At 72.3% G+C, this 215,722-nt stretch carries 165 protein-coding genes, 2 pseudogenes and 2 riboswitches (1 of these 169 only partly in view); of the genes and pseudogenes, 100 read left to right on the plus strand and 67 right to left on the minus strand.

The window, feature by feature from the left end:
• The 7 genes from aroB to ACIOC1_RS17410 form a co-directional block, all read left to right on the plus strand.
• Positions 1 to 191, plus strand: partial view of a 3-dehydroquinate synthase gene (aroB, locus tag ACIOC1_RS17380; protein ID WP_355348743.1) — the 3' end only. It extends 916 nt beyond the left edge of the window; the window shows 191 of its 1,107 coding nt (coding positions 917-1,107); its start codon lies beyond the left edge, outside the window; it ends in the stop codon at positions 189 to 191.
• Positions 188 to 628, plus strand: a complete 441-nt coding sequence (aroQ, locus tag ACIOC1_RS17385; protein ID WP_355348746.1) for a type II 3-dehydroquinate dehydratase — start codon at positions 188 to 190, stop codon at positions 626 to 628. The genes aroB and aroQ overlap by 4 nt, the downstream gene beginning before the upstream one ends.
• Before the next feature lie 129 nt (positions 629 to 757).
• Positions 758 to 1,462: an AAA family ATPase gene (locus ACIOC1_RS17390; RefSeq protein ID WP_188285186.1), complete on the plus strand. Its 705-nt coding sequence runs from the start codon at positions 758 to 760 to the stop codon at positions 1,460 to 1,462.
• 159 nt (positions 1,463 to 1,621) lie between these two features.
• Positions 1,622 to 2,725 (plus strand): M24 family metallopeptidase, encoded by a 1,104-nt coding sequence (locus ACIOC1_RS17395; RefSeq protein ID WP_355348750.1) that lies wholly within the window; start codon positions 1,622 to 1,624, stop codon positions 2,723 to 2,725.
• 55 nt (positions 2,726 to 2,780) lie between these two features.
• Entirely contained in the window at positions 2,781 to 3,347 is a 567-nt protein-coding gene (gene efp / locus ACIOC1_RS17400; protein WP_188285184.1) for an elongation factor P, read from the plus strand.
• 2 nt (positions 3,348 to 3,349) lie between these two features.
• Complete coding sequence (nusB, locus tag ACIOC1_RS17405) at positions 3,350 to 3,775, plus strand: transcription antitermination factor NusB (protein WP_355348754.1); 426 nt, start codon at positions 3,350 to 3,352, stop codon at positions 3,773 to 3,775.
• 108 nt (positions 3,776 to 3,883) lie between these two features.
• Positions 3,884 to 5,347, plus strand: coding sequence for an aminotransferase class V-fold PLP-dependent enzyme (locus ACIOC1_RS17410; protein WP_391046642.1), 1,464 nt, complete (start codon positions 3,884 to 3,886; stop codon positions 5,345 to 5,347).
• Between the two features lie 160 nt (positions 5,348 to 5,507).
• Here the strand turns inward: ACIOC1_RS17410 and bldD are convergent, their stop codons facing one another.
• The gene (gene bldD, locus ACIOC1_RS17415) at positions 5,508 to 6,008 is read right to left on the minus strand and encodes a transcriptional regulator BldD (RefSeq protein WP_033174517.1); all 501 of its coding nucleotides are present in this window, start codon (positions 6,006 to 6,008) and stop codon (positions 5,508 to 5,510) included.
• Between the two features lie 185 nt (positions 6,009 to 6,193).
• Between bldD and pyrR the strand changes: the two genes are divergently transcribed.
• From pyrR to ACIOC1_RS17485, 14 genes are all read left to right on the plus strand, one after another.
• Positions 6,194 to 6,859 carry a bifunctional pyr operon transcriptional regulator/uracil phosphoribosyltransferase PyrR gene (pyrR, locus tag ACIOC1_RS17420; RefSeq protein WP_401855116.1) on the plus strand — a complete coding sequence of 222 codons (666 nt, stop codon included), beginning with the start codon at positions 6,194 to 6,196 and terminating at the stop codon, positions 6,857 to 6,859.
• Positions 6,860 to 6,939: 80 nt separating this feature from the next.
• A complete protein-coding gene (locus ACIOC1_RS17425; RefSeq protein ID WP_355348767.1) occupies positions 6,940 to 7,950 on the plus strand; it encodes an aspartate carbamoyltransferase catalytic subunit in 1,011 nt (336 codons plus the stop codon).
• A 2-nt stretch (positions 7,951 to 7,952) separates the two neighbouring features.
• Positions 7,953 to 9,251, plus strand: coding sequence for a dihydroorotase (locus ACIOC1_RS17430; protein WP_401307139.1), 1,299 nt, complete (start codon positions 7,953 to 7,955; stop codon positions 9,249 to 9,251).
• A complete protein-coding gene (locus ACIOC1_RS17435) occupies positions 9,248 to 9,910 on the plus strand; it encodes a hypothetical protein (protein ID WP_401855119.1) in 663 nt (220 codons plus the stop codon). The genes ACIOC1_RS17430 and ACIOC1_RS17435 overlap by 4 nt, the downstream gene beginning before the upstream one ends.
• Positions 9,907 to 11,040, plus strand: a complete 1,134-nt coding sequence (gene carA / locus ACIOC1_RS17440; protein WP_355348776.1) for a glutamine-hydrolyzing carbamoyl-phosphate synthase small subunit — start codon at positions 9,907 to 9,909, stop codon at positions 11,038 to 11,040. Before ACIOC1_RS17435 ends, carA begins: the two co-directional genes overlap by 4 nt.
• Positions 11,033 to 14,350 (plus strand): carbamoyl-phosphate synthase large subunit, encoded by a 3,318-nt coding sequence (gene carB, locus ACIOC1_RS17445; protein ID WP_401855122.1) that lies wholly within the window; start codon positions 11,033 to 11,035, stop codon positions 14,348 to 14,350. Before carA ends, carB begins: the two co-directional genes overlap by 8 nt.
• Positions 14,351 to 14,434: 84 nt before the next feature.
• On the plus strand, positions 14,435 to 15,544 hold the full coding sequence (locus tag ACIOC1_RS17450) for a quinone-dependent dihydroorotate dehydrogenase (RefSeq protein WP_391046655.1): 1,110 nt from the start codon (positions 14,435 to 14,437) through the stop codon (positions 15,542 to 15,544).
• Positions 15,545 to 15,561: 17 nt separating this feature from the next.
• Complete coding sequence (gene pyrF, locus ACIOC1_RS17455; protein WP_391046719.1) at positions 15,562 to 16,401, plus strand: orotidine-5'-phosphate decarboxylase; 840 nt, start codon at positions 15,562 to 15,564, stop codon at positions 16,399 to 16,401.
• A gap of 388 nt (positions 16,402 to 16,789) precedes the next feature.
• Entirely contained in the window at positions 16,790 to 17,113 is a 324-nt protein-coding gene (locus ACIOC1_RS17460; protein ID WP_093712873.1) for an integration host factor, read from the plus strand.
• Positions 17,114 to 17,186: 73 nt separating this feature from the next.
• Positions 17,187 to 17,810, plus strand: coding sequence for a guanylate kinase (gene gmk, locus ACIOC1_RS17465; RefSeq protein ID WP_355348790.1), 624 nt, complete (start codon positions 17,187 to 17,189; stop codon positions 17,808 to 17,810).
• A gap of 49 nt (positions 17,811 to 17,859) precedes the next feature.
• Positions 17,860 to 18,132 (plus strand): DNA-directed RNA polymerase subunit omega, encoded by a 273-nt coding sequence (gene rpoZ, locus ACIOC1_RS17470; RefSeq protein WP_033174507.1) that lies wholly within the window; start codon positions 17,860 to 17,862, stop codon positions 18,130 to 18,132.
• 156 nt (positions 18,133 to 18,288) lie between these two features.
• Positions 18,289 to 19,515, plus strand: a complete 1,227-nt coding sequence (coaBC, locus tag ACIOC1_RS17475; RefSeq protein WP_401855126.1) for a bifunctional phosphopantothenoylcysteine decarboxylase/phosphopantothenate--cysteine ligase CoaBC — start codon at positions 18,289 to 18,291, stop codon at positions 19,513 to 19,515.
• Between the two features lie 145 nt (positions 19,516 to 19,660).
• The gene (gene metK / locus ACIOC1_RS17480) at positions 19,661 to 20,878 is read left to right on the plus strand and encodes a methionine adenosyltransferase (RefSeq protein ID WP_401307156.1); all 1,218 of its coding nucleotides are present in this window, start codon (positions 19,661 to 19,663) and stop codon (positions 20,876 to 20,878) included.
• Positions 20,879 to 20,962: 84 nt separating this feature from the next.
• The gene (locus ACIOC1_RS17485) at positions 20,963 to 23,101 is read left to right on the plus strand and encodes a primosomal protein N' (protein ID WP_401855129.1); all 2,139 of its coding nucleotides are present in this window, start codon (positions 20,963 to 20,965) and stop codon (positions 23,099 to 23,101) included.
• Between the two features lie 397 nt (positions 23,102 to 23,498).
• Here the strand turns inward: ACIOC1_RS17485 and ACIOC1_RS17490 are convergent, their stop codons facing one another.
• The gene (locus ACIOC1_RS17490; RefSeq protein WP_355348803.1) at positions 23,499 to 24,053 is read right to left on the minus strand and encodes a hypothetical protein; all 555 of its coding nucleotides are present in this window, start codon (positions 24,051 to 24,053) and stop codon (positions 23,499 to 23,501) included.
• Positions 24,054 to 24,333: 280 nt separating this feature from the next.
• On the opposite strand from ACIOC1_RS17490, the gene def reads away from it, so the two are divergent.
• From def to ACIOC1_RS17515, 5 genes are all read left to right on the plus strand, one after another.
• Positions 24,334 to 24,906, plus strand: coding sequence for a peptide deformylase (def, locus tag ACIOC1_RS17495; protein ID WP_391046667.1), 573 nt, complete (start codon positions 24,334 to 24,336; stop codon positions 24,904 to 24,906).
• Positions 24,907 to 25,001: 95 nt separating this feature from the next.
• Positions 25,002 to 25,934 (plus strand): methionyl-tRNA formyltransferase, encoded by a 933-nt coding sequence (gene fmt / locus ACIOC1_RS17500; RefSeq protein WP_391160780.1) that lies wholly within the window; start codon positions 25,002 to 25,004, stop codon positions 25,932 to 25,934.
• A gap of 107 nt (positions 25,935 to 26,041) precedes the next feature.
• Positions 26,042 to 27,487, plus strand: coding sequence for an RsmB/NOP family class I SAM-dependent RNA methyltransferase (locus tag ACIOC1_RS17505; protein ID WP_401855132.1), 1,446 nt, complete (start codon positions 26,042 to 26,044; stop codon positions 27,485 to 27,487).
• A gap of 141 nt (positions 27,488 to 27,628) precedes the next feature.
• Positions 27,629 to 28,045 (plus strand): YciI family protein, encoded by a 417-nt coding sequence (locus ACIOC1_RS17510; protein ID WP_355348815.1) that lies wholly within the window; start codon positions 27,629 to 27,631, stop codon positions 28,043 to 28,045.
• Complete coding sequence (locus ACIOC1_RS17515; RefSeq protein ID WP_401855134.1) at positions 28,045 to 29,190, plus strand: RNA polymerase sigma factor; 1,146 nt, start codon at positions 28,045 to 28,047, stop codon at positions 29,188 to 29,190. The genes ACIOC1_RS17510 and ACIOC1_RS17515 overlap by 1 nt, the downstream gene beginning before the upstream one ends.
• 26 nt (positions 29,191 to 29,216) lie before the next feature.
• Here the strand turns inward: ACIOC1_RS17515 and ACIOC1_RS17520 are convergent, their stop codons facing one another.
• Positions 29,217 to 31,367: an MMPL family transporter gene (locus ACIOC1_RS17520; protein WP_401855136.1), complete on the minus strand. Its 2,151-nt coding sequence runs from the start codon at positions 31,365 to 31,367 to the stop codon at positions 29,217 to 29,219.
• Between the two features lie 182 nt (positions 31,368 to 31,549).
• On the opposite strand from ACIOC1_RS17520, the gene rpe reads away from it, so the two are divergent.
• The 4 genes from rpe (at position 31,550) to ACIOC1_RS17540 (ending at position 34,473) form a co-directional block, all read left to right on the plus strand.
• A complete protein-coding gene (rpe, locus tag ACIOC1_RS17525; RefSeq protein ID WP_355348824.1) occupies positions 31,550 to 32,224 on the plus strand; it encodes a ribulose-phosphate 3-epimerase in 675 nt (224 codons plus the stop codon).
• 138 nt (positions 32,225 to 32,362) lie between these two features.
• Positions 32,363 to 33,376: a sugar-binding domain-containing protein gene (locus tag ACIOC1_RS17530; RefSeq protein ID WP_391160773.1), complete on the plus strand. Its 1,014-nt coding sequence runs from the start codon at positions 32,363 to 32,365 to the stop codon at positions 33,374 to 33,376.
• A gap of 294 nt (positions 33,377 to 33,670) precedes the next feature.
• Complete coding sequence (locus ACIOC1_RS17535; RefSeq protein WP_355348830.1) at positions 33,671 to 34,114, plus strand: ribonuclease domain-containing protein; 444 nt, start codon at positions 33,671 to 33,673, stop codon at positions 34,112 to 34,114.
• A complete protein-coding gene (locus ACIOC1_RS17540) occupies positions 34,111 to 34,473 on the plus strand; it encodes a barstar family protein (protein WP_355348833.1) in 363 nt (120 codons plus the stop codon). Before ACIOC1_RS17535 ends, ACIOC1_RS17540 begins: the two co-directional genes overlap by 4 nt.
• 125 nt (positions 34,474 to 34,598) lie before the next feature.
• Here ACIOC1_RS17540 and ACIOC1_RS17545 read toward each other — a convergent pair whose 3' ends face one another.
• Entirely contained in the window at positions 34,599 to 35,789 is a 1,191-nt protein-coding gene (locus ACIOC1_RS17545) for a lytic polysaccharide monooxygenase (RefSeq protein WP_401855141.1), read from the minus strand.
• 284 nt (positions 35,790 to 36,073) lie between these two features.
• Here ACIOC1_RS17545 and ACIOC1_RS17550 point away from each other — a divergent pair, with 284 nt between their 5' ends.
• Complete coding sequence (locus ACIOC1_RS17550; RefSeq protein WP_401855143.1) at positions 36,074 to 37,309, plus strand: cellulose-binding domain-containing protein; 1,236 nt, start codon at positions 36,074 to 36,076, stop codon at positions 37,307 to 37,309.
• A gap of 94 nt (positions 37,310 to 37,403) precedes the next feature.
• Here the strand turns inward: ACIOC1_RS17550 and ACIOC1_RS17555 are convergent, their stop codons facing one another.
• The gene (locus ACIOC1_RS17555) at positions 37,404 to 40,904 is read right to left on the minus strand and encodes a ricin-type beta-trefoil lectin domain protein (protein ID WP_401855145.1); all 3,501 of its coding nucleotides are present in this window, start codon (positions 40,902 to 40,904) and stop codon (positions 37,404 to 37,406) included.
• Positions 40,905 to 41,536: 632 nt separating this feature from the next.
• Between ACIOC1_RS17555 and ACIOC1_RS17560 the strand changes: the two genes are divergently transcribed.
• Complete coding sequence (locus ACIOC1_RS17560) at positions 41,537 to 41,707, plus strand: hydrophobic protein (RefSeq protein ID WP_355348845.1); 171 nt, start codon at positions 41,537 to 41,539, stop codon at positions 41,705 to 41,707.
• A 376-nt stretch (positions 41,708 to 42,083) separates the two neighbouring features.
• On the opposite strand, the gene ACIOC1_RS17565 is transcribed toward ACIOC1_RS17560, so the two are convergent.
• The 3 genes from ACIOC1_RS17565 to ACIOC1_RS17575 all read right to left on the minus strand — a co-directional run bounded on the left by ACIOC1_RS17565 (position 42,084) and on the right by ACIOC1_RS17575 (position 45,983).
• Positions 42,084 to 42,989 (minus strand): neutral zinc metallopeptidase, encoded by a 906-nt coding sequence (locus ACIOC1_RS17565; protein ID WP_391050588.1) that lies wholly within the window; start codon positions 42,987 to 42,989, stop codon positions 42,084 to 42,086.
• A gap of 448 nt (positions 42,990 to 43,437) precedes the next feature.
• Positions 43,438 to 44,844, minus strand: a complete 1,407-nt coding sequence (locus ACIOC1_RS17570; RefSeq protein ID WP_401855149.1) for a hypothetical protein — start codon at positions 44,842 to 44,844, stop codon at positions 43,438 to 43,440.
• 227 nt (positions 44,845 to 45,071) lie between these two features.
• The gene (locus ACIOC1_RS17575) at positions 45,072 to 45,983 is read right to left on the minus strand and encodes a MurR/RpiR family transcriptional regulator (RefSeq protein ID WP_355347049.1); all 912 of its coding nucleotides are present in this window, start codon (positions 45,981 to 45,983) and stop codon (positions 45,072 to 45,074) included.
• 362 nt (positions 45,984 to 46,345) lie between these two features.
• On the opposite strand from ACIOC1_RS17575, the gene ACIOC1_RS17580 reads away from it, so the two are divergent.
• The 5 genes from ACIOC1_RS17580 (at position 46,346) to ACIOC1_RS17600 (ending at position 52,388) form a co-directional block, all read left to right on the plus strand.
• Positions 46,346 to 47,785, plus strand: a complete 1,440-nt coding sequence (locus ACIOC1_RS17580; RefSeq protein WP_401855153.1) for a GuaB1 family IMP dehydrogenase-related protein — start codon at positions 46,346 to 46,348, stop codon at positions 47,783 to 47,785.
• Positions 47,786 to 47,918: 133 nt separating this feature from the next.
• Positions 47,919 to 48,377: an AsnC family transcriptional regulator gene (locus tag ACIOC1_RS17585; RefSeq protein ID WP_391160759.1), complete on the plus strand. Its 459-nt coding sequence runs from the start codon at positions 47,919 to 47,921 to the stop codon at positions 48,375 to 48,377.
• Positions 48,378 to 48,509: 132 nt separating this feature from the next.
• Positions 48,510 to 49,526 carry a PRC and DUF2382 domain-containing protein gene (locus ACIOC1_RS17590; RefSeq protein ID WP_355347058.1) on the plus strand — a complete coding sequence of 339 codons (1,017 nt, stop codon included), beginning with the start codon at positions 48,510 to 48,512 and terminating at the stop codon, positions 49,524 to 49,526.
• 271 nt (positions 49,527 to 49,797) lie between these two features.
• The gene (locus ACIOC1_RS17595) at positions 49,798 to 50,598 is read left to right on the plus strand and encodes a carbon-nitrogen hydrolase family protein (RefSeq protein WP_401855155.1); all 801 of its coding nucleotides are present in this window, start codon (positions 49,798 to 49,800) and stop codon (positions 50,596 to 50,598) included.
• A gap of 77 nt (positions 50,599 to 50,675) precedes the next feature.
• Positions 50,676 to 52,388: a flavin monoamine oxidase family protein gene (locus ACIOC1_RS17600; protein WP_401855158.1), complete on the plus strand. Its 1,713-nt coding sequence runs from the start codon at positions 50,676 to 50,678 to the stop codon at positions 52,386 to 52,388.
• Between the two features lie 16 nt (positions 52,389 to 52,404).
• Here the strand turns inward: ACIOC1_RS17600 and ACIOC1_RS17605 are convergent, their stop codons facing one another.
• Positions 52,405 to 53,079 (minus strand): DUF5995 family protein, encoded by a 675-nt coding sequence (locus tag ACIOC1_RS17605; RefSeq protein ID WP_401855160.1) that lies wholly within the window; start codon positions 53,077 to 53,079, stop codon positions 52,405 to 52,407.
• Positions 53,080 to 53,207: 128 nt separating this feature from the next.
• Entirely contained in the window at positions 53,208 to 54,071 is an 864-nt protein-coding gene (locus ACIOC1_RS17610; RefSeq protein ID WP_401855162.1) for an NAD-dependent epimerase/dehydratase family protein, read from the minus strand.
• A gap of 153 nt (positions 54,072 to 54,224) precedes the next feature.
• On the opposite strand from ACIOC1_RS17610, the pseudogene ACIOC1_RS17615 reads away from it, so the two are divergent.
• A pseudogene (locus ACIOC1_RS17615) lies at positions 54,225 to 55,002 on the plus strand (helix-turn-helix domain-containing protein).
• Positions 55,003 to 55,380: 378 nt separating this feature from the next.
• Here the strand turns inward: ACIOC1_RS17615 and ACIOC1_RS17620 are convergent.
• Complete coding sequence (locus tag ACIOC1_RS17620) at positions 55,381 to 56,610, minus strand: MFS transporter (RefSeq protein ID WP_401855165.1); 1,230 nt, start codon at positions 56,608 to 56,610, stop codon at positions 55,381 to 55,383.
• Positions 56,611 to 56,794: 184 nt separating this feature from the next.
• Here ACIOC1_RS17620 and ACIOC1_RS17625 point away from each other — a divergent pair, with 184 nt between their 5' ends.
• From ACIOC1_RS17625 to ACIOC1_RS17675, 11 genes are all read left to right on the plus strand, one after another.
• Entirely contained in the window at positions 56,795 to 58,000 is a 1,206-nt protein-coding gene (locus ACIOC1_RS17625) for an ROK family transcriptional regulator (RefSeq protein ID WP_355347079.1), read from the plus strand.
• Positions 58,001 to 58,069: 69 nt separating this feature from the next.
• Positions 58,070 to 58,200, plus strand: a riboswitch (FMN riboswitch).
• A gap of 149 nt (positions 58,201 to 58,349) precedes the next feature.
• Entirely contained in the window at positions 58,350 to 59,477 is a 1,128-nt protein-coding gene (gene ribD / locus ACIOC1_RS17630; RefSeq protein ID WP_401855168.1) for a bifunctional diaminohydroxyphosphoribosylaminopyrimidine deaminase/5-amino-6-(5-phosphoribosylamino)uracil reductase RibD, read from the plus strand.
• A 1-nt stretch (position 59,478) separates the two neighbouring features.
• Positions 59,479 to 60,111: a riboflavin synthase gene (locus tag ACIOC1_RS17635; RefSeq protein ID WP_355347085.1), complete on the plus strand. Its 633-nt coding sequence runs from the start codon at positions 59,479 to 59,481 to the stop codon at positions 60,109 to 60,111.
• Positions 60,108 to 60,800 (plus strand): nicotinamide riboside transporter PnuC, encoded by a 693-nt coding sequence (locus ACIOC1_RS17640; RefSeq protein ID WP_188279813.1) that lies wholly within the window; start codon positions 60,108 to 60,110, stop codon positions 60,798 to 60,800. The genes ACIOC1_RS17635 and ACIOC1_RS17640 overlap by 4 nt, the downstream gene beginning before the upstream one ends.
• The gene (locus ACIOC1_RS17645; protein ID WP_391160747.1) at positions 60,797 to 62,089 is read left to right on the plus strand and encodes a bifunctional 3,4-dihydroxy-2-butanone-4-phosphate synthase/GTP cyclohydrolase II; all 1,293 of its coding nucleotides are present in this window, start codon (positions 60,797 to 60,799) and stop codon (positions 62,087 to 62,089) included. The genes ACIOC1_RS17640 and ACIOC1_RS17645 overlap by 4 nt, the downstream gene beginning before the upstream one ends.
• A 203-nt stretch (positions 62,090 to 62,292) precedes the next feature.
• A complete protein-coding gene (gene ribH, locus ACIOC1_RS17650) occupies positions 62,293 to 62,778 on the plus strand; it encodes a 6,7-dimethyl-8-ribityllumazine synthase (protein WP_188279812.1) in 486 nt (161 codons plus the stop codon).
• Positions 62,779 to 62,812: 34 nt separating this feature from the next.
• Entirely contained in the window at positions 62,813 to 63,085 is a 273-nt protein-coding gene (locus ACIOC1_RS17655; RefSeq protein ID WP_188279811.1) for a phosphoribosyl-ATP diphosphatase, read from the plus strand.
• Between the two features lie 130 nt (positions 63,086 to 63,215).
• Positions 63,216 to 64,064: an ATP phosphoribosyltransferase gene (gene hisG / locus ACIOC1_RS17660; RefSeq protein ID WP_355347093.1), complete on the plus strand. Its 849-nt coding sequence runs from the start codon at positions 63,216 to 63,218 to the stop codon at positions 64,062 to 64,064.
• The gene (locus ACIOC1_RS17665; protein WP_355347096.1) at positions 64,061 to 64,558 is read left to right on the plus strand and encodes a PH domain-containing protein; all 498 of its coding nucleotides are present in this window, start codon (positions 64,061 to 64,063) and stop codon (positions 64,556 to 64,558) included. The genes hisG and ACIOC1_RS17665 overlap by 4 nt, the downstream gene beginning before the upstream one ends.
• A gap of 325 nt (positions 64,559 to 64,883) precedes the next feature.
• Complete coding sequence (locus tag ACIOC1_RS17670) at positions 64,884 to 66,215, plus strand: hemolysin family protein (RefSeq protein ID WP_355347099.1); 1,332 nt, start codon at positions 64,884 to 64,886, stop codon at positions 66,213 to 66,215.
• A complete protein-coding gene (locus tag ACIOC1_RS17675) occupies positions 66,215 to 67,306 on the plus strand; it encodes a hemolysin family protein (RefSeq protein WP_355347102.1) in 1,092 nt (363 codons plus the stop codon). Before ACIOC1_RS17670 ends, ACIOC1_RS17675 begins: the two co-directional genes overlap by 1 nt.
• An 81-nt stretch (positions 67,307 to 67,387) precedes the next feature.
• Here ACIOC1_RS17675 and ACIOC1_RS17680 read toward each other — a convergent pair whose 3' ends face one another.
• Together ACIOC1_RS17680 and ACIOC1_RS17685 are read right to left on the minus strand one after the other, a co-directional pair.
• Positions 67,388 to 69,280, minus strand: coding sequence for an AAA family ATPase (locus ACIOC1_RS17680; protein WP_391125940.1), 1,893 nt, complete (start codon positions 69,278 to 69,280; stop codon positions 67,388 to 67,390).
• Positions 69,281 to 69,727: 447 nt separating this feature from the next.
• On the minus strand, positions 69,728 to 70,327 hold the full coding sequence (locus ACIOC1_RS17685; RefSeq protein WP_401855174.1) for a uridine kinase: 600 nt from the start codon (positions 70,325 to 70,327) through the stop codon (positions 69,728 to 69,730).
• Between the two features lie 121 nt (positions 70,328 to 70,448).
• Between ACIOC1_RS17685 and ACIOC1_RS17690 the strand changes: the two genes are divergently transcribed.
• From ACIOC1_RS17690 to ACIOC1_RS17715, 6 genes are all read left to right on the plus strand, one after another.
• Entirely contained in the window at positions 70,449 to 71,591 is a 1,143-nt protein-coding gene (locus tag ACIOC1_RS17690) for a Xaa-Pro peptidase family protein (protein WP_355347111.1), read from the plus strand.
• 147 nt (positions 71,592 to 71,738) lie between these two features.
• Positions 71,739 to 73,148, plus strand: coding sequence for a C39 family peptidase (locus tag ACIOC1_RS17695; protein ID WP_391050620.1), 1,410 nt, complete (start codon positions 71,739 to 71,741; stop codon positions 73,146 to 73,148).
• A gap of 285 nt (positions 73,149 to 73,433) precedes the next feature.
• On the plus strand, positions 73,434 to 74,684 hold the full coding sequence (locus tag ACIOC1_RS17700; RefSeq protein WP_355347117.1) for a carbohydrate-binding protein: 1,251 nt from the start codon (positions 73,434 to 73,436) through the stop codon (positions 74,682 to 74,684).
• 353 nt (positions 74,685 to 75,037) lie between these two features.
• Positions 75,038 to 75,853: an SAM-dependent methyltransferase gene (locus ACIOC1_RS17705; RefSeq protein WP_391050623.1), complete on the plus strand. Its 816-nt coding sequence runs from the start codon at positions 75,038 to 75,040 to the stop codon at positions 75,851 to 75,853.
• Positions 75,850 to 78,039: a putative bifunctional diguanylate cyclase/phosphodiesterase gene (locus tag ACIOC1_RS17710; protein WP_401855178.1), complete on the plus strand. Its 2,190-nt coding sequence runs from the start codon at positions 75,850 to 75,852 to the stop codon at positions 78,037 to 78,039. Before ACIOC1_RS17705 ends, ACIOC1_RS17710 begins: the two co-directional genes overlap by 4 nt.
• A gap of 152 nt (positions 78,040 to 78,191) precedes the next feature.
• Complete coding sequence (locus tag ACIOC1_RS17715) at positions 78,192 to 79,448, plus strand: SLC13 family permease (RefSeq protein WP_355347213.1); 1,257 nt, start codon at positions 78,192 to 78,194, stop codon at positions 79,446 to 79,448.
• Positions 79,449 to 79,463: 15 nt separating this feature from the next.
• Here ACIOC1_RS17715 and ACIOC1_RS17720 read toward each other — a convergent pair whose 3' ends face one another.
• The gene (locus tag ACIOC1_RS17720; RefSeq protein WP_401855180.1) at positions 79,464 to 81,137 is read right to left on the minus strand and encodes a serine/threonine-protein kinase; all 1,674 of its coding nucleotides are present in this window, start codon (positions 81,135 to 81,137) and stop codon (positions 79,464 to 79,466) included.
• A gap of 1,036 nt (positions 81,138 to 82,173) precedes the next feature.
• Here ACIOC1_RS17720 and ACIOC1_RS17725 point away from each other — a divergent pair.
• Positions 82,174 to 83,385, plus strand: coding sequence for an acyl-CoA dehydrogenase family protein (locus ACIOC1_RS17725; RefSeq protein ID WP_401855182.1), 1,212 nt, complete (start codon positions 82,174 to 82,176; stop codon positions 83,383 to 83,385).
• 51 nt (positions 83,386 to 83,436) lie between these two features.
• Here ACIOC1_RS17725 and ACIOC1_RS17730 read toward each other — a convergent pair whose 3' ends face one another.
• Positions 83,437 to 83,889 (minus strand): hypothetical protein, encoded by a 453-nt coding sequence (locus tag ACIOC1_RS17730; protein ID WP_401307219.1) that lies wholly within the window; start codon positions 83,887 to 83,889, stop codon positions 83,437 to 83,439.
• 332 nt (positions 83,890 to 84,221) lie between these two features.
• Here ACIOC1_RS17730 and ACIOC1_RS17735 point away from each other — a divergent pair, with 332 nt between their 5' ends.
• The 6 genes from ACIOC1_RS17735 to fxsA all read left to right on the plus strand — a co-directional run bounded on the left by ACIOC1_RS17735 (position 84,222) and on the right by fxsA (position 91,751).
• Positions 84,222 to 85,478 (plus strand): FAD-binding protein, encoded by a 1,257-nt coding sequence (locus ACIOC1_RS17735; RefSeq protein ID WP_401855185.1) that lies wholly within the window; start codon positions 84,222 to 84,224, stop codon positions 85,476 to 85,478.
• 90 nt (positions 85,479 to 85,568) lie between these two features.
• On the plus strand, positions 85,569 to 86,009 hold the full coding sequence (locus ACIOC1_RS17740) for an Lrp/AsnC family transcriptional regulator (protein WP_355347139.1): 441 nt from the start codon (positions 85,569 to 85,571) through the stop codon (positions 86,007 to 86,009).
• A gap of 106 nt (positions 86,010 to 86,115) precedes the next feature.
• Positions 86,116 to 87,771, plus strand: coding sequence for an amidohydrolase (locus ACIOC1_RS17745; protein ID WP_401855188.1), 1,656 nt, complete (start codon positions 86,116 to 86,118; stop codon positions 87,769 to 87,771).
• An 847-nt stretch (positions 87,772 to 88,618) separates the two neighbouring features.
• Positions 88,619 to 90,232 carry an apolipoprotein N-acyltransferase gene (lnt, locus tag ACIOC1_RS17750; protein ID WP_355347145.1) on the plus strand — a complete coding sequence of 538 codons (1,614 nt, stop codon included), beginning with the start codon at positions 88,619 to 88,621 and terminating at the stop codon, positions 90,230 to 90,232.
• Complete coding sequence (locus ACIOC1_RS17755) at positions 90,232 to 90,996, plus strand: polyprenol monophosphomannose synthase (protein WP_355347148.1); 765 nt, start codon at positions 90,232 to 90,234, stop codon at positions 90,994 to 90,996. Before lnt ends, ACIOC1_RS17755 begins: the two co-directional genes overlap by 1 nt.
• Positions 90,997 to 91,148: 152 nt before the next feature.
• Entirely contained in the window at positions 91,149 to 91,751 is a 603-nt protein-coding gene (gene fxsA / locus ACIOC1_RS17760) for an FxsA family membrane protein (protein ID WP_355347151.1), read from the plus strand.
• 173 nt (positions 91,752 to 91,924) lie between these two features.
• Here fxsA and ACIOC1_RS17765 read toward each other — a convergent pair whose 3' ends face one another.
• Positions 91,925 to 92,299, minus strand: coding sequence for an RNA polymerase-binding protein RbpA (locus ACIOC1_RS17765; protein ID WP_093713023.1), 375 nt, complete (start codon positions 92,297 to 92,299; stop codon positions 91,925 to 91,927).
• A 256-nt stretch (positions 92,300 to 92,555) separates the two neighbouring features.
• Complete coding sequence (locus ACIOC1_RS17770) at positions 92,556 to 93,386, minus strand: YitT family protein (RefSeq protein WP_401855193.1); 831 nt, start codon at positions 93,384 to 93,386, stop codon at positions 92,556 to 92,558.
• Positions 93,387 to 93,450: 64 nt separating this feature from the next.
• Between ACIOC1_RS17770 and ACIOC1_RS17775 the strand changes: the two genes are divergently transcribed.
• Positions 93,451 to 94,962 carry a PLP-dependent aminotransferase family protein gene (locus ACIOC1_RS17775; RefSeq protein WP_355347155.1) on the plus strand — a complete coding sequence of 504 codons (1,512 nt, stop codon included), beginning with the start codon at positions 93,451 to 93,453 and terminating at the stop codon, positions 94,960 to 94,962.
• Positions 94,963 to 95,167: 205 nt separating this feature from the next.
• Here the strand turns inward: ACIOC1_RS17775 and ACIOC1_RS17780 are convergent, their stop codons facing one another.
• On the minus strand, positions 95,168 to 96,802 hold the full coding sequence (locus ACIOC1_RS17780; RefSeq protein ID WP_401715745.1) for a hypothetical protein: 1,635 nt from the start codon (positions 96,800 to 96,802) through the stop codon (positions 95,168 to 95,170).
• A gap of 192 nt (positions 96,803 to 96,994) precedes the next feature.
• On the minus strand, positions 96,995 to 97,189 hold the full coding sequence (locus ACIOC1_RS17785; RefSeq protein WP_188279792.1) for a hypothetical protein: 195 nt from the start codon (positions 97,187 to 97,189) through the stop codon (positions 96,995 to 96,997).
• A gap of 246 nt (positions 97,190 to 97,435) precedes the next feature.
• Here ACIOC1_RS17785 and ACIOC1_RS17790 point away from each other — a divergent pair, with 246 nt between their 5' ends.
• The 3 genes from ACIOC1_RS17790 to ACIOC1_RS17800 all read left to right on the plus strand — a co-directional run bounded on the left by ACIOC1_RS17790 (position 97,436) and on the right by ACIOC1_RS17800 (position 100,710).
• The gene (locus tag ACIOC1_RS17790) at positions 97,436 to 98,080 is read left to right on the plus strand and encodes a uridine kinase (protein ID WP_401855198.1); all 645 of its coding nucleotides are present in this window, start codon (positions 97,436 to 97,438) and stop codon (positions 98,078 to 98,080) included.
• A 97-nt stretch (positions 98,081 to 98,177) separates the two neighbouring features.
• Complete coding sequence (locus tag ACIOC1_RS17795; RefSeq protein ID WP_401855201.1) at positions 98,178 to 99,194, plus strand: GNAT family N-acetyltransferase; 1,017 nt, start codon at positions 98,178 to 98,180, stop codon at positions 99,192 to 99,194.
• A 325-nt stretch (positions 99,195 to 99,519) separates the two neighbouring features.
• Positions 99,520 to 99,735: riboswitch (cyclic di-AMP (ydaO/yuaA leader) on the plus strand.
• A 3-nt stretch (positions 99,736 to 99,738) separates the two neighbouring features.
• Positions 99,739 to 100,710: a peptidoglycan DD-metalloendopeptidase family protein gene (locus tag ACIOC1_RS17800; RefSeq protein ID WP_355347168.1), complete on the plus strand. Its 972-nt coding sequence runs from the start codon at positions 99,739 to 99,741 to the stop codon at positions 100,708 to 100,710.
• A gap of 180 nt (positions 100,711 to 100,890) precedes the next feature.
• Here the strand turns inward: ACIOC1_RS17800 and ACIOC1_RS17805 are convergent, their stop codons facing one another.
• The 8 genes from ACIOC1_RS17805 to ACIOC1_RS17840 form a co-directional block, all read right to left on the minus strand.
• Positions 100,891 to 103,962, minus strand: coding sequence for an AAA family ATPase (locus tag ACIOC1_RS17805; RefSeq protein ID WP_401855204.1), 3,072 nt, complete (start codon positions 103,960 to 103,962; stop codon positions 100,891 to 100,893).
• 10 nt (positions 103,963 to 103,972) lie between these two features.
• Entirely contained in the window at positions 103,973 to 104,815 is an 843-nt protein-coding gene (locus tag ACIOC1_RS17810) for a phytanoyl-CoA dioxygenase family protein (protein WP_401855206.1), read from the minus strand.
• 140 nt (positions 104,816 to 104,955) lie between these two features.
• Positions 104,956 to 106,110, minus strand: a complete 1,155-nt coding sequence (rho, locus tag ACIOC1_RS17815) for a transcription termination factor Rho (RefSeq protein WP_355347174.1) — start codon at positions 106,108 to 106,110, stop codon at positions 104,956 to 104,958.
• A 377-nt stretch (positions 106,111 to 106,487) separates the two neighbouring features.
• A complete protein-coding gene (locus ACIOC1_RS17820; protein ID WP_401855208.1) occupies positions 106,488 to 108,611 on the minus strand; it encodes a restriction endonuclease in 2,124 nt (707 codons plus the stop codon).
• Positions 108,612 to 108,746: 135 nt separating this feature from the next.
• A complete protein-coding gene (locus ACIOC1_RS17825; RefSeq protein WP_401855210.1) occupies positions 108,747 to 110,120 on the minus strand; it encodes a D-alanyl-D-alanine carboxypeptidase family protein in 1,374 nt (457 codons plus the stop codon).
• Positions 110,121 to 110,290: 170 nt separating this feature from the next.
• Positions 110,291 to 111,364 (minus strand): inositol-3-phosphate synthase, encoded by a 1,074-nt coding sequence (locus tag ACIOC1_RS17830; RefSeq protein ID WP_401855213.1) that lies wholly within the window; start codon positions 111,362 to 111,364, stop codon positions 110,291 to 110,293.
• Positions 111,361 to 112,257: an MBL fold metallo-hydrolase gene (locus ACIOC1_RS17835; protein ID WP_401307259.1), complete on the minus strand. Its 897-nt coding sequence runs from the start codon at positions 112,255 to 112,257 to the stop codon at positions 111,361 to 111,363. Before ACIOC1_RS17835 ends, ACIOC1_RS17830 begins: the two co-directional genes overlap by 4 nt.
• A gap of 23 nt (positions 112,258 to 112,280) precedes the next feature.
• Positions 112,281 to 113,306, minus strand: a complete 1,026-nt coding sequence (locus ACIOC1_RS17840) for an MsnO8 family LLM class oxidoreductase (RefSeq protein ID WP_391050664.1) — start codon at positions 113,304 to 113,306, stop codon at positions 112,281 to 112,283.
• 163 nt (positions 113,307 to 113,469) lie between these two features.
• Between ACIOC1_RS17840 and ACIOC1_RS17845 the strand changes: the two genes are divergently transcribed.
• Positions 113,470 to 114,789, plus strand: coding sequence for a transglycosylase family protein (locus ACIOC1_RS17845; protein ID WP_401855216.1), 1,320 nt, complete (start codon positions 113,470 to 113,472; stop codon positions 114,787 to 114,789).
• Here ACIOC1_RS17845 and ACIOC1_RS17850 read toward each other — a convergent pair.
• The 4 genes and pseudogenes from ACIOC1_RS17850 to ACIOC1_RS17865 all read right to left on the minus strand — a co-directional run.
• Positions 114,771 to 115,478: a phosphatase PAP2 family protein gene (locus tag ACIOC1_RS17850; RefSeq protein WP_401855218.1), complete on the minus strand. Its 708-nt coding sequence runs from the start codon at positions 115,476 to 115,478 to the stop codon at positions 114,771 to 114,773. The genes ACIOC1_RS17845 and ACIOC1_RS17850 overlap by 19 nt on opposite strands.
• 159 nt (positions 115,479 to 115,637) lie before the next feature.
• Positions 115,638 to 116,642, minus strand: a complete 1,005-nt coding sequence (locus ACIOC1_RS17855) for an aldo/keto reductase family protein (RefSeq protein ID WP_355347198.1) — start codon at positions 116,640 to 116,642, stop codon at positions 115,638 to 115,640.
• A gap of 111 nt (positions 116,643 to 116,753) precedes the next feature.
• On the minus strand, positions 116,754 to 117,278 hold the full coding sequence (locus ACIOC1_RS17860) for a discoidin domain-containing protein (RefSeq protein ID WP_401855332.1): 525 nt from the start codon (positions 117,276 to 117,278) through the stop codon (positions 116,754 to 116,756).
• Positions 117,252 to 119,645: pseudogene (locus ACIOC1_RS17865) on the minus strand (discoidin domain-containing protein); the annotation flags it as partial. The gene ACIOC1_RS17860 and the pseudogene ACIOC1_RS17865, both read right to left, overlap by 27 nt.
• Positions 119,646 to 120,115: 470 nt before the next feature.
• On the opposite strand from ACIOC1_RS17865, the gene ACIOC1_RS17870 reads away from it, so the two are divergent.
• The 3 genes from ACIOC1_RS17870 to ACIOC1_RS17880 all read left to right on the plus strand — a co-directional run bounded on the left by ACIOC1_RS17870 (position 120,116) and on the right by ACIOC1_RS17880 (position 124,385).
• Positions 120,116 to 121,477 (plus strand): hypothetical protein, encoded by a 1,362-nt coding sequence (locus ACIOC1_RS17870; protein ID WP_401855221.1) that lies wholly within the window; start codon positions 120,116 to 120,118, stop codon positions 121,475 to 121,477.
• A gap of 122 nt (positions 121,478 to 121,599) precedes the next feature.
• Positions 121,600 to 122,907: an AAA family ATPase gene (locus ACIOC1_RS17875; RefSeq protein WP_401855223.1), complete on the plus strand. Its 1,308-nt coding sequence runs from the start codon at positions 121,600 to 121,602 to the stop codon at positions 122,905 to 122,907.
• A 245-nt stretch (positions 122,908 to 123,152) separates the two neighbouring features.
• Positions 123,153 to 124,385: a VWA-like domain-containing protein gene (locus tag ACIOC1_RS17880; RefSeq protein ID WP_401855335.1), complete on the plus strand. Its 1,233-nt coding sequence runs from the start codon at positions 123,153 to 123,155 to the stop codon at positions 124,383 to 124,385.
• An 8-nt stretch (positions 124,386 to 124,393) separates the two neighbouring features.
• Here the strand turns inward: ACIOC1_RS17880 and ACIOC1_RS17885 are convergent, their stop codons facing one another.
• Positions 124,394 to 125,074 carry a hypothetical protein gene (locus ACIOC1_RS17885; RefSeq protein WP_401855224.1) on the minus strand — a complete coding sequence of 227 codons (681 nt, stop codon included), beginning with the start codon at positions 125,072 to 125,074 and terminating at the stop codon, positions 124,394 to 124,396.
• A gap of 281 nt (positions 125,075 to 125,355) precedes the next feature.
• Here ACIOC1_RS17885 and ACIOC1_RS17890 point away from each other — a divergent pair, with 281 nt between their 5' ends.
• Positions 125,356 to 125,997 carry an LAETG motif-containing sortase-dependent surface protein gene (locus tag ACIOC1_RS17890; protein WP_355347210.1) on the plus strand — a complete coding sequence of 214 codons (642 nt, stop codon included), beginning with the start codon at positions 125,356 to 125,358 and terminating at the stop codon, positions 125,995 to 125,997.
• A 134-nt stretch (positions 125,998 to 126,131) separates the two neighbouring features.
• Here ACIOC1_RS17890 and ACIOC1_RS17895 read toward each other — a convergent pair whose 3' ends face one another.
• Positions 126,132 to 126,581, minus strand: coding sequence for a nuclear transport factor 2 family protein (locus ACIOC1_RS17895; RefSeq protein WP_401855228.1), 450 nt, complete (start codon positions 126,579 to 126,581; stop codon positions 126,132 to 126,134).
• 160 nt (positions 126,582 to 126,741) lie between these two features.
• On the opposite strand from ACIOC1_RS17895, the gene ACIOC1_RS17900 reads away from it, so the two are divergent.
• The 7 genes from ACIOC1_RS17900 (at position 126,742) to ACIOC1_RS17930 (ending at position 139,022) form a co-directional block, all read left to right on the plus strand.
• On the plus strand, positions 126,742 to 129,522 hold the full coding sequence (locus ACIOC1_RS17900; protein WP_401855230.1) for an alpha/beta fold hydrolase: 2,781 nt from the start codon (positions 126,742 to 126,744) through the stop codon (positions 129,520 to 129,522).
• Complete coding sequence (locus ACIOC1_RS17905) at positions 129,519 to 130,421, plus strand: ABC transporter permease (protein WP_401855232.1); 903 nt, start codon at positions 129,519 to 129,521, stop codon at positions 130,419 to 130,421. Before ACIOC1_RS17900 ends, ACIOC1_RS17905 begins: the two co-directional genes overlap by 4 nt.
• A 255-nt stretch (positions 130,422 to 130,676) precedes the next feature.
• A complete protein-coding gene (locus tag ACIOC1_RS17910; RefSeq protein WP_401855234.1) occupies positions 130,677 to 132,059 on the plus strand; it encodes a S8 family serine peptidase in 1,383 nt (460 codons plus the stop codon).
• Positions 132,060 to 132,289: 230 nt separating this feature from the next.
• Entirely contained in the window at positions 132,290 to 133,843 is a 1,554-nt protein-coding gene (locus ACIOC1_RS17915) for a glycosyl hydrolase family 18 protein (protein WP_401855236.1), read from the plus strand.
• A 133-nt stretch (positions 133,844 to 133,976) separates the two neighbouring features.
• The gene (locus ACIOC1_RS17920) at positions 133,977 to 134,813 is read left to right on the plus strand and encodes an undecaprenyl-diphosphate phosphatase (protein ID WP_355347787.1); all 837 of its coding nucleotides are present in this window, start codon (positions 133,977 to 133,979) and stop codon (positions 134,811 to 134,813) included.
• A gap of 162 nt (positions 134,814 to 134,975) precedes the next feature.
• Positions 134,976 to 137,225 (plus strand): RICIN domain-containing protein, encoded by a 2,250-nt coding sequence (locus tag ACIOC1_RS17925; RefSeq protein ID WP_401855239.1) that lies wholly within the window; start codon positions 134,976 to 134,978, stop codon positions 137,223 to 137,225.
• A 258-nt stretch (positions 137,226 to 137,483) separates the two neighbouring features.
• Complete coding sequence (locus tag ACIOC1_RS17930; RefSeq protein WP_391160691.1) at positions 137,484 to 139,022, plus strand: aldehyde dehydrogenase family protein; 1,539 nt, start codon at positions 137,484 to 137,486, stop codon at positions 139,020 to 139,022.
• A gap of 339 nt (positions 139,023 to 139,361) precedes the next feature.
• Here the strand turns inward: ACIOC1_RS17930 and ACIOC1_RS17935 are convergent, their stop codons facing one another.
• From ACIOC1_RS17935 to ACIOC1_RS17950, 4 genes are all read right to left on the minus strand, one after another.
• Positions 139,362 to 140,465: a Gfo/Idh/MocA family protein gene (locus tag ACIOC1_RS17935; protein WP_401314356.1), complete on the minus strand. Its 1,104-nt coding sequence runs from the start codon at positions 140,463 to 140,465 to the stop codon at positions 139,362 to 139,364.
• Positions 140,462 to 141,205, minus strand: a complete 744-nt coding sequence (locus ACIOC1_RS17940) for a sugar phosphate isomerase/epimerase (protein WP_355347778.1) — start codon at positions 141,203 to 141,205, stop codon at positions 140,462 to 140,464. The genes ACIOC1_RS17935 and ACIOC1_RS17940 overlap by 4 nt, the downstream gene beginning before the upstream one ends.
• Before the next feature lie 125 nt (positions 141,206 to 141,330).
• On the minus strand, positions 141,331 to 142,251 hold the full coding sequence (locus ACIOC1_RS17945) for a sugar phosphate isomerase/epimerase family protein (RefSeq protein ID WP_401855243.1): 921 nt from the start codon (positions 142,249 to 142,251) through the stop codon (positions 141,331 to 141,333).
• A 1-nt stretch (position 142,252) separates the two neighbouring features.
• Entirely contained in the window at positions 142,253 to 143,428 is a 1,176-nt protein-coding gene (locus ACIOC1_RS17950) for a Gfo/Idh/MocA family protein (RefSeq protein WP_401855245.1), read from the minus strand.
• A 157-nt stretch (positions 143,429 to 143,585) separates the two neighbouring features.
• Here ACIOC1_RS17950 and ACIOC1_RS17955 point away from each other — a divergent pair, with 157 nt between their 5' ends.
• A complete protein-coding gene (locus ACIOC1_RS17955; protein ID WP_317452715.1) occupies positions 143,586 to 144,767 on the plus strand; it encodes an ROK family protein in 1,182 nt (393 codons plus the stop codon).
• Between the two features lie 113 nt (positions 144,768 to 144,880).
• Positions 144,881 to 145,996, plus strand: a complete 1,116-nt coding sequence (locus ACIOC1_RS17960; RefSeq protein WP_401855248.1) for a DUF5954 family protein — start codon at positions 144,881 to 144,883, stop codon at positions 145,994 to 145,996.
• Between the two features lie 117 nt (positions 145,997 to 146,113).
• Here ACIOC1_RS17960 and ACIOC1_RS17965 read toward each other — a convergent pair whose 3' ends face one another.
• The 8 genes from ACIOC1_RS17965 to ACIOC1_RS18000 all read right to left on the minus strand — a co-directional run bounded on the left by ACIOC1_RS17965 (position 146,114) and on the right by ACIOC1_RS18000 (position 155,606).
• Positions 146,114 to 147,520, minus strand: a complete 1,407-nt coding sequence (locus ACIOC1_RS17965; protein WP_401855250.1) for an AlkA N-terminal domain-containing protein — start codon at positions 147,518 to 147,520, stop codon at positions 146,114 to 146,116.
• Between the two features lie 107 nt (positions 147,521 to 147,627).
• Positions 147,628 to 148,050: an NTP pyrophosphohydrolase gene (locus ACIOC1_RS17970; RefSeq protein WP_391160679.1), complete on the minus strand. Its 423-nt coding sequence runs from the start codon at positions 148,048 to 148,050 to the stop codon at positions 147,628 to 147,630.
• On the minus strand, positions 148,047 to 149,171 hold the full coding sequence (locus ACIOC1_RS17975) for an aldose epimerase family protein (RefSeq protein ID WP_401855253.1): 1,125 nt from the start codon (positions 149,169 to 149,171) through the stop codon (positions 148,047 to 148,049). The genes ACIOC1_RS17970 and ACIOC1_RS17975 overlap by 4 nt, the downstream gene beginning before the upstream one ends.
• 193 nt (positions 149,172 to 149,364) lie before the next feature.
• Positions 149,365 to 150,381 (minus strand): LacI family DNA-binding transcriptional regulator, encoded by a 1,017-nt coding sequence (locus ACIOC1_RS17980; RefSeq protein ID WP_355347756.1) that lies wholly within the window; start codon positions 150,379 to 150,381, stop codon positions 149,365 to 149,367.
• A 101-nt stretch (positions 150,382 to 150,482) separates the two neighbouring features.
• Entirely contained in the window at positions 150,483 to 151,529 is a 1,047-nt protein-coding gene (locus tag ACIOC1_RS17985; RefSeq protein WP_188285164.1) for an ABC transporter permease, read from the minus strand.
• Positions 151,526 to 152,494 (minus strand): ABC transporter permease, encoded by a 969-nt coding sequence (locus ACIOC1_RS17990; protein WP_391050701.1) that lies wholly within the window; start codon positions 152,492 to 152,494, stop codon positions 151,526 to 151,528. The genes ACIOC1_RS17985 and ACIOC1_RS17990 overlap by 4 nt, the downstream gene beginning before the upstream one ends.
• The gene (locus tag ACIOC1_RS17995; RefSeq protein ID WP_401855257.1) at positions 152,491 to 154,224 is read right to left on the minus strand and encodes a sugar ABC transporter ATP-binding protein; all 1,734 of its coding nucleotides are present in this window, start codon (positions 154,222 to 154,224) and stop codon (positions 152,491 to 152,493) included. Before ACIOC1_RS17995 ends, ACIOC1_RS17990 begins: the two co-directional genes overlap by 4 nt.
• A 290-nt stretch (positions 154,225 to 154,514) precedes the next feature.
• A complete protein-coding gene (locus ACIOC1_RS18000) occupies positions 154,515 to 155,606 on the minus strand; it encodes an ABC transporter substrate-binding protein (protein WP_355347747.1) in 1,092 nt (363 codons plus the stop codon).
• Positions 155,607 to 156,037: 431 nt separating this feature from the next.
• Between ACIOC1_RS18000 and ACIOC1_RS18005 the strand changes: the two genes are divergently transcribed.
• Together ACIOC1_RS18005 and ACIOC1_RS18010 are read left to right on the plus strand one after the other, a co-directional pair.
• Positions 156,038 to 158,482: an RICIN domain-containing protein gene (locus ACIOC1_RS18005; protein ID WP_401314345.1), complete on the plus strand. Its 2,445-nt coding sequence runs from the start codon at positions 156,038 to 156,040 to the stop codon at positions 158,480 to 158,482.
• Between the two features lie 61 nt (positions 158,483 to 158,543).
• Positions 158,544 to 161,174 carry a glutaminase domain-containing protein gene (locus ACIOC1_RS18010; protein WP_401855260.1) on the plus strand — a complete coding sequence of 877 codons (2,631 nt, stop codon included), beginning with the start codon at positions 158,544 to 158,546 and terminating at the stop codon, positions 161,172 to 161,174.
• An 18-nt stretch (positions 161,175 to 161,192) separates the two neighbouring features.
• Here the strand turns inward: ACIOC1_RS18010 and ACIOC1_RS18015 are convergent, their stop codons facing one another.
• The 9 genes from ACIOC1_RS18015 to ACIOC1_RS18055 form a co-directional block, all read right to left on the minus strand.
• Positions 161,193 to 162,155 (minus strand): endo alpha-1,4 polygalactosaminidase, encoded by a 963-nt coding sequence (locus ACIOC1_RS18015; RefSeq protein WP_401855262.1) that lies wholly within the window; start codon positions 162,153 to 162,155, stop codon positions 161,193 to 161,195.
• Positions 162,152 to 162,838 carry a spherulation-specific family 4 protein gene (locus tag ACIOC1_RS18020; RefSeq protein ID WP_355347735.1) on the minus strand — a complete coding sequence of 229 codons (687 nt, stop codon included), beginning with the start codon at positions 162,836 to 162,838 and terminating at the stop codon, positions 162,152 to 162,154. Before ACIOC1_RS18020 ends, ACIOC1_RS18015 begins: the two co-directional genes overlap by 4 nt.
• Positions 162,835 to 163,797, minus strand: a complete 963-nt coding sequence (locus tag ACIOC1_RS18025) for an NAD-dependent epimerase/dehydratase family protein (RefSeq protein ID WP_401855264.1) — start codon at positions 163,795 to 163,797, stop codon at positions 162,835 to 162,837. The genes ACIOC1_RS18020 and ACIOC1_RS18025 overlap by 4 nt, the downstream gene beginning before the upstream one ends.
• A 6-nt stretch (positions 163,798 to 163,803) precedes the next feature.
• Positions 163,804 to 164,517, minus strand: a complete 714-nt coding sequence (locus tag ACIOC1_RS18030) for a sugar phosphate nucleotidyltransferase (protein ID WP_355347729.1) — start codon at positions 164,515 to 164,517, stop codon at positions 163,804 to 163,806.
• 89 nt (positions 164,518 to 164,606) lie between these two features.
• Positions 164,607 to 165,608: a GDP-mannose 4,6-dehydratase gene (locus tag ACIOC1_RS18035; protein ID WP_391160661.1), complete on the minus strand. Its 1,002-nt coding sequence runs from the start codon at positions 165,606 to 165,608 to the stop codon at positions 164,607 to 164,609.
• Between the two features lie 91 nt (positions 165,609 to 165,699).
• Entirely contained in the window at positions 165,700 to 167,433 is a 1,734-nt protein-coding gene (locus ACIOC1_RS18040) for a hypothetical protein (RefSeq protein WP_401855266.1), read from the minus strand.
• Entirely contained in the window at positions 167,430 to 169,031 is a 1,602-nt protein-coding gene (gene pelF / locus ACIOC1_RS18045; RefSeq protein ID WP_401855268.1) for a GT4 family glycosyltransferase PelF, read from the minus strand. Before pelF ends, ACIOC1_RS18040 begins: the two co-directional genes overlap by 4 nt.
• Positions 169,032 to 169,190: 159 nt before the next feature.
• Positions 169,191 to 171,371: a hypothetical protein gene (locus ACIOC1_RS18050; protein ID WP_401855271.1), complete on the minus strand. Its 2,181-nt coding sequence runs from the start codon at positions 171,369 to 171,371 to the stop codon at positions 169,191 to 169,193.
• 414 nt (positions 171,372 to 171,785) lie between these two features.
• Positions 171,786 to 172,613: a peptidoglycan-binding protein gene (locus ACIOC1_RS18055; RefSeq protein WP_401855274.1), complete on the minus strand. Its 828-nt coding sequence runs from the start codon at positions 172,611 to 172,613 to the stop codon at positions 171,786 to 171,788.
• 718 nt (positions 172,614 to 173,331) lie between these two features.
• On the opposite strand from ACIOC1_RS18055, the gene ACIOC1_RS18060 reads away from it, so the two are divergent.
• The 3 genes from ACIOC1_RS18060 (at position 173,332) to ACIOC1_RS18070 (ending at position 177,279) form a co-directional block, all read left to right on the plus strand.
• Positions 173,332 to 173,520, plus strand: a complete 189-nt coding sequence (locus ACIOC1_RS18060) for a hypothetical protein (RefSeq protein WP_391050723.1) — start codon at positions 173,332 to 173,334, stop codon at positions 173,518 to 173,520.
• A gap of 731 nt (positions 173,521 to 174,251) precedes the next feature.
• Entirely contained in the window at positions 174,252 to 174,785 is a 534-nt protein-coding gene (locus ACIOC1_RS18065; RefSeq protein ID WP_401855277.1) for a hypothetical protein, read from the plus strand.
• A 352-nt stretch (positions 174,786 to 175,137) separates the two neighbouring features.
• Complete coding sequence (locus ACIOC1_RS18070) at positions 175,138 to 177,279, plus strand: SpoIIE family protein phosphatase (RefSeq protein WP_391050727.1); 2,142 nt, start codon at positions 175,138 to 175,140, stop codon at positions 177,277 to 177,279.
• Positions 177,280 to 177,321: 42 nt separating this feature from the next.
• Here the strand turns inward: ACIOC1_RS18070 and ACIOC1_RS18075 are convergent, their stop codons facing one another.
• From ACIOC1_RS18075 to ACIOC1_RS18085, 3 genes are all read right to left on the minus strand, one after another.
• On the minus strand, positions 177,322 to 178,818 hold the full coding sequence (locus ACIOC1_RS18075) for a hydrolase (RefSeq protein WP_401855279.1): 1,497 nt from the start codon (positions 178,816 to 178,818) through the stop codon (positions 177,322 to 177,324).
• Between the two features lie 367 nt (positions 178,819 to 179,185).
• Positions 179,186 to 181,306 carry a discoidin domain-containing protein gene (locus ACIOC1_RS18080; protein WP_391050749.1) on the minus strand — a complete coding sequence of 707 codons (2,121 nt, stop codon included), beginning with the start codon at positions 181,304 to 181,306 and terminating at the stop codon, positions 179,186 to 179,188.
• 332 nt (positions 181,307 to 181,638) lie between these two features.
• Positions 181,639 to 183,804, minus strand: coding sequence for an NPCBM/NEW2 domain-containing protein (locus tag ACIOC1_RS18085; protein WP_401855281.1), 2,166 nt, complete (start codon positions 183,802 to 183,804; stop codon positions 181,639 to 181,641).
• 231 nt (positions 183,805 to 184,035) lie between these two features.
• On the opposite strand from ACIOC1_RS18085, the gene ACIOC1_RS18090 reads away from it, so the two are divergent.
• Complete coding sequence (locus ACIOC1_RS18090) at positions 184,036 to 185,250, plus strand: aromatic acid exporter family protein (RefSeq protein WP_355347699.1); 1,215 nt, start codon at positions 184,036 to 184,038, stop codon at positions 185,248 to 185,250.
• Between the two features lie 67 nt (positions 185,251 to 185,317).
• Here the strand turns inward: ACIOC1_RS18090 and ACIOC1_RS18095 are convergent, their stop codons facing one another.
• Positions 185,318 to 186,496: a PP2C family protein-serine/threonine phosphatase gene (locus ACIOC1_RS18095; protein WP_401855284.1), complete on the minus strand. Its 1,179-nt coding sequence runs from the start codon at positions 186,494 to 186,496 to the stop codon at positions 185,318 to 185,320.
• 202 nt (positions 186,497 to 186,698) lie between these two features.
• Between ACIOC1_RS18095 and ACIOC1_RS18100 the strand changes: the two genes are divergently transcribed.
• From ACIOC1_RS18100 to ACIOC1_RS18130, 7 genes are all read left to right on the plus strand, one after another.
• Positions 186,699 to 187,205 (plus strand): MarR family transcriptional regulator, encoded by a 507-nt coding sequence (locus tag ACIOC1_RS18100; RefSeq protein WP_355347693.1) that lies wholly within the window; start codon positions 186,699 to 186,701, stop codon positions 187,203 to 187,205.
• Positions 187,206 to 187,440: 235 nt separating this feature from the next.
• A complete protein-coding gene (locus ACIOC1_RS18105) occupies positions 187,441 to 187,812 on the plus strand; it encodes an STAS domain-containing protein (protein WP_355347690.1) in 372 nt (123 codons plus the stop codon).
• Between the two features lie 373 nt (positions 187,813 to 188,185).
• On the plus strand, positions 188,186 to 192,469 hold the full coding sequence (locus ACIOC1_RS18110; RefSeq protein ID WP_391160642.1) for a discoidin domain-containing protein: 4,284 nt from the start codon (positions 188,186 to 188,188) through the stop codon (positions 192,467 to 192,469).
• A 267-nt stretch (positions 192,470 to 192,736) separates the two neighbouring features.
• Positions 192,737 to 194,170 (plus strand): ricin-type beta-trefoil lectin domain protein, encoded by a 1,434-nt coding sequence (locus tag ACIOC1_RS18115; RefSeq protein WP_355347684.1) that lies wholly within the window; start codon positions 192,737 to 192,739, stop codon positions 194,168 to 194,170.
• 253 nt (positions 194,171 to 194,423) lie between these two features.
• The gene (locus ACIOC1_RS18120; RefSeq protein ID WP_355347681.1) at positions 194,424 to 194,936 is read left to right on the plus strand and encodes a DUF664 domain-containing protein; all 513 of its coding nucleotides are present in this window, start codon (positions 194,424 to 194,426) and stop codon (positions 194,934 to 194,936) included.
• Between the two features lie 214 nt (positions 194,937 to 195,150).
• Positions 195,151 to 196,770, plus strand: a complete 1,620-nt coding sequence (locus tag ACIOC1_RS18125; protein ID WP_391161365.1) for an MFS transporter — start codon at positions 195,151 to 195,153, stop codon at positions 196,768 to 196,770.
• 29 nt (positions 196,771 to 196,799) lie between these two features.
• Positions 196,800 to 197,252, plus strand: coding sequence for a MarR family transcriptional regulator (locus ACIOC1_RS18130; RefSeq protein WP_355347678.1), 453 nt, complete (start codon positions 196,800 to 196,802; stop codon positions 197,250 to 197,252).
• A gap of 90 nt (positions 197,253 to 197,342) precedes the next feature.
• On the opposite strand, the gene ACIOC1_RS18135 is transcribed toward ACIOC1_RS18130, so the two are convergent.
• Positions 197,343 to 198,875 (minus strand): MFS transporter, encoded by a 1,533-nt coding sequence (locus ACIOC1_RS18135; protein ID WP_401855289.1) that lies wholly within the window; start codon positions 198,873 to 198,875, stop codon positions 197,343 to 197,345.
• A 268-nt stretch (positions 198,876 to 199,143) separates the two neighbouring features.
• Between ACIOC1_RS18135 and pgm the strand changes: the two genes are divergently transcribed.
• Positions 199,144 to 200,784 (plus strand): phosphoglucomutase (alpha-D-glucose-1,6-bisphosphate-dependent), encoded by a 1,641-nt coding sequence (gene pgm, locus ACIOC1_RS18140; protein ID WP_401855292.1) that lies wholly within the window; start codon positions 199,144 to 199,146, stop codon positions 200,782 to 200,784.
• Positions 200,785 to 200,875: 91 nt separating this feature from the next.
• On the opposite strand, the gene ACIOC1_RS18145 is transcribed toward pgm, so the two are convergent.
• On the minus strand, positions 200,876 to 202,642 hold the full coding sequence (locus ACIOC1_RS18145; RefSeq protein WP_391050739.1) for an ATP-binding cassette domain-containing protein: 1,767 nt from the start codon (positions 202,640 to 202,642) through the stop codon (positions 200,876 to 200,878).
• Positions 202,643 to 202,727: 85 nt separating this feature from the next.
• Complete coding sequence (locus ACIOC1_RS18150) at positions 202,728 to 203,813, minus strand: S-(hydroxymethyl)mycothiol dehydrogenase (protein WP_355347666.1); 1,086 nt, start codon at positions 203,811 to 203,813, stop codon at positions 202,728 to 202,730.
• A gap of 176 nt (positions 203,814 to 203,989) precedes the next feature.
• Between ACIOC1_RS18150 and ACIOC1_RS18155 the strand changes: the two genes are divergently transcribed.
• A complete protein-coding gene (locus tag ACIOC1_RS18155; RefSeq protein ID WP_355347663.1) occupies positions 203,990 to 204,988 on the plus strand; it encodes a YihY/virulence factor BrkB family protein in 999 nt (332 codons plus the stop codon).
• Here ACIOC1_RS18155 and ACIOC1_RS18160 read toward each other — a convergent pair.
• From ACIOC1_RS18160 to ACIOC1_RS18170, 3 genes are all read right to left on the minus strand, one after another.
• Complete coding sequence (locus ACIOC1_RS18160) at positions 204,958 to 205,677, minus strand: chaplin family protein (RefSeq protein ID WP_391050741.1); 720 nt, start codon at positions 205,675 to 205,677, stop codon at positions 204,958 to 204,960. The two genes, ACIOC1_RS18155 and ACIOC1_RS18160, sit on opposite strands and share 31 nt — an antisense overlap.
• Before the next feature lie 310 nt (positions 205,678 to 205,987).
• Entirely contained in the window at positions 205,988 to 206,236 is a 249-nt protein-coding gene (locus ACIOC1_RS18165; protein ID WP_355350278.1) for a DUF5133 domain-containing protein, read from the minus strand.
• A gap of 397 nt (positions 206,237 to 206,633) precedes the next feature.
• Complete coding sequence (locus tag ACIOC1_RS18170; protein WP_401855297.1) at positions 206,634 to 206,804, minus strand: hypothetical protein; 171 nt, start codon at positions 206,802 to 206,804, stop codon at positions 206,634 to 206,636.
• Positions 206,805 to 207,242: 438 nt separating this feature from the next.
• On the opposite strand from ACIOC1_RS18170, the gene ACIOC1_RS18175 reads away from it, so the two are divergent.
• The gene (locus ACIOC1_RS18175) at positions 207,243 to 208,502 is read left to right on the plus strand and encodes an MFS transporter (protein WP_401855299.1); all 1,260 of its coding nucleotides are present in this window, start codon (positions 207,243 to 207,245) and stop codon (positions 208,500 to 208,502) included.
• On the opposite strand, the gene ACIOC1_RS18180 is transcribed toward ACIOC1_RS18175, so the two are convergent.
• Together ACIOC1_RS18180 and ACIOC1_RS18185 are read right to left on the minus strand one after the other, a co-directional pair.
• A complete protein-coding gene (locus ACIOC1_RS18180; protein WP_401855302.1) occupies positions 208,499 to 209,173 on the minus strand; it encodes a hypothetical protein in 675 nt (224 codons plus the stop codon). The two genes, ACIOC1_RS18175 and ACIOC1_RS18180, sit on opposite strands and share 4 nt — an antisense overlap.
• A complete protein-coding gene (locus tag ACIOC1_RS18185) occupies positions 209,134 to 209,568 on the minus strand; it encodes a YchJ family metal-binding protein (protein ID WP_355350289.1) in 435 nt (144 codons plus the stop codon). The genes ACIOC1_RS18180 and ACIOC1_RS18185 overlap by 40 nt, the downstream gene beginning before the upstream one ends.
• Positions 209,569 to 209,694: 126 nt before the next feature.
• Between ACIOC1_RS18185 and ACIOC1_RS18190 the strand changes: the two genes are divergently transcribed.
• On the plus strand, positions 209,695 to 210,072 hold the full coding sequence (locus ACIOC1_RS18190) for a hypothetical protein (RefSeq protein WP_355350292.1): 378 nt from the start codon (positions 209,695 to 209,697) through the stop codon (positions 210,070 to 210,072).
• Positions 210,073 to 210,200: 128 nt separating this feature from the next.
• Here the strand turns inward: ACIOC1_RS18190 and ACIOC1_RS18195 are convergent, their stop codons facing one another.
• Positions 210,201 to 211,754 (minus strand): ATP-dependent DNA ligase, encoded by a 1,554-nt coding sequence (locus tag ACIOC1_RS18195; RefSeq protein WP_401722640.1) that lies wholly within the window; start codon positions 211,752 to 211,754, stop codon positions 210,201 to 210,203.
• Between the two features lie 157 nt (positions 211,755 to 211,911).
• On the opposite strand from ACIOC1_RS18195, the gene ACIOC1_RS18200 reads away from it, so the two are divergent.
• From ACIOC1_RS18200 to ACIOC1_RS18210, 3 genes are all read left to right on the plus strand, one after another.
• The gene (locus ACIOC1_RS18200; RefSeq protein ID WP_401855306.1) at positions 211,912 to 212,550 is read left to right on the plus strand and encodes an alpha-ketoglutarate-dependent dioxygenase AlkB; all 639 of its coding nucleotides are present in this window, start codon (positions 211,912 to 211,914) and stop codon (positions 212,548 to 212,550) included.
• Positions 212,551 to 212,873: 323 nt separating this feature from the next.
• Complete coding sequence (locus ACIOC1_RS18205) at positions 212,874 to 213,824, plus strand: anti-sigma factor RsbA family regulatory protein (RefSeq protein WP_401855308.1); 951 nt, start codon at positions 212,874 to 212,876, stop codon at positions 213,822 to 213,824.
• Positions 213,825 to 214,189: 365 nt separating this feature from the next.
• Positions 214,190 to 215,551: a cellulose binding domain-containing protein gene (locus ACIOC1_RS18210; protein ID WP_401855310.1), complete on the plus strand. Its 1,362-nt coding sequence runs from the start codon at positions 214,190 to 214,192 to the stop codon at positions 215,549 to 215,551.
• Positions 215,552 to 215,722: the final 171 nt, after the last annotated feature.

Here is a 215,722-nt window from a genome sequence, read left to right on the forward strand (position 1 = left end):
AGTCCGTCGGACTGCCGCTGACCTACCGCGGCGACCAGTGGCCGAAGCTGGTGGAGACCATGAAGGTCGACAAGAAGTCCCGCGGCGACATGCTGCGCTTCATCGTCCTCGACGGACTCGCCAAGCCGACCGTGCTGGAGGGCCCCGACCCGGCCGTCCTGCTCGCCGCCTACGGGGAGGTCTCCGCGTGACCACCCGCGTCCTGGTGCTCAACGGCCCCAACCTCGGGCGCCTCGGCTCCCGCGAGCCCGACGTCTACGGCGCGACCTCGTACGCCGGTCTGGTCGAGGAGTGCACCAAGCTCGGCGCCGAGCTGGGCTTCGACGTCGAGGTCCGCGAGACCAACGACGAGGCGGAGCTGATCGGCTGGCTGCACGAGGCGGCCGACGGCCGGATTCCCGTCGTCCTCAACCCCGGCGCCTTCACGCACTACTCCTACGCGATGCGCGACGCCGCCGCGCAGCGGACCGCGCCGCTGATCGAGGTGCACATCTCCAACCCGTACGCGCGCGAGGCGTTCCGGCACAACTCCGTCGTGGCCGCCGTCGCCTCCGGTACGGTCGCCGGATTCGGCATCGGCTCGTACCGGCTGGCGCTGCGCGCCCTCGCGGAGGACGGCGGCTCCTAGCGGGGCACCCTGGAGGAGCGCTGCTCGTTCACACAACGGCCGTCAGGGGCTGTACCGTTCCGTGTCGAACGGGTTCGTTACCGGCCGGTTCAAGAAGCTGGTCCTCCGTACGGGATGGAGTGGGGCGAGATGCAGCACGCTGTGGGGGCGCCGCAGCCCGGTGGCCCCACCCCGCCCCAGGGGACGGGCGTCAGTACGGGGCACTTCCCGTTGTCGTCGCCCGCGCCCGTGCAGGTCCCGGCGCCGCACGGCAACGGCTCGCTGTCCGGCGCCTCGCACGGCCCGATAGCCGTGCTGCTGATCGGCGCGGCGGGGGCGGGCAAGACGACGATCGCGCGGCACTGGGCCGACCACCGCGGCGCGCCGACCGCGCACATCAGCCTGGACGACGTACGCGAATGGGTGCGGGCCGGTTTCGCCGACCCGCAGGCGGGGTGGAACGAGCACTCCGAGGCGCAGTACCGGCTGGCCCGCCGCACCTGCGGCTTCGCCGCCCGTAATTTCCTGGCCAACGGCGTCTCCTGCATCATCGACGACGCCGTCTTCCCCGACCGCCCCGCCGTCGGCCTCGGCGGCTGGAAGCGGCACGTCGGGCCCGGCCTGCTCCCCGTCGTCCTGCTCCCGGGACTGGACGTCGTCCTGACCCGCAACGCGGAGCGCACCGGCAACCGCCGCCTGTCGGACGAGGAAGTCGCCCGGATCCACGGCCGTATGGCGGGCTGGTACGGCTCGGGCCTGCCCATCATCGACAACTCCCAGCTCGACGTGGTCTCCGCCGCCGCCGCCCTCGACCGCGTCGTGGCCCGCAGCGCCCAGGGCCCGCCCATCTGGTAGCCCGCCCGCACGATCCGGCGGCGGGCGAACGGCCCGCGTACGGGCTCACGCGGCAGGCGAGCCTTCGGTGGTACGGCCGCGGGCGGCGGCCGGCGGCCCGGCGCCACGGGTGGACGCGCTCAGGAAGCCGGGCCGCCGACGCGCCCATACGCTCGCCACATGTCCGAGGTGCACGCAGCACGCAGAGCACGGCTGCGCGACCGGTGCGCGGCGAACGGCGCGTCCGCCGCGCTGGTGACCCGTCCCGCGAACATCCGCTACCTGACCGGCTGCGCGCCGCAGGGCGCGGCGCTGCTGATCGGCCCGGACGACGACGCGCTGGTGCACCTCACACCGCCGCAGGACGACCGCGACGAACCGCTGCCCGGCGACCTGCGCGCGGTGGTGCTGGCGACGCCGGACGGCGACGCGGCGGTGGCCGCCGCCGACCTGGCCCGCGAGCACCGCGCCGACTCCCTCGCCGTCGAGGAGCACCACCTGACGGTGACCCGGCACCGGGCGATCAGCTCGGTCGTCGGCGCGCTCCCGCTGTCCGACCTCGGCGGCGCCGTCGAACAGCTCCGGCTGGTCAAGGACGAGCACGAGATCGCCAACCTCAGGATCGCCGCGGAGATCGCCGACCAGGCCCTCGGCGAGCTGCTGGAGTCGATCCTGGTCGGCCGCACCGAACGGCACCTCGCCCTGGAGCTGGAGCGCCGCCTGGTCGACCACGGCGCCGAGGGCCCCGCCTTCCGCACCTCCGTCGGCACCGGGCCGAACTCCGGCGCGCCCCGGCACGTGCCGACCGACCGCCGCGTCGAGGAGGGCGACTTCCTGACCGTCCGGCTCGGCGCCCGCTACCGCGGCTACCGCTGCGAAGTCGGCCGTACGTTCGTCATCGGCACCGCTCCCGCAGCCTGGCAGATCGACCTCTACGAGCTGGTGTTCGCCGCCCAGCGGGCCGGCCGCGAGGCGCTCGCACCCGGTGTGGCCTGCCGAGACGTCGACCACGCGACCCGGAGCCCGCTCACCGCCGCCGGCCACGCGGAGGGTCTGGCACAGTGGTCGGGACACGGCGTGGGTCTGGAAATCGACGAGGACCCTCGGCTGTCACCTGCGGCCATGGGTAAACTGGACGCTTGCGTACCGGTCACCGTCGAACCGGGGGTCCACCTTCCGGGCCGCGGCGGTGTCCGCATCGACGACACACTCGTCGTACGTCCACTGGCGGACGGCGGGCCCGAGCTACTCACCATCACGACCAAGGAACTGCTCGCCCTGTGACGGGCGCGTGCCCTCCTCGGTCCCCGAAGCAGCACTTTCAGGAGATTCCGCAACCGTGGCCACCACGAACGACCTCAAGAACGGCCTCGTGCTCAAGCTCGACAGCGGCCAGCTCTGGACCGTAGTCGAGTTCCAGCACGTCAAGCCCGGCAAGGGCCCCGCCTTCGTGCGCACCAAGCTGAAGCACGTGCTCTCCGGGAAGGTCGTCGACAAGACCTTCAACGCGGGCGTGAAGGTCGAGACCGCCAACGTCGACAAGCGCGGCATGCAGTTCTCCTACAAGGACGGCACCGACTTCGTCTTCATGGACACCGAGACCTACGACCAGATCATCATCGCGCCCGAGACGGTCGGCGACGCCGCCAACTACCTCCTCGAGGGCTTCGAGGCGGTCGTGGCGATGTACGAGGGCTCCGCGCTCTACGTCGAGCTGCCCGCCTCCGTCGAGCTGGTCATCGAGTACACCGAGCCCGGCGTCCAGGGCGACCGCTCCACCGGCGGCTCCAAGCCCGCCCGCCTGGAGACCGGTTACGAGATCGGCGTCCCGCTCTTCATCACCACGGGTGAGAAGGTCAAGGTCGACACCCGTACGGGCGACTACCTCGGCCGGGTGAACAGCTAACCGTGGCTGCCCGGAACAAGGCCCGCAAGCGGGCCTTCCAGATCCTCTTCGAGGCGGAACAGCGGGGCGTCGACCCCAAGACCGCCATGGCGGACTGGATCCGGCTCGCCAGGACCGACGACCGGCAGCCGCCGGTCACCGAGTACACGATGCAGCTCGTCGAGGGCTGTGAGGCGCACGCCGAGCGGATCGACGAACTGCTGTCCAGCTACTCCGTCGGCTGGTCGCTCGACCGGATGCCGGTCGTGGACCGCAATGTGCTGAGGCTCGGCACGTACGAGCTGCTCTGGGAGGACGACGTCCCGGACGCGGTCGTGCTGGACGAGGCGGTGCAGCTCGCCAAGGAGTTCTCCACCGACGAGTCACCGGCCTTCGTCAACGGGCTGCTGGCCCGGCTGATGGAACTGAAGCCGACGCTCAAGCGGTAGGAACCGCGCCCGAGCGCCCGGCCCGTCCTTCCGGGCCCGAAGCAGAAGTTGAACAATATTCTGCTTCGGGCCTGGTGTGTGTCCTGGCGCTGGCCTAGATTCCCGCGCATGGACGAAACGGACGACCGGACCGACGACGCGATCCTGAAGCACCTCGCCGGACTGCGCGCCGCCGACCTGCCCGTGCACGGCGGACGGACGATGGCGTACGTCTACGACGCGGGACTCGACGGGCTCGACGATCTGGCGGCGAGCGCCCAGGCCGCCTTCGCGGGCGTCAACGGCCTCGACATGACCGCCTTCCCCAGCGTGGTCGCGCTGGAGAACGACGTCGTGGGGCGGGCGGCGGCCGTGCTCGGCGGCGGCCCGCGGACGGCGGGCACCTTCACCAGCGGCGGCACCGAGAGCTGCCTGCTGGCCGTCCTCACCGCCCGCGAGCACGCCCGCAGGACGCGCGGCGTCACCGCGCCCGAGATCGTGCTCCCCGTCACCGCGCACGCCGCCTTCCACAAGGCCGCGGCGCTCTTCGGACTCACCGTCGTGAGCGTCCCGGTGGACCCGGAGACCTTCCGGGTGCGGGCCGAGGACATGACAGCCGCCATCGGCCCCCGTACCGCCCTCGTCGTCGTCTCCGCGCCCTCCTACGCGCACGGCGTGCTCGACCCGGTCGCCGAGGTGGCGCGGGCGGCGGCGGAACGCGGCACGCTGTGCCACGTGGACGCCTGCATCGGCGGCTGGTACCTGGCGCACCGGCGGCTGGCCGACGGCATCGCGCCGCCGCCCGCCTTCGACCTCGCGGTGCCCGGCGTCACCTCGCTCTCGGTCGACCTGCACAAGTACGGCTACACGCCCAAGGGCGCCTCCGTGCTGCTCTTCCGGGACGCGGAACTGCGCAGGCACGGCTGGTTCGCGCACGCCTCCTGGCCGGGCTACCCGGTCGTCAACGCGACCTTGCAGGGCACCAAGTCCGCCGGGCCGCTCGCCGCCGCCTGGGCGGTGCTGCGCAGGGTCGGCACCGACGGGTACACCGACCTGTCCCACCGCGTGCACGCGGCGACCGTACGGCTGGTCGAGGGGATCGGCAGGATCGAGGGGCTGCGGGTGCTCGGCGCCCCCGAGGCGTCGCTGGTGGCCGTCGCCTCCGCCGACCCGGCGCTCGACCCGTTCGTGGTCGCGGACGAGATGCGGCTGCTCGGCTGGTACCTCCAGCCGCAGCCCGCCTTCGGCGGCTCACCGTCCAATGTGCACCTCACGGTCACCGCCGCCGTCGCCGACCCGGACCGGATCGACGAACTCCTCGCCCACCTGGCCGACGCCGTGACCAGGGCCCGCGCGTACGGCCCGACCGCCGTCGACCCCGGACTCGTGGAGTTGGCCGCCGCGCTCGACCCGGACACCCTCGGCCCCGACGAGGTGGCACTCGCCCTCCAGCTCGCGGGCGTCGGCCCCGGCGGCGCGCTGCCCGACCGCATGGCCCCCGTCCTCGCCGTCCTCCAGGCCCTGCCCCCGCGCCTCACCGAACGCCTGCTGCCCGAGGTCATCTCCCGGATGTACGCGAGCGCCCCGGCCTGACGCCGCCCGCCACCGAGCCCGCCCCGCCGCACCGGAAAAACCCGGTGCGGCGACCGGAACGTGCGGTGCCCCGGAACGCGGAGCCGCCCGGTGCGGGCCCCGGGAAGGGGTCCGCACCGGGCGGCGGGACGTTTCTGCACTATTCGGGCGAGCCGGGCGCCTAGCCCTCTTCGTGCTGGACCGCGCGCCGCGCGTCGGCGTCGAGGACGCCCCAGCCGATGAGCTGCTCGGTGAGTACGGACGGCGACTGGTCGTAGATCACGGCCAGGGTGCGGAGGTCGTCCTGGCGGATCGACAGCACCTTGCCGTTGTAGTCGCCGCGCTGGCTCTGGATCGTGGCGGCGTACCGCTGGAGAGGCCCGGCCTTCTCCGGCGGGACCTGGGACAGGCGCTCCAGGTCGAGGACGAGCTTCGGGGGCGGCTCGGCCGCCCCGCCGGGGGTCGTACCCGGCAGCAACTCCTGGACCGGAACTCCGTAGAAGTCCGCAAGCTCGGCGAGTCGCTGCACGGTCACGGCACGGTCGCCGCGCTCGTACGAGCCCACGACCACTGCCTTCCAGCGGCCCTGGGACTTCTCCTCGACGCCGTGCAGGGACAGGCCCTGCTGCGTGCGGATGGCCCGGAGCTTTGCTCCGAGCTGCTTGGCGTAATCGCTGGACATATGGCTCCCCGGACGGAAACTCGGTGACTCACTGTGAGGTTACGCAGCGTAATCCGTGCTCGTCAAGCCGGAAAGGGCCGATCGGTCGCTGACCTGGGCGCGCTGCGCCACCTGATACCGTTGCCGCGTACCCCTGACGTCCTTTAATGCCCGTCCCGTGAGGCGGGGAAGGAGGTCCCCGACCCATGGTCGAAGACCGCAGTACCCCGGAAGACCGCGATACCGCCGAGTGGAACCCCGCGCCCGCCCGTCCGGTGCTCGAAGCACCCGACATCGCGCGCGTCCTCACCCGTATCGCCCACGAGATCGTGGAACGCGCCAAGGGCGCGGACGACGTGGTGCTCCTCGGCATCCCGACCCGCGGCGTCTACCTGGCGCAGCGCCTGGCGGCCAAGCTCGCCGAGATCACCGGCCGCACGACGGCCGTCGGCTCCCTCGACATCACCATGTACCGCGACGACCTGCGGCTGCACCCGGCGCGCGCGCTGGCCCGCACCGAGATCCCGGCCACCGGGATCGACGGCAGGCTCGTCGTCCTCGTCGACGACGTGCTCTTCTCCGGCCGCACCATCCGCGCCGCCCTCGACGCGCTCAACGACATCGGCCGCCCCCGCGCCGTACAGCTCGCGGTCCTGGTCGACCGCGGCCACCGTGAACTGCCGATCAGGGCCGACTACGTCGGCAAGAACCTGCCCACCTCGCTGCGCGAGACCGTCAAGGTCCAGCTCACCGAGGAGGACGGCCGCGACACCGTCCTGCTCGGCCAGAAGGACGACAAGGACCGCGACCGGCGCGAGCGCCGGGACCGGGACGACGCGGCGCCGCGCGAGGGCCTCCCGGCGGACGACTAGCGCACCCAGGACAGGACCCCCGCCGGGGTCCTGTGCTTCCGCGCGCCCTGACCCGCCCCAGCACCCCCGGAGTGACCCGCATGAAGCGCCACCTGATCTCGGCCGCCGACCTCAGCCGCGACGACGCCCTCCTCGTACTCGACACCGCCGAGGAAATGGCCCGCGTCGCCGACCGGCCCATCAAGAAACTGCCCACCCTGCGCGGCCGTACCGTCGTCAACCTCTTCTTCGAGGACTCGACGCGGACCCGCATCTCCTTCGAGGCCGCCGCCAAGCGGCTCTCCGCCGACGTCATCAACTTCTCCGCCAAGGGCTCCTCGGTCTCCAAGGGCGAGTCCCTCAAGGACACCGCGCTGACCCTGGAGGCGATGGGCGCCGACGCCGTCGTCATCCGGCACGGCTCGTCCGGCGCGCCGCACCGCCTGGCCACCTCCGGCTGGATCAACGGCTCGGTGGTCAACGCGGGCGACGGCACCCACGAACACCCCACGCAGGCACTGCTGGACGCCTTCACCATGCGCCGCCACCTGTCCGGCGTCGGCCGCGACCTGGAGGGCCGCCGCGTCACCATCGTCGGCGACATCCTGCACAGCCGGGTCGCCCGCTCCAACGTGCTGCTGCTCAACACCCTCGGCGCGCGCGTCACCTTGGTCGCCCCGCCGACCCTGCTGCCGATCGGCGTCGAGCAGTGGCCGTGCGAGGTCAGCTACGACCTCGACGCGGTGCTCGCCAAGACCGACGCGCTGATGATGCTGCGCGTGCAGAGCGAGCGGATGAACGCCGCCTTCTTCCCCACCGAGCGCGAGTACACCCGGCGTTACGGCGTGGACGGACTGCGGATGGCGGTGCTGCCCGAGCACGCCATCGTCATGCACCCGGGGCCGATGAACCGCGGCATGGAGATCACCGCCGAGGTCGCCGACTCGCCGCGCTGCACCGTCGTGGAGCAGGTCGCCAACGGCGTCAGCACCCGGATGGCCGTGCTGTACCTGCTGCTCGGCGGCTCGGAACCGGCCATCGCCACCACCGCGCCCGTCCCCGAGACCGCACCCGCGACGACCGGCCCCGCCCGTACCGAGGAGAGCAAGTAACCATGAGCAAGATCCTGATCCGTGGCGCGAAGGTACTGGGCGGCGAGCCGCAGGACGTCCTGATCGACGGCGAGACCATTGCCGGGATCGGCGCGGGCCTGTCCGGCGACGGGACCGAGGACGCCACCGTGGTCGACGGCGAGGGCCGGATGGTCCTGCTGCCCGGCCTGGTCGACCTCCACACCCACCTGCGCGAGCCGGGCCGCGAGGACTCCGAGACCGTGCTGACCGGCACCAGGGCCGCCGCGATCGGCGGCTACACCGCCGTGCACGCCATGGCCAACACCTTCCCCGTCGCCGACACCGCGGGCGTCGTCGAGCAGGTCTGGCGGCTCGGCAAGGAGTCCGGCTACTGCGACGTGCAGCCGGTCGGCGCCGTCACCGTCGGCCTGGAGGGCAAGCAGCTCGCCGAACTGGGCGCCATGGCCGACTCGGCCGCCCGGGTACGGGTCTTCTCCGACGACGGCAAGTGCGTGGACGACGCGGTGATCATGCGCCGCGCGCTGGAGTACGTGAAGGCGTTCGACGGCGTCGTCGCCCAGCACGCGCAGGAGCCCCGGCTCACCGAGGGCGCCCAGATGAACGAGGGCACCGTCTCCGGCGAACTGGGCCTGACCGGCTGGCCCGCCGTCGCCGAGGAGTCGATCATCGCCCGCGACATCCTGCTCGCCGCGCACGTCGGCTCCCGCGTGCACATCTGCCACCTGTCCACCGCGGGCTCCGTCGAACTCGTCCGCTGGGCCAAGTCCAAGGGCTGGGACGTCACCGCCGAGGTCACCCCCCACCACCTGCTGCTCACCGACGAGCTGGTGCGTACGTACAACCCGGTCTACAAGGTCAACCCGCCGCTGCGCACCGAGGCGGACGTGCTCGCGCTGCGCGAGGCCCTGGCCGACGGCACCATCGACTGTGTGGCCACCGACCACGCACCGCACCCGCACGAGGACAAGGACTGCGAGTGGGCCGCCGCCGCCATGGGCATGGTGGGCCTGGAGACCGCGCTGTCCGTCGTGCAGCACACCATGGTCGACACCGGACTGCTGGACTGGGCGGGCGTCGCCGACCGCATGTCGGCCAGGCCCGCCGTCATCGGACGGCTCGCGGGCCACGGACGGCCGCTCGCCGAGGGCGAGCCCGCCAACCTCGTCCTGGTCGATCCCGCATACCGTGGGGTGGTCAATCCCGCGGGCTTCGCCTCCCGCAGCCGCAACACCCCCTACGAGGGACGCGAACTGCCGGGCCGGGTGCACGCCACCTTCCTGCGGGGCCAGGCGACGGTCATGGACGGGAAGCTCACGTGACACCTCTGACACTGCTGGCGGCCGGTACGGCGCGGGCCGCGGACAAGCACTCGGCGAAGGTCACCGACTGGACCGACCGGATCGGCTGGATCGTCGGCCTCGCCCTGTTCGTCGGCCTGCTGTACTGGCTGATGCGCCAGGGCTGGCAGTGGCGCCGCACCCTCCAGGGCGGCCTGCCCGCACTCCCGCAGGCCCCCGAGGAGACCGGCGAACCGCTCCTGGAATTCGACGGCCGCTACCACGGCAGCACCACCGCGGGGCAGTGGCTGGACCGGATCGTCGCCCACGGCCTCGGCGTACGCAGCAAGGTGACGCTCACCCTCACCGAGGAGGGCCTGGACGCCGACCGCGTCGGCGCCCCCGGCTTCTTCGTCCCGGCCGCCGCCCTGCGCGGCGCCCGCCTCGACAAGGGCATCGCGGGCAAGGTTCTCACCGAGGGCGGCCTGCTGGTCGTCACCTGGGAGCACGGCGGCACCCTCATCGACTCCGGCTTCCGCGCCGACCAGGCCGCGCAGCACCCGGTCTGGGTCGCGGAGATCAACCGCGTCAGCGGCGGCGAGGACGCCCCCGGCCGACGGGCGGCGCAAGTCGCCTTCGCGGACCACACACCGGGCGTCGGCCCGGCCGAACAACAGGCAAAGAAGGAAGGCGCACAATGACGACCTCCGTCCGGGCGGCCACCGCACCCGCCGTACTCGTCCTGGAGGACGGCCGCACCTTCCGCGGCCGTGCCTACGGGGCGGTGGGGGAGACCTTCGGCGAGGCCGTCTTCTCCACCGGTATGACCGGCTACCAGGAAACGCTCACCGACCCCTCGTACCACCGCCAGGTCGTCGTCATGACCGCCCCGCACGTCGGCAACACCGGCGTCAACGACGAGGACGCCGAGTCGTCCCGCATCTGGGTGTCCGGCTACGTCGTACGCGACCCCGCCCGCACCCCGTCCAACTGGCGCTCGCGGCGCTCGCTCGACGAGGAGCTGACCACCCAGGGCGTCGTCGGCATCAGCGGCATCGACACCCGCGCCCTCACCCGCCACCTGCGCGAACGCGGCGCCATGCGGGTCGGCATCTTCTCCGGCGAGGCACTGGCCGACGACGGCACGCTGCTCGCCAGGGTCCGGCAGGCCCCCGAGATGACCGGCGCCGACCTGTCCGCCGAGGTCGCCACCCGGCAGACCTACGTCGTCCCGGCGATCGGGGAGAAGCGCTTCACCGTCGCCGCCCTCGACCTCGGCATCAAGGGCATGACCCCGCACCGGATGGCCGAGCGCGGCATCGAGGTGCACGTCCTGCCCGCGAACGCGAGCGTCGAGGACGTCTACGCGGTCGCGCCCGACGGCGTCTTCCTGTCCAACGGCCCCGGCGACCCGGCCACCGCCGACCTCACCGTCATCCAGGCCGTCCTGGAGCGCGGGACCCCGCTGTTCGGCATCTGCTTCGGCAACCAGCTCCTCGGCCGGGCGCTCGGCTTCGGCACGTACAAGCTCAAGTACGGCCACCGCGGCATCAACCAGCCGGTGCAGGACCGCGGCACCGGCAAGGTCGAGGTCACCGCGCACAACCACGGCTTCGCCGTGGACGCGCCGCGCGACCGGGTCAGCGACACCCCGTACGGCCGCGCCGAGGTCAGCCACGTCTGCCTCAACGACGACGTGGTGGAGGGTCTGCGGCTGCTCGACCGGCCCGCCTTCAGCGTCCAGTACCACCCGGAGGCGGCGGCGGGACCGCACGACGCCGCCTACCTGTTCGACCGCTTCGTTTCCCTGATGGAGGGCCAGCGTGCCTAAGCGCACCGATATCCAGTCCGTCCTGGTCATCGGCTCCGGCCCGATCGTCATCGGCCAGGCCGCCGAGTTCGACTACTCAGGCACCCAGGCGTGCCGGGTCCTCAAGTCCGAGGGCCTGCGGGTCATCCTCGTCAACTCCAACCCCGCCACGATCATGACCGACCCGGAGATCGCCGACGCCACGTACGTCGAGCCGATCACCCCGGAATTCGTCGAGAAGATCATCGCCAAGGAGCGCCCCGACGCGCTGCTGCCCACCCTCGGCGGCCAGACCGCGCTCAACACCGCGATCTCGCTGCACGACAACGGCGTCCTCACCAAGTACGGCGTCGAGCTGATCGGCGCCAACGTCGAGGCGATCAACAAGGGCGAGGACCGCGACCTGTTCAAGGGCGTCGTCGAGGCCGTCAAGGCGAAGATCGGCTACGGCGACTCCGCCCGCTCGGTGATCTGCCACACCATGGACGACGTGCTCGCCGGCGTCGACACCCTCGGCGGCTACCCCGTCGTCGTCCGCCCCTCCTTCACCATGGGCGGCGCGGGCTCCGGCTTCGCGCACGACGAGGACGAACTGCGCCGCATCGCCGGGCAGGGCCTGACCCTCTCGCCGACCACCGAGGTGCTCCTGGAGGAGTCCATCCTCGGCTGGAAGGAGTACGAGCTGGAGCTGATGCGCGACAAGCACGACAACGTCGTGGTCGTCTGCTCCATCGAGAACTTCGACCCGATGGGCGTGCACACCGGCGACTCCATCACCGTCGCGCCCGCGATGACCCTCACCGACCGCGAGTACCAGATCCTGCGGGACATCGGCATCGCCGTCATCCGCGAGGTCGGCGTCGACACCGGCGGCTGCAACATCCAGTTCGCGGTCAACCCCGAGGACGGCCGGGTCATCGTCATCGAGATGAACCCGCGCGTCTCCCGCTCCTCCGCGCTCGCCTCCAAGGCCACCGGCTTCCCGATCGCGAAGATCGCCGCCCGCCTGGCCGTCGGCTACACGCTCGACGAGATCCCCAACGACATCACCGAGAAGACCCCCGCGTCCTTCGAACCGACGCTGGACTACGTCGTCGTCAAGGTGCCGCGCTTCGCCTTCGAGAAGTTCCCGGCCGCCGACGCCACCCTCACCACCACCATGAAGTCGGTCGGCGAGGCCATGGCCATCGGCCGCAACTTCACCGAGGCGCTCAACAAGGCGCTGCGCTCGCTGGAGAAGAAGGGCTCGCAGTTCGACTTCGTGACCCCGGTCTCCGCCGCGGACAAGGAAGCGCTGCTGGCCACCGCCGCCGTCCCCACCGACGGCCGGATCAACACCGTCATGACCGCGATCCGCGCCGGGGCCACCCAGGAAGAGGTCTTCGACGCCACGAAGATCGACCCCTGGTTCGTGGACCAGCTCTTCCTGATCCACGAGTACGCCGTCGAACTGGCCGCGGCCGACCGCCTCGACCCCGAACTGCTCGCCGACGCCAAGCGGCACGGCTTCTCCGACGCCCAGATCGCCGGCATCCGCTCCCTGCGCGAGGACGTCGTCCGCGAGGTCAGGCACGCGCTCGGCATCCGCCCGGTCTACAAGACCGTCGACACCTGCGCCGCCGAATTCGCCGCCGACACCCCGTACTTCTACTCGTCCTACGACGAGGAGAGCGAGGTCGCGCCGCGCGAGAAGGCCGCCGTGATCATCCTCGGCTCCGGGCCCAACCGGATCGGCCAGGGCATCGAGTTCGACTACTCCTGCGTCCACGCCTCCTTCGCGCTGCACGACGCCGGGTACGAGACCGTGATGGTCAACTGCAACCCGGAGACCGTCTCCACCGACTACGACACCTCCGACCGGCTCTACTTCGAGCCGCTCACCCTGGAGGACGTCCTGGAGATCGTGCACGCCGAGACGCTCGCGGGCCCGGTCGCCGGTGTCATCGTGCAGCTCGGCGGCCAGACCCCGCTCGGCCTGGCGCAGGCCCTCAAGGACAACGGGGTGCCGGTCGTCGGCACCTCGCCCGAGGCGATCCACCTCGCCGAGGACCGCGGCGCCTTCGGCCGCGTACTGGCCGACGCCGGACTGCCCGCGCCCAAGCACGGCACCGCCGTCACCTTCGACGGCGCCAAGGCCATCGCCGACGAGATCGGCTACCCGGTGCTCGTCCGCCCCTCGTACGTGCTCGGCGGGCGCGGCATGGAGATCGTCTACGACGAGACCCGGCTCGCCTCCTACATCGCCGAGTCCACCGAGATCAGCCCCGACCGCCCCGTGCTCGTCGACCGCTTCCTCGACGACGCCATCGAGATCGACGTGGACGCGCTCTACGACGGCCACGAGCTGTACCTCGGCGGCGTCATGGAGCACATCGAGGAAGCCGGCATCCACTCCGGCGACTCCGCGTGCGCCCTGCCGCCGATCACGCTCGGCGGCCACGACATCAAGCGGCTGCGCGCCTCCACCGAGGCCATCGCCGCCGGAGTCGGCGTACGCGGCCTGATCAACATCCAGTTCGCGCTCGCCGGGGACATCCTCTACGTACTGGAGGCCAACCCGCGCGCCTCCCGTACCGTCCCCTTCACCTCCAAGGCGACCGCGGTGCCGCTGGCCAAGGCCGCCGCGCGGATCTCGCTCGGCGCCACCGTCGCGGAACTGCGCGCCGAGGGCCTGCTGCCGACGACGGGCGACGGCGGCACCCTGCCGCTGGACGCGCCGATCTCCGTCAAGGAGGCGGTGCTGCCCTGGTCGCGGTTCCGCGACATGCAGGGCCGGGGCGTCGACACCATCCTCGGCCCGGAGATGCGCTCCACCGGCGAGGTCATGGGCATCGACGCGGTCTTCGGCACCGCGTACGCCAAGTCGCAGGCCGGGGCGTACGGCGCGCTGCCCACCAAGGGCCGCGCCTTCATCTCGGTCGCCAACCGCGACAAGCGCGCGCTGATCTTCCCGGCCCGCGCGCTGATCGAGCACGGCTTCGAACTGCTGGCCACCTCGGGCACCGCGGAAGTCCTGCGGCGCAACGGCATCGAGGCGCGGGTCGTGCGCAAGCAGAGCGAGGGCGTGGGACCCGAGGGCGAGCCGACCGTGGTCACCCTCATCCACGAGGGCGAGGTCGACCTCATCGTCAACACCCCCTTCGGCACCGGCGGACGCCTCGACGGCTACGACATCCGCACCGCCGCCGTCGCCCGCGGCATCCCCTGCCTGACCACGGTCCAGGCGCTCGCCGCGGCCGTCCAGGGCATCGACGCCTTGACGCGCGGCGACATCGGGGTGCGCTCCTTGCAGGAGCACGCGCGGCATCTGATCGCGGCGCGCGAGGGGTGAGCTGCGGCCCGGCGCCCGCTGTGCGCGCAGTTCCCCGCGCCCCTTCCGGGGCGCATCCCCCTCCGAGGAGATGACCGCTACACGATGTACCACCTCTTCTTCCGGCTCTTCTTCCGGCGCATGGACGCCGAGAGCGCCCATCACCTGGCCTTCCGGTGGATCCGGCTGGTGGCGCGGATCCCCGTCCTGCGCACCTTCGTCGCGGCGGCGCTCGCGCCGCGCTACGCGTCGCTGCGTACCGAGGCCCTGGGCCTGCGGATGCACGGCCCGTTCGGGCTGGCGGCCGGGTTCGACAAGAACGCGGTCGCCATCGACGCGATGGCCATGCTCGGCTTCGACCACGTCGAGATCGGCACGGTCACCGCGCAGGGCCAGTCCGGCAATCCGCGGCCCCGGCTGTTCCGGCTGGTCGCCGACAGCGCGCTGATCAACCGGATGGGCTTCAACAACGACGGGTCCGCCGCCGTCGCGGACCGGCTCGCCGCCCGGCGACCGGTCTTCCGTACCACCGTCGGCGTCAACATCGGCAAGACCAAGACGGTCCCGGAGGAGGCGGCGGCGGGCGACTACGTGACGTCCACCGAGCGGCTGGCCGCGCACGCCGACTACCTGGTGGTCAACGTGTCCTCGCCGAACACGCCGGGACTGCGCAATCTCCAGGCGACCGCCGCCCTGCGCCCGCTGCTGACGGCGGTACGCGAGGCCGCCGACCGTACGGTGACCGACCGCCACGTGCCGCTGCTGGTCAAGATCGCGCCCGACCTGGCGGACGAGGACGTGGACGCCGTCGCCGACCTCGCCGTGGAACTGGGCCTCGACGGCATCATCGCCACCAACACCACCATCGCCAGGGACGGCCTCGGCCTGGCGTCCGACCCCCGGCTGACCGCGGAGACCGGCGGGCTGTCCGGCGCGCCGCTGGGCGACCGCTCCCTGGAAGTGCTGCGCAGGCTGTACGCGCGGGTCGGCGACCGGATCACGCTGGTCGGCGTCGGCGGCATCCGCGACGCGGAGGACGCCTGGCAGCGGATTCTCGCGGGCGCCACCCTGGTGCAGGGCTACAGCGCCTTCATCTACCAGGGCCCCTTCTGGATGCGCGCGGTCCACAAGGGCCTGGCCGCCCGCCTGGCCACCAGCCCGTACGCCACGCTCGCCGACGCCGTCGGCGCCGACACACGGAAGGTGCCGGTATGACCCCGACCCCGCCGCAGGTGGAACTCGAACCCTTCGGCGCGCGGCTGCGCCGTGCCATGGACACCCGCGGACAGCTCTGCGTCGGCATCGACCCGCACGCCGCGCTGCTCACCGCCTGGGGTCTCAACGACGACGTGGCCGGTCTCGAACGCTTCACGATGACCGTGGTCGAGGCGCTGGCCGACCGTACGGCGGTCCTCAAACCGCAGTCGGCGTTCTTCGAGCGCTTCGGCTCGCGCGGTATCGCCGTACTGGAGCGGGCGGTCGCCGAGGCGCGGGCCGCGGGCGTCCTGGTGCTGATGGACGCCAAGCGCGGCGACATCGGCTCGACGATGGCCGCGTACGCCGCCACGTATCTGGACAAGGACTCGCCGCTGTTCTCCGACGCGGTCACGGTCAGCCCCTATCTCGGCTTCGAGTCGCTGCGGCCCGCGCTGGACGCGGCGCGGATCTCGGGGTCCGGGGTCTTCGTCCTCGCCCTGACCTCCAACCCGGAGGGCGCGGAGGTGCAGCGGGCGACGGCGGCGGGCGGCGCGTCCGTCGCGCAGGTGATGCTCGACCACATGGCGGCCGAGAACGCGGGTGTGACGCCGCTGGGTTCGGTCGGCGCGGTGGTCGGCGCAACGCTGTCGGAGGCGGGCGCGGACCTCGACATCAACGGGCCGCTGCTGGCGCCCGGCATCGGGGCGCAGGGCGCCACGCCCGCGGGACTGCCGGCGCTGTTCGGCTCCGCGGTGGCCAATGTGGTGCCCAGCGTCAGCCGGGACGTGCTGCGGCACGGACCCGACGCGGCGGGACTGCGCGAGGCGGCGGCGCGCTTCACCGACGAGGTGCGCGCGGCGGTCTCGGGCGGGTAGCCGTACCGGTCGGGGGTAGGCGGCCCAACGACGGTGCGCGGTAGGGGAGTCCGGGTCCTCCGGGGCCCGGACGGACCCCAAAACGTTGCCCCGGTCGCGCCCCTGATGGGGCCGGTCGCGCGCTGTTTAAACGTCAAAAAGAAGGTTCAGATTCAACCACCGAACGAATTGACGCAGAAACCTGTTCCGCTTTGCCCCAAATATCCCGCTGGATCGAGTCTGACCAGGACTTTTCGTCTGTTCTCGCTGACTTGAGCCGTTCGGACCGCTAGTCTCCGACAGGAGCGGCGACGTTCACTCGCGTCGCTTCTCGCCCCGTAAACGCGGGGGGAGTGTGCTCCACCACACGGTCCATATCCGATTGCTCTACATCCGAGGTGACGTAGGCGTGGCTCTTCCGCCCCTTACCCCTGAACAGCGCGCTGCCGCGCTCGAAAAGGCCGCCGCGGCTCGCCGGGAGCGCGCCGAGGTCAAGAACCGGCTCAAGCACTCCGGCGCCTCTCTGCACGAGGTCATCAAGCAGGGCCAGGAGAACGACGTCATCGGCAAGATGAAGGTCTCCGCTCTCCTGGAGTCCCTGCCCGGCGTCGGCAAGGTGCGCGCCAAGCAGATCATGGAGCGGCTCGGGATCTCCGAGAGCCGTCGCGTCCGTGGTCTGGGCTCGAACCAGATCGCGTCCCTGGAGCGCGAGTTCGGCGGCGCCTCCGCCTGACGGTCCTCGTGCCCCCGGCAAGCTTTGCCCCGCCGCGGCACCAGCACCTCCGGGAACCAGGGATAATCGCTCCATGAGTTCTACAGTCTCCCGGGGGGCGGCCCGCCCCCTCGCTTCGCAGGGGGCCACTCCGGCCCCCCCGGACAGACACCCGCGACTGACCGTGCTCTCCGGCCCCTCAGGGGTCGGCAAGAGCACGGTCGTCGCCCACCTGCGCACGGTGCACCCCGACGTCTGGCTGTCGGTCTCCGCCACCACGCGCAAGCCGCGCCCCGGCGAGCAGCACGGTGTCCAGTACTACTTCGTGGACGACGACGAGTTCGACAAGCTCGTCGCCAACGGCGAACTGCTGGAGTGGGCCGAATTCGCCGGGAACCGCTACGGCACGCCCCGCGCGGCCGTGCTCGACAAGCTCGGCGCGGGCGAGCCCGTGCTGCTGGAGATCGACCTCCAGGGCGCCCGGCTGGTCCGCGAGTCGATGCCCGAGGCGCGCCTGGTCTTCCTCGCGCCGCCGAGCTGGGAGGAACTGGTCCGCCGCCTCACCGGGCGCGGCACCGAATCGCCCGAGGTGATCGAGGAACGGCTGAGCGCGGCCAAGGTCGAACTGGCCGCCGAGGCCGAGTTCGACGTGACCCTTGTCAACACCTCGGTCGAGGCTGTAGCGCGTGAGCTGCTAGCCTTGATGCAGATTGACTGAGCTGACTCAGTCTTTTCCGTTTTCCATCAGTAGTAGGGGTAGGTAGAGCGTGTCCTCTTCCATCACCACGCCCGAGGGCATCATCAATCCTCCGATTGACGAGCTGCTCGAAGCCACCGATTCGAAGTACAGCCTGGTGATCTACGCCGCCAAGCGGGCGCGCCAGATCAACGCGTACTACTCCCAGCTCGGTGAGGGCCTGCTGGAGTACGTCGGCCCGCTCGTGGACACCCACGTGCACGAGAAGCCGCTCTCCATCGCGCTGCGCGAGATCAACGCGGGTCTGCTGACCTCCGAAGCGGTCGAGGCACCCGCGCACTGACGCCAGCACACATCCACACGCGTTTCAGCACGGGCCCGGCGGAGCGACCGCCGGGCCCGTGGTGTGTCATGGGACGTGTCACGTGACCCGCGCGGAACGGGTCGCGGGACAGGTCGCAGGACGGTTCGGACGACGGATCTCGGGTCGGGAGACACGATGGCGAAACCACAGGTCGTGCTGGGTGTGAGCGGCGGCATCGCCGCCTACAAGGCGTGCGAGCTGCTGCGGCGGCTCACCGAGTCGGGGCACGGCGTGCGGGTGGTGCCCACCGAGTCCGCGCTGCACTTCGTCGGCGGGGCCACCTGGTCGGCGCTGTCCGGCAACCCGGTCTCCACCCGCGTCTGGGACGACGTCCACGAGGTCCCGCACGTACGGATCGGCCAGCACGCCGACCTCGTCGTGGTCGCCCCCGCCACCGCCGACCTGCTCGCCAAGGCCGCCCACGGCCTCGCCGACGACCTGCTCACCAACACCCTGCTGACCGCCCGCTGCCCGGTGGTCTTCGCCCCCGCGATGCACACCGAGATGTGGGAGCACCCGGCCACCCGGGAGAACGTCACCACCCTGCGGCGCCGGGGCTGCGTCGTCATCGAACCCGCCGTCGGCAGGCTGACCGGCGTCGACACCGGCAAGGGACGGCTGCCCGACCCCGCCGAGATCTACGAGGTCTGCCGCCGCGTGCTGCGCCGGGGACCCGCCGAGCCGGACCTGGCCGGACGCCATGTGGTGATCAGCGCGGGCGGTACCCGCGAACCCCTCGACCCGGTCCGCTACCTCGGCAACCGCTCCTCCGGCAAGCAGGGCTACGCGCTGGCCCGTACCGCCGTGGCGCGCGGCGCCCGGGTCACCCTCCTCGCGGCCAACACCGGGCTCCCCGACCCGGCCGGCGCCGACGTCGTCACCGTCGGCACCGCGGAACAGCTCAGGGAAGCGGTGCTCAAGGCCGCCGCCGACGCCGACGTGGTGGTGATGGCCGCCGCCGTCGCGGACTTCCGCCCCGCGCGGTACGCGGCGGGCAAGATCAAGAAGAAGGACGACCAGGAGCCCGCGCCGATCACCCTGGTCCGCAACGCCGACATCCTCGCCGAGATCTCCGCGCACCGCGCCCGGCCGGGACAGCTCGTCGTCGGCTTCGCCGCCGAGACCGACGACGTCCTCGTCAACGGACGCGCCAAGCTCACCCGAAAGGGTTGTGATCTGCTCGTCGTCAACGAAGTGGGTGACGGCAAGGCGTTCGGCACCGAGGAGAACGAGGCTGTGGTACTGGGCGCCGACGGCAGCGAGACCCCCGTACCGTACGGGCCCAAGGAGGATCTCGCGGACCGGGTGTGGGATCTTGTCGGCGCGAGATTGCCGGAAAGCGACACTCGGGTGGACGCGTGATGACGCGTTCCGCCACGAATCCAAAGGCCGAGATGCCGTGTCACGTCCGCGGCGGCGGACTATAAGCTTGCAGTGGAGTGCCGGGCGCAGCCCTGCGCACTCCGCCCAGATTCAGCCAGCAGCCGCTGCAACCCCAGGGAGCGATGTGTCCCGCCGCCTGTTCACCTCGGAGTCCGTCACCGAGGGACACCCAGACAAGATCGCTGACCAGATCAGCGACACCATCCTCGACGCCCTCCTCAAGGCCGACCCGCACTCCCGGGTCGCCGTCGAGACGCTGATCACCACCGGTCAGGTGCATATCGCGGGCGAGGTCACGACCACCGCCTACGCCGATATCGCCACCCTGGTGCGCAACAAGATCCTGGAGATCGGCTACGACTCCTCCAAGAAGGGCTTCGACGGCGCCTCCTGCGGCGTCTCGGTGTCCATCGGCGCGCAGTCCCCTGACATCGCACAGGGTGTCGACACCGCGTACGAGAAGCGCGTCGCGGGTTCCGCCGCGACCGACGACGACCTGAACAAGCAGGGTGCGGGCGACCAGGGCCTGATGTTCGGCTACGCGTCCGACGAGACGCCCGAGCTGATGCCGCTGCCGATCACGCTCGCCCACCGCCTGTCCAGGCGGCTGACCGAGGTCCGCAAGAACGGCCAGATCCCGTACCTGCGCCCGGACGGCAAGACCCAGGTCACCATCGAGTACGACGGCGACAAGGCCGTCCGCCTCGACACCGTCGTGGTCTCCTCGCAGCACGCCTCCGACATCGACCTGGAGTCGCTGCTCGCGCCCGACATCCGGGAATTCGTCGTCGAGGTCGAGCTGAAGGCCCTGCTCGACGACGGCATCAAGCTCGACACCGACGGCTACAAGCTGCTGGTCAACCCCACCGGCCGCTTCGAGATCGGCGGCCCCATGGGTGACGCCGGGCTCACCGGCCGCAAGATCATCATCGACACCTACGGCGGCATGGCCCGCCACGGCGGCGGCGCCTTCTCGGGCAAGGACCCGTCCAAGGTCGACCGCTCCGCCGCTTACGCCATGCGCTGGGTCGCCAAGAACGTCGTCGCCGCCGGGCTCGCCGCGCGCTGCGAGGTCCAGGTCGCCTACGCCATCGGCAAGGCCGAGCCCGTCGGTCTCTTCGTCGAGACCTTCGGCACCGCGAGCGTCGACGTCGAGAAGATCGAGCAGGCCATCAGCCAGGTCTTCGACCTGCGGCCCGCCGCGATCATCCGCGACCTCGACCTGCTCCGCCCGATCTACGCCCAGACCGCCGCCTACGGCCACTTCGGCCGCGAGCTGGAGGACTTCACCTGGGAGCGGACGGACCGCGTCGACGCCCTGCGCTCGGCCGCCGGGCTCTAAGTCCGTACGGCGCCCCCGCCCCGGTATGGGGGCGCCGTCTCGCGGCGGCGCGAGTGTGTCCGAGGGGTCTGTAAGAATCGCAAGGTGAGCAGCGAGAACGGTCAGGACGCCGAGCCCCCCGCAGGGGAGCAGCTCGCGCTCATTCGGGAGACCGTCAAGAAGGCGAAGGAGCCCAAGGCCAAGCCGCGGACATGGCGCGGGGCGGCCCTCGCCGAAGGGCTGCCGGTGGCACGGGTGCTGGTCGACAAGGGGCTGCTGCACCTGGACCAGTTCTTCGACTACGCGGTGCCGGCGGCCATGGACGAGGAGGCCAGACCCGGCGTACGGGTCAGGGTCCGCTTCGGGGCGCGCGTGGTGAAGGGCAGGAGAGAAGGCGGCTCGCTGCACGACGGCTTCATCGTCGAACGGCGGGCCGAGAGCGACTTCCGCGGCCCCCTCGCCCCGCTCGCGCAGGTGCTGTCGACCGAGCAGGTGCTGACCCCGCCGCTGCTGAAGCTGTGCCGCCAGGTCGCGGACCGGTACGCCGGAGCGCTCGCCGACGTCGTCCAGCTCGCCGTACCGCCCAGGATGGCCCGCGCCGAGCGCGACCCGTCACCGGGACCGCTGCCGGACCCGGCGGCGCCGGAGCCGGGGAGCTGGCAGCGGTACGCGACGGGCCCCGCGTACCTCCAGGCGCTGGCCCGCGGCGACACGCCCCGCGCGGTCTGGCTCGCGCTGCCCGGACCGCACTGGCCGCGCGAACTGGCGGTGGCCGTCGCCACCACCCTCGCCTCTGGCCGCGGCGCCCTGGCCGTACTGCCCGACGGCCGGTCCGCCGCCCGGGTCGACGCGGCGCTGACCGAACTGCTCGGCGAGGGCCGCCACGTCCTGCTCACCGCCGACGCGGGCCCCGAGGAGCGGTACCGGCGCTGGCTGGCCGTCAGCCGCGGCGCGGTACGGGCCGTCGTCGGCACCCGCGCCGCGATGTTCGCGCCCGTCACCGACCTCGGCCTCGTCGCGCTCTGGGACGACGGCGACTCCAGCCACGCCGAGCCGCACGCTCCGCAGCCGCACGCCCGTGACGTCCTGCTGTTGCGCGCCGCCGAGGAACGGACCGCGTTCCTGCTCGGCGGCCTCACCAGCACCGTCGAGGCGGCCCAGCTCGTGGACAGCGGCTGGGCGCTGCCGCTGGCGGCCGGCCGGGACGAGGTACGGGCGGCGGCGCCGCTGATCCGCACGGTCGGCGACGGCGACCAGGCCAGGGACGAGGCCGCGCGCGCCGCCCGGCTGCCGTCGATCGCCTGGCAGGTCACGCGGGAGGCGCTGGCGCGCGGCCCGGTCCTCGTCCAGGTGCCGCGCCGCGGCTACGTACCCCGGCTCGCCTGCGACAACTGCCGCGAACCCGCCCGGTGCACCGCCTGCGCCGGGCCGCTCGAAGTCCGCGAGCAGGGCGGCACCCCGCACTGCGGCTGGTGCGGGCGGCCCGCCGCCGACTGGCACTGTCCCGAATGCGGCGGCTTCCGGCTGCGCGCCCAGATCGTGGGCGCGCGGCGCACGGCCGAGGAACTGGGGCGCGCCTTCCCCAAAGTGCCGGTACGCACCTCGGGGCGCGACACCGTCCTCGCCTCGGTCGGCGCGGCCCCCGCGCTGGTCATCGCCACCCCCGGCGCCGAACCCGTCGCCGACACCGGCTACGCGGCGGCCCTGCTGCTCGACGGCTGGGCGCTGCTGAACCGGCCCGACCTGCGCGCCGGTGAGGAGGCGCTCCGGCGCTGGGCGCACGCCGCCGCCCTCGTACGGCCCGCGGGCGAGGGCGGCACCGTCGTCATCCTCGGCGAGCCGACCCTGCGGCCCGTCCAGGCCCTCGTCCGCTGGGACCCCGCCGGGCACGCCCTGCGCGAGCTGGCCGAACGCGCCGAGCTGCGCTTTCCGCCGGTCTCCCGGATGGCCTCGGTCGTCGGGCCCCCGGCCGCCGTGGTCGACCTCCTCGACACCTTGCGGCTCCCGCCGGGTACCGACCAGCTAGGGCCCGTGCCCCTGCCCGTCCCCACGCCCGGCCCCGGCCGCACCCGCCGCCACGGGGAGCCGCCGCCCGGCGAGCAGTGGGAACGGCTTCTGCTCCGCGTGCCCCCCGGCACCGGCTCCGCCCTCGCCGCCGCCCTCAAAGAGGCCCAGATCGCTCGCGCCACCCGTGGCGCCTCCGACCCGGTCCACGTCCGCATGGACCCCCCCAACATCGGCTGACCGGCTCCGCCGGGGGTTCCCCACTTTCCCGGTGACCCGGTTGACCGCCCCGAACGGCCCCTGTCCCGCGACGGCTTTCCCGCGCCCCTGGCGGGGGCTCTCGGCCGCGTGGGGCAAGCGCACGTAGTCGTGCACGTGGCGATGGGGCCGGTCTTTCGAGGGGCGCGGGGAACTGCGCGACGAGCCACGACGGACCGTCGTGGGAAGCGGACCGCGTGTCCCAGGGCCCTGGGGGGAGGATGGGGGAAGGCACGGCGAGCCACGACGGGCCGTCGTGGGGGAAAAGGGGGCAACCCCCTCCCGGAAGCGCGCCGCAGGCGCGCGGTGCCCGACCTGTCGGCGTGGCGGGCGGCGGCGGGACTACGGCGCGGAGGAGGGAGGGGGGGAGGGGACGGCGTCAGCCGTTGCGCGGCCCGGGGAAGGACGTGACGGCGTCCTCACGGTCGTCGCGTGGCTCACGCGCTTCCAGTGCCCCCAGCGGAAGCGGGCCCGGCGGAAGCGCCCCCGGCATGGAACGGGCGGCGGGGACGGAGGCGAGGGGCGCGGGGCTGCCGGTCACCACCCCGTGCCCGGAGGCGGCCTGCTCGTCGGGTCCGGGAGGCGCGCTGCGGCGCCCGCCGTACCGGCGGTGCACCGCCTGTTTGGTCACGCCGAGCGCGGAGCCGACGGCGTCCCAGGAGAACCCCAGGGAGCGGTCGAACTCCACGGCCGCGGTGACCAGGGTCTCCACGCTGTCGCGCAGCTCCTGAGCGAGCCGGACGGTCGGGGCGGGCGCGCGGCCGTACACGACGAATCCGGCGGTGGGGCCGCTGCGGCGCGGCCGGTAGACGTTGCCCAACTGGGCGGTCAGGGTCCGCAGCGCGTCCACTTGGCGGCGGACCCTTTCGATGTCCCGCACCAGCAGGTGCAGGCTGGCCCGTGCCTGGGCGTCAGGGGTTGCGTGGTCGGGCATCAACAAGCCTCTCCAACCGGCGGTTACTTAAGGAATGGGCCGTGTGCATTGACCCGAATTCGGGCAAACTCTCTTGACCAACGCGCCAGCCGCCCATGGAGTCACGCAGCAAGGGGCGCAGCCCACCCCTCGGGGGGCGCGCGGCCGGGCGCGCACCCCCGCCACGGCGGGCCGAACGCGCCTCTAGAATTGACCCCTGCCCCGTCCCCGGGGCGGTCAGGACGGCCGGCACCCGGCGTCCGGAGCCGCCGCCGTACGCCCGTTCCAGGAGACCGCCGCCGTGTCCGTCAAGCCCATCCGCCTCTTCGGTGACCCGGTGCTGCGCATGACGGCGCAGCCGGTCACGACCTTCGACAAGGAACTGCGCACGCTCGTGCAGGACTTGACCGACACCATGCGGGACGCGCCGGGCGCGGGCCTGGCCGCGCCGCAACTGGGCGTCTCCCTGCGGGTGTTCACCTACTTTGTCGAGGGCGAGCTGGGCCACCTGATCAACCCGGAGCTGACGCTCAGCGAGGACGAGCAGGACGGTCCCGAGGGCTGCCTGTCGCTGCCTGGCCTGACGTACGACTGCAAGCGCGCGTACGGCGTCGTCGCCAAGGGCCGCAACATGTACGGCGACCCGGTCACGATCGAGGGCACGCAGCGGCTCGCCCGCTGCATCCAGCACGAGACGGACCACCTGGACGGGGTCATCTTCATCGACCGGCTCGACACCGAGCAGCGCAAGGCCGCGCTCAAGGCGATCCGCGAGGCGACCGAGGGCCCGGACGGCATCTGGCGGGTGCCGGGCGAGAACAGCGTGCCGCAGGTGAAGATCTCGCCGCACGACACCTTCGGGCGCGGGCAGTGACGCCCGCCCCCTGACGGCGGCGAACCGTCGCGCCGTCGCGCCGTCAGGCCGAAAAGCCCGCCCGTGAACCACCATCGAGAGGCACACCCCGCACGATGAGGCTCGTCTTCGCCGGCACCCCCGAGGTCGCCGTACCCGCACTGGACGCACTGCTGGCCTCCGACCGGCACGAGGTCGTCGCCGTCGTGACCCGGCCCGACGCGACGGCCGGGCGCGGCCGCAAGCTGCTGGCCAGCCCCGTCGCCGAGCGGGCCGCCGAGGCCGGCGTCGAAATCCTCAAGCCCGCGCGCCCCCGCGACGAGGACTTCCTCGCCCGGCTGCGGGAGATCGCCCCCGACGCCTGCCCGGTCGTCGCCTACGGCGCGCTGCTGCCCAAGGCCGCGCTCGACATCCCCGCGCACGGCTGGATCAATCTGCACTTCTCGCTGCTGCCCGCCTGGCGCGGCGCCGCGCCCGTGCAGCACGCGGTCATGGCAGGTGACGAGGTCACCGGCGCGTCCACCTTCCTCATCGAGCAGGGGCTCGACTCCGGGCCCGTCTACGGCGTCCTCACCGAGGAGATCGGCCCGACCGACACCAGCGGCGACCTGCTCACCCGGCTCGGCCGCAGCGGCGCCGGGCTGCTCGTCGCCACCATGGACGGCATCGAGGACGGCCGCCTCGTCGCCCGGCCCCAGCCCGCCGACGGGGTCACCCTCGCGCCCAAGATCACCGTCGAGGACGCCGCCGTCGACTGGACGGCGCCCGCGCTCCGCGTCGACCGCCTCATCCGGGGGTGCACCCCCGCGCCCGGCGCCTGGACCCTGACCTCCGGCGAACGCCTCAAGCTCGGGCCCGTCCGGCCCCAGCCCGACCGCGTCGACCTCGCCCCCGGCGAGCTGGGCGTCGCCAAGAACGCCGTGTACGTCGGGACGGGGAGCCACGCCGTTCTCCTCGGGGAGGTGCAGCCGCAGGGCAAGAAGCGGATGGCCGCCGCCGACTGGGCCCGGGGCGCCCGCATCCCGTCCGGCTCCCGCCTCGGGGCCTAGGGCGGACACGCCCTGGGGCCTGTCCGCAGGGCAGAAGTACGCCCCGCGCCGCAGGCGCTTAGGGTGGACGGCGACCGACCTTCGTAAAAATCGGAGCACCTTCACACGTGAACGACCAGCCGCGCCGCCGCCCGCAGGGCAAGCCGTACCGCCGACCCCAGCGTGACCCCGTCAGAATCCTGGCGTTCGAGGCGCTGCGGGCGGTGGGGGAGCGGGACGCGTACGCGAATCTGGTGCTGCCCGGCCTGCTGAAGGCGGCGGAGGCGGAGGCGGTGAAGAAGGGCCGGGAGTTCGACCGGCGGGACGCGGCGCTGGCGACAGAGCTGGTGTACGGGACGCTGCGGCGGCAGGGAACGTACGACGCGGTGATCGCGGCCTGCGTGGACCGGCCCTTGCGCGAGGTGGACCCGCCCGTGCTCGACGTGCTGGCGCTGGGCACCCACCAGCTGCTCGGGACGCGTATCCCGACGCACGCGGCGGTCTCGGCGAGCGTGGAGCTGGCCCGGGTGGTGCTCGGCGACGGCCGGGCGAAGTTCGTGAACGCGGTGCTGCGGAAGGTCTCCGCGCACGACCTGGACGAGTGGCTCGAACTGGTCGCGCCGCCGTACGACGAGGACCCCGAGGACCACCTGGCCGTCGTGCACTCGCATCCGCGCTGGGTCGTCTCGGCGCTGTGGGACGCGCTCGGCGGCGGCCGGGCCGGGATCGAGGACCTGCTGGCGGCGGACAACGAGCGGCCCGAGGTGACGCTGGTCGCGCGCCCCGGCCGGTCGACCGCGCGCGAGCTGATGGAGTCGCTGCCGCCGGACACGACGGAGCCCGGCCGCTGGTCGCCGTACGCGGTACGGCTGGCCGAGGGCGGTGACCCGGCGGCCGTGGACGCGGTCCGCGAGGGCCGGGCCGGCGTGCAGGACGAGGGCAGCCAACTCGTCGCCGCCGCGCTGACCGCCGTCCCGCTCGACGGCCGGGACGCCCGCTGGCTCGACGCCTGCGCGGGCCCCGGCGGCAAGGCCGCGCTCCTCGCGGCCCTCGCGGCCCAGCGCGGCGCGGAACTCGTCGCCGCCGAGAAGCAGCCCCACCGCGCCCGCCTGGTGGCCCGCTCCCTGGCGGGCAACCCCGGCCCGTACCAGGTCGTGGTCGCCGACGGCACCCGCCCCGCCTGGGCCGAGGGCTCCTTCGACCGCGTCCTGGTCGACGTGCCCTGCACCGGCCTCGGCGCGCTCCGCCGCCGACCCGAGGCGCGCTGGCGACGGCGCGCCGAGGACGTACCCACCTTCGGCCCCCTCCAGCGCGGCCTGCTCACCGAGGCCCTGCACGCCGTGCGCGTCGGCGGCGTCGTCGGCTACGCGACCTGCTCCCCGCACCTGGCGGAGACCCGCGCCGTCGTGGACGACATCCTCCGCGACGACCGCGCCCCGGCCGCCGAGCGCATCGACGTACGCCCGCTGCTGCCCGGTGTCCCCGCCCTCGGCGACGGCCCCGACATCCAGCTCTGGCCGCACCTGCACGGCACGGACGCGATGTACCTCGCCCTCCTGCGCCGTACGGCCTGACCGCCCGCCGGGAGCCGGTCGCCCGCGTTCAGCCGCGCGGGCGAAAAACATCCGGCGGCGATGTCGAGAAACCGCGCACGGCTCCGTCCCCGAGGTGAAGCGCGACCACAATGGGCCGCATCCGCACCGAGGAGAAGCACCATGGCGAAGTATCTGCTGCTCAAGCACTACCGGGGCGCCCCGGCGCCGGTGAACGACGTACCCATGGCGCAGTGGACGCCCGAGGAGATCTCGGCGCACGTGACGTACATGAACGACTTCGCGACCCGCCTCGAGGAGACCGGCGAGTACGTCGACAGCCAGGCGCTCGCCCCCGAGGGGACCTTCGTGCGGTACGACGGGGAGGGCCGTCCGCCGGTCACCGACGGGCCGTTCGCCGAGACCAAGGACGTCATCGCCGGGTGGATGGTGATCGACGTCGACAGCTACGAGCGGGCCCTCGAACTGGCAGGGGAGCTGTCGGCCGCGCCCGGCGCCGGGGGGAAGCCGATCCACGAATGGCTGGAGCTGCGTCCGTTCCTCGGCGCCCACCCCACCGTCACGGGGTGCCCCCACTGATGGACGAGGCTCTGGTCAGGAGCCTCACCCCGGCGGTGCTCGCGATCCTCGTCCGGCGCGGAGCCGACTTCGCGGCGGCCGAGGACGCGGTGCAGGACGCACTGGTCGAAGCGGTACGCGTCTGGCCCGACGATCCGCCGCGTGACCCGAAGGGCTGGCTGGTGACGGTGGCCTGGCGGCGGTTCCTCGACGCGACGCGGGCGGACACGGCCCGGCGCCGGCGTGAGGACCGGGTGGACGAGGAACCGGCGAGGGGGCCCGCCTCCGGCACGGACGACACACTCCAGCTCTACTTCCTGTGCGCGCACCCGTCGCTGACCGCGTCGTCGGCGGTCGCGCTCACCCTGCGGGCCGTCGGCGGCCTGACCACCCGGCAGATCGCCCAGGCGTATCTGGTGCCCGAGGCGACGATGGCACAGCGCGTCAGCCGGGCCAAACGCACCGTCTCCGGCGTGCGGTTCGACCGGCCGGGCGACGTCGCCACGGTGCTGCGGGTCCTGTACCTGGTCTTCAACGAGGGCTACTCCGGCGATGTCGACCTGTCCGCCGAGGCCGTCCGGCTCACCCGGCAGCTCGCGGCCGTGATCGACCACCCCGAGGTGGCGGGGCTGCTCGCCCTCATGCTGCTGCACCACGCCCGCCGGGCCGCCAGGACCGCGCCCGACGGCAGCCTCGTACCGCTCGCCGAGCAGGACCGCGGCCGGTGGGACACCGGGGCGATCGCCGAGGGCGTCGAGATCCTTCAGGCGGCGCTGGCCCGCGACCGGCTGGGCGAGTTCCAGGCCCAGGCCGCCATCGCGGCGCTCCACGCGGACGCGCCGACGGCCGAGGAGACCGACTGGGCGCAGATCGTCGAGTGGTACGACGAACTGGCGGCCCTGACCGACAGCCCGGTCGTCCGCCTCAACCGGGCGGTGGCGGTCGGCGAGGCGGACGGCCCCCGCGCCGGTCTCGCGGCGCTCGCCGCCCTCGACGACACGCTGCCCCGCTACACGGCGGTGGCCGCGTATCTCCACGAGCGCGACGGCGACCTGGCGACGGCGGCCCGGCTCTACGCGCAGGCGGCCCCGAAGGCGCCGAACCTCGCCGAGCGCGACCACCTGACCCGGCAGGCGGCCCGGCTCAACACCCGCCGCGAGCGCTGACGCGCCCATGATCCGCCGGACAGGCCCTAACGGCTGTCCGCTGGCTGCTCCCGGTCCTCCTCGCGCGCCTGCGCCGGGGCGGCTCGGGGCGAGTCGAGCCTGCTCGGCCACCACACCCGGTGGCCCAGGTCGAGGGTGATCGCGGAGACCAGCACCGAGCGGACGACGAAGGTGTCGAGCAGGACGCCGAAGGCGACCGCGAAGCCGATCTCGGCGAAGCCGACGACCGGGAGCGTGCCGAGCACCGCGAAGGTGCCCGCGAGGACGAGCCCGGCCGAGGTGATCACTCCGCCGGTGGCGGCGAGACCGGTACGGACGCCGTCGCGGGTGCCGCGTCGGACGGTCTCCTCCCGGATGCGGGTCATGAGGAAGATGTTGTAGTCGATGCCCAGCGCCACCAGGAACACGAAGACGAACAGCGGGAACGCCGTGTCCTCGCCCGCGTATCCGAACACGTGCCGGAAGACCAGCGAGCTGACGCCGAGGGCGGCGCCGAAGGACAGCACCACCGTGGCCATCAGCACCAGCGGCGCCACCAGGGCCCGCAGCAGCAGCGCCAGGATCAGCAGGACGACCAGCAGAATCAGCGGGATCAGCAGCTTGTTGTCGCGGCTCGCCGCCTGATTCGTGTCCTTCTGCACCGCCGTCCCGCCGCCGACCAGGGCGTCCGCGCCGGGGACGCGGTGCAGGGTGTCGCGGGCCAGCCGTACGGTCCGCTGGGCGGCCCCGCTGTCCGCGCGGTCGGCGAGAGTGGCCTCCAGGTAGACCCGGCCGTCCCTCTGCGCGGCCACGCCCGGCGGGGTGCCGACCGAGCCGGGCACGACGCCCTTCACCGAGGCCAGCGCCGTACGCACCTCGTCGGCGGCGCCCGCCCGCGCGATCACCACCAGCGGCTGGCCGCCACCGGCCGGGAAGTAGCGGGACTGCACCTTCTGGCCGACCACGGAGTCCGGGGTGTCGGTGAAGCTGTCCGCGCTGGACAGGCCGGTCGCCTTCAGCGAGAACAGCCCGAGGCCGAGCGCGCCGAGCACGACCACCGTCGTGATCCACACCGACCGCGGCCGGTGGCCGACCGCCGTGCCGATCCGCGACCACACACCGGCCTCGGTCGGCTCCGCGCTGCCCACGTGCGGGATCGCGGGCCAGAACACCCAGCGGCCGAAGATCACCAGCAGGGCGGGGAAGAGCGTGAGCATCGCCAGCAGGGCCACCGCGACACCGATCGCGGCGACGGGGCCGAGCCCGGAGGTCGAGTTCATGTCGGCGGCCAGCAGGCACAGCATGCTCAGCGCCACCGTGGCCGCGCTCGCGATGATCGCGGGGCCCGCCCGGTGCAGGGCGAGCGCCATCGCCTCGTGCCGGTCCTCGTGATCGCGCAACTCTTCGCGGTAGCGGGCGACGAGCAGCAGCGCGTAGTCCGTACCCGCGCCGAACACCAGGACGGTGAGGATGCCCGCGCTCTGGGCGTTGACCACCAGACCGGCATGCTCGGCGAGGAGGTAGATCACCGCCTCCGACGTGAACAGCGCGCCGATCACGGACAGCACCGGCACGAAGAGCAGGCTCAGGCTGCGGTAGGTGATCAGCAGGATCACGACGACGACGGCGAGGGCCGCGTACAGCAGGGTGCCCTCGATCCCGGCGAAGGCGTCGGCGGAGTCCGCGGAGAAGCCGCCGGGGCCCGTGATGTGCGTCCTGAGCCCGTCGTCGCCCTGCCCGACGGTGGACCTGAGCTGCTTGACCGCGTCGGCGATGGTGCTCCAGCCGCTCGGGTCGATGGTGATCGGCACGATGAGCAGCGCGGCGCGCGGCGCGGTCCGCCGGTCGAGCTGCGGTCCGACCGTACGGCTGCCGACGATGCCGTGCGCGGTCAGCGACTTGACCGAGGCGGCGTCCGCGCCGACCTTCGCCACATCCGCGTCGGTCAGGCCGCCGGGCCGGGAGTACACGACGACCGCGGGCGCGCTCTCCGGCACGAACTGCTTCTGGAGCTCCAGCACTCGGGTGGACTCCGCCTTGCTCGGCAGCCAGCTCGCCGAGTCGTTCTTCTGCGCGTCGGTGAGTTTCTGGGCCAGCGGCGAGACCACCACCAGCACGACGATCCACAGGCCGAGGACGACCCACTTGCTCCGCCGCCCGCAGACGACGTGCGCTATCCGTCCCGCTCCGCCCGCCATGAGTGCCCCCCGGGCCCGCTCGTGGTGTCGTCCCCCCGCCGTCCGACGCGACGCCCTGGGAGCGCCGGACCGTGCCGGAGAGTGATCGGCACCAGCATGGCACTGGCGTTCGTGCCGTGTCCGAGGGTTGGCGGGACCGGTGGGTGGGAACACACGTCCTCCGGATCTGGTTTGCTGGACCCATGAGCGTGCAGATCAACCCCAGCATTCTTTCCGCCGACTTCGCGCGGCTCGCCGAGGAGGCGAAGGCGGTCGAGGGCGCCGACTGGCTCCATGTCGACGTGATGGACAGCCACTTCGTGCCGAACCTCACGCTGGGGGTGCCGGTCGTGGAGTCCCTGAGCAGGGCGACGGAGACGCCGCTCGACTGCCACCTGATGATCGAGGACCCGGACCGCTGGGCGCCCGCGTACGTGGAGGCCGGCGCGGGCTCGGTGACCTTCCACGTGGAGGCGGCGGCGGCCCCGGTCCGGCTCGCCAGGGAGATCCGGGCGAAGGGCGCGCGGGCGTCGATGGCGCTCAAGCCCGCCACCCCGGTCGAGCCCTACGAGGACCTGCTGCCGGAACTCGACATGCTGCTGATCATGACGGTCGAGCCGGGCTTCGGCGGCCAGGCGTTCCTCGACATCATGCTGCCGAAGATCCGCCGCACCAGGGCGCTGATCGACCGCTACGGCCTCGACATGTGGCTCCAGGTCGACGGCGGCGTCTCGGCCGAGACCATCGAGCGGTGCGCCGAGGCGGGCGCCGACGTCTTCGTCGCGGGCTCCGCGGTGTACGGCACGGACGACCCCGCCGCCGCGGTCCGCGCGCTGCGCGAGCAGGCCGCCGCGAAGGCCGCGGAAGTGCCCCGGTGACGGGGGCGCCTACCGGGGGTTACCACGGGCGGAAGCGTCTTCGCTACGCGCCCGTAACACGGCACGATCTGCGAGGATGAGCGCGGAGCGGATCACATGGGGCAACGCGGATCAGATAGGCGACTGGGGAGAACCGACGTGAGCACAGGCCGCACACAGGTGCGCATGGGCCCCGGCGAGATGGTCCAGGCGGCGGCGATGGCACGTCGCTTCTACCTGGAGGGCAAGTCCAAAATCCAGATCGCCGAGGAGTTCGGGGTCAGCCGCTTCAAGGTGGCCAGGGTCCTGGAGACCGCCCTCGAACGCGACCTGGTGAGAATCGAGATCCGCGTCCCCGCCGAGCTGGACGCCGAGCGCTCCGACGCCCTGCGCGCCCACTACGGCCTGCGGCACGCCGTCGTCGTCGAGACCCCGCCCGACCAGGCGGACGCGCCCGACCCGGAGAACCTGGGCGCCGTCGCCGCCGACCTGCTCGGCGAGCTGGTGGACGACGGCGACGTACTGGGCTTGGCCTGGGGCCGCTCCATCATCACCATGGCCAACGCGCTGGACCGGCTCGCGCCCTGCACCGTCGTCCAGCTCACCGGCGTCTACGACGTCGGCACCACCGAGCGCGGCTCCGTCGAGGCGGTACGCACCGCCGCCGCCGTCTCCGGCGGCGAGGCGCATCCGCTCTACGCGCCGATGGTGCTCGCCGACCCCGCCACCGCCAGCGCCCTGCGCGCCCAGAGCGGCATCGCCGCCGCCATGGGCTACTTCGACAAGGTCACCGTCGCCGTGGTCTCCGTCGGCTCCTGGGAAGCGGGCGTCTCCACCGTCCACGACGCCCTCACCGACGAGGAGCGCGAGCACTACGCGGGCCTCGGCGTCGCCGCCGAGATGTCCTCCCACCTCTTCGACGCCCAGGGCCGCAGGGTCGGCCGCGACCTCGGCGAGCGCTGCATCACCATCGACGCCGACCGGCTCCGCCGGATCCCCGAAGTGCTCGCCATCGCGGGCGGTCGCCGCAAAGCCGCCGCCATCGACGCGGTACTCCGCTCCGGCCTCGTCACCAGCCTGGTCACCGACACCGCCGCCGCCGACCACCTCCTGCACTCCACCGCCCCCGCCCCCCGCCCCGCCCTCGACCGCGCCGACCCCGACGGCCCCTGACCCCTCAGGCTTCGCCGCGGTACGAGGACGGCCACCAGCCCGCCGAACGACCGGAGGGGACGGGCCGGGGTGCCCCCGCAGGAATGCGTTGACAGCCGGGTGCCGAATTCCGTGTGACCAGGTGTGACGCATTCCGAGGAGGTGCCCCGGCCCGGCACCGACCCACGGACAGCCGGTGGCGCTTCCCCCAAGAGAAACCGGCACCGCCCCACGGCCACCCGCGAGGCCCCCGGCTTGACCCGTGCGGAGTGCCGTTCCGCGCTGGAAGTGATCAAGTGTGGCAGCATCGGCGGCATGCTGCTGCGGTCCGTTCCACGCGCGGTCGCCCCCGTGCTCGCCACCTGCCTGCTCGCTCTGTTCGGGGTCCTCCTCGGCGGCTGCGCGACCCCCACCGTCGTCCCGGCCGCCCACAGCTCCGGGCGGGCCGCCCACGCCTCGTCCACCCCCGCCTGGGCCGACGGCCACCACGTCGTGCACCCCGCCGACCTGCCCCCCGAGGCCCGCACCACGCTGGCGCTGATCGACCGCGGCGGACCGTACCCGTACAGCAGGGACGGCATCGTCTTCGGCAACTACGAGAAGGAACTGCCCGCCCGGACGCGCGGCTACTACCACGAGTACACGGTGCCGACCCCGGACGCCCCGGACCGCGGCGCGCGGCGGATCGTGACCGGCCGCAACGGCGAGATCTTCTACACCTCCGACCACTACCAGAGCTTCGAGGCGGTGCTGCGATGACGGCCACCACACCGCCGGGCGACACCCTCGTACTGGATCTGACCGGGGTCGTCGACCGCCAGTCGTTCATGGACCGCTGCACCGAGCGGCTGCACCTGCCGGACTGGTTCGGCCGCAACTGGGACGCGCTCGCGGACTGCCTCACCGACCTGTCGTGGTGGCCGGTCGGCTCCGACGGGCGGCGGCTGCGGATCGAGGGCTGGCAGGAGTACGCGGCGGCCAAGCCGCGCGAGTGGCGGATCGTGAAGGACATCCTGCGCGACGCGGAGACCTTCTGGCGCGACACCGACACCGAGCTGACCGTGGCCTTGGAAGAAGACACGAACGGGGACGCCGAAGAGAGGGACGCTCGTCCGTAGGCGCACGATGCGTTCGCACGCGAATACGAAATATGTGAACCGGTCGGCGTCCGGGGACGGCCGCCCCGCGCCCGTCGCCCCGCACGGCAGGAGGCCGTACGGGGCGCGTCGGCCGCGTCAGCGCGCTAGGAGAACGTGCAAGTGATCGAGCCGATGGGCGTGTTGTTGCCGGTCGAGTTGGCCGTGAATCCGAACGTCGTGGAAGCGCCGTCCGGTGGGATCGTGCCGTTGTAGGCGGCGTTGGTGACGCTGATGCTGCCTCCGCTGACTGACTGGACTCCGTTCCACAGACTGGTGATCTGCGTTCCGGTGCCGAGCGTCCAGTTCACCTTCCAGTGACTCGACGGCGAGGCGCCGTGGTTCATCACGGTGACCTGCCCCTGGAACCCACCGCTCCAGGAGTTGGAGACCGCGTACATCGCCATGCAGGAGCCGGGGTCGGTCCCGCCTGTGCTGCCGCCGGTCGTGGTGCCGCTTGTGGTGCCAGTGGTCGTGCCGGTCGTCGTGCCAGTAGTCGTGCCGCTTGTGGTGCCGCTTGTGGTGCCGGTGGTCGTGCCGGTCGTGGTGCCGGTGGTCGTGCCGCTCGTGGTCGAACCGCCGTTGTGGATGCCACTGACCTCGCCGTGACCGCCGTCGAACGCGATGTCGGAGCAGGAGAAGAAGTTCTCATTGCTGTCCGAGCGGACCCACTGGATGAAGACCATCGCGTCACCCGTACGGTTCGAGGGCAGCGTCAGGTCCCAGTAGTAGTGGCCGCCGTCGGTTCCCGGCGACCCCACCGCGGGCGGGTTGGTGGTGCTTCCGATCGACTCCAGGTCGGCCCAGGCCAGCGGAGTGGTCGGGGACCAGCCCTGCTTGGTCACATAGACACGGAAGGTGCCCGGGTGCGCGGCCCAGTTGCTGTACTGCAACTGGATCGTGGAGCCCGACGTGAGGTGCGTCCTCGGCCAGTCGGCGCGGGCCGCGTTGTAGGCCGAGAAGTCGTACGGCGACTTGTTGCCGGCGCTGCACAGCGTTCCGTCCGGGACGTAACCCTCGCCGCGACCGCCCGCGTTGGAGTCGAGCACCGCGAACCAGTTGTACAGCGACGTCGTTCCGCTCTGGGCGACCGCCGCGGCGCAGGCCGGGTTGGTCGGCGTGAGGGCGCCGGTGGGGGTCAGGGCGTCCTCGTAGCAGAGGTAGGTGCGCGAGCCCGGCATCATCGCCACGCCGTGCGCCTGCGCGGAGCCCTGGCTGAGCAGGACCGCGCCGAACGCCGAGAGCAAAAGGGCGAAGACACCGAATAACGACAGTTGCCAGCTTCTTTTTCGCTTCAAGATCATGACCTTTCCGGGAGCTTTCCCGGGGCCGCGGCGCACCGCGGCCGGGCCACCGGGACAGCGTGGGGGGAGGGAACGGGTCTGCGAGTGGGAGCGCTCCCATTTGTGAAGCTAACAGTGGATCAAGAATTCGTAAACACCTGCGGACGAGACCGGCCCGAGTCGCGCCGCGCGTGGGTCGGACCGCATCCGTTGACAGTGTGCAGCCAGGGCGCTGTGATGGATGGGAGCGCTCCCATATGTTGTGCTCCCCCCACGCAAGCACCCCGAAAGAGGCACCTATGCCCGCTCGCACTCTCCGGTTACCACCCAGGTTGTGGACGGCGGTCGCCGCCGCCATAGCGCTGGCCGTCTCGCTCCTGATCTCGGTGCCCACCAGCGGATTCGGCGCGTCGGCGTCCGGATGCCGGGCCGAGTACACGCTCAACGAATGGCCCGGTGGCTACACCGCGCAGGTGCACGTCACCAACCTCGGCGCGGCGCTGAGCGGTTGGCGGCTGACATGGACGTATGCCGGTGATCAGAGGATCACTTCGGCCTGGAACGCGACCGTCACCCAGAACGGACACTCCGTCACCGCCGTCAACGCGTCCTACAACGGCGTCGTGGCAGCAGGAGGCACGATCGACTTCGGCGTGCAGGGAACTGCTGGGTCCGCGGGCGCGCAACCCGCTGACTTCGCCCTCAACGACCTGCCCTGTGGAGGCGCCAGCACCACCCCGCCGACCACGCCCCCGACTACCCCGCCCCCGACTACCCCGCCGACCACGCCCCCGACCACCCCGCCTACGACGCCCCCGACCACGCCGCCGCCCACTTCGCCGCCCGCGGGATGCGACTCCGCGACGATATGCACGGGCTTTGAGGACCAGAGCGGTGCCGGTCCCGCCGGGGACTGGCGTTTCACCGCACCCGACTGCCAAGGCACGGGGACGGCCGCCATCGACACGACAGTCGCGCACAGCGGCTCGAAGTCCCTGCGGGTGGACGGGAAGGCGGGCTACTGCAACCACGCCTTCGTCGCCTCCACCGCTGATCTGTCGTCGGTCGGCCCGGTGGTCTACATCCGTATGTGGGTGCGGCACACCACGGCGCTCCCGACCTCGCACGTCGCCTTCGTCTCCATGCCGGACTCCTCCCAGGGCGGCCGGGCGCTGCGGATCGGCGGCCAGAACGGCGCCCTGCAGTGGAACCGGGAGAGTGACGACGCCACCCTCCCGGCGCAGAGTCCGGCCGGGGTCTCGCTGAGCAGTCCGCTGCCGACCCTCACCTGGCAGTGTCTGCGCTTCGCGGTCGACACCACGGCGCCGAAGCTCGACACCTGGCTCAACGACACGCAGATACCCGGATTGCACGCCGACGGCGTGCCGACCCAGGACATCGACCAGCAGTGGCTCTCGCGCACCACGCCGCCCAGGCCGACCGCCCTGCGACTCGGCTGGGAGAGCTACGCCACGGGCGACGACACCTTGTGGTTCGACGACGTGGCCGTCGGTTCCGCGCCGCTCGGCTGCTGACGAGAGCGTCGCGGAGATCCGTCGCGGACACGGTCGGACAGCCGGTCTGACCGTGTCCGCGACGGGGTGGGTCACAGCGGACGGGGCGTGCCGGTCAGCCGAGGCGGAAGCGCTGTGCCGCCGTCCCGTTGCAGTCCCACAACTGCACGGGATCCCCGGCCTGCTGGCCGTTGTCCTTGTCGTCGAGGCAGCGGCCCGACTGCGGATTGAACAAGGTGCCGTCGGCCCGGCTCTCCCACACCTGGGCGCCCGTGCCGTTGCAGTCCCACAGTTGGGTCCGTGTGCCGTTGCCGGTGTTGCCGCCCACCGCGTCGAGGCACTTGCCGAAGGTCCGCAGCGTGCGGTCGCCGGGCGCGGACCAGCGCTGCGCGTCGGAGCCGTTGCAGCCGGACAACTGCACGGGCGTGGCGGAGGCCGGATCGGCGTTGGTCACGTCCACGCACAGGGCAGCGGGGCCGGAGACCGCACCGGGCGGCAGCTTCCACGACTGCGCGGTCACACCGGCGCAGTCGTAGAGCTGGAGCTGTACGGCGCCGGGTGTGGTGTTGCCGTCCGGCACGTCGAGGCAGCGTCCCGAGGCCGGATTGAGCAGGCTGCCGTCGGAGCGGTGCGTCCAGGTCTGCGAGGCGGCACCCGAGCAGCCCGCGACGCTCACCGGCGTACGGTTCGCCGTCCCGCCGCCCGTGGCCGTCAGGCACTTGCCGAGGACCCGGACGGTACTGTCGGCCTGGTACGCGACCTGCTGGGCCGCGCTGTGGTTGCAGCCCCACAGCTGCACGGCCGTCCCGTCGTCGGCCACCCCGCCGCGCACGTCGAGGCACAGCCCGCCCGCGCCGATCACCTCGCCGGACGCCGGGTTCGCGGACGCGCTGCCGGACAGCGTCACGGTGTGCGAGGAGCCGAGCGGGAGCGCGCCCGTCGTCACCGTCACCGTCCTGCGGTTGACGTTCCACGACCATGCGGTCTCCGGGACCTGCGCCCCGTCGACCGAAACGGCGGTCGGCGCCTGCGAGTTGGACAGCCGCAGGGTGTAGGCCCGGGAGGTCGGCGCGCCGCTGAAGGAACCGGTCTGCGCGCCGATCGTCAGTGTCCGAGCCGCCTCACTCCACGACAGGGGCGCCTCGGTCGCCTGGCCGCTGCGATAGCCCGTGCCCTCGCCGGCGTCGGAGTAGACCGAGAAGGCCCCGTCGGCACCCGCGGCGACATTCACCGTCACCTGCGTCAACGGCCGCTGCCCCTGGTTGTCGACGTAGTCGGTGCGGGTGGGGAGGATGCCGCCGGCCTTGATCAGCACCGGCATCCGGGACAGCGGACCGGTGATGGTGACGGTGGCGGGCCCGGTGTAGGTGCGGCCGGTGAAGTAGTCCGTCCAGCTCCCCGGCGGCACCCACACCGACGCGGAGCCGTTGCCGCTGGAGTCGTTGGGCGAGGTGATCGGCGCGACCAGGACGTCGTCGCCGTACAGGTACTCGCCGGTGGCGCTGTAGGCGGCGTCCTGGGACGGGTAGTCGAGATACAGCGGCCGGACGATGGGCACACCGGTCGCGTTCGCCTGCTGTGCGAGCGTGTACGTGTACGGGACGAGCGCCTCCCGCAGCCGCAGGAAGGACTCGGCGCTCGCCGCGGCAGCGCCGGTGTAGTTCCACGGCAGCCGGTCGCCGTGGTCGGAGTGCAGCCGGTCCACCGGCTGGAAGGTGCCGAATTGCACCCAGCGGGCGTACAGATCGTCGGCGAGATGACCGCCGTGGAAGCTGCCGATGTCATGGCTGACATTGGAGATTCCCGCGGCGGCCTCGGCGGCGGTGAACTTCGCCTCGAAGGCGAGCATGTCCCACGTCGCGGGCGTGTCGCCGGTGAACTGCATCGAGTTGCGCCGCTCGGACCAGGGCCCGACCGGGTAGTTGCTGTTGTCGCCGCCCTCCTCCGAGCCGCCGATCCGTGCGAAGGAGAAGCCGCGCAGCCCCTTGGCCGCCGCGTCGTCCGCATAGGCCTGGTTGATCAGATTGTCCGGCCCCACATGCGGATCTGACGCGGTCGAGGCACCGCAGTTGGTGCAGTAGTCCAGCCACCACTCCCGCACGCCCTGTTGCTCGAAGGGCTGGTGCAGGTCGAGATAGGCGGCCAGATGCGCCGGGTTGGACCAGTCGAAGGCGTACGTACTGCCGCCGTCGGGCAGGAGGCCGCCCGCGCGGGAGTTGGCCGCGGCGAATTTGGGGTCGCCGCTGTCGATGGTCGGGTGGATGTTCATCGACACCGCGAGACCCTGCTGCTTGGTCCAGTCGAGGAATGCCCGCGGATCGGGGAAGAGCGAACTGTTCCAGTTCCAGCCGTTCCACTGCGTCGGCGACTTCCAGTCGGTGTCCACCACCAGCCAGTCGATCGGCGTGTTCGTGCTGCGGAAGGTGGGCAGCAGCGAATTCTCGTAGTCGGCCGTCGAGTAGCCGTAGTACCGCGAGTACCACACGCCGTAGGCCGACTCCGGTAGCAGATTGGCGCCGCCGGTCAGGGAGTTGAGGTCGGCGAGGCCCTGCTTGTAGTTCTGGCCGTAACCGAAGAAGTAGCCGTCCTGGTACGGCTGGGCGCCGTGCGAGGGACGGTCGGTCACCGCGTGCGCGCCCGACAGCAGAGCCGTCCGGGTGTCGTCCAGCAGGTACCAGCCGTCGCGATCCAGGATTCCCGGGTGCTCGGGCACCGGCACGGCCGCCGGATTGTCCAGCGTCCGGGACCAGCCGCCGAGGGTGTTCGTCGGCCCCGCGCCGTAGCCGGTCGTGGTGAGCGCCGTCGACGCGGCCGGGTACGCCGTGGTGCCGACCGGGGTGACCGCCAGGCTGTCGATGTTGACCCGGCCGGTGTCACCCGCGTTCTGCACGATGCTCAGCGTGTTGGTGCCGGCGGTCAGGTGCACCGTGGCGGACGCGGTCGACCAGGCGTTCCACGACGAGGTGGCGGGCAGGCTGAGCGCCGGGCCCGCGGTCGAGCCGACCCGGGTGGACAGGGTGCCCGTGCCGCCCGCCGCGTTGGAGTAGCGCACCCACAGCCGGTAGTCGCCGGTCGACGGCACCGCGGAGACGTCCTGGGTGAGGCCGCTGCCCGTGTGCTCGTATCCGGCGACGAAGCCGGAGCCGGTGTGCCCGGTGTGGTCGTAGGCGGCGACGCCGTAGCCGCTGAGCAGCGAATTCTCAGCCTCGCAGGCGGAGTTGACCGGGCAGTAGGAAGGAAACGCCGGTGTGGCGGTCACCCCCGTGCCCGCCATCGTCACCGTGAGGTTGGCCGCCGTGAAAGGGCCGCTGCCCCGCTTGTAGCGCAACGTCAGCCCGGACGTCGTGATCTCGCGGTATCCGTCCGCGGTGACGTCCGTGGTGACGTCGGATACGGGGAAGGACCGGTTGACGGCGTTGAACGTCGTCCCGTCCTGGAAGACGGCGTCGCCCGCGTACTCCAGCCGCACCAGGGTCGGACTGAGCACCTCGAAGCGGGCGTTCCCGTCGGTGACGACGGAACTCGACGCCGCGGCCCGCGTCGGCGGGGCGGCCTGCCGCGCCACCGCGCTGTCGACGGCGGTGACCGACAGCAGCGCCAGGCATGAACTCAGCACGAGCGCCCGGCTCCTGCGGGGCGAGAGAGGTGATCCGACGCGGCGTGGGCGCATGGGCATGCCTTCCGTAGTCCTCGACAGAGCCTGACATCGTTGTCCATGGTCCAATTCGCCGTGCGGAAAGCGGAGTTGAGTTGACCGGCGCGACGAGGCGTGAGAGCGCTCCCTGAAGCTAGCCATTGGTCGTGTATGCGTCAATACGCCGCACGGGCCGCACGGGCCGCACGGGCCGCACGGGCTGCACACGCCGGTCGGCGGTGTGTCACTCCGGTCGACGCGCCTCGACGGCCCCGCCCCGTCCCGTCACCGCGCTGACGCAGCGCGAGACACCACCGGTCCCACCAGAGGTCGGAAACAGCCCGGATCCCCGCGGCGGTGTCCGCGCCACAGTCCGCAGCGTCCGGTGGTCATGGTGAGGACAAGCAATTGCGGAGCGGTACGGGGTGATACGGATCTGGCGCGCACTCGGAATCGAGTGCGCCTGTCGTCGAGGCACGGTGACTGTGGCGCCCGACCGCCTGTCCCGCTCATCTCCAGGACACCTGTCACCAACTGATGGATACCGTTCCGTGACATTATCCGCGCATGTCAGTGTGGGCGTGGGGCAAGCGCGCGAGTGGGAGGTACAAACTATGGGACCGCTTCTGCTCGTTCTTCTGCTCGCGTTGATTCTCTTCGGCGCCGGGTTCGCCCTCAAGATTCTGTGGTGGGTGGCGATCGTCGTCCTGGTGGTCTGGCTGCTGGGATTCGTTGTCCGCTCGACGAATTCCGGTGGCAGCCGTGGCCGTTGGTACCGCTGGTAGCGACGCACTTCGACCTGCCACTGAGCGGTGTCCGCCCCTCGCGGGGCGGACACCGCTCAGTCGTATTGCGACAACGTTCTCCGATGACGGGTACACCGGATATTCCGGGACAGGATGACAATGCTGGGGCGCCGCCCGCATCACCAGCGGTTCCACCTCCAGCGGGCAGCGCTCCAGTGCCCGCGACCGGGCCGGGGCGACCCCGGCAGTGGCATTCAGGGGCAGTGGCATTCAGCGGCATTGACATCATTGACATTCAGCGTTCAGGAACGCGGCGCTCATTCCGCGCCGCGCACGGCGTTGTCCGCGCGCGGTATCGGGTGTTCGGCATGTCCCGTCCGCGCTCACCGCGGACGGGGCCGGACGAGCTGACCTCTCAGGCGAAGGTGTCGCAGGCCGAGACGGCTCCGGAGGTGTAGCCCTTGGTGAACCACTGCTGGCGCTGCGCCGACGAGCCGTGGGTCCAAGTGTCCGGCGTGACCTTGCCCTGGTACTTCTGCTGGATACGGTCGTCGCCGACAGCGGCCGCCGCGTCCAGGCCCACAGTGATGTCGGCCCGCGTCAGGTCGGTGATCAGCGGCTTTCCGCTCGCGGGGTCCGGGGTGGTCGTGGCGTGGTGGGCCCACACTCCGGCGTAGCAGTCGGCTTGGAGTTCGAGTTTCACCGAGCCGCTGTTCTCGCCCTGGCCGCTGCCGCGCGAGATGGTGCCGCTGAGATCCTGAATGTGGTGTCCGTATTCGTGCGCGATGACGTATGCCTCGGCGAACGGTCCTCCCTTGGCACCGAACTTGCCTGTGAGCTCGTCGAAGAACCCGAGGTCGAGGTAGACCTTGTCGTCGGCGGAGCAGTAGAAGGGGCCGACCTCCGACGTCGCCTCCCCGCAGCCGGTGTTGACCCTGTCGGTGAACAGCAGGGTCGGCGCCTGGGTGTAGGACTTTCCTGCGGCTGTCTCCGTCTGCTTCCAGAATGCCTGGACGCTGTCGACCACGGCCACGATCCGGCAGTCGTCCTTCTTGTTGGCGTCCGCCCCGGTCCGGCAGTTCGCCGCGAGATCGCCGGGCGCGACGCCCTGGGAGCCGCCGGATCGCGCGGCGCTGTCAGAGGTGCCGCCCGAGCTGAGCAGACCCGGGTCCACTCCGAACACCACAGAGGCGATCACGACCAGCAGCCCTACCACCCCACCGCCCACGGTCTTTCCGCCACCGGGAATCCCGCCCCGTGTGCCGCCTCGGTTGTCCTGCACCTCGGAGGTGTCCAGGGCGGCATCGTCGTCGAACTGCATCAGCTGACTCTCCCTCACAACACGCCGGTACGCCGTGTCTCACCGGGGGCGTCTACCCAGCCGAACAGACCTCATCTGGTTGTGCCCGGACCGTGTTCCGAGGGGTCGCCGTCCGCAGGAAGCCCTCCCGGCGGCAGTCACCTGGATCACCGACCCAGCAGAGTTGACCGTGCGGGGAGACGCCGCGGCTCAGTCGGCGGGGCGGGTGTCCCACGCGGCTCTCATATCGGAACGGTCGGGCGGGTACCGGCCCGTGATCGAGGCGCCGACGTACGGGACGACCCGTTACGGCGAGGCGTCCGTCGCCGACGGCCGTGCCCCCCCGCATGGCTCGGCCCGCCCGCACATGGTGTGCGGGCGGGCCGGAGCCGCCCAGTGTCGCTCAGCCTCCGGACTCAGCGCGGCGACAGGCGGTAGAGCGCCGCCGCGCCCGCTTTGAGGTGGACCTTCAGCGTGCCGTGCCGTGCTGGGCCGCTCCGCGGTAGCGGCCGGTGGCCGGCTCGAAGGTCGCCACGCTTCCGACGTGCGCCTGGTTGACGCCGAGCCGCACCGAGGCGGGGGCGTCGGGGTTCCGGTTGGCCACGAGCAGGTAGCGGGTGCCGTCGTCCTGCGTGTTCCTGAAGAGACCGATGACGGCGGCGTCCCCGGTGGCCGAGGTCAGGTGGTCGCCCGGGGTGAAGGCCACCGCGCTCGGCGGCAGCGGGTCGTCGTTGGCGTGTTGGACCGACTCCGAGCGGAGCGGCTTGAGTTGGCGGCCGACCGGCTGGAGCCAGGTGCGGTTCAGCCTGCGGGCCGCGCCGTACAGCGGGGTCTGCTTGCCGTCGGCGGTGATCAGCGCCTTGGTGAAACCCTCGCCACGGGCGGGGTCCGGCGTCCAGTAGGTGAAGTACTGGATGCCCTTGCAGCCGTACGCCAGGCTGATGTTGGTCTGCCAGGCCAACTGCGAGGCGGTGGGCACCCGGTGGTTGTTGTAGCCGACCGACTGGATGAACGTCCACGCCGGCAGCCCGGACTTCAGCGACGCCTCGCGGTAGATCGCCCAGTTGTCGAAGTAGTTGAGGTCTATGCCGTCGGTGAGGATCGGGTACCGGTCGAACGAGATCAGCGGCGGCTTGACGGTGTCGATGTACGCCTGCACGAAGGCCGCGTAGTCCGGGCCGTTACCCGGCACGAGGTTGGAGTACGGCAGCAGCCCCGGTGCGACGTCACGCACGATGCCGGTGAGCGCCCCGACCGTGGGGAATCTGGACTGGGCCGGTTCGTCGAAGACGTTGAACCCGGCGAGCGAGGGGTGGTTCGCGTAACTGGCCAGTGCCGCACGCACCCATGACGTCGCGTCAGCGGTGGTGAGCGAGGACGGCACGCTCCGGTCATCGGTGACCGACAGGTACTGCGCGATCGCCTGGATCCGGGGGTCGCCCGAGATCAGCACTTTCAGGCCCACCTGGTCGGCCATCTGCAAGGCGTAGCCGCCGCTTTGCGGATCGAATTGGTAGTTGCCGGTGATCAGGAAGGTGAACCCGGCGTCCTTGATCTCCTGGTAGCGGTCGAGCGTGGTCTCGTACGGGTGCGGCGGCCAGAACAGCCCGATCGGGAAGTCCGGCCCTCCGGTGAGCGGAAGGTCCACGCTCGCGGCGGAAGAGTCCGCCGCGTCGGCGGCGTGCGTGCCGTCTCCGGAATCCACCGAACTCAGCGCCCCGGCGGTCGGGTCGCCGGGCCCCGGTGCGGCCGCCGCCCGGTTGGCGGCCAGTCCGCCCGCGGCGAGTACACCGGCGCCCAGGCCCGCGGCCTGTAGCAGCGTCCGGCGGTGCATCGGCTGTGAAGCGCTGGAGAGGGAGGAGTTCTGTTCTGGCATGGCCTACTCCGATCGTTGGAACGCGGGAGCGGGGAGGGGGCTGAAGGTCCCATCGGTGCACCGGCGACCGTGGCGGACGCACACATGCTGGCAGACGGTGGTGGTTCAATCAACCACGATGCGCAGAAATGATGAATGAATCATGCAGGACGCGGCATGCGCCGCCGCGCCCGCGCCCCGGTATCGGCGGCCGGGCTCGGCGCACTGAAACTCGGGCGCGCTGAAACTCAGCGCCCGCGGCGCCCCTTCACCATGTGGTCGCCCGGGATGTGCCCGGTGAGCGCCATGGACGCGCTGGCCCGGCCGTACGACAGCTGCGCCACGCGCACGTACAAGCAGTCGATCAGCACCAGCACCGAGTGCCGGGCTCCGATGCTGCCGGCGCGGAAGGAGGTCTCGGCGGTTGCGGAGATCAGCCGGACCTCAGCGGCCCGCGCCAACGGTGACCTGTGGTCGGCGGTGATCGCCACTGTGGTGGCGCCCCGCGCGCGGGCGAGTTCGAACGGCTCGATCGTCTCCCGGGTCGATCCGGAGTGAGAGATGCCGATGGCGACATCGGCCGGGGTGAGCAGGGCCGCCGACGTCGTGGCGGCGTGCACCTCGTTCCACCCGCGCACCGCGCATCCGATCCCGAAGAGCCGCAGCTCGGTCTCCACCGCCACCGCGCCGCTGCCGCCGACGCCGTACACGTCGATCCGCCGCGCTCGGGCGACCGCCTGGGCCGCGCGCTCAAGCGACGCCAGGTCGATGGTGTCCAACGTCCGCTGCACCGCGCCGAGATCTGCCTGGCCGACGACGGTGACCACCCGCCGCAAGTCGTCGTCGGGGGAGATGTCCGGCCCGATCTCCGAGGTGCCCCAGGCGGGCTCGTCGCCGCGCGCGCTCTCACGGACCAGTTCGATCAGCAGATGCTGGTACGACTCCAGGCCCACCGCACGGCAGAACCGCGTCACCGTCGGCTGGGACGTGCCGGTGCGCCGCCCCAGCTCGGCGGCCGAGCAGCCGATCACGGAGTTGGGGTCGGCGAGCACCAGCTCGGCCACTTTCCGCAGTGAGCCCGTCAGGTGCGGCAGCTCGGCTCGGATCAGCGCTGTGACATCGATGCGCGCTCCCGCGTGGCCGTAGCCCTTGGCCTCCATACGGGTCCCCGATCGCTCACACCTGCCGGCCGTCCGAAAGGCCATGATGCCATGCGATTATGTCATTCATCGTGTATCGACCACGCAGACTGACAGATTCAGCCTGCTCGCTCGGGTACGCCGCGGACCTCCTCCGGCAGGCCCCTGCGCGGCGGCCTCGACGGGGTGTCCCTCCTGGAGGTCTCCCGCTGGTCGGGGCGCTTTACAATTCAGATAACCGCGGACATCTATGGTCACCTGACCCCGGGCTCGGACGACAAGCTGAAGCGTGTGATGGACGAGGTACTGACCAGCGCCACCGTGCTGGTTCCGTGCTGACTTCGGCTCGCCTGCAAGGCAAAGCCGCAGGTGGGAGCAACAGCGTGAAATTCCTCAACGATATTCGGCCGCCGTACGACCTGACGTACGACGACGTCTTCATGGTGCCGAGCCGCAGCGCGGTCGGTTCCCGCCAGGGCGTGGACCTCAGGTCCCCTGACGGGACGGGCACCACCATCCCCCTGGTCGTGGCCAATATGACGGCCATCGCGGGCCGCCGGATGGCCGAGACCGTGGCCAGGCGCGGCGGCCTCGTCGTCATCCCGCAGGACATCCCCCACGACGTGGTCGCCGATGTCGTGGCCTACGTCAAGCAGCGCCATCTGGTGCTGGACACCCCGATCACGCTCGCCCCCTCCCAGACCGTCGCCGACGCGCTGTCCCTGCTGCCCAAGCGGGCGCACGGCGCGGGCGTGGTGGTCGAGGACGGGCGGCCGGTCGGCGTCGTCACCGAGTCCGACCTCAGCGGCGTGGACCGCTTCACGCAGCTCTCCGAGGTCATGTCCAGGGACCTGCTGCTGCTCGACGCGGACATCGACCCACGCGAGGCGTTCAACCGGCTGGAGGACGCGCACCGCAAGCTGGCGCCGGCCGTGGACGCCCAGGGCCTGCTCGTCGGCATCCTGACCCGCAAGGCCGCGCTGCGCGCCACGCTGTACGAGCCCGCCGTCGACGCGAACGGGCGGCTGCGGATCGCCGCGGCCGTGGGCATCAACGGCGACGTGGCGGGCAAGGCCAAGCAGCTCCTGGACGCCGGGGTCGACACCCTGGTCGTCGACACCGCGCACGGCCACCAGGAGTCGATGCTCGCGGCGGTACGCGCCGTGCGCGCGCTCGACCCGCGGGTGCCGATCGTGGCGGGCAACATCGTGGCCGCCGAGGGCGTCCGCGACCTGATCGAGGCGGGCGCCGACATCATCAAGGTCGGCGTCGGACCCGGCGCCATGTGCACCACCCGCATGATGACCGGCGTCGGCCGCCCGCAGTTCTCCGCCGTCATGGAGTGCGCCGCGGAGGCGCGCAAGCACGGCAAGCACGTCTGGGCCGACGGCGGCGTCCGGCACCCGCGCGATGTCGCCATGGCGCTGGCGGCGGGCGCGTCCAACGTGATGATCGGCTCCTGGTTCGCCGGTACGTACGAGTCGCCGGGCGACCTCCAGCAGGCCGCCGACGGGCGGCTGTACAAGGAGTCCTTCGGCATGGCCTCGGCGCGCGCGGTCCGCAACCGTACGAGCGAGGAGTCGGCGTACGACCGGGCGCGCAAGGCGCTGTTCGAGGAGGGCATCTCCACCTCGCGGATGTTCCTCGACCCGGGCCGGCCGGGCGTCGAGGACCTGATCGACTCGGTCATCGCCGGGGTGCGCAGCTCCTGCACGTACGCCGGGGCCGCCTCGCTCGACGAGTTCGCGGAGAAGGCGATCGTCGGCATCCAGAGCGCGGCGGGCTACGCGGAGGGCAAGCCGCTGCACGCGAGCTGGAACTGACGCGGGGTCGGGCGCCGGTGCCTTCGCCGGTGCCCGTGCCCGCGCCGGTACCGGTGCCTTCGCCGGTGCCCGTCCCGGTGTCGCCAGGGGGCCTTGGTCCCGAGTCGTCGGAGATGTCTCTATCCTGCGAGCTGTGAAGCCGCTCAACGATCTCGACGAACGCATCGTGCACGCCCTGGCCGAGGACGCCCGGCGGTCCTACGCGGACATCGGCGCCCAAGTGGGCCTGTCCGCGCCCGCCGTCAAACGCCGGGTGGACCGGCTGCTGGCGGCGGGCGCGATCACCGGTTTCACCGTACGGGTCGACCCCGCCGCGCTCGGCTGGCAGACCGAGGCGCTGGTGGAGCTGTACTGCCGCCACAACACCTCGCCGGGCGACATCAGGCGCGGCCTCGCCCGCTACCCGGAAGTCGCGTCCGCCTCCACCGTCACCGGTGAGGCGGACGCCGTGGTCCAGGTCTTCGCCTCCGACGTACGGCACTTCGAGCAGGTGCTGGAGAAGATCGCGGGGGAGCCGTTCGTGACCCGCACCAAATCCGTGCTGATCCTCTCCCCGCTGCTGCGCCGCTACGGCGCAGGCGCCCCGGAGTGAGGGCGCGGAGTGCGCCTGCCGAGGCATAAGTTGGGTAATGTCGCAAATCATGCGAATTGTGGCTGAAGTCACCCGATCGGGGTACAACGGGTACTGAGGCCAGATCGGCCCCGGCAGCACGAAGGAGGCGACATGATCACGCGTGAGCAGATTCCCAAGGTCATGGGCCATGCGGTGCATGACGCTCAGGGGAAGAAGATCGGCGAAGCCGCCCACCTGTACCTGGACGACGCCACGGGCGAAGTCGAGTGGGTCGCGGTGAAGACCGGTTTCTTCGGCAACAACGAGACATTCGTGCCGACGCGTGCCGCCCGCCTGGTCGAGGACCATCTTGAGGTTCCGTACGAGAAGGACCAGGTCAAGGGCGCGCCCAATGTGGACGTGGACTCGGGCGGACACCTCTCGGCGTCGGAGGAGCAGAACCTCTACCGCTACTACGGCATGGAAGCCAGGTCCGGCGGGTCCGTGGGCCGCGCCGCGAACGGGCAGGGCGCCGGGACCGGCGACGCGAAGGCCGGAGCCGCCGCCGGTACGGCCGGTGCCGCCGGAGTGGCCGCGGGCACCGCCGCGGGCCGTCACGCGCGGACCGCGGACACCGGAGCGCCGAGCACCGACAAGACCGCCGCGGCCCGCGCGGGCGCGCCCGTCGCCTCCACCGGCAAGGACACGCCCGCCATGGCCTCGGGCGCACCGCAGCGCCTCGCCGCGGACGGTCTCGACCCCGAGAGCGAGACCATGATCCGCTCCGAGGAGGAGATGCACGTCCGGGTCGAGCGGGAGACCATCGGCCAGGCGCGGCTCCACAAGGTCGTGGACGTCGAGGAAGTCGAGCAGACGGTGCCGATCCGGCACGAAGAGGTCCACCTCGTCCGTGAGCCCATCGACCCGAAGACCGCCGCGGGCCGTACGGGCGACATCAGCGAGGCCGAACAGGTCGTCACCCTCCACGAGGACAAGGCGATCATCGAGACCGAGGTCGTGCCGAAGGAGCGCGTCCGCATGCGCGTCGACGAGCACGTCGAGCAGAAGACCGTGCACGGCCGGGTCCGCAAGGAGCGGATCGAGACCGACACGAGCCCCGCGACCACCGAGGAGACCAGCGGCTACGAGGGTGAGCAGGGCCGCAAGGACCGCCGCTTCGGTAGCTGAACCGACCTGACGGCCGGTCGAACGGCCTCACCGCACCACGCGAGCGGGCCCCCACCCCTGAATCCCGGGGTGGGGGCCCGCTTCCGTGCCCTCAGCTCGCGCCGCGCGAGCCCCTCAGCGGCGACCCGGCGCAACGAATCGCCGGTAGTGCCGGAGAAGACGCAACGAACAGCGGCAGCAGCCGCAATGATCGCGTCTTGCCGCCGCCGCGCACGGAACCGTACTGTCGAAGGAGTCCCGTACACCCCCTCTGAACAGGCGAAAGAGACCCATGGCACCGTTGCGCGCTGCGCTGTATCAGGGGCCGGGCGGCGTACCCGAGTCGGTGGACGCGGCGCTCGCCGGGTTCGAGGAGGCGGCTCGACGGGCCGCCGAGGGGGGAGCGCGGCTGCTGGTGACGGCCGAGCTGTCGCTGACCGGCTACGCGGTCGGCGACCGCCTCGCGGCGCTGGCCGAGGAGGCCGACGGACCGTCGGCGCGGCGGGTGGCGGAGATCGCCGCCCGGTACGGGATCGCCATCGTCTACGGCTACCCCGAGCGGGACGGTACGGCCGTGCACAACGCGGCGCGGCTGATCGGCCCGGACGGCGCCCCGCTCGCCAACTACCGCAAGGCGCACCTGTTCGGGGACTTCGAGCGGTCCGCCTTCACCGCCGGTGACACACCCGTCGTACAGGCCGACGTCGACGGCGTACGGATCGGGCTGCTGATCTGCTACGACGTGGAATTCCCCGAGGCGGTACGGGCGCACGCGCTCGGCGGCACCCAACTCCTCGTCGTGCCGACCGCGTTGATGCGGCCGTACGAATTCGTGCCGCACACCCTCGTCCCGGCCCGCGCGTACGAGAGCCAGCTGCACCTGGCGTACGCCAACCGCTGCGGGGCCGAGGGCGATTACCACTTCGCGGGGCTGAGCTGCCTCGTCGGACCGGACGGCGCGGTGCGCGCGCGGGCCGGGACCGGCGAGGAACTGGTCTTCGCCGATGTGGACCCGGCGCTGATCGACGCCGCACGCGCGGAGACGCCGTATCTGGCCGACCGCCGCCCGGAGTTGTACCGCGCGCTCGGCTGAGCCCGCGCGCCGGAGTGTCCCGCGAGCGCCCGTAACCCCCCTTTTCCCGCACGCCAGTTCAGCCAGGAGAGCCGCCCATGACGTCCGTGCCCACCGCGGTCCACGACGAGCAGCACGCCGAAGCCCAGGAGCAGCCGCCCGTCACCATGTTCGGGCCTGACTTCCCCTACGCCTACGACGACTTCCTGGCGCACCCGGCGGGCCTCGGCGCGGTGCCGCCCACCGAGCACGGCACGGAGGTCGCGGTGATGGGCGGCGGCCTGTCCGGCATCGTCACCGCGTACGAACTGATGAAGATGGGCCTCAAGCCCGTCGTCTACGAGGCGGACCAGATCGGCGGGCGGCTGCGCACGGTCGGCTTCGACGGCTGCGACCCCGGCCTCACCGCGGAGTTGGGCGCCATGCGCTTCCCGCCCTCGTCCACCGCCTTCCAGCACTACGTGGACCTGGTGGGCCTGGAGACCAAGCCGTTCCCCAACCCGCTCGCGCCCGGCACGCCTTCGACCGTCGTGGACCTCAAGGGCGAGTCGCACTACGCCACCTCGGTGGACGACCTTCCCGAGGTCTACCACCAGGTGATGCACGCCTGGAACGCGTGCCTGGAGGACGGCGCCGACTTCTCCGCGATGCAACGGGCCCTGCGCGAGCGGGACATCCCCGTGATCCGGGAGATCTGGTCGGCGCTGGTCGAGAAGCTGGACAACCAGACCTTCTACGGTTTCCTGTGCGACTCCCCGGCCTTCGCGTCCTTCCGGCACCGGGAGATCTTCGGGCAGGTCGGCTTCGGCACCGGCGGCTGGGACACCGACTTCCCCAACTCGATCCTGGAGATCCTGCGGGTCGTCTACACCGGCGCGGACGACGACCACCGCGGGATCGTCGGCGGCTCGCAGCAGCTCCCGCTGCGACTGTGGGAACGCGAGCCCGACAAGACCGTGCACTGGCCGAAGGGCACCTCGCTGCGCTCGCTGCACGCCGCCCGCGACGGCCGGCCGCGCCCGGCCGTGACCGGGCTGCACCGCACCGCGGGCAACCGGATCACCGTCACCGACGCGTCGGGGGACATCCGTACGTACCGCGCCGCCGTCTTCACCGCGCAGAGCTGGCTGCTGCTGTCCAAGATCGCCTGCGACGACTCGCTCTTCCCGATCGACCACTGGACGGCGATGGAGCGCACCCACTACATGGAGTCCAGCAAGCTCTTCGTGCCGGTGGACCGGCCGTTCTGGCTGGACAAGGACCCGCGCACCGGCCGCGACCTGATGTCGATGACGCTCACCGACCGGATGACCCGCGGCACGTACCTGCTGGACGACGGACCCGACCGGCCCGCCGCGATCTGCCTGTCGTACACCTGGTGCGACGACAGCCTCAAGTGGCTGCCGCTCAGCGCCCACGAGCGCATGGAGGTCATGCTGAAGTCGCTCGGCGAGATCTACCCGGGCGTCGACATCAGGAGGCACATCATCGGCAATCCGGTGACGGTCTCCTGGGAGAACGAGCCGTACTTCATGGGCGCGTTCAAGGCCAACCTGCCCGGCCACTACCGGTACCAGCGGCGGCTGTTCACCCACTTCATGCAGGACCGGCTGCCCGCCGACAAGCGCGGCATCTTCCTCGCGGGCGACGACATCTCCTGGACCGCGGGCTGGGCCGAGGGCGCCGTGCAAACCGCGCTCAACGCGGTGTGGGGTGTCATGCGGCACCTCGGCGGCGCGACCGACCCGCTGAATCCCGGTCCCGGCGACCGCTACGACGAGATCGCGCCGGTGCTGCTGCCGGAGGACTGACTACGGGGCCCGTACGTCAGCTGCGACGGCCCACCGGCGTGAGCAGGCAGCGGCCGATCAGGCCGACGCCCGCGTCCAGGCGGCGCACGCACTCCTCGTACGCGTCCGGCCTGTCGCGCAGCGCCCACAGCAGCCGGGCCGCCGCCCAGGCCGCGTCCCGCGCCCGGTCCAGGCTCCACGAACCCACGACGTGGGTCAGCGGATCGGCGAGTTCGAGCAGGTCGGGGCCAGGCATCAGCTCTTCGCGCACGCGCTCCTCGACGGCGGTCAGGATCTCGCCGACGCGGTCGAAGTCGGCGGCCAGGGCGGGGGGTTCACAGCCGGTGGCGCGGCAGGTGTCGACCACCGCCAGGGGAAGGTCGTGGCCGACATGGGCGTTGACGCCCGCCAGCGCGAACTGGAGCGGGTGGATGTCGCGGTGGGCGCGCATACGGAGCAGGGGCCGCCAGGACGCCGGCGCTTGCCTTCCCCCGGCGTCGTCCTCGACGGCCTTGAGGTAGCGGTTCGCGAACCGCACCGCCAACCGGCCCGCCGTCTCGGCGTCCTCGAAACCGTTCGCGGCCAACTGCCGCCCCACCGCGCGTGTCACCTCCACGTACACGGCGTTGAACACGCCCAGTCCGTCGCGGCGGCCCCCCACCCGCCGCATCCGCCCCACCACCGAGGCGACATCCTCGTCCGTCGTCCGCATCCCCCCACCCTCCCGGCCCGCTCCACCCCCGCGCCCGCGGCGCGACCGGTTTCACCGCCCGCACCACCCGTGCGGATCAGAGTTCGCCGGCGGGCGCGCCTGTGCGGGTGCGGCGCCGGACGCGCCGCTTAGAGGGCGCCCGCCGCGGCGGCGGACCAGACGGTGGGGTGGAGGGGGCGGAAGCCCAGCTCGTGGTGGATGCGGAGGGGGGAGGAGATGCCCTCCCAGGGGTCGGCGAGGGGGCGGTCGGCCATACCGGCAGGCACCTCGGCCCCGTTGATCCAGTGGATGTCGAGGGCGGTGACCGGCGCGTCGTCGGTGATGTTGTAGATCCGCCCGGCCACACCGGGGGCGTACAGGACGCGCAGGAGGCCCTGGGCGACATCGGCGTGGTGGACCATGGACATCCGGCGGTGGGCGGGCCAGTCCCGGGCCCACCGCAGCGCCTGCGGCAGGTGCGGATCGCCTTCGCCGTAGACGAAGGAGAGCCGCCCGACGCGCACGTCGACCCCGCTGTCGCGGCCGAGGGCGAGCAGCCCGACCTCGGCCTCGCGCTTGGCGGCGGGATAGGCGCCCCACAGGGAGGCGCCGGGCAGCGTCTCGTCGTCCTCGACGGCCGGTCGGCCACGGCCCGCGCCGTACACCAAGGTGGTGCTGACCTGCACGAAACGGCCCACGCCCGCGTCGGCGGCGGCGCGGCCGAGGTCGAGCGCGGCGTCGCGGTTGACGGCCCACGCCTCCTCGTCGGGGACACCGCGGAAGGCGGCGGCGATGTTGAGCACGGCGTCGGCGCCCGACACGGCCTCGCGGACGTCGTCGGCGTCACGCAGCTCGCCGACCACCGCCTCCGCGCCGAGCCGGGTGAAGGGCTCCGCGCGCGCCTCGTCGCGTACCAGGACGCGTACGGTGTCGGCGGTCCCCGCCCGTTGCAGCAGGCGGGGTACGAACCGGCGTCCGACCTGTCCCGTCGCGCCGGTGACCAGGATCTTCATGGGGTGCTCCTCGTGGTGCGGACCTGCGGCGGGACCCGGTGTTCCGCCGCTGTCTCCCACCCTGCGCGGCCCGGAGCGCGGGCGGCAGAGACCTCTCTATCCGGGGAGTGGCACTCCCTGGATAGCCGCGCCGCGCGGACGCATGCTGGAAGGGTGAACCGACCCGAGCTCGCCGACTTCCTGCGCCGCTGCCGCACCCGCCTCGCCCCCGCCGACGTGGGCCTGGCCGAGGGGGTCAGGCGCCGCACGCCGGGGCTGCGCCGCGAGGAGGTCGCCCAGCTCGCCGGGATGTCGGCGGACTACTACACGCGGCTCGAACAGTCCCGAGCGGGACCACCTGTTCCACCTGTCGGGGGAGGAGCCGCCGCGCGAGGCGGGCGGCAGCGGGCACGTCAGGCCGGGGCTGCTGCTGGTCCTCGACCGGCTGCACGACACGCCCGCGCAGGTGGTGAGCGACTTCGGCGACGTCCTCGCGCAGAACGCGATGGCCGCGGCCCTGCTCGGCGACGTGTCGGCGCGGCCGCCCGCGCTGCGCAATGTCGTACGGCGGATGTTCACCGACCCCTCCGCCCGCGCGCTGTTCCCCGAGGAGGACCACGAGACGCTGGCCCGTCACCATGTGGCGAATCTGCGCGCCGTGCTCGCGGCCCGCCCCGACGACCCGCGCCCGGCCGCGCTCGTCGCCGAACTGCGGGCGCAGAGCCCGCAGTTCGCCCGGATGTGGGACGACCACGAGGTCGCGGTGCGCCGCTCGGACACCAAGCGCTTCCGCCATCCGGTCGTCGGGGAGCTGGAGTTGGACTGCGAGGTGCTGCTCAGCCCCGAGCACGACCAGCGGCTGATCGTCTACACCGCGCGCCCCGGCAGCGCCGCGTACGAGCGGCTGCGGCTGCTCAAGGTGGTCGGCCTCCAGGACCTGGCCGTCGGCTGAAACGGTCCCCGGACCGTCGTCCCCGGCGCGCCGCGGAATGTGACTGTCACGGCCCAACTCCCTTCGTACGTACGGGCGATGGCGCCTACGTAAGGGGTATGGAGGCGCGCCTGTGCCATGGCGTATTCCCGCGGCATGATTTGCCCCCGGGTATGCCCAACAGTGAGTGAAGGGCCGCTAACGTGAAGACACGGTCCGGCGGGCACGAATCCCCCGTGCGTGCCCGCCGGACCTTCGATTCCCCGGGATTCCCAGGGGTTTCCCGGACGTTCCGGACCGTGCCGCCGCCCCGCCTGCCGAGTGCCCCGTCGACGTGTTCGCCGTAAGGGGAGGGCCGAGTGGGACCGTACGGCCTCGCCCGGCCGTCCCCTTACCGGATCAGTCGGCTGCGGCGGCGACCCCCGGCGCGGGCGCGGGGGAGGAGCCGGTGACCGTTTTGCCCGCGGCCGGGCGGACGACGCCCGCGCCCACCACCAGGCCGAGGGTGAGGACGGTGACCAGCGTGAAGGAGACCGTCAGCGAGGTGGCCCCGGCGATACCGCCGATCGCGGCCGGGGCGACCAGGCCCGAGGTGTACGTGACGGTGGCGACGCCCGCGATGGCCTGGCTCGGATTGGGGCCGCTGCGCCCGGCGGCGGCGAAGCACAGCGGCACGACCACGGATATCCCGATGCCGAGCAGTGCGAAGCCCGCGATGGCGGGCAGCGGCGAGTGCGAGAGCACCACCAGCAGACCGCCGAGGGTGGCGAGCACCCCGCCCGACCGCAGCGTCCGTACCGCGCCCAGCCGCCGTACCGCGAAGTCGCCGAAGAGCCGGGTGACCGCCATCGTGCAGGAGAACGCGGTGTACGCGACCGCCGCGATGCCGGGTGAGGCCCCGGCGACATCGCGCAGGTAGACCGCGCACCAGTCGGAGCTGCCGCCCTCCGCGAACACCCCGCAGAAGCCGATCGCCCCGATCACGAGCGCCGTGCGCGGCGGCAGGGCGAAGCGCGGCGGCGCGGCCTGGTCCGCGTCCGGCCGGATGTCGGGCACTCCGGCGCAGATCAGATAACTCGTCACCAGCAGCGCTGCGGCCATCGCGCCCAGATGGATCCTGCCGTCGAGCCCCGCGTGCGCCGCGGGCACGCCGATCGCCGCGCCCACCAGGGTGCCGACGCTCCACATGCCGTGCAGCCCCGACATGATCGACTTGCCCTTGCGGTGCTCCACCTCGATGCCGATCGCGTTCATGACGACATCCGCCATGCCCGCGCTGGCCCCGAAGGCGAGCAGTGCCAGGCACAGCCACGGCAGGCCCGGCATGACCGCGGGCAGCGCCAGTACGGCCGTCCACATCCCGAGCAGGACGCGCAGCGCGGTACGGGAGCCGAGGCGGTGCATCAGCCGCCCCGCCAGCGGCATCATCAGCGACGAGCCGATCGCGGGACAGGCCAGCGCCAGACCGAGAGCGCCGGGGCTCAGGGACAGATGGTCCTTGATCCACGGGATACGGGTGGCGAAGGTGCCGCTCGCCGCGCCGTGGACGGCGAACGCGATGGCGATGGCCATATGGGCCCGGCGGATCCGGGACGGAGCCGTCTTGTCGTCGGCGGCGGCGGTTTTCATGCGGCGTAAACTATCAGGAAGGCTCCCTGAAAGTTAAGGGGTCATCGGCCGCCAGGAGACCGGGTTGCCGGGCCGACGGCTCAACGGGTTCACGGGCTCGATCAGTCCGCGCTCCCGTCGGGCACCCGCTCCGGGAAGCCGTACGGCGTACGGGCCCACCGCCCCGGTCTGGAAGGATCCCCGCATGACCGTCACCCGCGCGCTTCCGGGCCGCAACGCGTCACCGCGCACCGCCCGCGCCATCAACGACCGCCTCGCCCTGCGCCTCCTCCAGCAGGAAGGCCCGCTCACCGCGGGGCAGTTGAAGGAACTCACCGGAATGTCCCGGCCGAGCGTCGCCGACCTCGTCGAGCGGCTCCAGGACTCCGGACTGATCGAGGTGGTCGGCGAGGCGGGCGAGGACAGACGCGGGCCCAACGCGCGGGTGTACGGCATCGTCGCCGACCGGGCGTACGTCGCCGGACTCGACATCCGCGTCGAGAGCATCGGCGTGGAGATCGCCGACCTCCTCGGCCGCACCGTCGCCCGCGCCGACCTGCACGTCCCGGACGGGGCCGACCCGGCCGGGACCGTGGCCGAGGGCGTGGCCCTGCTGCGCCGCGCCATCCGCACCGCGGGCGCCACCGAACTCCACACCGTCGCCTGCGGCGCGCCCGGCCTCGTCGACCCGGAGACCGGACGGCTGCGCGCCGCCAACGCGCTGCGCTCCTGGCACGCGGACCTGGTCGACGAGATCCGCTCCCGGCTCGGCGTGCCCGTGCTGCTGGAGAACGAGGTCAACCTCGCCGCCGTCGCGGAACAGCGCGTGGGCGCCGCGCGGAACGACGACACCTTCGTCCTGCTCTGGATCGGCGGGGGAGTCGGCGCCGCCGTCGTCCTCGACGGCAAACTGCGCCGCGGCGCGTCGGGCGGAGCCGGCGAGGTCGGCTTCCTCCCGCTGCTCGGCACCCCTGAACTGCCGACCGCCACCGACTGCGACAACGGCTACCACGGGCTGGTCGGCAGCCGCGCCGTCTGCGCGCTCGCCCGCGAGCACGGAATCCCCGTCGGGGGCGCCGACGAGGCCGAGGGGGCCGCGGCGGCCGTCACCGCCGCGCTCGCCGGAGGCGCCGCCACCGAAGGCTTCCTCGCTGAGCTGTCCACGCGGATCGCCGTCGGGGCCGCCGCCATCTGCGCCGTGCTCGACCCCGGACGGGTCGTCCTCGCCGGTGAGGTCGCCCAGGCCGGAGGGGCCGCCCTGGCCGAACGCGTCGCCGAGTGCCTCGGACGCATCTCGCCGCTGCCGACCGTCGTACGGGCCAGCGCCGTGCACGGCGGCGCCGTCCTGCGCGGGGCCGTGGTCACCGCCACCGACGCGGCCCAGGAGGAGCTGTTCGCCCCCGCGGTGTGAGGCAGGGCACACGGACGCCCTGGAGGCCGCGGGGGTGTGCGTGGCACACTGGTGCCGTACCAGTGACGTTTGCGCACTCCGGGGTCGGTGTAATTCCGAACCGGCGGTTACAGTCCGCGACCCGTCCGCAGCCAGCGGCCGGTTGACCAGGTGAAATTCCTGGACCGACGGTGAAAGTCCGGATGGGAGGCAGTGCGCGGCGGGCGTTCACTCGGGTACGCCGCCGTCAGCGGCCCCGCGCGCACAGCGCGAGCGGTCCGCGGCCGTCACCGGCGTACGCGATGGTTCGGTTTCCCCGCTCAGCATCCCAACGCCCCGGAGTCCGTGCCCGAAGAGGCAGGAGGACCCGGTGGCCACCGCCACGGAAACCGACGCGATGCGACGCGCTGTCGCGCTGTCGGCCCGCGCGCTCGGAGACACCGCCCCCAACCCGGTCGTCGGCTGCGTGATCCTCGACGCCGAGGGCGCCCGGGTCGGCGAGGGCTGGCACCAGCGGGCCGGCGGCCCGCACGCGGAAGTGCACGCGCTGTTCGCGGCCGGTGAGCGGGCCAGGGGCGGCACCGCCCTGGTCACGCTCGAACCCTGTAACCACACCGGCCGTACCGGCCCCTGCGCCCAGGCGCTCATCGAGGCCGGGATCGTCCGCGTGGTCTACGCGGTCGCCGACCCCAACCCGTCGGCCTCCGGCGGCGCCGCCACCCTGCGCGCGGCGGGCGTCGAGGTCGAGGGCGGACTCCTGCGGGACGAGGCGGAGGCGGTCAACGTCGCCTGGCTCACCTCGGTCCGCCTCGGCCGCCCGTACGTGCGCTGGAAGTACGCCGCCACCCTCGACGGCCGGATCGCCGCGGCCGACGGTTCGAGCCGCTGGATCAGCTCCGCCGAGTCCCGCGCCGACGTGCACCGGCTGCGCGCGGAGTCCGACGCCGTCGTGGTCGGCTCCGGCACCCTGCGGGCCGACGACCCCCATCTGGCCGTACGCGGTATCGACGGGGTGACCCAGCCGCTGCGCGTCGTGGTCGACACCCGGGCCCGTACCACCGCCGACGCCCGCGTGCTGGACGACGCGGCGCCGACCCTCATCGCCGTCGGCGAGGACGCCGACACCTCCCACCTGCCGGGCGTCGACACCGTACGCCTGCCGTACGCCAGGACCGAGGACGGTACGGAGGGCGGCGGCGTCGACGTGGCCGCGCTCCTGGCCGCACTGCACACGCGCGGGGTGCGCTCGGTACTGCTGGAGGGCGGGCCGACGCTGGCCGGGGCGTTCGTCGCCGCCGGAGCCGTCGACGCGGTCACCGCGTACCTGGCGCCCGCGCTGCTCGGCGCCGGGCCCAACGTGCTCGGCGACGCAGGAATCACCACCATCGCGCAGACGTTGCGGCTCGACGTGACCGATGTCGCCCGCCTCGGGCCCGACGTGCGCGTCACGGCCGTACCGGCCGTGTCCCACTCCTCCCACTCTCCTCAGGAGCGCTGAAGTGTTCACCGGAATCGTCGAAGAACTGGGTGAGATCACCGGCGTCGAGGACCTGGGCGACGCCAGCCGCTTCCGGGTCCGCGGACCCGTCGTGACCGAAGGCGCCAAACACGGCGACTCCATCGCCGTCAACGGCGTCTGCCTGACCGTGGTCGACTTCGGCGAGGACGACTTCACCGCCGACGTGATGGCCGAGACGCTGAACCGCTCCAGCCTCGGCGCGCTCGGCCCCGGCTCGCGGGTCAACCTGGAGCGTCCGATGGCACTGGGCGGGCGGCTCGGCGGCCACCTCGTCCAGGGCCATGTGGACGGCACCGGCGAGGTCGTCGAGCGCAAGCCCGCCGAGCACTGGGAGATCGTCAAGATCTCGCTCCCCGACGACCTGTCCCGCTATGTGGTCGAGAAGGGCTCCATCACCGTCGACGGCATCAGCCTGACCGTGGTGGAGGCGGGCGCCGACTTCTTCACCGTCAGCCTCATCCCGACCACCCTCGCGCTGACCACGCTCGGCCTCAAGCAGCCCGGCGACCCGGTCAACCTCGAAGTGGACGTCATCGCCAAGTACGTCGAGCGGATGCTGGGCGAGCGCGCGGCCGTCACCGGGCAGGATCCGGAACCGGAGGCCGTGAAGTGAGCGCCCTGCACTGGCTGAACAGCGAGGCGTTCACCGCCTTCGACCAGCACGTGATGTGGTCGGACATGATCGGCAATCTGCTCGGTCTCGGCGCGCTGGCGCTGGGCTGGCGGCGCGCGATGCTCACCTGGCCGGTCCAACTGCTCTCCGGTGCCGTGCTGGTGGCCGCCTTCTGGGCCGCGCACCTCGGCGGCGGCGTCGGCAAGCAGTTCGTGGTGATCACCGTCGCCGTGTGGGGCTGGTACCAGTGGCGGCGCGGCCGGGACGGCAGCGGACGGCTCGCGGTCCGCTTCGCCACCTGGCGCGAGCGCGCGGTGCTCGTCGTCGCCACCGGGCTCGGCACCGTGGCCGTCGCCTCGCTCTTCCTCGCCTACCCGTCGCTGTCCTGGAACCCGTGGCCCGACGCGTACATCTTCGTCGGGACGCTGGCGGCGATGGTCGCCCAGGCGCGCGGCTGGGTCGAGTTCTGGTTCGCCTGGCTGGCGGTCGACGCCGTCGGCGTACCGCTCAACTTCCACAGCGGGCTGCCGTTCTCGGGCCTGGTCTACATCATCTACTTCTTCCTGGTGATCGTCGGGATGTACGCCTGGTGGCAGCAGACCAGGGCCGCCGCGGCCACCACCGCTTCCGACGCAGCCGCTTCCGACTCCACCTCGCAGAACACCGTTCCGGAGGGAGTGACGGCATGAACGCCGTGACCGCACTGCACAACGACTGGTACGAGGACGGTGACCTGGTGCTCGACCCGGTCGAACAGGCCATCGCCGACATCGCCGCGGGCCGCCCGGTCGTGGTGGTGGACGACGAGGACCGGGAGAACGAGGGCGACCTCGTCGTGGCCGCGCAGAAGGTCACGCCCGAGATCGTCGCCTTCATGATGACCGAGTGCCGCGGGCTGATCTGCGTACCGCTGGAGGCCCCCGACCTCGACCGGCTCGACCTGCCGCAGATGGTCGACGCCAACACCGAGTCGATGCGCACCGCCTTCACCGTCACGGTCGACGCGAGCGCCGAGCACGGCGTCACCACCGGCATCTCGGCCGCCGACCGGGCCGCCACGATACGGCTGCTGGCCGACCCCGCCTCGCGGGCCACCGACTTCGTCCGGCCGGGACACGTCTTCCCGCTGCGCGCCAGGCCCGGCGGCGTCCTGGTCCGCAACGGCCACACCGAGGCGGGCGTGGACCTGGCCCGGCTCGCCGGACTGCACCCGGCCGCCGCCATCGTGGAGATCGCCCGCGAGGACGGCACGATGGCCCGGCTGCCCGAACTGGTGCCCTTCGCCCGCAAGCACGGCCTGTCGATCATCTCCATCGAGGACCTGATCGCGTACCGCCGCTCGTCGGAGCCCACCGTCCGCCGCGAGGCCGAGACCACGCTGCCCACCGCCTTCGGCGACTTCCGTGCCTTCGGCTACCGCTCCACCACCGACGGCGTCGAGCACATCGCGCTGGTCGCGGGCGACATCGGCGACGGCACCGACGTCCTGGTCCGGGTGCACTCCGAGTGCCTGACCGGTGACGTCTTCGGCTCGCAGCGCTGCGACTGCGGCCCGCAGCTCCAGACCGCGCTGCGCAAGGTCGCCGAGGAGGGCCGGGGCGTGGTGCTGTACCTGCGCGGCCACGAGGGCCGGGGCATCGGCCTGATGTCCAAGCTGCGCGCGTACGAACTCCAGGAGCGCGGCCGGGACACCCTGGACGCCAACCTCGAACTCGGCCTGCCCGCCGACGCCCGCGACTACGGCGCCGCCGCGCAGATCCTCACCGACCTCGGGGTCGGCTCGCTGCGGCTGATGACCAACAACCCGGCCAAGACCGGCGCGTTGGTCCGGCACGGCCTCGACGTCCTCGGCAGGGAACCCATGCCGGTCGCCGCCGGGGAGCACAATCTGCGCTATCTGCGGACCAAGCGGGACCGGATGGGTCACGACCTGCCGTGGCTCGACGCGGGCCAGAGCACCACCTGCGCCAACCAGTAGCCCGGCCGGGCCGGCGGGACCGCGCGTCCGAAGCGCGTCCCGAGCGCGTCCCGACGACGTTCCGAGCACGTCCTGAGCATGTCCTGACCACATCCTGACCGCGTCCTGATACGGACGATTGCCATGAGACACCTGATGGCCTTGATACGGGCGATCAGCTTGATACAACCGGCACGACAGCACATCGAGCACCGAGGAGAGAAGTGAGCGGTAAGGGCGCCCCCGAGCTGACCGTGAAGAACTGCGGCGACCTGCGTGTGGCCGTGATCGCGGCGCAGTGGCACACCCAGGTGATGGACGGCCTGGTCGACGGGGCGATGCGCGCCCTGCACGACCTCGGCATCGACGAGCCGACGCTGCTGCGCGTGCCCGGCAGCTTCGAACTGCCCGTGGTCGCCAAGGTGCTGGCCGGCCGCGGCTACGACGCGATCGTGGCGCTCGGCGTCATCATCCGCGGCGGAACCCCGCACTTCGAGTACGTCTCCCACGGCGTCACCGCCGGGCTGACCCAGGTCGCCGTGGACAGCGGCGTGCCCGTCGGCTTCGGCGTCCTCACCTGCGACACCGAGGAGCAGGCGCTCGACCGCGCCGGACTGCCGGGCTCGAATGAGGACAAGGGGCACGAAGCGGTCACCGCGGCTGTCGCCACGGCCACCATCCTGCGCTCGGTCTCCGAACCCTGGCGCTGAGCAGGCGGCGGTTCCCCGTAGGCTAGGGCCCACCATGGCCAACAAGACATTCGAGCAGCTCTTCACCGAGTTGCGGCACAAGGCCGCCACCGGCGACCCCAGCACGTCCCGCACCGCCGAGCTGGTGGGCAAGGGCGTGCACGCGATCGGCAAGAAGGTGGTCGAAGAGGCCGCCGAGGTGTGGATGGCCGCCGAGTACGAGGGCGCCGACGCCACCGCCGAGGAAATCTCCCAACTGCTGTACCACGTTCAGGTGATGATGGTCGCCCGGGGTATCTCCCTCGACGACGTCTACGCCCATCTCTGAGCGCGTACGCGACCCGTACGCGCTCAGAGACAGCCGGCCACCACCCCTGCCACCCGTACCGCTGTCACCCGTACCGCTCCACAGCCCTGCCCACGAGCCGAGACTCTCTTCAGAGAAGGAAACCGTCCTCATGCTGCGCATCGCCGTCCCCAACAAGGGCTCATTGTCCGGACCCGCGGCGGCCATGCTCCATGAGGCCGGTTACCGGCAGCGCAAGGAGTCCAAGGAGCTCGTGCTGGTCGACCGGGACAACGAGGTGGAGTTCTTCTACCTGCGCCCGCGCGACATCGCGATCTACGTCAGCACCGGCCGCCTCGACATCGGCATCACCGGCCGGGACCTGCTGCTGGACTCCGGCGCGGTCGCCGAGGAGATCCTCCAGCTCGGCTTCGCCCGCTCCACCTTCCGCTACGCCGCCGAGCCCGGCACCGCCGACACCGTCCAGGACCTCAACGGCAAGACGGTGGCGACCTCGTACGAGGTCGTCGTCGAGAAGCACCTCGCGGACAACGGCATCGAGGCGTCCGTCGTCCACCTCGACGGCGCCGTCGAGACCGCCATCCAGCTCGGTGTCGCGCACGCCATCGCCGACGTGGTGGAGACCGGCACCTCGCTGCGGAACGCCGGGCTCGAAGCCTTCGGCGAACCCATCATGGAGTCCGAGGCCGTGGTGATCCGGCGCACCGGGGCCGACCCGGACGAGCCCAAGGTCCGGCAGTTCCTGCGCCGCCTCCAGGGCGTCCTGGTCGCCAGGCGCTACGTGATGATGGACTACGACATCCGCGTCGAGCAGGTCGAGAAGGCCGTCGCCCTCACCCCGGGCCTGGAGTCGCCGACCGTCTCCCCGCTGCACCACGAGGGCTGGGTCGCGGTCCGCGCCATGGTCCCGACCAGCGACGCCCAGCGGATCATGGACGAGCTGTACGACCTGGGCGCCCGCGCGATCCTGACCACCGGCATCCACGCCGCGCGGCTGTGACCGGCGCCGAGGACCGTACGCGGGCGGCGCTCGACGGGCTGCCGCGTACCTTCCGCCCCGTCGTCACCCGCGTGGTGCTGCTGTCCCTGGGCGCCGCGCTGGTGGTGGCGCTCACCGTCGTCGCGCTGATGATGCCGCACGACGGCGCCGGGCCCTGGAGCACCGGCGACCGGATCACCGTGATCATGATGGGCGTGCTGATCGCCGCGGTGCTCGCGCTGCTCAGCCGCCCCAAGGTGACGGTGACGGCCGACGGCGTGACCGTGGTGAATCTCACGGTGAAGCGGCGGCTGGCGTGGGCCGAGGTGGTGCGGGTCAATCTGCGGCCGGGCGACGCCTGGGTCCACCTCGACCTCGCCGACGGCACGACGCTGCCCGTGATGGGCATCCAGCCCGGTATCGCCAAGGAGCAGGCGCTGCACGACGCCAGGCTGCTGCGCTCGCTGGTGGAGACGCTGGGCGAGGCGCAGGGCACGACGTCCGCCGGCCACTGAGCGCGCGGCGGTGCGCGCCGCCCCACGCGTCCGCGGGCGCTCCGTCCACGGACCGGGTCGCGAAGCGGCCCGCGATCCGTCCGTGACCTTTCCGCGAACCCGTCCGTGAACCCTTCCGCGAACCCGGCCCCCGCCGTCCTTCGCGGGCGCGGCACCAATGGCTACTCTGGGGGACGAACGGCGCCCACCGCGCTTGCCCCGCACCCCTGGAGCACCGCCCGCGGGGCCCCGACCAACCAAGGAGTGACACTCACACCCCGATGGACGAACCGTCCGGTAGTACCTGCGCCGCCCCTCCCTCCCGGGAATCCGGAGCGGCGGCCTCATGAGCACCTCACTGCTGCTGCTCGCGGCAGCCCTCGTCCTGATCCTTGCCAACGGCTTCTTCGTCGCCGCCGAATTCGGCCTGGTGACCGTGGAGCGCCCCGCGGCCGAACGCGCCGCCGCGGCCGGTGACCGCCGGGCCCGCAGTGTCGTGGCCGCCCTGCGCAAACTCTCCTTCCAGCTCTCCGGCACCCAGCTCGGCATCACCATCACCTCGCTGGTCGTCGGCATGCTGGCGGAACCCGCACTCGCCGACCTGCTGACCGGCCCGCTGACCTCGGCCGGCGTCCCGGACGGCGCCGCCCCCGGCGTCGCCGTCGTCGTCGGCATGATGGTCGCCTCCGCCGTCCAGATGGTGATCGGCGAACTCGTCCCCAAGAACTGGGCGGTCTCCCGCCCGCTGGCTGTCGCCCGTGTGGTGGCCGGACCGCAGCGCGCCTTCTCGCGGGTCTTCCGGCCCGTCATCGAGGTGCTGAACACCGCCGCCAACCGGCTGGTGCGGCTGGTCGGCGTCGAGCCCGCCGACGAGCTGGCGTCCGCCCGCACCCCCACGGAACTGGTCTCCCTGGCCCGGCACTCGGCGCTCGCCGGGACGCTGGAGCAGGACACCGCCGACCTCTTCGTGCGCACCCTGTCGCTCGGCGACCTCATCGCGGAGAACGTGATGACGCCCCGCGTCCGGGTCAGCGCGCTGGAGGACACCGCCACCGCCGCCGACGTGCTCAATCTGACCAGGGCCACCGGCCTGTCCCGCTTCCCGGTCTACCGGGAGCGGCTGGACGACATCATCGGCATGGTCCACCTCAAGGACGCCCTCGCCGTCCCCGCCGAGCGGCGCGACCGCGTCCCCGCGGGGACCATCGCGGTCGCCCCGCTGCTCGTCCCGGAGACCCTGCCGGGCCAGCAGCTCCTGGAGCTGCTGCGCAGCCAGCAGCCGATCGCCGTGGTCGTCGACGAGTACGGCGGCACCGCCGGGGTCGTCACGCTGGAGGACATCGTCGAGGAACTGGTCGGCGAGGTGCGCGACGAGCACGACGCCGCCGACCTGCCCGAACTGGCGCAGGTCCCGGCCGCCGAGGCCGACGGTCCCGCCTGGGACGCCGACGGAAGCTGCCGGATCGACACCCTGGCCAGAATCGGCCTGCTCGCCCCCGAGGGACCCTACGAGACGGTCGCCGGCCTCGTCGCCGACCTGCTCACCCGGATCCCCGAACCGGGCGACGAGGCCGAACTGCCCGGCTGGCGGCTGCTGGTCCGCGAGGTCACCCACCACCGGGCCGAACGCGTACGGATCGTGCGTACGGATCGCGTGGCGGGGGAGGCGACCTCGTGATGAGCGCTCTCCAACTCCTGTTTGCCGTCCTGCTGGTGCTCGGCAACGGCTTCTTCGTCGGCGCGGAATTCGCCCTGGTCTCGGTCCGCCGCAGCCAGATCGAACCGCTCGCCGCCGAACAGCGCAGGGCCCGTACCGTGCTGTACGGCCTCGAACACCTCCCGCAGATGATGGCCGCCGCCCAGTTCGGCATCACCGTCTGCTCGTTGACCCTCGGCGCGGTCGCGGAACCGACCGTCGCGCACCTGCTGGAACCGATCTTCGAAGCGGTGCGCGTCCCCGAGGACTTCGTGCACCCGATCGGATACGTCCTGGCGCTGGCCGTCGTGGTCTTCCTGCACCTGGTGATCGGCGAGATGGTGCCGAAGAACCTGGCGATGGCCGCGCCGGAGAAGACCGCGCTGTGGCTGAGCCCGGGTCTGGTCGGCTTCGCCAGGGTGTTCCGCCCGGTGATCTCGGTGCTCGGCACCTGCTCCCGGCTGATCCTGCGGGCCTTCGGCGTGGAGCCCAAGGACGAGGTCGACTCCGTGTTCACCAGCGCGCAGCTGACCGTGCTGGTCGAGGACGCCCGGCAGGCCGGGCTGCTCGACATCGACGAGCAGGAACGCCTGGAGGACGCGCTGGAGCTGGGCACCCGCCCGGTCACCGAAGTGCTGCTCACCCCGGCGGAGTTGATCACCCTCGACCCGGCCGCCACCCCGCGGCAGGTCGAGGAGCTGACGGTGCGCACCGGGTACTCGCGGTTCCCGATCGCGGGCGCGGGCGCGGACTTCCTCGGCTACCTCCACGTCAAGGACGTCCTCGACGTGGACGACCTCGACCGGCCCGTGCCGCAGCGGCTCTGGCGGCCGATCACCACCCTGCGGGCCGACCTGCCGCTGGACGACGCGCTCACCGCGATGCGGCGCGCCGCCTCGCACCTGGCCGCCGTCGCCGACGCCTCGGGGCGGGTCCTCGGCCTGGTCGCGCTGGAGGACGTCCTCGAAATGCTCGTCGGCGAGGTGAAGGACCCCGCCCACCGCGCGCCTTCCCCCGCCCGGGAGGTGCCCGTCCCGCACGCCGCGGAGGATTCCGGCGAACTGGTCCGTTAGGCGGTGCCCGGAAGGGGCGTGCGGAACCGCTGAAGACGCGGTCCGCACGCCCCTTCCGGATCTCGTCCCGGCGGCCCGGTACTACTCGACCGGGTCGGTCGGGGTCGCTCCGGGCCCGCGCCCGGAGAGGACTTCGCCGTACGCCTGCATGAGATCGGGCAGGCGCAGGGTGGACAATTCGTCGCGGCTCGGTGAGGCCGGGTACTCGGACAGCCGCAGGTCCCGGTAGGCGCAGCTCTTCTCGTACAGGGTGCGCAGCAGCCGTCCGTTGCCCAACTCGTCGATCCAGCCCTGGTCCACCACGTGGCCCGCGATGGCCTTCAGCTCCTCCAGCGCCTCCTCGTCCCAGCGGTCGCCGTTCTCCGCGGCGAGGACTTCACCGATCCGGGTGAGTTCCAGCGGCCGGTAGCTGGGGAAGTCGACGCGGGTGGTGAAGCGGGAGCTGAGTCCGGGGTTGGCGGCCAGCAGCCGGTCCATCCCCTCGGGGTAACCCGCGAGGATGACCACGAGCCGGTCGCGGTTGTCCTCGGCGCGCTTGAGCAGCACCTGAAGCGCCTCGTCGCCGTACGCGTCGCCCTTGCTGTAGCCGGAGTTGGACAGCGCGTACGCCTCGTCCACGAAGAGCACGCCGCCGAGCGCGGAGTCGATCAGCTCATTGGCCTTCACCGCGGTCTGGCCGAGGAACTCGCCGACCAGATCGGAGCGTTGGGCCTCCACCAGGTGGTCGCCGCCGAGCAGTCCGAGCGCGTAGAAGACCCGGCCGAGGATGCGGGCGACGGTGGTCTTGCCGGTGCCGGAGGGCCCGGAGAAGACGAAGTGCCGTTTCGGCGGCTGCACCGGCAGGCCCTGCCCGGCCCGCAGCCGGGCCATCCGCAACTGCGCGGACAGCGCCTTGACCTGGCGCTTGACCGGCTCCAGACCGACCATCCTGTCCAGTTCCGCCAGCGCCTGGGTGAGCAGCACCGGGTCGGAGCCGCCCATCGGGACCTGCACCGGCAGCGCGCCGCCGAGCGGGGCGGCGGACCGGTCGCGTACGTCGTCGTCCAGCGGGCCCGCGGACAGCAGCGACTCGTCGGGCTCCGGTCCCGGACCGCGGCCCTCGCCGGGGTCGGCCAGCAGCGCGGACTCCATGTCGGCGCCGCCCTCCGGCATCGCCTGCCCGGTCCCGGCCAGCGATACGGCCGCCAGCCCCACGCCCTCGTCGAGGCCGTCGTCGGTCTCGTGGATCGCGGCCAGCCGGGCGGAGGTGTCCATGAAGGCGGGATCGACGCGGTGCACCGCCCGGTAGAGCGGCACGGCCGCCGCCGTACGCCCGGTGCCCTCGTACGCGCGGGCCAGCCAGTAGCGCAACTCCTTGCGCTGCGGCTGCTCGCTGCGGCAGCGCATCAAGGCGGCGGCCAGCAGCGGCTCGGCCTGGCCGCACATCTCCAGCCTGACCCTGGCCATGCCGCCGAACAGCCCGGCCTCGATGCCGAGTACGGGATCGCCCAGCAGCGGCTCGGTGTGCCGGACCAGCCGCTCCCAGTCCTTGACGAGATAGGCGCGGCAGGCGTGCAGGAAGCGGACCTGCGGGTCGGTGTCGACCGGCGGGCAGTCCGCCAGAGCCCGGTCCAGCTCGGCGACATGGCGGCCGTCCAGCCAGTGCGAGGCGTGCGCCAGCAGCAGGTCGCGGCTGGTCTCCAGCACCGGCTGCACCCACCAGCCCAGCCAGTACCAGGAGTTGAGGGTCCTGCGGTGGGCGGCCCGCTGCTCGCCGAAGCGGTCGCGGTGCCGGTACATCTGGAGCAGCGCGGTGGCGGTGTCGGCGCGCAGCGCGTGCAGCCCGAGCCAGGCGTCCGCCATGCCGGGGTCGATCCGGACCGCGGTCCTGAACTCCTCCTCGGCCTGGACGTAGGCGCCCATCGTGTACGCGTCGACGCCGCGCAGCCAGGCGAGATCGGCCGGGGCGCCCGGACGCTCGGTGCCGAAGTCCATCAAGTCCCCACCAATCGTTCCCCCGCGCCGCACTGTCGCCCGCTGTCCCAACCCGTGCGCACCGGGCGGGAGTTGGGACAGGCGACAGTCCACCCCCGGCTGCCGGTCCGCCCTTTTCGCATCGTACCCGCGATGTCCCGCGGGCCGTAGGGTGCCGTGACCTGCGGGACAGCGGGAATCCGCGCGAGCGCGGGGAACACGGCCCCGACGTACGGCCGTCGGGCGGTGACCGTGAGTGAGAAAAACCGGCTCTCGACGGGCCGATTCCGGCCCGGAGACAGGGCAGAGCCCCCGGTCACGGGGGAACAACCGGGGGCTCCGCGTCTTGTCAACGGCCGTCTCCGGCCGCTTGTTGAAAACGTAAGTGCTGGATACCCGGCCGGTCAAGCGGTGTTGACGGACGTGTGCCCGGCGGCGGGGGAGTGGCGGCGGGCTGCCGCCGAGCCGTCACTCCCGGTGATCGCGGGCGGGGTTCGGGACGGCCCGGCAGCCGTCGGCGTCGTCGGTCTGGCGCACCAGAAGGTCGGCGAAGGGGCGGGACGGATCGGCGGCGAAATGCGCGTCCTCCGCGCGAGTCCAGCCGGTCCAGAAACGCGCCAGTTCCGGTCCGTCGCGCAGCAGTCCGCGCTGCCGCGCGGTCGCCGGGGGCACCTCCAGCCACAGCAGCAACGCCAGATACGGGCGCAGCGCTTGCCGCCCGCTGCCGACGCCGTCCAGCAGCACGACCGGCGCGGCCGGGATCTCCCGCTCGCCCGCGAAACGGCGCGCCGTCCAGTCGTACACCTGGTGCCGGGCGGCCCTTCCCTCGCTCAGCGGCGTCAGCACCTGTTCGACCAGGCGGCCGGTCCACTCGAACGGCTCCTCGTGCGTGGCCAGGTCGTCCAGATGGACGACGGGCGCGCAGCCCAGCTCCGCCGCCAGCCGCCCGGCCAGCGTGCTCTTGCCCGAGCCCGCGTGCCCGTCCACGGCGATCAGCCGCGTCCGCCCGCAGGACGGCTCCGCCCCGTCGAGCAGCCGCCCCAGCTCCCGTACCGTCAGTCCGTTCACCCCCCGACCTTACGGCGGGCCCCGCCCGGCGGCCCGCGCGCCGTCGCGTGTCCGGGGGCTCGGGGCCGCTGACCCGCCACCGCTGCACGCGCCGCCGGGGGCGCCCCGGTACGGTGCGAAGGTGACCCACTCCGAGAGCGGCGGCGCAGCCGCATCCGTGCTGTACACCTCCGAGCGCCTGGCGAGGGCGCGTGCCGAGGCCGAAACGGCGGGCGTCCAGGCCCTGCTGGTGGCGCCCGGCGCGGACCTGCGCTACCTCACCGGGTATCAGGCGCTGCCGCTGGAGCGGCTGACATGCCTGGTGGTGCCGGTGGAGGGCGAGCCCTTCCTGGTGGTGCCGCGACTGGAGAAGCCCGCCGCGCAGGCGTCGCCCGCCGGCGGGCTCGGCATCGAGATCGTCGGCTTCGACGAGACCGACGACGCGTACGCGCTCATCGCCCGGCGGCTGCCCGCCGCGGTGGCCCGCTTCGCCGTCGACAACCACATGTGGGCGGAGAAGCTGCTCGCCTTCCGGGCCGCGCTCCCGGACGCCGAGGCCGTCCTCGCCGGTGACGTGCTGGCGGAGTTGCGGATGCGCAAGACCCCGGCGGAGATCGCGGCGCTGCGCCGCGCGGGCGCGGCGATCGACCGGGTGCACCGCAGGATCGGCGAGTGGCTGGTGCCCGGCCGCACCGAGCGCGAGGTCGCCAAGGACATCGCGGACGCCATCATCGAGGCGGGCCACGAGCGGGTCGACTTCGTGATCGTCGGCTCGGGGCCGAACGGCGCGAGCCCGCACCACGAGGTGTCGGACCGGGTGATCAGGGCGGGCGACCCGGTGGTGATCGACATCGGCGGCACCACCGCGGAGGGCTACTGCTCGGACTCCACCCGCACCTACGCCGTGGGAGAGCCGCCCGCCGCCTTCCGTGAGCTGTACGACGTGCTGCTGCGCGCCCAGACCGCGCAGACCGCGGCGGTCCGGCCCGGTGTCACCGCGGAGGAACTGGACGCCGTCGGCCGGGACATCATCACCGACGCGGGCTACGGCGAGCACTTCATCCACCGCACCGGACACGGCATCGGCCTGGACACCCACGAGGAGCCGTACATCGTGGCGGGCAGCAAACGCCCCCTCGAGCCGGGAATGGCGTTCTCCGTGGAACCGGGCATCTATCTGCCCGACACCTTCGGCGCCCGCATCGAGGATATTGCCGTCTGTACGGAAAGCGGTGGCGAGCGGCTCAATCTGACAGGGCGTGACCTGGTGGTTCTTCCCTGTTGAGCGCCAGTGGTCCAGTCCAATATTGTTCCCGGCGCGCGGCCGGAAACCCTGGTGGAAACGGCCGGTGAACGACGATAGTTGGGGCCACCTGTCATGCACTCGTAGGAGCGGGCAGGAATTCCCGATCACATCGAGGGGAACACCGCCATGACCAGACCCGCGCCCCGGCGTGCCGTACTGACCGCCGCGCTCGCGGCGGCCGCGGCCACCGCGACCGCGTCCGCGCAGTCCGCCTCCGCCGCCCCGGCCACCGCCTCCGGCGCGGCCGTTCCCGACGCCGCGCGACACCAGGCAGGCGGCGGCACGCCCGACGCCGCCCCCGTCGACTACCACGGCTGGACCTCGCTGCCCGACTGGCTGTTCGGCACCCACCGCGGCACGCTGCCGCTGCCGGGCCGCCGGCCCGGCGTGGTCATCGGCCGCGCCACCGGCACGCTCGACTACACCGACCCGCACACCGGCACCACCGCGACATGGGAGTCGGCCACCTGGACCTCGCCGGTCCGCCGGGTGCCGCACCCCGCGAGCGAGCTGATCGCGTCCTGGAACGCGCACACCCCCGCGGGCACCTGGATCCAGATCGAACTGCTCGGCACCTACACCGACGGCACCGCGACCCCGGCGTACGTCATGGGCCGGTGGACCGCGGGCGACGGCCCCGAGGACATCCGCCGCACCTCGGTGGACGACCAGACCGACGGCAAGAGCAGCATCTGGACCGACACCTTCTCCATCGACGACACCACCGCCGGGCCGCTGCTGGCCTCGTACCGGCTGCGGCTGACGCTCTTCCGCAAGCCCGGCAGCCGCGCCACGCCCACCGTATGGCGGCTCGGCGCGATGGCGTCCAACATCCCGGACCGCTTCACCGTCCCGGCGTCGGTGCCGGGCGTGGCCAAGGGCGTCGAACTCCCGGTGCCGCGCTACTCGCAGAACATCCACAAGGGCGAGTACCCGGAGTACGACAACGGCGGCGAGGCCTGGTGCAGCCCGACCTCCTCGACGATGGTCATCGAGTACTGGGGCCGCGGCCCCACGGCCGCCGACCTGGCCTGGGTGAACCCCGCCTACGCCGACCCCCAGGTCGACCAGGGCGCCCGCTACACGTACGACTACCAGTACGAGGGCTGCGGCAACTGGCCCTTCAACGCGGCCTACGCGGCCACGTACAAGGACCTCCAGGGCGTCATCACCCGGCTGCGCTCGCTCGACGACATCGAGCGGCTGATCAAGGCCGGTATCCCCGTCATCACCTCGCAGTCCTTCCTCGCCACCGAACTGGACGGCGCGGGATACGGCACCTCGGGCCACCTGATGTGCATCGCGGGCTTCACCGCGGACGGCGACGTCGTCGCCAACGACCCGGCCAGTTCCAGCGACGACGCGGTGCGCAACATCTACAAGCGCGCCCAGTTCGAAACCATCTGGCTGAGGACCAAGCGGATCAACGCCACCGGCGGCGTCAGCGGCGGCACCGGCGGTGTCGCCTACGTCTACTTCCCGGCGCAGCCGAGTCCCGGCCAGCGCCGCGCGCTGGCGGCGGTCGGCATCGTCTGACGTCCGTCCGTCCAGCCGTCTCCGGTCGTCTGTCCGACCGGCCGACCGGCCGTTTCCGGCCCGGCCCCGCTCCTCGTACGCGAGGGGCGGGGCCGGGTGCGTGCGGGGTGCGTGCGGGGTGCGTGCGGGGTGCGTGCGGGGGTGGACAGGCCGTCGCACGTGGGGAATTGGACTCGAAGTGGTAGAGACCAATTCGTGGTTTAGTCCAAAGGTCTGGACCAACTATTGACGGGTTCGCGTCACCGCAGGATTCTGTCTGCCACGTTCCCCCACAGGAGGCTAGACGTGAACCGTCTCAAAGCAATCGGCTCGGGCGTGGCCGCCGTCGCCCTGGCCGTGGCCGGGCTCGGTACCGTTGCCGCTCTCGGCCCAAGTCAGGCCAGCGGAGCCACGGTCTCGACGAACGCCCTGACCAACAACTGGTACGCCGCCGCCCCGTATCTGATGCCCAACGACAACAACCCGCCGAGCGCGACCGCCATCATGGACGCGACCGGCCTGAAGGCGTTCCAGCTCGCCTTCATCCTCGCCCCCAACGGCGGTGGGTGCAGCCCCACATGGGACGGGACCAGTGCGGTGTCCTCCGACACCGCGGTGGCGAACGTGATCTCCGCGATCCGGGCCAAGGGCGGAGACGTGTCCGTCTCCATCGGCGGCTACGGCGGCACCAAGCTCGGCCAGGCGTGTTCCGACGCCGCGTCCACGGCCGCCGCGTACCAGCAGGTCATCACCAAGTACCAGCTCAAGGCGATGGACTTCGACCTGGAGGAGCCGGAGTACGAGAACACCGCGGCCGTCGCGCGCGAGATCGGCGCGGCCAAGATCCTCCAGCAGAACAACCCCGGCCTGTTCATCTCGGTGACCACGGCGGGCACCGCGGCGGGCACCGGCTGGTTCGGCCAGCAGATGCTCAACGAGGCCAAGTCGCAGGGCTTCACCCCCAACAACTTCTCGATCATGCCCTTCGACGGCGGCTTCAACGGGGCGGCGTCGCAGACCAGCGCGCTCACCGCCTTCAACGGCCTGCTGAAGACCACCTTCGGCTGGGACACCGCCACCGCGTACGCCCACGAGGGCTTCTCCGGTATGAACGGCCGCAGCGACACCGGCGAGTTCTTCTACCAGGCCGACTTCCAGACCGTGCTGGACTACGCGACCAGCCACGGCATGGGCCGCTTCACCTTCTGGTCGCTCAACCGCGACCGCCAGTGCAGCCCGCCGGACAACAACGGCAGCACCTCGGGCACGTGCAGCAGCGTGGCGCAGAACTCCTGGGACTTCGCCAAGTACTCGGTGAAGTTCGCGGGCGCCACGCCTCCCACCAACCCGCCCACGACGCCGCCGACCACGCCGCCGACCACCCCGCCCGGCGGCGGCACCTGCACGGTCGCCCAGTGGGCCGCCTCCGCCGTCTACGTCGGCGGCAACGAGGTGGCGCACAACGGGCACAAGTGGAAGGCCAAGTGGTGGACCACCAACGAGGAGCCCGGCACCACCGGTGAGTGGGGCGTGTGGCAGGACGAGGGCACCTGCTGACCGGCCGCCGACCGCGACCGTCCGACGTTCCGGGGCGGCGACCGCACAGGCCGCCGAACCGCTGTCGGTCGAACTGGTCTGAACTGGTCTGATGCTGTCCGAAAATCTATCGCGGGTCCGCGGCCGTCACCGGCAGCGGACCCGCGCTGGTGTGTGCGCGAGTCCGCATCTGCGCGTTTTCGCATATGCACATGCTGGTGGTTGTTGACCAAAAACGGACCCTGGATCTCCGGTCGCGTGTTTCACTCCGAACACGTGATCAGTAGCCTCACAGGGTAGACAGGTGCGCGCCCGTCGGCCGAACCACCGTGTGCGACGCGCCCGTTGAGCCCGATGACCTGGAGACAGCAACCGTGACCGACCGTCCTTCCTGGGCCCCGCAGGGCATCGACCTGACGGTGCCCAGCGTGTCCCGGATCTACGACTACTTCCTCGGTGGCTCGCACAACTTCGAGGTGGACCGGGAGGCGGCGCGGCTGGCCATGCGGGCCATGCCGGGGGCGCCCAAGATCGGCCAGGCCAACCGGGCGGTCATGCACCGCGCCGTGCGCTTCGCGATGGACCGCGGCATCGACCAGTTCCTCGACATCGGCTCCGGCATCCCCACCTTCGGCAATGTGCACGAGGTGGTGCAGCGGGCCAACCCCGACGCCCACGTGGTGTACGTCGACAACGACCCGGTCGCCGTCGCCCACAGCCGCGCCGTCCTGGAGGGCAACGACAAGGCGACCATCGCCGCCGCCGACCTCCGCGACCCCGGCTCGGTGCTGGACAACCCCGAGACCAAGCGGCTGCTGGACTTCGACCGCCCCATGGGCCTGCTGCTCGTCGCCGTCCTGCACTTCCTGTCCGACGCCGACCATCCCAACGAGGTCGTCGCCGCGCTGCGCGACGCGCTGGCCCCCGGCAGCGTCCTGGTCGTCACCCACGCCACCCTCCAGTTCGGCCCCGTCCCCTCCGGACAGCGCGGCGTCCAGGCCGTCTACCAGCGCACCGCCACCCCGCTGATCATGCGCACCAAAGAAGAGGTGGAACGCTTCTTCGACGGCTTCGAACTCGTCGAGCCCGGCGTCGTCCCGCTGCCGCACTGGCGCCCCGAGGCCCCGCTCAGCGACGACGACGACCCCGCCGTACTCCACGGTCTCGCCGGTGTGGGGCTGAAAGCGTGACCGCGCTCCCGGCCGCGGCCGGAAACGAGGGCGTGCACGCGCCCGACGCACGCCCCGGCGACAATCTGCGCAGATTCGCCGCCATTTGGGCACGCGCCATCTACCCGGTGACGGTCACCTCGATGACCCGCGCCGAGTTCGAGGACCACCTGGTGCCGCTCACCCGTGTGCTGAGCGACACCCTCAGGGGCCGCCCGTTCGACCCCCGCCCGGCCGCCGAGGTCGGCACCGCCCTGGTCGCCGCGCACTGCACCGACCCCGAGGCGCTGCCCAGCATCCTCGGCGTCATCGACGCCTACCTCGTCCTGTACTGCCCGCCGGGCCCCGGCCTCGACACCGACGACTGCCGGGCCCGCTGCTCACGCCTCCAGCACGCGGTCGCCGTCGGCTTCTCGCGGGCCCTGCGCGAACGCACCCTGCGCGAGCAGGAGTCCATCATCCGCGCCGCCCTGGACGCCCAGCGCGACGCCGAAGGCGCCCTGGCCGCCAGCGAGGCCCGCTTCCGCGCCGTCTTCGAGGGCGCCGCCCTCGGCATCGGCATCGCCGACCTCGACGGGGAAGTCCTCGAGGTCAACGACGCGATGACCCGGATGTTCGGCAGCGAATCCCTGACCATGCGCCGCAATGTCACCGAGTGGGTCCACAAGGACGACGGCACCGGCACCGGCACCCGCCGGCTCAACGGCGAACTGGTACGCGGCGAACGCGACACGTACGACGTCGAGCGCGCCTACCAGCGGGTCGACGGCACCATCTTGTGGGCCAACGTCCGGGCGTCCCTGCTGCGCGACGCCACCGGCCGCCCGCAGTACCAGCTCGCGCTCGTCGAGGACGTCACGGAACGGCGCGGACTGCTGCGCCGACTGCGCCACCAGGCGACCCACGACGCGCTCACCGGACTGCCCAACCGCGCCCTGTTCTTCGAACGCCTCGACGCCGCGCTCGACGCCGACCCCGCCAACGGCACCAGCCGGATCGGCGTCTGCTACCTCGACCTCGACGGGTTCAAGGCCGTCAACGACAGCCTCGGCCACGCGGTGGGCGACCAGCTCCTCGTCGCCGTCGCCGAACGCCTCCAGTCCTGCGTCACCTCGCCCGACCAGCTCGTCGCCAGGATCGGCGGCGACGAATTCGTCGCCCTCTACACTGACCCGCCGAGCCTCGCCGCCGTCACCGCGCTCGCCGAACGCATCCTGGACGCGCTGTCCGCCCCCGTCCTGCTCGACGGCCGCGAACTGCCCGTCCACGGCAGCATCGGCATCGTCCACGGCCCCGTCGAGTCCCGGATCGCCGCCGACGTCCTGCGCAGCGCCGACATCACGATGTACCGCGCCAAGGAACAGGGCGGCAACCGGTACGAGGTCGCCGACCCGGTCGCCGACGCCCGCGCCATCACCCGGCACGGCCTGACCAACCAGCTCCCGAGCGCCCTGGAACACGACGAGTTCTTCATCGAGTACCAGCCCCTCGTCGGCCTCGACGACGGCGCCGTGCACGGCGCCGAAGCGCTGGTGCGCTGGTGCCATCCCACCCACGGCATACTCGGGCCCGACCAGTTCATCCCGCTGGCCGAGAGCACGGGACACATCGTCGGCCTCGGCCGCTGGGTCCTGGAGCGGGCCGCCCGCCAGGCGTACGCCTGGCAGAGCGAGCACATCGGCGGCGGTCCGCCGCCACGGGTCAATGTCAACCTCTCACCGATCCAGCTGCACCACCCCGAGCTGGTCCAGGAGGTCTCCCGCGTCCTGGAGGACACCGGCCTCGACCCCGCCTCGCTCTGCCTCGAGGTCACAGAGAGCGCTCTGATCGGCGCCGACGAGGACACCCTCAAGCCCCTGCGGCAGATAGTCGACCTCGGCGTCTCCATCGCCCTCGACGACTTCGGCACCGGCTACTCCAACCTGTCCTCCCTGCGCTGGCTCCCCGTCAGCGTCCTCAAGCTCGACCGCTCCTTCACCCGCGGCATGCGCGGCCACGCCGCCGACCCCGTCGACCTCAAGATCGTCGGCGGCATCGTCTCGCTCGCCCACGCCCTCAACCTGACCGTCACCGTCGAAGGCGTCGAGACCCGCACCCAGGCCGACCATCTGCGCGCCCTCGGCTGCGACACCGGCCAGGGCTGGTACTACGCCCGCCCCGGCCCGCCGGAACGGCTCCACACCCTGTCGCTGGCCGACGCAAGCTAGCCGCCCGGTCCGCCGTCACGGCTCCGCCAGCGCGCGGGGCCGTGAGAAACGACGCACTTGAGTGCGTCGGGCGGCCGTCGGGGCGGAGCCGCGCGGCCCACGTGGTGGAATCAGGCGGTACGCGAGCCCGTGGTCCGTCCGAGGAGAGCCCCCTGAACACCGCCGTCGCGGAGACGATCTCCGCCCTCGCTCTCCTGCTGGTCCTCGGCTTCGCCGTCCTGCGCCCGCGCGGCTGGCCCGAGGCGGTGGCCGCGGTGCCCGCCGCGGGACTGCTCATCGGCATCGGGGCGGTGACGCCGTCCGCCGCCTGGCACGAGACCAGGGAACTGCTGCCGGTCGTCGGCTTCCTGGCGGCCGTGCTCGTCCTGGCGGAACTGTGCGCCGACGACGGTCTGTTCACGGCGGCGGGCGACGCGGTCGCGCGGGCCTGCCGGGGCGAGCCCAAACGGCTGCTGGCCGGGGTGTTCGTCGTGGCCGCGCTGGTCACGGCGGTGCTCAGCCTGGACGCGACCGTCGTCCTGCTCACCCCGGTGATCATCGCGACGGCCGCGCGGGCGGGCGCCAAGGCGCGCCCGCACCTGTACGCGACCGCGCACCTGGCCAACTCCGCCTCCCTGCTCCTGCCGGTCTCCAACCTCACCAATCTGCTGGCCTTCACGGCCGCCGGCGTGTCCTTCACCCGCTTCGCGCTCCTGATGACCCTGCCGTGGCTGCTGTCCGTCGGCATCGAATACGCCGTCTTCCGCCGCTACTTCGCCGCCGACCTCGCCGTCCGCGAGCACCCGCCGGAGCAGGGCGAGCCGCCGGCCGTACCGGTGTTCACGCTGGTCGTCCTCGGCCTGACCCTGGCCGGCTTCGCGGTCACCTCGCTCGGCGGCCTCAACCCCGCCTGGGCGGCGCTCGCGGGCGCGCTGGTCCTGGGCGTACGGGCGCTGCGCCGCCGCCGGGCGACGGTCCGCGGCCTGGTCGCGGCGGCCGGGCCGCTGTTCTGCCTGTTCGTGCTCGCCCTCGGCGTCGTGGTGAAGGCCGTGGTCGACAACGGGCTGTCCGACGCCGCCGACCGGGTGCTGCCGCACGGCAGCGGCCTGCTCGCGCTGCTCGGGACCGCCGCGTTCGCCGCCGTCCTGGCCAATCTGATCAACAACCTGCCCGCCGTGCTCGCACTGCTCCCGCTGGCCGCCGCGGGCGGTCCCGGCCCCGTGCTCGCCGTGCTCATCGGCGTCAACCTCGGCCCCAACCTCACCTACGCGGGCTCGCTCGCCACCCTGCTGTGGCGGCGCGTGCTGCGCGACCACGGCACCGACTCCGACCTGCGCACCTTCACCCGGCTCGGGCTGCTCACGGTGCCGCCGACGCTCATCGCCTCCACGGTCGCGCTCTGGGCGGGCCTGCGGCTCACCGGAACCTGACCGGCGCCTTCCCCGTCAGCTCCGCTTGGTGAGCGTGCTCGGGGCGCCCTCGGCCTGCGGCCCCGCCTCGATCCGCAGGGTGCGCGCGTCCGTCATGGAGACGGAGTACTCATGCCCTGTCAGACAGGTCAGCGACGAGTCGGGGTCCGTGGGCTCGGCGGCGGTGACCCGCAAGGTCATGGTGTTCCCCCGGACCTGCGCCAGCGACAGCGCCTCCGTACAGCCCCGCTCCGCCCCCGTGCCCGCCTCGGGGATGTTGCTGACGTCCTGGCCGACGGCCTCGCCGCGCGCCCCCGCGTGCAGGGTGAGCGTGACGGTGAACCGGTCGCTGCGCGGCTGGCCGCCGCTGCCGCTCGGATTGCCGGGCCCCGTACCGACCCAGGTGCCGACCCACGAGGCGGGCAGCGCGTCGGCGGGCGCGGAAGTGTGGGTGCTCGTGCTCGGGCCGGGATTCCCGTTGTTGTCGTCGCCGGAGCCGCGCTGCTGGTCGAGGATCACGCCGACCACCACGCACAGGGCCAGCACGCCCGCGACGACCAGTCCGACGCGGGCACCGCGGCCCATCCCCGGCGCGCGGCGCGCGGCACCCCACGGCGCGGGCTGCGGCCCGGAGTACGGCCCGGTGGGCCGGACGGGGCCCGACACGCGCGACGGTGTACGCGGCGGCGCGTACGCGGCGTGCGGGGGAGCGGGTGTCTGGCCTCCGGAGCCGGGGCCGCGGCCGGGCGCGGTCAGCGGCGCCGTGGGGGAGTAGGGCGACGGCCCCACGGCGGCCGTCGGGTCCGCCAGCAGCGTGCGGACCCGCGCTTCTCGGCCGCGCAGCTCGTCGGTGAGGCCGGGCGGCGGGACCTCGTGCCACACGCCCGTACGGTGCCCCGCCTCCCGCAGCAGCGCCAGCGCCTCCTCGGCGGTCGGCCGGTCGGCCGGTTCCTTGGCGAGGCACGCGTGGACCAGCGGCGCCACCGCGTCGGGCAGCCCGGTGAGGTCGCCGTCCTCATGCACGATCCGGTACATCAGCGCGGGCGTCGACGGCTCCTCGCCCGGCCGGTTGAACGGGCCGTGCCCGGTCCCCGCGTAAACCAGTACGGCCGCCAGCGCGAACAGGTCGCCGGGCTCGGCGGACGCGCCCGCGGTCGCCTGCTCGGGCGCCATGTAGCCGGGGGAGCCGATCACCCCGCCGGTCCTGGTGTGCCGGGAGTCCTCCGCGGCCCGCGCGATACCGAAGTCGATCAGCAGCGGCCGGTCAGGGCCGAGCAGTACGTTCGACGGCTTCACGTCGCGGTGCGCGAGACCCACCGCGTGCACCGACCGCAGCGCCTCGCAGAGTTCGGCGGCCAGCGACGCCAGGGCCGGTTCCGGCAGCGGGCCGTGCGCCGAGACCCACTCGGCCAGTGAGGGCGCCGCCACGTACTCCGTCGCCAGCCACGGGGGGCGGGTGCCGGGCGGGCTGTAGTCCACCACCGCCACCGTCCACGGCGAACGCACCCGGTCCGCGTGGCGGATCTCCCGCGCGAACCGCTCCCCGAAGCCGGGGTCGAGCCCGAACTCGGACCGTACGGTCTTCAGCGCCAGTGCCCTCCCGGCGGGGGTGCGCGCCAGATAGACCTGTCCCATGCCGCCCGCGCCGAGCCGCGCGAACAGCGGGTATCCGCCGACTGTGCGCGGATCCGTGGCGTCCAAGCTCTCCATGGGCAGCAGCGTAGGGCCGCTCGCGGCCCCGTGGGAGCGTGATCGTACTCATCCGCGTCCGTCGCCGTACTCATCTGTCACTCCAGTCGTGTCGTGCTTCTTTTCCCGCCCGCCCGCCCGCCCACCCGTGCGGGTGCTTTCTTCGTCTGCGGGTGCCGCTTGTGCCTGGGTCGGTGCCGGTCCGGGGCACCTCCTCGAAATGCGGCTACCTGCTCTTTGCTCATCCGGCACCCTTCTTGTCACCGCATTTCTGCGGGGGCACCCCGGCCCGTCCCCTCCGGGTACGTCGGCGTCCGACTGTCCGGTGGGGGTGGCGGAGGGGGGTGGGTGGGCTCCGGTACGTCGGCGTCGGGCGGTCCGGTGGGGGTCCCGGGAGGGGGTGCGTGGGGGTGAGGTGGTCGGCGTCCGCCTGTCGGTGAGGGTTGCTGGGGAAGGGGTGCTCGGGGACGTCGGCGTGCGCCCGTGCGCTGCGGCTGAGGGAGGTGCCAAGGACCGGTGAGGGAGGCCGACTGTTCCTCCGCCGTGGGGATCGGCGGAAACCGCCTGTCCTTGGCACCCGTCCGCCTGCGGACCGTGTGAGGGGGCCACCCGTGCAGCCCCTTGGGTGGAGGACGCTCGGGGTGCCCTCACGGTCTTGGACACCCACCCCGGCCATCCACGGACAGGCGGACGCCGACGGGCGAGGAGGGGACGGGGCGGGGTGCCCCCGCAGAAATGCGGTGACAAGAAGGGCACCGGATACGGGAGACCAGGTAGCCGCATTTCGAGGAGGTGCCCCGGACCGGCACCGACCAGGCACAAGCGGCACCCGCAGACGAAGAAAGCACCCGCACGGGTGGGCGGGCGGGAAAGACAAGACACACTCGCGCCCGTGACGTGGCGCGTCCGATCAGGCATACTCCAACGCGCCAGAACCGCTGATCACCGCGTGCCGCGACCCGGCAGGGGACCATCGGTTCATGGGCACTGCCCACCGACGGCGCCGCCACACCCAGGGCGTGCCGCCGACGCCCCCGACAGGGAGGAGCGTGCCGCGATGTCGCAGCACGGCCCGCAGCCGGTTGTCCGCCACCTGCCCACCGAGGAGGCGCGGGATCTGCTCGCGCTCACCCGGGACCTGGCCCAGCGGGAGATCGCGCCCGCGGCCGCCGCGGAGGAGGACGCGGGCCACTTCCCGCGTGAGACCTTCGCGCTGATCGGGGAGACCGGACTGCTCGGCCTGCCGTACGCGGAGGAGCACGGCGGCGGGGGCCAGCCGTACGAGGTCTATCTCCAGGTGCTGGAGGAACTGGCCGCGGCCCGCCTCACCATCGGCCTCGGCGTCAGCGTCCACACCCTCGCCTGCCACGCGCTCGCGCACTTCGGCGCCAAGGAACAGCGCGCCGAGCACCTGCCCGCCATGCTGGGCGGCAGCCTCCTCGGCGCCTACTGCCTCTCCGAGCCTGCCGCGGGCTCCGACGCGGCCAGCCTGCGGACGCGCGCCGTACGTACCGGCGGCGGCGCGGACGGCGGCGGCGCGGACGGCGACGGCGGGAACTGGACGATCGACGGCACCAAGGCGTGGATCACCCACGGCGGGGTCGCCGACTTCTACACCGTCCTGGCCCGCAGCGGCGGCGACGGCGCGCGCGGCATCTCCGCGTATCTGGTGCCGGGCGACGCGCCGGGCCTGAGCGCCGCCGCGCCCGAGCGGAAGATGGGCATGAAGGGCTCGCCCACCGCGCAGGTGCACTTCGACGGCGTGACCGTCCCCGACAGCCGCCGCATCGGCGAGGAAGGCCAGGGGTTCGCCATCGCGCTGGCCGCGCTGGACGCCGGGCGGCTCGGCATCGCCGCCTGCGCCGTCGGCCTCGCCCAGGCCGCGCTGGACGCCGGGCTCGCGTACGTCAAGGAGCGGCGCCAATTCGCCCGGCCCCTGGCCGACTTCCAGGGGCTGCGCTTCATGATCGCCGACATGGCCACCAAGATCGAGGCGGGCCGCGCCCTGTACCTGGCCGCGGCCAGGACCCGCGACGCCGGTCTCGACTTCTCCCGGCAGGCCGCCATGGCCAAGCTCTTCTGCACCGACGCGGCGATGCAGGTGACGACGGACGCCGTCCAGCTCCTGGGCGGCTACGGCTACACGGCCGACTTCCCCGTGGAGCGGTACATGCGCGAGGCCAAGGTGCTGCAGATCGTCGAGGGCACCAACCAGATCCAGCGCATGGTGATCGCGCGCCACGTGGCGGGCCCCGAGTCGCGGAGCTGAGCGGTCGCCCGGCGGCGGGCGGTACCCCGGCGCCCCGGTCGGGGCGCCGGATCAGGCCGCGCGGGGCGCCGGTACCCGGAAGGGGCGCGAGCCGGGGCCGCCCACGTGCGAGAAGGGCTGGGTGCGCCAGTCCAGGGTGTCGGGCAGGACCAAGAGGGTGCCGAGGTCGAGGTCGTGGACCTCACCGGGCAGGGAGCCGTCGAGGGGGCGGGCCTCCTCGACGGGGCGGCCCGAGCCGGAGCAGACGGTCAGGCCGAAGGGGTTCCACGGCGTGGGGCACAGGGCGTGCTCCGGAAGCCGGTCCTCGTCGGCGAAGACCGCGATCGGCCGCGCGCACTCCGGGCAGTCCACCCGGACCAGGTCGAGATCGTCCTCGAACGAGTCATCCGTGTCGTCGGCGTCCGGCAGTCCCGGCAGCAGCGCGAGCGCGAATTCGCGTTCGTGCCCCTCCTCGGGCGCCGGCTGGGTCCGCTCACTGCGGTTGTGGCGCACATGGTTACGCATATTCGCGTCTCCCCCATCGGACGGATGTGCCCTCCATCGGGCCGGCCCGGCGTCAATCCCGCGGCCATAGCGAGCACTTCCCGCCGCGCTACGCGGGTAATCACGCCATCGACCTCATAGGGATGCATGGGGTGTGGCCTTCATCACATCCCGCCTTTTGCCCGGTCCATGCGCCCTCACCATGCCTCCGCGCACCCCTCGTGCCCCCGCGCGGCATCTTGCGGGTGTGCCGGATAAGGTGCGAGCGGGCGTGGCCGGGCAGGGCCCCGCCGACCGGTGGAAGCGGCTCGGCAGAATGCGTGGCGACGTGATGCGTGACGGGTGGCGGCGTAATGCGTGACGGTGGGATGCGGACCAACTGGGCCGGGAACATCACCTTCTCGGCGGAACGGGTGCACCGCCCGGAGTCGACCGGCGCCCTGCGCTCCCTGGTCGCCGCGAGCCGCCGCGTGCGGGTGCTGGGCAGCGGCCACTCCTTCAACGACATCGCCGACACCGACGGCGCCCTCGTCGAACTCTCCGGCCTGCCACCGGAGATCGACATCGACACGGCCGCGGCCACCGTCCGCGTCGCCGCGGGCGTCCGCTACGCCGAACTCGCCCAGCGGCTGCACGAGTCCGGCTTCGCGCTGCCCAACATGGCGTCACTGCCGCACATTTCGATGGCGGGCAGCGTCGCCACCGGCACCCACGGCTCCGGCAACGCCAACGGCGGCCTCGGCACCTCCGTCAGCGCCCTCGAACTCGTCACCCCGGACGGTGAAGTCGCCGTGCTCAGCCGGGACAAGGACGGCGACCGCTTCGACGGCGCCGTGGTCTCGCTCGGCGCGCTCGGCGTCGTCACCGCCCTCACCCTCGACCTGGTCCCCGACTTCGCCCTCCGCCAGCACGTCTTCACCGGACTCGAACTGGCCGACCTGGACGGCCACTTCGACGCGATCACCGGGGCCGCGTACAGCGTCAGCATGTTCACCGACTGGCGCGCGCCGCGCTTCGGGCAGGTCTGGCTCAAGCAGCTCGCCGACGCGCCCCCGCCCGAATTCCCCTGGGCCGCGCCCGCCACCGGGCCGATGCACCCCGTCCCCGGCGCCGACCCGGTGAACTGCACCGCGCAGCAGGGCGTGGCCGGACCCTGGCACGAGCGACTGCCGCACTTCAGGCCGGGATTCACCCCCAGCAGCGGCGCCGAGTTGCAGTCCGAGTACCTGCTGCCCCGCGAACACGCCCTGCCCGCGCTCCACGCCCTCGCCGGGCTCGGCGCCGACATCGCGCCGCTGCTCCAGATCTGCGAAGTGCGGACCGTCGCCGCCGACCGGCTCTGGCTCAGCCCCGCCTACGGGCACGACTGCGTCGCCTTCCACTTCACCTGGGTGCCGGACACCGCCGCCGTCCTCCCCGTCCTCGCCCGCCTCGAACAGCGCCTCGCGCCGTACGCGCCGCGCCCGCACTGGGGCAAGGTCTACGTCGCCGACGCCGCCGAGGTCAGGTCCCGCTACCCCCGTATGGCGGACTTCCGGGCGCTGGCCGCCGAGCTGGATCCGGGCCGCACCTTCAGCAACGCCCACCTGGACCGGCTGCTGCCCGCGTGAGCGCGACGGCGACACCCGGCGCGGGATGTGACCGAACCGTGCACATGCATACGTAACGCGGCGCTGTGCCTATGGGTAAGGTCATCCGCTATGGAGGAGTTGGACCGGCACATCGTGGAACTTCTCGTCGCCGACGGGCGCATGAGCTACACCGACCTGGGCAAGGCCACCGGCCTGTCCACCTCGGCGGTGCACCAGCGCGTGCGCAGGCTCGAACAGCGCGGGGTGATCCGCGGCTACGCGGCCATCGTCGACCCCGAGGCGGTCGGCCTGTCCCTGACGGCCTTCATCTCCGTCAAACCGTTCGACCCCAGCGCCCCCGACGACATCGCGGACCGCCTCGCCGAGGTCCCCGAGATCGAGGCGTGCCACAGCGTCGCGGGCGACGAGAACTACATCCTCAAGGTGCGGGTCTCCGCCCCCATCGAGCTGGAACACCTCCTGACCCGGATCCGCACCCTCGCGGGCGTCTCCACCCGCACCACGGTCGTCCTGTCCACGGCGTACGAGGCCAGGCCGCCGCGCGTCTGAGCCGCGATTCCGGCCGCCGCGGACCCGCCGTCACGGGAGGCGCGCAGGCGCCGGGGGCGCCACCCCGGAGTCCGGCGCGCGCCCCGACCGGGGGAGACTTGTGCCCATGCACCGCACCTCCACTCCGCAGCCCCCCGCCACCCCCGCGCCGACCGGAACCGTCCTGCTCCGTGGCGGCGCCGTCTACAGCCCCGCCGACCCCTTCGCGACCGCGATGGTCGTGGACGGCGGCACCGTCGCGTGGGTCGGTTCCGAAGGGGCCGCGGACTCCTTCGCGGACGGCGTGGACCGTGTCGTCCGGCTCGAAGGGGCGCTGGTCACCCCGGCCTTCACCGACGCGCACGTGCACACCACCGCCACCGGCTTCGCCCTCACCGGCCTCGACCTGTCCGGCGCCGCGTCGCTGGCCGACGCGCTGACCCGTACGGCCGCGTACGCCGCCGAGCGGCCCGCCGACCGCGTGCTGCTCGGCCACGGCTGGGACGAGAGCCGGTGGCCCGAGCGGCGCACACCGACCCGCGCGGAGCTGGATGAGGCGGTCGGCGGACGACCCCTCTACCTGACCCGTACGGACGTCCACTCGGCCGCCGTCAGCACCGCGCTGCTCGACCTGGTGCCCGGCGTCCGGGACGAGCCCGGCTTCGACCCGCAGGCGCCGCTGACCCGCGACGCGCACCACGCGGTACGCCGCGCCGCGTACGCCGCCGTCACCCCCGCCCAGCGCGCCGCCGCCCAGCGCGCCGCGCTGCTGCACGCCGCGGAACAGGGCATCGGCGCGCTGCACGAGTGCGCGGGCCCCGACATCTCCTCCGAGGACGACCTCATCGGCCTCCTCGCGCTGGCCGCCGCCGACGCCGGGCCGCGGGTCTTCGGCTACTGGGCGCAGGCCGCGTCCGCCCCCGCCGACCTCGACCGGGTCAGGGACCTCGGCGCGATCGGCGCGGGCGGCGACCTCTTCGTGGACGGCTCGATCGGCTCCCACACCGCCTGCCTGCACGCCCCGTACGCCGACGCGCCGCACACCGGCGTCAGCTACCTGGACGCCGAGACCATCGCCCGCCACCTCACCCTCTGCACGGAAGCGGGCCTCCAGGCCGGTTTCCACGCCATCGGGGACGCGGCGATCGGCGCGGTCGTCGACGGCGTACGGGCCGCCGCCGCGGCCGTCGGCCTGGAACGCGTCAGGGCCCTGCGGCACCGCGTGGAGCACGCCGAACTGATGACCCCCGACACCATCGCGGCCTTTGCCGAATTCGGCCTCGTGGCCTCCGTGCAGCCCGCCTTCGACGCGGCCTGGGGCGGTGAGGACGGCATGTACGCCGACCGGCTCGGCGCCGACCGGGCCCGCGACCTCAACCCCTTCGCCGCCATGACCCGTGCCGGGGTGCCGCTGGTCCTCGGCTCCGACAGCCCCGTCACCCCGCTCGACCCCTGGGGCGCCGTCCGCGCCGCCGCCTTCCACCGCACCCCCGAGCACCGCGTCTCGGCTCGCGCCGCCTTCAACGCCCACACCCGTGGCGGCTGGCGCGCCATCGGGCGGGACGACACCGGCGTCCTGGTCCCCGGCGCCCCCGCCGACTACGCCGTCTGGGACAGCGGCGACCTCGTCGTCCAGGCCCCCGACGAACGCGTCGCCAACTGGTCCACCGACCCGCGCTCCGGCACCCCGGGCCTGCCCGATCTCACCCCCGGACGCCCGCTTCCGTCCGCCCTGCGCACCGTCGTCGGCGGCCGTACCGTCTTCGAGCGGCCGAACGGGTGAGCATCGCTCGGCACATGCGGCCGAACGGTGTGCCCTCGGCCTGTCGCGGCGTGTCGCAGGGCCCCGCACTGACCTGCTGATTTGGCGAAACCCCGCAGGTCAAGGGGGTGTTGACAGCCGATGGTCGGAGGCGAGTAGGTTCGGCCAAGTCCACCACAGGACGTCGGACCGGGGGCCCTCCGCGGTTCTGTCGACCGCCGCTGGGCCATGGGGCGCCGCGCCGCACGTGCACGCCGCCACTGGCAGCCAGGTCCAGCGTCAGCGGCGCCGGAACGCGTACGCGCCCCGGTCGGCAGGTGTGACCCGGGAAGGGCCCGGACGCCCAGTAGACAACGGCCTTGGTACTGACCCGCAGCCAGCGGGTCCCAGGTCGGCCCGAAGGGCGTCCGGGCCCGTTCCGTTGCCTTCCCGCAGTCTGGGGGAGGGTCCCGCGTTGGCCCGATGGGCGTCCGGGCCCGTTCCGTTGCCTTCCCGCAGTCTGGGGGTCCCCCCGGACGGAGTCTGGGGGAGGGTCCCGCGTTGGCCCGATGGGCGTCCGGGCCCGTTCCGTTGCCTTCCCGCAGTCTGGGGGAGGGTCCCGCGTTGGCCCGATGGGCGTCCGGGCCCGTTCCGTTGTCTTCCCGCAGTCTGGGGGAGGGTCCCAGGTCGGCCCGATGGGCGCCTGGGCCCGTTCCGCTGCCCTTCCGTTCCCTGTTCCGCGGCCTGGGGGTCCCCAGACTTCGTCCGGGGGTGCCCCCAGGCGGGTGGGGCGGGGTACCGTCGCCTTCATCACCACTTCACCTGCAAGAAAGGCCGCGACGTGCGCCCGCGACCCGACACCGTTTCCGCGGCGACCGCGGTTGAGCCGTTGACGGAGCCGTCAGCGGCGCCAGGGGTTGGGGCGGAGGGGAAGGCGTCGCGCCGCGAGCGGTTCGCGGCGGCGGCGCGGGCGGCCGCGCCCAGGTCGGCGGTGGCCGCGGTGAGCGGCTGCGCGCTGGCGCTGGCGTTTCCGCCGTACGGGGTGTGGCCGCTGTCGGTGGTGGCGGTGGCGGCCCTGGCACTGGTGCTCGAGGGCAGGACGGTGCGCCAGGCGGCCTGGCTGGGCTTCGCCTTCGCGTTCCCCTTCTTCCTGTGGCTCCTGGTGTGGCTGCGCTCGGTGATCTGGCTGGCCGTACCGCTGCTGTCGGCGGTCGAGGCGGCGTATCTCGTGCTGATGGCCGCGCTGATCGTGCTCGCCCGGCGGCTGCCCGGCTGGCCGCTGTGGACCGCGTGCCTGTGGGTCGCACAGGAGCTGGTACGCGACCGGCTGCCGTTCGGCGGCTTCCCGTGGGGGCGCCTGGCGTTCGCCAACACCGCCTCCCCGTACACCCCGCTCGCCGCGCTCGGCGGCGCCCCGCTGGTGACCTTCGCGGTGGCGCTCAGCGGCACGCTGCTGGCCGCGGCGGCCCTGGCCGGGTACCGGGCGTACAAAGCCCGCCGCGCCGCCGTTCTGCCGGGCGTGACCGCCCTGGCCCTGTCGGTGGCCGTCCTGCTGTCCGGCCTGCTCGTGCCGGTGCACACCAATGCCGTCGGCCACGTGCGCGTCGCCGTCGTCCAGGGCAATGTGCAGCAGCCCGGCATGCACTTCCTCGGCCGACCGATGCAGATCCTCAACAACCACGTACAGGCCACCCTCAAGCTCGCCGCCGACATCGAGGCGGGCAAGGTGCCCAAGCCCGACATCGTGCTGTGGCCGGAGAACTCCTCCGACCTGGACCCCTTCACGTACCCGGAGGCGTACGACAAGATCACCGAGGCCGTGAAAGCGGTGGGCGTGCCGGTGCTGGTCGGCGCCCTGGTCGACGGCCCGGACGAGGACCACGTGCAGAACGAGGGCATCGTGTGGGACCCGGTCACCGGCCCCGGCGCCCACTACACCAAGCAGCACCCGGTGCCGTTCGGCGAGTACGTGCCCTTCCGCAAGGCGCTGACCAAGGTCGTCCCGATGCTCAACCAGATCCCGCGGGACTTCTACCCCGGCAAGGGCACCGGCGTGATGCGGATCGGTCCGGCCGAACTCGGCGACGTGATCTGCTTCGAGGTCGCCTACGACGGCATCGTGCGCGACACGGTGAAAGCCGGGGCGCGGGCCCTGGTCGTCCAGACCAACAACGCCACCTACGGCCGCACCGGCCAGCCCGAACAGCAGCTCGCCATGTCCCGGCTGCGCGCCGTCGAGCACGGCCGCGCCATCGTCACCGCCGCGACCAGCGGAATCAGTGCGATCGTCGCTCCTGATGGCAAGATCGAACAGCAGAGCGCGGAGTTCACCCAGCAGGTGCTGAGTGCCGACATCCCGCTGCGCGACGAGATCACTCTCGCCGACCGCGTCGGTACGTTTCCTGAGTGGTCACTCGCTATTGTTGGGCTCCTGTCCTGTGCGGTCGCCTTCGCGCTCGGCAGGCGCGACCGCACACGCATGGGCATGGCAAAGGGGCAGTAGTGAACGACGGCGAGCAGCGGAGCTTCGGGCCGCTCGGCAAGGTTCTGGTCATCATCCCGACCTACAACGAGGCCGAGAACATCAAGCCGATCGTGCAGCGGGTGCGCACGTCGGTACCCGACGCCCACATCCTCGTCGCCGACGACAACAGCCCGGACGGCACCGGGAAGCTCGCCGACGAGCTGGCGGGCGCCGACGAGCAGGTCCACGTCCTGCACCGGCAGGGCAAGGAGGGCCTGGGCGCGGCGTACCTCGCCGGCTTCCAGTGGGGCATCGACCACGGCTACGGCGTCCTGGTCGAGATGGACGCGGACGGCTCCCACCAGCCGGAGGAACTGCCCCGGCTGCTGACCGCGCTCAAGAGCGCGGACCTGGTGCTCGGTTCGCGCTGGATCCCGGGCGGACGGGTCGTCAACTGGCCGAAGTCCCGCGAGTATCTGTCGCGCGGCGGCAGCACCTACTCCCGGCTCCTGCTGGACGTCCCGATCCGTGACGTGACCGGCGGCTACCGCGCCTTCCGCAAGGAGACGCTGGAAGGTCTCGGCATGGCCGAGATCGCCTCCGCCGGCTACTGCTTCCAGGTGGACCTCGCCTGGCGCGCGGTCAAGGGCGGCTTCCACGTGGTCGAGGTGCCGATCACCTTCGTCGAACGCGAGCGCGGCGACAGCAAGATGAGCCGCAACATCGTGGTCGAGGCGCTGTGGCGGGTCACCGCGTGGGGCGTGGGCTCCCGGGCGGGCAAGATCGTCGGCCGCAAGGCGTAAGGCCGCCCACGGCCCCCTGAGCCCCTTCGTGGGGCATGCGGGGGCGGGACGCGCGGACGTGCGCACGGGCGACCGCGGGAATCCCCCGCGGAACCCGAAGAGGGAAGCGTCCACCGATCCGGTCTTTACCTGATCTTTGGCACACTTGAGCTATGACGATGAGCACTCCGCCCTCTGTCCGTCCGCAGCAGCCCGGCCCGCGGCGACGGCGCCGTTCGCGCGTCCGCACCATCCTGCCGCTGGCTGTCGCGGCCTGGGCGGTGCTGGAGATCTGGCTGCTCATCGTGGTGGCGGGGGCGACCAGCGGGCTGACGGTCTTCCTGCTGATCGTCGCCGGGCTGATACTGGGCGCGAGCGCGGTCAAGCGGGCCGGGCGCAGCGCGTGGCGGAATCTGACCGCGCAGGTGCAGGCCGCCCAGGCGCAGGCCGCGCGGGACCCGAACGCGGCCCCGACCCCGCCCGCCGAGAGCAAGGGGCGCAACGGACTGGCGATGCTCGGCGGCCTGCTGCTGATCATCCCCGGCTTCCTCTCCGACGCCGTGGCGCTGTTCCTGCTCTTCCCGCCGACCCGTAGGCTCATCGGCAAGGGCGTCGACCGGCTCAACGCCCGCGCCCTCGCGGCGCGGCCCGCCGCCGGGGAGCCCGGCTCCGTCGGCGACCTCTTCCAGCAGGCGCGGGACGCCAACGAGCAGATCCGGATCCACAAGCCCGACGGCAAGGTCATCCAGGGCGAGGTCGTCGACCACCGGGACTGATCACGCGCGCGGGTCCGGCGGTCCGCGCCCCGCGGATCTCGGGATCAGCGCCGTGCCACGCAAAAACCCGCCGGGGGCGGAGCAGGTGCTCCGCCCCCGGCGGGGAAGTGTCGGGGGGCCTTGGTCCCCGGGGAGGTGATCCCTGGGGCGCCCCCATGGGTGAGCCCGCGCTGTCAGGCGCTCTTGCGGTTGTCGCGCGGATGCACGGCGATGTTCATCGCTCCGGAGCGCAGGACGGCCAGCCGTTCGGCCAGCACCTCCTCCAGCTCCTCGAGCGTGCGCCGCTCCATCAGCATGTCCCAGTGCGTGCGCGCGGGCTTGGTCGTCTTCTCCTCCGGGCCCTCTCCGTCCACCAGCAGGGCGGTCTGGCCGCAGGCGCGGCACTCCCACTCCGGCGGAATCTCGGCCTCAACCGAGAACGGCATCTCAAATCGATGTCCGTTCCGGCATGCGTACTCAACGGTCTGGCGCGGGGCCAGATCGATACCGCGGTCGGTCTCGTAGCTGGTGGCCCCGAGTCGCGTGCCGCGGAGAGCTCGCTCACTCATGAATCGTGCCTCCCGGGCTTGGTCGCCCACAGGACAGGTGTCGCTGTCGTCGTCATCCGGTCAACGTCCGGTCGGCGGTGAAGATTCCCGTTTAGGGAGATGCGTCGCCCGTCGTGTCGCCCCTGTTTGTACCCACCGGTGCCCGGTTTGTCACATCTGAGCGGAGATGTCACCCGGTGTCGTCATATCTTTTGCGTGCAGTAACGGTCAAGCTGCTGGGCCAACCGCGTACACTACCGGTCCGCACCGCCTCCGGCTAAATCGGATCGACCGCAGCGCGTTCGGGCGCGTCCCGACGAATCACCGCAGAAGCGGGCATTACGTCCGGGGTCGAGCCCGCGTCAGCACCCGAATTCGTATCCGAATTCGCCTCCCCGTCCCTGGTCGCGTCCGTGGCCCGGTCCCTGTTCGCGTCCTTGGTCACGCTCGGACCCGGCGCTCCCTCCGGTTCCGCGAAGACCCGCAGGAAGAACTGCGCGAGCGGGCCGATGGCCAGCGCGTAGAGCACCGTACCGACCCCCACGCCGCCGCCCAGCGCGAAACCGGCGGCCAGCACGGTCACCTCGATGCCGGTACGCACCAGCCGTACGGAACGGCCGGTCCTGCGGTGCAGGCCGGTCATCAGGCCGTCGCGCGGTCCGGGGCCGAAACGGGCGGTGATGTAGAGGCCGGTCGCCAGGCCGTTGAGCGCCACCCCGGCCACCAGCAGCGGGACGCGTACGGCCAGGGCCTCCACGTGCGGCACCAGGCGGCAGGTCCCGTCCATCGCCAGGCCCACGACGAAGACGTTGGAGACCGTGCCGAGGCCGGGGCGCTGCCGGATCGGCCACCACAGGAGGAGAACGGCCGCGCCGACGACAATGGAGACGACGCCGATGCTCAGTCCGGTCAGCCGGGACAGCCCCTGATGGAAGACGTCCCACGGGTCCAGGCCGAGCGCGGCGCGGATCATCAGCGCTGAGCTGGCCCCGTACAGGACCAGCCCGACGTAGAGACGGACGAGGCGGCGGTACGGGACCGGCGAGAGCGACGGGTGCGGGAACGACGAGAACAACGGAACCCCCCTGGCGGACGTGTTGGCGCACATGCCACTCTGTGGCCTGTAAGTGCTTCGGATCCACGGCCAATCTGTGGAAGGTGGACTGATTTCTGTGTCCCAGTGGACTGCGACGGTCGGCGCCGCGCACCTCGCCCGGCTTCTCGAACCGCGCCCGCGAAGCGGCCGCGGCGCCGGAGCGGCGGCGGGCCACGGGCGCAAACTGCCCGCCTACCGGGGGCTGGCCGACGGGATCAGGCTGCTGGTGCTCGAAGGCCGGGTACAGGTCGCCGCGCGGCTGCCCGCGGAACGGGAACTGGCTCTCGCGCTCGGCGTCAGCCGGACCACCGTCGCCGCCGCCTACGAGGCGCTGCGCGCCGAGGGATTCGCCCGCTCGCGGCGCGGCGCCGGAAGCTGGACCGCGATCCCCGACGGCCATGTGCTGCCCTCGCGCAGCCTGGAGCCGCTGCCGCCGGACGCCGCCGGGTCCGTGATCGACCTCGGCTGCGCCTCGCTGCCCGCGCCCGAGCCGTGGCTGACCCGCGCGATGGAGGGCGCGCTCGCCGAACTGCCCGCCTACGCCGCCACGCACGGCGACTTCCCGGCGGGGCTGCCGGTGCTGCGCGAGGCCATCGCCGACCGCTACACCGCGCGCGGTGTGCCCACCATGCCGGAGCAGATCATGGTGACCACCGGGGCGATGGGCGCCATCGCGGCGGCGGCCCGGCGGCTGGTCGGCTTCGGGGAACGGGTCGCCGTCGAGTCGCCCAGTTACGCCAATGTGCTGGAGCTCTTCCGCGAGACCGGCTCCCGGCTCGTGCCGGTCACGCTGCGCGAGGGGCTCGGCGGCTGGGACATGGACGCCTGGCGGCGCGTGCTGCGGGACGCCGCGCCGCGCATGGCGTACGTCATGCCGGACTTCCACAACCCGACCGGCAGTCTCATCGGGGAGGACCAGCGGCGCGACCTGGTCGAGGCCGCGCGCGCGGCGGGCACCGTCGTCGTGGCCGACGAGACGATGGCCGAACTCGTCCTGGACGGTGAGGAGTCGGGGGTGCGGCCGATGGCCGCCTTCGACCGCGGCGGCACCGTCATGACCGTGGGCTCCGCCAGCAAGGCGGTCTGGGCGGGGCTGCGGATCGGCTGGGTCCGCACCACCCCGGACGTCGTACGCCGCCTGGTCTCGGCCCGCGCCTACCTCGACATCGGCTCGCCCGTCGTCGACCAGCTCGCCGTCGCCTGGCTGCTGCGCGGCGGCGGCTGGGACCTGGCCCTCGCGGCTCGCCGCGAGCGGGCCCGCGAGTGTCGCGACGACCTCGTCGCCGCCTTGCGTGAGCACACTCCCGACTGGGACTTCGCGGTGCCCCGCGGCGGTATGACCATGTGGGTCCACACCGGTGACGTGTCCGGCTCGCGGCTGGCCGTCGCCGGTGAACGGCTCGGTGTCCGCGTGCCGTCCGGGCCGCGCTTCGGCGTCGACGGCGCCTTTGAGCCGTACATCCGGCTTCCCTTCACCGTCAGCGGGGCCGCCGCCGTTGAGGCTGCCGCCCGGCTTGCCCAAGCCGCCCACGTCGTCCGCTCCGGCGGCGCCGCCGACGGCGAAACCACCGGCCTCTTCGTGGCCTAGGGCCCCTCTGCGGCCCCTTTGCGCCGGGGCGGCGCGCCGCTCTTTCAGGGGCGCGGGGAACTGCGCGCCCAGCCACGACGGGCTGTCAGCCCGGACACGACAGCGACTGCCCCGCCGGGGCCGGTTCTCACAGCTCGCCGCCGCGACGGCTGGTCGCGCAGTTCCCCGCGCCCCTACGGGGCACGTCCCGCCGCGAGGCTAGGGGCTAGCCGAGTTCCAGGTCGGCGACGGTGCGGACGACGGCGTCCTTGCGGAGGGCGACGGGGGCCGGTTCGAGGACGGCGGGAGAGGACTCCTCGGGCTCGGGGACCTCGACGGAGTCGGAGTCGGCCTCGGCCTCGGAGGTGGTGGGGAGGAGGCCGAGGACGGCGTCGCGGTGCGACTGGGCGCACTCGTCGTCGTAGGGGTCGGGAGTGGAGGGCACCTGGAGGCGCAGGACGGGCCCGGTGCCGAGCCGGGCGTACCCGCGGCCGGGGGGAACATCGGCGGCCGGGGTGGTGCGCTGCGGGGCGCCGAGAACGGCCTCGACGTGCTCGGGGGCGAGCGGCCCGAGGACGACCCGGGCCCGGGTCTGGGCGATCACGACGGGCGCGAGCGCCTCCGTGGCGTCGAGCTGGTCGGCGACGGCGACGGCGACATTGGCCGCGCGCCCGTGCCGCAGCGGGACGTCGAGGAGGGTCTGCGGGTCGGGCCGCCCCTCGGCGAGGGCGAGCTGGGTCAGCGCGGTGGGCCGGTCCACCAGGATCCACAGCGGACGGCGTACGTCCTCGGAGACCGGATCGCCGTTCTGCCGCGCCCGGTTGACGGCGATGAGCCGCCGTTCCGTCTCGTGCGCGGCCCATTCGAGGGTGGCGGAGGCGCCGGACAGGCCGCCCTCCACGGCGAGGACGCCGGGCCGCCCGATCAGGGACGCGTACTCACCGGTGCCGCTGCCGTCCACGACCACCACGTCACCGTGGACCAGCGCCTGGAGCGCGATGGACCGCAGCAGGCTGGTGGTGCCGGTGCCGGGCTGGCCGAGCGCCAGCAGGTGCGGCTCGGTGGAGCGGGGGCCGGTGCGCCAGACGACCGGCGGGGCGTCCCTGGTGCCCTCGCCGCCGGTCACCGGCACCGTCCGCTGGACGGCCCCGGCGTCGGTGAAGCCGAGGACCGTCTCGCCGGGCGAGGTGATGAAGCGCTGCGCGACGATGTCGGTCGGCAGCGGCGCCAGCGCGGTGAGGGTGAGGTGGTTCTCCTCCTCGTTCCAGTCGAAGCGGTACTCCCGGCCCCGGCCCGCCTTGGCGTGCAGAAGCTGCTCCACCCGGGCGCGCGACTCGGCCTCGCCGTCGGTGAAGTACGCCGGGTAGCGCAGGTGCAGCCGGGCGAGCCGACCGCCCTGGAACTCGTACTCGCTGAACACCTTCTGCCAGCTTCCCTCGTGCGCGTACAGCGGCGCGGGGTCCCCGGCGTCCGACAGGTACGGCACCAGCGCCTCGTACAGCGCCTGGAGCCGGCCGGTCTCGGCCTCGCTCGGGCCCGCCGGGGCGGCGGGGGTGCGGTCGCGGCCCATCCACGCGGCGGACGCCATGATCGCGCCGATCGCCAGCAGCGGGCCGTACGGCATCATCACGACGACGACCACGCCCGCGGCGGCCAGCAGCAGCGCGGGGCCGCGGCGGTCCTTGGGGGTGCGGCCCCACCAGCCGCCCGCCCACAGCACCTGCTTGCGCATGCCGCGGGCGATGGTGATGACCGGATGGAGCACGTCGGTGGCGCTGTCTGCCGCGGTGCGCGCCAGATCGCGCCCGCGGACGAGCGCGGGTCGGCTGGTCAGAATGCTGGGAAGGGGACGCCTGGCCACGGGGTGCTCCATGGGTGGTTCGGGTTCGGGCTTCGGGTGCGGGAAGGGCCGCGTGGGGAAGGGCGGCGCCCTGAGGGTGCGGCGGGGGGACGGGCGGCGGCCGGAATGGACACGGGCCCGGAGCGGACGACCGCGCCGGGCCCGTACTGGAGTGGCCGCCCGCCGGCGACGGCCAGGTCCCGGGCCGGGGCCCTAGACCTTGATCCCGCCCAGCAGGCTGGCCAGGCTCGCGCCGCCCGCCTTGATGCTCGGGGCGATGGCCGTGCCCGCGAGGTAGAAGCCGAAGAGGGCGCAGACGAGGCCGTGGGACACCTTCAGCCCGTCCTTGCGGAAGAACAGGAAGCAGATGACGCCGAGTAGGACGACGCCGGAGATCGACAGGATCATTGGGCTTTCTCCTGGGTGATGGGGACGGTCACCATGAGTTCTTCCAGGCTCACAAAAAGTAATAGATCACGCACGGTGGCAAATGAGTGATTTGTAGCGAATTTCCACCATGTGGGGGAGGCGGCGAACGGTGCCCGGCGCGAGCATTGCCCGCCAGGACCGGTTCATGTGCCCACCGCGCCCCCCGCCCCGCTCCTGGCGCAGTGAAGTCGCCCGAACGGGTGACGGCGGTGCAGGATGGCCGGTGTGCAGCTCACCCCGATCACCTGGTCACGGCTGGCCGACACCCTCGCCGAGCGGATCGCGGACGCGACCGCGGGGGTGAGCGCGGACGGGCCGGGGCCCTGGTGGCGGGTGGCCGTGGACGGCGCGGACGCCGCCCGCCCCGGCGATCTGGCGGACGCCGTCGCCGCCGCGCTGCCCGCTCTCGGCCGCCGCGTGCTCCGGGTGCGCGCCGCCGACTTCCTGCGGCCCGCGTCCCTGCGCTACGAGTACGGCCACCAGGACGCCGACGCGTACTACCAGCTCTGGCTGGACACCGGCGCGCTGGGCCGCGAAGTGCTCGACCCGCTCGGCACCGGCGGCTCGGGCCGCGTCCTGCCGACACTGTGGGACGCCGCCACCGACCGCGCCACGCGCGCCGACTACGTGCGCCTGCCGCCCGGCGGCGTCCTCGTACTCGACGGGCCGCTGCTCCTCGGGCAGGGGCTGCCGTTCGATCTGACGGTCCATCTGCGGCTGTCCCCGGCCGCGCTGGAGCGGCGCACGGCGCAGGCCGACCGGTGGACGCTGCCCGCATTCGACCGTTACGACCGGGAGGCGATGCCGGAACAGACCGCCGATGTCCTGGTACGTGCCGACGACCCGAGACACCCCGCCTGGACAGGCTGAACGACCCTCGCGCGTAAGCCCGTTGACCTCCCGGCCGCCGCCGGTCCGGCCTCGCCTTGCCGTGGGACCGCGCACCCCGCTAGCGTCCCCATCCACCATGACTGTCGCCATCGCGCCGCTGACCACCGAGCACATACCCCAGGCCGTGCAGCGCTACGACCGCTGGTTCGCGCGCGCCCGCCGCCCGCCGTCGCAACGCTCGTGGCTCGCCGACGGCCCCGTGCGCGGTGAGGAGCTGCTGGGCAAGCTGATCGGCGTTCCGGGTCTCGAGGCCGCCCGCGCGCTCGACGGCGACGGCGGCCTGATCGGACACCTCGCCGCCGTCCCGGTGGACCTCACCCAGGACGACCCGGCGGGGCTGCGCAGCCACCCGCACTCCGCGCTGGTCCCGCACGGCGGTCACGCGCTGCCCGGCGGACGCGAGTCGGAGGTGCTGCGCGCGCTGTACGCCCGCGTCGCGGCCCGGCTCGTCGCGGAGCGACGGCTGGTCCACTACGTCGACGTGCCCTCGGGGGAGACCGCCACCCTGCCCTGGGCGGACCTCGGCTTCGGCCGCGAATTGGTGCACGGTCTGATGGCGGTCAAGGCGCGCGGGCGCCAGCCGCGCGGCGTCGAAGGGCTCGGCATCCGGCGCGCGGGCGTCGGCGACCTGCCGCAGATCGGCCGGATGGCCGCCGAGTCCTCGCGCAGGCAGCGCGAGTCCGCGGTGTTCCAGCCCCAGCCGGAACGCGCGCTCGCCGCCCTGCGGGTCTACTACGCCGACGCGCTCGGCGACCCGCGCAGCGGCGCCTGGATCGCCTCCCGCAGGGGCGAGGAGATCGGCATGGTGCTGCTGGTCCCCGCCACGCCCGACCCGGTGATCCCCGAGTCCTGCGTGGAGCTGGCCGAGGCGTACGTCGAACCCTCCGCGCGCGGCGAGGGCGTCAGCCGCGTCCTGCTCGCCACCGCGCTGGCCTGGGCGTACGACCACGGCCACCGCTACATGTCGGCCCGCTGGCACTCCGCCTCACCGCTGGCGGCGGGGCACTGGCCCGCGGTCGGCTTCCGGCCGGTCGCGTACCGGCTCAGCAGGTCGCTCGACGGCCGGATCGGCGGCTCGCCCGGCAGCTACTGATATCCCCAAGTAGCGTATTAAATCGGGCATTTAGGCGTGATGCGGCTCACTCGGCCGGTCCGCAGTGAGCGGCATCACCTCGGGAACACGGTCCGATTCCCCCGATGTACCCACTGTTCCCGATCCGGGCGGTTTGTCACCAGGAATCGGTCACGGAGGCACGGACGGTGAGCGGCTCGCACACGCAGCGGTGACGGCGGACGACCGGGAGTGACCGCGCTCCAAGCGGTGCGCCCGACGACGATCACGGTTGGTTGCCCGCCGCTCGGCCGGTCGTTTAGCTTCGCCTCCTGCGGGCCGGATGCCCGCGAATTGCGAATGTCCGTCGGGCGGAACGCCGAATCCTGCCGCCGCCCGGTTTCCTGGATCTTTGATCACACACGGCAGGGGCGGGGGACCCAGGTAAGTCGCCGTCCAGCAGTACCGGACGGCTCGGGGTGAAGTCGCGGCGCCTTGCGTACACGCAACGGCATTTCCACGTGACCGGGCATCTCCTGCCCGAACCCGACAGCTCACCTCGTAGGCGTAGGAGAGGAAATCCCCCATGCCCGCAAAGGGACAGCACCGCAAGACCCGTATGAGCCGCCTCACCCGCATCTGCATCGCCGCGGGCACGGGTGGCGTGGCCATCGCCCTGCCGCTGGTCGGCGCGGGCATCGCCTCGGCGGCCGAGCCCGCCCACAGCGCCCCCGCCACCGCCTCGCACACCTCCGCCGTCAAGGCGACGACCGTGGCGGACAAGAGCGCCGCGCCCAAGGCCGCCAAGGCCAAGACCACCAAGTACTCCGTGGTCAGCGGTGACTCGCTGTCGAAGATCGCCGACAGCCACCACGTCAACGGCGGCTGGCAGCAGCTCTACTCCGACAACAAGTCGGTCGTGGGCTCCAACCCGAACCTGATCTACCCGGGCCAGCACCTCACGCTGAACGGCGCCTCCGCCGAGAAGCCCGCCACCGCGCAGAAGTCCGCCCCGGCGCCGAAGAAGTCGGCCCCGGCCCCCGCCAAGAAGGCGACCCCGGCGCCCGCCGAGACCACCGCCCCGTCGAAGTCGTCCGACACGACGACCACGACCACCAAGTCCGCCGACACCACCGCCGCCAGCTCCTCCGGCTACACCAAGCCGGTCGGGGACGCGGCGATCGGTACCCAGTACCACGCCTCCGGCGCCAACTGGTCCAGCGGCTACCACACCGGTGTGGACTTCCTGGTCGGCTCCGGCACCAGCGTGAAGTCGGTCGCCGCGGGCACCGTCGTCTCCGCGGGCTGGGACGGCGCCTACGGCAACGACGTGATCGTCAAGCACGCCGACGGCAAGTACACGCTGTACGGCCACCTGACCCAGGCGCTCGTCTCGGCCGGGCAGACCGTCACCGAGGGCCAGCAGATCGGCGTCTCCGGCGCGACCGGCAACGTGACCGGCCCGCACCTGCACTTCGAGGTCCGCACGACCCCGGACTACGGCTCCGACATCGACCCGGTCGCCTACCTGGCCTCCCACGGCGTCACCGTTTCCTGACCCACCCGCTCCACAGCCGCTGTGGCGGCTCCTCGCGGCATCCGTGCCCGCCCGGTTCCTCACCACCGGGCGGGCACACCCGCGTGACGGGCCGCGAGTCCACGTGGTCACGCGGGTGACGTGGTCACGCGGTGACGTCGTTGCGCGGTGACGTCGTTACGCGGTCACGTCGTTACGCGCTCACGTGTCCGGGAACAGCGCGGCCAGCTCGCCGCGCGAGACCACACCGAGCTTCGGATACGCCTTGTAGAGGTGGTGCCCGACCGTGCGCGGGCTGAGGAAGAGCTGCGCGGCGATGTCCCGGTTGGTCAGCCCGAGTGCGGCCAGCCGGACGATCTGCGACTCCTGCGGCGTCAGCCCCGCCTCGTCCGCGACCGACCTGACCGTGTCCTGACCCACCGTCACCGACGCTCCCGACGCGCCCAGTTCACTGCGCGCCCGGTCCGCCCACGGTCGCGCGCCGAGCCGTTCGAAGGTCTCCAGCGCGGCCCGCAGGTGCCCGCGCGCCTCGCTCTTGCGACGGGCCCTGCGCAGCCACTCGCCGTACAGCAGCGCCGTACGCGCCGACTCCAACACCCTTCGGTGCGGGTCGTGACGGGCCAGCGCCTCGATGAAGTACGCCTCCGCGTCGGCGTCCTTGGCCCGCAGCGCCCGGCAGCGCGCCACCAGCGCCCGCGCCCAGTCCTGCCCGGAACGCGTGGCCCACGCCTCGAATCCGGCCAGGGGCTCGTCCGCCCGCTCCGGCACGCCCAGCCGCACCGCCGCCTCCACCAGGTCGGGGACGCCGCGCGTCGCGGAGATGTGGTGCCGTACGGTCGGCTCGGTCAGCAGCGACAGCCGGTCGAGCGCGAACTGCGTACGGCCCAGGCCCAGTTCGAGCAGCCCTTGCGACCAGTACGCCCACGGCGCGCCCGGCGCCATCGCCGTGCCCGCGCCGCCCGCCAGGGCCTCGTCCACCAGTCGGCGGCACTCGTCCTCGTCCCCGCGCAGCGCCGCGACATGCGCCAGCGCACTGCTCAACTGGCTGACCCACTGCCGCTGTCCGGTGTCCCGTGAGATCCGCAGCCCCTCGGACGCCGTGGCGACGGCCTCGTCGAGGCGGCCGTCGAACAGTTCCGCCTCCGCGCGGAAGAACATCAGCGTCGTCAGCCTGCCGACACCGCCGCTCTCGCGGCTCTCCGCCGCCAGCGTCGTCGCCAGGTCGTACGCCGCCGCGTCCTGCCCGAGCGCCAGGCCCACCCCGCACAGCATCACCAGGTCCCGAGGATCGACCCGGCCGCCGCGTGCGGCCCGTGACGCCGCCGCGGCCTCGGCCACGTCGGGCGGCCCGGCCGCCGCGCTGCCCGGCCCGATCGCCCGCACCAGGAACTCCGCCACCGGCCGGATCGGCGCCCACGGCGGCAGCTCCAGCGCCGCCAGCCGCCCCAACGTCCCCGCCACCTCGTCGTCGCCGAGGTACCAGGCCGTATGCGTCGCCTGCACCAGCATCCGCGCCGCCGCCGCCGAATCCGCCTCCGCCAGCAAATCCGCCGCTTCCAAAAGGAGTTGATGCGCCGCGCCGAAATCCCCCTCCCAGAAGTCCGCGAGCGCCCGCACATAGAGCGCTCTGCCGCGCACGGCGGACAACGGGTTCGCCGCGCCCCGCGCCGCGGTGGACGCGGCTTCGGTGGGCGCCGGGCGGCCCGGCCCGGACGGGTGCGGCGGAACGGGCCCGCCGACGCCGCCGGTGTCGGCGGTGGACGCCGGATCGCCGGGTGCGGGGCCGCCCGGTCCGGACGAGCGGGGCGGAGCGCTCTGCCCGACGGCGGCGTCGACACCGGAAGTCGATCCGGCGGGTGCCTGACCGCCCGGCGTGGACGCGCGGGGTGAAGTGCCCGGCTCCGCGTGGGCCGTTGGGGCCGACGACGGCTCCGCGCCGCCTCGTACGGCCGCTGCTTCCGCCTCGGTCTCGGCGGCGCGGGTCGCCTGGTCGGCGAAGGCGCGGGCGCGGGGGATGTCGCCCGCTTCGGAGGCGGATTCGGCGGCGAGGAGGAGGCGTTCGACGCGGGCGACGGGGTCGGTGCTGAGGCGGGCGGCGCGTTCGTAGGCGGCGGAGGCCGCCGCGTGGCCGCTGCGTTCGCGGGCGCGGCCCGCGGTCCGCTGGAGGGCGGTGGCCACGGCTTCGTCGGGGCCGGTCGCCGCGGCGGCCAGGTGCCAGGCGCGGTGGTCGGGGTCGCGTACCGGGTCGGCGGCCTCGGCGAGGGCGCGGTGCGCGGCGAGACGGTCGGGGAGGGCGGCGCGCTGATGGATCGCGGCGCGGACCAGCGGGTGCCGGAAGCGCAGCATGTCCTCGTCGTCCACGTAGACCAGGTTCGCCTCCTCCGCGGGCGGCAGGTCGTCGACGCCGACGCCCAGCACCGCCGCCGCGCGTACCAGGATGTCGGGGTCCCCGGTGTGGTCGGCCGCGGCCACCAGCAACAGCGTCTGGGTGCCGGGCGGCAGGTGGCTGACCTGGCCGTGGAAGGCCATCTGGAGGCGCGTGGTCAGCGGCAGCCCGCCGCCGGTCGCGGCGGAACCGCCCGCGCCCCGCGCGTCGGCGGACGGTCCGAGCGGGAGTTCCAGCAGCGCCAGCGGATTGCCCCGCGCCTCGGAGAGCACGCGGGTGCGTACGGTGTCGGCCGGTGCGCCGCCGCGGTCGGCGAGCAGCGCCCGCGCCGCGTCCTCGGGCAGCGGGCCGAGCCGCAGTTCGGGCAGGCCGGGCGCGGTGAACGACCCGGCGCCGTCACGTACGGCGAAGACCATCGCCACGCCCTCGGCGTCGAGCCGTCGCGCCGCGAAGACCAGCGCGTCGGTGGACGCCCGGTCCAGCCACTGCGCGTCGTCCACGACACACAGCAGCGGCCCCTCGCCCGCGTGGTCCGACAGCAGCGACAGCACGGCCAGGCCGACGAACATCGGCTCGCTCGCGGCGTCGGCCTCCAGGCCGAACGCGGCCCGCAGTGCCCGCCGTTGCGGCACGGGCAGCGCGTCCAGCGAACCCATCGCCCTGCGCAGCAGCAACTGAAGCCCCGCGTAGGGGAGTTCGGCCTCGAATTCCACGCCGGAGCTGCGGACGACCGTCAGGTCGCCCGCCGCCGCCACGGTCTGCTCCAGCAGCGCGGTCTTGCCGATCCCGGCGTCACCGCGCACCACGAGCGCTCCGCTGCGGCCCGCCCTCGCCCCCGCCAGCAGTTCTTCCAGCGCGGCCGTCTCCGTGTCCCGTCCGTACAACATGCCGGGCACGCTAACCGATCACGGGCCGGGAGTCCGCCTCCCTCCCCGCGGGCCCCCACGCGGACTCCATGCCGAGGCCGCGTCTGATCGCGGTCTCGACCGGCGAGTAGCCGCCGCCGGCCCGCTCCAGTGCGTACGGCGCCGCGGGCAGGAGCGGCGGCTGGGCCATGAAACGCGGACGGCTGCCGTGGTGCGGCTGGGCGGCGTGCACGAGGAACGGGTGGCAGAGGTAGACGTCGCCGGGGGAGCCGGTGGCGAGGGCGAGCGGGCGGTGTTCCGTGGCCGCCGCGATCTGCTCGGAGACCGCCAGGATCGAGGCGCCGGCCTCGCCGTACGGGGCGAGGACCGCGGGCACGTCCAGGTGGGAGCCGACGCGGATCCGGGTCGGCGCGTTCTCCTCGTCCACCTCGGTGAACAGGAACAGCATGAGCAGCGCGCGGTCGCGGGAGCGGACGTTGGCGAAGTACCACTGCTCGCCCGGGACTTCGTAGCTGCCTTCGATGTGCCAGCCCGCGTCGTCCGGCTCGTCGGGGTGCGGGAAGCGCAGCGGGAAGGAGCCGAGGGAGTACCGCGGCGACCAGCGTCCGGCGCCGACAAGACGGTCGAACGCGGCGTGCAGGACGGGGGTGTTGGCGGCCTCGGCGAACGGCGGCTGGGCCATGCCGCCCACCCAGTGCACCGGTTGTGTCCAGGTCGCGGGGTCGGCGGGGTCGCAGCCGGTCTCCTTCCACAGGAGATCGGCGCAGACGCGGGCGGTCGGGGCGGGTACCGCGCCCTCGATCCTCACGAAGCCGTCCCTGAGGAAGGCCCGCTCCCACGCGTCGTCGGCGTGGCTGTCCGTGGCGTCGTCCATCCCCCGATCATCACGTCGCGCGATGTGCGACGGCCACCGGATTTTCTCCGGGTGCGGGTGCGGGTGCGGGTGCGGGTGCGGATGCGGATGCGGGCACCGGCGCGGGCTCGTGCCCGGTCCGGGTCCGGGTCCCGGCCGGCTCAGACCTCGCCGGGCACCGTGCTCCGGATCTGCCGCAGGAAGGCGTTGTTGTCCGGGGTCTGCCGGATCTTGTCCAGCAGGACTTCGAGGCCGGACTGGGTGCCGCGCCCTTGCAGGACCCGGCGCAGGCCGCGTACGACCGCCAGCTCGGGGCCGGGCAGCAGCAGTTCCTCGCGGCGGGTGCCGGAGATGCCGACGTCCACGGCCGGGAAGATCCGCCGCTCGGCGAGGGAGCGGTCCAGGTGCAGCTCCATGTTGCCGGTGCTCTTCAGCTCTTCGTAGTAGTAGTCGTCGGCGCGCGACCCGGTGTCCACCAGCGCGGTGGCCAGGATGGTCAGCGACCCGCCCTCCTCGGCGAGCCGGGCGGCGCCGAAGAACTGCTTGGGGCCGATCAGCGCGGCGGCGTCCACACCGCCGGTCAGCGTGCGGCCGCCGGTGGAGGCGGCCGAGTTGTGCGCCCGGCACAGCCGGGTCAGCGAGTCGAGCAGGACCACCACGTCCTGGCCCTGTTCCACCAGCCGCTTCGCCCGCTCGACGGCGAGTTCCGCGACCGCGATGTGCTGCTTGGCCGGCCGGTCGAAGGTCGAGGCGATCACCTCGCCGCGCACGGTTCTGCGCATCTCGGTGACCTCCTCCGGGCGTTCGTCCAGCAGCACCACCATCAGGTGGCACTCGGGGTGGTTCTCGGCGACGGCCGTCGCGATGCTCTGGAGCAGCATCGTCTTTCCGGCCTTGGGCGGGGCCACGAGCAGGCCGCGCTGCCCCTTGCCGACCGGGGTCACCAGGTCCATCACCCGTCCGGCGAGCGCGCCGGTGCCGGTCAGCGCCGGGCTCTCCAGCCGCAGCCGCTGCCGGGGGTGAAGGGGCGTCAGGTCCCTGAAGTGCGGTCGCCCGCGCAGGTGTTCGGCCGGGACGCCGTTGACCAGGTCGACGCCGCCCAGCGTGCCGGGCTTTCCGCCGAGGGTGCCCTCGACGAGGTCGCCGTTCCTGAGTCCGGCCTGCCGGATCTGGGCCTGCGGTACGTGTACGTCGTCGGGTGTCGGCAGCAGCCCGGCGGATCGGAGGCGGCCCTGGCCGCCGTGGATGTCGAGTACGCCCGCCACCCGAACCGGCGTCTCCTGCCGGACGGGAGGGCGTTCAAGGATGTCAGTCATGGGAGTCGTCCTTTCTCGGACGAGAGGAAAGTCGTGTGCGCGGCAGGTCGCCGTGCGAGTACGGGGTGCGGCGGGTCTGGCGTGTGATGCGTCAAACGGGCATGCCGGAAAGGGATTTCGGCGCGAGCGGGCACAACACGCTCCACGTACCGCGGAGATCACCACAGGGCCGTCGTGCGACCGTCAGGTGATTCGAGAACTCCGTGGGGACCGGGACCAGAGCCATGGGGCCTGGGGCGCGTCACCGCGAGGAGCTGCCATTCAGAACGAGCACCGGCGCCGCAAGAAGGGGCGCAGACATGTGCTGCACAGAGACCATAACATGGCGGGGTCGGCGGATGTTCCCGAACCCGTATCCCGGGGCGGGAACCCGCCGCTCAGTCGACCGCGATCCCGTGCTCCCCGACCAGCGCCACCAGCCCGCCCGAGCCCGCGTAGCCCTTGCCGCCCGCCACGAAGCGCCAGTCGGCGCCCGTACCGCTCCTGCGGAAGGAGCCGAGCACCAGCGCCGTCTCGCCGGGCCTGCCGTCGGAGACCTCGAGGCGGTCGGCCTCGGCTCCGCTGGGGTCGGTGAGCCTGATCCGGGCGTCGGTGAATCCGGTCAGGTCGGCGTCCGGATCGGCGTCCGGGTCGACGGCGGCGACCAGCACCACCCGGTCCGCGCGGGCGGGCAGCCGGTCGAAGCTCACCCAGATCGCGGCCTTGTCCCCGCCGAGCGCGGGCATCATCCGCACACTGCCGTCGGGCGTGCGCGGATTGTTGAAGAAGACGAAGTGGTCGTCGTCCAGCACCCGGCCGCCCCGGCACACCAGCGCGCAGACGTCGAGCCGCACACCGCCCGCCCACCACATGCCGAGCACGCTCGCCTCGGAGTCGGCGTCCGCGTCGGCGTCGATACCGGGCAGCACCGTCGAGACCAGCGTCGGGGTGCGCTCGACGGTGCCGGGGGCGGGGCCCAGACGGCCGCCGAGCCCGTTGCTGTGCAGCAGGTCCACCAGGTCCGGGCCCGACACCAGCGTCAGCGGCTTGCCGTTGGCGAAGGCGTGCGAGGTCGGCCCGAAACCGGAGGTGGTGATCAGCACGCCCTTGTTGGCGCCGACGCTCTGCACCGTGCCGAACAGGTCGCGTACGGCGCTCGGCGAGACCGTGTTGCGGTAGCGCTTGACCTGCACCACGATCTTGCCGCCGCGTATCGGGTCCGGGTCCAGCGCGTCCACGTCCACACCGCCGTCGCCGGAGCGCACCGTCGTGACCGCGTTCATCCCCATCGCCCGGAACAGCCGCGCGACCAGCTCCTCGAACTCCAGCGGGTCCATGGCCAGCAGGTCCGGCTCCTCCTCGCCGCCGTGCGAGACCATCGTGCGGCCCGCCTCGCCCGGCAGCCGGATGGGCTCGACGGCCGCGCGCTTGTCCGGGCGGGGGGAGAGCCGGCCGTCCAGCGCCTCGGTGAAGCAGTCGACCGCGTTGACCCGGTCGAGGTTGACCGCCGCGAAGGCGGCGTCCGACACCAGCGCGGAGGCGACGACGGTCTTCGTACGGTGGCCGGTGGCCGGGTCGGTGTCGTCCACGAAGCCGTTGAGCACCACGGAGTCCAGGACGTCGTGCGCGTCGGCGCCGAACAGCTCGCGCAGCACGAGCAGCAGGCACTGGGCCAGGACGTCCCGGTAGGCGGCGCGGCGCTCGGCGACCGGGCGCGCCACCTCCTTGTCCCGGTCGGCGCCCGGCATGTACCGCACCAGCGACGCCTCGGGCACCACGGAGAAGGCGGGCAGCTCCCAGTCGAGCACGAGCTGCCGGTCGGCCCGGTCGTAGGACGCCGAGACCTGCCGGGGCAGGCCGTGCGGCCACGCGGCGGACGCGTAGAGGGCCGCCGTCAGATAGTCCTCGACCGCCTCGGGGTCCCCGTCGCGCAGTGCGGCGACGGATGTCTCGACCTCGGCGTTCTGCCGCCGGATCTCCGCCAGCCGCTGATCGGCCCACTGCCGGTACTGCCGCTGGTAGTCGGCGAGTTGGCGCTGCCGCAACGCCTCGGTGGCCTGCGCGGCCCGCAGGTCGTTCTCGTACAGCGTGCGGGCCCGCTCGCGCTCGTGCCGCGCCGCGCCCCAACCGCCGCCCTGCCGGGGCGTGTACGCGTTCGGGTCGGGCATCGGGATCGGCTCGGCGAGCCGTCCGGGGGCGAACGGCTCGACCACCTCGGGCGTCAGCAGCGCCGCGGGGGTGAAGACGGGCGCCGCGCAGCCGGCCGCCAACAGGCCCTGGAGCTCGGCGAACCGGCGCTCCAGGTCGTCGGTCCGCTGCCGCGCGTCGGCCTCCCGGCTCGCGCGGTACGCGGCCTGCTGCTCACGGCTGCGCCGGGAGGCGGCCCGCTCCGCCGCGCGCTGCTGCCGCTCGGTCTCCCGCCGCGCCTGCAACCAGGCGCGCTGCTGGGCCTCTTGCTGCCGCTGGCGCTGCCGCTGGACCTCGGCCCAGGTGGATACGGGACCGGAAGTACGGCGGCTCATGCGGGTACGGCTCCCTCTCGGCGCGGCGCTGCGGACACCGTGCGTGCCCCCTGCCCGGCAACTGAGAGTACGCCCCTGGCCAGCGCGTCGTCACCGCTTCCGGCCCACAGCGTGGCCCGAGTCGGCGCCCTTCGCTCAGCGCGCCTTCGCCGCGGACCGGCGGCGCAGCACGACCACCGAGCCCGCCGCGCCCAGCGCCAGCGCGCCGCCCACGTACCAGGTGGTCGGCGACGACGACGCGGCGTTCGCGGTGCTGGGCGCCTGCGGCGCGGGGGCGGGCTTCGGCTCCTGCGGCGCGGGGGCGGGCTTCGGCTCCTGCCGCGCGGGCTCCTGGGCGGGCTGCCGCGCGGGCCGCTCGGCCTCCTGTGAGGCGTGCGCGGAATCGTCGTGGTAGGCGGTCGTCGCCGTGTTCAGCGTGCCGACCGACGAGGTGCGGCCCGCGGCCGAGAAGCCCCAGTCCAGCAGCGCGCCCGCCTCGTGGTAGACCGCCTGCGGCAGCCCGGACTGCGGATTCATCACGGTCGCGATCAGCGTGCGGTCCCCGCGCTTGGCGGCGGCGACCAGGGTGTTGCCCGCGTTGGTGGTGTAGCCGTTCTTCACACCGATCACGCCGGGGTAGCGCTTGACGCCGTCGGCGCCGGTGAGCAGCCGGTTGGTGTTCTGGATGCCGAACGACTTCACGTACTTGCCGTGCGCGTCGTAGCCGCCGGGGAACTGCGCCCACCGGGTGGAGGCGTACGTCGCGAAGTTCGGCATGGCCAGGCCTGCGCGGGCGATGACGGCCAGGTCGTAGGCCGAGGAGACCTGGCCCGGCATGTCGTAGCCGTCGGGGGAGACCACATGGGTGTCGTCCGCGCCCAGCATCTCGGCCTTGGCCTGCATCTGGCTGACGGTCAGCGGCACCGAGCCGTTCATGTGCGCCAGGACGTGCACGGCGTCGTTGCCCGAGCTGAGGAAGACACCGCGCCACAGGTCGGCGACGGTGTACGTCTGCCGGGCCTGGATCCCGACCAGGCTGCTGCCCGCGCCGATCCCCGTGAGGTCGGAGTCGGTGACGCGGTGGGTGGCGTCGCCGGGGAAGCGCGGCAGCACGGTGACCGCGAACAGCGTCTTCAGGGTGCTGGCGGGCGGCAGCCTGCGGTGCGGGTCCTTGGCAGCCAGCACCTGGCCGGTGCGCGCGTCGGAGACCGTCCACGACAGCGCGGACAGCCCGGACGGCAGCCGCGGCGACCCGGCGTGCGGCTGCACCAGCACCCCGTGCCCGGCGAGCAGCGGACCGCCGGCGACCACCGTCGCGGCGCCGGGGCCCGACGAGCCGCGCCCGCCGTCCGCGGGAAGGGCCGCCGCGGAGGCGGTCGCGGCGGCGGACACGGTGGCCAGCGCGGCCGCGGCGGCGAGGCAGCAGCCGACGGCCAGACACCTGGCGGCGGCCACCGAGGCCGCGACGGCGGGGGCGGCGGTCTTACGAGGACGGTCGTGGCGGCACGACGAGGCGCGGAAGACGTTCATGCCGTCACCGTAGGAACGCCGTGGCCGGGTCGGCGCGGCGACGTGACCCATAAGGATGAGACACCGCCGCCACCGGCGTGACGCCCGGGGGCCGACCGGCTGACGGCCGCTCACCGACCGGCGACCGAATCCGACGCGCCGTCACATCCCCGGTCCCCGAAGCCCGCTGATTACCCGTCGGACAGCGCCGCGAGCCCCGCCTCGATCGCGGCCTCGTCCAGCGGCGTGGGCGGGGCCTTCATGACGGCCGCCGACACCGGGTCCACCACGCCGCCGAGACCGCGGTCGAGCGCGGCCTTCAGATAGCGGACGGCGTCCAGCACGTTCCCCGCGGCGCTCGGCGAGTCGTCGACCTCCATCCGCAGGTCGATCTCCAGCGGTGTGCCGCCGAAGCCCTCCGCCTCGACCCGGATGAAGGCCACCTTCCGGTCGGCGAGGAACGGGATGAAGTCGGCGCCCACGTGCGACGGCGCCGCCTCGCCCGAACCCCCGTACATCCCCTGCGTCTTGGTGGCCTTCTTGCTCGCCATCCGCTCCGCGTCCTGCATGTTCAGGAAGTCCATGTTCCCGCCGCCGAGCAGTTGGTACGTGCTCCGCAGCCGTACGCCGTTGCGCGCGAGCACGTCCACCAGCGCGCGGTGCACGAGCGTCGCGCCGAACTGGCTCTTCAGGTCGTCACCGGCCAGCGGCAGCCCCGCCTCGGCGAACCGGCCCGCCCACCGCGGGGAGCGGGCGATCACCGACGGGATGCAGTTGAGGAAGGCGCACCCGGCGCGCAGCGCGGCCCGCGCGTACAGCTCGGACGCGGCCTGGCTGCCGACCGGCAGGAAATTCACCAGGACGTGCGTGCCGCTGTCCCGCAGCCGCCGCGCGATGTCGTCGACGGTGGCCGTACCGCGCGCGTCGACCTGGTCGGCGGCGCTGCGCCCGACGCCGTCGCTCAGCGCGCCCTCGGTCACCTCCACGCCGAGGTGCGGCACCTTCGCGAAGGCCCGCGCGTTGTTCGGCGGCGCCCAGATCGCCTCGGACAGGTCGCGGCCGGTCTTGGCCGTGTGGACGTCGAAGGCGGCGGTGAACCGCACGTCGGAGACGGCGTAGCCCGCGCACACCGGGTGGGTCAGGCCCGCCGGGCCCGCTTCCGGGCCGTCGCCGCCCCCGGCCGCGGACGCGTAGAACTCCACGCCCTGGACCAGGGAGGAGGCGCAGTTCCCCACGCCTATGACGCCGACGTTGACGGTCCTCATGCGCGCTCCGGGTCGAGAGGTTCGGTGCGGGGTTCGATGTGGACGAGGAAGTCGGCGAAACCGTGGACGCCGGGACGGGCGTCGACCGCGGTCAGCGCCGCGCGCAGGGCGCGCAGGTGGCCCACGTCCATCTGGAGCGGCGGCTCGTCCGGCTGGTGGGTGGTGCCGCGGGGGTAGTCGTCGCCGGGCGTGGTGGTCATCTCGATGTGACAGCCGAGCAGATGGGTGACCGGGTGCCGCTCGCAGAAGGCCAGCAGCCGGTCCACGGTCGCGGTGTAGGCGGCCGGGTCGCGGACGTAGAGATGACCGGGGTAGAGGGTGTCGCCGGTGAACAGGATTCCGGTGCGCCGGTCGTGGAAGACGGTGGCGGCGGCCTCGTGCCCGGGGCCCGGCAGCACGTCGAGGACCCGGCCGCCGAGGTCGAACGTGGCGGCGCCCCGCGGCCAGTCCCGCAGCCCGTAGAAGGCGGTCACCGCGTCGAGATCCGGACCGACCACGACGGTACGGGGCCGGTCGGCGAACTGGGCGTCGCCCGCGATGTGGTCGCCGTGGCCGTGGGTGTGCGCCACCACCAGCTCGTACGCGTCCGGCTCGGTGCCCGGCTGGAGGGCCAGCCACGCCTCGATCGCCGCGTCCACGGTGCGGCGCAGCGGGAAGTGGCGGGCGTCGGCGGTGGCGCCGGTGTCCAGCAGCAGGGCGCGCTCGGCGCCGAGGAGCAGGAAGAGGAAGGGCGCCTCGAAGTGCACCGACATGTTCTGCCGCAGGATCAGGGTGTGTTCGTCGTACGCGTGCACCTGGATCTCCGGCGCCGGGTCGTGCTTGGCCGACGGCCACCCCGCGTGCCAGCGGACATCGAGGTCGCCGGAGACCGGTTCGATGATCTGTTCGCTCACCCGGTGACCCTAACCCGGCGCTCTCACGCGGCGGCCGGATCTCCCGAGGTGATCGCGGCCAGCAGCCGGTAGGACTCCAGCAGCTCCGCGCGGTCGTACGTACTGGTCGTGACGAGGAATTCGTCGGCCGCGCTGCGCTCCAGCAGCGACTCCAGCGCCTTCGCGACGTCCTCGGGCGTGCCGTGCAGATGCCCGGCCATCGCCTCCTCGAAGCGTTCGCGCTCCGGACCCGTCATCGTGCGCGCGGCCGTCGACTCGTAGGGCGCGAGGGCCGGAAAGACGCCGTGGGTGCGGGACCAGGCCGTCGACCACGCCTCCGGGACCAGCAGCCTGCGGGCCCGCTCGCCGCTGTCGGCGACCGCGACGGTGCCGGACAGCACGACATAGGGGGCGGCCGACCACGCGGAGGGACGGAAGGCGGCGCGGTAGCGGTCCACCGCGCGCAGCATCGCGTCCTCGCCGCGCACACCGCCGATCACCAGCGGCAGGCCGTGCGCGGCGGCCAGGTCCGCGCCGCTGCCGACGGCCAGCAGGAACACCGGCGGACGCAGCCCCTCGGCGGGCCAGGCGTGCACCTGCGGGTGGACCCGCTGGGTGCCGGTGAAGTACCCGAGCAGTTCGTCGATCTGCGCGTCGAACGCGCCCGCCGCCTCCTTGCCGCGGCCCAGCGCCTTGCGGATGCCGTCGGTGAAGCCCACCGACCGCCCCAGACCCATGTCGATCCGGCCCGGGAACAGCGCCTCCAGGACCCCGAACTGCTCGGCCACGACCAGAGGTTGGTGATTGGGCAGCATCACGCCGCCGGTGCCGACCCTGATCCGCGAGGTGGCCGCCGCGACCGCCGCCGCGAGCACCGTCGGCGCGGAACCGGCCACGCCGGGCACGCTGTGGTGCTCGGAGACCCAGAAGCGGTGGTAGCCGAGCGCTTCGACCTCGCGCGCGAACGCCACGGTGTCGCGCAACGCCTGAGCGCCGTCCTGGCCCTCCCTCGTGCGGGAGCGGTCAAGGACGGAGAACGGGGTGTCGCGCAGCGGAGAACTCACGTTCATTCCAACGCGTACCGGACTCCGTCATTCCCGAACCGCCCGAAACCGAACACTTGTCGTCACCCCTTGTGGCCGAGTGTGTACGGGCCCTATCTTTGGCCCGCCCGGCAATTCGGGCGTACGGCAGCCCAGGCCCCACGGGCCGGTCCTGGAGAGGACTCGTGCTATGCCCTTACGCGGACGTCACCGCCGATACCGCCCCAGCCGCGTATCGCAGGCATCCCTCACCGTCACCGCGGGCGGCGCCGGTCTCGCCCTGCCGCTGATCGGGCTGAGCAGCGCCCACGCGGCCGCCGAGAGCACCTGGGACAAGGTCGCCAACTGCGAGTCCTCGGGCAACTGGCAGATCAACACGGGCAACGGGTACTACGGCGGGCTCCAGTTCGCCTCCAGCACCTGGAAGTCCTTCGGCGGCACGGCCTACGCGCCGCGCGCCGACCTCGCTACGAAGAACCAGCAGATAGCCGTGGCCGAGAAGGTGCTGCACAGCCAGGGCCCCGGCGCCTGGCCGGTCTGCTCGGTACGCGCCGGGCTGACCCGTACCGCCGCCACCGCCTCCCACAAGGTCGAGGTGCCCGCCGCGAAGGTGCGGACCGCGTCCGACCAGGCGCGCAGGACGCCCGCGAAGGCCCCGGTCAGGAGCGAGACCAAGAGCACCGCGAAGGCCCGGGCCAGTTCCCCGGCCAAGGCGCCCGCGGAGAAGACCACGCCGAAGACCGCGCAGCCCAAGTCGGCCCCGGGCAAGGACCGTTACACGGTGAGGTCGGGCGACACGCTGTCCGGCATCGCCGACGACCACCATGTGGCGGGCGGCTGGCCCCGGCTCTACGCCGACAACCGCTCGGTGGTCGGCGACGACCCCGACCTGATCCTCCCCGGCCAGCGGCTCGACCTGCGGACCCCGGTGGCGCACCCGCAGCACACGACGCAGCGCGAGCCGCACACCACGACCCGTCCCAAGGCGCAGCCGAAGCCGACGCCCAAGGCCGCCCCGAAGGCCACGCCCAAGAAGTCGGCGGCCCCCGCGGGCACCCGCACGCTGGACCGTACGACGAAGCCCGCCGCGGCCCCGACCCACACCGCCTACACCCTGCCGGTCAGCGGCGCGCCGATCGGCACGCCGTACCACGCCTCCGGCTCCAGTTGGGCCAGCGGCTACCACACAGGGGTGGACTTCCTGGTCGGCACCGGCACCAGCGTGAAGTCGGTGGCCGCGGGCACCGTGGTGACGGCGGGCTGGGGCGGCAGTTACGGCTACCAGATCGTCATCCGGCACGCGGACGGCGACTACAGCCAGTACGCGCACCTGTCACAGATCTCGGTCAAGGTCGGACAGAAGGTCACCTCCGGCCAGCGGATAGCGCGTTCGGGCTCGACCGGCAACGTCACAGGACCGCACCTGCACTTCGAGATGCGGACGGGACCCGAGTACGGCGACGACATCGACCCGCTGCACTACCTGCGGGCTCACGGCGTCTCGATCTGATCGGACGGGCCGGGTCCGCCCGGCCCGCTCCGGCCGGCGAACGTCGTGAGCGGCGGCAGCGCCGCGCCGAGCCAGCAACCGGCGAAGAGCCAGCCGCCGAAGACATCCGTCGGCCAGTGCACGCCCAGATACACGCGGGTGCAGCCGACGGCCAGCGCGACGAGCGCGCACAGCGCGGTGAGCAGCCGCCCCGTGCGGCCCGGCCGCCAGCGCAGCAGCCCCCAGGCCAGCAGCCCGGCGGCCATCGCGCTGGACGCGGTGTGCCCGGAAGGGAAGGAGTAGCCGGAGGCGTGCGTCGCCCAGTCCGCCGCGGGCGGCCTGGCCCGGTGCAGCGCCATGACCAGCAGCGTGCGTACCGCCTGGCCCGCGAGCAGCACGGCCAGCGCGAGCAGCGCCATGGGCACACCGCGCGAGGTCCGCAGCGCGCCGCGCCCCACACCGCCGCCGCCCGCCAGCCAGCCGCCCAGCACGGCGGCGAGATACGGGAACGGGCCGGTGCCGAGGTCGGTGACGGTACGGGCCACGGTCACCATGGCGTGCGGCCGGTGCTCCACCGACCAGCGGTGCGGCCCGGTGTCCACCGCGTACGGCGTGCCGTGCCTGGCCAGCACCACCCAGGCGAGCACCGCGAAGGCGGCGGCGAAGGCGGCCGGGAGCAGTACGCGGCGCCATGGCGCGCGGGCGGTCACCGGGGGAGCGGCCCTTCTCGCTCGGTACGCGAAAGGCCCGCCCGGCCGCGGGCGTCAGCTTCGTCTACAGGCACGTAGACATACTGTACGCGGCGGCCGGGCGGGCTTCCCCTCGGCGCGATGGATCGGACCGTGTTCCGCGGGTGTGTGCCTCGGGCGCTACGGCCGCGCGGCGGGCGTGATCTGCGGTGTCTTCAGCGGGTCGGTGACCGCGACCGGCTCCAGGACGGCGTCCAGCTTCGCCAGCAGACCCGCGTCCAGCGTCACGCCGGCCGCCTTCACGTTCTCCGCGACCTGCTCGGGGCGGGACGCGCCGACGATCGCGGCCGAGACGTTCGGGTTCTGGAGCACCCAGGCGACCGCGAGCTGAGCCATCGTCAGACCGGCGTCGGCGGCCAGCGCGTGGAGCTGCTGCACCCGCCCCAGCACCTCGTCGTTCATCCAGCGGTCGATCATGTTCGCGCCGCCCTTGGCGTCGGTGGCGCGCGAACCGGCGGGCGGCTGCTGCCCCGGCACGTACTTGCCGGTCAGCACACCCTGCGCGATCGGCGAGAACACGATCTGACCGATGCCCAACTCCTCGCAGGCGGGCACCACTTCGGCCTCGATGACGCGCCAGAGCGCGGAGTACTGCGGCTGGTTGGAGACCAGCGGGATGCGCAGCTCGCGGGCGAGGGCGTGCCCGCGGCGGATCTGGTCGGCCGTCCACTCCGAGACGCCGATGTAGTGCGCCTTGCCGGAGTGCACGACGTCGGCGAACGCCTCCATCGTCTCCTCCAGCGGCGTGAACCGGTCGAACCGGTGCGCCTGGTAGAGGTCGACGTAGTCCGTCTGGAGCCGTCGCAGCGAGCCGTCGATCGACTCCATGATGTGCTTGCGGGACAGACCCCGGTCGTTGCGTCCGGGACCGGTCGGCCAGAAGACCTTGGTGAGGATCTCCAGACCCTCCCGGCGCTCGCCCTTCAGCGCCCGGCCGAGCACCGACTCCGCGCGGGTCTGCGCGTACGTGTCCGCGGTGTCGAAGGTCGTGATCCCCGTGTCCAGCGCCGCCCGCACACACGCGGTCGCCGCGTCCTCCTCCACCTGGGAGCCGTGGGTGAGCCAGTTTCCGTAGGCGATTTCGCTGATGATCAGGCCGCTGCGGCCAAGGTGACGGTATTCCATGGGACCGACTCTAGATCGCCCGCCCGTACCGCCGCGACCGGCACGAATGCCCCGCCCCGGGGGCCCTGAGCTACGGGGCCGCCGGGGCGGGGAGTCGGTGCGGTCACCGGATCAGGAGGCGTAGGCCTCCAGCTCGGAGAGCTGGCCCGCCGGCCAGCCGGTGTTCCCGGTGAAGGTGAGCCGCAGGTAGCGGGTGGTGGTCGGGGTCAGGGTGACGGTCGCGGTGTCGGTACCCAGGGTGAAGGTGTAGCCCGCGGACGCCTTGAGCGTGCTGTACGTGTTGTTGTCGGTGGAGCCGAGGACGCTCAGCGTCTCGGTCCTGGTGCCCCAGTTGGTCGGCAGCTTCAGCACCAGCCGGCCGACGGTCTTGGCGGAGCCGAGGTCGACCGTCAGGGACTGCGGGAAGGCGCTGTTGGCGCTCTCCCAGTAGGAGTTGACGTTGCCGTCCACCGCGTTGGCCGCGACGTAGATGTCGGAGTGACCGGTGTCGGTGGCCGTACGGCCCTGCGCCAGGTTCGGGTTGGCGGGCGGGGTCGTGGGAGGCGTGGTGGGAGGGGTCGTCGGCGGGGTGGTCGGGGGAGTCGTGGGCGGCGTGGTCGGCGTGCCGTCGGCCGCGTAGACCTCGAACTCCGAGATCTGGCCCGCGGTCCAGCCGGTGTTGCCGGTGATGTTCAGCCGGACGTACCGCGCGGTGGCCGCGTTGAAGGTCAGCGTGGCCGTGTTGCCCGACGACGGGTTGAAGGAGACGCCGCCCGAAGCCTTCAGCGTGCTCCAGGAGCTGTTGTCCGTCGAACCCAGCACCGACAGGGTCTCGGTACGGGTCGCCCAGTCCGCCGACGGCGGAAGCTTGAGCGTGACCTTGCCGATCGACTTGGCCGCGCCGAGGTCGACGGTCAGCGTCTGCGGGAAGGCGTTGCTGTTGCTCTCCCAGTACGAGGACGCGTTGCCGTCGACGGCGTTGGCCGCCGAGTAGCTCTGCACCGCGGACGAGGCGGTAGCGGGGCGGCCCTGCGCCAGGTTGCCGTTGGCCGGAGTCGTCGGCGGGGTCGTCGGGGGAGTGGTGGGCGGCGTGGTCGGGGGCGTGGTCGGCGGGGTGGTGGGAGGCGTGGTCGTACCGCCGCCACCGCCGGTCGGAACGCCGCCGTTGGTCCAGATCGGGGTCGGCCAGGTGCCGGTGCAGGTCTGCCCGGTGATACCGGAGTTGCCGCCGCCGTCGATGATGTTCAGGCCGGTGCCGACGCAGTTGTGGATCGGGGTGGCGGACTGGGCGATGTTCTTCGCCTTGACGTTGATGAACGTCATGTCGGCCGGTGCCTGCGCCTGGATCGCGTAGGTGCCCGCGCCGTCGATGTTGACGTTCTTGAACGTGACGCCCGTGACGCCGCTCTCGATCGACTGGATCGCCTCGTAGGAGCTGTCGAGGATGTCCGTGTCGGTGATCTGGATGTTGGCGTCGACCTTGCCCTGGAGGCCGTCGAACCAGATCGCGCCGACGCCGAACTGCCAGTTGAAGTCGCTGTTACCGGTTCTGATCAGCGTGTTGCGCGCCGCCGTGATGGTGCCCGCGACCGCGGTGCCGGAACCGGCGTTGACCCCCGGGTAGCGGTTGGCGATGTGCAGGCCGCCGCCGTTGGAGATGGTGTCGGCCATCACGTTGTCGGAGATGTTGAAGTCCTTGCCGCCGTACGTGACGATGTTGTTCGCCAGGATCGGCAGCACGACCGTGTTGTGGTCGAAGCTGTCGTTGACGTTCGGCACGTTCTCCGGCCAGCCCGCCAGACCGTCGTCACCGGTGTTGCGCACAAAGGTGTTGGTGACCGTCGAGTTGGTGACGCCGATGTGGAAGTTCACACCGTCGGCCGTCGTGTCCAGGATGCGGCTGTTCTTGATGGTGAAGTGGTCCATCGGACCGTCCATCCACGCACCGCACTTGACGTGCTGCAACCACAGGTTGTCGACGGTGGAGTTGGACATCGCGCCACCGAGGCCGTTGACCTGGTCGTTGTCCTCGCGCTCGCGGATGTCGCCGATGATGGCGAAGTCCTTGAGGTTGACGTTGGTGCTCGGCCCGCCCTGGTTGGTGTACTTGCCGTAGATACCGGCCGCGTTGGAGCGGTTCACCGGGTCACGGCCGCCGAGCACGCTGTACCAGGGGCCGGCGCCGACGAGGGTGACCTTGTCGACGATGACGTGGCTGTACAGCGTGAAGTTGCCCTGCGGGATGTATACGGTCTTGCCCTGCGCCTTGCCCGCGTCCACGGCCGCCTGGAACTTGGCGGTGGAGTCCGTGGCACCCGTCGGGTCCGCGCCGAAGTCCGTCACCACGTCGAGCGCGCCCGCGGGCTTGGCGATCGGGGCCGCGACCGTCTCGAAGTCCGCCAGGTCGATGGTGAACGTCGGGGACTGCGCCGTGGACGTCACCTGCACGCGGATCTTGGTGCCGGCCGGGTACGTGGTCCCGAACATCGTCCGCGACTCGTCGTAGAAGTGGTGCGGGTTGGTGTCGCCCGGGTTGTTGTTGAACGGGTAACCGCCGTAGTACCAACTGTACTTCGAGGTCACCGGCAGGGTCTTGATCGAGGTCCCGTTGGCCTGCACGTCCAGCGTGGCGTCCCTGCCCTTGCCGTCCGCGGTGTCCGGGAGGCTGTAGCGCAGCGACATCGCGTTCGCGGGCGCCGTCAGCGTGAACTCCACGTACTGTCCGGCGGCGCTGAGGGTGACGGCCTGACGGCCCGACGCCTCGGACGGCAGGTGGCCGTAGTAGCGGTCGGGGCCGATCAGCGCGCCGTTGGTGTTGGCGTACTCGGCCTCGAGCTCCTTGAACGGCACGTTCGCGCCGCGGCCCGATATGCCGACGGGTGAAGGGGCGGGTACGCCTGCCGCGTGGGCGGCGGGGGCGTTCGCCAAGGTCACGGCGGTCAGCGCGGCTGCCGCGGCCACGGCGAACGACAGCACCGCGGCGGCGCCGCGCTGTCTGACTCTGCGGCTTCTTTGAGGACTCAACTCATGGCTCTGCAATGAGTGCGACACAGGCACACGTCCTTGCGCGTCGAGGGGGGTGAGAGGGGGGTGGAACTAGGGGGAACTAGGGGGAACACCCGGCCAGGCGTGGAGAGACTACGAGGCGGGTCGCAGTAAGTCCATGAGTCTGCGCAAAAATGCGATGGCTCCTCGCAATATTCACGACACCTGACCGTCATAGACGGCTCCAAAATCCGATAATTCCCGATGCTCCACACATCCGAGGCCGTCACGCCCGGCGGCCGGCGTCACCGGCTCTCCGTCCGCCGGAGCCGTCTGCTCGCCGTGCGCTCGCCGTCCGCTCTCCGTCCGTCGGAGCCGCCGGCTCCCCGGCCGTCTGACGGAGGCTCACCCGTTGATGGAGTCCGGGCGGCGGCTGTGCCTATGATGGGCGCGATGACGAACTCCTTCTCGTATGAAATGGGGGAATCGTTCGACCAGGGTGAGTGCTGATGGCACCTCACCTCACGGACGAGATTCCCGCCCATGTGTTGATGTGGCGCCGCGTACGCGAGTACGCCGTGCCACCGTCCATGATCGAGACCGCCACCGCGCGGCGCGCCGTCGGCGACTGGGCCGGGGCGTGCGCCGCGGCCCGGGTCGACGCGGATCTCGATCTGCGAGCCGTGCGCACGCGGCACGGCACCGAACTGGCCGCCCGACTCCGGGCGGATCTGCGCCGGTTGGCACCCGATCTGCTGCGCTGGCACATGCCGAGGATCGCGCCGGACGGCCGCTTGCGGCCCGGTGTGACCATCCTCCTCGCGCGGTACGGCGCTTCGGCCGGTCCGCCGGTCGACCTGGTCGTACGGACACCGCCGGCCAGAGCCGACGCGGGGCAGCGGATGGCGCTGGCGCTGCGGCAGGAGCCGGGGCACGGCGCCGCCGGAATCCACCCGCACCCGTATCCCGAGCGGCGCTTCCGGCTCGACCTGCACCGGCATCTCTGGGACGCCGGGCGGAGCGGCGAACTGGCGCGGCGCTGCGGCGCGGACGAGGGTCCGTGGGCGTCGGGGCGGTGGGCCGCGGAGGCCGAACTGCTGCTGTGGGCCGAAGGCCGCCCGCGCGGCGCCTTCGCCGTACGCCTGGGCGCGCGCGACCGCGCCGCGTTCGAACTCGTCGCCCCCGACGACAGCCATGCCCCGACCTGCCGGCCGCTGCGCGAACCGCTGCGACCGCACGACATCGCGGCGCTGCCCGTACTGCCGGAAGCGGCGGCCCGCGTCCTGCCGGACCTGGAACTGCTACGGGCCGGGCTGATCACGGCCGACCGGCTGCACCCGCTGGTCGCCGCGGCGCTGGCCTCGTACGACACCGCCCCGGCCGCAGGCCACGGCCCCGAGCCCGGTGATCCGCACCGGGTGGAGTGCCGCGGCGAGATCCACCGGATCGCGCTGCGGGACGGGGTGCTGACGGCGGTCGACCACGACCCGGCCGAACTGCGCCGCGAGGACCTGCTGGTGGCCCTCGGCGGACCGGCGCTGCCCTGCCTGCGGGCGATCGACGCCGTGCACCGCGACCCCGAGGCACTGCCCGCGGTACGGGAACGGCTGCGCCACGGCGACATGGCCGGGGCGCTGGCCGTCGTCGAAGGACTGCTCGGGCCGCGCGCGGTACTCCGCGACGGGCCGCTCCGCGAGGAGTTGGAGCGGGCCGCCGTCCGCCGCGTCGACCACGGCGTCTTCCGCGCGGGACTCGTCGCGGAACACCCCGCCTCGGCGCAGCGCCGTCCGCGCCTCGTCCGCCATACGCCGCGGCACATTCGCGCCAAGCGCAGCAGCCGGGCCAGGCCCCGCACCGGAACGGCCCGCTGACCCCTCCGTCGTCTGATCAACCGTCAGGTCCCTTTTTTGCACGGCGCGTTGAGCGCCGCCCTGCCGCACAAACCCCCCGGAGCGGGCCGTCCCGTTCCCCTGACCAACCCCAGGTGATGCCCATGACGTCCAGCACCCTCCTGCCCACGACCGCCTTCACGACCGCTCCCACGACCGCCTTGACCTCTGCCTCCGCCCCCGTGAGCGACCCCCAACTCGCCGTCGCCGACGACCTTCTGACGCTCCTTCGGACCAGCACCACGGAACCGCGCCCCGACGAACAGCTCGAAGCGCTCGCCCTGGCCGTCGCGGCCGACCTGCCCGTACTGCTGTGGGGGGAGCCCGGCATCGGGAAGACCGCGGCGCTGACCCAGCTCGCCGCCTCCCTCGACCTGCCGCTGACGACCGTGATCGCCAGCGTCCACGAGCCGACCGACTTCTCCGGGCTGCCCGTCCTGGGCGACGACCCCGCGGTACGCGGTGTGCCGATGGCGCCGCCCCAGTGGGCCGTGGAACTGGTCCGCGCCGGGCGCGGACTGCTCTTCCTCGACGAACTGTCCACGGCCACACCGGCCGTTCAGGCGGCGCTGCTCCGGGTCGTGCTGGAGCGCCGGGTCGGCGCCCTGCAACTGCCGCCCGGCGTACGGATCGTGGCCGCCGCCAACCCGCGCGCGTCCGCGGCCGACGGATGGGAGCTGAGCCCGCCGCTGGCCAACCGCTTCGTCCATCTGTTCTGGGTGCACGACCGTGAGGTGGTGGTACGCGGCCTCGGCGGCGTCTGGCCGCGCCCGGAACTGCCCAGGCTCGTACCGGAGTCGCTGCCCGAGGCCGTGGCCCTCGCGCGGCGCGCCGTCTGCGGCTTCCTCGAAGCCAGGCCGACGCTGATCCACCGGCTGCCGAGCACGGAGACGCGGCGCGGCGGCGCGTGGCCCTCGCCCCGGAGCTGGGAGGCCGCGCTGACCTTGCTGGCGTTCGGTACGGCGGCCTCCGCGTCCCGCGAGGTGCTGGCCCTGCTGGTGCGGGGCGCGGTGGGGGACGGGCCGGGACTTGAACTCCTCGCCCACCTGGACCGGATGGACCTGCCCGACCCCGAGGCGCTGATGGCCGACCCGCCGACCGCGGAACTGCCCGAGCGCGGCGACCTGCGGCAGGCGGCGCTGGAGGCCGTGGTGGCCGCGGTCGGCGCGCGGCCGGAGCGGGCGCGGTGGGAGGCGGGCTGGGCGGTGCTGGTCAGGGCGCTGGAGTCCGGCGCCCCCGACCTGCTGGTCGCCCCGGCCACCGCGCTGGCCGGACTGCGGCGCGACGACTGGGAGGTGCCCGCCGCGGTGGAGCGGCTGGTCTCGGTCATCGGCCTCGCCCGCCGCGCCGACCAGTCGGTGGCGCGGGTCGCGGACGCCGAGGCCGCCCGGACGAAGAGGACGGGCCGATGAAGGACACGGCGAAGCGTCGGATGACGGACACCGCCAAGGAGCCTGTGGCGGTCACCGCGAAGGAGCCTGTGGCGGTCACCGCGAAGGAGCCGGTGGCGGTCACCGGGAAACGGCCGGTCACCGCGCGACCGCGCCCGATGCCCCCGCCCGCGCCGCCGCGCCCGGTACGGCCTCTCGCGCCGAGGCGGCAGCGCCCCGCCGACCAGCCGTACGCCCCCGGACTGCCCCTCGACACCGAGAAGTTGATGGCGGCCCGGCTCCACGCGGTCACGGTCCGCCCCTACCTCGCCAGCGCCCTCTTCGCCCTGCACGTGGTGGAGGACCGGTCGGTGCCGACGATGGCGGTCGACGCGTACTGGCGCTGCTACGTCTCGCCCGGTTTCGTCGCGCGCACCCCGACGGAGGAACTGGCCGGCGTCTGGGTGCACGAGGTCTCCCACCTGCTCAGGGACCACCACGCGCGGGGCGAGCGGTACGCCAGGGAGCACGAAGAGCCCGGTCCGGGCAGGCGGCAGGGGGCGGGAACGCCCCCGTCCGAGGGCCGGGAGAGGCTGCGGCGCAACATCGCCGCCGACTTCGAGATCAACGACGACATCTACGGGGACGGTCTGCCCCGGCCCGCCGGGGCCGTGCTGCCGTCGCTGCTGCGGCTGCCCGACGGCCTGCTGATGGAGGAGTATCTGCGGACGGCGTCGATGTCCGGGCTCGTCGGGGACCTGGCCTGGCTGGACTGCGGCAGCGGCGCCGACGGGCAGGCCAGGTCGTGGGAGCTGGGACCGGACGGGGCGCACGCCCTGAGCAGGCAGCAGCGGGACGCGGTCCGCTTCCGGGTCGCCGAGGGGATCAAGGGGCGGCCGGGGGAGGCGCCCGAGGGCTGGCGCAGATGGGCCGAGGAGGCGTTCCATCCCCCGCAGCCGTGGCGGCAGTTGCTCGGCGCCGCGGTCCGCTCGGCGGCGGGCGCGCCGGGCGCGGGCGAGAACCACAGCTACCGGCGTCCCTCACGGCGCTCGGCCGCCGTCCCCGGAGTGCTGCTGCCGAGCCTGCGCCGTACACCGCCGCGGGTCTGCGTCGTCATCGACACGTCCGGCTCCGTGAGCGACGCCGAACTGGGCGCCGCGCTGCTGGAGGTGGCCGCGATCTCGCGGGCGGTGGGCGGGCGGCGCGACCTGGTCTCGGTGATCTCCTGCGACGTCGCCGCCGGTGTGGCCGTACCGATCTGCCGCGCCGAGGGCATCGAGCTGATCGGCGGCGGCGGTACGGATCTGCGCTCCGGCTTCGCCCGCGCCCTGCGCTCCCGGCCCCGCCCGGACGTCGTCGTCGCCCTGACGGACGGTCAGACACCGTGGCCGTCCGAGCAGCCGCCCTGCCGTACCGTCGTCGGCCTCTTCCCCCGCCCCTCGCGCGCCGTGCGCGAGGACAACGCCGAGTACGTCCCGGACTCCCCGCCGTCCTGGGCGCGTGTGGTCACCATCGGCTGAGCGGCACCTCAGCGGCGGGGCGCCGACCGCCGGGGGGAGGTGAGAAGGAAGGGGCGGGCGGCGCGGTCGCGGTGCCGGGTGGACTGCCAGCCGCGGGCGTCGAGGAGCGCCGCGCACCGGCCGAGGTGGCCGGCCGCCTCGTCCGGGGCGGCAGCGCCCCGCCAGGACACCTCGACGGCGCCGTCCTGCGCGGAAGGCGTGACCGTATAACCGTCAGGGGCGGGCGGACAGCCCGCCGCTTCGAGGGCCAACGACACGGCGTGCACGAGCCGTTCGCGCTCCCACGGCGCGGGCACGTCGGTCACGCCGTCGAGCAGCACCGCACGGATGCCCAGCAGGCCCTCCCACGCGGCGGCCACCTCGGCCGCGCGGGCGGGACCGCGGCCGGGCGTCACCGTCCCCGTACCGTCGTCGGCCGTGAAGGTGCCGACGGGGACCGCGGGCGGCTCCGCGGCGGCTTCCGCCTCCCGCGCCGCCTGCCGTGCCGCTTCGGCCGCCGCCAGCGCGGCGCGCTGCCGCAGACCCTCCTGGGACAGGTAGTAGGCGGGGTGGCCGCTGCGGCCGTGCGGCACCGCGAGACCCGCCGCCACCAGCGCCGCGCAGACGTCGGCGCGCGCCGAGAGCCGGCCGGTCGACGGATCGGAGCCGGCGACCGCCTTCCGCTGAGCGGGGGTCAGTGCCTTGGCCACGCGACCTGCCTCCTTCCGCCTGACGTGCCCGTGCTGTCTCCCGCACGGTACCGCCCGCGGCCGACACTCCCCGCGCGCCGCGACCAGCGGGCCCCGGACCGGCGCCCGGTGATCGAATCCCCTGGAATTGCAGGTGAATTGATACGGGCTCCGTAATGGTGGGGGGCGGTCGCCGGGCGGAATTCCGCCGGGTGTAGGGTCCCGGTCCCCGTAGTTATGGCGGACGGGGGCGTCGCCAGGGAGTCGGAGAACACAGCGAAATTCAGGGAGGATTCATGCAAATGACGCGCCAGAGCCGCAGGCGCTCCGGTGTCATAGCGGGCGCCGGAATGGCGGCGCTCATCGGGTCGGCCGTACTGGCCGCGCCCGCATCGGCACACACCCCCAACTGGTCGGTGGACTGCGACTCGGTCTCGGTCCACCTCACCGCCTACAACGCCCGGGTCACCAACTCGGTGACCGTCTCCGTGGACGGCGGCGCCGTGCTCGCGAGCAATGAGTCGTTCGGCGGCAGCTACGACTTCACGGGTGCGCTGCCCGACCACAGCACCGCGATCAAGGTGCACCTGGTCGTGAAGGCGGGCGACGGCAAGCAGTACGGCAGGGACGAGTACAAGACGTCCGAGCCGTGCGAGAAGCCGCCGACCACGCCGCCGCCCACCACGCCCGAGACGCCGCCGCCCACCGCGCCGCCGACCACCCCGGCGTCCGAGACGCCCACCGCCCCGCCGACCACCCCCGAGACGACCGCGACCTCGAACGCCCCGGTCGTGCAGGCCAGCACCTCCCCGGCCTCCGGTGACCTGGCCGAGACCGGAAGCTCCAGCTCGACGCCGATGATCGCGGGCATCGCCGCGGCCGTCGTCGCCGCGGGCGCGGGCCTGCTCGTCTTCAACCGCAGGCGCGGCGCGGCACACCGCTGATCCGCCGCACCACCGGCCGCCCGTCCCACGGGCGGCGTCCCGGCGCGGTGGCCGACGTCCCCACGTCGGCCACCGCGCCGCGGCGGTTCACGGACACCGCGCGAACCGGGTACATGCCGAAGGCGGCCGGTCGCTCACGCCTGCGCGGAGCCCGGCGCCCGGTACATGTACGACGTCTCCTGCCGCCGCGAGGCGATCCGCCAACCGCCGCCGTCCCGCGCGAAACCGTCCACGTACCAGAAGCCGCACAGCAGCACACCGCGCTCCGCCGCCTTGCCGCCCTCGGGCAGCACAAGCGGGTTGAGGCACATGGTGCGGCCCGTCGCGCGGTCCCCGTCGAGCCGGATCGCGCAATTCCCGAGCAAATGCTGATATCCGGGAAAACGCGGCATGACGGCCGCGAGAAATTCCTTGATCTCCGGCAGAGTTCCGCGCGGACCGCCGGTCGCCGTGTAGTCGAGGACCGCGTCCTTGGTGAAGACCGCTTCCAGCAGCGGCCATTGGCCGGTGTCCACCGCGTGGCTGTATTCGATCAACAGATCCTGGATTTCCAGCCGGTCGGAGATATCGCCGAGCGAGAGCATGCGGCCCCTCCTGCCCGCGCCCGGACGGACGCGTGGGCACCGCATGGATGGCACGCGCCACCGGAGAAGTCAAGACACCTGACAGGCGCGGAGTATGGGAATACCCGGAGAACCCTCCGCCCACGCCCGGTCCGCGGCCCGAGCCGCCTAGGATCGAGGGATGGATCTTCGATGGCCGCGACGCAAGAGGTGGTTCGCCGCCGCGGGGGCGCTCGTGGTGCTGGTGGCGGGCGGCGTCGCGGTCGGTACGGCGACCGCGTCCGGCGACGGCGGCTCGGTGCACCGCAGCGATGCGATGCTCGACGGCGCCGGGGGCGTACGCCTGGACACCTCGTACTTCACCTCGGGCGGTCCCGGCAGGCGGCCCGCCGTACTGCTCGGGCACGGCTTCGGCGGCAGCAAGGACGACGTGCGCGGCCAGGCCGAAGCGCTCGCCCGGCACGGCTACGCCGTACTGACCTGGTCCGCGCGCGGCTTCGGGCACTCCACCGGACGCATCGGGCTCAACGCGCCGGACGGCGAGGTCGCCGACGTCGGCAAGCTCGTCGACTGGCTCGCGGACCGCCCCGACGTGCGGCTCGACGCGCCGGGCGACCCGCGGGTCGGCATCTCCGGCGTCTCGTACGGCGGCGCGATCTCCCTGCTCGCCGCCGGTTACGACCAGCGCATCGACGCCATCGCGCCGCGCATGACGTACTGGAATCTGAGCGACGCGCTCTTCCCGAACGACGTCTACAAGAAGCTGTGGGCCGGCATCTTCTTCTCCAGCGGCTCCACCCCGCTGGACGCGGCAACGGGCGGCGACCGGACCCCGGACACAGGCACGGGCACGGGCACAGGCGCGGGCACAGGCACGGGCACAGGCACGGGCACAGGCACAGGCACGGGCACGGGCACGCCCGCCGGAGCGCCGACGACCGCCGACCCCCTCTGCGGCCGGTTCGAACCGTCCGTCTGCGCGCTCTACCAACGCGTGGCCCAGGCGGGAAAGCCCGACGCCGCCGCCCGCGCGCGACTCGACGCGCTCAGCCCGTCCGCGGTCGGCTCCCGTATCAAGGTCCCCGCGCTGATCGTGCAGGGCCAGACCGACTCGCTGTTCACCCTCGCCCAGTCCGACGCGATGGCCAAGGCGATCAAGGCCAACGGCGCACCCGTGACCGTCGACTGGATCGCGGGCGGACACGACGGCGGCAACACCGAGAACGGCAGGATCGACCAGCGGGTCACCGCCTGGTTCGACCACTACCTCAAGGGCGAGACGTCCACGAGCACGGGACCCGCCTTCCGGGTCACCCGCACCGGCGGCCTCAACTCCACCGACGGCAGCGTCACCCTGCGCGGCGCGAGCGGCGACAGCTACCCCGGCCTCGACGGATCGGGCAGCCGGAAGATCGCGCTCGCCGGCTCCGCCCAGCGGATCACCAACCCGGCGGGCGGCGCCCCGCCCGCGATCTCCGCCGTCCCCGGCCTCGGCGCGCTCACCCAGCTCTCCTCGGTCGGCGCCGGCATCTCCCTGGACTTCCCCGGCCAGATCGCGGTGTTCGAGTCCGCGCCACTGCGCGACGGCGCCCAGCTCACCGGAGCGCCGTCGGTGCGGGTGAAGGTCGCCACCGACGCGCCCGACGCCGTGCTCTTCGCGAAGCTCTACGACGTCGCGCCCGGCGGCAAGGAGACCCTGCCCGCCTCGCTCGCCGCCCCCGTACGCGTCGTCGGGTCCGGGCAGGGCACCACCGTCACGGTCCGACTGCCCGCCGTCGACCACGACTTCGCGGCCGGGCACCGACTGCGCGTGGTGCTGTCCACCACCGACCTCGGCTACGCCTCCCCGGCCGCGCCCGCGGTACTGACCGTCTCGCTCGCGTCGCCGACGCTCACCCTGCCCACCGACACCGGGCTCGGCGCCGACGCCACCTCGGTCGCGTGGTGGGCCTGGGCGCTGCCGCTGATCGCGCTGGCCGTGGCCGCCGTCCTGCTGCTCACCGGCCGCCGCCGGGTCCGCCCGCGCCCGGCCGACCCGGCGCTCGCCGCGGTCCCGTTGCAGATCACCGGCCTCAGCAAGCGGTACGCGAAGTCCGTCGACCAGTACGCCGTACGCGACCTGTCCTTCCGCGTCGAACCCGGCCAGGTGCTCGGCCTGCTCGGGCCGAACGGCGCGGGCAAGACCACCACCTTGCGGATGCTGATGGGCCTGATCCGTCCCGACGAGGGCGAGATCCGGGTGTTCGGCGAGGCGGTACGGCCCGGCGCGCCCGTGCTGTCCCGGCTCGGCGCCTTCGTGGAGGGCGCCGGCTTCCTGCCGCATCTGTCCGGCCGCGCCAACCTCGACCTGTACTGGCAGGCCACCGGCCGCCCGGCGCAGGACGCCCGCCTGGCGGAGGCCCTGGAGATCGCGGGCCTCGGCGACGCGCTGGAACGGGCCGTGCGCACCTACTCGCAGGGCATGCGGCAGCGACTGGCCATCGCGCAGGCCATGCTCGGCCTGCCGGACCTGCTGATCCTCGACGAGCCGACCAACGGACTCGACCCGCCCCAGATCCGCGAGATGCGCGAGGTGCTGATCCGCTACGCGCAGGCGGGCCGGACCGTGATCGTCTCCAGCCACCTGCTGGCCGAGGTCGAGCAGACCTGTACGCATCTGGTGGTCATGGACCGCGGGCGGCTGGTCACGGCCGGTCCCGTCGCCGACATCATCGGCTCGGCGGACACCGTGCTGGTCGGGATCGACGGCGAACTGCCGCAGAGCGCGGTCGAGAAGGTCGCCGCACTGCCCGGGGTCGCCACCGCGGTCCGCGAGGAGGACGGTCTGCTCGCGGTGCTCGACGGCCTGACCCCGGCGCAATTCGTGGCCGAACTCGTCCGTCTCGACGTGCCCGTGGCCCAGGTCGGGCCGCACCGCCGCCTGGAGGACGCCTTCCTGACCCTGATCGGAGGCTCCTCGTGAGCGCCGCACCCGCCCTTCCCGCCCCCGCGCCCGCACCGGACGGGTCACCGGCCCGCGCCACCGCGCCCGGCTACCGCCCCGGCCGTACGCTGCGGCTGCGCGTCGAGGCCAGGCGGCAGTTGCGCAGGCGCCGCACGATGATCGTGGCCGCGCTGCTCGCCGCGCTGCCGTTCATCCTGATCGCCGCCTTCGCGATCGGCGGCACCCCGAGCGGCGAGGGCAGGAACGGCCCGACGCTGATCGACACCGCCACCGCCTCGGGTGCCAACTTCTGCGCGACCTGCCTGTTCGTCTCCGCGGGCTTCGTGCTCGTCGTTCCGGTCGCGCTCTTCTGCGGCGACACCGTGGCCTCGGAGGCGGGCTGGTCCTCGCTGCGCTATCTGCTGGCCGCGCCCGTGCCGCGGACCAGGCTGCTGGCCGTGAAGCTCACCGTGGCGCTGGGCTTCAGCGCGGTCGCGCTCGTCCTGCTGCCCGCGGTCGCGCTGGTGGCGGGCACCGTCGCGTACGGCTGGGGGGACCTGGAACTGCCGACCGGCGGGGCGCTGGCGTCCGGTGAGGCGCTGCCGCGACTGGCGGTCGCCGTGATCTACATCTTCGTGAGCCAACTCGTCACGGCCGCGCTCGCCTTCTGGCTCTCCACGGTCACCGACGCGCCGCTGGGCGCGGTCGGCGGCGCGGTCGGCCTCACCATCGTCGGCAATGTGCTGGACGCCGTGACCGCGCTGGGGCGGTGGCGCGACGTGCTGCCCGCGCACTGGCAGTTCTCCTGGGCGGACGCGCTCCAGCCGACGATGGAGTGGTCCGGCATGCTCCAGGGCACCTCGGTGTCGGTCTCGTACGCGATCGTGCTGACGGCGCTGGCCTTCCGCGGCTTCCGCACCAAGGACATCGTGTCCTGACCCGCCGTCGGCCGTGTCGTGACGTGGCGTATGCCGTGCCGTGCCGTGACGCCGCAGCATGACGGGACCCGCGACGCCGCCGCACGCCGCCGCACCACGACGCCTCGTCATGGCATGCCCATGAAATAACCAAGGGGCGGCCATCCGGAGTAAAGCGGTCGGCAGCAAACGGCGAAGTCTCTTGTCCTGGGCATGATCTGTGGGTGTGATCGCGGCATCCGTCTCGTGCGGTCGCACTCCACACAAGGAGAGTCCATGCGCAGATTCCGTCCGCGGCCCCGCGCCGCGGTCGCGGCGGCAGGGGTCACCGCCCTCGCCGCCGCCGCTTTGACAGCCGCTCCCGTCGCCGGGTCCGCCATCGCCGCCCCGGCGCGTACCGCACCGGTGGTGAAGGCCGTGCCAGCGGTCACGGGACACCGGCTGGTGAGCGGGGTGAGCAGCCCGCTCAGCAGCGCGCAGTGCCAGGCGAAGTGGGGCATCAACTGCTACACCCCGCAGCAGTACCGCCAGGCGTACGACCTCAAGCCGCTCTACCGCGCCGGTATCACCGGCAAGGGGCGGACGATCGTGATCGTGGACTCGTTCGGGTCGCCGACGATCCAGCACGACCTCGACGTGTACAGCCGGCAGTTCGGCATCGCCAGCTCGCACGTACAGGTCGTCAAGTGGGGTGACGTGCCGCCGTTCGACCCGACGAATCCGGACCACACCGGCTGGGCGAGCGAGAGCACGCTGGACGTGGAGATGGCGCACGCCGTCGCGCCCGACGCGCACATCGTGCTGGTGGAGACCGGCGTCGCGGAGACCGAGGGCGTCGAGGGGCTGCCCGAGATGATGGACGCCGAGAAGTCGATGATCGACCACGGCGTCGGCGACGTGATCACGCAGAGCTTCGGCGCCACCGAGAACACCTTCCCCGGCTTCGACCGGGGCGACTTCTCCAGCATCCAGAAGCTGCGGTACGCCTTCAAGGCCGCCGCCGCGCACGGCGTGACGGTGCTGTCGTCCTCCGGCGACGGCGGCGCCACCGACTCGATGGCGGACGGCGCCACCGACTACCCGTACCCGGTGAACTCCTGGCCCTCGTCCGACCCGCTGGTCACCTCGATCGGCGGCACGCAGCTCCACCTGGACGACGCGGGCGACCGCACCGCGCCCGACAGCGTCTACAACGACTACGGCGCGGGCGGCGGCGGCCAGTCGCACGTCTTCACCAGGCCCTCGTACCAGGACGTGGTCAAGAACGTCGTCGGCGCCCGGCGCGGCACCCCGGACATCTCGATGACCGCGGCCGTGGACGGCGGCGCGTGGGTGTACTCCTCCTTCGACCCGACGGCCGTCGGATGGGACGTGTACGGCGGCACCAGCGAGTCCAGCCCGCTGTTCTCCGGCATCGTCGCGCTGGCCGACCAGCTCGCCGGGCACCGGGTGGGCGACATCCACCAGGCGCTGTACACGCTCTACCGGGGCGACAGCAGGCTCACCGGGATCGTGGACGTCAAGGACGGCACGAACAACTCCTACGACGGCGTCACCGGCTACACCGCGGTGAAGGGGTACGACATGGCGACCGGTGTCGGCACGCTGGACGCCGCGCGGTTCGTTCCCGCGCTGGCGATCGCCAGTTGGCGGCGCTGACCGTCCGAGCGGGGTACTGACAGGTCACCGCCGCGTCCGCGCGGGCGCGGCGGTGACACGTGCTGTCCGGGTGCCGGAAATGTCCGGTCCCGTGGGGTGAGTGGTCCAACTCCGTTATCTGTTAGGACTCTTGACAGTCGGGTGGTCCAGACCAACAGTATTGGTCCAGACCAGCAGCGCCCCCTGTGCTGTCGGCCCCCACACATCCCCCCTCGAAGGGAGCGCGGTCCATGACCGGACCCGTTCGCAGACCCCTCCGCGCGTTGCTCACCGGACTCGTCACCGCCACCGCGGCGGCCGGGCTCGCCCTGACCGGCAGCGGCACCGCCCACGCCGCCACCCCGCTGCCCGCCCACGTGTTCGCCCCGTACTTCGAGGCGTACAACGGCGACAGCCTCTCCGGCCTGGCGTCGGCCTCCGGCAACAAATTCCTCACCATGGCGTTCATCCAGACGCCGTCCGTCGGCTCTTGCACCCCGTACTGGAACGGCGACAGCTCGCTGCCGATCGCCCAGGCGAACTTCGGCGCCGACATCGACACCCTCCAGGCGGGCGGCGGCGACGTCATCCCGTCCTTCGGCGGTTACGCGGCCGACAACAGCGGCACCGAGATCGCCGACAGTTGCACCAACGTCAGCTCGATCGCCGCGGCCTACGAGAAGGTCATCACGACCTACGACATCAGCCGGATCGACCTCGACATCGAGGACAACTCGCTGACCAACGCCGGCGGCATCGACCGCCGCAACAAGGCCGTGAAGATGGTCCAGGACTGGGCGGCGAGCAACGGCCGCTCGGTGCAGTTCTCCTACACCCTGCCGACCACCACCCACGGGCTGACCACGGGCACCGCGGGCGACGGCTCGGGCCTGTCGGTGATCCAGAACGCCATCTCCAACGGCGTCAAGGTCGACGTCGTGAACCTGATGACGTTCGACTACTACGACAACGCCACGCACAACATGGCGACCGACACCCAGACCGCCGCCACCGGCCTGCACGACCAGCTCGCCGGGCTCTACCCGTCGAAGACCGACGCGCAGATCTGGGGCATGGTCGGCGTCACGGAGATGCCCGGCATCGACGACTTCGGCGCGGCCGAGACCTTCACCACCGCCAACGCCACCACCGTCTACAACTGGGCGGTCAGCAAGGGCATCAACACGCTGTCCTTCTGGGCGCTCCAGCGCGACAACGGCGGCTGCCCCGGCCAGGGCGGCTCCGACACCTGCTCCGGCGTCGCACAGAGCACCTGGCAGTTCAGCCACACCTTCCAGCCCTTCACCGGCGGCGGCACCACCACCCCGCCCCCGGCGAACGACTTCTCGGTGTCGCTGACCCCGGCCTCCGGCTCCGTCGCGCCGGGCGGTTCCACCACCTCCAGCGTGCACACCGCCGTCGCCTCCGGCACCGCGCAGTCCGTCGCGCTGACGGTCTCCGGCGCCCCGGCCGGTGTCACCGCCACGCTCAGCCCGACCTCGGTGACCGCGGGCGGCAACGCCACCTTGTCGGTCGCCACCACGGCCTCGGCGGCCCCCGGCGCGTACACCCTGACCGTCACCGGCAAGGCGGGCACCACGACCCACACCGCCGCGTACACGCTCACGGTCACCGGGACCACCACCGGCTGCACCGCCACCGCGTGGAACAGCAGCGCGGTCTACGTGGGCGGCAACACCGTCTCGTACGCCGGTCACACCTGGAAGGCCAAGTGGTGGACGACGGGCGAGACGCCCGGCACCACCGGTGAGTGGGGTGTCTGGCAGGACCTCGGCGCCTGCTGATCCGCCTCCCGCGGCGGCCGGGCCCCGGATTCGGGGTCCGGCCGCCGATCCTCTAAAGTCTGACCGTTGTCTACGAACATGTAGTCGTAACGGGCCGGGGCGATCACCGGCGGACAAGGGGCGGGACCACCCAATGAGCGTCATCGGCGTCGGCCAAGCCGTCATTCTCGGCGTCGTGGAAGGAGTGACCGAGTTCCTTCCGGTCTCCTCCACCGGGCACCTGAAAATGACCGAGGGCCTGATGAACATCCCGGTGGACGACAAGGCTGTCGTCGGCTTCACCGCGGTGATCCAGACCGGCGCCATCGCCGCCGTCTTCGTCTACTTCTTCTCCGACATCAAGCGGTTCGTCGGCGCCTGGTTCAAGGGGCTCGCGAACAAGAGGGAGCGCGACAACCACGACTACAAGTTCACCTGGTGGGTGATCTACGCGACCATCCCGATCGTCGTCGTCGGACTGGCCGCCAAGCCGCTGATCGACGGCGCCCTCGCGTCCTTGTGGGTCGTCGCCTTCTCGCTGATCGGCGGCAGCGTCGTCATGTGGTGCGCCGAGCAGATGGCGCGATTCAAGCGCGGCGAGGACCAGGTCACCTTCAAGGACGCGATGATCGTCGGCTGTTCGCAGATCCTCGCGCTGCTCTTCCCCGGCTTCTCCCGGTCGGGCGCCACCATCTCCACCGCGCTCATCCGCGACCTGGACCGGGTGGCCGCCACCCGCCTGTCGTTCTTCCTCGGCCTGCCCGCCCTCACCGGCGCGGGGCTGTACGAGTTGAAGGACGCCACCAGCGGGGGCGTCGGCGTGCCCGCGCTCGCCGTCGGCACCGTGGTGTCGTTCGTGATCGCCTACGTCTCCATCGCCTGGCTGCTGAAGTTCGTCGCCAAGCACTCGTTCAACTCCTTCGTGATCTACCGGATCGTGGTCGGCTTCCTGCTGATCGGCCTGCTGACGACGGACACGATCAGTTCCTGACTTACCGTCAGACGCACTCCGAGGGCCCGGCCGGGACGGCCGGGCCCTCTTTTCCGGCCGGATAGTTCACGACTTATTTTTTGATGTGTATTGACTCGCCGACGGGCGGCCCCTAGCGTCCACACCGCATCGCGACCCCACAACGCGACCGAGGAGACACGTGTGACTCAGGTCCCCACCGTGCCCGGCACGCCCACCCGCACATCCCGCACCCGCAGACGAACAGCCGCCATAGCGGCGGCGCTCGTCCTGCCGGTCTCGGCCTGTATCGCCCTGGTCACCGCACGGGACGCGGGCGCCGCCACCATCCCGGCCGCCCCGGCCAGCGTCACCAGCGTCAGCAGCGGCAAGTGCGTGGACGCGCGCGCCGCGGCCACCGCCAACGGCACAGCGGTGCAGCAGTACGCCTGCAACGGAAGCGCCGCCCAGCAGTGGCAGTTCACCGCCACCGACAGCGGCTACTACCGGATCGGCGTGTCCACCGCGCCCGCCCAGGTGTGGGACGTCACCGGCGTCTCCACCGCCGACAGCGCCGCCACACAGCTCTGGCTGTACGGCGGCGGCAGCAACCAGCAGTGGCAGCCCGTCGCCGAGAGCAGCGGCGCCTTCCACTTCGTCAACCGCAACAGCGGCAAGTGCCTCGACGTGCCCGGCGCGTCGACCGCCGACAGCGTCCAGCTCCAGCAGTACACGTGCAACGGCACCACCGCGCAGTCGTTCAACGTCAGCGGCAGCGGCGGCGGCACCACGCCGCCGACCACCCCGCCCAGCGGCGGCGACCCCGACCTCGGCCCGAACACGGTCGTCTTCGACCCGTCGATGTCCGCCTCGACCATCCAGTCCAAGCTGAACTCGATCTTTAGCCAGCAGGAGACCAACCAGTTCGGCAGCCAGCGCTACGCGGTGCTCTTCAAGCCCGGCACCTACAGCGCGGACGTCAACGTCGGCTTCTACACCCAGGTCGCAGGACTCGGCCTGAGCCCCGACTCGGTCACCATCAACGGCAAGGTGCACGCCGAGGCCGACTGGTTCCAGGGCAACGCCACCCAGAACTTCTGGCGTGACGCCGAGAACATGTCCGTCAACCCGACCGGCGGCAGCGACCGTTGGGCCGTCTCGCAGGCCGCCCCGTACCGGCGGATGCACGTCCGCGGCAACCTCGCGCTGGACGACGGCGGCTGGTCGAGCGGCGGCTTCATCTCCGACTCCAAGATCGACGGGCAGATCCAGTCCGGCTCCCAGCAGCAGTTCCTCACCAAGGACACCGAGATGGGGTCCTGGAGCGGCTCCAACTGGAACATGGTCTTCGTCGGCGACAAGGGCGCGCCCGCGCAGAGCTTCCCGACGTACACCACCGTCGCCAGCGCGCCCGTGGTGCGCGAGAAGCCCTTCCTGTACATCGACAGCGCGGGCAAGTACCAGGTCTTCGTGCCTGCCCTCCAGTCCAACGCGTCCGGCACCACCTGGAGCGGGAAGACGCCGGCGGGACAGTCGCTGCCGATCGACCAGTTCTTCATCGTCAAGCCGGGCAACACCGCCTCGGACATCAACGCGGCGCTCGCGGCGGGCAAGAACCTGCTGTTCACGCCGGGTGTCTACCACCTCAACCAGACGATCAACGTGACCCGGCCCGACACCGTCGTCCTCGGTCTCGGTCTGGCCACGCTCGTCCCGGACGGCGGCGTCACCGCGCTGACCACGGCCGACGTGGACGGTGTGAAGCTGGCCGGGCTGCTCATCGACGCGGGCACCACCAACTCGCAGACGCTGATGCAGATCGGCCCGGCCGGCTCGTCCGCCAACCACGCGGCCGACCCGACCAGCCTGTCCGACGTCTTCTTCCGGATCGGCGGCGCGGCGGTCGGCAAGGCCACCCAGTCGCTGGTCGTCAACAGCAACAACGTCATCGGCGACCACATGTGGCTGTGGCGCGCCGACCACGGCAACGGCGGCACCGTCGGCTGGAACACCAACACCGCAGCCACGGGCCTCGTCGTCAACGGCCAGAACGTCACCATGTACGGCCTGTTCGTCGAGCACTACCAGCAGACCCAGGTGCAGTGGAACGGCAACGGCGGCAGAACGTACTTCTTCCAGAACGAGATGCCCTACGACCCGCCCAACCAGGCTTCCTGGATGAACGGTTCCTCGCAGGGCTACCCCGCCTACAAGGTGGCCGACTCGGTCACCAGCCATGAGGCGTGGGGGCTCGGCAGCTACTGCTACTTCTCCGCCAACTCCTCGGTGGTGTCGGCCAATTCCTTCCAGGTGCCCAACACCTCCGGGGTGAAGTTCCACGACATGGTGACCGTCTCGCTCGGCGGTGTCGGCACCATCAGCCATGTCATCAACACCACGGGAGCGGCCGTGAACAGCGGCCATCAGGTCACGTACCTGACCAGCTACCCCTAGTCACACAGGGGTACACGGGGGACACAGTGGGGCCGGCCGGCACAGGGGGCGCATCCCGTCGGCCGGCCCCTCTCCCGTGCGGTGACCCCCGCTCACCCGCGCCGTAACCCGCCTCCTCCCGTGCCGTGGCCGGGCACGGTGACGACCGACACACCCGTGGTCGAACACCGGAACCCCCGGGAGTCCAGTCGCTATCGTCGGCAGACGCGCGGTGGTGCGCCGCGCGAGTTCCGCCCCCCGACGAGAGCGGAGTTCCGAATGACCCTCATCCTCAAGCCCGGAACGGCCTGGAGCGACGCGTGGCGGCGCGCCCTGCGGACCGCGCCCGAGGCATTCCGCGACGACCGTGTGCTGAATCTGTGGGACGGCCGCTGGCAGGCCGACGGCCGCCCGCTGCCCGCCACTTCACCGGTCGACGGCAGCCCGATAGCCGGGCCGCCCCGGCTCGACGCGGCCACCGCGCGACAGGCGGTACGCGCCGCGCTCGACGAACACCGGAGCTGGCGGCACGTACCGCTGCCCGACCGCAAGGCGCGCGTCTCGGCGACTCTGGACGCCCTCACCGAACACCGCGACCTGCTGGCCCTGTTGCTGGTCTGGGAGATCGGCAAGCCCTGGCGGCTGGCCCGCGCCGACGTGGACCGGGCCATCGACGGCGTCCGCTGGTACGTGGACGGCATCGAGCCGATGGTGGCGGGCCGCACCGCACTTGCCGGTCCCGTCTCCAACATCGCGAGCTGGAACTACCCGATGAGCGTGCTGGTGCACGCCATGCTCGTCCAGGCGCTCGCGGGCAACGCGGTCATCGCCAAGACGCCCACCGACGGCGGCCTGGCCTGCCTCACCCTCGCCGCCGCGCTCGCCAGGCGCGAGGGCATTCCCGTCACGCTGGTCAGCGGCAGCGGCGGCGAACTCTCCGAGGCCCTGGTGCAGTCCTCGGAGATCGGCTGCGTCTCCTTCGTCGGCGGCCGGGACACCGGCGCCCGGATCGCGACGGCCGTAGCCGACGTCGGCAAGCGGCACATCCTCGAACAGGAAGGGCTCAACTGCTGGGGCCTGTGGGAGTACAGCGACTGGGACGCCTTCGGCGCGCAGATCCCCAAGCTCTTCGACTACGCCAAGCAGCGCTGCACCGCCTACCCGCGGTTCGTCGTCCAGCGCTCCCGCTTCGCGGACTTCCTCGCCGCTTACCTCCCGGCGGTCAAGTCGGTCAGGACCGGCCACCCGTTGGCCGTCGCCGGGCCCGACGACCCGCTGCCCGCGCTCGACTTCGGGCCGCTGATCAACGCGGCCAAGGCGAAGGAGCTGGCCGACCTGGTCGCCGAGGCCGTCGACCGCGGCGCGGTGCCGCTGCACCACGGCGCCCTCGACCCCGGCCTCTTCCTCCCCGGCCAGGACACCTCCGCCTACCTCGCCCCGGTCACGCTGCTGGGCCCTCCGCCGTCCTCGCCGCTCCACCACACCGAGCCCTTCGGACCCGTCGACACGATCGTCCTGGTCGACACCGAGGCCGAGCTGCTCTCCGCCATGAACGCCAGCAACGGCGCCCTGGTGGCCGCCCTGTCCTGCGACGACCCGCGCACCACCGAACGCCTCGCCTCCCAGGTCCGCGCCTTCAAGGTCGGCCGCGGCGCGCCCCGCTCCCGCGGTGACCGCGACGAACTCTTCGGCGGCCTCGGCGCCTCCTGGCGCGGCGCCTTCGTCGGCGGCGAACTCCTCGTCCACGCCGTCACCGAGGGCCCCACCCTCGACCGCCTCCCGGGCAACTTCCCCGACTACCAATTGCCCGCGGCCTAGGGGGGCGCCTTGGGTGAGGCCGCGGTTGCGGCGAGCCGTGCTGGGGAGCCCTCTCGCGCAGGCTCACCGCGATCCCCTTTTTTTGCCGCCCTCTCGCCTCCGGCGGCTTAGATCCGGTGTGGGGGCACCCCCGGACGGAGTCTGGGGGAGGCCGATCGTGCTCGCTCCCTCGTTCCTCGGTCGCTGTGCGCGTTCTCCCTTTCGACACCGGCGCCGCCTTCGGCTCGCTGGCTACCGGCGAACCCACCTGCGCAGCGGTGAACCGTGCTCAGAAAAACCCCGGTCGACCCATCCCCCCACGGGTGGGCCGACCGGGGCCGACGGTGGTCGACCGCTGCGTCAGGACAGCGTCGAGGCCGCCGGGTCCCACGCGTCCGGCAGCGGTGACACGGCCGGGGCGCTGGTTTCGAGGGTGCGGACGGTGTGCTCTTGCGCGGCGTCCGTCACCGTGGCCATCAAGTCGAGTACGTGCTGGGCGAGTTCGCCGGAGGCGCGGTGCTCGGTGCCGCCCCGGATGGCGCGGGCCATGTCCAGGACGCCCAGGCCGCGACCGGCGACCGTACCGGTGACGGGCAGGTCACGCCAGTCGTCGTCACCGAACGCCCGGACCTGCAAAGGCCCTTCGAAGGTGTTCGGGTCGGGCAGCGACAGCGTGCCCTCGGTCCCGGTGACCTCGATGAGGCGGCGCGGCACCGAGGAGTCGAAGCTGAAGGTCGCCGAGCCGCTGGGGCCACCGGCGAAGTCCAGCAACGCGTGCACGTGCGTGGGCACTTCCACCGCGAAGGACGTGCCCTCCTTCGGCCCGGAACCGATCACCCGCTGGGCACGCGCCTGCCGCGCCGAGGCCGAGACCCGCGCCACCGGCCCGAACAGCGCGACCAGCGCCGTCAGATAGTACGGACCGATGTCGAACAGCGGCCCGGCACCGTACTGGAAGAGGAACTCCGGGTTCGGGTGCCACGACTCGGGGCCGGGCCCCTGCGTGACGGCGGTCGCGCTCACCGGCTCGCCGATGACCCCGGCGGCCAGCGCCCGCTGCGCGGACTGGAGCCCGGCCCCGAGGAAGGTGTCGGGAGCGCTCCCGACCCGCAGCCCGCGCGACCGCGCCTCGGCCAGGATCTTCGCCCCGTCGGCCGGCGCCAGCGCGAGCGGCTTCTCGCCGTAGACGTGCTTGCCCGCCTGGAGGGCGGCCGTGGCGACCTCCGCGTGCACGGCCGGGATCGTCAGGTTGACGACGATCTCCACCTCGGGGATCGCCAGCACCGACGCGAGGTCGCCCGCGGCCGGAATCCCGTACGTCCCGGCCGCCGTACGGGCCCGCTCGACGTCGATGTCGGCGACGGCGAGCACCCGCAGGTCGGGGAAGGCGGTGAGATGGTCCAGATACTGCGCGCTGATGACACCGGCGCCGACGACGGCGACGCCGACCGGGCCTGTGGTCATGAACGCTCCAGCGCGGTGAGGTAGGAGAGGCTTTCCGCGACGGCCTCGAAGATGTCGCCCGCGCAGGAGTCGAGTTCGACGATCCGCTGCGCGTCGGGCGCGGCGGCCAGGATCGACGGCACGTCGATGCTGCCCTTGCCGACCGCGGTGTGCGGCTCGTCCTTCACACCGGGACCGTCCTTGACGTGCAGCGCCAGCACCCGGTCGCCCAGCGCGCGCAGCAGCGCCGGCACATCGGCCCCGCCGACCGCCGCCCAGTACGTGTCGACCTCCAGGAACACCTCGGGGGCCAACCGGTCCGCCAGCTCCTCCAGCGCGGTCCTGCCGTCGAAGCGCGGCTCGATCTCCCACCAGTGGTTGTGGTAGCCGATCCGCATACCGCGCTCGGCGGCCTTCTCGGCGAAGCCGTTGAGGAGGTCCGCGGTGCGCGAGAGACCGTCGGGGGTGGTGAACTCCTCGTGTGCGATCCCGCCGGGGATGATCACCAGGTCGGTGCCGACCGTGGCGATCGCGTCGAAGACCTCCGACGCCTCCTTGTCGAACAGGGCGTAGGCGTGCGTGCTGTTGACGCTCAGCCCCAGGTCGTCGGCGACCTTGCGGAAACCGGTCGGGTCGGCCGTGGGGTCGTACGCCTCGACGGCGGTGTAACCGATCCCGGCGAGGCGGGACAGCGTGCCGTCGCGGTCGGCGGCGATCTGGTCCCGGAGGGTGTAGAGCTGGATGCTCAAGGGCGTGGCCATCGTGACGATGCCTCCTGGAAGTACGGCGGGTGCGGGTACGGCGGGTACGGGTACGGCGGGTACGGCGGGTACGGCGCGTGCGGGTGGTGCGGGGGAGCGGCGGCCGGCGGTGACGCGCGGTCGGATCAGCCGACGATCAACGGCCGCAGCGTGCGGTGGGCGATCTCCAGACCCTGGGTGATCCGCTGGACGTCGCCGCTCCAGACGGGGTCCTCGTGCTCGACGGAGAGCGTGCCCGTGAAGCCGCCCTCGTAAAGGGTGTCGACGATCCGGCGCCAGTCGACGTCGCCGAGCCCCGGCACCCGGTAGCGCCACCAGCCGCTGTCCCAGCCGTCGGTCCGCGCCACCGACCGGCCGAAGAAGCCGTAACGGTCCCTGGCCCGCGGGTCGAGCTGCGCGTCCTTGGCCTGCGCGTGCGGAATGCGGTCGATGTACGGCTTCAGCGCCTCGACCGGGTCGATGCCCAGCCACAGCAGGTGCGAGGGGTCGTAGTTGAGATAGAGGCCGAGGCCGAACATCCACTCCCACAGCTCGGGGGAGTAGGCGAGGTTGCCCGGATAGCCGTCCGGGTGCCAGCCCTCCATCACGCAGTTCTCGATGATGATCTTCACACCGCGCTCGCCCGCGTACTCCACCAGCGGCGGCAGCTCCCGCTCGGCCAGCGCGATGTTCTCCTTCACCGTCAGACCGGGGTGGCGGCCGACGAACGTGCCGACGTAGTCCACGCCCAGCAGTTGGGCGGCGTCCACATTGGCGCGTACGTGGGCGGCGATCTCCGCCCTGCGGGTCTCGTCCGGGTGCAGGTTGTTCTCGTAGTACGCCAGCGCGGACAGCGTCAGGCCGTGCCGCTCGAACAGGCCGCGCACCTCGTCGGCCCGCTGCTTGCCGAAGCCGGTCACGTCGATGTGGCTGGCCTCGAACTCCCGTGAGCCGGTGGACGGCCAGGTGGCCACCTCCAGCGACTGGTAGTCGTGCGAGGCCGCCCACGCGGCGATCTCGTCCAGCGGGAGCTGCGGAAGGCAGGCGGTCAGGAAGCCCAGCTTCATCTCAGGAGACCTCTTTCCAGGTCCGGTCCGCCGCCGATTTCAGTACGGCCTCGGTCAGGCGCACCATGCGGGCGGCGTCGTCGAAGGTGGGGAACGTGCCCCCGGTGCCGTCGGCCGAGGACCCGCCCGCCGCGCCCGGGGCGCGGATCGCTGCGTGCACATCGCGGACGAAGGCGGCGAAACAGTCGAGATATCCCATCGGGTGGCCGCCGGGGACCACCGAGAGCCGGGCCGCGGCGGGCGAGAGCGTGGCCGGGTCGCGCAGCACCGCAGCGTTCTCACCGCGGCTGCCGACGAACAGCGACTCGGGGTTCTCCTGGTCGAAGGCGAGCGAGGTCCGCGTGCCGTCCACCTCGAACCACAGCCGGTTCTTCCGGCCGGGCGAGATCTGCGAGACGGTCACGGAACCGGTGGCGCCGCGGTCGGTGCGGAACAGGAGCTGCACCACGTCCTCGGTGTCCGGCCTGACCCGCGCGCCGCCGTCGCCGACGGGACCCGTACGGTCCACGGTCTGGCTGACCGCGGTCAGCTCCGCGATCCGGTGCCCGGTCACCCACTCCACCAGGTCGCACCAGTGCGAGCCGATGTCGGCGAAGGCGCGGGAGGGCCCGCCCGCGGCCGCGTCGACCCGCCAGTTGGTGTCGCCCGGCTCCGAGAGCCAGTCCTGGAGGTAGTGGCCGTGCACCAGCCGGACCTCGCCCGCCCGGCCGTCCAGCACGCGGGACCGCGCCTCGGCCGCCATCGGGTGGTAGCGGTAGACGAACGGCACCGCCGCCACCAGACCGCTGTCCGCGGCGAGCGCCGCGAGCGCGTCCGCGGTGGCCGACGACGTGGTCAGCGGCTTCTCGCACACCACGTGCTTGCCCGCCCGCAGCGCCAGTTCGGCGAGCCCGGCGTGCGCGTCGTTGGGTGTACAGATGTGCACCACGTCGACGTCGTCACTGGTGACCAGCGCCTCGGAGGAGTCGAAGGCCCGCTCGACCCCGAGCGCCGCCGCGGCCTCCTTGGCCCGCGCGGGCGTCGACGCGCTGACCCCGACCACCGGGGCACCGCTCCTGCGCACCGCGTCCAGGTGCACCTGGCCGATCATCCCCACACCGGCGATGGCCGTACGCAGTGCCGGACGCGATGACGTGCGCAGCGAAGAACCCGCTGTAACCGAGCTAGTCCCGCCCACAAGTGCCCTCCCTTTCCGCTTGCTTGAAACGCTAGCCACCGCTGTTTCGGTTGACAATGGCAATATTTCCGCTATCTTCTGTCATAAATCGGGGGCCGGGCCGCACAGGACGCGGACCGGGACGACGGACGTACGGCGCAGGGGAGGGCAGGAACCGGTGACAGCCGCAAGCGACCGGCAGTTGACCGCGCTCAGCGAACTGGCGGGACTGGTGGCGGGCGGCGCCACCCGGCGCAGCCAACTCGCCACCGCCACCGGGCTGTCCAGGGCCGCGGTCGCCCAGCGGGTGGACCTGCTGATCGCCAAGGGACTGCTGGTCGAGACCGGCACCATGGCCACCGAGCGCGGGCGCCCGCCGCTCACCCTCCAACTCGCCTCGCGGAACGCCGTGGTCTGCGCCGTCGACCTCGGTGCCACCCACCGCACGGTCGCCGTCGCCGAACTCGGCGGCCGGGTCCTCGCCGAAGCCACCGAAGCCCTCGACATCAACGCGGGACCCGAGGCCGTACTGACCGGGGTGCACGAGCAGATCGGCCGCCTGCTGGCCGACGCGGGACACCCCGCCGACCACGTACGCGCGATCAGCATCGGCGTGCCGGGCCCGGTCGAGGCCCGCACCGGTACGGTGATCCGGCCGCCGATCATGCGCGGCTGGGACGGCTACCGGGTCCCCGGCTTCTTCGCCGGGCGCTACCACGCGCCCGTCCTCGTCGACAACGACGTCAACATGATGGCCCTGGGCGAGTACGGCCACCGTCCGGCCACCGCCCATCTGCTGTACGTCAAGGTCGGTACGGGCATCGGCTGCGGCATCGTCTCCGGCGGCGTCGTGCACCGCGGGGCCAGCGGCGCCGCGGGCGACATCGGCCACATCCGCGTACCGGGCCACGACGACGTGCTGTGCCACTGCGGCAACACCGGCTGCGTCGAAGCCGTCGCCTCGGGAGCGGCCATCGCGGCGAAGCTGCGGGAGGCAGGGTTGCCCGCCGAGCACGCCGCCGACGTGGTCCGCCTCGTGGCCGCGGGCGACCCGGTGGCCCGCCGCCAGGTACGGCTGGCCGCCCAACGGCTCGGCGACGTCCTGGCCTCGCTGGTCAGCTTCTACAACCCCGACACCATCGTGCTCGGCGGCAGCATCGCCAGCCTCCACGACGACCTGCTCGCCGACATCCGCGGCGCCGTCTACCGCAGGGCCCTCCCGCTGGCCACCAGAACCGTCGCCATCGAGACCACGATGCTCGGCCGCAGGGCGGGCATCGAGGGCGCGCGGCGGCTGGCGGTGCAGCATCTGCTCTCGCCCGAGGGCATCGGACACGTGCTCGCGGAGCCCGCGGTCTGAACCACTGTTGCCCCCATACCTGCCGGTGGACGCGCGTCACGTCAACTCACGGACCCATGACGGCTTTGGCGTATGGGTCGCGTACGCCCCCGCGGTGTGGGCATGCTGGTCCCATGGATGCGCACGGCGACGATGTTCCTGCCTACCAGTCGATCCGGGTCACCACGCCCGAGTCCCCGGTCGCGGCGCTCGCCGACATCGAGGCGTGGAAGGCGAGAAAGACCTACCCCTCGATGCTGTTCGCGGGCGGCCCGGTCTTCGGCATCGCGTGCGAACTGGAGTCCGGCGGCTGGGAGTTGCACCCGTACTTCAGCGGACTCGCCCCGCAGGACGCCCGCGACAGCCTCGGCTCCCACTTCCGCCGCCTCGCCCACGCGGCCGACGAGGCCGGTGACCCTGAGGCCCGGGCCGAACTCCTCGCCGCGGGCGAGCGCATGGACTGGGAAGCTCTCGACGAGGTGACGGTACGCGGCAGCCGCTACCGCGTGGTGCGCGCCGAACGCTTCATCCGCATGGGGCCCGACGGTCCCGAACCCCCGCGCGACACCGACCCCGACCCGAGCGGCCCCGGCGAGTCCGGCGGCTTCGACCCCGCCGCGGGCCTGGTCATCGACCCCGTCAACGCGACCGGCATGTCCGAGGGCATCCTCAAGGTGGAACTCCTCGCCGCCCTCCGCAAAAGCGGCACCGTCCCCGCCGACGTCCGCGACGACTCACGCCACGCCGCCGACACCCACCCCGGCGGTGTCCTGCTCCCCGCCACCTTCATGACCGCGGAACGCGACGGCGGCAGTTGGCGCCCCGACTCCAGCGGCACCGCCACCACCCCGCAGGCGGCCCGCGACGGCCTCGCCATGCAACTGCGCGTCATGCTCCCCTGGCAGAAGGACCTCAGCCCCGAGCAACGCGAGATCTACTCCCGCGCCGCCGACCACCTCGACGAACACCGCTGCGACGAACTCGACGTCGCAGGACGCCACTTCCGCGTGATCCGCGTCGAACGCCTCATCCGCATCGGCCCCGACGGCCCCGAGGGCCCCCGCCCCTCCGACCCCGACCCCACCCCGCCCGTCATGGTCCAGGACCAGCAACTGCGCGAACAGGGCCTCCTCACCGACGAGGACGAGGAGCCCGACCCCGAACCGGACGAGCACACGCGGAAGTTCATGCGCCTCTTCGAGGAAGAACGGCTCCGCCGGGACAACCTCAAGAACAAGCCCCACCCCTGACCCAGCCAGCCGGGCACCCCTGCGCCCAAGAGCCTGCGCCCCTGCGGTACGGCGGCGCGGGGAGGCGGAGGGGCGGCAAAAGAGGGGAAGGGCGGTGCGCCCGCGCAAGGCGCCCCCTCACCCCTGACCTCCCCCTCCCACCCCCCAGCAGTAATGAGCCGCATACGACCGCCACGGGCGCCACCTCTCCGTCCCGGGCGGCACCGGCTCCGTCGAGGGGAAGACGTCCGGGTCGCCGAGGGCGCGCATGCGGATGTGGGCCGCGGTCAGGGGAGTGATGCCGGGGACGGTCAGGAGGGACCGTTCGGCGGCGTCGCGGTCGGCGCCCGGGTCGAGGGCGACCGTACCGTCGGCGAGGGCGCGGCAGAGGTCTCTGACGGGGGAGCGGCCGGCCGGACTGCCCAGGTCGGCCTCGGTCAGATCCTCGGCCCGCGGGAAGAGGTGTGTGAGGGCGCCGTCGGGGGCGCTCAGCGGGGTGCCGTATCGGGCGACCAAGGCGGCCAGGGGCGCCGGGGAGAACGGCGCGGCGCCTTCGCCCAGGGCGGCGCGGACGGCGTGTTCCGCCGGGTCGGGGGAGCCGGGGGAGCGGAGGCCGGGAAGGGCGGCGACCAGCGGGGCCAAGTGCGGGTCGGAGCCCAGGCGTTCGGCGACCGCGTACGGATCGGCGTCGAGGTCGAAGAGCCGGCGGACGCGCTGGGTGGCCGTGGTGAGGTCGCGGAGATCGCCCAGGTGGAGTCGGCAGTCCAGCCAATTGCCCCTGCCGGGACGCTCGGCGACCTCGGCGATGCCCGTGCCGTGGGGCAGCCGCAGGGTACGGCGGTACGTACGGCTGCCGGGGGCGCCGACGATCTCCTCGACGCCGGGCACGGCGCGTGCGGCGAGGAAGTCGAAGACCCGCGCGGAGGCGTAGGGGCCCCGGAAGGCCAGCCGGAGCGGCACCCCGGCGGCCCCGCCCACCGGCCCGGAGCGCGCGTCCGTGCGCAGCTCGGTCGGGGTGGCGGCGTAGATCTCCCGGATCGTCTCGTTGAACTGCCGCACGCTCGCGAAGCCCGACGCGAAGGCGATCTCGGCGGCCTGGAGCGAGGTGGTCTGGAGGAGCACCCGCGCGGTGTGGCCGCGCTGCGCCCTGGCCAGGGCGATCGGCCCGGCGCCCAGCTCGGCGTTGAGCTGCCGCTGCACCTGCCGGGCGCTGTAGCCGAGCCGGGTGGCGAGGCCCGCGACGCCCTCGCGGTCGACGACGCCGTCCCCGATGAGCCGCATCGCGCGGCCCACCATGTCGGCCCGCGCGTTCCAGTCGGCGGAACCCGGCACCGCGTCCGGCCTGCACCGGCGGCAGGCCCGGAAGCCCGCGCCCTGGGCCGCGGCGGCGGTCGCGTAGAAGGACACGTTCTCGCGCTTCGGGGTGATTGCGGGGCAGCTCGGACGGCAGTAGATGCCGGTCGTGGCCACGGCGAAGAAGAAGACTCCGTCGAAGCGCGCGTCCCGGCTGCTCACCGCCTCGTATCTGCTGTCCTCGACTGTCATGCGTCCCAGTATGCGAGGGCTCCGGAGCCCCGAGCTGGCGGAAATCGGACACGGCCTTCCGGTGAGCGCGGCGTCACCGGAGCCCCGCCCCCCGGGGGACACGGGCGTCAGCGTGGCCGGACCGCCCGCGGCCCCACGACGGCCGCGCCGACCTCCGTGACGCGCGCTCGCAGGCCACGGTCGGCGGTGACGACGAGGCACGGGCGGTCGGGGTCCGCGGTGCGCGAGCGGGCGGCGACCTCGGTGATGAGGTCGTCGCCGCTGCCGGGCGCGGACTCCACGCGTACGCCGGGTACCGGCTCGACGCCGCGCGCCGCGCCCTCGACGATCAGGACGATGTCCAGCCCGTGGCCGCGGGCCCACGGCGGGGCGCCGCTGTCCTCGGCGAGGCCCGACGCGGCGAGCGGCACGAGCGCGTCGCGCAGCCGCTCGGCGGCGCCGCGCCGGTCGCGCCACCAGCCGTCGGGCACCGAGCCGACGACGTTGGCGCCGTCCACGACGAGCAGGGGTGCGGTCGGCGCGCTCGTCACCGGCCGCCCGCCAGGTGCGGGAAGCGGAATTCGGTGCGGCTGCGGAAGACCTCGTCGGGACGCAGCTCGGTCGAGGGGTACTCGGGGTGGTTCGGCGAGTCCGGCAGGTGCTGGGTCTCCAGGCACACCGCGTCGTGCGCGTGGTACGTCCGCCCGTCGGGGCCGGTCAGCGAACCGTCGAGCTTGTTGGCCGTGTAGACCTGGATGGCCGGTTGCGTGGTGCGCACCTCCATCACCCGGCCGCTGTCGGGGTCGGAGAGGACGGCGGCGACCCGCGGCTCGCCCACGGCGTCGCCCGTACCGCCGCAGTTGCCGCGCAGCACGAAGCAGTGGTCGTATCCTCCGGCCGTCTTGATCTGCGGGTCGGCGTCCCGCACGCCGTCGCCGAGGGGGCGCGGCTCGTTGAGGTCGAACGGCGTCCCCTCCACGGCCTGTTCCGGCCCCCAGGGGATGGACTCGGGCGTGGCGGGCAGGAAGCGGTCGGCGTCGACGTACAGCGTGTGGCGCAGCACGTCGCCTCCCGCGATCCGCGACGCGGCTTCGGCGCCGTCCCTCGCCTCCGACCCGCTTAGGTTGAAGTACGCGTGGTTGGTCAGGTTGACCACCGTCGGCCGGTCGCTGCGCGCCTCGAAGTCCAGCGACAGCGTCCCGTCGTCGTCGAGCGCGTACGTCACCGTGACGTCCATCGCGCCGGGGAAGCCCATGTCGCCGTCCGGGCTGTGCAGCGTCAGCCGCAGCGCGCCGGGCAGCGGCTCGGCCCGCCAGACGCGGCTGTCGAAGCCCTCGGGGCCGCCGTGCAGATTGTGGCCGCCGTCGTTGTCCGGGAGCCGGTAGTGGCGGCCGTTGAGCGTGAAGCGGGCCTCGCTGATCCGGTTGGCGTAACGGCCGACGAGCGCGCCGAAGTACGGGGTGTCGGAGGCGTACGCCGCCAGGTCGGGCAGGGACAGCACCACGTTGGCGGGGCGGCCCGTCGGGTCGGGCACGTGCAGCGCGTGCAGGACGCCGCCGTAGGTGAGGATCTCGGCGCTCACCCCGGAGGCCGAGCTGAGCCGCCAGCGTTCCACTCGCCACCCGTCGGGAGTGGTGCCGAAGGGTTCGCTGAGCGGGGTGGGACGGGGCATCGGCAGTCCTCGTAAAGGGGGTCGGGGCGACGGATGCCGGACGCGGCGGGCGTCCGACGGCGGGAAGGCGGCGGGAAGGCGGCGGGAAGGCGACGGAGAGACCGGGCGGGGAAACCGGCCGGGGGCGCGACCACGGGCGACCACGGGCGGGCACCGGTGGCCGACCCCCCGGGGACAACGCTACGCGGCGCGCTCACCCCGCTCTGGGCGCGGTCGACTCCCTGGTGACCAGCGTGTATCCGGGCGTGATCCGCTCCGGCCTGATCTGCGGCGTACCGGTCAGCCGCGCCACGACCCGCTCCACGGCGAGCCGTGCGATGGCCTGTTTGTCCGGGGACACCGTGGTGAGCGCGATCGTCGAGAAGCGGCCCTCCTCGACGTCGTCGAAGCCGACCACCGACACGTCCTGCGGCACCCGCAGCCCGCGCTCGACCAGGGCCCGCATCGCGCCGAGCGCCATCAGGTCGTTGTACGCGAACACGGCGTCGGGGCGGGTGCCGCGGTCGAGCAGCGCGTTCATCGCGGCGGCGCCGTCCCAGCGGCCGTAGCCGTCGGTGGCGGCCACCAGCGAGTCGTCGTCCGGCAGCCCGGCCGCCGCCAACTCCTCGCGCCAGCCGCGCAGTCGCAGGTGCGCCGGTTGCCTGGCGCTCTCCCTGCGGGCGCCGAGGAACGCGATCCGCCGGTGCCCGAGGCCGGTCAGGTGCCGTACGGCGGTACGGGCCGCCGCCACGTTGTCGATGGCGATCTGGTCGTACGGGGCGTCGTACTCCCGCTCGCCGAGCAGCACCAGCGGCGCGTCGTCCATGCGGCCCAGCAGGTCCGCGGCCTCCAATTCGATCGGGCTGAGGATCAGGCCGTCGATGACATGGGCCCGGAAGCCCTGCGAGACCAGCACCTCCTTCTCGCGCTGGCCCGCGGTGTGGTCGAGCAGCACCGTGTAGTCGTGCCGGGCGGCGGCGTCGATGACGGCCCCGGCCAGCTCCGCGAAGTACGGGTTGCCGAGTTCGGGGACGGCCAGCGCGATGATGCCGGTGCGGCCCTTCCGAAGATGGCGGGCCGTCAGATTCGGCCGGTAGCCCAGCTCGTCGATGGCCCGCTGCACGCGCTCCCGCATCCCCGGCGTGACATGCGGATAGTTGTTCACCACATTCGACACGGTCTTGACGGACACGCCCGCCAGTCGCGCGACATCCTTCAGGCTGGCGCCCACGGAGTTCCTTCCCTCGGCCGACCTCGTGCGAGGCGCGGCGGTTCCGGCCTCAGTGTGCTGGAGCCGGTCCCGCGGATCGCGGACGGCCCCTCCCGGCCCGGTCAGGTGCCCCGGCGGGCGGCCGACAGATAGCGCTGGGCAACGACGACCACGATCAGGAAGCCGCCGCTGACCACCGACTGGTAGGAGGAGTTGAGCGAACCGATCTGATTGATCAGATTCTGGATCACACCGAGCAGCAGCACGCCCCACAGCGTGCCCGACACCGAACCCGCGCCACCGACCAGCAGCGTGCCGCCGATCACCACCGCGGAGATCGCGTCCAGCTCCATGCCGACACCGATGATGGTCACACCCGAGGACAGCCGGGCCGCGTTCAACGCGCCCGCCAGCCCCGCGAGCAGCCCGCTGAGCGTATAGACCAGCACCTTCGTTCGGGCCACCGGCAGCCCCATCAGCAGCGCCGCGTCACCGCTGCCGCCGACGGCGAACAGCGCCTGGCCGAACGAGGTGCGCTGGAGCACGAGGCCGCCGACCCCGAACAGGGCCAGCGCGATCAGCACCGGGTAGCCGAAGCCCCACACCGCGCCGCCGCCCAGCTCCTGGAAGGCCGAGCCGCGCGGCACGAGATACGTGGTGGCGCCCTCGTGGGTGAGCGCGAGCAGCAGCCCGCGCGCGCCGAGCAGCGAGGCCAGCGTCACGATGAACGGGGCCATCCCGGCCCGTGCGACCAGCAGTCCGTTGAAGGTGCCGATCGCGCCGCACACCACGAGCGGCACCAGCAGCGCGGGCAGGAATCCGTACTGCGAGGCCCACGCGGCCAGTACACCGCCGAGCGCGAAGACCGAGCCGACCGACAGGTCGATGCCGCCGGTGACGATCACCATCGTCATGCCGAGCGCGACGATCGACAGGAACGACGCCTGGATGGTGATGCCGCGCGTGTTGTCGAGGGTGGCGAAGGAGTCGAAGACGAAGGACGAGATCAGGCAGAGCAGGACGAGGACGGCCAGGACGCCCTGGCGCTGGAGGAGTTCGGCGGCGCGCTGCCGCCCGGAGGGGCGGGACTCCGCGCTCACCGGCAGCGGCGCGTCACCGGCCACGGCGAGCGCGGGAGCGGGGGCGGCTGTTTTCACGAGGGCTTTCATCGGGATCGACGCTCCCGGGCGACGTAGACGGCGACGAGGATGATGCCCGCCTGGACCATCTGGGCGGTGGAGTCGTGCAGATTGTGGGTGACGAGCGTGGCGTGCAGGAGCTGCATCAGCAGCGCGCCGAACACCGTGCCGAGGACGCGTACCGAGCCGCCGGTCAGCGGGGTGCCGCCGACCACGACCGCGGTGATGGCCGACAGCTCCATCAGATTGCCCAGCGAGGACGGGTCGCTGGCGGTCAGCCGCGCGGTGGCGAGCACACCCGCGAGCGAGGCCAGCACCCCGCACAGCACGTACACGCCGATCAGCACCCGTTTGACGGGAAGTCCGGCGAGCCTGGCCGCGGCGCGGTTGCCGCCGATGGCCACCAACTGGCGTCCGAAGGTGGTGCGTTGCACCAGGAAGGCGACCAACAGCGCGAGCACGCCCGCGATCAGGACGACGATCGGGACGCCGAGCACGCTGTTCGTGCCGAGGTTCAGCAGATTCTGGTTCTCGATCTGCTTGAGCTTCCCGTCGGCGATGACCAGGGCCAGGCCCCGGCCGCCGACGAAGAGCGCCAGGGTGGCCACGATGGGTTGCAGCCCGACCAGCGACACCAGCGAGCCGTTGATCAGGCCGACGAGCACACCGGCGAGCAGCGCCACCGACAGCGCGGGCAGCAGGCCGTATCCGAGGTAGAGCGGCAGCACGGAACTGGCCAGCGCCATCGTGGAGCCCACCGACAGGTCGACGCCCTCGGTGCCGATCACCAGCGCCATGCCCAGTGCCACGATGACGACGGGGGAGACCTGGACGAGCTGCGTGCGCAGATTGTCCGTCGTCATGAAGTGGTCGGTGAAGACGCCGTTGAAGACCAGCAGCGCGGCGACCGCGGCGTACACGCCGTACCGCTGGAGCCAGTCCGCGATCCGCGACCGGTCCAGGCCGCGCGGGAGTGAGTACGGGGCCGAGGTCATCGCGGGTCCTCCTTCGCGGTGGCGGAGCCGGAATCCACCGCGGGAGCGGGTGCGGGCTCTGCGTCGGCGGGTACGGGCTCCGCGTCGGCGGCTGCGGGCTCTGCATCGGCGGCTGCGGGCTCCGGGTCGGTGTCCGGCGCGGCGGCGCTGTCGTCGTCCCCGGTCTCCGCCAGTACGGCGAGCAACGCGCTCTCCCCGACGTCGTCGCCGGTCAGCTCACCGGCCACCGCTCCGGCGCGCAGCACCACGATGCGGTCGGCGCCCTCGACCAGCTCCTCGATGTCGGAGGAGATCAGCAGGACGGCCAGGCCCTCTCCCGCGAGGTCGTCGATCAGCGACTGCACCTCGGCCTTGGCGCCGACGTCGATGCCGCGGGTGGGCTCGTCCAGCAGCAGCACCTTCGGCTCCAGGCAGAGCCAGCGGGCCAGCAGCACCTTCTGCTGGTTGCCGCCGGACAGCTCGCCGACCTTCTGCTCGGGGCCCGCGGCCTTGATCCGCAGCCGCTTCATGAAGATGTCGACGATCCGGTCCTGCCGCTGCCGGGACACGATCCCGGCGCGGGACAGCCGGGGCATCGCGGCCAGCACGATGTTCTCCCGGACCGAGAGGCCGGGCACGATGCCCTCGGCCTTGCGGTCCTCGGGCAGCAGGCTGATCCCGGCCCTGATCGCGGCGGACGGGGTGAGGCGGCGCACGGTGTGCCCGCCGACGGTGACCTCGCCGCTGTCCAGTGACAGCGCCCCGGACAACGCCTTGGCGGTCTCGCTGCGCCCCGAGCCCAACAGGCCGCCGAGGCCCAGCACTTCGCCGGGCCGCAGGTCGAGGCCGATGTCGTGCAGCAGGTGACGGCGGGTCAGTCCCCGCGCCGTGAGCACCGGTTGGCGCTCGGCGGTGTGTCCCTCGCCGAAGCTGGTGGCACCGTGCCTGCGGACCTCGGCGATCTCCCGGCCGAGCATCAGCGAGACCAGCCGCACCCGGTCGGTGTCGGCCAGGTCGCCGCTGTGCACGAGGCGGCCGTCGCGCAGGACGGTGACGCGGTCGCAGATCCGGTACAGCTCGTCCATCCGGTGGCTGACGTACAGGATCGAGATGCCGCGCTCGTGCAGCTCACGGATCACCCGGAACAGCGTCTCGACCTCGCGCGGTTCGAGCGACGAGGTGGGCTCGTCCATGACGACCACCCGGGCCCGCACGGAGACGGCGCGGGCGAGCGCGACCATCTGCTGGGTGCCGATGCCCAGGGTGTGCAGCGGGCGACGCGGGTCGGCGGTGATGCCGAAGCCGCCGAGGAGTTCCGCGGTCTCGCGGTGCATCCGGGGGAAATCGATCAGCCCGAAGCGGTTCTTCGGCTCCCGGCCCAGGAAGATGTTGCGGGCCACGCTCATCAGCGGGACCAGGTTCACCTCCTGGTAGATGGTCGAGATCCCGGCGCGCTGCGCCTCGTGCGGGTGGTGGAAGGCGATCGGCTCGCCCGCCAGCCGCAGTTCGCCGTCGTCGGGCCGGTAGACCCCGGTGAGCAGCTTGATCAGCGTCGACTTGCCCGCGCCGTTCTCCCCGACCAGCGCGTGGATCTCGCCCTCGCGCAGGGTGAAGGAGACGTCGTCGAGCGCCACCACGCCTGGGAAGCGTTTGCTGACGCGGACGGCCTCCAGTACGGCCCCGGCCGCCGGTGGCGGGCTCGGCGGACCGGGCGGCGCGGACTGGGCCGCGGCGGCTTCGGGTGGTGCCATGGTCGTGGCCTTCCGGGGTCGCGGGGAAGCGGGAACTCTTCTACGGGCTGACGGGCTGTACGGGCTCTACTGGTGGGGCGGGCTCTACGGGTTCGGCAGGCTCTACGAATGGGGCGGCCCGGCAGGCGGCGGCCCTGTGGTCGTACGGGCTTCAGGCGCCCCCACCGGCTCGACAGCCCGGCGGGCCAACCCGCCGATGGTGCGGCGTACGGCGGGGAGGCACCCCGCCGTACGCCTGTCCGAGGGGTGGCGCGGGGGGAGCCGCGCCACCGGTTCCTCCTGACCGAAGGTCAGAACGCCCCGCCGACCGACGCCTTGGCGTTGGACTCGTCGTAGGCGCGGTCCGAGATGATGACGTTCTCCGGGATCGCCTCGCCGCTGTAGAACTTCTGCGCGGTGGCGAAGGCCAGCGGGCCGAAGCGCGGGTTGGACTCGATCACCGCGTTGTACGTGCCGTTGACGATCGCCTGCACGGCGTTGCGGGTGCCGTCGACCGAGACGACCTTGACGTCCTTGCCCGGGTTCTTGCCCGCGCTCTTGAGCGCGGTGACCGCGCCGAGGCCCATCTCGTCGTTCTCCGCGTAGACCGCGGTGATGCCCGGCTTGGACTGGATGAGCTGCTCCATGACCTGCTGGCCCTTGTCACGGGTGAAGTCACCGGTCTGCTGGGCGACGACCTTCAGGCCGGGCGCCTTGGCGGCGATCTCGTCCACGAAGCCCTTGGTGCGGTCGGTGGTCACGTTGTTGCCCGAGGAGCCGAGCAGGATCGCGACCTGGCCCTTGCCGCCGGTGGCCTTGATCATGGCGTCCGCCGCGCGCTTGCCCTGCTCGACGAAGTCCGAGCCGAGGAAGGTGACGTAGTCCTTGCAGGACGTGGCGTTGATCTTCCGGTCGATGGTGATCACCGGCACGTGCTTGGCGGCGGCGGCCTTCAGCGCCGGGTCCAGGCCGTCGGAGTTGAGCGGCGCGACGATCAGGAGCTGCGCGCCCTGCGCGAGCATGTCCTGGATGTCGCTGATCTGCTTGGGGAGTTGGGACTGCGCGTCGGTGGTCAGCAGCTTCTTCACGCCGAGCTTGGCGGCCTCGTCCTTGATGGACTGGGTCTCGGCGATACGGAACGGGTTGTCCTCCTTCTCCGACTGGGAGAAGCCCACCACCGCGTTCTTCAGGTCGAGCTTGGGGGCGCCGTACGCCGTCAGGGTGCAGCCCGCGCCGGACGCCGTCGGGTCCGTGGTGACCTGCTGCTGCGCCGCCTGGTCCGAGCCGGAGGGGGAGGCGCCCTTGTCACTGGACTCCGACTTGGAGCAGCCGGTGGCGGCCAGCCCTGCGGTGGCCAGCAGCAGACAGGTGGCGGCCAGTGCGCGGGTTCTGTGGTTCGTCATGCTCACGACACTCCTTGGTCGCGACGGCAGCGGCCGTCGAGTCGTACGTGGGTCCGGCTCCGTGCCGGGGCGGGTGCGCTTCCGGGGTCCGGTCCGGGCTCCCCGAGGAGGCGGTATGACGTGCGGAGATGGCGGCGCTCCGGGGGTGGGAACGCCCGTTCCCTCCCTCGGCTTTACAACGTTATATACGCGCGGCGGCACCTCGACAACCCGTCGTTCCCGATGTTTCCAAAATGCTTCCCACCGCTGTGATCCGTGCTCAGGCAACAACCCCGACAGGCCCGTACGACTTCTGTCGCTGCTCTGGACATGCCCATCCCTGCGTGCTGTCATTCCGGGTGGCACCGCCGTTTCCAACGTTGGAAGGACCGTCGCCGCCAGGGTTCGCGCCCCCGCAGCGCCCCACCCGAAGCCACCAGGAGCCACCCCCCATGCCCCTGAACCGTCGTCAGTTCGCACTCACCGCACTCGCCGCCGGCACCGCAGGGCTCCAACTGCGGTTCGCGGGCGGCGCCCAGGCCGCCCCCACCCCCGCCGCGGCCCGCGTCGCCCCCGCCCGCGGCGGCCTCTACGCGCCGAACGCCGCACCGCTGGCCCCCACCGCCTTCCTGCGGCTGCCGCCCGGCGCCGTCACCGCGCGCGGCTGGCTCGACGGCCAACTGCGCCTCCAACTCGCCGGTCTGTGCGGCCGGTACGCCGACATCTCGCACTTCCTCGCCATGGACAACAGCGGCTGGGCGCACCCTGACCGCGCCGGCTGGGAGGAAGTGCCGTACTGGCTGCGCGGCTATGTCGACCTCGCCGTGCTCACCCAGGACGCCACCGCGCTGGCCGCCGTACGCCGCTGGATCGACGCCATCGTGGCCACCCGGCAGTCCGACGGCTTCTTCGGCCCGACGGCCCTGCGCACCTCGCTCGGCGGCGGCCCCGACTTCTGGCCGTTCCTCCCGCTGACCTGGGCATTGCGCAACTGGCAGGAGTACAGCGGGGACACCAGGATCATCCCGCTGCTGTCCGCCTTCTTCCGCTACATGAACGCCCAGGGCCCCGGCGCCTTCAACCAGAGCTGGGTGTCGGTGCGTTGGGGCGACGGCCTGGACAGCGTCTTCTGGCTCTACAACCGCACCGGCGAGAGCTATCTGCTCGACCTCGCCGACAAGATCCACGCGGGCGGCGCCAACTGGGTCAACAACCTTCCGTCGCTGCACAACGTCAACATCGCCCAGGGCTTCAGGGAACCGGCGCAGTACGCGCTCCGCTCGCCGTCCAACGCCCTCACCCAGGCCGCCTACCAGAACTACACCGCGGTGATGTCCGCCTACGGCCAGTTCCCCGGCGGCGGCTTCGCGGGCGACGAGAACGCCAGGCCCGGCTTCGGCGACCCCCGGCAGGGCTTCGAGACCTGCGGCATCGTGGAGTTCATGGCCAGCCACCAGCTGCTGGCCCGGATCACCGGCGACCCGCTGTGGGCCGACCGCTGCGAGGACCTGGCCTTCAACTCACTGCCCGCGGCCCTCGACCCGGCGGGCAAGGGCGTGCACTACATCACCAGCGCCAACAGCGTCGATCTGAACAACACCCCGAAGACGCAAGGGCAGTTCCAGAACGGCTTCGCCATGCAGTCCTTCCAGCCGGGCGTCGACCAGTACCGCTGCTGCCCGCACAACTACGGCATGGGCTGGCCGTACTTCACCGAGGAGCTGTGGCTCGCCACCCCCGACAACGGCCTGGCCGCCGCGATGTACGCACCGAGCAGCGTCACGGCCAAGGTCGCCGACGGCACCTCGGTCACCATCACCGAGACCACCGACTACCCCTTCGCGGACACGGTCACGCTCAAGATCACCGCACCGCGCGCCCTGGCCTTCCCGCTGTACCTGCGGGTCCCCGGCTGGTGCTCCGCCCCGCGCGTCACCGTCAACGGCCAAGCGGTCAGCGCCCCTTCGGGACCCGCCTTCACCAAGATCAGCCGCACCTGGAACAGCGGGGACACCGTCACCGTCCAGCTCCCGCAGCAGACCACCGTCCGCACCTGGTCCGCCAACCACGGCGCCGTCTCCGTCGACCACGGACCGCTCACGTACGCGCTGAACATCGGTGAGAACTACGTGCGGTACGCGGGCGACGCCGAGTTCCCCGAGTACGAGGTGCACGCCACCACACCCTGGAACTACGGGCTCGCGCTCGACTCCGGGTCCCCGTCCTTCACCAAGTCGGGCGGCTCGCTGGCCGCCAACCCCTTCACGCACGACGGCACGCCGGTACGGATCACCGTGCCCGCCCGCCGTATCGCCGAGTGGAAGGCGGACGGACAGCAGGTCGTCAACCCGCTCCAGACCAGCCCGGCCCGCAGCACCGCGGCCGTCGAGACCGTCACGCTGATCCCGATGGGCGCCGCCCGGCTGCGGATCTCCGCCTTCCCCACCGCCACCCCCAACGGCACCCCGTGGGCACCGGCAGGCGACTACCTCAGGATCTGGAACAAGAACTCCAACAAGGTCATGGGCGTCGACCTGATGTCGACCGCGAACAGCGCCCACGTCGTGCAGTTCGACGACAACGGCACCGCCGACCACCTGTGGCAACTCGTCGACAACGGCGACGGCTGGTACCGCATCCGCAACCTCAACTCGCAGAAGATGCTGGGCGTCGACCTGATGTCGACCGCGAACAGCGCCCAGGTGGTGCAGTTCGACGACAACGGGACCGCCGACCACCTGTGGCAACTCGTGGCCAACGGCGACGGCTGGTACCGCATCCGCAACAAGAACTCGGGAAAGGTGCTCGGCGTCGACCTGATGTCGACGGCCAACAGCGCGCCGGTCGTGCAGTACGACGACAACGGCACCGCCGACCACCTGTGGCAACTGCGCTGAGCCCCCGGCTCCCCCACCCCCGCTCCGCTCTCCTTCCCCCCACCTCTGAGGACGGACCCCCGTGACCCCCGACGACTCCGCGACCCCGCACGCCCGCCCCGGACGCCGCGAACTCCTGCGCTGGAGCGGCGCGTTGACCGCCGCTGCGGCCACCGGCGGCTGGCTCGCCGCCGTGCCCGCACAAGCCGCCACAGCGAACGCCGTCACCGCGACGGCCGTTCCGGGCGCGGCCCCGCACGCCGCCCAGGCGGCGGCCTCCACCTTCAGCCCGCTGCGCCCGCCCGCCGTACCGCTGGCCGTCCGCTCGCCGTACCTGTCGACCTGGCTGCCCGCCGACAACCTCGCGGGGACCTGGCCCGCCTTCTGGACCGGCCACGTCACCGCGCTGTGCGGTCTCGCCCGGATCGACGGCGCCGCGTACGTCTTCCTCGGCAACCCCGCGCTGCCCGGCGGCCCCGCGCTCACCACCATGCAGCAGGTGTCGCTGCAACTCACCGCCACCCGCTCGGTCTACCAGCTCAGCGGCGGCGGCGTGACGCTCACCGTCACCTTCTTCTCACCCGTCGACGTCGGCGATCTCCAGCGCCAGTGCGTACCGCTCAGCTACGTCACCGTGCGGGCCGCGAGCAACGACGGCCGCTCCCACACCGTGGACGTCCATCTCGACGCCTCCGGCGAGTGGGTGCACAACAACGTCGCCACGCCCATCACGTGGGACCGTACGACCACCGGCCGGATGACCGTGCTCAGCGCGGAGCCCGCCACCCCGGGCGTCCTTCAGGAGAGCGGCGACCAGGCGTCCTGGGGACGGCTCGTGCTGGCCACCGCCACCGGCGGCGCGGTGACCCATCAGATCGGCCAGGACACCGTGGTGCGCGCGGCCTCGGCGGGCACCGGGCGGCTCGATGGCTCGGTGGACACCGCCAAGCCGCGCGCGATCAACGACCGATGGCCGGTGCTCGGCCTCAACCGGGACTTCGGCACCGTCGACTCCGGTACACCGTCGGCGGAGTTCACCGTCGTCCTCGGCCATGTCCGAACCCCCGCCGTCACCCACCTCGGCGCACAACTCCAGCCCTGGTGGACGCACTACTGGAGCTCCTGGACCGCCATGGTGGACTGGTTCGACGCCGACCGCGGCGCCGCGCTGACCGCCGCGACCGCCCTCGACCAGAAGATCCACGACGACGCGGTCACCGCGGCCGGCGGCGGAAGCACCGGCGACCACTACGCCGCCGTCTGCGCCCTCGCGCTGCGCCAGGCCGTCGCGGGCACCGAACTGGTCGACCGCGACGGCGGCCCCTGGGCGTTCTTGAAGGAGATCTCCTCCAACGGCGACATGTCCACCGTCGACGTGATCTACCCCGCCTTCCCCGCCTACCTCTACCTCTCCCCGGCCTACCTGCGACTGGTGCTCGAACCGCTCTTCCACTACGTCGAACACGGCGGCTGGTCACAGGACTTCGCACCGCACGACCTCGGCACCTACCCCAACGCCTTCGGCCGCGCCGACGGCAACGAGGAGAGCATGCCGGTCGAGGAGTCCGCGAACATGCTCATCATGGTCGCGGCGATCGTCCAGCGGCTGCCCACCGCTGACGGCGCGTCATACGCCGCCGCCCACTACGCGGTGCTGCGCCGCTGGGCCGAGTACCTGGTCGCCAACACCCTCGACCCCGGCTACCAGAACCAGACCGACGACTTCACCGGCTTCATCGCGCACAGCGCCAACCTCGCGCTCAAGGGCATGGTCGGCATCGGCGCGATGGGCGTCATCGCCGCCGCCACCGGCAACACCGCGGACGCCGCCCGCTACCGCTCGGTCTCCCGCGGCTACCTCAGCCAGTGGACCACCCTCGCCCAGGACTCCTCCGGCACCCACCTCAAACTGGCCTACGACCAGGACGGCACCTGGAGCCTGAAGTACAACGGCTTCCCCGACCGGCTGCTCGGCCTCGACCTGGTCCCGGTCGGCTTCGCCGAACAGGAGGCCAACTGGTACGCCTCCCACGCCGGCACCTACGGCATCGAACTCGACCCGCGCAACGACTACACCAAGGCCGACTGGGAACTGTGGACGGCGGCCTGGCTCGCCGACCGGCCCCGCGTCCGCGACCTGCTCGTCAACGGCGTCCACGCCTACGCCGACACCACCGGACAGCGCGTCCCGTTCAGCGACTGGTACACCGTGGCCAGCGCCGCCCAACGCGGCTTCCAGGGCCGCCCGGTGGTGGGCGGCGCGCTGGCCCTGCTCCTGAAACCCGCCGCGTCCACCGTGGTGTGGTGCCGGATCCAGAACCGCAACTCCGGCAAGGTGCTCGCCGTCTCCGGCATGTCCCGCGCCGACACCGCCGAGGTCACCCAGTACGCCGACAACGGCACCGCCGACCACGTCTGGACCGTGCTCGACAACGGCGACGGCACCGTACGCATCATCAACCGCAACAGCGGCAAAGCGCTCGCCGTCCACGACCAGAGCCTCGACGACGGCGCCCACGTCCAGCAGTACCAGGACAACGGAACGCCCGACCACCTGTGGCGGATCGTCGACAACGGCGACGGCTGGAAGAAGATCGTCAACGTCCGCTCGGGCAAGGTCCTCGCGGTCGACGGCATGTCCCAGGCCGACGCCGCCCAGGTCACCCAGTGGACCGACAACGGCAGCGCCGACCACCTGTGGCGGATGATCTGAGCGCCCTCGCCCGACCGCTCAGCAGGGATCGCGCCACGCGTCCAGCGAAAGGTGCTTCACCATCGAACTGAGCCCCAACTTCCTCGCCTGAGAGCAGAACTGACCGGCCTTCAGCTTGTACTCGACGTGGAAGACCGGCTTGTCCGCCGCGATGAACGGCGCCATTTGCGCACACTCGTCGTACTGCGCGCACTCCTCGTTGACCGCGAAGTCGAAGTACCGCACGAGCGTGGCCACCTGGCCTACGTCGTTCTTCAGACCGACGGCCAGCCCACGCTCGTGCGCCAGGTCGGCGATCATCCGGTTGTACGTGATCTGCTGAGCGGCCGTCAGCGGAAAGCCGGTGGTGTTCGCGTAGCCGTCCATCAGGTCGGGCTCCACCGCGTCGAAGCCCTTCTCGCGGCACATGTCGAAGCGGGCGGCCATCAGCGGGCGCAGGACGTCCACCCGGCGGATGTCCAGCCAGCGTTCGCCGTCCCAGCCGTCGCCCTCGCCGCGCACCGACGCGGGGAATTTCCCGCTGTCGGGGCGGAAGGACTCCCACGCCCCGACGTTGATGTAGCAGATCACCTTGCGCCCGGCCGCGTGCAGCTTCCTGACCACCTCGGCGCCGTTCTCGAAGCCGTCGATGTCGTAGACCGGTACGTCCACCGAGGTGTCGACCGTGCCGCTGAGCTGCCACTGCCAGGGAGTGCGGGCGCGCGGATGCCAGTACGCGGGCGCGCCCCGCCCGGTCGCCGCGTGCGTGGGCGTACCTTCCGGGGCGCTCGCCGGGCCGGTCGTGGCGGGGCTCGACGCGGCGCCCTTCGCGGGCCCGGACGCGGTCACCGAGGGACTGCCGCCCGCCGTGCCCCCGCCGTCCGTACCTCCACCTCCGCCACCGTCCCCGTCACCCGACGACGAGCAGGCCGCCAGCACGAGCAGCAGGGCGGCGGTCACCGTGCGCACGGTGAGATTCAGCGCCGTACGGCGGGCGGTCATACGTTTCCTCCGATCGGGACGGGCGCGGTCCGCCACGGATTGGGCGGCAGACCGGGGACCGCGCAGCGCACGGCCGCACCGCGCAGCGCCGCCAGCCGGGCCGCCCGCCCCGCGAGACCGTCGGGCACCCCGTACACCAGATGGCAGAACCGTTCGGCCGGATGCCCGGCCGTCCAGCGCGGCACGCCCGCGCCCTGGTAGTCGTCCCAGGTCCCCTCGAAGGTCACGAGCAGGTCGCAGAGACGGGCGTAGCCGGGATCGGGGTGCACCCCTGGATTGAACACCACCGTCCGCGCCCCGCAGAGCCGGGCCGTCCTGGCCAGCCACCGGTAGTACGGGATCCGCCGCGCGTCGGACGCCACCCGGTCGAAGAACACGCCGTCGGTGGCGTACCAGGCCCGGTGCCTGCGCAGATCGCGGTAGACCGTGTGCGCCGGGCGGGCCGCGTAGTCGGTGTCGACATAGCCGAGCACCGGCGCCCCGGCCTCCCGCAGCCGCCGCGCGGCGAGCGTGTACACCGGGTCCGGCCGGTCGCCGGGACCGTCCGCGGCGTTGAGCACCACCCCGTACAGGGCCGGTGCCGCGTCCTCCAGGGCCCGCCACGCGGCCGGGTCCACCGCCGGGTGGACGTACAGCGGCACGAGCAGCGAGCCCGCGGAGGGCGCGGGGGAGCCATGGCTCACGGTGAGATCCTGACCGGCTCGCCCGGCACCGCCGCCCACAGGGCGGTGAGCGCGTCCCGCAGCGTCCGCGTGGGCTGCCAGCCCAGCGCGTACGCCGCGAGCGTGATGTCCGCCTGGTGCCAGGACACTCCGGCCGAGCGCTCCGAGCCCCGCCCCGACTCCTCCAGACGGCCGGCGAAGCCGCTGACCGAGGCCAACTCCGCCGCCAGCGTGCGCACTTGGGTCGCCTCGCCCGAACCGATGTTGACCACGGGCGGCACCGAGCCGGGCGCGGCCACCGCGAGGGCCACCGCGTCCGCCACGTCGTCCGCGGCGACGAAGTCGCGGTACGCGGCCAGACTGCCGGTGCGCACCACCCCTTCGCGCGGCGCCTCGCGGAAGGCGGCGGCCAGCCTGCCGGGCAGCCCGGAGGTCGGCGAGCCCGCGCCGACCGGGTTGAAGACCCGCAGCACCACCGCGTCGAGGCCCGAGCCGGTCACGGCGAGGGTGCCCGCGAGCTTGGCCGCCCCGTAGACGCCCTCCGGCCGGGCGGGCGCCGACTCCGCCAGTGCGGCGCCGGGCTCCGCCGGTCCGTACTCGGCCGCCGAGCCCAGGTGCACCAGCCGCGCCGACGGCGTGGCGAGCGCCATCGCCTCGCACAGCGCGGCCGGCCCCCGCGCGTTGGTCGCGCACAGCGCGCTCGCGCGGCCCGCCACCACGCCCGCGCAGTCGACCACCGCGTCGGGGGCCAGGGCGGCGAGCCGCCGGGCCAGGACGTCGACCGGCACGGTCGCCAGGTCGGCTACCAGATCGAGTCCGGCGCCGCCCTTCGGACCGCCCCGCGTACCGCCCTTGGCGCCGTCCCCCGCGCCCCGCCCGCCGCGCAGGATCCGCGCACCGGGCGTCCGCTGGAGCCGCGCGGTCACCCGGGAGCCCAGGAAACCGCCACAGCCCAGTACGAGAATCCGCGTCCGCGTCATGTCCCCTCACGCCCCCTTGAGCAACAGGCCGCGACGGCTGCTGAATTCGGCGTTCGCCCGGTCGTAGTCGTCGGGGCGGCCGATATCGAGCCAGTAGCCGTCGAAGTCGAAGGCCCGCGGCTGCGCACCCGCGGCCAGCAGATCGAGCACCACCTCGTCGAAGCCCAGCGGCAGACCGGGGGTGTAGCGCAGGAGCGTGCTCCGGGAGACCCCGTACACCCCCATCGACACCCGGTAGTCCATGCTCGGCTTCTCGGTGAAGGCGACCACCCGCCCGTCGTCGGTGCTGAGCACCCCGAAGTCGATGTTCACGGTACGGGCGTAGGTGGCGATGGTGAGCGGCGCGCCCGTGCCCCGGTGCTGGTCGAGAACGGCGGAGAAGTCGAGGTCGGTGAGCACGTCGCCGTTCATCACCAGGAAGTGTTCGGGGAGTTGGTCGATCATCGTGAGCAGCGGGCCCATCGTGCCCAGCGGACTGTCCTCGGTCACGTAGTCGACCTCGATGCCCCACTGGGAGCCGTCCCCGACGTACGCGCGGATGATGTTGCCGAGGTGGCCGATGGCGATGGTGCAGCGGCGGAAGCCGAAGCCCGCGAGCTGGCGCATCACGATCTCCAGGATCGCGTGGCTGTCGCCGATCGGCACCAGTGGCTTGGGCAGTGCGGTGGTGTACGGCCGGAGCCTCACGCCTTTGCCCCCGGCGAGAATGACTGCGTGCATGGTGGTCCCCCCTGCGGTTGGTTGTCAGCGGTTCTCTGCTGCGATGAGAGTGGTCAACAGGTGCCCGGCGCGGCGCTAATGAGGCGGCGTCAGACGTTGTACGCGGTGGTCTTGTAACGGGCCAGGTGGGCTGGGTCGCGGAAGAAGTCGATGGTGTGCGCCAGCCCGTCCTCCAGGCTGTGGGCCGGTCGCCAGCCGGTGGCCTCGCGCAGCCGGGTCGCGTCGCAGACCAGCCGCATGACCTCGGAACCGGCGGGCCGCAGCCGCTGCGCGTCCTCGCGCACCAGCAGCTCGGTGTCCATCAGCTTGCCGATCAGCCGCACCAGGTCGCCGACCGAGATCTCGCCGCCCGTACCGGCGTTGAAGGTCCGGCCGACCACCTTCTCGGCGGGCGCGGTGCCGACCGCGACGAAGGCCGCGGCGGTGTCCTTGACGTAGCTGAAGTCCCTGGTCGGCCGCAGGTCCCCGAGCGTCACCTCCCGCTCGCCCGCCGCGACCTGGCCGATCACCGTCGGGATCACCGCGCGCATCGACTGCCGCGGCCCGAAGGTGTTGAACGGCCGCAGCGTCACCACCGGCGTCTCGAAGCTGGCGTGGTAGCTGTCCGCCAGCCGGTCCCCGCCCGCCTTCGACGCGGCGTACGGCGACTGCGTGACGATCGGGTGGTCCTCGGTGATCGGCACGGTCCGCGCGGTGCCGTACGTCTCGCTGGTGGAGGTGTGCACCAGCCGCGGGACGCCGAACTCCCGTACGGCTTCGAGGACGTTGAGGGTGCCGGACACATTGGTGTCCACATAGCTGCGCGGCGCGCGGTACGAGTACGGGATTGCGATCAGCGCGGCCAGGTGGTAGACGGTGTCGCTGTCGGCGACCAGATCCCGTACGGAACCGGAGTCGCGGACGTCGCCGAGGACCACCTCGACCCGGTCCAGCACATCGGGCGCGAGCACTTCGAGCCAGCCGTGGGACGAGAACGAGTTGTACTGCACCATCGCGCGGACGCGGCGCCCGGAGGCGACCAGCGCCTCCACCAGGTGCGAGCCGATGAAGCCTTCCGCGCCGGTGACGGCGACGGGTGTCTCGGTGGACACGGATGAATCTCCTTCTGCGGAGGGTCGGTTGGAGTAGTGAGGTCGGAGGTCGGTGGTGTGGGGCGCGGGTGTGCGCGCCGCGGACGCGGGGTCAGCGGTGGGTGGTCACGCGGCCGGTCATCGTGAAGGCCGCCGTGAGCAGGACGGCGGCGGCTCCCGCGCAGACCAGGCCGAGTACGGTCCCGGCCGTCGCGGTGTGCGCCGCCAGCAGCGCGACGGCCGTCAGGACGGCGGCGGCGAGCACGTAACTCCCCGTCCACGCCCGGCCGCAGGACTGGAGGAGCAACGACAGCCACAGCGTGCCGCCGAGGGCCAGCAGCACCGACAGGTGCGCCGGGTTCCAGGCGGCGGCGCCGGGCACGACCGCCGCCTCGACGGCCGCGAGCGCGGCCAGCGCGACGGCGTAGAGCGCGAGACAGCCCGCCAGCACGCGCCACGACCTGGCGAGCAGCCGCTCGTGCACGGTCGTCCCGCGCAGTGCGGTCAGACACCGGCTGCGGAAGCGGAAGAGCAGCCATTCGGCGACGCCCATGCTCACCGTGAGCGCGGCCACGAACTCCCCGGTGAGCGCCGCCGCGACCACCAGCGCGCCGCCCGCGAGCCCCGCCATCCCGTGCGGCAGCGACAGATACGGCGACAGGCCCTTGGCGTCGGTGACGCCGTCGTCGGCCCGCCACAGCAGCCGGGCCGCCTCCGGCAGGGTCCGGAGCGAGGAGACGAGCCCGGTGCGGGTGTCCGTGCCGGGTCCGGCTGCCCTGCGGCCGAATCGGCCGGGTGTGGTGGGGGTGCCCGTGCCGGGTCCGGCTGCCCTGCGGCCGAATCGGCCGGGTGTGGTGCGGGTGCCCGTGCCGGGTCCGGCTGCCCCGCGGCCGAACCGGCTTGCGCGAGCGCGCAGTTGGGCGCCGCGGTCGGCGCGTACACGCTCGCGCCAGGGCGCGCGCGGCGGCTTGGCGGGCCCGCGCTCGGGCGGCTCGCCGGTCAGGGCGGTGCGCAGCGCGCTGGCGAGGGCCGCCCCGCCGGCCGCCGCCGCGGTGGCGACCAGGACGGCGGCGACCGCGGGCGACGGCAGGCCGCCGGCCCCGCAGGCGACCGCGACGGCGAGCGGCGTCAGGACATAGAGGAGGGAGCGCTCGCGGCCGAGCACGAGCAGGACGGTCGCGGACGCGACGTACACCGACTGGCCGGCCGCGAAGGCGAGGGCGGAGAGATGGCCGGGGCCCGCGACGGCCGCGGCGGCGGCCCCGGCCAGGCAGGCCCCGACCGCCGCGCCGGTGACCAGGCAGCGCGCGGCGGCCCGCGGTCGCTGGGCGAGCAGGTGCAGGTGCGCGCGGTGCGCGAGCGCCTGGTTCCAGCCCCACCCGCACAGCGCCGCCGCGCCCCACGCGGCGACCGCGCGGGACACCCCGAACGGCCCGTCGTCGCCGCCCGCCCAGCGCCCGCCGAGCACATAGGCGACGCCAGGCAGCGCGAAGGTCAGGCCACGCAGTACGCAGCGCCACACGTCGACCTGCCACGGGTCGTCGGCGGGTTCGGGCTCGGGGAAGCGCCGCGGCACCGTCTCGAACAGCTCCCGCGCGAGCGAGAACAGGTCCGGGTGCCCGTAGCGGCCGGTGATCTGCTCGTCGGTCAGCCCCTCGGACTCCAGCACCGCCGCGATCTCGTCGGGGTGCACGGCCGCCGAGCACGCCGCCGACAGCCGCTCCGCCAGCTCCGCGACCGGGTCGCCGACCGCCCAGGACGGCACCCGGCGCGGGCGCGGCAGCTCGGGCAGCGCGGCCATACCGCCGCCCGCGACCCTGCTGAGCAGGGACATCGGCCCGCTCACCGGCCGTCCCCGACAGCCCGCACACCGACGACTGTCGCGTCATCGGCGTTCTCAGCAAAGGCTGTTGACAGTCCATCAGCTTTGGCGTCCGCTGAACCCCCGCGCCAGACACGGGACATCCAGGTGACGCCGCCGTAGATCTGCGCGCCGCGGTCCTCGACCCGGCTCAGTCCCGTGTAGATCCCCCGGAAGGCGTCGATCGTCTGACGGAGCGTGAACTGGTCGATGACCCGCAGCCGCGCCTCCCAGCCCATCGAGGCGCGCCGCGCCGGATCGCGCAGCAGCTCGACCGCGGCCCGCGCCATCGCCTTCGGATCGCGCGGTGGCACGACGAGACCGGTGTCGCCCACGGCCTCCCGTACCCCGCCGACATCGGTCGACACGGTGCACCGCCCGCAGGACATCGCCTCGATGAGGGTGAAGGGGAATCCCTCGCTGATGCTGGAGAGCATCACGACCTGCCCGGCCGCGTACGCGGTGCGGATGTCGTCCACCCGGCCCTCGAAGGTGACCGCGTCGGCCGCGCCGACCGTCGCCGCCAGTGCCTCGCACCGTTCGCGGTACGCCTCGCCGCCGCGCGGAGTGCCGCCGAAGATCCGCAGCCGCGCGGCGGGTATCTCGGCCCTGACCAGCGCGAAGGCGCGGATCAGCGTCTCCAGGTCCTTGATCGGGTCGATCCGCCCCGCCCAGGTGAGCGTCGGCACCTCCGGCTCGGGACCGGCCATCGGGAACGCCCCGGGATCGACTCCGTTGTAGACGGTACGGATCCGGTCAGGCGCCGCCCCGCCGTGCTCCTCCCACCGCCGGTTGTAGCGGTTGCCCGGCGTGATCAGCGCGCTGTTGCGGTACGTCTCGCGCGACAGCAGCCGGAAGAAGGTGAGCAGCAGCGCCTTGACCGGCCAGCGGTACGGGCCCGTGCGGTAGCCGAGATAGCGTTCGCGCTGGTAGACGCCGTGCTCGGTGAGCAGCAGCGGAGTGTCGTACCGCTCGTGCGCCACCAGTCCCGGCAGCGTGGCCAGCCCGCCGCTGACGGCGTGCGCGACCTGACCCGGCGGCGGTACCACGGCCAGCGGGCGCAGCGCGTGCTCCAGCAGATCGACGGCGCTGAGCGCGTCGGCCTGAGTCGGCACCGCGGCCGACACGGTCGTACCGGGGCGGCGCCACAGCCGGACCAGCGTCCGCACCGCCTCCTCCGAGCGCAGCCCGGCCGACAGCGCGCCCATGCCCGCCCACCCGGCGAGCGCGTACAGCGCGGGTCCGAAGTCCTCGTCGGGCGCCGCGGACCGGCCGCCGCGGGCCGGCGGCTCGTCCGCGCCGTCCTCGTGCAGCAGCGCCCGCAGAAAGCGTTCCCACACCGCGAGGAACGCGCGGCGGTCCCGGCCGCGCGGCGCCCTGCCCTCCGGCGCCTGCCCCCACAGCGGGACCACGTCGAGCCCGGTGACCTGCGCCGGGAGCGGCCAGACCGGGGTCTCGCGGCCGGTGCCCGTCACCGCGATCACCGAGAATTCGACGTCCGGCATCCCCTGGACCAACTGGTCGCACCACACGCTGACCCCGCCGGGGCTGTGCGGATACGTGCCCTCGGTCAGCAATGTCACCCGCGCGGTGCGCGAGGGCGGTGCGCCGAAGATTCTGTGCGTGGAAATGGTGTCCCCCCTGGACGTTCTCGTGTCACGGGGCGCCGGTGACCGTGCGGCGCCCCGGTACCGCGGGCGGGGCCGAGTACGCCCCGCCCGCGGGTGGTTCACTTCCCGGTGCTACTTCCTGGTGTGGTCGCCCGGTCCCACGGGCACGGCCTTGGCGACGCCCTTGGGCACCGGCGGATGGCCGACGGAAGCCTTGATCGTGATCGGCCCGAGCGAGACGTTCAGGTTGACCAGCGCGGGCACCGCGCCGGACGGCAGCGTCAGCGACACATTGCTCTGGAGCACGCCGGGCGTGGTCCAGCCGGACACCTTGCCCGCGTAGGAGGTGCCGAAGGCGGTCGTGCCGAGCAGTTGGGACTGGCGCGTACCGGCGGGCATCGTCGCGGTGATCTGCGTACCGCTCGGCGCGTTGACCGTCACCGCGTCACCGATCCGGTAGGCGGTCACCTGGCCGCCCTTCCACGCCGTGTCCCACGCCGCCCTGCGCTGCAACTCGGTGGCGATGTCCGAGGTCCGCAGGTTGACGGTCGGGGTGCTGGCGGCGAACAGCGACGCGTAGTCGCTGAGGATGCGCTCCAGCACCGGGTAGGCGATGCGGCCCTCCGCGAGGTTGGACTGGTGCATGAAGTGCGGGCGCGGGTTGTTGCCCAGCACGTGCCCGAGGTCGATCTTGGCCTCGAGCGGCACGATGTACGACGCGTAGCCGGTGTCGGTGTCCAACGGCGCGGTCAGACAGGTGGAGTTGCCCGAGGTCGCGCAGGCGCCGCTGCCGCCCTGGGCGGAGCTGGTGTAGATCCAGTTGTACTCGTCGGTCTCCTCCTGCGCCGTACCGGCGTTGTAGAAGACGTTCATCGGGAAGCGCGGCACGGTGACCGCGGGACCGACCTGACGCTGGCCCGGGTCGCGGGAGTTGTCGCTGGCCAGGTACTTCACGCCGAGCTGGGTCAGCGCGGGCGCGAGGTTCGGATTGTCGACCGGCTGCTGCGGCAGCACCTTGAGCCCGGAGTGCTCACCGGTCACCAGCTCCTGGTTGTTCAGCGACAGCCCGTGCGAGGCGGCCCAGTTGCGGTTGTCCTGCACCGAGGCCGTGATGTCGGCCTTGCTGACCCACTGGACATTCCCCGAGGCGTCCGTCCCGCAGACCCACGGCACCACGCTGACGTCCTGGACACAGCCGAGGAAGGGGTGCAGATACGTGTGGTTGACCCAGCGGTAGGCGCTCTTGTCGGCCAGGAGCTGGGTGGCCAGCGGGTCGACGGTGGTGTCGTGGTCGGCCTTCCATTCCTCGCTGCCGCCGCCGTTGAAGACGAAGTCGAGGGTGAGGCCGTGCGCCTGCGACCACTGCTTGGCGTACTGCGCGTCCGCTGCGGTCATCCGGATCGGATCGGTGTCCTCACCGGTGCCGATCGGGCAGTCCACGTCGCCGGGCGTGCAGTTGAGGGTGGTGTTCCACCGGTCGTCGGCCAGGAAGATGTCGTCGACCTGCACCTCGAAGTAGTTGCGGTCGGCGCCGAGGTGGATGCCCTGGGTCATCCACTCCACGATCCCGCGCGCCAGCAGCCGGAACTGCTGCTGGTACTGGTTGTAGACGAACGGCAGCACCAACTCGCTGCGCCCGTCGTGGTTGTACTGCCCGACCAGCACACCGCGCGCCGAACTGTCCGGAATCGGCGCGTCGACCAGCGTGGTGAAGGTCGCCCCGGCGGCCTGTGTCGCCAGCGGCGTCGCGAGGAAGCCGTAACTCTCGGCCACGTTCGGGTCGTTGTCCTCGAAGGGAACCGCGCCCTTGAGGTAACCGAAGTCACCCGCGGTGCCCTGCGCCGTCACCTGGCCCTGAATGCCGTCGAGTTGGCCGATGTACCCCGGATCCTGCGCGTAGTTCAGCCCGACGCCGGGCTGGGCGTAGGTGTACGCGTCCACCTGGCGGATGCCGAAGTCCGTCTCGTACGCCGCCAGTGCGGCCATCTCGGCGGAACCCGCCCCGAACGGGTTGTCGTTGGGCAGCACCACCGACTGGAACTTGGCGCGTGCCCGGCCGCTCACGGTGTCGCTGAGGTAGGCGGCGTTGATGGTCGGTCGGCCCGCCTGGTTGAGATCGATCCTCGTGTAGGGGGTCCCCGCCCCGTCGAGTTCCGCGGTGATGGCCTGTGTCGCCGGTCCGCCGTCGTCGACGACCAGCACCCTCAGATCGATACGGGGCGGTGTCGCGGCCTGCGCCCCGCTCGGTGCCACCCCCAGGGCCACGAGAACCGCCGCTGAACTCAGAGCGGCAGCACGCAATGCTCTGCCCATAGTTTTCCTCCCCCGGAAGACGGCATGAATCGGCTCAGCGTCTTCCTACTGGCAGCGGCCGAATCCCGGCCGCAATTACGGGGACCATCGTGGGGCACGGTGCGGAGGACTTGTGACCATTCTGCGGAGGTGGCCGGAAGGCAGGGGACACCGAACGGCGGGACGCGCCTGCCCGACCCTTCCCACCTGCGAGTTTACTGAATGACATGAGCACGGCGCGAAAGGATTATCGACCTGAATGATGAATCATCGCTCGGATTTGCGATTTTCTCGACCGTGGTGAGGATCGATCGTCCGCGTGGTGGAAAATGACCGGAAAATGATCGAATCGAATTCCCGGAGAACGAGGGGAATACGCGGGGCGTATAAGGCGCACAGCGGGGGCGTACCGGGGCGATACCGTGCGGAAAGCGGTTACGGGGCCAATGCGGCGCGAGTGCAGGGGCCATAGACACCCGTGGGGTCACAGGTGATTCCGCGGTCCCGCTGAATCTGCGTCACACCGCGCACGGTGGCGTCGTCGTACACCCCGGTGGGCGACACATAGGTGAATCCCTGCGCGAACAGCAGCCGCTGAAGATTGGTCACATCCGATCCGCTGTCACCCGCCTGGAGCGTGCGGGGAGTTGGGGCCGTGGCGCTCGGAGCGGGGGAGTCGCTGGGGGCGGTGCTGGGCGGCGCGCCGGTCACGCTCGACCCCGGCGCGGGGGAGCCGTTCCCGTGCCCGGTCCCGGTTTCCGCTCCGCTTCCGGGCATCGCTGACGGCCGGGCCGGTGGCGTGGCCCGACGGGTCGGATCGCCGTCGGCGGCCGGGGCCCGGCCGGTGTGGCCGCCGGCCGAGGGCAGCGGTCCGACCGCGTGGCCGGATATCCCGCCGCTGGTCAGCGGCCGGGTGCTGGAGGACGGGGGAGCCGGCCGGTCGGGCGCCGTCGCGCCGGGCGACTGCGGCCACACCTGCCAGGCGATCACCGCCGCCACCGCGACCGCGGCGATGGACACCGCGCCGAGCAATAGCGGGCGCTCGCGAACCCGTTCACGTCGGGCGGGCCCGCCGCCGGGTCCAGCGGCCGCCGCGCGGCCGGTGTCCTCGGCCCCCGGCACGGGGAACACCACGTCGATCACATCCGGCGGCTCCTGGCCGCCGCCTCGGGACTCGGGTGCCGCCACCGCCGTCGCCGCGCGGTCCGGCCGGTACCGACGCTCCCCGTCCGCTGCCCGCCGCCCCGCCCTGTCGTCTTCCATGTCCATCACCGGTTTCACTCACGCCACTGCCGGATCATCCCCACCCGCGAAAACTTCCGCACCCCAGGGTGCGGTAACAAGGTGGCCCCGCCAAGGGGGCCTTGACATCCGCGGACAAGGGTGAGCCATCGGGGAGCCGACGGGCCGAACCGGTCCCTCGGCGTCCCCTCTTTCGTATCAACAGGCGCAGCGGCGCCGTGCGTGATCCACGGTTGTCGCCCGCGGCCGGGCCCGACGGGGCAGAATTATCGTTTCTGCTGCGCGTCCGGCCCGGCGACCGGCGGTACGGCGGCGGTGCTCAGTACATCGACGGCGGCGGCGGGGGCGGCGCGGGACTCGGCTCAGGCGTCGGCGGCACCGGGTCGGGCGCCGGGCCGGGAGGCACCGGCTCGGGTCCCGGAGGTGTCGGCGTCGGATCCGGCACCGGGACCGGACCCGGGCCGGGGGTGGGACCGGGCACCGGCGACGGGAACGGATCGGGCCCCGGCGTCGGGAAGGGCTCGGGCACGGGGTTGGTCATCGCTGCCTCCGAAGGTCCTGGCGAGGACCTCTTCGTGATCCTCGCCGACTGGTCACGACACGTACCCGGTCATCGCGCGCCTATGCCGCACGCCCCCGCGCGCGCTCCCGTGGGAGTGAACCGCGCCGGCGCCCGCAACTGCGCGCCCACGGCGCGTTGTCTGTCCGGGGGACCGATCCACGGCGGAAGGAGCCGGTGATGGCAGAGGACTGGGAAGACCTTCGGGAACCTGGTGTGGTGCACGTCCTGATCACCGCGCGCGACGAGGCCAGCGCGTATCGCGTCTTCGACGCCCTGGTCGACCGCTTTCCCGCGGTCGGTCCCCCTGCCCCGGCCCGCTCCCGGCCCGGCCTCGTCGTCCTGTCCGTCCTCACCCCCACCGCCTGACGCCTCCCGTCTCAGGGGTGCGGGCGGTGACCTTCGGGGGCGTCGTGCCTGGTTGCGCCTACGCGGCGGCAGCCGATCCGGGCCGGGACGTGCCCCGTAGGGGCGCGGGGAACTGCGCGACCGGCCCCCACCGGCGGGTGGAACGGGGACCGTCCGGATTGTCCCTCCGGGGCGGGTGGTGACGTGCGGGAGCGTCGTGGCTGGTCGCGCCTACGCGGCGGCAGCCGATCCGGGCCGGGACGTGCCCCGTAGGGGCGCGGGGAACTGCGCGACCGGCCCCCACCGGCGGGTGGTCCGGGGACCGACCGGAATGCCCCTCCGGGGCGGGTGGTGACGTGCGGGGGCGTCGTGGCTGGTCGCGCCCACGCGGCGGCAGCCGCACATCGAACACGGCCCGCGCACCTCACGACATGGCCTTGCGCAGGGCCAGGGCACCTCGCGGCGGCCTTGGGGAACCGCGTTCCGCGCGGTGCGGGAACGGCGGCCGAATGGCCCATCGGGTGTTTGGGGGTGCGCGTCCGGCCACGGGATGGGGTGTCACCCGGATGGGTCGGAGGCCGGGGACGGGGCGGGCGAGGGCAAGGAGGCGCGGCGGTACGGGGGTTGGTAGGAATCGGGCGGCCGGAGGCGGCGGCCGGGAAGGCGGACAGCGACGGCGCCGGGTTGGGTGGGGAGCGTGCCGGTCCCCCCATGAGCGGTCGCCAGACCGCCCCGGTGCGTGGAGAGACCACATGCGCTCTGGACGTGCCCCCGGACGGACAACGGCCGCCCTCGTCGCGGGAACGGCGCTCGCGCTGGCCCTGGCCGCACCCGCCGCGCGGGCCGACTCCGACCTCACGTCCTTCGGCTTCGGCGTCTCGCCGACCACCGTCGTGCCCGGCGGGAAGGTCACCCTCACGGCCACCGACTGCGCCGGCCGGGCGACCGCCTCGGCCCCGGCGCTCTTCGGCGACGTGACCCTCGGCAAGGGCGACGGGCCCGGGCAGGTCGCCACCGCCACGGTGGACGGCGAGGCCAAGCCCGGCGCGCGGTACGTCGTGACCTTCACCTGCGGAAGCCAGCGGGGCACCGCAGCGCTGACCGTCGCGGCCGGTACGACGTCCACCGGTACGAAGCCGACCAGCGCGGTGCGGACCGGCGCGGTGCGGACCGGCCTCGGCGGCGATGTGTCCGCCCCGAACGCGCGGGAGATCCTGGCGGGCGGCGTCCTGGTCGCCGCCGCGGGCGTGCTCGTCGTCCGCCGCAGACGCGCCACCCGCGGCTGACGGCGTACCGCCGCCCGCGAGGCTCCCTCGCGCGGTCGTCCACGCGCACCTGACGCGCATCCCCACGGAGCCCCGACTGAGTCCTGCACGAGCGGCCCGTACGAGCGGCCCGTACGAGCGGCCCGTACGAGCGGCCCGTACGAGCGGCCCGTACGAGCGGCCCGTATGAGCGGCCCGTATGAGCGGCCTGCACGAGCCGCCTAGAAGCCGGAAGCGCGGCCCCGTGGCGGAATGTGGGACGCTGGATAATGTCCCTCATGGCGATAAATCATGCCAAAGCTATCCTGGTGGTCCGTGTGGCCCGCCTCGCGGATGTGGTCAGATGACCGCCGCCCGACCCCGGAGCAGGTGCATGACGGCACGCAAGCGGCCACCAGGTGGCGGCTACGACCCCCGCGTGGGGCCTTTCCCGACGGGTCTGCCGACGGCCCCGGAGATCGGCCCCGGGGAGCGGCTTGCCATGAACGGCATGGGCACCTTCGACTGGGACCTCGACCTCGGCACCTTCGACCTCGACCAGGCGGGACTCGACGTCTTCGACCTGCGCCCGGAGGAATTCGACGGCCGGATCGACTCGCTGGTGCTGCGGGTGACCCCGGAGGAGAGCGCCCGCCTCGACATCGCGCTGCGCAGGGCCCTGCAAGCGGGCCGCCGCAGCTACGGCGGATACTTCCAGGTCACCCGCAGGGACGGCGCCAAGCAGTGGACGCACACCCAGGGCGCCATCCTGCGCGACGACCTCGGCAACGCGTACCGCGTCCTGGGCATCGTCAGGGACGCGACCGCCGAGTTGACCCAGACCCCCGCGCCCAGCACCCCGCCCCCGCGGCACGAGCGCCGCAGCCTGCCCTCGATCGTGCGCCGTACGATCGAGGCGCTGTCCACGGCCGTCACGGTCGACGACGTCATCGCGGTACTCACCGGCGCGGGCGGCCTGGAGCGCTTCGGCGCCGACGGACTGACGCTCGGCCTGATAGAGACCGGCAATCTCAAGGTGGTCGCCTTCAGCGGCCGGGAGATGTCCTTCTACGAGGGGCTGCGGCTGCGGCGGCTCGACGACTCGCTGCCGCTCACCCAGGCCGTCATCACGCAGCAGCCGCGGTTCGCCACGGACTTCCCGGCGCTGGCCGAGAAGTTTCCGCTGCTGCGCGCCCAGATGAAGCCCGGCGCGGGCGTCGACTCCGACAGCAACTTCGCGGCGGCCTTCCTGCCGCTGGTCGCCCAGGCCCGCTCCATCGGCGGCCTCGCGCTCTTCTACCACGACCGCACCGAATTCCGGCCGGAGGACCGCGAGCTGTACATGACGCTCGCGGGCATCCTGGCCCAGTCCCTTCAGCGCGCGATCCTCTTCGACCAGGAGCGGGAGTTCGCCACCGGCCTCCAGGCCGCGATGCTGCCCCGGCACATCCCGCGCGTCGACGGCGCCGAGATCGCCGTCCGCTACCACGCGGCGCGCAGCGGGCGGGAGGTCGGCGGCGACTGGTACGACGTGGTCGCGCTGCCGCAGAACCGGGTCGGCCTGGTCGTCGGCGACGTGCAGGGCCACGACACGCACGCCGCCGCCGTGATGGGCCAGCTCAGGATCGCCCTGCGCGCGTACGCGGCCGAGGGCCACCCGCCGTCCACCGTGCTCGCCCGCGCCTCCCGCTTCCTGGCGGAACTGGACACCGAGCGCTTCGCCACCTGCGCCTACGCACAGATCGACCTCGCCACCGGCTCCGTCTCCGCCGCCCGCGCGGGCCACCTCGGGCCGCTGATCCGGCACACCGACGGGCGTACGGGCTGGCCGAATGTGCGCGGCGGCCTGCCGCTGGGCCTGGCCACCACCCTGGAACTGCACGAGTTCCCCGAGACCCGGATCGACCTGGTGCCCGGCGAGACGCTGGTGTTCTGCACCGACGGCCTGGTCGAGGAGCGCGGTCTGGACATCACCATCGGTATGGAGGCGCTGGCCGAGGCGGTGCACTTCGGCCCGCAGCCCGCCGAGGCGCTCGCCGACCACCTCGCGGAGAACCTCTGGGAGCGCTGGGGCTCGGGCGACGACGTCGCGCTGCTGATCCTGCGCCGCGCCCCCGACACCGGCACCCCGCGCGCCCCGCGGATGCACAGCTACGTCCACCAGGCCGACCCCGAGGGCCTGGCCGACGCCCGGTCCGCCCTGCGGCAGGCGCTCACCGACTGGGGCCTGGCCGACCTCGCCGACGACGTGGAACTCGCCGCGGGCGAGCTGCTGGTCAATGTACTGCTGCACACCGAGGGCGGCGCCGTCCTCACCCTTGAGGTGCTGCCGGAACCGGTACGCCGGGTGCGGCTGTCGGTCCAGGACCGGTCGAGCGTCTGGCCGCGCCGCAGATCGCCCGGCGAGGCGGCCACCTCGGGCCGCGGCCTGCTGATGATCGACGCGCTCGCCGCCTGCTGGGGCGTGGAGCCGCGCGGCGACGGCAAGGCCGTCTGGTGCGAATTCGACCCGGACGAGACCGGTACGGACGGCTGAGCCCCCGCTCCCGGGACCCGGCCGCCCGTACCGCGGCCGCGCTCAGCTCACGTTCAGCGCCGTGTCGTCGATGACGAACGAGGTCTGGAGCTTGGAGCCCTCGGTCCCGGTGAACTTGACGGTGACCGTCTGCCCCGCGTACGCGCCCAGGTCGAAGGTGCGCTGCTGGAAGCCGGAGGCCGCGTTGACGTTGGAGTACGTGGCCAGGGTGCTCAGTACGGTGCCGGAGGAGTTCAGGACCTGCGCCTTGAGCGTGTCGTAGGCGGTGGTGCCGGTCTCCGCGGTGTCGATGTGCAGCCAGAAGCTCAGGCTCGCGGCGCAGCCCGCCGGGATGGTCACCGACTGCGCGACGGTGTCCGTGGTGGCGGTCCCGTAACCGTCGAGCCACGCCTTGTACGAGCCGCTGTGCGCCGCCTGCGACGCATTGTTGTTGATGACGCCGCTGGTCGCCGTCCACGACGAAGTGCCGGACTCGAAGCCGGGGTTGGCCAGGAGCTGGCGCGCGGTGCAGGTGCCGCCGGTCGGCGGGGTGGTCGGGGGAGTGGTGGGCGGCGTCGTGCCGCCCGATCCCGAACCGGCCAGCCAGGCCGTCGCGTTGAGCGCGAGCGCGGCGTCGGTGCCCGCCGGGTCGTCCCAGCCGTTGTAGAGGGTGTTGCCCGACTGGCCGGTGCCGTCGTCGGCGGGTGAGCTGTCACCCCAGATCGCCACCCGGCCGCTGCCGAAGGTGCTGGTGACGAAGAACGCGCCGGTGTTGCCGGACGAACCCGTCTTGTACAGCAGCCCCTTGACGTTCGGATTGTCGGCGGGCTTGAGGGTGAAGGTGGTGCCGTCGCGCAGGATGCTGCCCGTCACGTTGCCGAACGGGCCGTGCAGCACCGGGTTGGACGCGTCACTGATCGCCCGCGGATTGTCGGTGCTGATGTCCAGCAGGTCGACGGAGAAGCCGAACGGGTCGGTGTTGTCGACCCCGTTGCTGGTCAGCAGGTCGTTGATGACGCAGGGGGAGTCGCAGCCGTCGTTGTTGCGGTCGCTGTTGTTGTGGTCGGAGATCAGGAAGAGCCCGCCGCCGTTCTGCACGAATTTCATCACGGCGGTCTTCTCGGCCGCGCTCAGCTTCACGTTCGGCTCGGGCAGCACGAAGGTGTCGAAGTTGCTGAGGTCCTGGGCGTTGGAGCTGTTGCCGTAGGTGATCGTGCGGCCGGACGGCAGGGTGTTGAGGGTGTACCCGCCCGCCTTCTGGAGCGCGACGCCCCAGGCGGAGAAGGCGCCGGTCCAGTCCGTCTCCTTGGTGGGGTTGGCGTTCTGGCCGAGCGGGTCGGGCTGGCTCGTGCTGATGATCCAGTCGGCGTTCCCGGCCGTCTCGGCCTTGGTGTTGTCGAAGAGCACGCGGTGCGTCGTCGCCGCGGCCGGCGCGACCGGGGCGCCGGGGGCGGCCTGAGCGGAGCCGCCGCTGAGACCGGCCGCGCCGAGCGCGATCGCGCCCAGTGCGGCTGCCGCGCCGATCAGCACACGGCTGCGGGGCACACGGGTTCCAAGCATCCGTCAACCTCCAGGTGGGGGGCGGTCAGTGGGGGTGCGGGAGATGATTCTGCGCGCGTAGAACCTGTGACTGATGTGCCGTGCGTTACGAGCGGGTGAATGCTGCCGGTCGGCTCTCGCCGCGCGCGTCCGGTGGGTGGGGGCCGGAAACTCCGCGCGTCACTCTAGGCTCATGACGCGACCCTGACAACATTGCCGCCCGGTGCGCCGGTGCGCCGGAGCGCGGTTCGCAGTCCCCGAACCCCATGGTCCCCGAACCCCCCGGTCCGGCACCCCCCGGCCCCGGACATACGTCCGCCTCCCCGTGTGAACCGTCATCACATACGGGGAGGCGGACGCGCCTACCGCGGCGGGCGCGGCGTCGCGGTTACTGCGACACGCGCACGTAGTCGATCAGCATGCGCTGCGGGAAGACCGTGGTGGCGTCGGGCGCTCCGGGCCAGTCACCGCCCACCGCGTTGTTGAGGATGATGTAGAACGGGTGGTCGTACACCCACGGACCCCTGGTCGCCTCCACCGTCGCCTTGTCGGCGGTGAAGAAGGCATGGCCGTCCACCGAGAACGTCATGTGGTGGGAGTCCCAGTCCACGGCGTAGGTGTGGAAGTCCGAGGCGAAGTCGCTGCCCGCGAGGGTGTACGGGGACCCGTAACCGTTTCCGCCGTTGTAGGCGGGGGCGTGCAGCGTGGAGTAGACGGAGTCGGCGACCTTGCCGACGTGCTCCATGATGTCGATCTCACCGGAGTTGGGCCACGGCGTGCCCGTCTTGAAGTTGGACCCCAGCATCCAGAACGCGGGCCACAGACCCTGCGTGCCGCTCACCTTGATCCGCGCCTCGACGTGGCCGTAGGTGAAGTTGAAGTGGTCCGAGGTGTTGATCCGGCCCGAGGTGTACTGGTGGCCCTGGACGTTCTCCTTCCTGGCCTCGATGACGAGGTTGCCGTTGCCGTCCATCGAGGTGTTGTCGCCGTTGGTGTAGTACTCCAGCTCGCCGTTCTGGCCGCCGCCGATGTCCTGGGTCCACTTGCCGGTGTCCGGCTTGGTGCCCGCGGCGCCGTTGAACTCGTCGCTCCACACCAGGTGCGTGGGGTTGCCCGGGTCGGGCGGCAGGGCGGGCGGCGCGGTGGGGTTGCCGCCGGTGCCGTAGACGTCGAAGGTCCACAGCGAGTACCCGTAGCCGTTGCTGCGCGCGGTGCCGTACATCCGCACGTAGCGGCCGGTGCCGTCCACGTTCAGGGTCTCCTTGAAGCCCTTGCCGGTGGTGGTGGAGTAGATGCTCGTCCAGTTGGTGTTGTCCGGCGAGACCTGGATCTGGTATGCGGTCGCGTAGGCCGGGTCCCACTGGAGGACGACCTGCGTGATGTGCGCGGTCGCGCCCAGGTCGACGCTGATCCAGCCGGGGTCGACCCAGCCGTTGGTGTCGCTGGTCGCCCACCGGGTGGCCGGGTCCTCGTCGAACGCCTTGGCCGGCGTGCAGCCGACGCAGCTATTGGCGTTCTGGTAGGTCGAGGCGGAGGCCGGCTTGTTGTACGACAGCAGGACCGCGCCGCCCGGCGGCGTGGTGGGCGGGGTGGTCGGGGGTGTGGTGGGGGGAGTGGTCGGCGGGGTCGTGCTGCCGCCGCCACCGGTGAAGATCTGGAACTCCCAGAGCGAGACGCCGTATTGGGTGGCGCGCGCGGTGGTGTAGACCCGGACGTAGCGGCCGGTGCCGGTCAGGGTGATCAGCTCGGTCGCGCCGGGGCTCGTGGTGGTGGAGTAGGCGTTCGTCCAGGTCGTGCCGTTGGCCGAGACCTGGATCTGGTACGCCTTCGCGTACGCCGTCTCCCAGCTCAACTGGACACCGCACACGTTCTGCGAACTGCCCAGGTCGACCTGGAGCCACTGCGGGTCGGCCGCCGCGCTGGACCAGCGGGTGCCCATGTTGCCGTCGACCGCGGCCGACGCGGGGGTGCCCGCGTTCTCCGTGGACGAGGCCGTCGCGGGCTTGTTCAGCGCGGAGTTGGCCGTACCGCAGGCCGCGTTGCCCGTGCCGGTGGAGCCGTAGACCTTGAACTCCCAGAGCGAGACGCCGTATTGGGTGGCGCGCGCCGTGGTGTTGATCCGGACGTAGCGTCCGGAGCCGGTGACGTCGAGGGTTTCGGTGCCGCCGGCGCCGGTCGTGGTGCTGTAGACGTTCGTCCAGGTCGTGCCGTTGGCCGAGACCTGGATCTGGTACGCCTTCGCGTACGCCGTCTCCCAGTTGAGCACCACCTGGGAGAGGGTGGACGTGGCGCCGAGGTCGACCTGGAGCCACTGCGGGTCGGCCGCCGCGCTGGACCAGCGGGTGCCGAGGTCGCCGTCGACCGCGGCCGACGCGGGCGTGCCCGCGTTCTCCGTGGAGGAGGCGGTGGCCGGTTTCGCCTGCGAGAGCAGGGTGCCCGCGGCCTTGGCCGGAGTCTGTGAGACCGCCAGCGCGAGCGTCGCGACGAGGGCCGCGACGAAGGCGAAGATCAGCGATCTGGGGAATCGTGTCGTGGGGGACGGAAGGGTCTGTGGGGGGTTGCCGATCACGGCGTCTCCTGATTGGTCGCCGAGCGAGAGAGCGCTCTCTGAATGCTGCGATGATTACGGCGCTGTTGCTGACACGTCAAGAAAGTGAACGAGATTCGCTCTGCGAATTCACTCGGACCCGCCTTGATGTCGACACCCGAAGGGTCAACGAACCACTCGTCCCGATAAGGGAGTTAAGCGGCTTGTCGCTGTGTGCAAGAGCTTGAGACGGTGAACATGGCGATGGCGGCGGAGAAAAATCTCCGCCGCCATGATTGGTCCAGTCCTGCGTGTCAGCCGCAGGTCAGTACCGGCCCCGCCCAGTCGGCGTGGTCGGAGTCGTTGCCGTTGCCGCCGTCGGTGACCACCAACCGCAGCTCCGTACCGCCGCCCAGAGCGGCCGTCAGATGCCGGGCCGTGTCACTGCCGGTCACCACCCCGCTGTCGGCCACCAGCGTCGAGTCGCGGTAGATCTGGAAGTCCACCGAACCCTTGCTGCCGACCTCGTCGTCCACCCCCACATCGGCGGTGACCGAGGAGCACCCGCCGCCCAGGTAGTAGACGACCGTGCTGGCCGCGTGCACGCCCAGCCCCTTGCTGTACGTGGTGCCGCCGACGGTGAGCGTCCTGCCGTCGCCAGCGGCCTGTTCGCCGTTGCTGCGGTCGCGCTCGACCGGGCCCCAACCGCTCACCGCCGACGACCAGTTGAGGTCGCTGAGGGCGTGCGTGCCGGCCGAAGGGCCTTTGCCGCAGGCCATCTTGGCGTCGGCCCAGTCGGCGTGGTCGTAGTTCATGCCGTCGCCCGCGTCGGTGGCCACCAGCCGCAGCGTCGTCCCTCCGGTCAGATCGGCGGTCAGGTGCGCCGCCGCGTCGTTGCCCGTACGGGTCCCGCTGTCGGCGACCAGGGTGGAGTCGCGGTAGATCTGGAAGTCCACCGAGCCGTTGCTCCCCACCTCGTCGTCCACCCCGACGTCCACGGTCAGCTTTCCGCACAGACCGCCGACGTAGTAGGAGAGGTCACTGGGCGCGTGCACCCCGAGTCCCTTCGCGTACGTGGTCCCGCCGATGGTGAGCGTCCTGCCGTCGCCCGCGGCCTGTTCGCCGTTGCTGTGGTCGCGCTCGACCGGGCCCCAGGCGTTCACCGCCGAGGTCCACGACAGGTCGCTCAGCTCGTTGAGCCCGGTCGGCGGCGGCACCGGGCTGCCCGGGGTGACCCGGAACATCACCGTGCCGTGCGCGGGCACCGACGCGCTGATCGTGCCGCCGGTGCTCGATGTCGCCTTGGACCACAGGTCCTTGAGCGCGTACGAGGACGCGCCGCCGACGCCGACGGCCTGCGCGGTGGTGCTGACGGTCTGGGCGGAGGCGTTCTCATTGGTGAGCGTCACCGCGCGGTCGCCGTTGGCCAGCGGCTTCGACATCACCACGAGCCCGCCGGAGGAGGAGACCACCGAGCCCTGCTTGCCCAACGGGTCCTGGTCCACCGCGATCACGTCGGCGTTCTTCAGGATCGTCAGCGTGGCGGCGGACGCGGTCCTGATGTCGCTGCCGATCAGCAGCGGCGAGGCCATCTCCGACCAGAGGCTGAAGTGGGTGCGGTACTCGGTGTCGGTCATGCCGCCGTTGCCGACCTCCAGCATGTCCGGGTCGTTCCACGCGCCGGGCTTGGCGTACGGCGCGAGCTGCTGGTTCTGGTGCGCGATGTTGATCATGCTGGACCACGAGTCGCTGATGTCCCCGGTCGTACGCCAGGAGTTGCCGACAGCGGGCGCCCAGTTCCACGGCTGGTTGGAGCCCCATTCGCAGATGCTGTAGAGGATCGGCCGGCCGGTGGCCTTCAGCGCGTCGCCCATCGCCTTGTAGCGCTGCTGCGCGTCGACGTTGTTGTTGTTGCAGTTGTCGTACTTGAGGTAGTCCACGCCCCAGGACGCCCACAGGTTGGCGTCCTGCTGCTCGTGGCCGAGGCCGCCGGGGAAGCCCGCGCTGTTGCAGGTCTTGGTGCCCGCGGAGGAGTAGAGGCCGAATTTCAGCCCCTTGGAGTGGACGTAGTCGGCGACGTTCTTGATGCCGTCGGGGAAGCGCACGGGGTCGGCGACGAGGTTGCCCGAGGCGTCGCGGCTGGGCAGCGCCCAGCAGTCGTCCAGGTTGACGTAGGTGTATCCGGCGGCCTTGAGGCCCTGGGAGACGAAGAGGTCGGCGATGCCCTTGACCATCGCCTCGTTGAACTGGGACCCGCAGCCGGTGGAGTTCCAGTTGTTGAAACCCATCTGCGGGGTCAGGGCCAGGCCGTTGTCGAGGGCCGCGGCCGGTGGCGCGGCGGCGATCTGAGCGGTCACGGCGGCGGTCGCGGCCAGTGCGGTGAGTCCGGCTCCAGCCCCGGCGACGAGGGTGAGCGACGCGGCCGAGGCCGCGAGGCGCTGCCGGAGGTGGTGTGTTTTGGTGTGTCGTTCGTGCGGCATGTGCGGCTCCGAGTCATTTCAATGGCGCACAATCCAACGGGGTCGAACGAAAGCAACCACATTTCAGCGGTGCAGCGTGAGCATGTCAATAAGCGCGGTGCGGTGAACCCCGAAGTGCCGTGCGCCAATCCCGAATGACCGTACGAGGCGCGCCACCGGCCGTTCCGGAGGAGATCGACTTTAGGGTGGGCCCGGACCACTGAGATCGCCGAGAGCGGGAACGTGCACGGGATGCCCGACGTACCAGAACCCATGGTCAAGCTGGTCCGGTGGACCACGGAACCGGCCGCGGCCCAGACCCTCAGGTCCACCGCCGCGGCCGTCATCGCCTATGTCGCCGCCGTCCAGCTCACCCCGCAGCCCGCCCCGCTGACCGCGCCCCTGACGGCTCTGCTGGTCGTCCAGGTCACCCTCTACTCCACGCTGACCACCGGCATCCGGCGGGTGAACTCGGTGGTGGTCGGCGTCCTGATCGCCATCGGCTTCAGCGCGCTGGTCGGGCTGAGCTGGTGGAGCCTGGGTCTGACGATCTTCAGCGCGCTGCTGATCGGCCGCGTCGTACGGGTCGGCGAGTTCGTGCCCGAGGTCGCGATCAGCGCGATGCTCGTCCTCGGCGTGACCCGGGTCGCGGACACCGCGTGGGACCGGGTGCTGGAGACGCTGATCGGCGCGGGCGTCGGCCTGCTGTTCAACCTGCTGTTCGCGCCGCCGGTCTGGGTGCAGTCCGCGGGCGGCTCCATCGAGTCGCTGTCCCGCCGGATGGGCGCCCTCTTCCGCGACATGGGCGGCGAGCTGGCCGGACACCTCCCCGTCGAGCGCGCCGCCGCCCGGCTGCACGAGGCGCGCCGCGTCGACCACGACATCGTCGAGGTCGACGCCTCGCTGCGGCAGGCGGAGGACAGCCTGCGGTGGAATCCGCGGGTCCGCGAGGGCGTGCTCTCCCGGATCGTGCTGCGGACGGGGCTCGACACCCTGGAGATCTGCGCGGTGGTGCTGCGCGTGCTGTCCAGGACGCTCACCGACCTCGCCAAGCACCGCACCGAGGAGTCGCTGTTCCCCGACGACGTCGCCGTCGAACTGGAGGAGCTGTTCGACCACGTGGCGCACGCGATCGAGAGCTTCGCCGTACTGATCACCACCCAGGTCGCGGCCAACGCGCAGTCGGCGGAGGAGCAGCTGGCGCAGGCCCTCACCGACAGCACGGCCAGCCGTGACAGGACCGCCCAGCTGCTGCTCGCCAAGGTGCGCGAGCACCCCCGGCAGTGGCAGCTGCACGGCGCGCTGCTGGCCGAGGTCGACCGCATCCTGGACGAGCTGGCCGTCGAGAAGCGGTCGGAGCGTTTGGTGGAGGAGCTGGACCGCTACTCGCGCGAGCAGAGCGACCGGCACCCCTGGCTGCACATGATCAAGAAGCGGCTGGGCGCTGCCCGTGCGGTCCTGCGCTGACGGCCGGCGCGCGAGCTCGCGTCAACGTACGGCTGACGGGCGCGGCGACCGTATACGACCGTACGGCTCAGGCCCCGGTCTCCTCCTGCGGGCCGAACCAGTCGAGGCAGACCACCAGCGCGTCGTCGTCCGCTTCGTGCCCCCGGTAGTCGGGCAGCTCGCGCAGCACCGCGCCCGGCACGTCGGCGGCGGGCAGCAGACTCGTCGCCGACAGGCCGCGGATCAGCGCCCGGTCGCCGTACGCGTCGCCCTCGGGGGAGTACGTGGCGTAGACGCCGTCGCTGGCGAACAGCAGCCGGTCGCCGGGCAGCACCTGGAACTCCTCGGCCACGTAGAGGGTCTCCTCGAACATCCCGAGCGGCAGCTGCTCGTCGAATGCCACCCGCTCGACGGTCTTGCCGCGCTGCCGCCACAGCCGCGGCGACCCGGCGTCCACCACCTGCACGACACCGCTGGGCACGTCGAAGGAGAGCAGCAGCGTGGCGACGTGGGCGGCGCCGCGGTAGCGCGACCACAGCGCCTGGTCGGCGAGCGCGGCCTGGTCGGCGATGCCGATGCCCGCCCGGCGCGCGTTGCGCAGCGCGTTGACGGCCAGGCTGGTCAGCAGGGACGCGTCGATGCCCGCGCCCATGCCGTTGGTGATGGCCAGGGTCAGGGTGTCCGGGCTGGCCGACCAGTCGAAGTTGTCGCCGTGGATGGCGTAGGCGGGCTCCAGCTGGGCGCCGAGCGCGTACTCGGGCCGGGCGAAGGCGCGGCCCGGCAGCAGCTCCCACTGCATCTCGGCCGCCAGGGTGAGCCGCGTGGCCCTGCGCGCGATCAGATAGTGGTCGGTGTCCCGCTCGGCGACCACCAGTTCGCGTCCGAGCAGCTCGGCCACGTCGGCCAGCTCGCCGACGCCCTGCACGGCGTGCCGGTCGGCGGGCAGCACGACCGTGAGGATGCCCAGCCGGTCGCCGCGCACGGTGACCGGCAGATGCACGGTGACCTCGCCGTCCCGCCCCGCGCGCTGCTCCACCGGCTGCTGGCTGCCGAACGCCCTGCCCTGCGGGGTGTTGTGCACCGGCAGCGAGAGCCTGGCGGGCGCCGAGACGTCGACCGACTGGAGCACCGTGGTGCTGTAGTCGGCCAGCAGCAGGTCGGCCGAGACCGTGCCGTAGTGCTCGGCCAGCGCGGTGCGCGCGGTGTCCAGCAGAGCGTAGGGAGCCGCGGAGCGCAGAGCGCGTTCTACGGCCAGGAAGTTCGTCACGGGCGGGACAGCCTTTGCTATCGGTGGGAGAGACGGCGGGTGGGGGGCTGAAGCGGTGCTGACGGACGGCGGCGGTGAAGGGGGTCGGGGACGGCGGCCGAGGTGAGGGCGGGGTGACGAGGTGGGGCGCGGCGGGTGGCAGCGGGCCCGTACGGGGAGGCGCGGGCTGACAAACCGCCGTCGTCAGTGGCACAGTGGCCAGGTGCCCCACATCGTTCCGCCTCACCGCCATGAGCAGGTCGCTCATGAAGCCAGTGCTGTGTCGGAACTGCTGGAGGTCCTGTGGGGGAGAGGCCAGGAGGCCGCACCGTCCGGCCCCCTGTCACCGTCGCAGGTGCGGGCGCTGTTCGCGATCGAACAGTACGAGGGCGCCAATCTGCGGACACTGGGCGACGCGCTGGGATCGCGGCCGTCCTCGGTGAGCAGGCTCTGCGACCGGCTGGAGGCGGTCGGTCTGGTGGACCGGCAGACGAGCCCGACCAGCCGCCGCGAGGTGGAACTGCGGCTGACCCGGCGCGGGCACGCGGCACTCGCCGAATTCCGCGACTTCAGGGCCCGCGAGGTGAAGGCCGTGCTCGGCCGGATGGCGCCGGACGAGCTGGCGGCGCTCGCCGAGGGACTGACGGCCTTCCGCCGTGCCGCCGCCGGTGCGGCCGTACCCGGTGCGACCACCGCCGACCCCGCACGCCGTGCGGCGGACTCCGCCTAGCATCACGCACCGCTCCCCGCCCCGGGCGCTGTCGCCCGCGCACTCGCATCCCGACCCGCACCCATGCCGTGACACGAACACGTGTGCGTCGGCACAGACTCTTGTCCGATGGATATTGTTGTCAAGTGGCAACGATCTTACTAGGGTGGCTCGCGTGACTGCGCATGTCGGGCAGCGCGGGGGCGACAGAACGCCTCGTACGGCCGCCGGTGCGGCAGAGAGTGAAGGAAGCGCTGTGAGCGGTGGCGGAGAGGGTGCCGGGAGACCGGTCGAGGTGGCCGTCCGCCGGGCCGGGACCGCGCTGGTCCTCGCCTTGCGCGGCGAGCTCGACCTGGAAACCCTGGAGCCGCTGCGGGCGGCGCTGGCCGCGGCCAGGCGCGACGACGCGCCCCGCGTGGTGCTCGATCTGTCGCAGGTCACTTTCTGTGACTCCTCCACGGTGAACGAGTTGCTGCGGGCCGATGTCGATCTTGGCCCCGGTCGCCTGTGGCTCGCCGCTCCCTCTCCCTTCGTCGCCCGGCTCTTCGGCCTGGTCGGACTGCCGATGGTGCTGGCCGTCCGTGACTCCGTCGAAGAGGCGCTGGCCGGCTCCGACGACCGCGCGTAACGCTCAGCGCCACACTGCGCGCCTTCCCCTGAAGCACGGGGGCGAACCCGCTGTGACGTGAGACCGCTCTCACGCGTACCCACTGTCACCCGACCCGCCCACGCGCGGGCGCTCAGGCATGTCCGGAAACCGGCAGGTCCGCCAACTGGCTTTGCCATGGCATGAATCGTTGCCTTCCGAGGCGTAGACGCCGCCGTAGCGCGTCTGTAACACTCTGCCAACACAAACGCAAATTTCTCGCAGAACAACGATGGATCTGCATGGGAAGAGCGCAACTTCATATGCTCAACCCGCACGTTTCGGATAGTCCGTCTCCTGAACCTCCCACCGCTCCGGTCGCGACGAAGCGCCGGACACGACATAGAGGGACGCTATGAGAACGAAGCGCTCCATCCCACGGCTGATGGCGGGGGTGACCGCGACGAGCCTGCTGCTCCTGGGCGGGTCCGCTCTTCCCGCCATGGCATCGGGAGAGCCAAGTCCGGCGACCGACAGCGCGGTCTCGGTCAGTAGCACCAGCGGCAAGAACAGCGCCGCCCACCTCAACGACGGCGACCAGAACACCTATTGGCAGAGTTCGGGCAAGTCCCTGCCGCAGTGGGCGCAGATCGACCTGGGCCGCACCACCCGCATCGACCAGGTGCGGTTGAAGGTCCCCTCGGGGTGGAAGTCCAGGTCGGAGACGCTCTCGATCCAGGCGAGCGAGGACGGCGAGACCTTCAACACCCTGGTCGGCTCGGCGAAGTACACCTTCAGCCCGTCGACCGGCAACACCGTCAAGATCTCCTTCCCGGCCTCCATGGCGCACTACGTGCGCGCCGAGGTGACCGGGAACTCCGCCGGGTCCTCCGCCCAGCTCTCCGAGATCACCGCGCAGGCCGCCGCGGCCTCGACGGTCAACCTCGCCAAGGGCAAGCCGACCGCGGAGTCCAGCCACGCGGACGTCTACGGCTCGGGCAACGCCGTTGACGGTGACGCGAATTCGTACTGGGAGAGCTCCAACAACGCCTTCCCGCAGTGGCTCCGGGTCGACCTCGGCTCCGCGGTGGCGGTCAACCAGGTCGTGCTGAAGCTGCCGCCGGCCACGAGCTGGTCGACGCGCACGCAGACCCTGGCCGTCCAGGGCAGCACCAACGGCACCACGTTCACCGACATCGTCGCCTCGGCGGGTTACTCCTTCAACCCGTCGTCGGCCAACACGGTGACCATCAACTTCAACTCGACGACGACCCGGTACGTCCGGCTGAACATCACCGGCAACACCGGCTGGCCCGCGGGTCAGATATCCGAGTTCGAGGTGTACGGGCCGACGACCGGTGACACCACCGCGCCGACCGCGCCCGCCAACCTGGCGTACACCCAGCCCGCGTCCGGCCAGGTCAAGCTGACCTGGAGCGCCTCCACCGACGACACGGGCGTCACCGGCTACGACGTGTACGCCAACGGCGCGCTGCGTACCTCGGTGGCCGGGAACGTGCTGACGTACACCGACAGCCAGCCCGACACCGCGACCGTGGCGTACTACGTGGTCGCCAAGGACGCCGCGGGCAACCAGTCCGCGCACAGCAACACCGTGACGCGCACCGGCACCTCGGGTGACACGCAGGCGCCGACCGCACCGGGCAGCCTGGCGTACACCCAGCCCGCCTCCGGCCAGATCAAGCTGACCTGGACGGCGTCGAGCGACAACGTCGGTGTCACCGGCTACGAGGTCTTCCGCAACGGCAGCCAGATCGCCACCACCGCGGCCAACGTGCTGACCTACACCGACAGCCAGCCCGACACCGCGACCGTCTCGTACTTCGTACGGGCCAAGGACGCGGCCGGGAACGAGTCGGCGAACAGCAACACGGTGACCCGCAACGGCACCAGTGTCGGCGGTACGAACCTGGCGGTCGGCAAGCCGATCGTCGCGTCCGCCACCGTGCAGAACTTCGTCGCCGCCAACGCCAACGACGACAGCCTGTCGACGTACTGGGAAGGCAGCGGCACCAGCACCCTGACCGTCTCGTTGGGCTCCAACGTGGACACCAGCTCCGTGGTGGTCAAGCTCAACCCCGACGCCTCGTGGGGCAACCGGACCCAGACCATCGCGGTCTCCGGCCGGGAGCAGAGCGCGAGCACGTTCACCCAGCTCTCGCCCGCGACCGCGTACAACTTCAGCCCGTCCACCGGCAACTCGGTGACGATCCCGGTCTCCGGCCGGGTCGCTGACGTGCGCCTCACCTTCAGCTCCAACACCGGTGCGGGCGGCGGCCAGGCGGCCGAGTTCCAGGTCATCGGCGTACCGGGGCCCAACCCCGATCTGACCGTCAGCTCCCTGACGGCCTCGCCCGCCTCGCCGATCGAGACCGACCCGATCACGCTCAGCGCGACGGTGAAGAACATCGGCACCGACGCGGCGGCCTCCACCGACGTCAACTTCTACCTCGGCACCACCAAGGTCGGCACCGGCACCGTCGGCGCGCTGGCCGCGGGCGCGAGCAGCGTCGTGACCGCCAACATCGGCGCGAAGGACGCGGGCAGCTACCAGCTCACCGCCAAGGTCGACGAGTCCAACAAGGTCGTCGAGCAGAACGAGACCAACAACAGCTACACCAACCCCACCGCCCTGGTGGTCAAGCCGGTCGACACCTCCGACCTGGTGGCCTCGCCGGTCGCCTGGTCGCCGGGCAACCCGTCGGCGGGCAACAACGTCAACTTCTCGGTGGCCATCAAGAACCAGGGCACCGTGGCCTCGGCGAGCGGCGCGCACAACGTCACGCTCACCCTGGCCGACGCCACCACCGGCAGTGTCATCAAGACGCTGACCGGCTCCTACAGCGGCGCCATCGCGGCCGGAGCGACCACCAGCCCGATCAACCTGGGTAGCTGGACCGCGGTCAACGGCAAGTACACCGTGAAGACGGTGATCGCCGTCGACGCCAACGAGGTGGCGACCAAGCAGGCCAACAACACCAGCACCCTGTCCTTCTTCGTCGGTCGCGGCGCCAACATGCCGTACGACTCGTACGAGGCCGAGGACGGCGTGCTCGGCGGCGGCGCCCAGGTCGTCGGTCCCAACCGGACCGTCGGCGACATCGCGGGCGAGGCGTCCGGCCGCAAGGCGGTGACGCTCAACTCCACCGGGCAGTCCGTGTCCTTCACCACCCGCGCCAGCACCAACACGCTGGTGGTCCGCTACTCCATCCCGGACGCCGCGGGCGGCGACGGCATCAACTCCAACCTGAACGTCTACGTCAACGGCACGTTCCTCAAGGCCATCGACCTGACGTCCAAGTACGCCTGGCTGTACGGCAACGAGACCGGCCCCGGCAACAGCCCGGGTGCGGGCGGCCCCCGTCACATCTACGACGAGGCCAACCTGCTGCTCGGGACGACCGTCCCGGCGGGCAGCACGATCAAGCTCCAGAAGGACGCCGCGAACACCAGCACGTACGCGATCGACTTCATCAACACCGAGCAGGCCACGGTGATCCCGAACCCGGACCCGACGAAGTACGTCGTGCCGGCCGGCTTCACCCAGCAGGACGTGCAGAACGCCCTGGACGCGGCGCGACAGGACACCACCAAGCTCGGCGTCTACCTGCCGACCGGTGACTACTCGACCGCCCAGAAGTTCCAGGTCTACGGCCGGTCGATCAAGGTGATCGGCGCCGGTCCGTGGTTCACCCGCTTCCGCACTCCGGCCGACCAGTCGAACACCGACGCCGGATTCCGCGCGGACGCCACCGCCAACGGGACGACGTTCTCCGGATTCGCGTTCTTCGGCAACTACACCTCGCGCATCGACGGTCCCGGAAAGGTCTTCGACCTCTCCAACGTGGCCAACATGACCATCGACAACATCTGGGTCGAGCACACGGTCTGCATGTACTGGGGTGCCAACACCGACAACATGGTGATCAGCAACTCCCGTATCCGTGACACGTTCGCCGACGGCGTCAACATGACGAACGGCTCCACGGACAACCACGTCTTCAACAACGAGTCGCGGGCGACCGGTGACGACAGCTTCGCGCTGTTCTCCGCCATCGACGCCGGCGGCGCGGACGAGAAGAACAACGTGTTCGAGAACCTGACGTCGCTGCTGACCTGGCGCGCGGCGGGCGTCGCGGTGTACGGCGGGTACAACAACACCTTCCGGAACATCTACATCGCGGACACCCTGGTCTACTCCGGAATCACCGTCAGTTCGCTGGACTTCGGTTACGCGATGAACGGCTTCGGAACCGTGCCGACCAACATCCAGAACGTGTCGCTCGCCAGAACGGGCGGTCACTTCTGGAACGGCCAGACCTTCCCCGCCATCTGGCTGTTCTCGGCCTCGAAGGTGTTCCAGGGAATCCGCATCAGCGATGTGGACATCACCGATCCGACGTACAGCGGCATCATGTTCCAGACCAACTACGTGGGCGGTCAGCCGCAGTTCCCGATCACGGACACCATCTTGACCAACATCTCGATCACCGGTGCCCACAAGAGCGGTGACGCGTACGACGCGAAGTCGGGATTCGGTCTGTGGGCCAATGAGCTGCCGGAGGCCGGTCAGGGACCGGCCGTTGGTTCCGTCACCTTCAACGGTCTGCACTTGAGCGACAACTTCCAGGACATCAAGAACACCACCTCGACCTTCACCATCAAGGTCAACAACTAAGGGCAGCCGCTGAGGAGCGGCCGTCAGCTGGGAGGTGTCCGCGTTCGGCTCTCGAACGCGGGCACCTCCCGCATGCGTTCACGGGCGGGGTTGGAGAGCAAAAGGCGTGCGGTTGTCTTCAGTTGGTGAACGTGAGGGCTTGACGTGGCATTGGTCTAGTCCTACCTTCGCCGATGCGCCCTCAGTCATGTCGGAGTCCGCCGTTCACGGATCAGAACCGATCCGGGTGCGCGGGTCCGGCTGTCCGCTACCGGAAGGTCTCCCCCCATGAACAGACCGCGCATTCGGCTCAAGGCGCTGACCGCACTCGCCGCCGTCCCCGCACTCGCGGCGGGACTGCTGCTGGCCGCGGGCGCTCCGGCGCAGGCCGCGGCCAATCCGGGCCCCGGCTTCCCCGCGCAGTACGCGGCGCCCTACGCCGAGGTCTGGAACTCCCCGTCGGCGCTGGCGGCGGTGAAGAACGCCACCGGGCTGAAGTACTTCACCCTCGCGTTCGTCATCGACGGCGGCGGCTGCAACGCCACCTTCAACGGCAGTACCTCGGTCACCGACGCGAGCTGGACGTCGGCCATCAACACCCTGCGGTCCGGCGGCGGCGATGTCATCGCCTCCTTCGGCGGCGCGGGCGGCACCGAGATCGGCATCTCCTGTACGTCGGTCGCCGCGCTCAAGACCCAGTACAAGCGCGTGATCGACGGACTCAACCTGACCCGCCTCGACTTCGACATCGAGGGCGGCGCGCTCAACAACACCACCGCCAACGACCGGCGCAACCAGGCCCTCGCGCAGCTCCAGCAGGAGTACGCGGCGGCCGGCAAGAAGCTCGACATCGACTACACGCTCCCGGTCAACCCCACGGGCCTGGAGTCCAACTCGCTCAGCCTGCTGAACAACGCCAAGAGCAACGGCCTCAACGTCAACCTCGTCAACATCATGACGATGGACTACGGGCCGTCGATGGACATGGGCCAGGCGGCCATCAGCGCGGCCACCGCGCTGCACAGCCAGCTCGGCGCCATCTGGAACACCAAGACCTCCGCGCAGCTCTGGGCGATGGAGGGCAACACCCCCATGATCGGGGTGAACGACTCGACCAACGAGGTCTTCTCGACCGCCAACGCGCAGTCGCTGGAGACCTTCGCGAAGAACAACGGCATCCAGGAGCTGTCCTTCTGGTCGCTCGGCCGTGACAAGGCATGCGCCACCAACGGCCAGTTGTCGGACTCGTGCAGCGGCACACCCCAGTCGCAGTACCAGTTCTCCAGCATCTTCAACGCCATCACCGGCGGCGGCACCACTCCGCCGCCCACCGGCGGCGCCACCGGGCCGATCCGGTCCGGTTACGCCAACAAGTGCGTGGACGTGGCCTCCGCGAGCAGCGCCAACGGCGCGGCGGTCCAGCTCTACGACTGCAACGGCACCACCGCGCAGAACTGGACGGTCGGCAGCGACAACTCGCTCCAGGCGCTCGGCAAGTGCATGGACGTGGCCGCGGCGGGCACCGCCAACGGCAGCCAGGTGCAGCTCTACGACTGCAACGGCACGGCCGCCCAGAAGTGGACCCGCAGCGGCAGCACCCTGGTCAACACCGGCTCGGGCAAGTGCCTGGACGCGACCGGGCCCAGCTCCGCCAACGGCACCCGGCTCCAGATCTGGACCTGCGCGGGCGGCGCGAACCAGCAGTGGACGCTGCCTTCGTGACCCGCGCGTCCGCTGAGCGCTAGCTGAGCGGACAGGCGAATCGACCGGTCCCGGGCGGGGACGATGTCACCCGCCCGGGACCGGTGCGCTGTATCGCAGTGATCTTACGGGCTCCTCGCAAACAATCGACGTGGATACGTAAAAAATCTGCGGTGCGGAGATATTGCGGAGTATGTGCGCGGGGCGGGAAGGAGTAGGGGGCGCCGCCGCTTGTCATCGGTGGCCCGCTGTCGATCCTTCACGAGGAGCCCCGATGAACAGCACGGAACTGCTGGCCGACGCCTTCGGCCGGATCCAGGAAGTGGTCCACGACGCCGTGGACGGCCTCACCCCCGAAGAGCTGGCCTTCCGCGTGGACGAGGGCGCCAACAGCGTCGGCTGGCTGATCTGGCACCTGACCCGCGTCCAGGACGACCATGTCGCCGAGGTCGCGGGCACCGAGCAGGCGTGGACCGCGCAGGGCTGGGACGCCCGCTTCGACCTGCCCTTCCCCGCCGGGGCGATCGGCTACGGCGACGGTCCGGACGACGTCGCCGCCGTCCGGGTGAGCTCCGCCGACCTGCTCACCGGCTACCACGACGCCGTATACGAGAACACCGTCCGCCATGTGCGGGAGCTGACCGACGACGACCTCGACCGCGTCGTGGACAAGCGCTGGAATCCGCCGGTGACCCTGGGTGTACGCCTGATCAGCGTCGTCTCCGACGACCTGCAGCACGCCGGGCAGGCGGCGTATCTGCGGGGGCTGCTGATGCGCAGGCGGTGACGGCGTCGGTGTCGGCGTCGGCGTCGGCCGTTCACCCTTCGGTGTTAGAGTTACTTAACCTAAGTTAAGTACCTGCGCGACCTGTGGGGTGTGAGGGTTGGCGAGCGAGAAGACGGCCGAAGAGCCAGCGGCACGAATACAACGGAGGCCACCGCGCATAGCGGCCGACCATCCGCGCTACAAGTGGGTGGCACTGTCGAACACCACGCTCGGCATGCTGATCGCCACGATCAACTCCTCGATCGTGCTGATCTCGCTCCCCGCGATCTTCACCGGTATCCACCTCGACCCCCTCCAGCCCGGCAACGTCAGCTATCTGCTCTGGATGCTGATGGGATACATGCTGGTCACGGCGGTCCTCGTGGTCACCCTCGGCCGGCTGGGGGACATCCTCGGCCGGGTCAAGATCTACAACTCCGGCTTCCTGATCTTCACCGTCACATCGGTGATCCTCTCCCTGGACCCGATGCAGGGCGGCGGCGGCGCGCTCTGGCTGATCGGCTGGCGCGTCGCCCAGGCCGTCGGCGGCTCGATGCTGATGGCCAACTCGGCCGCGATCATCACCGACGCCTTCCCGGCCCGCCAGCGCGGCATGGCGCTCGGCGTGAACATGGTCGCGGGCATCGCCGGATCCTTCATCGGCCTGGTCCTCGGCGGCCTGCTCTCCGAGTGGGACTGGCGCTCGATCTTCTGGGTCAACGTCCCGATCGGCCTGATCGGCACCGTCTGGGCCTACCGCTCGCTCCACGAGACCGGCGTCCGCCGCAAGGCCAGAGTCGACTGGTGGGGCAACGTCACCTTCGCCGTCGGCCTGACCGCGCTGCTCGCGGGCATCACCTACGGCATCCAGCCCTACGGCGGCCACACCATGGGCTGGACCAACCCCTGGGTGCTCGCGGGCCTGATCGGCGGCGTCGCGATGCTCGCCGTCTTCTGCCTCGTCGAGGCCAAGGTGCGCGAGCCGATGTTCCCGCTCGGCCTGTTCCGCAACGTGGCCTTCGCGGGCGGCAACGCGGCCACCCTGCTCGGCTCCATCGCCCGCGGCGGCCTCCAGTTCATGCTGATCATCTGGCTCCAGGGCATCTGGCTGCCCCTGCACGGCTACGACTACGTCGACACCCCGCTGTGGGCCGGTATCTTCCTGCTGCCGCTCACCGTCGGCTTCCTGGTCTCCGGGCCCATCGCGGGCTACTTCTCCGACCGGTACGGCGCCAGGCTCTTCGCCGCCGCCGGATTCGTCGTGATGGCCGCGTCCTTCGCGGGACTGCTGCTGCTCCCCACCGACTTCAACTATCTGGCCTTCGCGTTCCTGATCTTCCTCAACGGGGTCGGCGGCGGTCTGTTCGCGGCGCCGAACACCTCGATCATCATGGCGAGCGTGCCCGCCGAGGCCCGCGGCGCCGCCTCCGGCATGCGCGCCACCTTCCAGAACGCGGGCATGGTGCTCTCCATCGGCGTGTTCTTCTCGCTCATGGTCGCCGGACTCGCCCGCTCGCTGCCCGGCACCCTCAGCAGCGGCCTGGTCGCCCAGGGCGTGCCGGGGGCCAACGCGCACGAGATCGCCAATCTGCCGCCGGTCGGCACGCTCTTCGCGGCCTTCCTCGGCTACAACCCGATCCAGCACCTGCTCGGCCCCGACCTGCTCGGCAAGCTCCCGGCGGCCAACCAGCACACGCTCACCGGCCGTGAATTCTTCCCGCACCTGATTTCCGGGCCGTTCCACGACGGCCTCGTGGTGGTGTTCGCCCTGGCCATCGTGATGTCCTTGGTCGCGGCGGGCGCGTCACTGATCCGCAGCCGCGCCGTCCGCGCGGCCCACGCCCCGCAGGAGTAACCGAACCGACCGAGGAGGCGCCCCCCGCCATGGACCACACCGACGGGCGCGGGGGCGCCACTCCGGCCGCGGTCGCGCTGATCGTGGCCCGGCTCTACCGCCAGCTCGCCCAGGCGTCCGCCGACGACCTCAACCTGACGTACGCGCAGCTCTCCGCGCTCGCCAGGATCGGGCAGTTCGGCCCCATCCGGCTCGGTGAACTCGCCGCCCGCGAACAGGTCGCCGCCCCCTCCCTGACCCGTACGGTCAGGCCGCTGTCGGAGGCCGGGCTGATCGGCAAGGAGGCCGACCCCTCCGACGGCCGCTCCTGGCTTGTCAGCATCACCCCGGAAGGGCGCGCCCTGCTGGAGCGCATCCGCCGCGAGCGGGCGGCACTGCTCGCCCGGAGGATGGCGTGGCTCACCGACGAGCAGCGCGCGACGCTGGACGCGGCGCTCCCCGTCCTGGAACTGCTCCTCACCGAACGGACCCCGCCGGACTGACCCGAGCGGACTGACCCCGGCGGTCTGGACCTCACGGTCCGGCCCCGGCGGTCCGGCCCTTACGAACTGCCCCCTCGGCTACCCCGCCTCTCAGGCGGGCTGTTCCGGCTGTCCGGGCCGCTCGGGCCGGCCCGGCTCGACCGGGGGCGCCAGCACACCGCAGTGCGGCGCGCACTCCGGCTGCGCGAGCGGCCCCTTCGCCCCGTCCTCGCGCAGCGCACCCGACGGCACCAGCACCGCGGCCAGCACCGCGGCGACGGCGCACAGGCCCGCACAGATCAGCATCGCCTTCCCGAACGCCGAGTTCACCGCGTGCGGCGACCGGTAGGCGTGGTCGGACAGGCCGACGGCCAGGGGGAGGGCCGCGACGATCAGCAGTTGCGCCACGCGGGCCGCCGCGTTGTTCACCCCGCTGGCCACCCCCGCGTGGTCGACCTCCACCGAGGCCAGCACGGTCGCGGTGAGCGGCGCCACGAACAGGCACATGCCGAGCCCCTGGACGACGACGGCGGGCAGCACGTCGACGACGTACGAGGAGGTGTCCGGCGACACGCGCGTGAGCAGCAGCAGGCCGCACGCGGTGACCAGCGGACCGACCGTCAGCGGCCAGCGCGGCCCGATCCGCTGGGCGAGCGCGCCCGCGGGCGCGGACAGCAGCAGCATCAGGACGGTCACCGGCAGCGTGGCGAGACCGGCGCGCAGCGCGCTGTACCCGGCGGCGATCTGGAGCTGCACCGGCAGCACGAAGAACACCCCGCCGATGGCCGCGTACAGACAGAGCGTCACCAGATTCATCGAGGTGAACAGCTTCGAGGCGAAGACCGACAGCGGCAGCATCGGGGACGGGCGGCGTCGCTCGGTGCGCAGGAAGGCCCAGCCGCACGCCAGACCCGCCGCCGCGGGCACGGCGACCGCGACGGGGGAGGGGTGGCCGGACGCGCTGATCAGCGCGTAGGTGACGCCCGCGAGGCAGAGCGCGGCCAGTACCGCGCCCAGGATGTCGAAGCTCCCGCTCGCCGTACGGTCGCGGCTCTCCGGCACGTGCCGGACGGCGATGGCCACCACGACCGCCGCCAGCGGCAGATTGATCAGGAAGATCCACCGCCAGCCGGGACCGTCCACCAGATAGCCGCCGAGGAACGGGCCGATCGCGCCCGCCACGCCGCCGAGGCCCGACCAGGCGCCGACCGCCTTCGCGCGGTCCTGCGGGCGGTACGTGGACTGCACCAGGGCGAGCGAACCGGGCGTCAGCAGCGCCCCGCCCACGCCCTGGAGCGCCCGCGCCGCGATCAGCACGCCGCTGTCGGGCGCCGCGCCGCACAGCGCGGACGCCAGGGCGAACCAGACGACGCCGATGACGAAGACCTTCCTGCGCCCGAACCGGTCACCGAGGCCGCCGCCGAGCAGGATCAGCCCGGCGAGCGTCAGCAGATAGCCGTTGACGGTCCACTGGAGCGCCGCCAGGGTCGCGCCGAGGCCCTCCCCGATCCGGGGGAGCGCGATGTTGACGATGGTGCCGTCCAGCATCGCCATGCCCGAGCCGAGCACCGAGCAGGCCAGCACCCAGCGCCCGGTCGCCGAGGAGAGCCGCACACCCTCGGCGGGCGGCTCCGGATTACTCATGACCGTCACCATAGAGCGCCGGGAGCCGAGGCGTGAGTGTCGCGGCCCCGCGCCGCGGCAACCGTGAAAACCGTGCCCGCCGCGCACCCGCGACCGCGCCCGCCGCCCACCCCCGACCGCGCCCGCCAAGCGACCCCGACCACGCCCGCCGCGCATTCCCGACCGTGCCCGCCACGCGACCGCGACCGCGCCCGCTGATCACCGGCGCGCATCGGGGGTAAGAATGGTCAGGGCAGGCCCGACCGATGACGCAGCGAAGGAGACGCGGATGCCGCACGAGCGCGCCGGAACACCGGCACGGCCGGACGACCTGGTGGACGTACCCCGCCTGATCACGGCCTACTACGCGCTGCACCCGGACCCCGGCGAGACCGGCCAGCGGGTGGCGTTCGGCACCTCGGGGCACCGCGGCTCGTCGCTGAACACCGCGTTCAACGAGGACCACATCGCCGCCACCAGCCAGGCGATCTGCGACTACCGCACCGGGCAGGGCACCACGGGACCGCTCTTCCTCGGCGCCGACACGCACGCGCTGTCCGAGCCCGCGCGGGTCACCGCGCTCGAGGTCTTCGCCGCCAACGAGGTCTCGGTGCTGATCGACGAGAGCGACGGCTGGACGCCCACCCCGGCCGTCTCGCACGCGATCCTGTCGTACAACAGGGGCCGTACCACCCACCTCGCCGACGGCGTGGTCGTCACCCCCTCGCACAACCCGCCCGCGGACGGCGGCTTCAAGTACAACCCGCCGAGCGGCGGCCCCGCCGCCTCCGACGCCACCGGCTGGATCCAGGACCGGGCCAACGAGCTGATCGCCGACGGCCTCAAGGGCGTGCGCCGCGTCCCGTACACCCGGGCGCTCGCCGCCGACACCACCGGGCGCTACGACTTCCTCGGCCGCTACGTGGACGACCTGCCGTCGGTGCTCGACCTGGAGACCGTACGGCGCGAGGGCGTCACGATCGGCGCGGACCCGCTGGGCGGCGCGTCGGTCCAGTACTGGGGCCGGATCGCCGAATGGCACGGCCTCGACCTGACCGTGGTGAACCCGGTCGCCGACCCCACCTGGCGCTTCATGACGCTCGACTGGGACGGCAAGATCCGGATGGACTGCTCGTCGCCGTACGCGATGGCGTCGCTGATCGCCCGCAAGGACGAGTACCGCATCGCCACCGGCAACGACGCGGACGCCGACCGGCACGGCATCGTCACGCCCGACGGCGGCCTGATGAACCCCAACCACTACCTGGCCGTCGCCATCTCCTACCTGTCGCGGCACCGCGAGCAGTGGCGGCCCGACCTGGCGATCGGCAAGACGCTGGTGTCCTCCTCGATGATCGACAAGGTGGTGGCCGACCTCGGCCGTCCGCTGACCGAAGTCCCGGTCGGCTTCAAGTGGTTCGTGGACGGGCTGCTCGGCGGCACCCTGGCCTTCGGCGGCGAGGAGTCGGCGGGCGCGTCCTTCCTGCGGCGCGACGGCTCGGTGTGGACCACCGACAAGGACGGCATCCTGCTGGCACTGCTGGCCGCCGAGATCACCGCCGTCACCGGCCGCACCCCGTCCGAGCACTACGCGGACCTCACGGAGCGCTTCGGCGCCCCCTCCTACGCGCGGATCGACGCGCCCGCGACCCGCGAGGAGAAGGCCGTACTCGCCGAGCTCTCGCCCAAGCAGGTGCCCGCCGCCGAACTCGCCGGAGACCCCGTCACCTCCGTGCTCACCCACGCCCCCGGCAACAACGCGGCCCTGGGCGGCATCAAGGTCAGCACCGACAACGCCTGGTTCGCCGCGCGGCCCTCGGGGACGGAGGACGTCTACAAGGTCTACGCCGAGTCCTTCCTCGGCGACGACCACCTCGCCACCGTCCAGGAGGAGGCACAGGCCATCGTCGCCCGTGCGCTGAACGGCTGACGGCCGCGCCCTCCACCCGACGGAGCGACACCGGAGCGCGTGCTCCGCTCCGTCGGGTGAGGGACGACAGGCCCTTCGACGCGCGGGCGGCTCAGGCCAGTTGGGCGGCCTGGAGACCCGCGTACGCGCCGCCGCCGCGCACCAGCTCGGCGTGCGGCCCGACTTCCGCGATACGGCCCTCGTCCAGGACGACGATACGGTCGGCGTTGCGGATCGTGGACAGCCGGTGGGCCACCACGAAGACCGTACGGCCGCGCACCAGCCGGGTCAGCGCCTGCTGGACCAGCGCCTCCGAGCGGGAGTCGAGCGCGGACGTCGCCTCGTCCAGGACCAGCACGCGCGGGTCGCGGATCAGCGCACGGGCGATGGCCAGCCGCTGCTTCTGCCCGCCGGAGAGGCGGGCGCCCCGCTCACCGACGACGGTGTCGAGACCGTGGGTCATCCGGTCGATGAACTCCAGCGCGTTGGCGTCCCGCAGCGCCGCCCTGACCCTCTCCTCCGGCACATCGGTCATGCCGTAGGTGACGTTGTCGCGGACGGTGCCCTCGAACAGGATCGAGTCCTGCGGCACCACCGACAGCCAGGTCCGGTAGTCGCGCAGGTCCAGATCCTCCATGTCGACGCCGTCGAGCAGAATCCGCCCATGCGTCGGCCGCAGGAAGCCGATCACCAGATTGAGCACGGTCGACTTGCCCGCGCCGGAACCGCCCACCAGGGCGACCGTCTCGCCCGGCCGCACGTCCAGATCGAAGTCGACCAGCGAGGGCCGGTCGCTCTCGGGATAGGTGTGGCCGACCCCGCGGAACTCGAAGTGCCCCACCACGCCCTTCACTTCGGCCTTGCCGTCGTTCTGCTCCAGGTCGGGCGCCTGGAGCACCTCGCCGATCGAGCGGACCGACTCCAGGCCCTTGCCGATCTGCGGGGTCAGCGTCAGCAGCGTGGTCACCGACCCGGTGAGGCTGGAGAAGTACGCGCTGAGCATCACCACGGTGCCCGCCGAAACGTTCAGCCAGCCGTAGTAGGCGACCAGCGCCGAGCCCGCCAGGCAGGCCACACCGATCGCGTTGAGCAGGATCCAGGCCAGCGAGCCGAACCAGCCGTTGAGCCGGTCGAGCCGCAGCCCCGCGTGCAGCACCTCGCCCAGCGTGCGGTCCACCCGGTGCAGTGCGGTGTTCTCCAGGCCGTGCGCACGGGTGATGGGGATCAGGGTCGTCATCTCGCTGACCCGCGAGGACAGTTGCTCCACCTGCTGGCGGAAGGACTCGTTGTCGTGCCGCAACCGGCGGCGCAGCCGCACCACCAGCATCGCGGAGGCGGGCACCACGATCAGATAGACCGGCAGGAAGGCGGGCGCCTGGATGCCGATCACCACCAGGCCGCCGCTCAGGGTGGCGATCGCGGCCAGACCGTTGTCGGCGGTCTGCTGCGCCGCCGTCTCGATGGTCTCGACGTCCCTGATCACCTTGGCCTGGAGCACGCCGGCGCTGACACGGGAGTGGTAGCCGATGGAGAGCTGCTGCATCCGCTGGCAGATCGCCGTGCGCAGCCGGGTGCCGGTCCTGCGGATCGAGCCCTGCATGCAGCGCACGTACGCCAGGTGCAGCGGGAGGTTGAGGCTGAGGATCACCAGCAGGACGGCCGAGTTCCACCACAGCACCGATATCGGCCGGTGCTGCACGACGACGTCGACCACGTTGGCCGTGATGAGCGGCAGCAGCCAGACGGGGGTGTGCTTGGCGAAAAAGGCGAGTACGGCGAACCCGACCCGGCGACGGTCGGGTTCGAAGAGGTAGAGGAGGGTACGGACGGGGTGTTCGCCGCGGTAGCGGTGGCTGAGCGTGCCTTGCGGCAGCGCCATTGAAGGCTCCTCGAAATGACGTCTTCGCAGTACAGGTGCGCGCATGCGCCTCATCGCGCATGCGCCCGCCTTCACCTTAGAGCCGCTACAGCACCACGACCGAACGCAATACGTCGCCCTCGGACATCCGCGCGAACGCCGCCTCCACCTCGTCCAGCGCGATGGTCTCCGTGACGAACGCGCCCAGGTCCAGGCGCCCCTGGAGATGCAGGTCGATCAGCATCGGGAAGTCCCGCGACGGCAGGCAGTCGCCGTACCACGACGACTTCAGCGCGCCGCCGCGGCCGAACACGTCCAACAGCGGCAGCTCCAGCGTCATCTCCGGACTCGGCACCCCCACCAGGACCACCGTCCCGGCCAGATCGCGCGCGTAGAACGCCTGCTTGTACGTCTCCGGGCGGCCGACCGCGTCGATCACGACGTCGGCGCCGTTCCCGCCGGTCAGCTCGCGGATCGCCTCCACGGCGTCACGGTCGCGGGAGTTGACGGTGTGCGTGGCGCCCATCGCGGACGCCGTGGCGAGCTTGCGGTCGTCGATGTCGACGGCGATGATCCTGGCCGCACCGGCCAGCCGCGATCCCACCACGGCCGCGTCGCCGACGCCGCCGCAGCCGATGACCGCGACCGAGTCGCCGCGGCCCACGTTCCCGGTGTTGAGCGCCGCGCCGATCCCGGCCATCACCCCGCAGCCGAGCAGCCCGGCCACCGACGCCGACACCGCCGGGTCGACCTTCGTGCACTGCCCGGCCGCTACCAGCGTCTTCTCCGCGAAGGCGCCGATGCCCAGCGCGGGCGACAGCTCCGTGCCGTCCTTGAGCGTCATCTTCTGCTTCGCGTTGTGGGTGTCGAAGCAGTACCAGGGGCGCCCGCGCAGACACGCGCGGCACCGGCCGCACACGGCCCGCCAGTTGAGGATCACGAAATCGCCCGGCGCGACCTCGGTGACGCCGTCGCCGACGGTCTCGACCACGCCGGCGGCCTCGTGCCCGAGCAGGAACGGGAAGTCGTCGTTGATCGCGCCCTCCCGGTAGTGCAGGTCGGTGTGGCAGACCCCGCACGCCTGGATCCGCACCACCGCCTCGCCCGGCCCCGGATCCGGCACCACCACCGTGTCCACCCGTACCGGCTCGCCCTTGCCCGGTGCGATCACTGCGCGGACTTCCTGTGCCATGTCCGGTCCTTCCCTTCGTCGTGTGCCCAGCGTTCGGCCACTGTTCGCTGCCGACGATAGGTGCCGCGACCCCGCGGCGGGCAGTACCCGGAAAGGCGCACATGGGTGGACCGGCACCGGGCATACGTCACTGCGGGCCACAGGTCGCCTATCGCTCGACGCTGTGAGGGGCACTTTTGACCACTGAGGACAGCGCGGTCCGCGGCACGCGGCCGGCTGACAGAAGACGGCTGCCGAAGACCGTCGCGACCTTCCGCGCCATCCGGGCCCTCGGCCGCGCCATAGGGGCGGCATGGGAGGAGGACGCCACGGAGCGGGCGGCGGCCCTCACGTACTACGCGGTGCTCGCGCTCTTCCCCGCGCTGCTGGTCACCGTGTCGGTGCTGGGCCTGGCGGGCGGTGCCTCGGAGAACCAGCTGGCCTCCGAGGTCACCTCCCTGCTCCCGACCGCGTCCCGGCCGATCGTCGCCTCCGCGCTCCAGGACATGGCCGACGACCGGTCCGCGACCCTCTCCCTGGTGATCATCGGCAGCGCGGGCGCCGTCTGGTCGGCGTGCAGCTACTCCAGCGTCTTCCGGCGCGCCCTGCACTCGATGTACCGGGTGACCGACCACCGCCCCGCCTGGCGCACCGCCCCGCGCATCGTGATCACCTCGGTGGCGCTGCTCGTCCTGCTGGTGTGCAGCGCCAGCAGCCTGGTGGTCAGCGGCGAGGTCGCCCACCGGATAGGGGAGCTGCCGCACATGAACACCCCCGTGATCACCGCCTGGCGGGTGTTGCGCTGGCCCTTGCTGCTGGTGCTGGCCGCCGCGCTGGTCCTGGTGCTCTTCCGCTCAGGTCCCCGCGGCACCCGCGGCCTGCGCGCGATGGCCCCCGGCGGCGCCCTCGCCGTCCTGCTGTGGCTGCTGACCTCGGTCGGATTCGCCGCGTACACCGCCCGCGCGGGCACGTACAACCGGCTCTACGGCCCGCTGGCCGGCACCGTGGTCTTCCTGGTGTGGCTGTGGTTCTCCAACCTGGCCCTGCTGGTCGGTGCCCACTTCAACGCCCAGCGGGCACTGGACGGCAAGGCCGCGCCGCCGCCGGAGGCCCCGGCGGCGTCGAAGACGCCGGAAGCGGCCCCGGACGTCGCACCGCTGCCGGTTCAGCCGCGGCCGGGCCGGAAACGGCGGTAGAGCACGACGCCGCCGAGCAGCAGGGCGGCGCTGCCACCGGCGGTGTACGGCAGGCCGTCCGCACCGGTGTGCGCCAGCGTCGGGGCCGCGGGGTCCTCGACGTTCGGCGGCGCGGGAACCGGAGTGTGGGCCGGGGCGGGCGGGGTGGTCGGCACCGGAGTGGGCTTGACGACCGGCGGGGTCGAGCCGTTCGTCGAGGTGTTGCCCGTGGAGGGGTTGCCGATCCCGACGACATTGACGCTGTTGCCGGTGATGTTGACGGGCACGTCGATCGGCAGCCGGATGCTGTTGCCCGACAGCAGGCCGGGCGAGTTACGGGTGCCGCCCGCCGCGTGTGCGCCGCCGCCCGAGCCCGAGTTCGTCCCGGCGGGGACGGCGCGCTCATCGGCCGGTGCGCCCGCGTGCCGTCCCGGCCTGGCGCCGGGGGAGGAGTGCGTGGCGGCCGGAGCCGAGGTGTTGGCGCACGCGTTGCCCGTCACCGGATTCAGCAAACCGATCACATTGATCGTATTTCCGCATACATTCACCGGAATGGAGACGGGCACTTCCACCGAATTGCCCGACAGGACACCGGGCGATCCGGTGGTGTCACCCTGGGCGGCCGAATCGGCCTGGGCATACCCGGCGCCCGCCAACAGACCGCCGGCGACCATGGCGGTGACGAGTCCCTTCTGGGCAACCCTGTTCATACGCTTTCCTGCCTTCCGGAAATCCTCACGGGCCGCATGCCCGCACCGGAGACAACGCGCTCAGGGCCAATCAGGTCATGGCCGACGGATAAATCACCCCAACGAGTGACCGTGTCGCGGCCCCGTCCCTGACGGGCCGACAGGACGTGCGGCCAGCGCTTTTCCCGGTATTCCGGCTATCGGTTCCGCTATTCCTATGAATTACCCATGAGCGGCCGATGGAACGTGGTAACGGATTGTCCCGACACGACAGCGGCGGCGACACCGTGAGGTGTCGCCGCCGCTGTGACGTCTGTCGTGGGGTCCGGCTTCAGGCCGCCGAAGCGTCCTCGGTCTCGTCGTCCTCGTCCATGAACAGGTGGCGCTCCATGTGCACGCGGGCGGCGGCCAGCGCCGGGGCGATCTCCCGGGTGCCGGTCGACACGCACAGCGTGTACGCCGTGTCCTGGAGCTGCTGCCGCACGCGCGGGTCGACGGACTTCGCCGTCTCGACCTCAGCGGTCAGCGTCTCGTAGCGTTCCACCAGGTTCCGAAGGACGGTCGGGTGGGCCATCAGCATCGTCGTACTCCTCGATGTCGGCGAAGTCGGGACGCGCCTGCCCGGCCCACGCTGTTCCATGCGTGAGAGCGGCGAAAAAAATTGCCTGCCGGGCCGCACCCTCTTCTTCGTCGCGTCTTTGCGCAGGCCCCGGATAGGGGTCGAGGGGTGCGAAGTAGTAGTCCCTTCACGGTACATGACACTCATGTCCACAACGGGGGCCGGTGAACGTGATGTTCGACTCGTCTTCGCCGCCGTGCCGAGGGAATGCCGCTCGCGCGGGCGCCGGGCGGCCGGTTGTCGAACACCGGGTGTCGACGTACCGACGTACCGATGAGTCGACCTGTCGCCACGACATGACGCGGCGACAGGTCGACAGCTGACTGCTTGTCGGACGCGGTGTCGTCCGGGCGGCCTTCTAGTCGATGCCGCGCAGGATGTGGGTCTCCGTCAGATCGTCCTCGTAACCGGCGAGGCGGATCGGCGCGCACCGGGACCAGGCGTCCAGGGGGCGTTCCTCGGCCAGGAGCGAGGCACCGTCGCCGCCTCGTTCGGCCGACTCATTGCGCTTCAGTTGATCAGGTGACACCGCGCACTCCTTTGCGTCGCGTGGACCGGCGACACCCGACGCGGCCGTCCGACCGCGCCCGGCGCCCGGTGGGATGGCTCTTCGGGCGGTACGGACGCGGTGGCGCCTTGGGCCCCCCACGCCCGGGGGCGAAGGGGAGGACCGGAGCGCGGCCGAGGTGGGCGACTCGTTCCGGGACGGGCCCCGGGGTTCGGTACATCCCCTGAGACCGGTTCGTCCCGCACAGCGTAAGCCTGCCCGTCCTCCGTCACCAGCCGGTTTCCGGCGCGCTACGCACAGTGGCGAAGTGCCGTGCGCGCGTGCGAAACCGGCCCTGGCCGCTGCCGTGCGGCGCATGGTTGCTACGGTTCCTCGTGCTCAACAGCGAAGAGGACCGAGACGAGGGGCCTGCGTGCGCCATCCGGGTCACGCGCGCCTGAAATATCCGGAGAGCCGGAGATGTCCGCGCCGTCGGCCAAGCCCCGCCGACGGTTGCTGGCCGATGTGAGCCCGCTGCGCGAGCACCCGGACTTCCGCCGCCTGTGGTTCGGCAACACCGTGTCGTACATCGGCTCTCAGATGACCGCGATGGCCGTCTCGCTCCAGGTCTACGCGATCACCGGCTCCAGCTTCTACGTCGGCCTGGTCGGCCTCTTCTCGCTCGTCCCGCTGATCGTCTTCGGCCTGTACGGCGGCGCCGTCGCCGACGCGGTCGACCGGCGCAAGCTCGGCCTGATCACGGCCGCCGGCTCCACCGTCTGCTCCGGCGTGCTGGCCGCGGCGGCTTTCGGCCATCTCAGGTCCGTGGCACTGCTCTACGCCGTCGTCGCGCTCCAGGCGGTCTGCTTCGCGATGAACTCGCCCGCCCGCTCCTCGATGATCCCGCGCCTGCTGCCGCCCGAGCGGCTGCCCGCCGCCAACGCGCTGGCCTCGCTCGCGGGCGGGGTCGGCCAGATGGCGGGACCCATGCTCGGCGCCGTCCTCGTCGGCGCCTGGGGCTACCAGGCCGCGTACACCGTCGACGTCGCCGCCTTCAGCGCCTCCCTCTACGCGATGTGGCGGCTGCCCGCGATGCTCCCCGGCGAAGGGGACGGCGCGGCCCGTCGCCGCCCGTCGGTCATCGAGGGCCTGCGCTACCTCGCCGCCCGGCCCAATCTGCGCACCACCTTCGTCTCCGACCTCGCCGCCATGGTGCTCGCCCAGCCCCGCGTGCTGTTCCCCGCCGTCGCCGGGCTCTGGTTCGGCGGCGACACCCGCACCGTCGGCCTGCTCGCCGCCGCCCCCGCCGTCGGCGCGCTCCTCGGCAGCGTCTTCTCCGGCTGGCTCGGCCGGGTCCACCGCCAGGGCTTCGCCGTGCTGCTCGCCGTCGGCTCCTGGGGCGCGGCCGTCGCCGTCTTCGGCCTCACCCGCAACCTCTGGCTGGGCCTGCTCTTCCTGGCCTTCGCGGGCTGCGCCGACACCGTCTCGATGGTCTTCCGCAACACCATGCTGCAATCCGCCGCCCCCGACGACATGCGCGGGCGCCTCCAGGGCGTCTTCCTCGTCGTGGTGGTCGGCGGCCCCCGCCTCGGCGACTTCCTCGCGGGTTCCGTCTCCGACCTGTTCACGCCCACCGTCGCCGTCGTCGGCGGCGGCCTGGCGTGCATCTCGGCCATCGCGCTGATCGGCCTCTTCCAGCGCGGCTTCGTCGCCTACGACGCCCGCCGCCCGGTGGCCTAGGAGCCGCCTTCAGGGGCGCAGCCGCTCTCGGCGAGCGCCGACACGGCGGCGGCCAGACCGGCCTGCGACGGGTCGCACGCGACGGCGGCGGCCGTCAGCCGCAGGACGTCGGCGAGGGCGCCGTCGGTGAGGTGGTCGGGCGCGCCGACGCGCGCGAGACCGCGGGTGAGCAGGCCGCGGGCGACATCGGGACGGCCGCGGCGCAGCATCTTGACGGTGGCGACGGCGTTGGCCAGGGCGCTGGCGGCCGGGGACCAGGCGGTGGCGGGCGCCGCGGGCACGGTGGCCGACCCGGCCGGCTCCGCGCGGACGGACAGGTCCAGGCGCCAGAAGAGCGGAAGACCGCGGAAGGCGGCGAAGAGCAGCCGCTCGCCCATGGCGGCGGCCGACTCCGGGTCGACGCGGAGCGAGGCCAGCGGCCGGACGCGGCCCAACGCCACGGCGGCGGTGTCGACGCAGTGGGCGAAGCGGTCGCCCGGCACGGTCCATTCGAGGTCGATGTCGCTGTAGGCGTCGGCGGTGCCCGAGGCCAGCGAGCCGCGCAGCCGGGTCCGGGAGCCGGGGCAGTACGCCGCCAGCGCGTCCAGCAGCTCGCGCGCCAGGGCCGCGCGTACGGCCGGGTCGAGGGCCGTCATCCGCTGCGCTCGGGCAGCGCGTCGACGTACACCCACGCACCGTCCTCGCGGCCGAAGCGGCTGTTCTCGTACTGGTCACCCGGTTGGCCGTCGGCCAGGAAGCGGGCGCGGAATTCGACGGTGCCCTCGGTGTGGAAGGCGGTGCCGCCGGTCGAACCGAGGATGTCGAGGCCGGTCCACCGCACGTCCCCGTCGAAGCGCAGGCCCGGCGGCCGGGTGCCGGAGTGCCACGTACGCAGCAGATAGGCGGCGTCGCGTACGGCGAAGGCGGCGTACCGCGACCGCATGAGCTGCTCCGCGGTCGTGGCGGCGGACCGTCCCTGGTGCAGGGCGCCGCAGCAGTCGTCGTACGCGGCGGGCCGTCCGCACGGGCAGGGAGCCGTCGGGGAGAGCCGGGTGGCCGCCGGGCGGCGGTTCTGACGTCGGGGCATCCTCTGATTGTGGCGGACGCCGCCATTCGCGGGAGTCGTGGGTTTTGCCCGCCCCGCAGCGGAAAAGTGCTGACCGTGGCGCAAATCGGGTGCGCGCGCCACCATCCTCCTCCGAAAGGAATCCCCGTGAGTACGGCGCAAGACGAGTCAGCCCAGGTAGCGGTCACCTTCGACGGTTGCGCGAAGGAGGACGCGCAGACCGTTCTCGACGCTCTGAACACCAGCTTCGCCTCGGACCGAGAGCCCGACGACATCCCGCAGGACTCCGCGGACGGGCGGCCGATGGTCTGGAGTGCCACCTTCGACGTGTCCCGCACCCTCGGGGTGCCGGGACCCGCGCGGCTCGGCGAGTCGCTGACGGTCACGGCCCAGGGCGGCTACCGCGCGGTGGACCGGCTGCGGGAGAGCCTGGCCGAGGCGTTCACCGTCCGGGTGGTCGGCACCGCGGCGGGCGACCAGGAGCAGGAGGCGCGCTTCCGGCTGGAGAACCACGGCGCCGCGTGACCGCGTGACCGCGTGACCGACTGCTCGGGACGGGGCGCCGCCTGACCGGGAGGGCGCGCCGCCCGGCGGTCCGCGGCACGTCCGGCCGTACGCCGTCCGTCCGCGTCACGTCCCGCTGTCCGTCCGCGTCACGTCCCGCCGTGCGCCGCCCGTACCGCTTCCAGCGTGTCGGCCTCGGCCGCCGTCTTGTCCTCGCGGTAGCGCACGACGCGGGCGAAGCGCAGGGTGACGCCCGCCGGGTAGCGGGTCGAGGTCTGGAGGCCGTCGTAGGCGATCTCGACGACCAGTTCGGGGCGCACGGTGACCACGTATCCATCGGTCGGGCCGACCGCCAGGGCGAGCAGCCGCTCGGTCTGCCAGTCGAGCAGCGCGTCCGTCAGGCCCTTGAAGGTCTTGCCGAGCATGGCGAAGCCGTCGCCGTCGCGCGCGCCCAGGTGGAGGTTGGAGAGCTTTCCGGTGCGGCGGCCGTGGCCCCACTCGACGGCCAGTACCACCAGGTCGAGGGTGTGCACCGGCTTGACCTTGATCCAGGACGCGCCGCGCCGACCGGCCGCGTAGCCGCTGTCGGCGGCCTTGACCATCACGCCCTCGTGCCCGCGGTCCAGCGTGGCCCGCCAGAAGTCCTCGGCGGCCCGCAGCTCCGCCTCGTCCGCCGGGTCCGACACGACGGTCCGCCGGACCCGCAGCTCCTCGGGGAGGAGCCCGGCCAGCACCGCGTGCCGCTCGTCGTAGCCCCGGTCGAGCAGGTCCTCGGTGGCGTCCCCGTCGCCGACGGCGAGCACGTCGAAGAAGACCGCCGTCAGCGGCAGGGCGCGGGCCGCCGCCGACACGTCGACGCGGGAGCCGACACGGCCCGCGGTCTCCTGGAACGGCCGGGGCCGCCCGTCCGGGCCGAGCGCCAGCACCTCGCCGTCCAGGACCAAACGGTCCGCGCCCAGCGCGCGGACGGCCGCGACGACCTCCGGCAGGCGCTCGGTGATGTCGTCCAGCGTGCGGGTGAAGATCCGGACCGACTCGCCGTCGCGGTGCACCTGGACACGGATGCCGTCGATCTTCTCCTCGATCGCGCAGGGCCCCGCCTTGGCGACCGCCTCGGCGACCGATTTGGCGGAGGACGCCAGCATCGGCAGCAGCGGCCGGCCGACCGCGAGGGCGAATTCGGTGAGCGCGTCGGGGCCGCGCGCCAGCAGGGCCCGCGCGACCGGTTCGAGGGCGCCCGCGAGCATCACCGCGCGGCGTACGCCGGCGGCAGGCGCGCCGGTCGCGGCGGCCAGGCCCTCCGCCGCCGCGGCGTCCAGCGCGCCCTGCCTGACCTCGCCGGTGAGCAGCCCGACCAGGAACTCCTGCTCCCGCTCGGTCGCCGCGCCCAGCAGGCCCTGGAGCAGGTCCCGCCGCCGGCCCTGCGACCCGGCGCCCGCGACCGCGCCGACGGCCGTCAGCGCCTCGTCCACCGCCCGTACGGTCAGCGTCGGCTCCGCGGCGGGCTCGGCGCGGTCCCGCAGCGCCGCCCAGCCGACGCCGAGCCGCCCCTGCGGCAGGCGTCCGGCCAGATACGCGATGGCGACCGGCACGTCCTCGGGCTCCATGGCCCGGAAGAACTCGGCCAGCAGCGCCGTCTTGCGGGTCCGCGCTGATGTGTGCGCGACCTCGTACGAGACACGGGCGACCTCGGCGAACAGCATGTTCTCCATCCTGCGGCGAACCGGGCGGGAACGCCCGGCGTGTGCCGGACGTATGCCCGACGCATGCCCGACGTGTGCCCGGCAGACATCCGGCACACGCGTTCGGCACACCGCACACAATAGAACAGGTGTACGACAGTCGAGGTAGGCTCGGCGCATGAGCCACCCGTCCCCTCAGCAGGCGTCCATCTTCGGCGGCGGCGCTCCGGGCCTCGGTGACCTGGAGGGAGCCCGCCGCACCCACCTCGGACAGGGCGCCTGGATCGACACGCTCCCCGGATGGCTGAGCGGCGCCGACGACCTCTACGCGGAACTGGCCGCGGAGATCCCCTGGCGCGAGGAGCGGCGCCGGATGTACGACAACGTGGTGGCCGTGCCCCGCCTCCTCGCCCACTACCGCGAGGGCGACCCGCTGCCCGCCGACGTGCTCACCGACGCCCGCGCGCGGCTCAGCGCGCACTACGCGGCCGAACTGGGCGAGCCCTTCGTCAGCGCCGGACTGTGCTTCTACCGCGACGGCCGGGACAGCGTGGCCTGGCACGGCGACCGCTTCGGGCGCGGCGGCACCCACGACACGATGGTCGCCATCGTGTCCCTGGGGGAGCCGCGCCCGCTGCTGCTCAGGCCGCGCGGCGGCGGGGGCGCCGGGAGCACCGTCCGGCAGCCGCTGGGCCACGGCGACCTGATCGTGATGGGCGGCTCCTGCCAGCGGACCTGGGATCACGCGGTGCCGAAGACGCGGGGAGCGGTGGGCGGGCGGATCAGCGTCCAGTTCCGGCCACGCGGAGTGGCGTAGGACCGGCGCGGAGTTGGTGCGGGACCGGTGCGGAGTGGCGCGGGACCGGTCGGTTCTCCGGGGGAGCGGCCCCCGCTGCGGGCGCGTACGGCGGCCAGGCGGCTCCCGGCGTTGATGATCGTCGGGCGAGGAGCATACTGGCGGTGACAGCACTGTTGTCCGAAACCGCTGTCAAGGGGTGTCCGAAAAAACCGCAGGTGTCCGAAGGGGGCATTCAGGGTGGACATCGCGGTCGGCCGGCGTCAGGGGGCGCCGAGGCCGACGCGAGAGGCGTGGGAAACGCCACCGGGACGCTGCCGTGCGATGTCGCGAACGGTGGCGCCGTGATCAGTCCTGCCCGGAACTTCTCCCATCCCGCTCTGTTCTACCGCGGCGCGCGCGAGTATCTGGAGGGCACCGTCCCCTTCGTACGGGACGGCCTCGCCGCGGGCGAACCGGTCGCCGTCGCGGCCCCGCCCGTCGGACTCGGCCTGCTGCGTACCGCCCTCGGGTCCGACGCGGGCGCCGTGCGCTTCATCGACATGACCAAGGCCGGGCGCAACCCCGGGCGCATCATTCCGGCCGTGCTCCGCGCCTTCTGCGACGCGCAGCCGCCGGGTCCGGTCCGGATCATCGGCGAGCCGATCTGGCCGGGGCGCACCGCGCTGGAGTACCCGGCCTGCGTCCAGCACGAGGCGTTGATCAACACCGCCTTCGCCGGGCGGCAGGTGACGATCCTGTGTCCGTACGACGCGGCCGGGCTCGCCCCCGACGTCCTGGACGACGCGCACGCCACCCATCCGGTGGTGATCGAGGCGGGCCGCGAGCGGCCCAGCGACCGCTACGCGCCGGACCACGCCGTCGCCTCCGGCAACACCCCGCTGCCCGAGCCGCGGGACGCCGCGTCCTTCGCCTTCGACGACCAACGCCTGCGCGACGCGCGGCGCTTCGCCGTCCGGCTGGCGGGCGGCTTCGGCCTGACCGGCGCCCGGCTGGACGACCTGGCCCTCGCGGTCTCCGAACTCATCACCAACAGCGTTCTGCACGGCGGCGGTTCCGGCACGATCCGGCTGTGGACCGAGAACGACCAGGTGGTCTGCGAGGTCCGCGACGGCGGCAGGCTCAGCGACCCGATGGCCGGCCGCCGCCTGCCTCCGAACGGCCGCCCGGGCGGGCGCGGTCTGCTGATGGTCAATCACATCGCGGACCTCGTCCGCGTCCACGCCGCCCCCGACGGCACGGCGATCCGCTGCTACCTCGGCGGCGCTCCCGTCCCGGCCGGAGCCGCGGACTGACCGACCCCGAACCGCCCCGCCCCGCCGACGTCGCGTGAGCGGGGCCTTTCGCTGTGCGCGCACGGTGTGGTCTCGCGGTACGCGGACGGCGGGGACCCTCCGCCACGCCGAGCCCCTTGACGCCGGGGGAGGGGCCTGGCTTCATGAACGCGGTGGCATGGGAGCGCTCCCATTGCACCCTGCGCTGCCGAGCCGTCACCCATCCCCCCGCGAACTGGTGAAGGGACCTACCAGTGACACGTCATCCCGCCCGTCCTCGTTCCGGGCCGCTCGCACGGCCCCGGCTGCCCCGTCCGCCCCGTCCGCTCCGTCGGAACCGGCCCCATCCGCTCCGGCGGCTCCACCGGCTGCGCCCGGCGGTCGCGGTGCTCGCCGCCGTCGCGGCGCTGCTGCTGCCGCTGACCACCGCGACGACCGCGCACGCCGACCCCGTCACGACCTGCGCGCCGCAGGGCACCCTCCCGGTGGCCGGTGGCGAGTACACGCTCCAGGCCAACGAGTGGAACTCCACCGCGCAGCAGTGCGTCACGTACTCCAGCGGCACCGCGTGGTCGCTGGCGACGGCCGACTTCAACCTGCCGACGAACGGTGCGCCCGCCACGTATCCCTCGCTCTTCAAGGGCTGCCACTGGGGCGCCTGCACGCCGAACAGCGGTATGCCGATCCAGATCAGCAAGCTGGGCAGCGCGGTCTCCTCGTGGAGCACGGTGCAACCGGCGTCCGGCGCCTACGACGTCGCGTACGACCTGTGGATCAACTCGACGCCGACCACGGCCGGTCAGCCGGACGGCACCGAGATCATGATCTGGCTCAACAGCCGCGGCGGGGTGCAGCCGTTCGGCGGGAAGAGCGGCACGTCGGCCGCCGCGGGGCACAACTGGGACGTGTGGACCGGCCGTCAGACCTCGTGGAAGATCATCTCCTACGTGTTGCAGGGCGGCGGGACCTCGGTCTCGAACCTCGACGTCAAGGCGCTGATCGACGACGCGGTCGGCCGCGGTTCGGTCGACCCGGCGCACTACCTCATCGACGCCGAGGCCGGTTTCGAGGTCTGGCAGGGCGGCCAGAGTCTGGCCACCACCGGCTTCTCCTTCAGTGCGAGCGCGGCGGGCTCCGGCGGCACCGGCTCCGACACCCAGGCGCCGACCGCGCCCGGCGGCCTCGGCGTCACCGGGACCACGGCGACCTCGGTCTCTCTGGGCTGGTCGGCGGCGACCGACAACGTCGGGGTGACGGCGTACGACGTCTACCGCGGCGGCGCGTTGGTGGGGACGACCGCCGGCCGGTCGTACACCGACTCGGGGCTGACCGCCGCGACGGCGTACACGTACACCGTCAAGGCGCGCGACGCGGCGGGCAACACCTCCGCCGCCTCGGCGCCGGTGACCGCGACCACCTCCGGCGGGTCCAACGGCGGTGGTGGCAGCGGCTGTTCCGCCAGCTACACGGTGAGCAACGACTGGGGGAGCGGCTTCACCGCCGATGTGACGGTGGCCAACAGCGGTACGTCGGCGACGCGTTCGTGGACGGTGTCGTGGACCTACCCCGGCAGCCAGCGCGTCACCAACTCCTGGAACGCCACCGTCGCCCAGTCGGGCGCGGCGGTGACCGCGGCGAGTCTCGCCTACAACGGCGCCCTCGCGCCGTCCGCCGAGACCCACTTCGGATTCCAGGGCACGTACAGCGGCGGGAACGCCGTTCCCGTGCTGACCTGCACGGCGACCTGACGCACCGTCCGGTCGCGCCTCGCGGCGGCCCCGGGGGGGGGGGGGGCCCCCCCCCCGGGCCCCCCGGGGCCGGCCCCCCGGGGGAGGCGAAACAATGAGCCCCCCCCCCCGGGTATTGTTGGGTTGTCCATGAAAAAAACAGGGGAGAAGGTGGGACAATGTGTATTACAA

It is taken from the genome of Streptomyces sp. NPDC088197 (assembly GCF_044741185.1).
Taxonomy (GTDB): Bacteria; Actinomycetota; Actinomycetes; order Streptomycetales; family Streptomycetaceae; genus Actinacidiphila.

What these genes read in the sequence shown, in the direction of transcription:
- ACIOC1_RS17820 (WP_401855208.1), bottom strand. Translation starts at nt 108,611, where the DNA reads ATGAGCCGCCGTACTTCCGGTCCCGTATCCACCTGGGCCGAGGTCCAG.
- hisG (WP_355347093.1), top strand. Translation starts at nt 63,216, where the DNA reads ATGCTGCGCATCGCCGTCCCCAACAAGGGCTCATTGTCCGGACCCGCG.
- bldD (WP_033174517.1), bottom strand. Translation starts at nt 6,008, where the DNA reads ATGTCCAGCGATTACGCCAAGCAGCTCGGAGCAAAGCTCCGGGCCATC.
- ACIOC1_RS17515 (WP_401855134.1), top strand. Translation starts at nt 28,045, where the DNA reads ATGGACGAGGCTCTGGTCAGGAGCCTCACCCCGGCGGTGCTCGCGATC.
- ACIOC1_RS17940 (WP_355347778.1), bottom strand. Translation starts at nt 141,205, where the DNA reads ATGGCCACGCCCTTGAGCATCCAGCTCTACACCCTCCGGGACCAGATC.
- ACIOC1_RS17590 (WP_355347058.1), top strand. Translation starts at nt 48,510, where the DNA reads ATGATCACGCGTGAGCAGATTCCCAAGGTCATGGGCCATGCGGTGCAT.
- pgm (WP_401855292.1), top strand. Translation starts at nt 199,144, where the DNA reads ATGCCGCACGAGCGCGCCGGAACACCGGCACGGCCGGACGACCTGGTG.
- ACIOC1_RS18120 (WP_355347681.1), top strand. Translation starts at nt 194,424, where the DNA reads ATGAACAGCACGGAACTGCTGGCCGACGCCTTCGGCCGGATCCAGGAA.
- ACIOC1_RS17680 (WP_391125940.1), bottom strand. Translation starts at nt 69,280, where the DNA reads ATGGACTTCGGCACCGAGCGTCCGGGCGCCCCGGCCGATCTCGCCTGG.
- ACIOC1_RS17875 (WP_401855223.1), top strand. Translation starts at nt 121,600, where the DNA reads ATGACGTCCAGCACCCTCCTGCCCACGACCGCCTTCACGACCGCTCCC.
- ACIOC1_RS17935 (WP_401314356.1), bottom strand. Translation starts at nt 140,465, where the DNA reads ATGACCACAGGCCCGGTCGGCGTCGCCGTCGTCGGCGCCGGTGTCATC.
- ACIOC1_RS17765 (WP_093713023.1), bottom strand. Translation starts at nt 92,299, where the DNA reads ATGAGTGAGCGAGCTCTCCGCGGCACGCGACTCGGGGCCACCAGCTAC.
- ACIOC1_RS17720 (WP_401855180.1), bottom strand. Translation starts at nt 81,137, where the DNA reads ATGGAGAGCTTGGACGCCACGGATCCGCGCACAGTCGGCGGATACCCG.
- rho (WP_355347174.1), bottom strand. Translation starts at nt 106,110, where the DNA reads ATGACTGACATCCTTGAACGCCCTCCCGTCCGGCAGGAGACGCCGGTT.
- ACIOC1_RS17930 (WP_391160691.1), top strand. Translation starts at nt 137,484, where the DNA reads ATGACCCTCATCCTCAAGCCCGGAACGGCCTGGAGCGACGCGTGGCGG.
- ACIOC1_RS17745 (WP_401855188.1), top strand. Translation starts at nt 86,116, where the DNA reads ATGCACCGCACCTCCACTCCGCAGCCCCCCGCCACCCCCGCGCCGACC.
- ACIOC1_RS17605 (WP_401855160.1), bottom strand. Translation starts at nt 53,079, where the DNA reads ATGCGGACGACGGACGAGGATGTCGCCTCGGTGGTGGGGCGGATGCGG.
- ACIOC1_RS17965 (WP_401855250.1), bottom strand. Translation starts at nt 147,520, where the DNA reads ATGACAGTCGAGGACAGCAGATACGAGGCGGTGAGCAGCCGGGACGCG.
- rpe (WP_355348824.1), top strand. Translation starts at nt 31,550, where the DNA reads ATGAGCGTGCAGATCAACCCCAGCATTCTTTCCGCCGACTTCGCGCGG.
- ACIOC1_RS18085 (WP_401855281.1), bottom strand. Translation starts at nt 183,804, where the DNA reads ATGCCGCACGAACGACACACCAAAACACACCACCTCCGGCAGCGCCTC.
- ACIOC1_RS18070 (WP_391050727.1), top strand. Translation starts at nt 175,138, where the DNA reads ATGACGGCACGCAAGCGGCCACCAGGTGGCGGCTACGACCCCCGCGTG.
- ACIOC1_RS17510 (WP_355348815.1), top strand. Translation starts at nt 27,629, where the DNA reads ATGGCGAAGTATCTGCTGCTCAAGCACTACCGGGGCGCCCCGGCGCCG.
- ACIOC1_RS17670 (WP_355347099.1), top strand. Translation starts at nt 64,884, where the DNA reads ATGAGCACCTCACTGCTGCTGCTCGCGGCAGCCCTCGTCCTGATCCTT.
- ACIOC1_RS17570 (WP_401855149.1), bottom strand. Translation starts at nt 44,844, where the DNA reads ATGCCAGAACAGAACTCCTCCCTCTCCAGCGCTTCACAGCCGATGCAC.
- ACIOC1_RS18030 (WP_355347729.1), bottom strand. Translation starts at nt 164,517, where the DNA reads ATGCACGCAGTCATTCTCGCCGGGGGCAAAGGCGTGAGGCTCCGGCCG.
- ACIOC1_RS17910 (WP_401855234.1), top strand. Translation starts at nt 130,677, where the DNA reads ATGCGCAGATTCCGTCCGCGGCCCCGCGCCGCGGTCGCGGCGGCAGGG.
- ACIOC1_RS18200 (WP_401855306.1), top strand. Translation starts at nt 211,912, where the DNA reads ATGAGCCACCCGTCCCCTCAGCAGGCGTCCATCTTCGGCGGCGGCGCT.
- ACIOC1_RS17625 (WP_355347079.1), top strand. Translation starts at nt 56,795, where the DNA reads ATGACCGTCACCCGCGCGCTTCCGGGCCGCAACGCGTCACCGCGCACC.
- coaBC (WP_401855126.1), top strand. Translation starts at nt 18,289, where the DNA reads ATGGCGAAACCACAGGTCGTGCTGGGTGTGAGCGGCGGCATCGCCGCC.
- ACIOC1_RS18065 (WP_401855277.1), top strand. Translation starts at nt 174,252, where the DNA reads ATGCGCTCTGGACGTGCCCCCGGACGGACAACGGCCGCCCTCGTCGCG.
- ACIOC1_RS17810 (WP_401855206.1), bottom strand. Translation starts at nt 104,815, where the DNA reads ATGGACGACGCCACGGACAGCCACGCCGACGACGCGTGGGAGCGGGCC.
- ACIOC1_RS17535 (WP_355348830.1), top strand. Translation starts at nt 33,671, where the DNA reads ATGCTGCTGCGGTCCGTTCCACGCGCGGTCGCCCCCGTGCTCGCCACC.
- ACIOC1_RS17825 (WP_401855210.1), bottom strand. Translation starts at nt 110,120, where the DNA reads ATGAACGTCTTCCGCGCCTCGTCGTGCCGCCACGACCGTCCTCGTAAG.
- ACIOC1_RS17550 (WP_401855143.1), top strand. Translation starts at nt 36,074, where the DNA reads ATGCCCGCTCGCACTCTCCGGTTACCACCCAGGTTGTGGACGGCGGTC.
- ACIOC1_RS18090 (WP_355347699.1), top strand. Translation starts at nt 184,036, where the DNA reads ATGCCCGACGTACCAGAACCCATGGTCAAGCTGGTCCGGTGGACCACG.
- ACIOC1_RS17425 (WP_355348767.1), top strand. Translation starts at nt 6,940, where the DNA reads ATGAAGCGCCACCTGATCTCGGCCGCCGACCTCAGCCGCGACGACGCC.
- ACIOC1_RS18005 (WP_401314345.1), top strand. Translation starts at nt 156,038, where the DNA reads ATGCCCCTGAACCGTCGTCAGTTCGCACTCACCGCACTCGCCGCCGGC.
- ACIOC1_RS17395 (WP_355348750.1), top strand. Translation starts at nt 1,622, where the DNA reads ATGTCCGAGGTGCACGCAGCACGCAGAGCACGGCTGCGCGACCGGTGC.
- ACIOC1_RS17560 (WP_355348845.1), top strand. Translation starts at nt 41,537, where the DNA reads ATGGGACCGCTTCTGCTCGTTCTTCTGCTCGCGTTGATTCTCTTCGGC.
- ACIOC1_RS17600 (WP_401855158.1), top strand. Translation starts at nt 50,676, where the DNA reads ATGACGTCCGTGCCCACCGCGGTCCACGACGAGCAGCACGCCGAAGCC.
- ACIOC1_RS18015 (WP_401855262.1), bottom strand. Translation starts at nt 162,155, where the DNA reads ATGACCGCCCGCCGTACGGCGCTGAATCTCACCGTGCGCACGGTGACC.
- ACIOC1_RS18050 (WP_401855271.1), bottom strand. Translation starts at nt 171,371, where the DNA reads ATGGGCAGAGCATTGCGTGCTGCCGCTCTGAGTTCAGCGGCGGTTCTC.
- ACIOC1_RS18055 (WP_401855274.1), bottom strand. Translation starts at nt 172,613, where the DNA reads ATGGAAGACGACAGGGCGGGGCGGCGGGCAGCGGACGGGGAGCGTCGG.
- ACIOC1_RS18075 (WP_401855279.1), bottom strand. Translation starts at nt 178,818, where the DNA reads ATGCTTGGAACCCGTGTGCCCCGCAGCCGTGTGCTGATCGGCGCGGCA.
- ACIOC1_RS17695 (WP_391050620.1), top strand. Translation starts at nt 71,739, where the DNA reads ATGACCAGACCCGCGCCCCGGCGTGCCGTACTGACCGCCGCGCTCGCG.
- ACIOC1_RS17795 (WP_401855201.1), top strand. Translation starts at nt 98,178, where the DNA reads ATGACTGTCGCCATCGCGCCGCTGACCACCGAGCACATACCCCAGGCC.
- ACIOC1_RS18165 (WP_355350278.1), bottom strand. Translation starts at nt 206,236, where the DNA reads ATGCTGATGGCCCACCCGACCGTCCTTCGGAACCTGGTGGAACGCTAC.
- ACIOC1_RS18000 (WP_355347747.1), bottom strand. Translation starts at nt 155,606, where the DNA reads ATGACGAACCACAGAACCCGCGCACTGGCCGCCACCTGTCTGCTGCTG.
- ACIOC1_RS18115 (WP_355347684.1), top strand. Translation starts at nt 192,737, where the DNA reads ATGAACAGACCGCGCATTCGGCTCAAGGCGCTGACCGCACTCGCCGCC.
- ACIOC1_RS17430 (WP_401307139.1), top strand. Translation starts at nt 7,953, where the DNA reads ATGAGCAAGATCCTGATCCGTGGCGCGAAGGTACTGGGCGGCGAGCCG.
- ACIOC1_RS17840 (WP_391050664.1), bottom strand. Translation starts at nt 113,306, where the DNA reads ATGAACGTGAGTTCTCCGCTGCGCGACACCCCGTTCTCCGTCCTTGAC.
- ACIOC1_RS17845 (WP_401855216.1), top strand. Translation starts at nt 113,470, where the DNA reads ATGCCCTTACGCGGACGTCACCGCCGATACCGCCCCAGCCGCGTATCG.
- ACIOC1_RS17730 (WP_401307219.1), bottom strand. Translation starts at nt 83,889, where the DNA reads ATGCGTAACCATGTGCGCCACAACCGCAGTGAGCGGACCCAGCCGGCG.
- ACIOC1_RS17995 (WP_401855257.1), bottom strand. Translation starts at nt 154,224, where the DNA reads ATGGCACCACCCGAAGCCGCCGCGGCCCAGTCCGCGCCGCCCGGTCCG.
- ACIOC1_RS17725 (WP_401855182.1), top strand. Translation starts at nt 82,174, where the DNA reads ATGTCGCAGCACGGCCCGCAGCCGGTTGTCCGCCACCTGCCCACCGAG.
- ACIOC1_RS18060 (WP_391050723.1), top strand. Translation starts at nt 173,332, where the DNA reads ATGGCAGAGGACTGGGAAGACCTTCGGGAACCTGGTGTGGTGCACGTC.
- ACIOC1_RS18110 (WP_391160642.1), top strand. Translation starts at nt 188,186, where the DNA reads ATGAGAACGAAGCGCTCCATCCCACGGCTGATGGCGGGGGTGACCGCG.
- pyrR (WP_401855116.1), top strand. Translation starts at nt 6,194, where the DNA reads ATGGTCGAAGACCGCAGTACCCCGGAAGACCGCGATACCGCCGAGTGG.
- ACIOC1_RS17540 (WP_355348833.1), top strand. Translation starts at nt 34,111, where the DNA reads ATGACGGCCACCACACCGCCGGGCGACACCCTCGTACTGGATCTGACC.
- gmk (WP_355348790.1), top strand. Translation starts at nt 17,187, where the DNA reads ATGAGTTCTACAGTCTCCCGGGGGGCGGCCCGCCCCCTCGCTTCGCAG.
- ACIOC1_RS18145 (WP_391050739.1), bottom strand. Translation starts at nt 202,642, where the DNA reads ATGGCGCTGCCGCAAGGCACGCTCAGCCACCGCTACCGCGGCGAACAC.
- ACIOC1_RS17610 (WP_401855162.1), bottom strand. Translation starts at nt 54,071, where the DNA reads ATGAAGATCCTGGTCACCGGCGCGACGGGACAGGTCGGACGCCGGTTC.
- ACIOC1_RS17880 (WP_401855335.1), top strand. Translation starts at nt 123,153, where the DNA reads ATGGCGGCCCGGCTCCACGCGGTCACGGTCCGCCCCTACCTCGCCAGC.
- ACIOC1_RS18195 (WP_401722640.1), bottom strand. Translation starts at nt 211,754, where the DNA reads ATGCTGTTCGCCGAGGTCGCCCGTGTCTCGTACGAGGTCGCGCACACA.
- ACIOC1_RS17800 (WP_355347168.1), top strand. Translation starts at nt 99,739, where the DNA reads ATGCCCGCAAAGGGACAGCACCGCAAGACCCGTATGAGCCGCCTCACC.
- ACIOC1_RS18025 (WP_401855264.1), bottom strand. Translation starts at nt 163,797, where the DNA reads ATGACGCGGACGCGGATTCTCGTACTGGGCTGTGGCGGTTTCCTGGGC.
- fmt (WP_391160780.1), top strand. Translation starts at nt 25,002, where the DNA reads ATGAGGCTCGTCTTCGCCGGCACCCCCGAGGTCGCCGTACCCGCACTG.
- ACIOC1_RS17565 (WP_391050588.1), bottom strand. Translation starts at nt 42,989, where the DNA reads ATGCAGTTCGACGACGATGCCGCCCTGGACACCTCCGAGGTGCAGGAC.
- ACIOC1_RS18160 (WP_391050741.1), bottom strand. Translation starts at nt 205,677, where the DNA reads ATGAACAGGGTTGCCCAGAAGGGACTCGTCACCGCCATGGTCGCCGGC.
- ACIOC1_RS17740 (WP_355347139.1), top strand. Translation starts at nt 85,569, where the DNA reads ATGGAGGAGTTGGACCGGCACATCGTGGAACTTCTCGTCGCCGACGGG.
- ACIOC1_RS17655 (WP_188279811.1), top strand. Translation starts at nt 62,813, where the DNA reads ATGGCCAACAAGACATTCGAGCAGCTCTTCACCGAGTTGCGGCACAAG.
- ACIOC1_RS18175 (WP_401855299.1), top strand. Translation starts at nt 207,243, where the DNA reads ATGTCCGCGCCGTCGGCCAAGCCCCGCCGACGGTTGCTGGCCGATGTG.
- ACIOC1_RS17900 (WP_401855230.1), top strand. Translation starts at nt 126,742, where the DNA reads ATGGATCTTCGATGGCCGCGACGCAAGAGGTGGTTCGCCGCCGCGGGG.
- ACIOC1_RS18130 (WP_355347678.1), top strand. Translation starts at nt 196,800, where the DNA reads ATGGACCACACCGACGGGCGCGGGGGCGCCACTCCGGCCGCGGTCGCG.
- ACIOC1_RS17895 (WP_401855228.1), bottom strand. Translation starts at nt 126,581, where the DNA reads ATGCTCTCGCTCGGCGATATCTCCGACCGGCTGGAAATCCAGGATCTG.
- ACIOC1_RS17960 (WP_401855248.1), top strand. Translation starts at nt 144,881, where the DNA reads ATGGATGCGCACGGCGACGATGTTCCTGCCTACCAGTCGATCCGGGTC.
- ACIOC1_RS17915 (WP_401855236.1), top strand. Translation starts at nt 132,290, where the DNA reads ATGACCGGACCCGTTCGCAGACCCCTCCGCGCGTTGCTCACCGGACTC.
- ACIOC1_RS17645 (WP_391160747.1), top strand. Translation starts at nt 60,797, where the DNA reads ATGAACGCCGTGACCGCACTGCACAACGACTGGTACGAGGACGGTGAC.
- ACIOC1_RS17410 (WP_391046642.1), top strand. Translation starts at nt 3,884, where the DNA reads ATGGACGAAACGGACGACCGGACCGACGACGCGATCCTGAAGCACCTC.
- ACIOC1_RS17595 (WP_401855155.1), top strand. Translation starts at nt 49,798, where the DNA reads ATGGCACCGTTGCGCGCTGCGCTGTATCAGGGGCCGGGCGGCGTACCC.
- ACIOC1_RS17870 (WP_401855221.1), top strand. Translation starts at nt 120,116, where the DNA reads ATGGCACCTCACCTCACGGACGAGATTCCCGCCCATGTGTTGATGTGG.
- ACIOC1_RS18135 (WP_401855289.1), bottom strand. Translation starts at nt 198,875, where the DNA reads ATGAGTAATCCGGAGCCGCCCGCCGAGGGTGTGCGGCTCTCCTCGGCG.
- ACIOC1_RS17990 (WP_391050701.1), bottom strand. Translation starts at nt 152,494, where the DNA reads ATGACCTCGGCCCCGTACTCACTCCCGCGCGGCCTGGACCGGTCGCGG.
- fxsA (WP_355347151.1), top strand. Translation starts at nt 91,149, where the DNA reads ATGACGATGAGCACTCCGCCCTCTGTCCGTCCGCAGCAGCCCGGCCCG.
- ACIOC1_RS17975 (WP_401855253.1), bottom strand. Translation starts at nt 149,171, where the DNA reads ATGCCCCGTCCCACCCCGCTCAGCGAACCCTTCGGCACCACTCCCGAC.
- ACIOC1_RS17450 (WP_391046655.1), top strand. Translation starts at nt 14,435, where the DNA reads ATGTACCACCTCTTCTTCCGGCTCTTCTTCCGGCGCATGGACGCCGAG.
- ACIOC1_RS17735 (WP_401855185.1), top strand. Translation starts at nt 84,222, where the DNA reads ATGCGTGACGGTGGGATGCGGACCAACTGGGCCGGGAACATCACCTTC.
- ACIOC1_RS17830 (WP_401855213.1), bottom strand. Translation starts at nt 111,364, where the DNA reads ATGAGGACCGTCAACGTCGGCGTCATAGGCGTGGGGAACTGCGCCTCC.
- ACIOC1_RS17920 (WP_355347787.1), top strand. Translation starts at nt 133,977, where the DNA reads ATGAGCGTCATCGGCGTCGGCCAAGCCGTCATTCTCGGCGTCGTGGAA.
- ACIOC1_RS17785 (WP_188279792.1), bottom strand. Translation starts at nt 97,189, where the DNA reads ATGATCCTGTCGATCTCCGGCGTCGTCCTACTCGGCGTCATCTGCTTC.
- ACIOC1_RS17520 (WP_401855136.1), bottom strand. Translation starts at nt 31,367, where the DNA reads ATGGCGGGCGGAGCGGGACGGATAGCGCACGTCGTCTGCGGGCGGCGG.
- ACIOC1_RS17985 (WP_188285164.1), bottom strand. Translation starts at nt 151,529, where the DNA reads ATGAAAGCCCTCGTGAAAACAGCCGCCCCCGCTCCCGCGCTCGCCGTG.
- ACIOC1_RS17490 (WP_355348803.1), bottom strand. Translation starts at nt 24,053, where the DNA reads ATGCCCGACCACGCAACCCCTGACGCCCAGGCACGGGCCAGCCTGCAC.
- ACIOC1_RS17390 (WP_188285186.1), top strand. Translation starts at nt 758, where the DNA reads ATGCAGCACGCTGTGGGGGCGCCGCAGCCCGGTGGCCCCACCCCGCCC.
- ACIOC1_RS18185 (WP_355350289.1), bottom strand. Translation starts at nt 209,568, where the DNA reads ATGCCCCGACGTCAGAACCGCCGCCCGGCGGCCACCCGGCTCTCCCCG.
- ACIOC1_RS17575 (WP_355347049.1), bottom strand. Translation starts at nt 45,983, where the DNA reads ATGGAGGCCAAGGGCTACGGCCACGCGGGAGCGCGCATCGATGTCACA.
- ACIOC1_RS17675 (WP_355347102.1), top strand. Translation starts at nt 66,215, where the DNA reads ATGAGCGCTCTCCAACTCCTGTTTGCCGTCCTGCTGGTGCTCGGCAAC.
- ACIOC1_RS17855 (WP_355347198.1), bottom strand. Translation starts at nt 116,642, where the DNA reads ATGGAATACCGTCACCTTGGCCGCAGCGGCCTGATCATCAGCGAAATC.
- ACIOC1_RS17945 (WP_401855243.1), bottom strand. Translation starts at nt 142,251, where the DNA reads ATGAAGCTGGGCTTCCTGACCGCCTGCCTTCCGCAGCTCCCGCTGGAC.
- ACIOC1_RS17805 (WP_401855204.1), bottom strand. Translation starts at nt 103,962, where the DNA reads ATGTTGTACGGACGGGACACGGAGACGGCCGCGCTGGAAGAACTGCTG.
- ACIOC1_RS18125 (WP_391161365.1), top strand. Translation starts at nt 195,151, where the DNA reads ATGCTGATCGCCACGATCAACTCCTCGATCGTGCTGATCTCGCTCCCC.
- ACIOC1_RS17620 (WP_401855165.1), bottom strand. Translation starts at nt 56,610, where the DNA reads ATGAAAACCGCCGCCGCCGACGACAAGACGGCTCCGTCCCGGATCCGC.
- carA (WP_355348776.1), top strand. Translation starts at nt 9,907, where the DNA reads ATGACGACCTCCGTCCGGGCGGCCACCGCACCCGCCGTACTCGTCCTG.
- ACIOC1_RS17770 (WP_401855193.1), bottom strand. Translation starts at nt 93,386, where the DNA reads ATGTGCGCCAACACGTCCGCCAGGGGGGTTCCGTTGTTCTCGTCGTTC.
- ACIOC1_RS18150 (WP_355347666.1), bottom strand. Translation starts at nt 203,813, where the DNA reads ATGGCACAGGAAGTCCGCGCAGTGATCGCACCGGGCAAGGGCGAGCCG.
- ACIOC1_RS17890 (WP_355347210.1), top strand. Translation starts at nt 125,356, where the DNA reads ATGACGCGCCAGAGCCGCAGGCGCTCCGGTGTCATAGCGGGCGCCGGA.